A 230686-nucleotide genomic window follows, 5' to 3' on the forward strand; every position below is an offset into this window, starting at 1 on the left:
CGTGGGCGGCAACGCCGGCTCCGGCGGCCAGGGTGTCAATGGCCTCCAAGGGTTCGCCGGCAACAACAACGGCGCCGGTCAAGACGGTGGCAACGGTGGCGCGGGCGGTAAGGGTGGTGCCGGTGGCACCGCAGGCACCGGTGGCGCAGCGGGCACCGGCGGCAAGGCCGGCACGGGCACAGCGGGTGCCGGCGCACTCGGTGGCAATGGCGGCAACGGCGGCAACGCCGGTATCGCCGGCACCGGTGGTCGCGGCGCCGACGGCGTCCTCGGCTTCGCCGACGGCGGCGCGGGCGGCAAGGGCGGCAACGCCGGCGGGATCGGTCTCGGCGGCACCGCGGGTGCCGGCGGCACCAACGGCCTCAACGGCACCGGCGCCAACGGCGGCCTCGGCGGCGACGGCGGCAACGGCTTCGCCGGCCAGACCGGCGCCAACGGCAACGGCGGCAACGCCAATGGCGTCAACGGCACTGCTGGCGGCAACGGTGGCGCCGGTGGCGCCGGCGGTCTCGGCAATGGCACTGGCTTCACCGGCGGCAAGGGCGGCCTGGGCGGTAACGGCGGCGTCGGCGGCAACGGCGGCAATGGCCTGGACGGCACCAACGGTGCGTTCACCGGTGGGGCCGGCGGTGTCGGCACAGCCGGTGGTAACGCAGGCAGCGGTGGTGCCGGCGGTAACGGTGGCGCCGGTGGCGCGGCCGGCGCGGCCAATGGTGGTGCCGGTGCGGGCACCGCGGGCAACGGCGGCAACTCCGGCAACGGCGGCAATGCCGGAACCGCCGGTAAGGGCGGCACCGGCGCAGCAGGTGCCGGCGGTACCGCCTTCGTCAACAACGGCAGCGGCTACGCCGGTGGTAACGGCGGTCTCGGCGGCAACGGCGGCAACGGCGGCAACGCCGGCACCGCTGGTGCTGCAGGTGCTCAGAACGGCGGCACCGCGGGCAGCGCCGGCACCCAAGGCAACGGTGGCAACGGCAGCAGCGCCGGCGCCGGTGGCGCGGGCGGCAACGGTGGCGCGGGCGTCAGCGGAAACAACGGCGTCAGTGACTCGAACTCCTACGGCAATGGCGTCGGCGCCGGTCAGACCGGCGGCAACGGCGGCAACGGCGGCACCGGTGGCAACGGTGGAACTGCGGGTACCGGCGGTACCGGCAAGAGCAACGGCACCAACGGCACCGGCGGGGTCGGCGGCAACGGCGGTAACTCCGGTACTGCGGGCAACGGCGGTAACGGCGCGGCCGGCACGTCCAACAACCCCACCGGCGGTGCCGGTGCGGCCGGCGGTAACGCAGGCACCCTGGGCACTGGCGGTACCGGCGGCAGCGGGGCCGGCAACGGCACCAACGGCACCGGCGCCAACGGCGGCAACGGCGGTAGCGGCGGTATCGGTGCGGCTGGCACAGCGGGTAACAACGGCGTCAACTCCGGCAGCCCCAACGGCGCCGTCGGTAGCACCGGTGGCACCGGTGGCGCGGGCGGTAACGGTGGTCTCGGCAGCGGCGGCGCCTTCAAGGGCGGTAACGGCGGCGCCGGCGGCGCTGGCGGCCTGGGCGGTAACGGCGGTAGCGGCATAGACGGCGGCAACGGCGCGGGCACCACGGGTGTCGGCGGTTCCGGCACGGGCGGCGGCAACGCGGGCGCCGGTGGCGCCGGCGGCACCGGCGGCAACGGCGGCAACGCGGGTGCCGCGACCGGCAGCGGCGGCGCAGGCACCAATGGCAACAGCGGCGCCGGCGGCAAGGGCGGCAACGCCGGAACCGCAGGCAACGGCGGCAATGGCGCGGCAGGCGCCAACGGCACCTCCGGTGTGAACAACGGCTCCGGCTACAACGGCGGCAACGGCGGCGCCGGCGGAAACGGCGCCAACGGCGGCGCAGGCGGCAGCGGCGGCAACATCGGCACCGGCGGCAGCGGCGGCAGCAAGGGCGCAACCGGCGCCGGCGGCAACGCCAGCAACGGCGGCATCGGCGGCAACGCCGGCTCCGGCGGCACCGGCATCACCGGCAACAACGGCGTCAGCGACCAGAACAACTACGGCACCGGCATCGGCGGCGGCCAGGCCGGCGGCAACGGCGGTAACGGCGGCACCGGTGGTGTCGGCGGCAACGGCGGTGTCGGCGGGTCCGGCTCCAGCACCGGCACCAACGGAATTGGCGGCGTCGGCGGCAACGGCGGCAACGCGGGTACACCGGGCAACGGTGGTAACGGCGCGGCCGGTACCAGCAACAACATCGCCGGCGGCGCCGGCGGCAACGGCGGCAACACTGGCACGGCCGGCAAGGGTGCCGCGGGCGGCACCAACGGCGGCGGCGGCAGCGCGGCCAAGGGCACTGACGGCACCGCAGTCGGCGGCATCGTGGGCAACGGCGGTAACGGCGGCCAAGGCTTCAACCCGCAGGCTCCCGGCGCAGTGGGCGGCGCGGGTGGCGCCGGTGGTGACGGTGGTAACCGCGGTAACGGCGGCACAGGTGGCAACGGCGGCAATGGCGTGGCCGGTGTCGACGGCACCGACGCCACCACTCCCGGCGGCAAGGGTGGCAACGCCCAGGCCGGTGGATCCGGCGGTGACGGCGGACGCGGTGGTAAGGCCGGTGTCAACGCGGGCAACGGCGGCGCGGGTGGCAATGGCGGTACCGGTGGCTCCTCTGGTGACGGCGGTGACGGTGGCGACGGCGCCAACGGTGTGGCCGACCAGAACCTCTACGGCAACGGCATCGGCGGCGGCCAGAACGGTGGCCTCGGCGGTAACGGCGCACAAGGTGGCGCCGGCGGTAACGGCGGAGTCGGCGGCGCGTCCAGCACCGGCAGCAAGGGCACATCCGGTCTCGGTGGTGCCGCGGGCGACGGCGGTGACGCCGGTAACGGCGGGGCGGGCGGTAACGGCGCGGCCGGTACCAGCACGAACACCACCGGCGGCAAGGGTGGTCAGGGCGGCAACGCGGGCACCATCGGTGCGGGTGGTACCGGCGGTAGCAACGGCAACGGCATCGGCTTCGGCAAGTACGGCACGGATGGTTCGCTGCCCGACGCACCGAGCGGCAACGGCGGCGACGGCGGTGCCGGTTACACGTCCGGGGTTGCGGGCGCCAAAGGCGGCGACGGCGGCGCCGGTGGCGCGGGCGGTAACTACGGCAGCGGCGGCGACGGCGGTGCCGGCGGCGACGGCGTGGGTAACGCGGCAGGTGGCGACGGCGTCGGCAACGGCGGCAGCGGCTTCAACGGCGGAAACGGCGGCGCTGGCGGTAAGGGCGGCGTAGGTGGCAACGCTGGCGTGAACCTCGGCGACGGCGGTAACGGCGGCGCCGGCGGTAAGGGCGGCGACGGCGGCAACGGCGGTAATGGTCGCGACGGCGGCAACGGCATGGCCAACGTCGACCTCTACGGCAACGGCATCGGCAGCGGCCAGAACGGCGGCAACGGCGGCAGTGGCGGCAACGGCGGCAACGGCGGCGCCGGTGGCGCCGGCGGTAGCGCCGGGATCTACGGCGTCGGCGGCAACGTCGGAAACGGCGGCGACGCCGGCAACGGCGGTTCATCCGGCGCGACCGGCAGCGGCGGCAACGGCGCGGCAGGCACCTCCACCAACACCGCAGGCGGCAACGGCGGCAACGGCGGCAACGGCGGCGCCGGCGGCACCGGCGGTATCGGTGGCCTCGACGGCGGTGGCGACGTCAGTGGCGCCAACGGCGCCAACGGCACCGGCCTCACCGGAAAGTCCGGCAACGGCGGTAACGGTGGCACCGGCTACAGCTGGGACCCGAACGCCGTCGACGCCAACGGAAACGGCTTCGCGGGTGGCGCCGGCGGTAAGGGCGGCACCGGTGGCACCAACGGCAACGGTGGTAACGGTGGCGCCGGCGGTAACGGCTCCAACGGCGCGACCGGCACCAACAGCGGCAACACCGGCGCTTCCGGCACCAGCGGCGGCAACGGCGGCAACGGCGGCGTCGGCGGCTCGGGTGGCGTCGGCGGCACGGTCATCGGCGACGGCGGCAAGGGCGGACTCGGCGGTAACGCCGGCAACGGCGGCAACGGCGGCGGCGGCACCAACGGCCAGAACGGCGTTCCGAACGTCGACGCATACGGCAACGGCATCGGCGGCGGTCAGGACGGCGGCCAGGGCGGCAAGGCCGGCACCGGCGGCAACGGTGGTGCCGGTGGCTCAGGCGGCAACGCAACCAACGGCAACATCGGCTCCGGAGCAGCCGGCGGTAACGCCGGCAACGGCGGCAACGGCGGCGGCCAGGGCAATGGCGGTAACGGCGCCGGCGGCACCCTGCAGAACCCGGACGGCGGCAAGGGCGGCAAGGGCGGCACCGCCGGCACCGGCGCCAACGGCGGTACCGGCGGCAGCGGTGGCGTCGACGGCAAGGGCGGCAACCAGGCGGCGAACGGCAACAACGGCACCAACGGCACCACTCCGAGTGGTCCCGGCGGCAACGGCGGCGCGGGCGGCGACGGCTACAACGCCACTACTCCTGGCGCGAACGGCGGCAAGGGTGGCGCCGGCGGTGATGGCGGCCTGACCGGCGACGGCGGCAAGGGCGGCAAGGGCGGCAACGGTGCTGTCGGCAAGGCCGGCGACAACGGGGTCAACCCAGGCGACAACGGTGGCAGCGGCCAGGCCGGCGGCAACGGTGGCGACGGCGGCGCTGGCGGCAAGAGCGGCTCGGCCAGCGGCAAGGGCGGCGTAGGCGGCGATGCCGGTAGCGGCGCGACCGGTGGCACCGGCGGCAACGGCGTTCCCAACCCAGGCGGCACGGGCGGCAGCGGCGGCACCGGCGGTGCCGGCGGCAACGCCGGCGCCGGTGGCGCGGGCGGCGACGGCTTCCTCGGTGGTGGCGACGGCGGTAAGGGCGGTCAGTCCGGTGTCGGCGGCCAGGGCGGCGCCGGCGCATCCGGTGCGACGCCTGGAAAGAACGGCGCCAACGGCGCCGACTCCAAGGCCATGACCGGTAACGGCGGCAACGGCGGCAACGCCTTCGGCGTCCCAGGTGCCGGCCAGACCGGCTACGCCGGCGGTAACGGCGGCAACGCTGGCCAGTACGGCAACGGCGGCAACGGCGGCAACGGCTGGACCGGCGGCAAGGGTGTCACCGGCGCCAACGGCACAACCGGCGGGAACGGCTCGGTCGGTAATACCGGCGGGCAGGGCGGCGCTGCCGGTAACGGCGGCAACGGCGGCACCGTCGCGGGCAACAGCGGCAACGGCGGCAAGGGCGGCAACGGCGGCCAGGGCGGCACCGGCGGCGACGGCGGCACCGGCGACTTCAGCGTCAACGGCGGCAAGGGCGGCAACGCCGGTAACGGCGGCACCGGTGGTCAGGGCGCTGCGGGCGGCAACGCCGGCACCGTCACGAACGGCACCGTCGGCAACCAAGGGAACGGTGGAACGGGCGGCGACGGCGGCCTCAGCGGTGTCGGCGGCGTCGGCGCCAAAGGCACTGCGGCCAACCCGAACGGTGGCACCGGCGGCAACGGCGCAAACCCGGGTGCCGGCGGCAGCGGCGGCGCAGTCGGTACCGGCAAGGCGGGCACCGGAACCGCGGGCGGAACCGGCAAGACTCCCACTGACATCGTCGGCAACGGCGGCGCCGGCGGCGAAGGCTGGGCGTCTAACGACCCGACCAAGTCCGGCGGCAACGGCGGCACCGGTGGTAACGCCGGCGAGTGGGGTGTCGGCGGCGTCGGCGGCAAGGGCGGCGGCGGCTCGACCGGCTCACTCGGCGGCAACGGCGCGGCCGGCGGCGGCATTGCCAACGGCGGGATCGGCGGCAACGGCAGTAGCGGCAGCTCGGCCGGTAACGGCGGCACCGGCGGCTTTGGCGGTACCAAGGGTGGTGACGCCGGCAACGGCGGCAACGCGGGCGACGGCGGCAACGGCGGCAACGGCGGCAACGGCGGCGACGCCACCGGCGGCTGGAACGGCGGCAACGGCGGCAACGGCGGGACCGGCGGCAGCGGCGGCTCCGGCGGCGCCGGCGGCAAAGCACTCGTCGCGGGCTACAAGGACGGCAACGGCGGCAACGGCGGCAACGGCGGCAACGGCGGTTCCGCAGGCAACGGCGGCAAGGGCGGCGACGCCAACAACCCGGGCTTCAACAGCGGCGCCGGCGGTAACGGCGGCGACGGCGGTACCACCGGTGGCGTCGGCGCCAAGGGCCTCGGCGGCGCCAAGGGCAACAGTGGGATCGGCATTGCCGGTAACAACGGAGCCGACGGCAAGGCCGGCTCGATCGCTGCAGGCACGGCCGGTAACGGTGGCGACGGCGGTAAGGGCTACACCTCCCCACTCAGTGGCCAGAACGGCGGCAACGGCGGCAACGGCGGCGCCGGCAGCTCGACCGGTAACGGCGGCAACGGTGGGGCCGGCGGCAACGGCACAGTCGGTAAGGCCGGCGTCAACGGCGTCGCACCCGGTAGCTCCGGCACTGCGGGCCAGGCGGGTGGCTCCGGCGGTAACGGTGGCACCGGTGGCGCCAGCGGCAACCTCGCCGGTAACGCCGGTAGCGGCGGTGCGGCCGGTAACGGCGCAGCCGGCGGCAAGGGCGGCAGCGGCGTACAGGGCAAGGCTGGTCTGCAGGGCGTCAATAGCGGTGCCGGCCAGGACGGTGGCAACGGCGGCAACGGTGGCAACGGCGGCAAGGGCGGCAACGGCGGCGCTGCGGGTGCGCTGAACAACGGCACCGGATCTAACGGCACCGTCGGTGCAGCCGGCAACGGCGCCAACGGCGGCAACGCCGGAACCCCCGGTAACGGCGGCACCGGCGCGGCCGGCACCGTCGGCAGCCCGAACGGCGGCAACGGCGGCAACGGCGGCACCGCCGGCGTTGCGGGCACCGGCGGCGCCGCAGGCACCGGCTCCGGAGCGCCCACCGCTGGCACCAGTGGCAAAGCGGTGGTCGGCCCGGCCGGCAACGGTGGCCAGGGTGGCCAGGGTTACAACCCGCTGACCAAGGGATCCAGCGGCGGTAACGGTGGCAACGGCGGTAACGGCGGCTCGATCGGTAACGGTGGCGCCGGCGGTAACGGCGGTAACGGCGTGGACAACATCGCCGGTGCCAACGGGATCAACCCGGGTGACTCCGGTGTCGACGGTCGTAACGGCGGCAACGGCGGTAACGGTGGAGTCGGCGGTAAGGGCGGCTCGATCTCCGGCAACGGCGGCGCCGGCGGTAACGGCGGCACCGGGGCCAACGGCAGCGACGGCGGCAAGGGCATCACCGGCGGCAACGGCGTCGCGGACGCCAACCAGTACGGCACCGGCATCGGCAGCGCGCAAAACGGCGGCAACGGCGGCGCCGGCGGCAACGGCGGCAACGGCGGTAACGGTGGCGTCGGTGGCAAGGCCCAAGGCGTGGGCTCTGACGGCACTACCGGTGCCGGCGCCAACGGCGGCAACGGCGGCAAGGCCGGAACCCCGGGCGACGGTGGTAAGGGTGCCGACGGCACAGTCACCAACCCGAACGGCGGCAACGGCGGCAACGGCGGCAACGAGACCGCAGGCAAGGGCGGCACCGGCGGCACCAACGGCGGCACAGCCGGCACCAACGGAGGTACTGCAGGCGTCACTGTCGGTAACGGCGGCGCGGGCGGCAACGGCTTCAACAACGCCGCTGGCATCCCCGGCACCGCTGGTGGCAATGGCGGTGCCGGCGGTAACGGCGGCAGCAACGGCAACGGCGGCGCCGGCGGCAACGGCGGCAACGGTGCAGCCGGCACGGCCGGCACGGCCGGGTCCGGTGCAGGCGCCAGCGGCAACGCAGGCACGGCCGGTGGTGCAGGCGGCACCGGTGGCGCCGGCGGTACCGGAGCGGGCCTCGGCAACGGTGGCAAGGGCGGTAACGGCGGCACCGGCGCCATCGGCGGCAACGGCGGCAACGCCGGGGCAGCAGGCGCCAACGGCACGGCCGGCCAGAACAACTTCGGTAACGGCAACGGCGGCGGTCAGGCCGGCGGCAACGGCGGCACCGGCGGCAACGGCGGCGCAGGCGGCAACGCCGGCGCAGGCGGCGCGGCCCTGGGTACCGGCACCGCCGGCACCAGCGGTACCGGCGGCAACGGCGGCAAGGGCGGCAACGCCGGCCAGGCCAGCAGCGGCGGCAACGGCGCGGCAGGCAACTCCGCCGCCAACGCCAATGGTGGCGCCGGCGGTAACGGCGGCACGGCCATCGTCGGCAAGGGCGGCACCGCAGGCACCGGTGGCGGCGTCGCCGGCGCCGATGGCACCGGCACAGCGGGAACCGGCAACGGCGGCACGGGTGGCGCAGGCTGGACCTCCACCACTCAAGGCGTCGCGGGCGGTAACGGTGGTGCTGGTGGTAACGGCGGCACGTTCGGCAACGGCGGCGCCGGCGGCGCTGGCGGCAACGGCGTAACCGGCACGGCAGGTGGCACCGGCGCCAACGGCAACGTTGGTACGGCCGGCGGTAACGGTGGTGCCGGCGGCCTGGGCGGCTCGACATCCGGCAACGGTGGCGCCGGCGGTAACGGCGGTATCGGTGGTACCGGCGGCGCCGGTGGCGCAGGCCAGGCGGGCGCAACCGACGGCGGCACGGGCGGCAACGGCGGCAACGGCGCGGTCGGCGGGGCCGGTGGCGCCGCAGGCGCCGGCGGCAGTGCGGTCGGCTCGGGTAACGGTGGCACTGGCGGCAACGGCGGCGCGGCCGGAACCGGTGGTGCGGCAGGCGCCGGCGGCGCAGGCGGTGCCGGTACCGTCACCCAGCCCAACGGCGGCAACGGCGGAAACGAAGGCAACGCCGGTAACGGTGGGATCGGCGGCGCGGCCGGCAACGGCGGCAACGGCGCGGGTGCTGCCGGAAACAGCGGCAAGGGCGGCAACGGCGGCGCCGGCGGCAACGGCGGCTCCGCAGCTGCAGGAACCGGCGGAGTCGGCGGCAACGGCGCAAACCCCGACGGTAACGGCGGTAAGGGCGGCAACGGCGGCAACGGCGGCAACGGCGCGGCCGGGGGTGCGGCAGGGACCGGTGGCACTGCCAGCGGCACTGGAACCAACCTCGGTAACGGCACCGCCGGTACCGCCGGTACGGGCGGTGCACTCGGCCAGGGCGGCAACGGTGGAACCCCGGTGGGCACCGGAACCGCCGGGGGCAAGGGTGACCCGGGAACCGCCGGCACCAACGGCTAACCCAGCGGCGGACCGGACCGGCAGGTTAGAACTGCAGCGCCTTGAAGCGCCAGTTCAACACCTGCCGGTCCGGCTCGTCTGCGGGGTCGCTGACCGCGTAGACGATCGAGCGCAACCCCAGCACTCCCCCATTGGCCACCGGCTCCGCCGATTCGACGTGCAGTTCGCTGTAGAGGGTGTCCCCCTCGCGCACCGGGCCGATGTGGTCGCAGGACTCCCAGCCCATCACCGTCGCCAGGTTCGGCAGCAGCCGGTTCGCCTGCGCGAACGCCAGACCGATCGTGTGTCCCCCATAGACCAGGCGCTGCCCGCCTACCCGCGCATCGTGGTGGGTGGCAGCGATGTTCAACGTCAGCCGGGCCAATTCGGGCCCGCTACTGACCACATCGGCAGTGCTGTGCAGCACCGATCCAACAATCCCAGCATCGAAGTGCGGACCAGGCACCCTGTTCCGGAAGGCGTCGCCATCCCACGCGGCAGTTGGTTCCACCGCCGGCGGCGCCGCGTCCGTACCGATGACGGACAGGTCGTCCGCCCCAGCATCCCGAGGGAGCCAGTCCGGGCTGGCCGGCAGCATCGCGCACCGGTAGAAATCCAGCACCAACTGATCGGCCTGATCGATGGTGGTCATGCGCAGGGCAGCCAGGCCGGTCGGCGGGCGGCCGGGCTTGGCGGCGTTCGGACGCAGCCCGACCACTTCGGTGCGGGTATAGAGGGTGTCACCGATTACCGGGAACCGATGAAAGGTGAGCCCGCGGTAGAACAGGTTCGCCTTGACCCGCTGGGTCGCCAAGGTCGACTGGCCGATCGCCACGTCGCACACCAAGCCCGGATGCGCCAGGGCGGCCGGCGCACCGGTCACCGCGGCGCTCAGATCAGCGTCCAACGCCAGTCGCAGCCGATCACCCACGATCGCCTGATGCGCGGCGGCGAGGCCCGCGGACAGAGTGGCCGAAGGCGCCCAGTCGAATACCTGGCCCACCGAAAGGTCGTCGAAGTACGGTCCGCCTTCGCGAATAGCCGCATACCCGTTAGTCACAAATCCTCATGCTGGCAGTGTGGGAAACCGAGGGTCAATCCGGAGGTCCGCAGTGAACAGTGAACTCGACGAAGACGAACAGATGCTGGTGGCCACCGTGCGGGCGTTCATCGACCGTGACGTCAAGCCGACCGTGCGCGAAGTCGAGCACGCCAACACCTACCCCGAGGCGTGGATCGAGCAGATGAAGCGGATCGGCATCTACGGCCTGGCTATCGATGAGCAATACGGCGGCTCGCCGGTCTCGATGCCGTGTTATGTGCAGGTCACTCAAGAACTGGCCCGGGGCTGGATGAGTCTGGCCGGCGCAATGGGCGGGCACACCGTCGTCGCAAAGTTGTTGAGCCTGTTCGGCACCGAGGAACAGAAGCGCAAGTACCTGCCCCCGATGGCGACCGGCGAGTTGCGGGCGACCATGGCGCTCACCGAACCCGGCGGCGGTTCCGATCTGCAGAATTTGACCACCACCGCACTGCCCGACGACTCAAACATGTTGCGAGTCAACGGCTCGAAGACCTGGATCAGCAACGCTCGCCGGTCCGGATTGATCGCGTTGTTGGTCAAGACCGACCCGAAGATCAAGCCCCGGCATAAGGGCATCTCGGTGCTGCTCGTCGAGCACGGGCCAGGTTTGACGGTGTCACGAGACCTGCCCAAGTTGGGGTACAAAGGCGTCGAGTCGTGTGAACTGTCCTTCGATGACTACCGGGTTCCGGCTTCGGCGGTGCTGGGCGGCATTATGGGAGAAGGCTTTTCGCAAATGATGAAGGGCCTCGAGACGGGCCGCATCCAGGTGGCGGCACGGGCGTTGGGAGTGGCCACCGCGGCATTGGAAGACGCACTCGCCTATGCCCAGCAGCGTGAGAGTTTCGGCAAGCCGATCTGGAAGCACCAGGCGGTCGGCAACTACTTGGCCGACATGGCAACAAAACTCACCGCTGCTCGCCAGCTGACCCGTTATGCCGCGCAGCGTTACGACAGCGGCGAGCGCTGCGATATGGAGGCCGGCATGGCCAAACTGTTCGCCTCCGAGGTCGCGATGGAGATCGCCTTGAACGCGGTGCGGATCCATGGGGGCTACGGCTACTCGACCGAGTACGACGTCGAACGCTATTTCCGCGACGCCCCCTTGATGATCGTCGGCGAGGGCACGAACGAGATCCAGCGCAACGTGATTGCCGCGCAATTGGTGTCGCGCGGCGGTATCTGAAGCGCTTGGGTGCGCTAATATTTGCTGACTTGAGCCCAGTAGCGGCTATTCAGGGGAAGGCAGCTGCCATGAGTTATCCGTCAGACCCCTACGGCGGTTCCCCAGGCTGGCAGGGCCAGCAACCAGGCCAGCAACCAGGATACGGCGGCTTCCCCGGTGGTTACGGCGGCCAGCCGCAGCCGGACAACTACCTGGTATGGGCGATTCTCAGCACCGTGATGTGCTGCCTTCCGGCCGGGATCGTCTCGATCGTCTACTCCACCAAGGTCTCTAGTCTGTGGGCGCAGGGCCGCTACGGCGAGGCGCAGGCCGCCTCGGCCAGCGCCAAGAAGTGGGCGATTATCAGCGCCATCGTCGGCGTTGTGGTGGCGGTGATCTCTGTGATCATCTACGTCGCGTTGATCGTCACTGCAGTCTCGATCGACAGCAACATCCACTCGACGTACACCACGTACTCCGGCTACTGATCGCCGATCGCGTCCACCAAACCCCACGCCAACGCCGTTCCGGCGTCGATGGTTCGGCCGGACAACACCAGATATGCGGTGCGCCAACGACCGATGCGCCGCGTGACGCTGACGGTGCCACCGGCGCCCGGTATCAGCCCCAGACTCAATTCGGGTAGGCCGAACACCGAATCCTGCTTTGCCTCAACCCATCCGCAGAACGCGGCCATCTCCAATCCGCTGCCAAGCACCTGTCCGTGCACCTCGGCGCGACAACCGCGCCCCAGCCGGGCAGTGAGTTGGTCGAGCACCAGGGCCGGACTGAACCGCGTCCGGGCCAGATGAGCACTGGCCGGGTCGGCGAAGGTGCCGAACTCGGCGAGATCTCCACCGCTGCAGAACGACGGGCCGTTGCCGCCCAACACGATTCCGGCCACCGACAAGTCCAGCTGTGCAACGGCGAGCGCCTCGAGCAACGCCGCACGCGTGTCCGTGGAGAATGCGTTGTGTCGTTGCGGCCGGTTGAAGCTGATCCGCAGCGTGTCCTCATCGCGTTGCGCCTGAACCGGATCGGCGAGCATAGGCAGCTGCGAGGGCCCGCGTTCGGAGAGCCAACGCGCAAACTCCGGTCCGGCCTGCAACGTCGAATAGGCCAGCGATTCGGTAATTACGCCAGGCAGTGCGGGGCCGGCAGGATTGACGCCGCGCAACACGTCGTCGCAAACTGCGCTGGCGTGCGGCCAGTGCTCACAACGCCGACTCAACTCGGCCAGGGTCGCCGGCACCGAGTCCACCGTGACCACCCGCCGATCGGCACATGCCTGCTCGGTCAGGGTGAAAGTCGCACACTCGAGCCAGGATTCATCCGATAACGGGCCATGCGCCACGATCACACCCGGGGGCACCGCCGCCGCCTCGGCCGGCGGGTTGGACAGGTCGATCACCCGGATCATGGATCAGCCCGAGTACTTCTCGATCAACCCGTTCTTGTAGAGCTTGCCGGTGTCGGTGCGCGGCAGCTGCGCTTCGAACGCGATCGACCGCGGACACTTGAAGTGCGACAACCGGTCTCGCAGCCAGCCGAGCAACTCCTCACCGAAGGCAGTGGTGCCGTCGGCCTGCTCGACGGTCTGCACGACCGCCATCACCCGCTGGCCCATTTCGTCGTCGGGAACGCCGAACACGGCGGCGTCCATCACCTTTGGATGCGTGACCAGGAGGTTCTCGGCTTCCTGCGGGTAGATGTTGACCCCGCCGGAGATGATCATGTGGTGCCGACGGTCGGTGAGGTACAGGTAGCCCTCGTCGTCGAGATAGCCGATGTCGCCGACGGTCATCCACCCGTTCCGATCCCGGGACGCAGCGGTTTTCGACGGATCATTGAGGTATTCGAATGAATAGCCGCCCTCGAAGTAGATCTCGCCGGCCTCATTCGGCGGTTGCTCGCTGCCGTCCTCGCCGAGGATGTGCACGACGCCCGTCATCGGTTTGCCCACCGAACCCGGATGCGCCAGCCAGTCTTCGGCGGTGATCAACGTCGAACCGATCGCCTCCGAGGATGCGTAGTACTCGTCGACGATAGGGCCCCACCAGTCGATCATCTGCTGCTTGATCTGCACCGGGCACGGCGCGGCAGCGTGCATCACCCGTTTCAGGCTGGACAGGTCGTACGAATCACGAACGGCTTCAGGAAGTTTCAGCATCCGGATGAACATCGCCGGGACGAACTGCCCGTGTGTGACCCCGTAGCGCGCGATGGCATTCAGTGCCTCCTCGGGATCGAACTTCTCCATCACCACCGTGGTGAGACCGGCGCCCTGCACCGTCATCGACCACACTGACGGTGCGGTGTGATAGAGCGGCGCCGGACTCAGATAGACCGTGTCGGCGTCCATCCAGAACCCGACCAGTGCCGACATCATGCCCGGCGCGTCTTCGGGTGGGACGTGCGGCAACTCGCGCTTGATGCCCTTTGGCCGGCCGGTGGTGCCCGACGAGTACTGCAGCAGGTCACCCTCGATTTCGTCGGCTATCGGGGTATCCGGTTGATCCGCAACGCATTCGGGGTAGCGCTGCCAGCCCGCCAGGTCGCCGTCCACCAACAACAACAGCTTCGGTAGCCCACCGGGAAGATGCTCGGCCAGCCCGGCACAGACGTCACGCAACGCGGCCGACCCGATTATGGCCTTGGCATTGCTGTTTTCGACGATGTAGGCGGCCTCGGCCGCGGTCAGATGGGTGTTGATCGGCACGTAGTAGAGCCCGCTGCGCCGAGCCGCCCACATGACCGCGTGAATGTGCTCGTTGTTCTCCATCAGGATGGCGACGGCATCGCCCTCGCGCAGCCCCGCCTGCCGGAACGCGTGCGCCAGCCGATTGGCCCGGGCCTCGAGTTCGTCGAAGGTGACGACCGTGCCCGACGGGTGCAGGATGACGGCGGGTCGGTCGGGGTGAGTCTGCGCATGCGAGCGAATCTGCATGGCTGAACTTTACGACGCGCATATTTGACGCACGTCAAGGCCTTGGTTCCGGCGCGGGTCAGCCCGCGGTCGGCACGAATGGTGCGCGCAGCGCGGGCAACAGGTGACGCCGGTTCACGATAAGGCCGACGACTGCTACGGCTGCATAAACACCGCACAGCACGAACCGGATCTCGGTCGAGGTGACCGGCAGTTGCACCAGGAACAGCGCCAACAGCGCCCATGCCGCGTTGCGGTGGAAGCGCAGCGCCAACACGAGCGCCACCCCCATCAGCGTCTGGGTGGCGGTCAGCAGCATCTCCTCGACCTGCCTGCCGTCGAGCACGAGCCCGGATCCGCCACCGCCGGCGAGGTGAGCGATCGGCAGCGATCCGACCAACAACGTCCATTGGTTGACCTTCGACGAGATCAGCGTCGCGATAGCCGCGGTGCCCTTCCCTCTGCTGGCGAAGATGATCGCGATGACGAACTCCGGGGCCTCCGACGCCAGCGGCGCCAGCCACTGCACCAACAGGAACCGGTCCACCCCGAGCTGGGAGCCCGCGCCGATCAGGCTTTCCGCGAACGGTTTTGCGGAGGCGAGTATGACGGCGGCGGCGAAGACGAACAGCGCAATCACGCCGGCACGACGGGCCCCGCGCGGTAGCGCGCCAAGCGCCGCGGCGGTGCCGACCAGGTGCGGCTCCTCGACGTCACCGCGGCTCAACTTATACAGGTAGAAGCCGAACCAGGCGAGCAGCGCGACGCCCAGGGTGATGTCGATCCGCCCGGTCGCCGGGATGATGAACGCGACGGCACCCGCGATCAGCAGGAACCCGAGCTCGACCCGGTTGCCCCGTTCCAACGTAAGAACGGCCGCTTTGCGCCCGTTCGCCTTGCGCGCCACCCAGAGGCCCAGGAGTACCACCAGCGGCCAGCCGAGGCCCATCAATAGCCGGTTGGACCCGGTCATATTCGCCGCGGCGTATTGCGTGTACTCGGCGTTGGACCCGGAGGTGTAGGCGTAGTAGAGGTCGACGGCGTATTCAGGCAGTACCACGATGAGCGCGAGCGCCGCGATGGCGAGGCCGCCGGACACGTCCACCTGCGCCGCCTCGGCCGCCCAGGCGAGCAGGAAACTCGCGGCGACGACAGCAGCGCCGTAAATGAGTAATGCGAGTACCGGAGCCGGGCGCAGGTCCGCGCAGCGCACGACGATTGCCGGCGCGATGAACAGCAATGTGGTGAACAGCGAGCGCAGCAGTGTGTCGGCGGGTGCGCGAGTCGGACGGCGATCGGCGAGCAGGGTCATTTCCTGCAACTCCTTCGGGATCAGCGACCCGGGTCCCGTCGGCGCACGGCGAGACTTCGGACCGACTTTTGTGTGTCGGCCGAAGGTCTCGCTCGCCGGACTTGGCGTCCGGTGGATGACCGGGCGGGGTTAACCGCCAGCATGTCGACCATCCGCAGTCACCGCCCGAAAGCGGCTACCTGGAACTACTCCCCTTCGCTGACCACGACTGTAGCCCGTGTTCACGCCGGTAGCAACTTAGTGTTGCTACGATTTTTAGAGTGTTATAGCCCTGTCTCAGCTGCTCAAGGGCTGATATCTTTTTTTTCGTAGATCCGAAGTATTTGATGTGGCAAACCTCAGCGGCCAGGCGCCAGACAGACCTGCCCAGCAGACGCAAAAGCTCCCGACACGCCGTGCGTGCGGGAGCTTTTGCGTCTTCTCGCGCTATTAGTCAGCGACGCGCAAGCGCTCCTTGAGAGCGTCGAACTCGTCCTTGACACCGGTCGGCAGCTTCTCACCGACGAACTCCAGCCACTCCTCGATCAGCGGCAGTTCCGCGCGCCACTCTTCGGTGTTGACGGCCAGTGCGTCGGTCACGTCGGCAGCCTCGGCGTCCAGGCCCTCCAGGTCCAGGTCCGCGGCGGTCGGAACCACGCCGATCGGGGTGTCCTGGCCACCGGCGTTGTGCTCGATGCGGTCGACGATCCACTTCAGCACCCGGCTGTTCTCGCCGAATCCCGGCCACAGGAAACGGCCGTCGTCGCCGCGGCGGAACCAGTTGACGAAGAACACCTTCGGCAGCTTGGACTCGTCGGCCTGCTTGCCCAGGTTGATCCAGTGGCCCAGGTAGTCGCCGACGTTGTAGCCCAGGAACGGCAGCATCGCCATCGGGTCGCGGCGCACCGCGCCGACCGTGCCCTCGGCCGCGGCGGTCTGCTCGCTGCCCAGGGTGGCTCCGATGAACACACCGTGCCGCCAGTCGCGCGCCTCGGTGACCAGCGGAACGGTCGTCTTGCGGCGACCGCCGAACAGGATGCCCGAGATCGGCACGCCCTGCGGGTCATCCCACTCGGGAGCCAGGATCGGGCACTGCGACATCGGCGTGCAGTAGCGGGAGTTGGGGTGAGCGGCCTTGCCCTCGGACTCGGGGGTCCACTCGTTGCCCTTCCAGTCGTTGAGGTGCTGGGGGTCGCCTTCCAGGCCCTCCCACCACACGTCGCCGTCGTCGGTCAGCGCCACGTTGGTGAAGACGGTGTTGCCGGCCTCGATGGTCCGCATCGCGTTGGGGTTGGAGTTCCAGTTGGTGCCCGGGGCCACCCCGAAGAAGCCGAACTCGGGATTGACGGCGTACAGGCGCCCGTCCTTGCCGAACCGCATCCAGGCGATGTCGTCGCCGAGGGTCTCGGCACGCCAGCCCGGAATGGTCGGCTGCAGCATCGCCAGGTTGGTCTTGCCGCAGGCCGACGGGAAGGCGGCCGCGAAGTAGTAGGCCTTGTTCTCCGGCGAGATCAGCTTAAGGATCAGCATGTGCTCGGCCAGCCAGCCCTCGTCGTGGGCCATCGCCGACGCGATACGCAGGGAGTAGCACTTCTTGCCCAACAGCGCGTTGCCGCCGTAACCCGAGCCGTAGCTCCAGATCTCGCGGGTCTCCGGGAAGTGGGTGATGTACTTGGTGTCGTTGCACGGCCACGGCACGTCAGCCTGGCCCTCGTCCAGCGGGGCGCCGACCGAGTGCAGCGCCTTCACGAAGAATCCGCCGGCGTCGATCTTCTCCAGCGCGGCCTTGCCCATCCGGGTCATGGTCCGCATGGAGACGACGACGTACTCGGAGTCGGTGATCTCCACGCCGAGCTTGGGGTCGTCGGCACCGAGGGGTCCCATGCAGAACGGCACCACGTACATGGTGCGACCGCGCATCGACCCGCGGTACAGGTCCTTCATCAGGTCCCGCATCTCGCTGGGGTCTTTCCAGTTGTTGGTCGGCCCGGCGTCGACCTCACGCTCGGAACAGATGAAGGTCCGTGATTCCACCCGGGCGACGTCGGAAGGGTCGGACAGCGCCAGGTAGGAGTTCTTGTGCTTGTCCGGGTTCAGCCGCTGGAAGGTCCCGGCCGCGACCAACTGGTCGGACAGGCGCTGGAACTCTTCGTCGGAGCCGTCGGTGAACACCACCCGGTCGGGCTGAGTTAGCTCGGCAACCTCTTCCACCCAGGACAGCAGCCCCTGATGGTTGGTGGGTGCGGTGTCCAGGCCGGGGATGGTCGCTGAGGTCATCGAACTCTCCTGAATTTTGCTGTTCGGTAATCGTCTGTTGGTCGGCTGGTTCGTGTGGTGGCTTGCACGTCTCAGACACTTAACGCTTTCTTATACAGATTAACGTGCATCACTTGTCGCGGAAGTCCCAGGCGGGTATAAGACTGCTCACAAGACCGATTCAGAAAGGTCTGCTTCCTTTACTTTCGGCACTTCCCGCCAGACAATCCGGTTTTCCGGCGCCTACACGACGGGTCACGAAGAAGGTTTGCGCCCGTCGTCCGACCGTGCCGAGGGCTTGGCCCGCACAATCCCCCGGTCGGTTCTGTATATACCCGGTTCCCCGAGTTCCGCTCGAACCGCATCCAGCGCGGCCTGGATGGCCGGCATCTGCCGGTCTCGCATTGACGCGGCGCGAGCGGCAGCGAGAGCGTGTTCGCGTAGTTCGGCGTCAATCACGTTGACCTGGTCGGTCACCCGGACGTTCTCGGCCTCATCGCGCGCCGTCGCCTCGGTACTCAGCAGCGATTCGGCGACCAGCACCCTGCTGGCCACGATCTGCTCAACCACGGATCGCAGCCAAGACGTCACGTCACCCACCCACCGATCCAGCACGGCACGGTCGCCGATCAAGCCGCGGCTGTTGACCACCCACGCGGTCATCGCCAATGCGAGCAGCACGCACGCCACGATCCCGGCTCCGACGATCGGCGGCGCCAAGCCCGCGTCCAACCGCGCGATCAGACCGGCCACCAGCCGGCTCAATGTCAACGCAACGCCCAGCCCGAAGACAGCGCCGAACACCATCGTCAGCCGATTCTCCAGTCGCCGGGATTTCAGTTGCGGAGATGGGACACCGATCGCCGGCAGCGCTTCGCGGGGCGGCAGGGCCAACTCCACCCCAGTAGCCCGCGCGACTTCGGTGAGGTGATCGTCCACGCCCTCGGCGACCTCGGCGACCACCGCACCGAGCCGACCTCGCACGTGTTCTTCGAATCCAGCGATGCGTCGGCGCGACAATCCGGCGAGCTCCTCCTGCAGTTCGGTGTGTACCGACGAACAGCGGTTACGCGCGAAGTAGGTCAGCTGAACCCGGGCCTGCTGCACCTGACCGCGCAGCGTGATGGTGCGTTCGGACCGCAATTGCCGTCGCTGCCGCAGCGCAGTGCTGCGCTGCTCGCGCAGCGCCTCGACCCGTGCCCCGCGCCCGCTTCCCGTCGCATCCCGATCGACCCGTTGCGCCGCCTTCCGCAGCCGCGATTCCCACGCCCGCAGCCTGTTGCGGCGCACGATATCGGAGTCGGCGAGCAGTCTCTGGATCGTTGTCAACAATTCCTCGACCTGCGGGTCGCCGACATCCGGTGCGGCAGCCGCGCCGATCCAAGGCACCTGACCGTAGGTCCGCGAGTGCTCGGCCAGTCGGCGCCGATTCGCGGTCAGCACCTCACGCCAGGGCAGGTGCACGTCGATTTTGGTCACCACGCCCACCACCAGGTCGGTGTTTTCGGCGGCAGCGTCCAGCAGCTGGCAATCCGATTCGGTCAGTTCCGCCGCCGCCGACACAACGAACACCACCGCGATCGGAGCTTCACCCGCCGCCAATTCCGACGCCTCGACGAACCGATGTTCCGGAACCCGCTGTCGCAACACCGCGGCCACGCTGCTGACGCCGGCCAGCCACGGACCGGCGACCAACACGGCATCGCGGCGGTCGATGACCGGCGGACTCACATTCGGCCCGATGGCCGCGACCAGGGCGTCCACCCGGGCCGCCGGGTCGTCGCGGGGTGTCTCGTCGCGCGGTGTCATACCGGCTCCCGATACCCACGGACGGGCGCGCCCGATCGCGACCACAGCCGCAGCGACCCTCTGACGATGTCGGCTCCGCACGCACGGTGCAGGTCGCTCACGGGTGTGCGACAAAGGCGCTGCCAATGCACCGCACGCGACAAGGGTGCAGCCGGCCCGGGTTCCAGGCCGCAGGCCTGCATTGTGTCCAGTGCGGCGAACATCCGGGCGACCACGGTGTCGTCACGAGCGAGGAACTCCCCCGTCGCCGAATCGGAGACAGTTAATGCCTCGAGTTCGGCGACGGCTTCGCCTACCCGGCGGTAGCGGACCCCGGCACCAGCGGCGACCAGGCCTTGAATCACCGCGTCGACGCCACTGACCTTGCGCAACAGCGCCCACACCTGCGCCGCACCGGCCCCCCGCCGCAGCGCCTCGACCGCCAGCGCCACCCCGAACAGGTCGAGGGTTGCGAGCAACCGCCGCCGCGCCGGCACCGATACCGGGAGCTGCGCCGTCAAAAACCCGTCGAATGACTGGTCCAGGTAATAGGTGGTGCCGGGATGGTCGCCCAACGCCTGAAGGGCGGCCCAACTTTCCGCGTCCAGACCGTCGAGCCCTGCGACGGCAAGCAACCCGCTCATCGGCAGTACTGGTGCGCCGAGCAGCGCGGCGAACTCAGCACAGCGGTCGCTCGCGGCGATCGGGCCGGCGCCGCGCAATCCGGTCAGGTCTGCCTTGTTCAGCACTGTCATCGCGCCCGCTGCCGCTCGATCCTCGGGCTTGACGACCTCCGCTATGACATATATCTCTACGTCCGCTTTTGTCTCCGGGTCCGCCCGCTCCGCTGCGGAGATACCCGACCGGCGTCCGGCGATGTTCAAGGCGCGCGTGACCGTGCTGCGGCCCACCCCCCGACGTCCCCGGACCAGCACCCGCAGCGGCGCCGCCGTTCGATCCGCTATCGCCCTAACCCGCTGGTCAGCGGCCCCCTGGGCGAATCGCGTCAGTTCGTCAGCGAAAATCTGATTGCCCTCATTTTTCCGATCGAGGCCTACTAATCCGTACACCGAAACAGTCCCTCCACCGAATGGTGACATCTGGGTGGCCGGCACGCGAGCCACTCGCTACCAGCAAAAGGCAACTGTTGGGTATCAATCTGGACCACAGGCGGCTACACCCGGGGTTCATGGGCCACGATGGACGGATGCATGCGCAGCCCGGGGTGGGGTTAAGTCCCGACACGCCGGTTGAGGCCCGGGAGGTTGAGGCCGCAGAGGGGGAAACGGACAGCGCCTGGGGCTACCTTCCGCCTACCAGTTTCCGGTCGCGACGCGCATCCTTGTCGAACGCTCAACGCGACACATGGGAGCGGCTGTGGCCGCAGCTCGGCCGACAAGCGATACCCGAGGACACCAGCGCTGGTACCGGACCGCTGGACACCAGAGCCTGGTTCGGCCGGAGCGCACCTCTAGTACTGGAGATCGGCTGCGGCAGCGGTACGTCGACGCTGGCGATGGCGCAGGCCGAACCCGAAATCGACGTGATCGCGGTGGAGGTCTACCGCCGCGGCCTGGCGCAGTTGCTGTGTGGCATCGACAGCGAGCAGGTGAGCAACGTCCGACTGATCCGCGGAAGCGGCATTGACGTACTCAAAGACCTGATCGCCCCGAATTCGCTGACCGGCGTTCGGATCTTCTTCCCCGACCCGTGGCCGAAGGCGCGGCACCACAAACGACGGCTGATACAGGCGGGCACGGTTTCCCTGATCGCTGACCGGCTACTCCCTGGTGGTGTCCTGCATGCCGCGACCGATCATCCCGGCTATGCCGAGCACATTGCCGAGGTCGGCGATGCGGAGTCTCGACTCGTCCGTGCTGATCCCGGTTCCGAATCACTGCCGATCTCAGTCATTCGCCCCAATACCAAGTACGAGACGAAGGCCCAAGAAGCGGGCAGCGCCGTCAGTGAGTTCGTATGGAAGCGGGGTTGACGTGGCGTTGACCCGAAAGCAGATGAGCGCATGAGCCTTACTGAAGAAGTGACGAACCAAGCGTCACTCGCCACCCTCGCCAAACCGGTACGACGTGTCCTGCTGGTTTGGGATGCGCCGAACCTCGACATGGGACTGGGTTCGATCCTGGGACGCCGGCCGACGGCCCTGGAGCGGCCCCGTTTCGACGCCCTCGGGCGCTGGCTGCTGGCGCGAACCGCCGAAGTCTCGGCCAGGATCTCGAGCGAGGACGGGGCCGACGACGTCCGAATCGAACCCGAGGCCACCGTCTTCACCAACATCGCGCCCGGTAGCGCCGAAGTCGTGCGGCCCTGGGTGGATGCGCTGCGGAACGTCGGTTTCGCTGTCTTCGCCAAACCGAAGATCGACGAGGACAGTGACGTCGACCGCGACATGCTCGAGCACATCGATCGGCGCTACCGCGACGGCCTGGCCGCCCTGATGGTGGCCTCCGCCGACGGTCAGGCTTTCCGTCTACCGCTAGAAGAAGTAGCCCGTGGCGGAACCCCTGTTCAAGTGCTTGGATTTCGTGAACATGCCAGTTGGGCGCTAGCGTCGGTTACCTTGGAGTTCGTCGACCTGGAGGACATTGCAGGTGTTTTCCGGGAGCCACTGCCACGAATCGGCCTCGATTCGCTACCCGAGCAGGGGGCTTGGCTGCAGCCATTCCGGCCGCTGTCCTCGCTGTTGACCTCGCGTGTGTGACAGGGTTCGCGTGTGTACCAGCGATAATTACCGGACAACTGAAGAGTTTGTGAAGCGCTACCAACGCGGTGCAGCGCAGTGCATGGATCTCTAGAGATCCAGTAAGGAGCTTACGTGTTCGCCTGGTGGGGTCGAACTGTGTACCGATTGCGGTACATCGTGATCGGGGTCACGGTGGCTCTTTGCTTGGGCAGCGGCATCTTCGGGCTGAGCCTGGGCAAGCACGTCACGCAGAGTGGTTTTTACGACGACGGCAGTCAATCGGTCAAGGCATCGATCCTCGGCGACCAGGTCTACGGCCGCGACCGAACTGGCCACGTCGTCGCGATATTCCACGCGCCGAACGGCAAGACCGTCACGGATCCGGCGTGGTCGAAGAAGATCACCGACGAGCTCAACCAATTCGTCGCCGACCACCCCAAGCAGGTCGTCGGCTGGGCCGGATACCTGCGCGCCCCCGACAGCACCAGTTCGGTCATCAAAGGCATGGCGACCGATGACAAGCACTACACCTTTGTCTCCATCCCACTCAAGGGCGATAACGACGACGCCATCCTGACCAATTACAAGGACGTCGAACCCGCGATGCAGAAGCTGGACGGCGGTACCGTCCAGCTCGCCGGCCTGCAACCGATCGCCAGCGCACTGACCGGCACCATCGCCACCGACCAGCGTCGCATGGAGGTGCTGGCGCTGCCGCTGGTCGCGGTGGTTCTGTTCCTGGTGTTCGGCGGTGCGGTCGCCGCCTGCCTACCGGTGATGGTCGGCGGTCTGAGCATCGCCGGCTCGCTGGGCATTCTGCGGTTGATTTCGATGTTCGGGCCGGTGCACTTCTTCGCCCAGCCAGTCGTCTCGCTGATCGGTCTCGGTATCGCGGTGGACTACGGGCTGTTCGTGGTGAGCCGATTCCGCGAGGAGATCGCCGAGGGCTACGACACCGAGGCGGCCGTGCGCCGTACCGTAATGACGGCCGGTCGGACAGTCGTGTTCTCAGCGGTGCTGATCGCCGCTTCGGGCGCCAGCCTGCTGTTGCTGCCGCAAGGTTTCGTCAAGTCGCTGACCTATGCCCTGATCACCGCTGTCACGCTGGCCGCGATCCTGTCCATCACGTTGCTGCCGGCCTGCCTGGGCGTGCTGGGCAAGAACGTGGACGCGCTCGGTGTTCGGACCGCGTTCCGGGTGCCGTTCCTGCGGAACTGGAAGGTGTCGCGGGCCTACCTGAATTGGCTGGCCGAGCGCCTACAGAAGACCAAGACACGCGAAGAGGTCGAAGCCGGCTTCTGGGGCAAGCTGACCAACTTCGTGATGAAGCGTCCGCTGGCCTTCGCCATCCCGATCGTCATCGGCATGATCCTGCTGATCATCCCACTTGGCAACATGTCGCTCGGCGGCATGAGCGAGAAGTATCTGCCGCCGAACAATGCGGCACGTCAGTCTCAGGAACACTTCGACAAGCTGTTCCCTGGCTACCGGACCAACCCGTTGACGCTGGTGATCGAGTCGACCAACCACCAACCCGTCACCGACCAGCAGGTTGCCGACGTCCGCGCCAAGGCGATGGCGATAACCGGGTTCATCGAGCAGGACAATGACCCGGCGAACATGTGGCAGGAACGCCCACAGGCACCGGGCGGATCGAAGGACCCGTCGGTACGGGTGCTGCAGAACGGCCTGAGCAACGCGACTGACTCGGCGAAGAAACTCGAAGAGTTGCGCGCAATCACACCGCCCAAGGGCCTTGAGATTCTCGTCGGCGGTACGCCCGCGCTGGAACAGGACTCGATTCACAGTTTGGTGGACAAGGCACCGCTGATGGTGCTCGTGCTGATCAGCACCACCATGATCCTGATGTTCCTGGCCTTCGGCTCGGTGGTGCTGCCGATCAAGGCGGCGGTGATGAGCGTGCTGACGATCGGCGCCACGATGGGCATCCTGACCTGGATATTCATCGATGGACATGGCGCTGGGCTGCTGAATTTCACGCCCACCTCGTTGATGGTGGTGATCATCGCCCTGGTGGTCGCGGTCGGCTACGGTCTGGCCACCGACTATGAGGTATTCCTGGTCTCCCGCATGGTCGAAGCGCGCGAAAACGGCATGTCCACGCAGGAATCGATCCGGATCGGTACCGCAACCACCGGCCGCCTGATCACCGCGGCCGCGCTGGTCCTCGCCGTCGTCGCCGGTTCGTTCGTGTTCTCAGATCTGGTGATGATGAAGTACCTGGCCTTCGGCCTGATGGCGGCGCTACTGCTGGACGCGACCGTGGTCCGGATGTTCCTGGTGCCGTCGGTGATGAAGCTGCTTGGTGACGACTGCTGGTGGGCGCCGCGCTGGATGCGACGCCTGCAGAACCGGATCGGCCTGGGCGAGATTCAGTTGCCCGACGAGCGGAGGCGGCCGGCCACCAAGGTGCGACCGCCCGTCACGGCGGGCCTGGTTGCCGCGACTCCGCGTCCCCCGCACGACCCGACGCACCCGGCCGCCCTGACCCGCGCGACCCGCCCGGAACTCGGGCCCGCCCCGATCAGCCCCTCCCTCAGCAAGCCGCAGATCCCGGTGCGGCCGGTTCAGCCTGCGGGCCCGCCACAGAACCAGCCGCAGGAGGCGCCAACGGCACGCCTGTCGGCTCCACAGGGCGGGCCTGCTCGCACTAACGGGCCCGTGACCGGTGGACCGTCCGCAGCGACGACGCGTCCGCCGCGGCCGGTACCGAAGCCCAAGGGAGCCAACCCGCCGGCGCCACCACCTGCGCCGTCGGCCGATCAGACCAACAAGATGCAGATTCCGGGCAACCGCTCGGACGCAGCAGGTGACCCGGCCGACAAGACCGCTGCCATCCCGGCCCAACGGCCCGAAGGCAACGACTCGGAGACGGCCACCGAGAAGCTCAATGCGCGCAGCATTCAGGGCGAGAGCACGGTCGACACCGGACGTCGGCGCCGGAGCGGTGGCGGCGGACTGAGCGCTCAGGACCTGCTGCGTCGCGAGGGCCGCCGGATCTAGTCCGGGTTCAACCGTCCGGCACCCCGCGAGCGCGCTGTCTGCACAGCGACCCCGCCGTCCCGGCCGTGCACTAGCGGTCTTTCGCGGCCTCGTCGTCGTCGTCGGGCCCGTCCGGCTTGTCCGGTCTCGCGGCGACGAAGGCCCCCGCGTCCTCGCTCTGCTCTCTGGCCTCGACCTCCGGATCGTCGGCCAGCAGCACCTGTAGCGCGTTGTTCAGGAACGCCACCGTCGGGATGGACAGCAAGGCGCCGACGATCCCGCCCAGCACTCCGCCAGCGGCGATAGCCAGCACCACGGCCAGCGGGTGGATCGAGACTGCGCGGCCCATCACCAGCGGCTGCAGTACATGCGCCTCGATTTGATTCACCACGATGAGCAAACCGAGGGTGAGCGCTGCGTAGACAATGCCTTTGGCCAACAGCGCCACCACCACCGCCAACAGCCCCGACACCAGGGCACCGATCAATGGAATGAAGGCACCGAGAAAGACGATGGAGGCCAGTGGCAGCGCGAGTGGTACGCCCATGACCGCCAGTCCGGCGCCGACGCCGGCCGCATCGGTCAGGGCGACCAGGAAGGTGGCCCGGATGTATCCGGTCAACGCTCCATACCCCGCGAGGCCGGCCTCATGGACCCGGTCACGGACGTGGCCTGGAACCAATTTCTGGACGTACTGCCAGATGTTGCGGCCGCCGTACAGGAAGAAAATCAGCGTGAACAGCACCAACACCGCCGAGGTGAGCAGTTCGGTGATGGTGGCCGCGGTGGACAGTGCACCGCTGGTCAACTTGGCCTGATTGTTGCGCAGCGCCTCAATGGCGGAGTTACCCGCGTTGTCGATCTGCTCGCGGCGTAAGTGAATCGGCCCTTCGATCAACCATCGGCGGCTCGAGTCGATGCTGTGCTCGACCTGGGTGACCAGATCGGGCAGGCCGACGATGAACTGGCTGATGACGAACGCCAGGATGCCGCCCAGGATCGCAAAGCCCCCCAGCAGAACCAGTGTCACCGCCGCTCCACGTGGTAGACCCCGCCTGTCCAGCCAGTCCACCAGGGGGACCAGCAAAGCGCTGAGCATCAACGCCAGCAGCACTGGCACGACAATGATCTCCAGCTTTGCGACCACCCACAGCAGCGCGGTGGCGGCGGCCACGATGACCAGCAATCGCCACGACCACGCGGCGGTCTTGCGAACCAGGGGGCTTACCGAATCGTCGTCGAGAGTTGCCGACATTCGGCAAGCGTAACCGGGCCAAGGTCGTTGAAGGCGGCTGCAGCCCGCAAACACGGTCGGCACGATCCGGTTACGACCCTGGAACGACCCCGACACGTCGGCGACGTGCGTCAATGCATGCGCTGTCGGCACAGCTACCCTAATGCGATGTCGCCCGACGCCGCCGCCCGCAAGCTCGTGGGGGCGCGGCTGGGTCCCGGAAGAGAGGGCCGCAGAGAGGGGCGTGCAAAAGCCGCCCCGCGCGGCAAGTACTGGTGGCTGCGCTGGGTGGGTCTGGCCATCGTGCTGATCGTGCTGTGCGTCGAGGTCGCGCTGGTGCGCGATCAGCTGGCCAAGGCGTGGACGAGCCTGTACCAGGCCAAGTGGTGGTGGCTTGTCGCAGCGATGGCGGCCGCGGCAGCGTCGATGCACAGCTTCGCCCAGATTCAGCGCACGCTGTTGTCGTCTGCCGGCGTACACGTCAAGCAACTGCGGTCCGAAGCGGCCTTCTACGCCGCGAACTCGCTGAGTACCACCCTTCCGGGCGGCCCAGTGATCTCGGCGACGTTCCTGCTGCGTCAGCAGCGCATCTGGGGCGCGTCCACAGTGGTGGCCTCCTGGCAGCTGGTGATGTCGGGCGCGCTGCAAGCGGTGGGTCTGGCGGTGCTGGGGCTGGGCGGAGCGTTCTTACTGGGCGCCAAGAACAACCCGTTCTCGCTGCTGTTCACATTGGGCGGCTTCGTCGCGCTGCTGCTACTGGCGCAGGCGGTTGCGTCCCGGCCGGAGTTGATCGAAGGGATCGGCGGCAGGGTTCTGGCCTGGGTCAACTCAATCCGCGGCAAACCTGCGGAAACCGGGTTGGACAAGTGGCGCGAGATACTCATGCAGCTCGAGTCGGTAAGTCTGAGCCGGCGCGATCTCGGGGTGGCGTTCAGCTGGTCGCTGCTCAACTGGGTCGCCGATGTCGCGTGCCTGGCATTTGCCGCTTACGCCGCCGGTGACCACGCATCGATCGCCGGCTTGACGGTCGCTTACGCGGCGGCCCGCGCGGTCGGGACGATTCCGCTGATGCCGGGCGGCCTGCTGGTCGTGGAGGCGGTGTTGGTGCCGGGCCTGGTTTCCAGCGGCATGGCCCTGCCGAATGCGATCTCGGCCATGCTGATCTACCGGCTGATCAGCTGGCTCTTCATCGCCGCGATCGGCTGGGTGGTGTTCTTCTTCATGTTCCGCGCCGAAAAGGCTGCCGACAGCGATTCCGACGACCCGCCCACCGATCCCGAGATCCCGGTGCCGGACCTGCTCGCGTTCGCCGACCCCGCCGACCCGGTCCTGCAGGGCCCGCTGCCACCGGCTGAGGGCAATCCGACGTAGGTCGGTCTTAGCCGGTCTTGGGCACCGGCTGAGGCGCCGGCTGTGGTCCCGGCTGAGGTGCCGGCACGGACCCCGGCTGCCCCAGCAACGGCCCGTTCGCCGCCGGCGGGCTCGCGGGTGCACCAGCGGCAGGGAGACCGCCAGTCGGCAAGCTTGGCAAGCCGCCCGCACCCTGAGCAGCCTGCACCAAGCTCAGCGCCTGCGGCAGCGAGATCGGCAGCTTGCACTGCGTCCCCAGCTTGTTCAGCGGGGTGGCCAGACCTTGCATATCGCTGGCCACCTTGGGGTTGGCCTCGAAATAGGTCTTGATCGACCCAAGCGACTGCGGGCCGGCCTGCTGCTGCAGCGCGCTGGTCATCACCTGGTTGGTCTCCGGGTGCGAGTCCAGGTAGTCCCCGGTCGACTTGGCGACCGAACCAACCGTCCTGGCCACCTCGCTCGCCGCGCACGGATCGGTCGACCCCGTCGCCGCGGGTGCGGCGAGAAAGGCGCTTGCGGCACACGGCACGGCAGCCGCAATCACCGCTGCGAAAAGCCCGCGGCGCACATTCGTAGTGCTTGGCTGCATGGGTTTACTCCTTACGATCCGCCGCGGCACCCCCTGAGCGCGACACTGAATCATTTTGCCATCGCCGACAGCGGAGCCGCCAACCCGCAGAGACCGGGGTACTTCATCACGACTTCACAACGATCCCGTAGATTCCCCGCAAAACCGGTGTTATCGCAGCTCAGCAACCGATAAGCAGATCTGACGACCGGGCGCTCCGGTAGGCTCGCGGGCACGCGCTGCGTAAGAAATACGGGGAGTTAGAAATCCAGCAGTTCATGATGCGGCTAAGCCGTAACCTGCGCAGATTCCGCTGGTTCGTCTTCACGAGCTGGTTGCTCGCATTGGTACCGGCGGTATATCTGGCCATCACGCAGTCGGGGAACCTCACCGGCGGCGGGTTCGAGGTCGCCGGTTCGCAGTCCCTGGCCGTCCACGACGAGCTCGTCGCTCAGTACCCCGACCTGGGCGCCTCGCCGTTGGCGCTGGTGGCGGCGCCTCGCGCGGACGCCACCTATCAGGACATCAATGACGCCGTCGCGGAACTCAAACGGATCGCCACCGAGTTGCCCGGCGTCAGCGAAGCACCCAACCCCACCCAACGGCCGCCCCAGCCTGACCGCCCGTACGTGGTGTCGCTGCAACTGGACGCCCGTAACCCCAGCACCGGTGACGTCGCCAAAAAGCTGCGTCAACGAATAGGCGTCCAGGACGACCGGTCCGGACAGACCGCCAACGGCCACGTGCGGCTCTACGTCATCGGGCAGGGCGCGCTGTCGGCGGCCGCGGCGGCCAACACCAAGCACGACATCGCCAAAGCCGAAGAGTGGAACCTGCCGATCATCCTGATCGTGCTGCTCGCGGTGTTCGGGTCGCTGGCCGCGGCGGCGATCCCGCTGGCCCTCGGTGTCTGCACCGTGGTGGTCACCATGGGACTGGTCTATGCGCTGTCCATGCATACGCCCATGTCGGTATTCGTGACCTCGACGGTGTCCATGTTCGGCATCGCGCTGGCCGTCGACTATTCGCTGTTCATCCTGATGCGGTTCCGCGAGGAGTTGCGAACCGGCCGCCAACCACAGGAGGCTGTAGACGCCGCGATGGCCACCTCCGGGCTCGCGGTGGTGCTGTCCGGCATGACCGTCATCGCCTCGCTCACCGGTATCTACCTGATAAATACCCCGGCACTGAGATCGATGGCCACCGGTGCGATTCTCGCGGTCGCGGTCGCGATGTTGACATCGGCGACCTTGACGCCGGCACTGCTGGCTAGCTTCTCCCGGGCGGCCGCCAAGCGATCGGCACTGTTGCACTGGTCACGCCGCCCGGAGAGCACGGTGTCCCGGTTCTGGACCCGGTGGGTCACCTGGGTGATGCGCCGGCCCTGGATTTCAGCGCTGGCGGCCTCGGCAGTGCTGCTACTGATGGCGGCGCCGGCGCTGTCGATGGTGATGGGCAACAGCCTGCTGCGCCAGTTCGATTCCTCGCACGAGATCCGCGCCGGCGTGGCCGCGGCGTCCCAGGCGCTCGGCCCGGGCGCCATGGGCCCGGTTCAGATACTTGTCACGTTCCCCGACTGGCCGCAGGGCCAAGACGCCGTTTCGGCCCACGCGCAAACCCTCTCGGCACTGCGCCAACAGCTCATGGGAGCGCCCGACGTCGCCTCGGTGGCGCCGCCGAAGTTCGCCGACGACAACAAGAGCGCCCTGCTCAGCGCGGTACTGACGGTCGACCCCGAGGACCTTCGCGCACGGCACACCATCGACTGGATGCGCAGCCAGTTGCCCAGGACGGCCGGCGACGCACAAGTGGCTGTCGGCGGATCGACCGCGCTGATCAAAGACTTCGACGACCGTGTGTCGCAAACCCAGCCACTGGTGCTGGGCTTCGTCGCCCTGATCGCATTCGCGATGCTGTTGCTCTCGGTGCATTCCGTCCTGCTGGCGCTCAAAGGCGTCCTGATGACATTGCTGTCAGTGGCGGCCGCTTACGGCAGCCTGGTGATGGTCTTCCAGTGGGGTTGGGGCGAGAAACTCGGCTTTCCGCACCTGGACTCGATTGACAGCACCGTCCCCCCGCTGGTCCTGGCGATGACTTTCGGGTTGTCCATGGATTACGAGATCTTCCTGCTCACCCGCATCCGGGAGCGCTTCCTGCAGACCGGGCACACCCGCGATGCGGTCGCCTACGGTGTGAGCACCAGCGCGCGCACGATCACCAGCGCCGCGCTGATCATGATCGCGGTGTTCTGCGGATTCGCGTTCGCGGGGATGCCGCTGGTCGCCGAGATCGGGGTGGCGTGCGCCGTCGCGATCGCGGTCGACGCGACCATCGTGCGCCTGGTGCTGGTCCCGGCGCTGATGGCGATGTTCTCCAAATGGAACTGGTGGCTGCCCGGTTGGATGGCCCGGATGCTGCCGTCCGTCGACTTCGACCGGCCGCTGCCCGACGTCGATCTCGGTGGCGTCGTGGTCATCCCCGAGGACATCGTCGCGGCGATCGCCCCCAGCGCGGATCTGCGCATGGTGATCAAATCGGCGGCCAAACTCAAACACCTTGCTCCGGATGCCATCTGCGTCGCAGACCCGCTTGCCTTCACCGGCTGCGGCCGCAAGGAGCCCGACCAGAATCCGCCTCCGGGAGCCGACAACGCTGAAGCGGTGACCGTCGCGTTCGGTCCTGCCGGTGCCAGCGGAGCGGTCGCCTCAATCGGCGTGGGTCAAGCCCTCTCGGCCAAGAAATCAAAGAAGGTCAGCGAGGCGTACCGCAACAGCATCGCCCGCGCCATGTCATGGACGGACCGCCCCGTTCATCCAGTGACGCTGTGGCGCGGCCGCCTTTCGGTCGCCCTCGACGCTCTAGAAAGCGGGGGCGCGAGTGGCGGCAGACAGCGGGGCAAGTACCAGCGCCGCAGCCCCGTGGAGACCACCAACGTCCAATTGCCCACCGGCGATCGCCTGCTGGTTCCGACCGGGGCCGAAACGCTGCGCCTCAAGGGCTTTCTGATCATGAGCCGTAACAGTCGCCGCGACTTTGCCGATTTTGCAGACATGGTTGACGTCATGGACGCGGAGACGGCGGCGGTGGTGCTTGCCGGAATGGACAGGTATTACTGTGGTCAATCTCACGGCTTGTCGTCAAAACCGCAGTGGATGGCCTCCCAATTGGTGCAACAACTGGCCGATCCCGACCCGTCCGACCTCGATGAGGATTGGCCCGAACCCGGTGCACAGGCAAACTGGGAGGAGGTCAGGCAGCGCTGCCTGTCCGTGGCCGTTGCAATGTTGGAGGAGGCGAGGTGACGTTGGCAGCCGACCAGCGAAAAGCCGCGCCCGCTCCGCAATCGGGCCGGACCGAGCAACAGCCCTCCGCAGTTCGGAAACCCGACCCTGACCAGCCCGTCGAATTCTGGTCCACCGCCGCCATCAACGCCGCGCTTCAGGGCGGCGACATCGCCACCTGGAAGCGCATCGCCGGCGCCCTGAAACGCGATCCTTTCGGCCGCACGGCCCGCCAGGTCGAAGAGATCCTGACCGGCAGCCGACCTGTTGGCATCGCCAAGGCGCTGTGGGAAGTGCTGGAACGTGCCCGCAACCACCTCGAGGCCAACGAGCGCGCCGAGGTCGCCCGGCACATCAAGTTGCTGATGGAGCGCTCTGGCCTGGCGCAACAGGAATTCGCCTCGCGCATCGGGGTGGCCGCGGAGGATCTGACCACTTACCTCGATGGCACGGTCAGCCCGTCAGCCTCCCTGATGATTCGGATGCGCCGGTTGTCTGACCGGTTCGTCCGGGTGAAGAACGAGCGCTCGGCCGGCACCAACTAGAGCGCGAACCAGGTCTGACGGCGGCGCGCTAGCGGGCTGCGATCGGCACGACGTCGGAGGCCAGCCAGTCGCCGCCGCGTTTGGTCAGCGTCACCCGCACCGCCGGCGCCGCCTGGCTGGGGGCCTGGCCGGGTGCATTCTGGGTGACCCGGATGATCACCGCGACACTGGCCGCCGACGGCCCGATGGCCTCGATACCGGCCGCCAGCGTCTGGGCTTGAGCGGTGACTTTGCGCTGCGCCAGGTCGGCGCTGCTCTTGGTGAACTCCTCTTTGAACTTGTTGGCCCGCTCCGGGACCATCAACGCGGCGGCCCGGTCGATGGAGGCCGCCGGAGCAGTCGGCGAGAACGACGCGACCGCTTCGGCCACCCCCGAAGCAACATGCACCACGGTGACCGAATCCCGTTTGAATTCGCTGTCCACGTTCGTCCAGTGCGTGTAGCCGGTCAATACCGCTGCGCACAACGCTGCCGTGGACAAGAAGACAACGGCCAGCCTCAGTCCGGGTGCGTCGTCGTCGGTACCGACCGAGACCTTGTCTCGGTGCAGCAACCAGAAATTGATGGTGATGCCCTGCACGATCAGCAACGCCAGTGCGGTACCGGTCGCCACCCACCACCGCGGCCAGCCGAGCACCGCACCGATCGCCGCCAGCCCGATGATCGCCCCGAGCGGCGCCAGGATGTCGAACGTCGCCAGCCGCCATGCGTTTCTCATCGGATCGACTCCAGCATCGAGATCATCAGCTTGTTGTCCACGTTCGAGATGTCCAGGCGCAGGCTCCAGTGCACCGTTGCCGGCTTCGCGCCGGCGTTCTCGCTGACCGATGTCGCGACCACCATCACCGAATCGGTACGGGTAGCGAACGCCGGTAGCTTGGTCGTCACCACGGGCCGCGGGGATCCGGGTTGGCTGTCCAGGTCGCGGTGCACGGTATCGATCGCCACCGCCTCGATCCGGCCTAGCGTCTGGGTCTGCAGCTTCTCCACCACCTGCCGGTAGGGCTGAACCACCGCATCGAAGTCGGTACTGAGCTGTCCGACCGTTCCGTCGTGTAGTCGCTGCAGGCTCGCGTCGAGGTTGCCGCTGTTCATGTTGATCAGCACGTCCGTCCAGTCGGCGGCCGCCTGCATCACCCGCGCCAAATAGACGCGCTCGCCCGAATCGTCGCGATGCCCGGTCCAGATGAGCACGCCGAGCACCACCGCCACGACCGAAACCACGCCCAGCACGCTCGATGCGATGCCGAAGCTGGACACCAACGGGCCCCCGGACTCGTCGGTTTCGTCGTCGGTGCCCTCGTCGACGACCTTGTCCGGCAGGGCCGGTTTCTTGGCTTCCTTCGGCGCCTTCGGCTTCTCAGCACTCGCGGCGCTCTTCTTGCTCGCGACATCCAACTTGGCGTCCTTGACGGCCGGCTTCTCGCTTTCGTCCTGGTCAGGCATGGCCCGATCGTTGCACCCGAAAAGAGATGGAAGGATGGCGGGGTGACAGTAGAGGCCATCCGCTCGGGGATCGACCTGAGCTACGTCGACGCAGCCGCCCGCCCGCAAGACGACCTCTTCGGGCACGTGAACGGCCGTTGGCTGACCGAATACGACATTCCCGCCGACCGCGCGACCGACGGCGCCTTCCGCACCCTGTTCGACCGCGCCGAGGAACAGGTCCGTGACCTGATAGCGGAAGCTAGCGCAAGTCAGGCCCAACCCGGCACCGACGAACAGCGCATCGGCGACCTCTATGCCAGCTTCCTCGACGAGGACGCCGTCGAACGCCGGGGTCTGCAACCGCTGCACAACGAGTTGGCCCTCATCGACGGCGCCGCCGACCGCAGCGCGCTGGCATCGTTGATCGGTGCCCTGCAACGCACCGGTGTGGGCGGTGGGGTCGGACTCTACGTCGACACCGACTCCAAAAACTCCTCCCGCTACCTGGTGCACGTCAGCCAATCCGGGATCGGGTTGCCCGACGAGTCCTACTTCCGCGACGAGCAGCACGCCGCCGTACTGGCCGCCTACCCCGGCCACATCGCCACAATGTTCAGCCTGGTCCTCGGCGGCACCAGCGCAGACCATGCCGACACCGCCGCCCGCATCGTGGCGTTGGAGACCAAGCTCGCCGCCGCGCACTGGGACGTGGTCAAGCGCCGTGACGCCGACCTCACCTACAACCTGCGCACCTTCGCCGAACTGCAGAACGAGGGCAGCGGCTTCGACTGGACCCGCTGGGTCAACGGTCTGGGTGCCACCCCGGAATCCGTCGCCGAACTGGTCGTGCGCCAACCCGATTACCTCACCGCCTTCGCGGAGTTGTGGGACGGCGGAGACTTCGAAGACTGGAAGAGTTGGACCCGTTGGCGGTTGATCCGGGCCCGGGCCCCGTGGCTGACCAAGGAACTCATCGACGCCGACTTCGATTTCTACGGCCGCCAGTTGACCGGCACCGAGCAGATCCGGGATCGCTGGAAGCGGGCGGTCTCGGTAGTGGAGACCCTGATGGGTGACTCCGTCGGAAAGCTCTACGTAGAAAAGCATTTCCCGCCGGGAGCCAAGGCCCGCATCGATGCGCTGGTTGACAATCTTCAGGAGGCGTACCGGATCAGCATCAGCGACCTGGGCTGGATGACTCCGCAGACCCGCGAACGCGCCCTGACCAAACTGGCCAAGTTCACCGCGAAGGTCGGCTATCCGGTCAACTGGCGCGACTACTCCACACTGGTGATCGACCGTGACGACCTGTACGGCAACTTTCAGCGCGGGTACGCCGTCAACCATGACCGCGAACTTGCCAAGCTCGGCGGACCGGTCGACCGGGACGAATGGTTCATGACGCCCCAGACCGTCAACGCCTATTACAACCCGGGAATGAACGAAATCGTCTTTCCCGCAGCCATTTTGCAGCCTCCGTTTTTCGACGCCGAGGCCGACGACGCCGCCAACTACGGCGGCATCGGCGCGGTGATCGGACACGAGATCGGGCACGGCTTCGACGACCAGGGCGCCAAGTACGACGGCGACGGCAACCTGGTGGACTGGTGGACCGACGACGATCGCGCCGAGTTCGGCGCCCGCACCAAAGCGCTGATCGAGCAGTATGAGGCGTACACGCCGCGCGGATTGACTGAAGGGCACCACGTGAACGGCGCGTTCACCGTCGGCGAGAACATCGGCGACCTCGGCGGCCTGTCGATCGCGCTACTGGCCTACCAACTTTCGCTGAACGGCCAGCCTGCGCCGGTCATCGACGGATTGTCCGGTGTACAGCGGGTGTTCTTCGGCTGGGCCCAGGTGTGGCGAACGAAATCCCGTGACGCCGAATCGATTCGGCGGTTGGCCGTGGACCCGCACTCCCCGCCGGAGTTCCGCTGCAACGGTGTCATCCGCAACGTGGACGCCTTCTACGAGGCCTTCGAGGTAGCCGAAGACGACGAGCTGTTCCTGGAACCCCAACGTCGCGTGCGCATCTGGAACTAGCAAGGGGTCGCCCCACCCCCGCGAGCAGACGCTAAAGCCCCCAAAACTACTGCAAAACAGGGGCTTTCACGTCTGCTCGCGCCACCTCGATACGCGCCGGCACGTGCTTGTGCCAGGGCGTGCCGGCATACGCGTCACGCCAGCCTGTCGAAGTGAGCGAGTTGGGCGCAACACCCGGTACCACGGTGCGGCCGTCCTCGTCGATGTAGTCCAGCCCAAATCCGTTGGGCAGCGCGGCATGTCCGGGCAGCATCGTCTCGGTGATCTCAACCGTCGCCTCGGCAGTGCCGGCCGCGGTGGTGACTCGCGCCCGCCCGCCGTCGACCAGACCCAGGCTGAGCGCGTCTTCGACACTGACCCGCAGTGCCCCGTCGGCATCGCGCTTACGCCAGGACGGGTCGCGGAAGATGTCGTTGGCGGTGAAGGCGCGCCGCTCCCCCACCGATAGCACCATCGGCAATTCGGACGTCGTCAGTTGGGGCGGAGTTTGCGCGAGTGCCGCGAGATCATCCAGCATCTCGGGGATTTCGAGCGCGATCTTGCGATCGGAGTGGTTGATCAGCGCGAAGTCATCTTCATAGTTGTGCACGGTGAAGGTGACCGCCGACGGGCCCGCCAAGATGGCGTCGAACAGCGCATTACCGTCGGCGTGGCCCGCTCGACGAACCGCATCCGGGTAGGTCATCGCCGTCTTCTGCGCCAGACCCCACACCGCCGCGGCACCCGCCATGCCGTCGCCCAGAGTGGGCCCGAGTGTCTCGTACAAAACGTAGGGCAGCAGCTTTGACAGCATCGGATTGCCCATTACCGCACCGAAGAACATCTCAGTGAACGCCTGGCGGCCCTGTTGCGCAGCCTCGCGCAACGGCCGTAGTTCCACTTCGTCGATCACCTGCAGCGCCCGTACCAGACGCGCCCAGATCTCCGGCTCCGGCAGGGTGCCGGGCAACGGCTCGAGCAGCGGCCGACGCAGCTGAAAACCGTTGTGCGGGAACTCGAAATTGAAGAAGGTGGCTTCCGGCTTCTCGAACTGGGAGGCCGCCGGCAGCACGTAGTGGGCAAGCCGCGCCGTTTCGGTCATCGCTACGTCGACGACCACCATCAGTTCCAGCGACTGAAATGCCTTGCGGCACGCCGTCGAATCGGCCAGCGAGTGCGCGGGGTTACCGCTTTCGACGACCATCGCCCGGAATCGGTCCGGGTGATCGGTCAGAATCTCTTCGGGCACCGCGTTGGCCGGTATCAGCCCCGCGATGATTGGCTGGCCGGTGACCGGCGTCTTGCCCGACACCGTGGAAAACAACGGCGCGAACGACGAATGAAGGTGCTGCCCGCCCTTTTTCGCGAAGTTGCCGGTCAGGATCCACAGCAGCTTGTTCAGGTAGGAACACAGCGTGCTGTTCGGTCCCTGCTGGACACCGAGGTCCTCGAACACCGCAACGCTGGCGGCCTTCCCGATGCGGCGCGCCGCCGTCCGCAACAATTCCTCGTCCACGCCGCAGCGTTGCGCGTACTCGGCGACCGGCACTTCTCGCAGCGCATTGCGAACCACCTCCGTACCGTGCACATGCTGCGCCAAAAACGCTTCATTGCAGAGGTTTTCCTGCACCAGAATGCCGGCCAGCGCGGCCAGGCACCAAGCGTCGGTACCGGGCCGCACTCGCAGGTGGAAGTCGGCCATCTTCGCGGTGTCGGTGACGACGGGATCGATCACGATCATCGACCGCAACGGGTCTTTCGCGATCTCGTTGAGCACTACCCGGGCTCGGGGAATGCCCTGCGACATCCACGGATTCTTGCCGACGAACACCGATACTTCGGCGTGCTCGAACTCCCCCCGGGTGTGTCCGCCGTAGAGCTGCGCGTCCACCCACGCCTCGCCGGTCTTCTCCTGCGCCAACGCATTTGAGCGATACTTTGCGCCCAGCGCCTTCAGGAACGCGCCGCTGTAGGCGCCGCCGAGATGGTTGCCTTGCCCGCCGCCCCCGTAGTAGAAGATCTTGTCCCCGCCGTAGACGTCGCGGATGCGCTTGAAGCCTTCCGCGATCTCGACAACTGCAGTGTCCCAGTCGATCTCTTCGAAAGTGCCGTCCGGGCGGCGGCGCATCGGCGAGGTTAACCGGGACCGGTTGTTCTGGTAATGGTCGAGTCGCAATGCCTTGTTGCAGGTGTACCCTTGCGATGCCGGGTGCTCTTTGTCGCCGCGGATGCGGGCCAGTTTGCGGTCTTCGACCTGAATCACGATGCCGCAGTTGCTTTCGCAGAGGATGCAGGCGGTGTGCTGCCAGTCAGTCGTCATCATGGACCCCTTTCGGGAGTGCAGCGAGTAGCAGGTTGCGCAGCTGTTTGTGCATGACCGCAAGAGGAGTCAGATCCCGCCCCACCCGCGCCATCAGCAGCGCGCCTTCCAACGCCGAGGTCGCGAACACCGCCATCTCGCGCGCGGACTCCGCGGGTATGCCGTCGGCGATAAAGCGTTGCACCATCAACTCGGTCCAGCGATCAAACGCCGCCGCGGCGCGTTCGACCACCGGCGCCATCCGCTCGCGGGCTCCGCCGTCCTCCTTTTCGAAGCCGGCTTCCACCGACACAGCCGCGATCGGGCAGCCCGCGCGAAAATCGGTGGCGACCAGTTGCTCGCGATACTTCGCAATCAAGGTGTCCAACAACTCGAGGCTGTTGCCGGCCTCGGCGATGATGCCGGCGACGTATCCGCCGGCGAAATCGACCGCTTCGCACAGCAACTCGGTGCGTCCGCCCGGGAAGTGGTGGTATGCCGACCCGCGCGGGGCCCCACTGTGCTCCAGCACGTCGGCGATTGCGGTGGCACGTGCGCCGCGCTCCCTGATCAACAGGGCGGCGGACACCACCATCCGCTCACGAGGACTTCGCATTGCGCCTCCGTCGGCACTCGCGCTATGTATGACGATCTACATAATCGCACGAGAAGGGTACATTGCGCACCCCCGGATTGCGCGGCCGGCCCTACTGCTGCCAGTCGTTCGACCCGTCGTTCCTGGTGTAGGAGCCGACCGAGTTCTTCACGACGATCGGATCACCCGGACCGAAGTTGGCGAAGAACCACTTGGCATTGGCAGGGCTCAGGTTGATGCAGCCGTGGCTGACGTCGCGTTTGCCCTGGTCATCGACAGACCATGGGGCGCTGTGCACGTAGTTGCCGCTGTTGTCGAATCGAACAGCGTCCGCGACCGTGATCTTGTAGCCGTTCGCGGAGTTGACCGGAACTCCGTACGTCGAGGAATCCATCACGACCGACGCCGCCTTCTCCAGCACGTAGTAGGTGCCGTTCGCGGTCTGGTGGCCGCCGCTGGCCATACCCATCGACATCGGGAAGGTCTGCTGCACGACGCCGTCGCGGGTGACCGTGAGCTGGTGGGTGGCGTCGTCGGCGGTGGCCAGCAGCGCGTCACCGGTGCGGAAGCTCGACACGGTGCCTCCCGCGTCGATGGTCACGTCGGTGTGGGCCGGCCAGAAACTCAGCGGACGCCAGCGCAGCTGGGTCGGGGTCTGCCAGTAGAACTTGCCCGAGACCGGCGGGGTCGAGGAGATGTGCACGGCGCCCTGCGCCGCACCTGCGTCATCGATGCGCCCGGGGAAGTTGATGATGATCGGCTGCGCGACGCCCACGGTTGCACCGTTAGCCGGATTGAAGCTCGGCGGCGCGAAAGGAGCGACACCGACGAACGGGGTCGGGTCCTGTCCGGCGCCTGGATCCGCCTCCACCGGTTGAGCCGCCGGGATGGGCGGCGGGAAGAGGCCCGGATCGCCGGGAGCGGGATCCGGATCAGCGAGCGCGGTGCCGGCGTTGAGCGCCATCGCCAAACCGACGACAGAAGAGATTCCAGCTACCTTAAATGCGCGGTAGCGACGACTTTTGCCAGCCATTATCTCAGCCTTCCTCCCGGCCACGGTGTGCTTACCTATTGCAGATGCCGACTCAGAGCTGCCAGTCGGAGGCGCCGTCGGGCTTGTTATAGACCCCGACAGAGTTCTTCACCACGATCGGGTCGCCACTGCCGAAGTTGTCGAAGAACCACTTCGCGTTGGCGGGTGCCAAGTTGATGCAGCCGTGGCTGACGTCGCGCCTACCCTGATCGCCCACCGACCACGGCGCGCTGTGCACGAAGTTTCCGCTGTTGTCGATCCGGACGGCGTCATTCACCGTCACCTTGTAGCCATTGGCCGAGTTGACGGGCACGCCGTAGGTCGAGGAGTCCATCACCACGGTGGCCATCTTCTCGAGCACGTAGTACGTGCCGTTCGCGGTCTGGTGGCCGCCTGATGCCATCCCCATCGACATCGGGAAGGTCTGCACCACGGTCCCGTTGCGGGTGACCGTCATCTGGTGCGTGGCGTCGTCGGCGGTGGCAATCAAGGAGTCACCGGTGCGGAAGCTGGACTTGGTACCGGCAGCATCGATGTTCACGGCCGTGTTAGCCGGCCAGAAGCTCAGCGGCCGCCAGCGCAGCTGCGACGGCGTCATCCAGTAGAACTTGCCTGCCACCGGCGGGATCGACGAGATGTGGGTGGCGCGCTCGGCCATTGCCTGATCGGCGATCGGCACGGCGAAGTTGATAATGATCGGCTTCGCTACGCCCACCATCGAGCCGTTGATCGGGTTGAAGGTCGGCGGACGGTATGGCGCTTCGCCGGTGAAAGGGGTCGGGTCCTGTCCCTGCGCGGGTCCGGACGCCGGCACCGCCGACGGGTCACCGGGCGGCAACCCGAATGGATCGGTTACCGGCGGCAGCGCCTGTGGGTCGAGTCCGGGCTGATCCCCGGGCGGTGCGACGACGACAGGTCCGACAACAGGTCCGGGGACGGGGCCGGGGTCGCCCGGCGCGTCGTCCGGGTCGGCCAGAGCTGTTCCGGCGCCCAACACCAACACGGCGGCCAACCCCGCAGCGTTGAGCGTGGCAGCCCTCATCCAGCGCGACATATCGATTCCCTCCGGTAACATTCTTCGCCCCAAGGCGTGGCCCCAGTGTGGCACAGGCACAGCGTTGATTAGCCATTCGCCGAGTTCGTTTATACCGTTACGAACCGCAGTTCAGGCCGTTGACCTGCAGCATTAGTCGTTGTGTGAAATTGGTGCCGCGGCCGCCTCAGCGGGCCCAGCGCAGGGGTCGGGGCCGGGGGCTTCCACGATCGGCCGCACGGCCGTCATCGCCACCAATGCGACTGCCATCAACCCCGCCGATGCGGTCAGCATCATCGCCACGCTGCGCTCGTACAGCAGCCCACCCGCCAACGATCCGGCCATGATGCCGACCTGAAACGCGGTCACGTACATGCCGGAGGCCCCGTCGGGATCGTCGGCGCCGGCTCGCATCGCGGCCGACTGCAGCATCGGCGACACCGCAGTAGCCATGGCGCCCCACAGCACGATCGCGCCGGTACCGACCACCAGGGTCGTCATCGCGGAGCCATGCCATCCGAACGCCAGCGCGCTGAGCAGTACGAAAGCCGCCGTCAGCCCCGCAATGCAGAAGATGATGGCACCCTTGGGACGACGGTCCAGTGGCCTGGCCACCAGGGTCACGGCGAGCACCCCGGCGATGCCGTATGCGGCCAGTAGCCAGGCCAGGTCCGGTCCGCGCACACCGACGACCTGGCGGATGATGACCACGATGTAGGTGTAGGAGACGAAATGTCCGGTGACGCCGACCATGGTGATCAGGCTGACCAGGATGAGCGCCCGATTGCGGTGGTGCCGCGCTTGGCGACCCACGTACTGGAGTTGGTCGGCGCTCAGCGTCATCTCGGGTAGTACCAGTCGGGCCGCGACGGTGATGACGGCGGCCGCGACCGTGACGCAGACCGCAGCCAGTCGCCAGCCCCACATCAAGCTCAGCGCCGCGGTAAGCGGGCTGCCGATCACCAGCGCCAGGCTGGTTCCCATGTAGATGGACATGGTGGCGCGTCCGGCATGGCTGGGCGGCACCAGTCGGGTGGCGATCGGGGCGATCACCGACCAGAGCAGACCGTGGGTAACGGCACACAGCACCCGACCACCAGCCAGTACCGCGAAGTTGGGCGCCAGCGCCGAGATGAGCTGCGAGACCGTCAAACACACCAGGCTGAGCACCAGCGCCCTGCGGCGCGGCCAGTGCGCGGTCCAACGCACCAATGGCACCGTTGTCAGTGCCGCTACCAGCGCGTACCAGGTCAGCAACGTTCCGACCAGGACCACGCTGACGTGCAGGTTGCGCGCGATCGCCGACAACGCTCCTACGGGAAGGATCTCGGCGGTGACATAGATGAAGGCGGCCGCGGCCAGCACTGTCAGTTGAACCGCGATCCGTGGCGTCCACGTTCGCGGATTATTTGCGAGGGTTCCGGGTTCGACAGTCATGTTGTGGGATGCGAGATCGATCGGGTGCTGCAGTAACTCACGGGCACGATTTACGCTGCCATTACCGTACGCAACCCACCCCGGGCTTTACCTAACTTTGCAGTTCAACACGCCCGTTCGGTCAGGAGCGAACGAGGCGCGCGATGGCAGCGGAAGCCTCGGCGAGTTTCTCGTCCGCCTCCGAGCCGCCCTCGGCCACGGCACGGGTGACGCAGTGACCCAGATGCTCGTCCAGGAGGTTGAGTGCCACCGACCGCATGGCGCTGTTTACCGCACTGATCTGGGTGAGGACGTCGATGCAGTACTTGTCCTCTTCGATCATGCGGGCGATGCCCCGCACCTGCCCCTCGATGCGCCGCAGCCGTTTGGCGTAGTTGTCCTTCTGCTGCGCGTACCCGTGTGGTGCTGTCATGTCACTCCCAAACCCGAAAGAACCCCGAACGGACTGCGAACCCGAGCGGGTCGGCCGGGGCGTTTCGTATCCTAAGACACTTTATACCCCAGCGGGGTATTGGTGTCAGCCGTTAATTGATTTTGGGCGGATCGCGCGGCACCGCATAATTGCAGGATGGCCCTAGCCACTAACCAAGCCCCTGACCAGATCGACATCAAACCCCGCAGCCGCGACGTCACCGACGGCCTGGAGAAGGCCGCCGCCCGTGGGATGCTGCGGGCGGTAGGCATGGGCGACGAGGACTTCGCCAAGGCTCAGATCGGCGTCGCTTCCTCCTGGAACGAGATCACCCCCTGCAACCTCTCGCTGGACCGGCTGGCCAAGGCCGTCAAGGACGGTGTGTTCGCCGCCGGTGGCTATCCCCTGGAGTTCGGCACGATCTCGGTCTCGGACGGCATCTCGATGGGTCACGAGGGAATGCACTTCTCCCTGGTGTCTCGCGAGGTGATCGCGGACAGCGTCGAAACCGTGATGCAGGCAGAGCGCCTGGACGGTTCCGTGCTCTTGGCGGGCTGCGACAAGTCCCTACCCGGGATGCTCATGGCCGCCGCGCGCCTGGACCTGGCCTCGGTCTTCCTCTATGCCGGTTCGATCCTGCCGGGCCTGGCCAAGATGTCCGACGGCAGCGAGCGTGAGGTCACCATCATCGACGCGTTCGAGGCGGTCGGCGCGTGCTCGCGCGGCCTGATGAGCCGCGCGGACGTCGACGCCATCGAACGGGCCATCTGTCCGGGCGAAGGCGCCTGCGGTGGCATGTACACCGCCAACACCATGGCCAGCGCCGCCGAGGCCCTGGGCATGTCGTTGCCGGGCAGCGCCGCACCCCCGGCGACCGACCGTCGCCGCGACGGATACGCCCGCCGCAGCGGACAGGCCGTCATCGGACTGCTGCAGAAGGGCATCACCGCCCGGGACATCCTGACCAGGGAGGCGTTCGAGAACGCGATCGCGGTGGTGATGGCCTTCGGCGGCTCCACCAATGCGGTGCTGCATCTGCTGGCCATCGCGCACGAGGCCGAGGTCGAGTTATCGCTGGCCGACTTCAGCCGGATCGGTTCGAAGGTGCCGCACCTGGCCGACGTCAAGCCGTTCGGCCGGCACGTGATGTCGCACGTCGACCACATCGGCGGGGTCCCGGTCGTGATGAAGGCCCTGCTGGACGCGGGCCTGCTGCACGGCGATTGCCTGACCGTCACCGGAAAGACGCTCGCCGAGAACCTGGCCGACATCGCACCGCCGGACCCGGACGGCAAGGTGCTACGCGCGATGGACAACCCGATCCACCCGACCGGCGGCATCGCGATCCTGCACGGATCGCTGGCTCCGGAGGGCGCGGTGGTCAAGTCGGCCGGTTTCGAGTCCGACGTGTTCGAAGGCACCGCAAGGGTTTTCGATGGCGAGCGAGCCGCTCTCGATGCGCTCGAAGACGGCACCATCACCCACGGCGACGCGGTGATAATCCGCTATGAGGGCCCCAAGGGCGGTCCGGGGATGCGTGAGATGCTCGCCATCACCGGTGCCATCAAGGGTGCCGGGCTGGGCAAGGATGTGCTGCTCCTGACCGACGGCCGGTTCTCCGGAGGGACCACTGGCCTGTGCGTCGGCCACATCGCGCCCGAGGCCGTCGACGCCGGACCCATCGCGTTCCTGCGCGACGGCGACCGCATCCGCTTGGACGTGGCCAACCACACCCTCGACGTGCTGGTGGACCCCGACGAATTCGCGGCGCGGCAGGAGGGCTTCACTCCCCCGCCGCCGCGGTACAAGACCGGGGTCCTGGCCAAGTACGTCAAGCTCGTCGGATCGGCCGCGAACGGCGCCGTCTGCGGTTAGCGAACCAGCGCGAGCGCGAACCCGTCCCAGCCCTTCGAGCCGACGGTCTGTAGCGCTGCGGTGTCCAGGCGCGGGTGAGCGCCCATGATCTGCAGCGTCTCCTTGACCGCGGCCACCCTGACGTCCTCAGACTCGGTGACTATGTTTCCGCCGCGAATGACGTTGTCCAGCACTATGACGGTGCCGGGATGGCTGAGCTTGATCGCCCACTCCAGGTAGGCGGCATAGTTTTCCTTGTCGGCGTCGATGAACACCAGATCGAACGGTCCTCCGGTCACCGTCGGCAACGTGTCCAGCGCGGCCCCGACCAGCACCTCCACCCGGTCGGCCAGGCCGGCCCGCTCCAAGTTGGCCCGAGCCACCTCTGCGTGCCGGGGCTCGAATTCGAGGGTCACGACCCGCCCCTGCGGGCCGGCGCCGCGCGCCAGCCAGATGGTGCTGAACCCGCCCAGCGTGCCGAGTTCGAGAATGCGGTGCGCCTGCATGGCCGAGGCAAGCAGGCACAGAAACTTGCCCTGCTGCGCCGACACCGCAATGTGTGGCAGCCCGGCCGCGTCACTGGCCTCGACTGCTGCCGCCAAGGCGGGGTCGTCGCCGATCAGAGTGCTGTCCAGGAAAGCGTCGACGGCTTGTGCGGTTGCTTCTTTCGCCATGCCCAACGCTAACCCAAGCCGCTGACCCGTTGCATGCTGTTTACCCGTACCCCTATGGGGTATATACTAAGTTCGAGTGACCCAGCGGGGCGCAACAAACCCCGGTCCCGACAACGACGAAGGTGATACCAAATGGCAACTCATGAGGCCGGAACCCTGCTCTCCTGCGGCCACGAAGGCTGTGGCTGTCGCGTTCGCGTGGAAGTCCCCTGCCACTGCTCCGGCGCCACCGAGGAGTACCGCTGCACCTGCGGCGAGGCACTCGTCCCCGTCCAGTAGTGCCCCCAGAATGACGGCGATGGCCCGCCGCGCCCGGCTTCGCCGCGCTCGCGACCATCGCGAAGCCAGGCCGGTTGTACGTTCGGGCGGCTCCCCTCAGCCTCCGAACGTACGACCGGCCAGTTCGACTTCCGCCACCAGATGCAGCGCCGCCGCCGAAGCGCCGACCGCAACGGTGTGTTGACCCGGTGCGATCTGCCAGTTCCCGGCCCGGCCGTCGTACCGTGCCAACAATCGCGGCTCCGCTTCGATACGCACCCGGCGAGACTGACCGGGTTCGACCTCTACCCTCTCGAATCCCAGTAGCCGCAAGCGATTTTCACCCGGCGCGCCGATCAGATACAGCTGCGGGACGTCCGTTCCGGTGCGCGTGCCCGTGTTGACGACGGTGCAGTCAGCGGTCACCGTGTCACCGCCCGTCACCTCCAGATCGCGGTACTCGAAGCTGGTGTAGGACAACCCATATCCGAACGCGAACAACGGTTGTCGGTCAGTTTTCGCGAACCAGCGATAGCCGACTTCGGCACCCTCCGAGTAGTGAATGGTGCTCGGCGTCCCCAGCCCATCAACCTCCGGCAACCGCGGGCGCGGCGTCTGATCGAGATCGACGGGGAACGTGATCGGCAGGCGCCCCGACGGACTCGTCTGGCCGGCAATAATTTCCGCGATGACCCGGCCACCGTCCTGACCCGGGTACCAGGCTTGGAGTATCGCATTCACCGAGTCGCGCCACGGCATGGTCACCGGGTTGCCGGTCTCGAGCACCACGACCGTGTTGGGGTTGGCCGCGGCGACCGCGGCGATCAGCCCATCCTGCCCCCAGGGCAATGACAGGTCGACGCTGTCGAAGCCCTCGCCCTCGGGTCGCACCGCGAACACGATCGCGACGTCGGCCCGCTTTGCCACCGGCACCGCGTCGGCCGGGTTGATGCCGGGATCGAAGTCGATCTGGGCGTGCGGGAATTGCTTTCGCAGTTCGTCGAGCGGGCTCGACGGCAATAGATACAGCCGGCGCATTCCCGCTTCCAGGCCCGCGCCACCGATCGGGACGACGCCCGCATAGCCACCCGCGGGTAAGACGATGCTCGACCCGTACCCGGCGGGCACACCCAACTGCGCGTAGCCACCGATAACGGCAATCCGTGCAACGGACGCCACCGGCAACGCGCCGCGGTTCTGCAGCAGCACAATTCCCTGCCGCGCGATATCCGCGGCAATGTCGTTGTGCGCGTGCATATCTGGCGCGGCCACGGTCTCCCACCGGTCTATCCCGACTTCGAACATCGACCGCAGGATCCGCCGGACCATATCCGACAACCGCTCTTTGGGCAGCCGACCCTCGGCATAGGCCGTCCGCAGCGGGTCGCTGAACGCCTCTGCCTGCCACAGCACGGCGTCGATCTGGGCGCCGCACTCCTGGTCCAGGCCACGAAGCGCGCACTCCCACTTCGGCGTCCCGCCCCAGTCCGACATCACCCAACCGCGGTATCCCCAGGCACCTTTGAGCACGTCGTTGAGAAGCACGTCGTTGGCCGCCGCGTAGTCACCGTTGATCTTGTTGTAGGCCGCCATCACCGCACCCGGCCGGCCCCGCTCGATGGCGATCTCGAAGGCCAACAGGTCCGATTCGCGATGGGCGTCGGGATCGATCACCGCGTCCAGCCAGTGCCGGTTGGTCTCGTTGCAGTTCAGCGAGAAGTGCTTGACCGTCGAGATGACACCGTGCTGCTGGATTCCGATGACCTGCTCGGCGGCCATGGCGGCGGTCAGCAACGGGTCCTCGGAGAAGTATTCGAAATTGCGGCCATTGCGCGGGTCACGGGCCAGATTCATCGCACCGGCCAGTTGCACATTCAATCCTCGGGCACGCGCCTCGGCGCCGATCACCGAGCCGGCGGCCCCGGCCAAGGCGGGATTGAAACTGGCAGCCAGCGCCAGTCCGGCAGGCAGCGCGGTCGCGGTGTCCCCGGGCCGGAAGCCAGGATTGGTCACCCCGAGGCCGGCGTCGCTCATCCGCAGTGCCGGAACACCCAGCCGGTCGATCCCCGGCACGTATCCCGCGCTCATCGGCACCCCGGCTGGAATCCGCTCGTCGCGCAGCGGCCAGAATTCCCCGGCACCGATCACACCCACCACCAGGGAGAAGCGCTCGTCGTCGGTCAGCGCAGACTCGACATCACGCGCTCGTTGATCGGGATCGTTCACCGCACACCCTCTTTCGCGTACACCACCCGCAGCACATGACCGACTTCGGGTCCCATCACCAACTCCGTCAGCGTGCACATCGTGGCCACGAAGTCCGGTCCATGGGGCGGGGGTGTCTGACTCAAGTGGTGCGCCACCTCATGCAGTATGACCAGTTCACGCATCGCCCAGTCCGCGGTGTCCCGGTCGGGGACAGCGATAGTGCCTGCGCCAGAACGGTTTTCGTAGTGTGCCGCGGTGGCGGCACGTCGCGCCCGCACGAGCAGCGCCGAAGAGTCCGGCCACTGCCGGCGCACCGCGGGCAGGGCCAGCACGTCGTCGACGTAGCGCTGCACCGACGCCACCGATGCGAACTTGGCCTCCGGCGGCAGCGTCAGCTGGGTTCCGAAGAATTCGAGGCTGGGCGACCCGTGCTCGATCGCTCGATCGAACATGACTCGGACGAATTGCTCAGCCGCGTAAACCTTGCCGCGCTGAGAGTCTCGGGTCACCGGCCCAATGCGGTTCGCGCTCCGGGCAATTCGGGACTGTTCCCCAGGTGCGCCCGCCGGCCGGCCCGATCACCCGCATTTCGCGCCGCCGACGAGTACCCGGCCGTTGCCCTGTTGGCCCGCCAGGTGCCCCGCGCCTTCGACGCAACACGATAATGGTCGCGCAACTCGACTTCCTTGTTCCGCAGTGCGATCGCGGTTCCCGGAGCACGGGTGCGGTCCTTGGCCACTTCCTGCTGGGCCTGTTCACGCGCCTCGGCCAACCGCTGACCGACGCGCGCCCCGAAAGCCAACTGGAAGTTGAGCCTGGCGGTGATGGTCGGCGTCGGCCGGTGGGCGCCGGTAGCGAGGTAGGCGTCGGAGGCCCGAACCATCTGGACCACCAGACTGGCGTAGAGCGCATGCGTCGCGTCGATGTCTTCGGCGAACCCGTAGGCGTACACGAATGTCGAATTCGTCGCGATGTCACAGCGCACATCATTAGCGGAGCCGATCAGAACGAAGAGTTGCACGTAGGTACGTAGTCCTCGAGTGCCGGCCTCGCCGATGGTGACGGTTTTCTGGGTGGGCGCCTGGGCAGCCGAGCGGTTCGCGGAATGCGAGCGCGCCACCGCCAGGTCGATGGATGCGGCCGTCGCCAACCGCTGCGCGGCGCTCATGAAGGCGTCCGCCTCGTGCGAGTTGTCGGTACCTTCGGCCTGACGCAGCAGTGCCGCGATACGGGACAGCATCTTGTCGTCGGTCATGCCGCCAAAATAACGCAGCGCGGCGACACGGACAGTCCTACATTCACAACCGCAAGTTGATCCACGACACCACGTCGTCGAGCACCTTGTTCTGCTCGGGCTCGTTGAAGACTTCGTGGTACAGACCGTCGTATTCCTTCAGTTCCACATCGGGGGAACCCACACACTCGACCAGACGACGGCTGCCCTTGATGGGAATCAACGTGTCTCCGGTGCCGTGCACTACGAGCAGCGGAGTCGTCAGCGCGGGCGCCCGTTGCGGCATCGTCTCGCCGACCTGCAGCAATGCCCGCCCCAGCCCGGCCGGAACCTTGCCGTGGTACACCAGCGGGTCCTCGTTGTAGGCCTTGACCACCTCCGGATCCCGCGAGATGGCGTTGAAGTCGAGCGACTCCACCGGCAGCCCCGGCGCGATGACGCCCAGCACTTTGGCGGCCAGCGCCACGAACCCGGGCACCATTTCCTGCGCGGCGATCGCGGGCGCCGACAACACCATCAGGTCGTAGTTGTCGGGGCGCTCTACGCCGTAGGCGAACACGATCGCGCCGCCCATGCTGTGCCCGAGCACGATGCGCTTGAGACCCGGGTTTTCCCGGGTGGCGATCGAAACCAGCGTGTCGAAGTCCCCGGTGAACTCCGTGACGTTCTTGACCGTCACCCGCTTGCCGCCCGACCGGCCATGGCCACGGTGGTCGAGGGCGTACGTGATCAATCCGGCGGCGCCCAACCGCTGCGTGACGTGGTCGTACCGGCGGGCGTGCTCACCGAAACCATGAGCGAGGATGACCACCGCACGCGGCGCGACGTCGGGTGTCCACACGTCGTAGACGATGGGCACGCCACCGATGCCGTCGAAGGTCCGTTCAGTACGGGTGGTAGTCATTACGGGCAGCTTACGGGCTCGGTACCCACTCCTCACGGCGAGTTTGTCGGGGAGTTTGCGTAACCTCGAACGGGTGAGTGTCCTCGCTGAAAACACCGCAGATCCGATCGGCGAGAGTACCGACCAGTCGGTCGGTGATTTCTCCGCCCACGCCGAGCCCTACCGGCGTGAACTGCTTGCGCACTGCTACCGGATGATGGGTTCGCTGCACGACGCGGAAGACCTGGTGCAGGAGACGCTGCTGCGGGCCTGGAAGTCCTATGACCGCTTCGAAGGCAAGTCCTCGGTACGCACCTGGCTGCATCGCATCGCCACCAACACCTGCCTCACCGCGCTGGAAGGCCGGCAGCGGCGGCCACTGCCGACTGGACTCGGCGCCCCCAGCTCGGATCCCACCGCGGAGCTGGTCGAGCGCGGCGAAGTGCCTTGGCTGGAGCCGCTACCGGAAGGGCCCGACGACCCTACTGACCCATCTGTGATCGTCGGTTCGCGCGAGTCGGTGCGGCTGGCGTTCGTGGCCGCGCTGCAGCATCTGTCGCCCCGGCAACGGGCAGTGCTGCTGCTGCGCGACGTGCTGCAGTGGAAGGCGGCCGAGGTGGCCGAGGCGATCGGCACCACCACCGTCGCCGTCAACAGCCTGCTACAGCGGGCCCGAACCCAACTGGACGCCGTCTCGCCCAGTGCTGACGACCAGCTCTGCGCACCCGATTCGGCGGAGGCGCAGGATCTGCTGACGCGCTACATCGCGGCGTTCGAGACCTACGACATCGACCGGTTGGTGGAGCTGTTCACCGCGGAAGCAATCTGGGAGATGCCCCCGACCACCGGCTGGTATCAGGGTGCGCTGAACATCATCACCCTCATCCATACGCACTGCCCGGCCGAACTACCCGGCGATATGCGCATGATCCCGATAGTCGCCAACGGACAACCCGGTGCCGCCATGTACATGCGCGCCGGCGACAGGCACGTGCCATTCCAGCTACACGTACTGGACGTTCGCGATGGCGCGGTGTCGCATGTGGTCGCCTTCCTGGACGACGCATTGTTCGCCAAATTCGGTTTGCCGGAATCACTATGACGCCGACTGTCACGCCCGTGGCCGGTCGGCCGTCACTACTGTTGGGCGCCTTCGACATTGGCAGCGTCGAGTACAGCGCGCAGGAATTCTTCGTCTCCGGCACAGCCTCGTCATACGTTCCCGAGTCGGAGCTCGGGCCAGATGGGCAGTGGCACGTAACTCCCTCGGCGGCAGCCGATTACACCACGCGAGCCGTGGTGCTCACGCCAACCGATCCGGCCCGGTTCAACGGCACGGTGCTCGTCGAGTGGCTCAATGTCAGCGGCGGCATCGACGCCCCGGCCGTATGGATGATGGCGCATCGCGAAATACTGCGCGCCGGTTATGCATACGTGGCCGTCTCGGCCCAGAAGGTCGGGGTGGACGGCGGCGTCAACATGCTCGGCTTCGACATGTCGCTCAAGAGTCAGAATCCCGCCCGGTACGGCGACCTGAGCCACCCTGGTGACGCGTTCGCCTACGACATCTACTCCCAAATCGGCAGCCTGGTAAGGGATTCCGACGGCATGCTGGGTGATCTGACCGCAGAGCATGTGGTCGCCGTCGGGGAGTCCCAGTCAGCCATGTTCCTCACCACGTATGTTAACGCTGTCGATCGCCTGGCCCGGGTCTACGACGGCTTCCTGGTGCATTCCCGATTTGGTCCGGCCGCCCCACTGGGCGACGGCTCCGTCTTCGATGAATTGCAGTCGACCGCGACGCAAGCGGTCAAATTCCGGACGGACCTGCGAGTCCCGCTACTCACGGTCATCACCGAGACCGACCTTTTCGGCACCGCCCGACTGGGTTACCTGCACGCCCGGCAACCAGACAGCGAGTCGTTCCGGGCGTGGGAGATACCCGGGGCCGCACACGCCGACAACTACACAATTCAGGTGGCGCCGATCGATTCGGGTTCTGCGCCGCTCGACGACCTCGTCGCTGCGTACGCACCCACCGACAACCTGATGGGGCAGCAACTCGACCACTACATCAACTTCGGCCCGCAACACCACTATGTCCTCCAAGCTGCGGTCGCGGCGCTGAATTCTTGGGTACGTACGGGCATTGCGCCCCCGCCCGGCCCACTCATCGACGTGACCGAATCCGATCCGGCCGGCCCGGTTCTCGACGCCCACGGCCTGGCCCGGGGCGGTGTTCGGACGCCATGGTTAGACGTACCGATCGCCCGACTGTCCGGCGACGGCGAAGCCGGGGAAAACCTGATGGTGATGCTGTTCGGCTCCGGCGAGCCATTCGACGACGCAACCTTGTCGCGCCTCTATCCGGCCGGAGTCCAGGACTACATCGATGGCTTCACCGCCGCACTCGACAAGTCCATCCAATCCGGGTTCATCCTGCCGGCGGACCGTGACGAGATTCTCCAACTCGCCGCGGCCACCTATCCCAACGGATAGGTGGCCACACCGTGGATATCCGGCGCGCGGCCAACCGTGGTGTCACCACCACCCCGTGGCTGCAATCCCGCCATTCGTTTTCGTTCGGTGACCACTACGACCCGGACAACACCCATCACGGGTTGCTGTTGGTGAACAACGACGATGTGGTGGCACCCGGTACGGGTTTCGACACCCACCCACACCGCGACATGGAGATCGTCACGTGGGTGCTGGAAGGTGAACTGACGCATCGGGATTCGACGGGCAACCACGGCGTGATCTATCCCGGCCTGGCACAACGCATGTCGGCGGGCAGCGGCATCCTGCATTCCGAGCGCAACGAGTCTGCCGTCACACCAGTGCATTTCGTGCAGATGTGGGTCATTCCCGATGAGACGGGCATCACTCCGGGCTATCAACAAAACGAGATCGACAGTCAGCTACTCGATGAGGGCCTTGTCACTGTCGCATCCGGAATTCCGGGGCACGACGCCGCCATCGCACTGCACAATAGGTCCGCCGCGCTGCACTGCACGCGGCTGCGCAGCGGGGAGACCGTCAGCCTGCCATCGGCCCCCTACCTGCACATATACGTCGCACGCGGACGGCTGGCGGGTGAGAATGGCGTGGAACTCGGCGCAGGCGACGCGATCCGCTGCACCCAGAGCGATGGCGCGCGACTGACAGCCATTACCGCGGCCGAGGTTCTGGTGTGGGAGATGCATGCGAGGCTGGGCGGCTGATCGACATTAGAGTGAGCTCGGCAGACAGGAGCCCAAAATGTCTTCGAAGCAGTCGAACAAGCACGCCAAGCACGCCGCCCCCAATCCCAATCGGGGCTCAAAGTCGCTCCGCACGGTGCGGTTCTGGTTGGCGCCCATCGTCATCACCCTGGCGTTGATGTCTGCACTTTCAGCGCTATACCTGGGCGGCATCCTGAATCCGACCACCAACCTGCGGCATTTCCCGATCGCGGTGGTCAATCAGGACGCCGGGCCCACGGGTAAGCAGATCGTCGATGGGCTGCAAAGCGGCTTGGACAACGAGAAGTTCGACCTCCGTGTGGTTTCCCAGGCGGACGCCAAGCAACTGCTGGACAGGGCACAGGTGTACGGCCAGTTGGTCATTCCGCCGGGATTCTCGTCGCAGTTGCGCGATCTCGCGGAGAGTTCGGTCTCAGCCAACCGCGCCGAGCGACCGACGGTCACGATCTTTACCAATCCCCGGGCCGGGACGCTAGGGTCCAGCATCGCAGGCCAGGCCCTGACGCAGGCCATGACTGTCGCCAACGGCAAAGTGGGCGAACGACTTTCGGCCGAAGTAATGAGCCAGACCGGAGGCGCCCCGATCGCCGGCGCGTCGGCGTTGGCCCTGGCCAGTCCGCTCGACATCAAATCGACCGTCTACAACCCCCTGCCCAACGGCACCGGGAACGGTTTGTCTGCCTTCTATTACGCGCTCTTGCTGTTGCTGGCCGGCTTCACCGGCAGCATCGTGGTCAGCACCCTGGTGGATTCAATGCTGGGCTACGTCCCGGCGGAATTCGGACCGGTCTACCGCTTCGCCGAACAGGTCAACATCTCGCGATTCCGCACCCTGCTGCTCAAGTGGGGAATCATGGTGGTCCTGGCGTTGGCGACGTCCGGCATCTACATGGCAATCGCCCACAAGCTCGGCATGCCGATCACGCTGGGCTGGCAATTGTGGCTCTATGGCGTCTTCGCGATCAGCGCGGTCGGCATCACATCGAGTTCGCTGATCGCGGTGCTGGGATCGATGGGCCTACTGGCCAGCATGCTGATTTTCGTGATCCTCGGGTTGCCGTCCGCGGGAGCCACCGTGCCGTTGGAAGCGGTACCACCGCTGTTCCGCTGGCTGGCCGAGTTCGAGCCGATGCACCAGGTTTTCCTGGGCGTGCGGGCGCTGCTCTACCTGAACGGGCAAGGCGCCGCCGGCTTGTCCCAGGCACTGATGATGACGTCGATCGGCCTGGTGATCGGGTTGCTGTTGGGCGGCATCACCACGCACATGTACGACCGCAAGGGTTACCACCGCATCCAGGGGGCCGTCTCGCTGGCCATCGCCGCCGAGCACCAGGCGCAGCACCAGAAGAGTAAGCGCAAGAGTGAGGCCGAGTCGGAAGCGAGTTCGCAGGAGGAAGCCGACTCGGCCACCGAAACAGCGCCGGCGGATGAGCCGACACCCGCGGTGGCGTCGGCTGCCAAGTCCGAAAGCGCAAGCGAGCAAACGTAATTCCAGCGCGGCCGGACCGTCATGCAGCTGTTACGAAAGTTGACAGTGTGACGGATGTGACTGATCCTGAGATAGTTGCTGCCCGAATTCCGGTCGAAGGGGCTACCCGTGCTGACGCCATCTGCCGTGTTGCGCAGACTGACGACGGGCTGCGCTGCGCTGGCGGTGTGCGCCGTCGCGTCGACCACCATCGGGCAACCGGTGGCCCACGCCGCCGACGCGCGCGAGATGCTCGAGCAGGCCATCGCCGGCACTAAGGGCTCCTACCTCGTCTATAACTTCGGCGGCGGCCACCCGATGCCGCTGCTGGATGGCTCCGGCCACTGGTACGAGATGAACAACGGCGGCCATCTGATGATCATCAAGGCTGCCTCGGGCCGGCTGCAACCGCATTTGCTGGTCGACAGTCACTCTGGCGATCAGGCCAGATGTGAGAACAACGCCGGCGCCCGTACCAGCGAAGGTCTGTGGCAAGCCTCCGAGACGTACGCGCCGCTGCAGGCCTGGCAGCGGATGGGACAGCCGACCATTGCGATCAACGCCAATTTCTTCGACGTGCGTGGCCAGAAGGGCGGATCCTGGCGGGAGACCAACTGCAGTTCACCGCTGGGCGCATTCGTCGACAACACTCATGGGCAGGGCCACGCCAACCAAGCGGTCACCGGCACCCTCGCCTACCCCGGCAAACAGGGGCTGTCCGGCGGAGACGAATCTTGGACACCACTGACGACCATGATCCTTCCGGCCGGGGGCGCCCCCTATGTATTGCGGCCGCCCAAGGGTACGGACAAGTACGACATGGCCACGCCGGTGATCTCGGACCTGCTGAACAAGAACGCGAAGTTCGTCGCGGTGGCCGGCATCGGCCTGTTGTCGCCGGACAATGCCGGGCAGCTGCACGATGGCGGCCCGAGCGCGGCACGGACGGCACTCGCCTACTCGAAGCAGAAGGACGAGATGTACATCTTCGAGGGCGGCAGCTACACCCCCGACAACATTCAGGACCTGTTCCGTGGTCTCGGCAGCGAGTCCGCTGTATTGCTCGACGGTGGTGGCTCCTCAGCGATCGTGGTGCGGCGCGACACCGGCGGCATGTGGGCCGGCGCCGGAGCGCCGAAGGGATCGTGTGACACCCGGCAGGTGCTGTGCGACTCGCACGAGCGGGCGCTACCCAGCTGGCTCGCCTTCAACTGATTCCGTTGACGGCACGGCGGCCCCGAACCGGAAGATCAACAGGCTCACGCCAACGACTGTGGCGGCCAGTCCCAGCACGGGCGCCACGGCGACCCGGGTGATGGTCGCACCGACGATCGCCCCCAAACACATGACGACGACGACGCTGACGCGCAGCGTAGCGCGCTCGCCACGGCCCCCGGCCAGCCTGCTGTCGACACCGAGACCGACGATGGTGGACGTCAGCACGGTGGTGGTGAGCTCCGAGATACCGAACTGCCGAGCGGTGGAATGCTGCAGACCGAAGGCAACGGCCATACCGCCGATCAGAAACAGCTTGCTGCTGTCGTGATAGTGACAGACACCGGCTCCGGCCAGGATCGACAGGGTCACCAACATTGCCACCTCGGCGCCCAGCGCAACGGTAATCCAGTGTCGCGTCCGGTCGCCGAGGTGCCGCATCAGTCGACCACCGAGGATGGTGCCGGCGACGAAGAATGGGAAGGCGACGACCACGGCGGTCAGATCGACGGTGGATCTCGGTGCGAACCAGAATCCGAAAAAGATCACGTTGCCGGTCATATTGGCCACGAACACGTGGCCGAGCACCAGCACGCTGATCGCGTCTGCCAACCCGGTCGCGAAGGTCAGCAGCAACAAGCCCGCGACGGTCGACCGGCCGGAAACCGGGGACTTGATAGCCACCGCGGAACCCGGCTAAAGCTGGGCCGTCACATCCAGTGAGGTGATCGTGTTCATTCTGGATACCAACCAGCGGTCGCCCTCACGCTTCATCGTCATCAAGTACGACAGGTATTGCATCGAGGGGATGTTCTTCTTCAGCGGCGTGGTGGTCGTCGTGTTCGTGTAAACGATCACCGTCGCGTTCGTGGCGGTCAGCGTTTCCACCGCTACGCCGACGACCTCGGTGGAGGTGGTCACCTTGAACTGCTTGTTCGGCGCGACGACGCTCTCTTCGACGAACTTGCGGTATTGCGCCCCGAAGTCGCCGGTGAGGTGCTGACCTGCACGGTTGGCCAGGTTGTCCATGTTCTCCGGCGTGTAGCTCCACAGGGTGGTGATGGCGTTGGCCGCCGCCCGTGCCACATTCTGTTTGATATCGATGGTGGCGCGCTCAACCAGGTACGGCTGGACCGCAGCGCCCGCGAAGGCGGCAGAGCAGACGAACAGGACTGCGGCGAGTGCGACGAGAACCGCGGCCACCCGACCTGTCTTTTTCTTCTTCACCTTTTTGACGGGCGGTTCGACCGCGGCCTCGTCGGCCTCTGACTCCGCCTCGGTCCCGTCTTCAGCCTCGTCTTCAGCCTCTTCTTCGGCCTCGGTTTCAACCGAGTCCTCGGAAGACTCCGCTGCAACGGTGGCGTCCTGGGCTTCTTCTTGCGCTGTGTCGTCCCGGTCCTCGACGGTCAGATCACCTGCTGCAGGTTGCTGATCTTCCACTGATTCCCTTCCTGCGTAGCGGTCGCCGACCAACGATTGGTGTTATCGAAGACCTGTTTTCCGTCCGGCGATTTGGAGGTGACGTCGGTGGCAACCAGAACCGTGACGCTGCCGTCGTCGTTCCACCGTTCCACGCCCGCGTCAAGTACCGTCCCGGTCGCTTTCTCCGCGCGGGCGACCTGAAGCAGGATCTCGTTCGCCTTCTCGTTGTACTGCTTGGCAAAGTCCCCGGTTGCCTGAGCCAGGATCCGGTCGATGTAATCGTTGGCGTGGAACGGGTCGACGGACGTGAAGCCCGTCATGAACCACTTGACGTAGTTGACCACCTGCGTCTGCCGCTCGGCCTTCAAGTCACGGGCATGGTGGTCGCTCAGCATGAACCCGGACATTCCGACCGCCGCCGCCATCGAGACTGACGCGACCGCGGAGACCAGCGGCAGAACCCACCGCCTCGGCGGGATGGGCTGCGCGACGAACAGGGAATCCTCGCCCGGGACAAACTTGCGACGGGGACTCATTTGCCCTCCCCTGGCGGTTTCGGCTTGGCCAGCACGGTGAGGTCGTCGACGAGCCAACGATCGCCGCTCTTGACGAACTTCACCCGGACGCTGGCGGTGATATACCGGATATCGGCCCCGTCGCCACGGCGTCCCTGCAGGAACAACAGCATCGTCGCGGTGTTTCGGGATGCCGCCAGCACCGAGTTGGTCGAGCCCCAGTACTCATTGATGACGGGGTGACCCTTCTGCACCAGGTCCTGCTGGGCGGCCAGATCCTTGCGGTACCTGTCCGTGGTCAGCGCCAGCGACCGGGCGAAATCGTCCTTCAGGCTCTTCGGGTTGTAGGTGAGCATCTGGGCGACGATCTTCGGACCCTGCTCGGCAATTTCGGCCCGGGTTTGATCAGCGGCTTCGGCGTTGGCGTACACCACGCCGTAGCCCACACCAGCGCCGCCCAGGCACAGAACGGTCGCACTGATCAGCGCGACGGCCGTCCACTGCCGCACCTTCTCGGCCCGTTCATGGGGCACCACCCGCAGTACCTCGGTGCCCACCAGCAGGTCGGCGAAGGTGCGGCGCTTGGCATCCCACAGCGGCCACAGCCAGCCCACCAGCAGCGCTCCGGTGTCGAGCAGATGAGCCAGGTCCCGGAGCAACAGCCACCACGGGCCAGTGGCCTTGCCGTTGTGCCTGACGACCGCGATGCCGAACAGCGCGCGCCCCAAACTCCAACCGGTGATGGCCGGCAACAGCAACCGATTGACCAGCACCAGCAGGATCACCAAGCCCAGAACGGACATGCAGACCCACCACCACACGCCGCGCGGCAGCGTGAGCGAGGTCAAAGAAACGGTCGTCGCCACCGCAAGGCCAGGCAACACGTCGACGGCGAAGGCGGCGGCCCGCACATGCCAGGGCGCCCAAACTTTCTCGGGTAAGTCCTGGGCGTTCTTCGTGGCCTTGATCTTTTCGACCACCACCGTCACTTCGTCACCTGGTCGAGTTTCGAGATCTTGTAGGTGCCGTCCGTCGGCGCCATGCGAACCCGCAGGCGATAGCCCGTTTCCGAGTTCTGCTGCTGGTCGTTGGAAAGATTGATGCGCAGCGCGATCAGCACGTCGACGGAGCCGTCGGGGTTGTTGCGTTCGATCGCCGCCCGCATGTCGGACACCTTCAGGTGCACGTTGGCTGCCTGATACGCCTGCACCAGCATGCTGCTGTAGAGAAGTGCCTGGGTGCGGTACTGGTCGGTGCCGCAGTCGACGATCTTCTGCTCACTTGCCGCCATGCTGGCGGTGTCGGGCGCCTGGGTCGCCGCGACACACTCTTTGGCGATGTTCAGCGCCGTGGCATTACTACGCTGCAGCGACTGGACATCCTGGTTGGTGTGCAGTGCCCAGTAGCCGCCGAACCCGATGGCACCGGCGAAGATGACCAGGATCGCGGCGATGCCGGCCAGCCAGGCGCCTGCTAGCCGCGACGGCGGCCGCGCCTCTTCGGGCTCCGGCTCTTCGGACTCCGCCGCCTCTTCCGCTTCCTCGGACTCCTGCGCCGTCAACTCAGCATCGGCCGTCGACTCTTTCGAATCGTCGTCCTTCACCTCGGAATCAGTCGGGATGGTTCCGGCCTCGGATTCTTTGGAATCTCCGGCCTTCACCTGGGTTCCCAGCGAATTGTCCTCGTTGATGGGGTTCAGCCGGCTGGTGCCAGCATCTCCTTCCATCCGTCGTCTCCTGTTTTGGTCGAGTTTGAGACGGAGTACTTGACACCGTCGGGCCCTACCAGCTCACCGCTCTGTGGACTGTAGACCGCGGAAGGGGGCCCGCCCGGAGTGTAGAGGCATGGGTTGGGCTGTTGTCCATTGCACTGCACGGCACCTGTTCCCGGCCGCGAAAGTGGGTCACTGAGCGGCGGTGGTGTCTGGCCGCCAGGAGGCAGCCGGTCGGCCGGCAACGGGTTCAATCCGTTGTTGACCGAGGGTGCCGGAGTCACCAGACCGGGCTTCACCGGCTGGTCGCATCGAGCCGCCGGAGCGGGGCAGGTCAGCAGCTGGTTCGGGTCGCCGTACCAGGGGTTGGTACCGGCCGGCTCGTACGGCTTGGTGCTGCGGCATTCCCGCGGCGTGGCGGCCCGCTTGCCAGGCACGTCCACACAGGGGATGTTGCGCGAACCACGCACGCTGTTGGACGGCGTGTCCATCGGGATCTTGCAGTAAGTCCCGACTGGCAGCGGCTGGGTGCTGGTGTCGGCGAAGGAGCGCCACTGCTCGGCCGGGATGAAGCCGGTCAGACAGGGCGGCGGCTGGTTGATCGCCAACGCCAGGTCCAGTGCCGCCTGGTTCGGGAACGGCGCAGCCACCGTCTGTGCAATCGAGGCGCCCTGCGGGAGGAACACCAGTACCTGTTCCAAGCCCTTGTTATAACGCTTGAGCAGGTCGAACACGACTTCGAGGTTTGCCAGCACCTGCGGCAGCGATTCCCGCGTGTCGGCGAACAGGTCGTTCACCTGATCGGCCGTCGGCGCAGCCTGAGACAGCACGCTCCGCAGATGGCTGTCCTCCTGCGCGGTCTGCGCCGCCAGCGTGTTCAGGTTGTGCGCCCAGCGTTTGATCGCACCGCCCGAATCGGCCTGACTCTGCAGGATCGGTCCGGAGTTCTGGATGATGTCGTTGACGTCGTTGATCTGGGTGTGGAAATCACCCACCAATGCCTGCGTCGCATCCGTCAGTCGCTGCAGCGCCGGGCCGAGGCCACCGACGGCCAGAGCCGTCTCGTCGAGCAGCTTGGGAATCTTCTCTTTGGGCAACACGGACAGCCCGCGATTGACGGCGTCCAGCGCAGGGCCGATCTCACTGGGCACGGTGCCCTTGGTGATGGTCTGACCGTCACTGAAGAACTTCCCCGGATTGCCCGTCGAAACCAAGTCCAGATACTGCTCACCCACCGCAGAAACGGAGTGCACGTTGGCCGTCGCATCGATCGGCACCTTGTACCGACTGTCGATGCTCATGATCGCCCGGGCCCCGTTCGGCGTCGGCACGACATCTTCGACCTTGCCGATCGTGATGCCCCGATAGGTCACGTTCCCTGTCGGGTACAGACCGCCGGAGGCAGGCAAGTCGGCTTTCAGCTCGTACCGCCCGATCCCCACCAGGGTAGGAATCTGCAGGTAGTAGACGCCCAGCACGGAAATCGCGACCACCGTCAGCGTCAGAAATATCCACAGCTGACGCTTGATAAAGGGAGTTAGCATTGCCCTCGCTCCGCCCTTTCCACCAGCGGTCCACCCGGCGCGTCGCTGGGGTTCGATGTGTAGCGAACGTCCGGGATCATCGACTCGGGATCGCGCCCGAACGACTGCTCTATCGCACGCAGCAAGCCGGAGAAACCGGTACCGGTGAGCACCGCGTTGTCCATCGAACTCAGCGTCACGTCAATCGTCGCGTTGACGTTCTGGTAGTCACCGCGGAAGACCTGCGGCACCGAGTCGATGTCGAACGGCTGAGTCAGGATCAACTTCAGCGCGCCGATCAGGTACGGCGACCCACGGCCGAGTTCCCGCAGCGGGCATTCCAGCGCCTTCAGATCGGTGTGCAGGCTCGAGCGTGCCTCCGACAGGTACTGGTCAGCCGCCCCACTGAGCCGGCCCACCGAGTCGACGGCGTTGATCAGCAGATTCTTCGTGTCGGCGAAGTGCTTGATCAGCGGCGGGAAGTCGGTCAGTACGCGCTCGAGAACGTCGTTGCGGCTGCCCACATAGCTGATCAGGCGGTTCGTCGAGTCGATTGCGTGGGTGATGTCGTCGCGCTGCTCGTTGAGCTGCCTGGTGAACGTGTCCAACTTGCCCAGGAAGTCCCGAATCTGTTCGCCGCGGCCCTTGAAGATCGCGTAGACCTCGTTCTGCAGAACTTCCAGATTGGGTATCCCACCGCCGCGCAAGATCAGCGAGACGACGGCCAAGGTCTGCTCGATGTTGGGGTACACCGATGAATTCTTCAGCGGAATCAGGTCGCCGTTGTGCAGCGTGTCTTTCGACGGGTTCTCCGGCGACACGATCTCGACGTGCTGCGACCCGAGCAAGCTGGTCTGGCCGATCTTCAGCAGCGCGTTCTTCGGCAGCTTGGTTCCAGCCTTGATGCCCAGTGTCAGCGTGGCTACCCAGTTCTTCAGCTCGATCTTGCGGATCGAGCCGACCTCCACGTCGGCAACCATCACCTTGCTGTTGCCGTTGATCGCCAAGGTGTCGGGGACCTGCGCGTAGACGGTGAAGGCCCCCTCCCCGCTGCCCGGTGCACCCGGGATCGCGACCTGGGAGATGCCTTTCCACCCACAAGAGCTCAGCGTAAGGACGGCCACCAAAAGCACCAGCCCATGCCGGGCCCTGCGGCGAACGTTGCGCAGCACGACTATCACTGACCCCCTCCTACCTCAGCCGGCATCGGCGCGCCAACGGCTGCCGCCGGGCCCGGTGCGGGCACCGGAGCGACCGGACCGGGAATGACCCCGGGCGCCGGCCCCGGCGGCTGCACCGGCACGGGCGCATTGAGCGCCACCGGCGGCACCACCGGGTACTCGTCGTACGCGTTAGGAGGCCCGGGCGGCGTCTGCAGGGTGGACTGGACCGGCACGATGTCGGGGCCGCCCATCAACTCTGACAACGACTCGGGAGTCATCAGACCCGCGGTGATCGGTCCGACCTGAACCCCTTGCATACCTGGGGCGACAACCCAGCCCGGCTGGGTGTTCTTGTGCGAGGTCGGGGTGTCCGGCACCCAGACACCTGGAACCGTTGTGTCCTTGTATCCGTTCGGCGGCTGCAACCGCGGCTCGGAGTAAGCGACCTGCTTGGGCAGCACTTCGGTGGTGTTGAAGCCGTTGAAGCCAAACGGGAAGTAGTTGAACTTGATCGCATCGAGCACCGGCGCCATGTACTGGGCGCAGAGCTCCGCCGACTCCTGGTACCCCAACCGGCTGCCGGCCTGAACCGAGCTGCAGATGAACTGCATCGGGTTGGCAAAGCTGGTGATCTCCGGAACAGCGACCACCGAACCGTGGGCGGGGTGATAGATCTGATTCACGTTGGCCGCCGCTGTCGGCAGCACGTGCAGGGCAGTCTCCAGGCCGTTCAGGGGCTCCGGTTGCAGCAACCTGTTCGTCACGGATTCCAGGTTGTTGAGGTCGTACGCCAGCACCTCGTGGTTCTTGTCCAGCCATGGCCGGATAGTGCCGAGCAGGCCGTCGAACTGCTGAATCGCATTCGCCAGCGCAGTGTCCGAACTGGCCAGGCGACCGGTGACATCGGCCAGATTCTGGTTCAGCGCGACAAACTGCTTGTCGTCCTGGTGCAGCGCGTTCACGAACAACGCCAGACTCTTGACCACCGCGAAGAAGTCGCCGCGGCCTTCGTTCAGCGCGGTCAGTGCCTTCGAGAGGTTGTCCAGGGTGCTGTTGAGCTGCTTGCCCTTGCCCTCGAGGCCGTTGGCGAACGAGTTCAGCACCTCACCGAAGGGCCCAGTGGGCTGCTCCGGAGTCGGACCGAACTTGTCGATGAGGTTGGCGGTGGTGTCGCGAATCTCGTCCCACTCGACCGGCACCTGGGTCCGCTCGATCGGGATGACCGCGTTGTTGGCCAGCACCGGGCCACCCTTGTAGGGGGGGTCCAACTGCAGCGCGCGGGAGGCAACCAAGGTCGGGTTCAGGACAGTCACCGAGGCGTTTGCCGGGACCTTGTAGTGGTTGTCGTAGTGGAACGTCACCTTCATCTTGTCGCCGGCCGGCTCGATGTCGTCGATGGTGCCGACCTTCAGGCCCATGATCTGGACCTTGTCACCGGCGTACAACGCGTTCGCCTCTGACAGATACGTGACGATGGTGTTGTTCGTCAGCTTCTGGTACAGGTTCCAGCCAACGTAGGCGGCGACCAAGCCGAGCACCACGACAACCGACGCGACGATCACCGTCGTCCGGGACATCGCAGGCAACTTGATGTTGCGGATGTCAAAGATGGTGGTCAATTCCCACTACCTCCCGCTGCGCCGCTACCACCGGCTCCACCTGGATTGATGAACGGCGCCGGCAGCTGGTTTCCGGGTCCCGGCGGTGCCGGTGGACCCGGGGGCAGGCCCGGTGCAAATGTTGACGGAGGCGGTACCGGACCGGCCGGTCCTACCGGCTCGGTGCGAGCACCCGGTGGGGCGTTCGGCGGCAACGGCACCGGAGTGCCAGGAGCGTCAGGTGCCGGTTCGCCCGGACGCCCTGCGATCGGAATGCCGGGAACCGGAGGAATCCCGTTCGGGTTCGGCGGGGACACCTGGACGTCCAACGGAGCTGGGAAGCTCGGTCCGCCGAACGGCCCGATGTTCAGGCCTGCACAAGGCAGCGGGTTCGCCGGAGTCGGAATTCCGTCGGCCGCAGGGGTGTACGAGCACGGAGATCCGGGCGGGACGGCCGGGCCGGGGTGTTCCGGAGTGCCTTCCAGCAACACCGGTCCCGGCGGCGGCGCACCGTTGGGGAACCGGGTGCCGTTCGGGTCGGGGAACTTCGAAGCCGGCAGACCTGCGCTCCGCCAGAAGTCCTCCGGAGACAGCCCACGCTTCTTGAACGCGGCGTCGATGAACGGCTGGATGAGCTGGCCCGGGACCAAGTTGTGGATGACCACCTTGAAGAACGGCCCGGATCCGATCGACTCGTTCAATGACGGCAGGAACCCGCCGACCATGAGGAGTCCGTCCGCCAGGTCATCCTTGCGCTTGTTGAGCACATCACTGAGGGTGCGCAACTGTTCCAGCACGTGGTTGATGTTCGGGTTGTCGTTGAGCAGACCCGACACCTGTGTCGAGAACGCAGCAACATTGGCAAGCAGCGCGTCGATCGCGCGGCCGCGGTCGTTGAAGGCGGCCAGCAGCGTCTTCGCGTTGACCAGCAGCCGGTCTACCTGCTGGCTGCGGTCGCCGAGCACGCTGGCTACCTGGTTGGCCTGAGCAAGCAGGTGCTTGATCTCCTCGTCACGCTTGCCGAGGGTGTCGGAGAACCGTGATACACCGTCGAGGGCAGGGCTCAGCTGGGGATACGTCTGGTCGATGGTCTCGGACAGGACGTGCAGCGACTTCTTGACCGTGTCGATGTCCCAGCCGCGCGCGGCGTTGGTGATATCGAGGAACGCGTCATAGATCTGGTACGGGGTCGTGCTCTGCCCGATCGGCAGTGTGGCCCCTGGCTTCAGTGCCTTATTGCCGCGGGCTTCGATCTCGAGGACCTTCTTGCCCAGCAGAGTGTCGGTGCGGATCGCCAACCGGCTCTCCGTGCCGATGCTCTCGGTGCCCATCGAGAACTTCATCACGATGTGGTCGCCCTCGATGTCGAGCCCTTCGACCTTGCCGACATCCATGCCGGCGATGCGCACCTTATCGCCGATGTTGATGCCGCCGGTGTCGGTGAACTGCCCGAAGTAGAAGGGCCGCGCCATCAGTACTGGGACGTTGGTGAAACTCTGGCCCACCAAGACGACAAGAATTGTCACCATGATGCCCATGAGGCCGATCTTGAGCCGGTTTGGCGGTTCAAGCGTTCTCACTGTGGCGAACACCTCCCTGTCGGTTGGTGGAAGAGCCGGACAGTGCGGACGGGTCCGCCGGCCTGAAGGCCGTTGATCCGGAGGCTGATGTCACACGAATAGAAGTTCACGAAGTCGCCGTAGGAGCCGATGCCGCGTCCGATCAGGTTCAGCGCGGTAGGCACCTTGTGCAGGAAGTCGTCGAGCTGCTCACGCTGGTCGACGAGCGGTTGCTGGACCGCGTCGAGATAGTTGATGGCTTTGTGCAGCGAAGCCCGATCCTCGGCCAACAGGTCGGCCACCGTTCCCGCCGCGTTACTGAGGTTCGCGGTCCCGCCGGCCAGCGAGTCACCATGGTCCTTCAACCCCGTGATCAGCACCTCGAGGTTGTTGACAGTCTGGTCGAAGTCTTTACGGTGCCGCACCGTTGTGTCCAGAACCGTATTGAGGTTCTTGATCACTTCGCCGATCGCCTGGTCCCGCTCGGCAAGCTGCGAGGTGAGCTGCGCGGTCTGGTTGAGAATGTCGTTGATCGTGCCGCCCTGCCCCTGGAAGACGGTGACCAGCGCCGACGCGATTGTGTTCACCTTGTCCGGGTTCAGTGCCCGGAACACCGGCTTGAACCCACCGATCAGCGCATCGAGGTCGAGGGCCGGCGACGTCCTGGACATCGGGATGAACCCGCCCGGCTGCATCGTCTTGTCGGCGCCGTCACCATCGCCTCGACGTAGCTCGAGGTAGCGGTTACCGATCAGGTCCAGATACCGGATCTGCGCGGTCGTCGACTGGTAGAGGGGAATGTCGCGATCGACGTCGAAGCTGACCCGTACTCGTTTGCCGCCGTCGATCAGTTCCAGCGATTTGACCTTGCCGATCTCCACCCCGGAGGCGCGGACGAACTGGCCGGATCGCAGCCCGCTGACGTTCTGGAACTCGGCGGAGTACGTATAGGTCCGGTCGAAACGGAGCTGACCGAACACGACGATGATCATGATGCTGAATATCACCAGCACGATGGCGAATGAGCTGAGCTTGAGGACCGTTCCGCGAATTTTCATGGGTTGATCGTGTTATCCCCTACTTGACGGCCCCAGACGTACTCATTCACGAAGGGCGAACCGACTTCCAAGTGGTTATAAGGCGCAATGCTGTTTCCGCTGTCCATCACCAGTTCAGGTGCAGGCCAGAGTTGGCGGGTGATCTGTTGCCAGCAACCGGGCGCACCGCCCGGTCCACCACGCGCGTTCACGCGCGGCAGGTTCTCGGGGTAGGTGTACGGGTTCGGGGCCCCACCGACCACGCCCGCGGCCAGCCCGCCGACCTGAGAGGCCAGCAGCGGTACCAGCGAGACGGGGTTCAGCATCAAGCCAAGAGCCGAAAGGATCTCGGAGTGGGTGTTCAGCGAGTAGCCATTCCCCCCGAGGAACGTACGTACGGTCGGCTCGATGTCGTGGTAGTTGCGCAGCGTGCAGAACAACTCCGGGCTGTAGGTGTCCAGCACCTGGGCGCTCGGCACCAGGTCCTTTGCGCCACGCGCCAGGTACGGACCGCCACGCTCGAAGATGTCCGCGCCGGAGTTGCCGAATCCGGCCGCGGCCAGCAACGCCTGGTCCAGATCCTTCTGCTGGGCGTTGATCGTGCGGGCAGTAGGCACCGCGTTGTTGAGGAAGTCCAGCAGATCCGGCGACGCGTCGGCGTACACGTCGCCCAGCGCCGCCAGTTGTTGGATGTCGCGCCGTGCCTGCGGCATCTGCGGGTTGATGTCGTCGAGCACCGCGTTGCCGTTGACGATCGATTGGCCGAACTTGTCACCCAACCCGGTCAGCGCTTGCGCTGCCGCGCTCAAGGTCAGATTCAACTTGACCGGGTCGACCTTCTCCGAAATCGAGGTGAGGGTCTGGAACACTGTGTTGATTTCCGTCGTCACGGCTGAGGCGAAAATGGTGTCCTTCGCCGTAAGGTGGCCGCGCGAGACGACGTTGCCCTGGGCGTCCTTGGGCGTCGTCAGCGACACATACTTGCCGCCGAAGACCGTGGTGGCCTTGATCTGGGCGTTCACATTCTGTGGAACCACCCCGTCGGGCCCGATGTATTGCGGGTAAATCTCCAAGGTGAACTTCGCGGCCGGCTTGCCGTCCCGGGTGACCTCTTGGATTTCGCCGACGCGGCCGATCTGAACCCCGTTGTAGGTGACTTTCGCGCCCGGATCCATCACCAACCCGGCTCGCTCGGAGTACATCGTCATCATGTCTTTGGACGTGAAGTTTCCGCGGAACTGCCAGTAGACCAGCCCGAATATCACCAGCAGGATGGCGAAAAAGCTCAACCCGATGATCTTGTACGGGGGTCTGGGGACCTTGTTGACCTTGCCCGGCGACGTCATGGCGCTACACCGTCAATGCGAAGTTGGGATTGACGCCGTAGAGCGCCAACGCTGCGGACAGGACAACGAGCTGAACCGATACGAGCGAGAAGCGCATAGATCGTCCGACCGCCTCACCTACGCCGACGGGCCCGCCGCCTGCGTTGAAACCGTAGTAGCAGTGGGTAACCATCACGATCGCCGCGATGATGATCGCCTCGAGAAATGACCAGAACACGTCGTCCGGACGAAGGAAGGTGCGGAAGTAGTGCTCGTAGGTACCCGTCGACTGCCCGTACAGGGTCGTGGTGACCAACTGCGGGGCCAGGAACGACATGATCATCGCCAGCGCGTACAGCGGGATGATCACCACCAGACCGGCGACGATCCGGGTGGAGGTCAGGTAGGAGATCGACTTGATGCCCATTACCTCGAGGGCGTCGATCTCCTCACTTATTCGCATAGCACCGAGTTCCGCGGTGGCGCCGGCACCGACCGTGGCGGCCAGCGCGATGCCGGTGACGACCGGTCCCGCGATTCGGACGTTGATCAGCGCAGAGAAGAACCCGGTGAAGGCTTCGACGCCGATGTTGCCCAACGACGCGAAACCCTGGATAGCGACCAGCGAGCTACCGGACAGGGTCACAAAGCCGACGATCGCGGCGGTGCCGCCGATGACCGCCATCGCGCCGGTGCCCATGCCGATCTGAGCGATCAGCCGCAGCGTCTCCTTGCGGTAGTTGCCAAGAGCGTGCGGAATCTGTCCGAGGCTGGTCAGTACGAACGAGGCCAACTGGCCCGTCTCGTCCACTCCTCGGCCGACACTGCCGCCGTAGCGCTTTACGTTGGCAACCGCGCGCGGAAAGCGGGAGCGAACGACCGTTGATGTCGACATGTCAGTGCCCTGTCCCGAATTTGACGCCGATGGTGGTCAAGATGACGTTGACCGCGTACAGCGCAACCACGCACAGCACCACCGTCTCGTTCACCGCCGTGCCCAGGCCCTTAGATCCGCCGCGCACCGTCAACCCGCGGTAGCAGCCGACCAGCCCGGCGATCAGGCCGAACGTTGCGGCCTTGACCATCGCGATGATCACCTCGGGCATACCGGTGATGGTGGTGAGGGTGGCGAGGTAGGCGCCGCCGGAGACGTTCTGCAGGTAGACACCGAAGAGGTAACCGCCGACCAATCCAACGGTGATGACCAGCGCGTTGAGCAATGTTGCAATGACGGTCGCGGCGATCACCCGGGGTACCACCAGTCGGTGGATCGGGTCGATGCCGAGGACCTCCATGGCGTCGATCTCTTCGCGGATCGTGCGGGCGCCCAGGTCGGCGCAGATGGCCGTGGAGCCGGCGCCGGCGACGACGAGCACGGTGGTCAGTGGACCGAGCTGGGTAACGGCGCCGAGCGCAGCACCCGCACCGGAGAGGTCGGCCGCGCCGAACTGCGCCAGCAAAACGTTGAGCGTGAAGATCAGCAGCACGGTCAGCGGGATCGAGACCATGATGGTCGGCAGCATCGCGACCCTCATGATGAACCAGCACTGCAGGATCAGCTCGCGCCACTGGAACGGCCGGCGGAACAAAGCGGTGCCCGTCAGCACGCACATCCGGAAGAACCCGCCGATCAGCGTCAGCGGTGAATCAAGCGTGTCGCGGATATAACCCAGCAAATGCGGGCGCGAGTTTGTTGTCACGATCGCCCCCTCACGGTCGGGCCACTTCTGTCGTAGCGCCGCGGCGGATGATGTCGCACGCCTCCTCCTTGCCCCGACCTACGTGTGTGACCAAAAGCTCCCTACCCACCGGCAGTAACGGAGACCACAGGAATGTACCCGATGGTTGGTCACGTGTGTATACCAACTGGGCAATTGACATATCGTCAGCACCCGGCAAACATCGTGAAGTCCGTCCGCTTACCGCTCATAGCGCAGATTCCTTTGTCGCAGAACGATTTACAGAGTCGTGTTGGACTCCGTAGCGTAAACGCAGTTCAGTTTTGAGCACCTTCCCGGCGGGGTTGCGGGGCAGGGTATCCACTATCTCGAGCGCCTTGGGGTGCTTGTAGCGCGCAAGCCGTTCGGTCAGGTACTCGATTAGCTCTTCGTATTCAAGGTGCCCATTCGTTACAGCGGCGACCGCGATCGGCACCTCGCCCCATTTCTCGTCGGCGCGACCGATGACCGCGACCTCGACGATTCGCGGATGACTAGCCAGCACGTTCTCGACTTCAGCGCAGTAGATGTTCTCGCCGCCGGAGATGATCATGTCCTTTTTGCGGTCGACCACCCAGACGTAACCGTCGGCGTCCATCCGGACGAGATCTCCCGAGTGAAACCATCCACCTGCGAATACTTCCGCGGTAGCTTTCGGGTTGTTCCAGTATCCACTCATCAATGTTGGTGCGCGGTAAACGATTTCGCCCACGTCTCCCACGGGCACGTCATTCATGTCGTCGTCGACGACCCGGGCGGCGACCGTCGGAATCACCCGGCCGACCGAGCCCCGCTTACGGATTGCGTCATCGCCGAGCAGCATGCAGGTGACCGGCGACATCTCGGTCTGGCCGAAAGCGGCCAGGATCTGAGTTCCGGGGAAGACCTCAGACATCTGGCGCAGCAACACATCCGGCGCCGGCGCGGCACCCCACGTCATCACCCGCAATCGCAGGTCGCGTTTTCGGGCCTGCTGCTCCGCGCACACTGCCTGCCACTGTGCGGGGACCAGAAATATGCCGGTGACCCGCTCGGCTTCCAACACATCGAGCAGCCGCCCGGGGTCGAACGCACCGATCGGATAGATCACCGTCGGGAGGCCGAGCATCAGCCCGGTGAGCAAGCCGCCGACCCCGGCGATATGGAACAGCGGGACGCCGATGAAGCCGACGTCGTTGTTGAGGTCGACCCCACTGGTGTAGAGCGCGGTCGATGCCTGACCGGACAAGTTGGCGTGCGTCAGCACGGCCCCTTTGGGGCGGCCGGTGGTGCCCGAGGTGTACATGATCAAGGCCGGGGAGTCGTTCGGGATGTCGACCGGTTCGGGCGAATCACCCACTTCATTCATCAAATCTTCATAGACAAGGACATCCTCGTCAGCCGCATCACCGGCGACCACAACCGTGTCCAGCAGCGGCGCGATGCCGCGGGCACCGCCGGCAACCGCAGCCAAGACCGATTCGGTGATCATCACCCGCGCGCCGCTGTCTTGGACCAGGAACGCGATTTCGGCGGGGGTCAGCCGGAAATTCAGCGGGACGGCAATAGCCCCGAGCATGTTGGCGGCCAGGACGGACTCGACGAACTCGGTGCGATTGAGCATCAGCACCATCACTCGATCGCCGGCCACAACCCCCCGGCGACTCAGCGCACCGGCCAGGGCGGCGACGCGATTCCGCAGCTCAGCCCACGTCGTGGTCTTTCCGAGAAACCTCAGCGCAGTCGCCGTCGGCTGCATCAGGAAGTGCCGCTCCAGCTGATTGACCCAGTTCTGCCGACGAGCAAGGTAGGGCTGCTCGTGTGCTTGGGTGCCGGCCATTTCCGAACTATCGGTCCGGCGGCCGGCCAGCTGAGCGGTCAACTAAATCCCTTCTGGTCCCTTTGCTGTCTTTAGTTCACATGCGCACCGCTTGCGCCACGCTGATATTTGATAAAACATGTGTTGTCTGGGTCACACTAACGGCCGAGTAAGCCAGTCACAAGGCCCGTGACAAGACCTTTGCCGAAACCGGATAGGCCACCCGATAAGTATTGAAAGGGCTGGCAGGCCACGTGAACGCACCCCTATCGGCCCCGTCCTCGAGGCCTCGAAGGCGACGACCGCTGCGGCGGGCGCAGTTGTCCGACGAAGTGGCCGGACACCTGCGGACCGCAATCATGTCGGGGACGCTGCGCCCGGGAACATTCATCCGGCTCGACGAGACCGCTGCCGAACTCGGGGTCAGCATCACGCCGGTGCGCGAGGCGCTACTGAAGTTGCGTGGCGAGGGCATGGTGCAGCTGGAACCCCACCGGGGTCACGTGGTGCTGCCGTTCACCCGCCAGGACATCGAGGACATCTTCTGGCTGCAATCCACCATCGCCCGGGAACTGGCGGTGACCGCCGCCGGTCGAATCACCGAGATCGAGATCGCCGAATTGGATCGCATCAACGACCAGCTCGCCGCGGCAGTAAATACCGGTGACGCCGAGGCCGTCACGGTGTGGGAATTCTCTTTCCACCGCGTGTTCAACCAGGCGAGCGGACGGATCAAGCTGGCGTGGTTCCTATTGAATGCCGCCCGCTACATGCCGGCCCGGCTCTATGCCGCCGACCCGCAGTGGGGAGAGGCCGCGGTCGACAACCACCGCGAGTTGATCGCCGCCCTGCGCCGGCGCGACACCGCAGCCGTGGTCGAGAAGACGGTTTGGCAGTTCAACGACGCGGCCCGTCGGCTGATCGAGACGCTGGACCGGAACGGGATCTTTTCTAACTGATCTGCTCGGAGCGCGCCTTCACGTTCGCGGCCAGCTGCTCCAGCACGTTGTTGAGCATCATCTTCACCATCGGCGCGGGCACCGGAAAGCTGGGCTCGACATCAATATCGACGGTCAGCAAGCTGCTCTCGCCGGTCGCCACCACACTGAACAGCTGCTCTTGCTTGGCGAACAGATCGCCCTGCTGCATCACGGTCTGAATCTGGTTCTCGCCTGGGTAGTAAACGGCGTGAATATAGATGCCTTCAAATCCGTTAACCGATGTGTCGAGCCGCACCTGGCTGGCCCGGCCGTCGTCGTAGCGAGCCAATACCCAAGCGCCCTTGATGCCTTCATTCCATTCCGGGTAGCGCTCGATGTCGGAGACGATGCCCATGATCACCGGGGCAGCAGCCTCGACTTCGAGGGTTTTGCTCAAAACTGGCATTGGCGAAGCATACGTGCGGCGGGTCGCGCCGGATCTACGCAGGATCCACGCAGGCCGTGGCCAGCAGCGACCGGATCGCCTCGGGAATCGGCACCGGCCTGCGCTTTTCCCGGTCGACGTACACGTGCACCCAGTGCCCCAGTGCCGCGATCGGCTGTGGCCCATCTCCATCCGCCTTGAACACCCCCAGCCGATAGGTGACACTGCTCCGGCCCAGCCGCGCAACGGCCAGGCCAACCACCAGGCTCTCCGGGAAGGCCAGTTCCGCGAAGTAGCGACAGCCCGACTCGGCGACGATGCCCAATTCAGGAATGGTCAGCGGGTCAACACCGGCCCGGGTGGCGATCCAGGCGTTGATGGCGGTGTCGAACAACTGGTAGTAGACGGCGTTGTTGAGGTGGCCGAACATGTCGTTGTCGGCCCACCGGGTGAGCACCGGCCACTGCACCGGGAAGTCGGCGCTGGTGAGGTTGTCCCGGCCAGCGGGAACGGTCGGCGGTACTGAGCTCATGGTTGTATTCCAACATGATTGACATTCGTGGAGCGGTGCTCGAGCGGATCGGCTCGCCACGTCCTTTCGCCGAATCCAGACCGATCAGCATCGTCGACCTGGACCTGCAAGCGCCGGGCAGCGACGAGGTGTTGGTTCGTATCGAGGCTGCCGGCGTCTGCCACTCCGACCTGTCGGTGGTGGATGGCAACCGGGTGCGCCCGGTGCCGATGCTGCTCGGCCACGAGGCGGCAGGAATCGTGGAAGCGGTTGGTGATCAGGTCGATGATTTGGCCGTCGGCGAGCGCGTGGTGCTAGTGTTCCTGCCTCGCTGCGGCCAGTGCCGGGCCTGTGCGACGCAGGGCCTCACGCCCTGCGAGCCGGGCAGTGCGGCCAACAACGCCGGGACGCTGCTCGGCGGCGGGATCCGACTCGATCGCGGTGGTCAGCAGGTGTATCACCATCTCGGGGTTTCGGGCTTCGCGACGTACGCGGTCGTGAACCGGGCCAGTGCGGTTCCGGTCCCGCCCGACGTGCCCGCCGAAGTTGCGGCGCTGCTCGGATGCGCGGTGCTGACCGGCGGCGGAGCGGTCCTCAATGTGGGCAATCCTCAGCCGGGCCAATCGGTCGCCGTCGTCGGACTCGGGGGCGTGGGGATGGCCGCCGTGCTCACCGCACTGACCTACGACGGTGTCCGCGTCATCGGGATCGATCAGCTGCCGGAAAAGCTCTCAGCGGCGCAACGTTTGGGCGCGCACGAGACCTACACCCCGGAACAGGCGGCGGAGGCCGGGGTCAAAGCCGACGTCGTCGTCGAGGCCGTCGGCCATCCCGCCGCGCTGGAGACAGCAATAGGGCTGACGGGGCCCGGCGGACGCACCGTCACCGTGGGCCTGCCCAGGCCAGATGCTCGAATCAGCGTTTCGCCATTGGGTTTTGTCGCCGAGGGTCGAGCGCTGATCGGCAGCTACCTCGGCTCAGCGGTGCCCAGCCGCGACATTCCCCGGTTCGTGTCGTTATGGCAGTCCGGCCGATTGCCGGTGGAGGCGCTGGTGTCCTCGACGATCCGGCTCGACGACATCAACCAGGCGATGGACCACCTGGCCGACGGCACCGCCGTACGTCAACTGATCAGGTTCTGAGCGATCGCAAGCTCGGCCGTGGGGACCGCGAGCGCGGCGGAGCCGGGCGAAGCGGGTCGCGACCAAAAGCCCTGAACGCACGCGTCAAGGCGGCGCCCTGCAGCTCGAAAAGCATCTGGGCAGAGGATGATTCGGGCAGCAACGAATCGAATCCGTGGCAGACGCCGGGAAATACGTGTAGCTCGGTGGCGACTCCGGCGCGCAGCAGCCGTAGCGCATAGTCCACGGCCTCGTCGCGAAACGGATCGATCTCCGCGCAGGTGATCAATGCCGCCGGCAGCCCGGCCAGTTGGGCCCGCCGCGCCGGCACGGCGGCCGCGGTCGGAGCCTGCCCCGCCAGGTAATGGCGCCACATCAGCTCCGCCCCCTCGCCGTCAAAGGCCGGGGTGGCCCGGAACTCCGCCATCGACGCGGTGGGCCGATCGTCGAGAACCGGCTGATGCAGCAACTGAAATACCACCGCAGGCAACGACCCGTCCGCCGCCCCCTGCGCCAGGCCGGCGGCCAGGGCCGCACCGGCACTACTGCCCGCGACCGCCACACGTCCGGCATCGAAACCCTGCCTCGCAGCCTCGGCGACAACCCATTTCAGCACGGTGACCGCGTCGTCGAGTGCGGCCGGAAACGGATGCTCGGGTGCCAGGCGGTAGTCGACCGAGACCACCGAACACGCCACGCGACGGGCCAGTTCCAGACACTGCCGGTGATCGGTGTCGAGATTGCCGAGCGCGAACCCGCCGGCGTGGCAGTAGACGACCGCCGGTGCTCCTTCTCCCCCGCCCCGGTAGATGCGCACCGGCACGGTTCCAGCGACCGAGTGTTCGATGGTCATCCCGACCGGGTCCAAACGGACATCAGCGCGCCGTTGGTTCATGGACTCACGTATCAACGGGATCGCTTCGGCTGAAAATGGCGTCCGGGTGACGGCAACCGCCCGCAGCGCCGGATCAAGACGGTCGATGGCCTGCAATTCCGTCATGGCGCTTCGAACCTGAAGTCGGCGGGCTTGAACCGGCGCGTCATTCCCCAGAAGGTACGCGCGCTGCGGGGCCATTGCGTCACCACCCGGCCGTTGGCCGCGCGGAAGTAGTTGCTGCACTGAGTAGTCCAGACGGTGCCGACCATCCAGTTGTCAATCTTGGCCAGGAAATCAGCCATCGCGCTGGGGTGCACGGCAACGTAGGACTTACCGCGGCGGCGCATGTACTTCAGCGCCCGCACGATGTAGCGGGCTTGCACCTCGAGCATGAAGATCACGCTGTTGGAGCCGACGTTCGTGTTCGGTCCGTACAGCATGAAGAAATTCGGGAAGCCGGGGACCGCCATGCCGAGATAGGCGTGCGCCCCGTCCTGCCATATCTCGCGCAGCTTCGTCCCTCCCTCTCCGGAAACATCCAGTTGGCCCAGGTAATCCGCTGCCGCGTATCCGGTCGCGCAGGCCACCACGTCGACGTCATGCTCGGTGCCGTCCTCGGTGATCAGCGATCCCGCCCTGAGATAACGCGCCGGGCTGTTCACCACCTCGACGTTGGGCTGGGTCAGCGCGGGCAGAAAGTCCGAGGAGAAGACCAGTCGCTTGCAACCCATCGGATGATCCGGGGTGAGCTTGCGGCGCAATTCTTCGTCGCTGACGGCACTTTCGAGCAGCCGGTTGGCGATCGCGGTGAATTCCCGGGTCTTTTCGCTACCGTGTTGAATGACCGAGATGTTGGCTTCGCTGCGCAGCCACAGCCTGGTTCGGTACAGCTTCTTGGCGAACGGAATGCGACTGAAGATCCATCGCTCCCGCTCCGTGTAGGGCCGGTCCGGTTTGGGCAGGATCCAGGTGGCCGACCGCTGCACCGAATACACCTTGGCCGCGACCTTGGTCAGTTCGGGGATCAGTTGCGACGCGGTAGATCCGGTGCCCAGCACGGCGACGCGCTTACCTTCGAGCGGCACCGAATGATCCCATCGCGACGTATGCATGACGGTTCCGGCAAATGGCTCCTGCTCGACCAGGTCCGGCAGCAGTGGCCGGGAGAACAGGCCGACGGCCGATACCACGACGTTGAAATGGTGCTGCGCACCGGCCTTCGTGGTCAGACACCATTCTTTAGTTGCCGTATCCCAACTGGCCGAATGGATTTCGGTGCTCAGCCGCAGGTGCGGTCGCAGCCCGAACTCGTCGGCGCAGCGCTGGAAGTAGGCCAAGATCTCCGGTTGCCCCGACCAGAGCCGCGACCAGTGCGGGTTGAGGTCGAACGAGAACGAGTACAGGTGCGACTTCACGTCGCAGGCAAGTCCCGGATAGGTGTTGACCTTCCACGTCCCACCGACGTCGTCTTCCCGGTCAAAGATGGTGAAGTTCCGAAAACCCGCTCTAGCGAGAAAGATTCCGAGCGCCAACCCACCCGGGCCGGCGCCGATGATCCCGATGGACAGGTCGGCACTCATCCGATCTGCAGGCATTGACCACCGTCGACGACGAGTTCGGACCCGGTGATGAACGATGCCTCTTCAGACACCAGAAAGGCCACCGCATCGGCGATTTCGGCGGGACGGCCGAGGCGGCCGAACATCGCCGTCGCGGCGAGCCGCCGCTGGGTGTTCTCGTCGAGCATCCCGGTGGCGATCGGGCCGGGAAACACCGCGTTGACGCGAATGCCGGCGGGGCCGAGTTCCGCGGCAGCGGTCTGGGTCAGACCGCGCAACGCCCACTTCGCCGATCCATAGGCGCAATGCTGCGGAAACGGCCGGACCGCCCCGGTACTGCAGATGTTCACGATCGAGGCGCCTGCCACCCTTTCTAACGGCGCCAGTGCGGCCTGCATACCTAAGAAGGCACCCAAACAATTTACTCGCCATGAGTTTTCAAAATCGTCGGCTGTCTCGTCACCCAAGGCGGCGCGGTGCAGCATGCCCGCGTTGTTGACCAGCGTGGTCAGCCCGCCGAATCGTTCGACCGCGGCGTCGACGGCGGCCTCCCATTGCGCGGGATCGGTGACGTCCAGTCGGATTCCCAGCACCGCGTCGTCACCGTGCTCAATGCCCTTAAGGTCACCCGCGACCACCGAATAGCCCTTGGCGCGAAGCCTTTTGACAATCGCCGAGCCCTGCCCGCCGGCGGCCCCGGTGACCAAGGCGACCCGCGTCATGACGACACCTCGCTGATGAACCGGCAGCGCCTTCGCCAGATCAGCCACCGACCGTCGCGACGGACCAGTTCGTCGTCGTAATGCGCAGGCCCCAGTTGCTGGGTCTGGGCATTCACGAACAGCACCTGGGACCGCGCGGTAGCGATGCCACCATTGATTTCGATGCGCGCCGCGCCACAAAGATGCAACCCGCCGGGCGCCTCGCGGAACATCGCCCCTATTCCGTCCGGACCAACGAATGTCCGCCCATAGACTTCGAACTCGGCATCTTCGGTGAACAACTGCAGACACGCGTCGACGTCATCGACGTCCAAGGCGAGCGCGTAGCTGTCGAGCAACTCGCGGATCGCGGTCACCGACTCGCTCATTGCGCCTTCGCCTCACGCAAGTGTTCGGTTGCGCCGCGGCGCAGCGCCTGCGACTCCGAGGCCAGAGTGATCATCTCAAATCCCAACTGCGCCAATATATTACCTGTCTCGCCAGCGCTGGCGTGAATCCCGGTGATCAGCCCGGCCTCGGACGCCACCCGCTGAACGCGGCCAATCGCGTCCACCACCTCAGGGTTCTTGGCAGCCCCGACGACGCCGACCCCCATCGAGATCGCCAGATCGGCCGGCCCGACATAGATGCCGGCCAATCCGCTGACGGCGCAGATCTCCTCGACCTGGGACACCGCGGCGGCCGTCTCGATCATCGCGAACACGCTCACCCGTGATTCCAGCGCCGCGGGGTCGACACCGAGACTGGCCCGCAACGGCCCGAAGCTGCGGACCCCGTTCGGCGCGAACCGGGTGGCGGCCACGGCGGCGGCAGCCTGGTCGGCCGACTCGATCATCGCGATAATGACGGCATCGGCGCCCGCGTCCAACACCCGCCCGATAGGCGCCGGGTCGGCGTTGGGGAACCGAACCGCGGTTGCGATGGCTACCTGCTCCAGGCGACGCAGGATCCCCGCGACGTCCGCGTCATCCAAATACCCGTGTTGACAATCGAATCCGACGTAGTCATACCCTGCGTTGGCAAACTCTTCCGGCCCGATCAGGGTCTGCCCGGTGACCCAGCCGCCCCAGATCGGCTTTTGCGCACCATCCCGGAAAACGCTCATGTGGCGATCGCGATCTTCACCCGCTCCGGGACCTGCCGGACCGCGAGGTCGAACGCATCCTGCACCTCGTCGAGGCCGAAAGTGTGCGTCAGATAGGCCCTGAGCAGGTCCGGATGTTCGGCGGCGAACTTGCCGGCCAACTCGAGGACACGCCGCCGGTCCAACGTCACACCGGATTTCAGAGTCAGATTCTTACGCAGCATGCTCCGCATACTGATCGGGTAAGCCTCGTCGTCGGCGACACCGAAGTAGAAGACCGTGCCGCCGGGCGCGGCGGCATCGATCGCGTGCGCAAGGGTGGCCACCTGGTGGCCGACCGCTTCGATGACCACATCGGCACGGTCGTCGGGCGACAGTTGGCTGACCCACCGGTCGCTGGTGGCGCGCACCGCGTCGTCGACGCCGAATGTCCCCGAAAGGTTCTGCCGGTCAACGGGGTCGATCCCGGTGACCCGACGGGCGCCGAATGCCTTTGCGACGAAAGAGAAGAGCAGCCCGATCGAGCCCTGTCCGATGATCGCCACATGCCGCCCCGTCAAATCCGGAAGCTGCTCGCAGGCATACAACACACAAGCGAGTGGCTGCAGCCCAACCGCCTCAGCCGGGGTCAACGATGCGTCATACGGCGCCAGCCCATCTCCGTCGGACACCACGCGCTCCATCAGCCCGTCGAATCCCGAGGCCCAGCCGACCACGAGGTCCCCCGGGCGATGGTCGGGATGCCGACTGGCGACTACTTCGCCCGCCACTTCGTGGATCGGGAAGCCGTCCTTCGCCGCGGCGCTGCGGCCGTCGTCGCCGGGGAGCCGGCCCCGTGCGCCACGAAATGCCGGCAGATCACTGCCGCACACCCCGGCCGCCGAGAACTGCAGCAGCACTTGACGATCGGTGAGGTTGTCGGCGGTCCTATCCTCGATGGTGGTCCGCTCGAACAGGTAGGGGGCGATGATCCGATAGGACCACACGTCAGACCTCCACCGGGATGTTGTTCCATCCCCATTGGAAGCTGGACGGCAGCCGGGTGGCATCGTCGCCGCGAATCCCGAAGTCGGGCACCCGCTTGAGCCATTCCTGTAGCAGCACTTGAACTTCCAGCCTGGCCAGGTGAAAGCCGATGCAGAAGTGCTGGCCCCGGCCGAACACCAGCGACCGCTTGATGGGCCGGTTCCAGATGAACTCGTCGGGGTCGACGAACTCACGTTCGTCGCGGTTGGCCGAGGCCAGCAACGTGATGACGCGCTGGCCCGGCTCAATTGTCTTGCCGTGAATGGTGAATGGCTTGCGGGCAGTTCGGGCAAACCACTGCGCGGGTGCGCAGTAGCGGAGCATCTCTTCGCGAGCGATCGGCACGTTGGCGGCCGGATCGGCTCGCACCGCAGCCAACTGGTCGGGCCGCTGGCTGAGCTCCCACAGCCCGTGCGCAACGATCTTCGGCACGGTTTCGGTACCACCGATAAAGATGCACAACATCTGGGTGGCGACCTCGGTGTCGCTGAGCGCAGTACCGTCCGGCAGGTGGTAGCTGAGCAGGCCGTCCACGACGGGCAGCGCTCCCCCGTCCGAACCGGTGCGGCGGCGTTGGACCACCGGGACCAGGAACTGCAGATAGTTGGGCCGAGCCTCGGAGGTGTCGACGCCCTCTCCGGGTTGGGCGAGGCTGCCCGCGTTGACGGCGGCCAGTACCTGCGGCGCGAGATCTGTTGATATGCCCAGCAGGTCGCACACCATCGACGCCGCGACGACGCCGCCGTAATCCTGGGTCAGGTCGAAAGAACCTTGCGGCAGGAGCAGATCGAGGCGCTCATTCGCCAGTTCGCGGATCCTGTTTTCCAGTGCGGGAACCGACCTCGGCCGCAGCGGCTGGGAGTGCGCGCGCCGGATCTCGCCGTACAGATCGGCGTCAAACACCGCGTGGAATGGCAAGGGGTGCAACGGCGGATCGGCCACCGGCCCGTCGTTGTGCCGGGCCAGCACCGACGCCGCTGGCAGCGTCCCTTCTGACGCAACGAAGGTCCCGTCGTTGACTTCGAGCACCTGCCAGATGTCGTCGAAGCGAGAGAACGCGAAGGTATCCCACTGCGGCATGTAGTACACCGGATGTTCGTCGCGCAGGGTGCGGTAGTACGGCAGCGGGTTGGCCATCACCTTCGCGTCGAAGGGGTCGTAGCTGAAACTCACTTCGCCCCAAAATTCACTGAAGTGGCGTTCACTGCAGAGGGGAAGGCGGTAGGGCCTGCAGAATGGAGTCCTCCCAGCCGTCGCGCAGCGCCGGCGCCACGCTCATCCAGGTGACGATCTCAGCGGGCGGGCTGTCTTTCCAGGACGGGTAGTGGTTGGCGAAGCATTCCCAGCCACCCTCGAGCGCCCAGTAGTGGATGACCTCGTTGAACCGGAACGTAGTGGTGAAGGAGCCCAACCAGTATTTGCCGGTGCTTTCCGACCACGGAACGTAGAGCCGTTCCAATTCGCGGATGTAATCGTCCTGCCGACCCGGCTTGGTCTGCATGATCTCCTGAATCACCAGCGACGCACTGAAATTCGCCTCACGCAGCTGGGCCAGGTTCCGGTTGCTGGGGCCCGGGTACATGATGCGGCCCTCCCCTGATGCGCCGATATCGGCCAGAAAGGCCGTCCACTTCCCAGCCGCGGCCTCGTGACTGCCGCCCCGGCCCTGCGCGGCACCGATCTTGGCGTACTCGGCGAACGCGTCGATCTCCCAGATGATCGTGACCTGCGGCCAGTGGCCGTTGTAGGGGGTGCTCTCCCAGATCGCGAAAAGTCGGGCTCCGAGTTCTTCCATCATCGGCTGGTAGGTGTCGGCGAACTCCTCGGTGAAGCGGTCGCTGCGTCCAGATCCCAGTTCGATCGTCTCGTGCAGGTAGAGCAGGGTGTGCCGGTAGTACTTCTTCATTCCGGGTTCATTCCCAACTATCCCAGCCACGCCGAGTCGGTGAGCATGGTCTCGGTGGGATCGATTGAGAGGTAAGGGATTCCGGCCGCCCGCAACGCTTGCCGCTTGAACGCACGGGCCGCGGCGCTGAGCTGGTACTGGGTTCTGATCAGCCCGCGATTCACTCCGAGCGGCCAACCCTCGCCCCACAACGCGACTTCGGTCAACCGGTTGTCCACGGCTTTACGCACCCACTCACGGACGCAGTCATGCGCGGTGAACGCGTCGACGCTCACGGCCAGGCCCTGGCTCATCGGGCCCGATACGTCGAGCTCCGACTCCAGATCCAGCACCCGGACACCCAATATGCGTAGTGGCCGGGCGTCATAACCCCGGGGCAGCAGCACATTGACTTCCCAACCGGCCATTACCCGGTCGAACAGCCAACCGCCGGTGGTCCGCACCACGTCGTCGGTAGCGGCGGCGAGGACGTCTAGCCGGTGCCGCAATATCTGACCGTCCGGACGCGTCCGTCGCGCGGTGCCGCTTGCCGAATTCTCGCTGATATTGAAGGTTGGAGTGACCATCGATCCACCTGTCACGCTCGTCTTGGGCTGATGGACAGCGTGACACTTTCGCGCAGATTTGTAAAGTTCAACGCTGCGGTCAGCGTTGCCGCCGGGCCTCCAGCTCAGCCAGAACCTCGTTGGTATGCTGCCCGAGTTGCGGCGCCACAGCACGCGGTGACCAGGGCGTTCCGTGGAAATCCGCGGGCGTGGCGACCATCGGCACAATCGAATCACCGTCCGGAACGTCGACGATGCCACCCGCAGCATTGAACTGCTCGTCGGCCACCACGTCCTCGAGGGCGTTGATCGGCGACCAGAAGAAATCCGGTTCCGCCGCGAAAAGGTCAGCCCACTCATCAAGCGGCTTGGTAGCGAATATCTGATCCAGCGCCGCGATCAGCTCGACGGCGTTGCCGGCCCGGGCGCGGGCATCTGAGTATTGCGGGTCAGTGAGCCACTCGGGTCGGCCGACGACCCGACACAGCGCCGGCCAGTGCCGGTCGATTTCCAGGCCGACGATCCAGAATCTCCGTCCGTCACCCGCGGCGTAGTTGTTCATGCAGGGGTTGGCCATGGTGGCGCGTTGGCCGATCGCAATGGATTGGCCGGTGAGTAGGTAGGTGTTGAGGTCGAAGCTGACGGTGTAGGCGCCCTGGCGGTAGAGCGAGGTGCTGACCAACTGTCCTTCGCCGGTCCGCTCGCGGGCAAGCAGTGCCGCGCACACCGCTGCGGCCAACGTCATTCCCGCCGAGTGGTCGCCCATGCCGCCGCGCTGAAACGGCGGGGTGTCCCCGGGTCGGGTGAGCAGATGGGCGATGCCGCTGCGTGACCAGAATGCCGCGACGTCGTAGGCGGCACGATCGGCGTCGGGCCCGGTGTCTCCGTATCCGGTGATCAGGCCGTAGACCAAGCGCGGGTTTTGCGCGGACACCGAGTCGTAGTCGAGCCCTAACCGCCGCAACGCCCCCGGTCGCAGATTGGTGACGAAAACATCAGCGGCAGTGATCAATTCGAGCGCGGTGTCGCGGCCCGCGGAGGTGGCTAGATCGAGCACAACGCTGCGCTTGGAGCGGTTGTCCATCTCGAACGGCGGGTTCACCCCGAGGTCGCAGCCCAGCATCCGCCCGAATAATCGGCCGGGGTCACCGGTCGGGGGTTCGATCTTGATGACGTCGGCGCCCCAGTCGGCCAGGATGCCGCCCGTCGCCGGGCCCGCCACCCAGACCCCGATCTCGACGACCTTGATGCCTTCCACGGGTCCCGCCATAACTGGCACACTAACCATCGATGACGGAGACGACCGACCTAGCCCTAAAACGGCGGGTCGTCGGGCAACGGTTCCACTAGCGGCAGGTCCGGCTTCCAGTCCGCCGGCAGTTCCTCGGGCTCGCGTGGATCGTTGATCCAGGTCGAGAACGGACTGGTACTCGGAGTGCCCTTGAAGATGAACAGCATGTCGCGCATGTGGTTTCGCCACCGACGATCGGCGATCTCGCGCTTGCGTGCTTCTTCGAGCAAGCGTCGTTCTTCGTTGATCGGCCGCTGCTCGCGATTGTGCTTGCGAGCCCGCATGATTCGACCGTTTCGCTGCTGAGATCTGCTGCGTCGGTCAGGGATCGGCGGCGCACAGGCGGGTTTACCCAATTCTGGAAACAGATCAGCACCGGCCGGCGAGGTCGTATACGTATGACCGGTCGGCGAGGTCCAGACCACGGTGCCGTCTGCGAGTTGCCGATCACGCCAGCCGCCGAAGGTTTTCAGCAAATGGTGAAGGCGACAAAGGCATTTCAAGTTCTCGAACACGGTTTGACCGCCGGCTGCCGGGTCCTGGTGGTTGAACGGGATCGTGTGGTCCAGGTCGCAGCGCACCGCCGGCCGGCAGCAGCCGGGGAACCGGCACGTCAGATCCCGGGACCGCACCGCGCGCACCAAGGCGGCCGGCGGCTGGTAGTCCAGCGCCCGCACCGGCGTAGTGTCGGGATTGACCACATGCAGGGCCGCTATCGCGACCAACCGACGTACCTGGTCGGCGTCGATCACGCCGTAGCCCAACAGATACCCGGGCTGTTCGCTATTGCCGTGCACGGTGTGCTCGCCGGCCACCACGTTGATGACCACCCGCGCACCACCGCCGGGGTTCTTGGTGCAGTCGGACGCGGTGGGGCAACCGGGCTTCCCACAGCGACAGGCCATTCCGCGGTTCTGGACCAACGCGTCAAGCGCATCCGCGCGCCGCTGACGCATGGTGCGCGGGTCGTCGGCACACACTTGCTTGGCAAGCATGGAAAGCGTTTGATCAAATGCCGTCGCAGTGGTGGCATCGACCATGCCGTACACCTCAGCCATGCCGTTTTCCAGCGGACGAAAGCCGATATGGCGGTCGCCCTCGGCGTTGGCGCGGCGCTCCCGCACAGCATCAGCGTCGAGCTTTTTGACCGCAGCGTCGACTTCGTTGATGATCCGCTGGCGCGACCAGCCGCGCCAGTTGCCGATCCGCCCTGCCAGCGACGCATCGAGTTTGGCGATCAACTCCTGATCGACGATCGATCCGGTGCGGCTGATGATCAACCGCACCGTGCGCCAGTCGACGCGCCCGTCGGCAAGCAGCGCGGCGAGACGCGGCAGTCGGGTATCGAGCGCCTCGGCATCCGACACCAGGAAGCCCGCCGCTGCCGGCGACAGATTCATCGCCGCAGCAACCTCGGCCCTGGTCTGATCGAAGCCGTCGATCTCTGCGTAGTAGCCCCGTTCGTCCTGCGCGCGCTCAGCAGCGGCCGTGTAGTGCCGCAGCATCGCAGCCACCGCCGCCATCCGCCGCGCGACCAACATCGACTCTTCACGATGCATGGACTCGACCAAGGCCGTCAACGCGGCCGGGCCGAGATCGGACATCGCATCGAACATACATTCGATTGTAGTTCGAGGGTCTGACAATAATCCTGAGTCAGGGAAGCCAACAGAAGAGTCAACGTGACAAGGAGTGTCGAGCAGATGGTTGAAGACGCGAATGCTGTCGTACCGCGAATCACGGCGGCCCAAGCGCAAGAGCTGATCGCCGAGGGCAACACGTTGATAGTCGACGTCCGGGATGCGCCAGAGGTGCAGCAAAGCGGAAAAGTGGCCGGCGCCCTGCACATTCCGCGCGGCGTGATCGAATCACGCGCGGACCCCGCCGCGCCCTCGCATGACCCGCATTTCGAGAAGGACAAGACAATAATCGTGTACTGCGCAGCAGGCGGACGGGCCGCCCTCGCCGGTCAGACGCTCAAGGAGTTGGGCTACAGCAAGGTGTACAACCTGGGTGGATTCAAGGACTGGGCCGACAGCGGCGGCGCGGTCGAGAAGGCCTGATGCGGTTATGAGCCTGGTGACCGGCCGGGGCCCGCTCAGTAGCGACCCGGCCGGACGCTTCGTTCCCCCGATACCCGCTGACGTCGTCTACATCGAACCGCATCCGCGGCGGATCCGGGCTGTCCACAACGGGCGAATCGTCATAGACACCGAGAAAGCCCTGTTGGTGCACACACCGAACCGGCCACTCAGCTACGCGTTCCCAGAGGGCGCGGTCCATGATCTGCCAACTGAGCCGCAAGCGGAGGCTCCCGGGTATGTGCATGTGCCGTGGAACGCCGTCGACACCTGGTACGAGGAAGGACGCAAGCTCGTCCACTACCCACCGAACCCGTATCACCGCGTCGACTGCCGCCCCACCAAGCGACGCCTGACCGTATCCGTGAACGGCACCCAGCTCGTCGACACCGACGACACCATCATCGTCTTCGAAACTGCTCTGGCGCCAAGGCTTTACGTCGCACCGGAACATGTGCGCACCGATTTGCTTCAGCAGACCGACACCTCGACCTACTGCAACTATAAGGGCTACGCGACCTACTGGGCCGCCAACATCGGCACACCGATACCGGACATCGCCTGGAGTTACGAGGATCCGCTACCCGAAACATCACCCATCACAGGGTTTTTCAGCTTTGATGCGGCTCACGCCGAGGTGGTCGCCGAACTCCCATAGGAGGGACGCCCCAGCCGCAGCTCGTGCTGGGCGATCATATTGCGGAACACCTCCAGGCTCCCGCCGTAGATTCCCATCGGCAAGGCCAGCCGCGCAACGTATTCCATCTCACCGCCGTCGGGCGAACCCTCAGCGTCGGCCGGCAACACCGCCGCCGGACCCAGCAAATCCATCAAATCCCCGGAGATGTCGCGCATCGTCTGGCCGATCGCCACCCGCCCGAACATCCCCGGGGTGGACATCGCCGCCTCGATGCGTGCGAAACTGCGCCCCAGCCGGTACTTCACCGACTCGTCGTCGACGTCGGCAACCAGCGCGGCTACTTTGTCAATCGCCTCGGCCATCAGTACGCCGTGACTGGCCATCGTCGCGGCGTCCTGCAACCCCGGGTCATCTCGCTCCGTCAACCCATGCTCTGCGGCGAGAGCCGATCTCATCACCGTCCAACCGCCGTTGACCTCTCCGATCCGATAATGGTCATCGACGCGGACATTGCTGTAGAAAACGATATTGGTGCGGTCGCCGTCCAGCGTGCGGATGCCCTGAATCTCGATGCCCGGGGATTCCAGCGGTACCAGGAACATCGTCAGATTGCGGTGTTTGGGTCCCTGCGGGTCGGTATTGGTGAGCAGAAAGACGTACTTGGCATTCTGGGCGTTCGACGTGAACATCTTGGAGCCATTAATGATCCAGCCCTCGCCGTCCCGCACCGCCCGGGTCTTGCAGGTTGCCACATCCGAGCCGCCCTCGGGCTCGGTGTAACCCAGACACAGCCGGACCTCCCCGGAAAGCACCCCGGGCAACACGGTGTCCGCCAGTTCCGGCGTCGCAAATTCCTGTAGCAAGCGCGCGACGGCCGACGTTGTGCCCCAGTGATACCAGGGTGTGTGGGCTCGAGCGATCTCGAGATTGAATATCCGCCGGCGGACCGCGCTGAAGCCACCGTCAGCCTCAGATTTCCAATCCGCGGCCAGATACCCGGCTTCGCCCAAAGCCAAATGAACTTGCGCATCGAAGTTTTCGCCGAATTCCCGGTTTCGCCAAAGAACTTCATCGGTGACATGCTCGGTCACGAATGCCCGCGTCTCGTCGTAAAACGCTTGGTCGTCGTCGGACAGCGAAACTCGCGAGAAATCCATTCAAATCACGTCAATCACCAAGGACCGGAACCGGTCGATGGTTTCCAGCGCGTGCGCCAGACTATCGCCTGGCAAGTGCACCGATACCCAGGTAACACCAAGGGCAGCAAGCTTTTCCAAACCGCCATGGAAGGCGTCGGCGTTGAAATCGTCATCAGCCGGACTGCCTCCTTCGAAGTTCGAGAACGTGACGTCGACCGCCGACCAGTCCTTGCCGGCCGCCTCGCAGCGGCGGCGCATGTCGTCGATCCCCACGGCGAGCGCCTCCGGGGAATCGATCACCGCGGTGCCCGCCGTGCGTGCCAGCCCGGCCGGCGCGGGAAACGGGCACCAGCCGTCGCCGTAGTCAGCAACGCGCTGCCGTGCGGCTGTTGTGTTGCCACCGATCCATATCGGCGGATGCGGGTCCGAGATAGGCCGGGGATGCGCGGTGATGCCGCGGGCGCTGAAATGTTTTCCCTCAAACGAGATATCGTCGGACGTCCAGACGGCCCGGATGGCTTGTAGCGCTTCCTCGAAGAGTTCCGCGCGCTCGTCGTAATCGACGCCCAGGGCGAAGAATTCACGTTTCAGGTAGCCCACGCCGACGGCGAGTGTGAAGCGGCCGTTCGAGAGAAGGTCGAGCGTGGCTCCGGACTTGGCCACCACAAACGGATTTCGATAGGGCAGCACCACGATATTGGGAATCAGCCGCAGCGTCGTCGTCGTTGCCGCCGCAAAGCCAAGCGCCACGAAGGGATCCAGCGCGTCGTGGCCACCCGCCTCCAGCCAGCGCTGCGAAGGTGCCGGGTGGTCGGTGAAGCCGAATCCATGAATTCCGGCGGCTTCGGCTGCGGCAGCCACCGTCGCGATGCCTGTCCCGGAGATCAGCTCCGGGTTGTACGGATGGCTGTGCATCGGGTGAGTGATGGTGAAGCGCATGGGATTTAGAACCGGGCCGAAGCGGCGATCGACGTGTCAGTGGTACGCAGCGGCCGGATCAGCGCTTCCTGCGCAAACGAGCACAGCAGCTCACCATCCTCGGTGTGCACGACGCCACGTACGTACGACATGCCCGCACCCACCTGGGTGCTCTCATGGGTGTAGAGCAACCAACCGTCCCAGTTCACCGGCTCGTGGAAGGAGACGAAGATCGACATCGGCGCGGTGGACACAGTTAGATGCGCCTGACTGGTGCCGATACCCGAATGCGCCCGCATCGTCGTCGAAATGCCAAGGTGCCCAGTGAAATACGCAACCAGCGCCTTCGCCAGGTCATCCCGCTCCGGGATGGGGTCGTAATGCAGCCACGCGTACAACTCCGGCGGTCCGACCTCGTCGGGGCTGTTGACGTCGACCACATCGACGAGTCGCAGTTCTCGGCCGACCATCGGCATTTCGGACACGTTGGAGTCCGCCGGCGCCGCAACATCCGGCCGAGTCAGGTGGTGACGGATCACGTCGTCGGTAGGAACGTCCGTCAGCACCGTCACTGTCACGCAACGCTTGCCATTCTGTAGCGCGGAGACGATCGCGGTGGCGGTCGACCTGCCTTCATTCAGCACGTCGAGAACGAGTTCGATCGGCGGACCCACCATGACGGCCCGGGCGAACACGGCGTGCGCCGAACGCACGGATTTGCCCTGGAAGCGGTTCGCCACAGCCACAATCGCCTGGGCGACCACCTGGGTGCCTTCCACCACCTGCCGACCGTCCTGCCCAGCCAACCCGGTGTCGGCAGTGAACCGATCGGGTCCGTCCGCCGCTACCTCGAAAAGCTGCAGCAGATCCTCGACCGACCACTGGACCTGTTCAGATTCTGTCGTCAACGCGCTCACTCCTCGCTAAAGCAGCTCACGGCCCAGCGTGACACTTTGCGTAATGTTTGTAAAGTTCACCCAGCCAGCACCCCGCGTTGACAGCGGCACCTTTAGTGCATGACACTTTTGCTGTGATTTGTAAAGGCACGATGGCGACCGTGCCCTCGGAGCCACTGGCCCACGGCTTTTGCTTCGGTGAGGGTCCCCGGTGGTTCGAGGGATTGCTGTGGTTCTCCGACATGCTCGGCGAGGCCGTGCACACCTCCGACATGCGCGGCTCGCTGACCACGGTGCCGCTGCCGGGCCATACGCCATCGGGACTGGGTTTCCGGCCCGACGGCTCGTTGCTGATCGCTTCCGCCGACGACCGTGTGGTGCTGCGTTATGACGGCGAGACCGTCGTCCCGATTGCCGACCTCTCCGACCTTGCGCCGGCCAACCTCGGCGACATGGTCATCGACGACTCCGGCCGCGCCTATATCGGCTCGCAGGCGTTCTCCGGGGGCACCATCATCCGACTGGATCCCGACGACCGCGCCACTGTCGTCGCCGAGGACCTCGATTTTCCCAACGGCATGGTCATCACACCGGACCGAACCCTGATCGTCGCCGAGTCGATCGGCCGCCGACTCACCGCGTTCACCATCGACGATGACGGCGGTCTGTCCCGGCGCCGGGTGTTCGCCGACGGATTGGACGGACCACCCGACGGCATCGCCCTCGACGCCGCGGGCGGGGTGTGGGCTGCGATGACACTGGCGCACCAGTTCGAGCGGATCATCGAAGGCGGGGTGGTGACAGACCGTATCGAAATGGACGACCGGGTTGCGATCGCGTGCGCGCTGGGCGGCCCGGAGCGGCGCACACTGTTTCTGCTGTCGAGCACCGATGCTTATCCTCAGCGTCTGATCGGCACCCGGCTGTCCCGGCTCGATGCCGTGCGGGTGGACATTCCCGGTGCCGGCCTGCCCTGACCAAGACGGAGACCTATGTCCGACTCGTACTACGAACTGATCGACCACGCCGATGCGGTGGGGGAGAAGTTCCGAGCGACCGACCTGGCCCGCGGCACCTGGTCTGCCGCGATCCAGCACGGCGGACCGGTGTCGGCGCTGCTGGTGCGCGGGCTGGAACGCTGCGAACAGCGCGACGACACCCGGCTCAGCCGAGTCGTCATCGACCTGTTGGGCGCGGTGCCTGCCGACGGCGATCTCTGGGTCCGCTCCCGACTGGACCGTGGCGGCAAACAGATCGAGTTGGTGACCGCCGAGATGTTGGCCCTCGGACCGGACCGGCAGCCCAGGCCGGTCGCCCGGGCCAGCGGTTGGCGGCTGCAGCACCTCGACACTGCCGCCGTGGCTTACGCGGCAGCACCACTGCCCCAGCCGCGGTCGGAAGCGCGCGAACGCAACATGAAGGCACAAGGCTGGGACCGCAACTATGTGCACAGCCTGGAGTGGCTCTGGCTGACGGAACCGCTGGCACCGGGTGGCGGCGAATCCTGGATCAAGCCCGTCGCCGACCTCGTTGCCGGCGAGGCGATGACGCCGCTCGAGCGATTGTTCGCGGTGGCCGACTGCGCCAATGGAATCGGCAGCAAGCTCGACATCTCCAAGTGGACCTTCCTGAATACCGATCTGGCCGTGCATGTGTTCCGGGTCCCGGTCGGCGACTGGATCGGCATTCGCGCGGAGACGAGTTACGGTCCCGACGGCATCGGCACGACGATTGGGACACTGTTCGACGAGCAGAGTGCGGTGGGCGCCATCCAGCAGTCGGTGCTGGTGCGGCCCCGGCCTCCAAAACCGCCGAGATCTCAAGGGGAGAACAAGCCATGAGCCAGGCGTCCGAAGTGCCGGAAACTCTCGATATCGACACCTCGACTCGCCAGCGGATCCTCGCCGCCACTGCAGAAGTTCTGGCCCGCAGCGGCAAGACCAAACTCAGCCTGTCCGAAGTCGCGACTCAGGCCGGCGTTTCGCGCCCGACCCTGTACCGCTGGTTCGCCTCCAAGGAGGAGCTCATGTCGGCGTTCTCCCGCTACGAGCGCGAGATCTTCGAGAAGGGTCTGGCCAAAGCGACGGCCGGACTCAAGGGCGGCGAAAGACTGGACGCCGCACTGCGATTCATCGTCGACTACCAATATTCGTACTCGGGTGTGCGAATGGTCGACATCGAGCCCGAGCACGTTCTGTCCCAAATGGGCGGCGTCATCCCGGAGATGCGAGCGGGTCTGCAGCGCCTCCTGCCCGGTCCCAATGCCGCGGTCAAGGCAGCGACGGTGATTCGGATCGCGATCTCGCACTACGTGGTGCGCAGCGACGATGCCGAGCAGTTTCTTGCGCAGTTGCGGCATGCCGTGGGTATTAAAGTCACGGAGTGACGATCGCAAGCGCGGCCACACGGCCGGGCGCAGCGGGTCGTCACCATCAGGACGGACTAAAGAGCACCGCGGCATTGAGATAGCCGGTCGGGTCCAACGCCGCTTTGACCATCCGCATCGCGGCGATATCGGCGGGCTCCCGCGACATTGCCAGATAGGGCCGCTTGCGGGTGCCGACGCCATGTTCGGAGCTGACGTTTCCTCCGCACCCGTCGATCAGGTCCATCATCGCCGCATACAGCGCTGGCTCTTGCTCGGCGGGAAAGCGCAGCACGTTCAGGTGCAGATTGCCCTCACCGATGTGGCCGAACAACACCGGCAGCGCGTCGGCGACATGCTTGTGTACCAACGCAACTGCGTCACGGGCGAATCCGCTGATCGCCGACAAAGGCAGGGACACATCGAATTTCAGCGGCGGCCCATACACCCCGAGCACGTCGGCAACCGATTCCCGGACGCGCCAAAGCCGTTGTTGCGCAGCTATATCCACGCCGACCGCAGGCTCGCCGCACAGCCGCACCCCATCCAGTAGGTCGGCCAGTCGTTCGGTCTGGTCGTGGTCGGCGGCCAGTTCCACCAACAGCAGCCAGTCACCCTCGACCGGGGCGCTCACCCCGAGGTGCTCACGTGTCAACACCGCGACCCGGCCGTCGATCAATTCCAGCGCGGCAATCCCGTCCACTTCGGCGAATATCCGCCCGGCTTCGACCAGTGCCTCGAGATCGTCGAAACCGCACACGGCGGTCACCCGGTGCGACGGGGCGGGGTGCAGACGCAGATCCAGCGCGGTGATCACACCCAGGGTGCCCTCCGCGCCGACGAACAGCGACGGCAAGTCATATCCGGTGTTGTCGCTGCGCACCCGGCTGTGCCGGCGCAGCACCGAACCGTCGGGGAGCGCCACGTCCAGACCGACGATCTGCTCGCCCATATTGCCGTAGCGCACCGTGCGCAACCCGCCGGCATTCGTCGAGGCCATCCCGCCGACGGTCGCGGTATCGCGCGCCGCGAGATCGACACCGAACACCAGGCCCGCAGCCGCCGCGGCGTGCTGCACCGCCGCCAGGCTTGCACCGGCACCGGCCACCACACGTCGTTCAACGACGTCGACATCGCTTATCGCGCAGAGCCTTTCGGTGGACAGCAACACATCGTCATGCTCGGGCACGGTGCCGGCCACCAACGAAGTACGACCGCCCTGCACGGTGACATGCGCCCCGGCGTCGCGACATATCCGCAGCACCTCGGCGACCTCGTACGCCGACCCGGGCCGCACCAGCGCGCTGGCCTGACCCCGATACCGGCCGGTGTGATCGATGCTGCGACCGGCCAGCACGTCAGCGTCGGTCACGACGTGGTTCGAGCCCACCAGGGCGGCAAGGCTCGCGAACATCATCCAGCGCTGAAGTCTTTGTGGTTCACGTCGGTCACCAGACCGCCATCCATGATGAACTCGCTACCCGTCGCGTAGGACGCGTCCTCGCTGGCCAGGAACACCACGAACGTTGCGACTTCGCGCGACTCGGCAGGTCGGCCGAGCGGGATCGTGACCATGTCCTCGGGCAGGTGCGCGGTCATCGGGGTCTTGATGAAACCTGGGTGCAGCGAGTTCACCCGGATGTTGAGCGGCGCAAGTTCCAGGGCCGCCGACTTGGTGATGCCACGCACCGCCCACTTGGAGGCGACGTACGGATGCACCATGGGCGCGCCGCGAATCCCCTCGATCGAGGACACGTTGATGATGGATCCGCCGCCGGCCTCGGTCATCGGGTCGACAACGGACCGCATGCCCAGGAACGTGCCGGTCAGGTTGACGTCGAGAACCTGCTGCCATTTGTCCATCCGAAATGCCCGCAACGGACCGGCCGCGACGATGCCCGCGTTGTTGACCAGTACGTTGAGCAGCCCGAATTCTTTGATCGCCGTCGCGACCGCGGCTTCCCACTGGTCGAGTTGGGTCACGTCGAGGTGCACGTAGCGTGCCGCGTCGCCGAGTTCGGCGGCCAGCGCATTCCCCTCGTCGTCACGGATGTCACCGATCACCACCTGGGCGCCTTCGGCCACCAGCAGCCGAGCATCTTCGGCGCCCATTCCGCGGGCACCGCCGCTGATCAGTGCGACCTTGCCCTCGACCCGTCCTGGTCGTTCCATTGCAGCGAGTTCCTTTCGGTTTAAGTGACCACGAGATCGTTCGGCTTGAACAGAGCCTTTCCAGTGACCAGCGGCAGGTCCAGCGTGCTCCGGATGCCGGGCGGCGCCGCGAGGACATCGGGGATGGAATTGACGATCCGCCCGGCCGCGCCCGCGATGGCAGCATGGTTGTGATCGCCCTTGCGACTGGTCGGCACGATGTCCACGGCGTAAGAGGGCTCTCCGGTTATCTCGACGCGGTAGGAGCCGGTGCCTGCCGCGGGCTGGGGCAAGTCGGGCCGCAGGTCGGGTCGTAGCCGGGTGATGTGCTCGATGACGATGGCGGGGTGGCCATTGACCATGCCGCGGATCTCGAATTGCAGCACGGCCACGGTGCCCTTGGCGACGTGGCCGACCGCGATGTCGAAGTCTTCCGGCGCCGGCTCACGCTGGTAGGACTCGACGATCTGGTCGACCTCGATGCCCAGGCCTGCCGCGAGCTGCCTGATCGCCGTTCCCCAGGCGATGCTGAGCACCCCCGGTTGCAGCAACATGGGAATCTCGTCCATCGGCCGGGCGAACCCCATATAGTTCATGACCTCTGCGCCGTCGTAGCTGGCGTAGTCGTGGATCTCCATGCAGCGCACCTGCTCGAAGCGCTGACAGGTGCTCGCTAGCGCGACCGGGATGAGATCGTTGATGAACCCGGGGTCGACACCGGTGATGAAGATGCTCGAATTGCCTTGCTGTGCAGCGGCTTCTACCCGACCGATGTACTTGTCCGGCATCACACCCCACGGATACTGCAGCAACCCCGGTGACGACCCCACCACGTTGATGCCGGCGGCCAAGATCCGCATCACGTCGGCCATCGCCTCCGGTATCCGGGTGTCGCCCATCGCGCAGTAGACGACGCACTCCGGTTGGGTGGCAAGCAGTTCGTCGAGGGTGTGCACGGCTTTGATGCCGGTCTCGACGGGAGAATCCAGGCCGAGACCGCACAGTTCGCCGGCGTCGCGGCCGACCTTTTCCGGGGTCGAGACGCACACGCCGGTCAGTTCGAACTGTGGGTCGGCGATGAGTTGGGCCAGCGCCAGCCCACCGACATTTCCGGTGCCCACATGGGCGACACGAATCGCCATCAGTGTCCTCCATCCCCAGGTGCAACGCTGCAACTTTTCTAGACAGTAGTCCATAATTTTATGAGGGATGCAGCGGCACTATGGTTGATTTGTGTCGCAGCGTGAGGACGTGAAATTCACCTCTGGTAACGACCGGATCAGCGCCTGGTTGTACCGGCCCGAGCAGCCAGACGGCCCTGTACCCCTGTTGGTCATGGCACACGGTCTGGGCGCGGTGCGCACGATGCGGTTGGACGCCTACGCCGAACGGTTCAGCGCGGCTGGCTTTGCGTGCCTGGTGTTCGACTACCGCCACTTCGGCGACAGCGAGGGCGAGCCGCGCCAACTGCTCGACATCGACACGCAACTCGCTGACTGGGCAGCAGCAGTCGCATATGGGCGGACCGTGGCCGGCACTGACCCGAATCGGATCGCCCTGTGGGGTACCTCTTTTGGCGGCGGCCATGTGATCGCTTCGGCGGCCCGGCTACCGGGTATCGCCGCTGCGGTGGCACAGTGCCCGTTCACCGACGGGTTCGCCTCGATCGGCGCGATCAACCCGGTGACCGCCTCGCGAGTCACGGCACGCGCCGTGCGTGACATCGTTGCGGGGCGACGAGGCAAACCTCCGGTGATGATCCCGACGGCGGGCAGGCCGAACGAGGTCGCGTTGATGACCGCGCCCGATGCGTACTCGGGATACCTGCGCCTGGTCCCGGATGGGGTTGAGCTGCGTAACGAGGTGGCCGCCCGTATCGGATTGAAGGTGCTGGTCTACCGGCCGGGGCGCAGCGCTGCCAAGATCTCCTGCCCGATCCTGTTCTGCGTGTGCGAGAGCGACACAGTGGCACCGGCCGCCGCGACCCTGCGACACGCGGCCAAAGCACCGCGGGGCGAAATCAAAACCTATCCGGAAGGCCATTTCGCGATCTACGTCGACGAGGCGTTCGAACGCGTGATCGCCGACCAGATCGCCTTCTTGCATAAGCATTTACACATCACGACTTAGCTCCATGGTCGCGACCCGCTGCACTCGGCTGCACCGCGTTTGCGATAACGACTTAGGCGCAAGTTAAGAAGCTTGCCGAAACGCCAGACTTCCCGCCTGCACCGCTCTACTCTCTGTTGAAACCTAATACCCGCGGTTTCGGGTAGTTCGAGGTGGACCGGGACGGGGGTCCGGTCGTCGGGAAGGACGGGGAAAATGTCGTATCTGGTTACTGCGCCTCAGACATTGGGGGCAGCAGCGACCGACCTGGACGGTATCGCCGCGGCGATTCAGGAAGCCAACGCCGCCGCGGCCGGCCGGACATCCGGCCTCGCGGCTGCGGCCGGCGACGAAGTGTCTGAGGCAATCGCCAGTCTTTTCAACACGTTCGGCGACGAATACCAGGCAATCACCCGACAGACGGCGGCGTTCCAGAGCGAGTTCACCCTCGCGCTGACCAACGCGGCGAATGCCTACGCGCTGGCCGAGGCCACCAATGGCGCTCTACTCAACGGCGCGGCGCAGTCCCTGCTGGGGCAGACTCCGACTGCGGCAGCAGCCCCCGCAGCCACCGTCGCGCTGATCATGGGTGGCACCAACAATCCACTGCCAACGATCGAGTACATCGACGACGTCTACGACAACTACATCCGTCCGCTCCTTGGCCCGATCCAACGGTTTGGCGTGTTCACCCCGGAGCAGTTCTGGCCGGCGACACCGAATCTCAAAGGCAATCTGACCTACACGCAGTCCGTCGGCGAAGGCGTGCGACTGCTGAACAACGCGATCAATCAACAACTCGCGCTCAACAACGACGTGGTGGCGTTCGGATATTCGCAGAGCTCCTCGATCATCAACAACGAGATCCTCAACCTGATGGCGACCGGTTCACCACATACCGACAGCCTGTCCTTCATTCTCGCCGCCGCGGGTAACAACCCCAATGGCGGAATCCTGTCCCGCTTCCCCGGCTTCTATCTGCCGATCCTGGACGTGCCGTTCAACGGCGCGCTGCCGGCGAACAACCCGTACCAGACCACCTTCTTCACAGCGCAATACGACGGAATTGCGCACGCCCCGCAGTACCCGCTCAACGTTCTGTCGGACGTCAACGCCCTGATGGGCTACTTCTTCGTGCACGGAAATTACCCGACGCTGGACGTGACCCAAGCGGTGCACTTGCCGACATCGCCTGGCTATGCGGGGAACACCCAGTACTACATGTTCCTGACCCAGGATCTGCCTCTCGTGCAACCGATTCGAAACATTCCCTACGCCGGGCCGGTGCTCGCCGACCTCATCCAGCCGCAACTGCGGGTGCTGGTCGACATGGGCTACTCCGACTACGGCTACGCGGACCTGCCCACGCCCGCTGGGCTGCTGGCCGTTCCCAACCCGCTCAATGTCGCGTACTACCTGGGCAAGGGATTCCTCCAGGCACCGCACGGCGCGGTGGTGGAGATCGGGGTGCAGGCCGGACTGTTGGCCCCCGAAAACCCGTACTTCCCGGACGCCTATCCCTGGGTTCCGTCACTCAACCCGGGACTGAACTTCTATTTCGGCCCGGGTATCAGCCAGCCTCCTGTCACGGCGCTGTCGACGCTCGCGGGTGGGCTCGGCGGATTGCTGCACATCATTCCGCCCGTCTTCAACTAACCAGTACGCAATATGTCCTACCTGCTCACTGCCCCAGAATCACTCGCGGCAGCGGCTTCCGACGTGGGCGGCATCGGCGCGGCCATCGCGGAGGCGAACGCCGCGGTGGCCACCCAGACCTCCGCGCTTGCCGCCGCGGCCGGCGACGAGGTGTCGGCGGCAATCGCGGGTCTGTTCAACGCCTACGGCGACGAATACCAAGCCGTCGTCAAGCAGGCCACCGTGTTCGAGAGTCAGTTCACCCGGGCGCTGTTCGACGCCGCCAACAACTACGCGCAGGCTGAAAGCGCAGCGGTGCAGTTGCTGTCGGGACGGCCGGCGGCACTGGCGCCTACTTCCGGTGGCGGCGCGACTGGACTACTAGCCCCGCCGTCGGCGCTGCTGGCCAACCCGATCACCGCGTTGATCATGAGCGGCACCGGCAGCTCGGTCCCGACCGCCAGATACATCAACCTGATCAACGCCAAATACATCCAGCCGTCGTTCGCAGGTGCGATCCCTCAGGGTCTGACGACGCCCGAGCAATTCTGGCCGCTGACGCCCCAACTCGGGAACCTGACGTTCGACCAGTCGGTGGCCAAAGGGGTGACGATCCTCGACGCCGCAATCAAAGCCGAACTGCTCGGCGGCAATCATGTGGTCACCTTCGGGTTCTCGCAGAGCGCCTCGATCGTCCACCAGGAGATCGTCAACCTGATGGCGGCCGGCGCACCCAACCCGAACGACCTGGCCTTTACGATGATCGGCTCGCCGAACAACCCGGTCGGCGGCATCCTCGCCCGCTTCCCAGGTTTCTACGTCCCCATTCTGGACGTCTCATTCACCGGCGCGACCCCGGCGAACACCCCGTACGAAACAGCCATCTACACGGCCCAATACGACGGCATTGCCCACGTTCCGCAATACCCGCTCAACATCCTGTCGGACCTCAACGCCTTCATGGGCTACATGTACGTGCACAACGTGTATCCGACGGTCACGCCGGCAGAACTTGCCAACGCGGTGGCGCTGCCGACGTCGCCGGGCTACACCGGCAACACCCAGTACTACATGCTGCTGACCCAGGATCTGCCGCTGGTGCAACCGATCCGGAACATCCCGTTCGTGGGTCCCCCCTTGGCCAACCTGGTCCAACCACAGCTGCGAGTGTTGGTGGACCTGGGTTACGGCGATTACGGGGTCGGCGCCAACTATGCCGACATCCCCACCCCGGCCGGGTTACTCCAAGTTCCCAACCCGTTCACCACGGGCTACTACCTGGCGAAGGGAATGCTGCAGGGACCGTACGCCGCCGGGGTGTCGATCGGCGAGGAACTCGGCCTCTGGGGGACGGAATACTATCCGGACAGCTACCCCTGGGTGCCGTCGGTGAACCCCGGCCTGAACTTCTTCATCGGTCAGCCGCAGGTAACGGAACTGTCGATTCTCAGCGGCGGCCTCGGCGATCTGCTGCGCAACATTCCGCCCGTCTTCAACTGACAGGTACTGACGCCCGTCACGGCCCCAGCGGAGCAGTGGTGCGGATTGTCTCGTCACGAATCAGTCCGCGCAGCAGCGCGGTGCTGAACTCGGCGGCGATCTCCTTGGCCGTGCGCCGTCCGCTCGGCCGCAGCCAGCGGTAGCTGCCCAGCGTCATCCCGATGTAGCCCAGCGCCAGCACGTGCGAGTCGCATTCGTAGAACTCCCCGTTGGCGATGCCACGGTCGATCAGGCCGTGCACGTGCTCGTAGACCTGAACTTCCTTCTCCCGCACCTCGGCGACCTGTTCGCTGGTGAACCATTCGGTGATGTAGGGCTGCTCCTGGAAGTAGACGGCGGCCCGTTCGGGGTTGCCGGCAATGCCCGTCAGCAATCGAATCGTGTACTGGTAGAGCGCCTCCCGGGCGGTCCAGGACGGGTCATCGTGCACGGCGGCCAGGGTGCCCTCGGCGGCCTGGCGATAGATGTCGAACAGGATCAGCGCTTTGCTCGCGTAGTAGTGGTACACCGTCGCCTTGTTGAGTCCGATCACGTCGGCGACATCGTCCATCCGGGTGCCGTGATAACCGCGGCCCGCGAACAGCTTCGTGGCGACCGCCAACAACTCCTCGCGGCGCGAAAGGCCACTTTCGGATGGCATGTGATGACCCCAATCAGAACTCTTACCAATCAACTGGTTGGACAGTTTAGGCAAGACCGCGCCTGTCGCCCCGACGCGGATAGGACTAGACTCCGGTGACAGACCTGAAGATGGGGTCGGTCGCGACGTTGAGAGGTGGAGTATGGACCCGAGTCCGGACTACGACGGCAGCGACGAAATCGAGTTCTTCTTCGGGTATCTCACCTGGGGCCTGCGCGGTGTCGAGTCCGGCAACGGCTACCCGCCGCCGGCCTACCCGCCCGTCTAAGCCGCCTTTTTACAGCGCTTTCAGTTCCTCGGCGACCGCGGTCACCGACTTTTTCGCATCCCCGAACAGCATGCTGGTGCCCTCGCCGTAGAACAGCGGGTTGTCGATGCCTGCGAATCCCGAGTTCATCGAACGCTTGAGCACGATGACCGACCTGGCCTTGTCCACGTTCAGGATCGGCATGCCGTAGATCGGGCTGGAGGCGTCGTTGCGGGCCGCCGGGTTGGTGACGTCATTGGCGCCGATGACGATCGCGACGTCGGTGCGGCCGAACTCGTCGTTGATGTCGTCCATGTCCTTCATGGCGTCATAGTCGACTTCGGCCTCGGCCAGCAGAACGTTCATGTGGCCCGGCATCCGGCCTGCGACCGGGTGGATTGCGTACTTGACCTCGACGCCCTTGGCTTCCAAGAGCGCGGCCATGTCCTTGACGGCGTGCTGCGCCTGGGCGACCGCCAGGCCGTAGCCCGGCACCACGATCACCTGGTTGGCGTAGGCCATCTGGATCGCCGCATCCGCAGCCGAGGTCGCCTTGACGGTCTTGTCGCCGCCGTCGCCGCCACTGGGCGCCACGCCGCCGCCACCGAAGCCGCCCGCGACGATCGCCGGGATCGACCGGTTCATCGCCTTGGCCATCAGGTTGGTCAGGATGGAACCGGACGCGCCGACGATCATGCCCGCCACGATCATGGCGGTGTTGTTCAGCGCCAGGCCCGCCGCCGCTGCCGACACACCGGTCATGGCGTTCAGCAGTGAGATGACGACCGGCATGTCGGCGCCACCGATGGGCAGCACCACCATCAGGCCCAGCACACCGGCAGCTCCGAGCAGCCCGATCATGTACCAGATCGAGACCCCACCTGAGCCGGGATGCGCGTCCAGGCCGATCACCACGGCAGCCGCAACGGCCGCAATCAGCAGCACCAGGTTGATCGGCTGCTGCAGCTTCCCAAAACCAATCGGCTTGCCGTCGATGATCTCCTGCAGCTTGCCGAACGCGATGATCGATCCCCAGAACGAGATCGAGCCGATGATCGCGGCGAACAGCGAGGCGACCACGATGTGCACGGTCGGCGACTCACCGTGTTGGAACGCCGAAAAGCCCTTGGTGTCGATGAACTCCGCGAGCGCGATCAACGCGACGGTCCCACCGCCGACGCCGTTAAAGAACGCGACCAACTGCGGCATCGCGGTCATCTTGGTCAGCCGGGCCGGCGGGACGCCGAGCACGATGCCGACAACCAGGCCGGCGATGATCAACAGCCACGACTCGGTGTGCCGGATCTTGATGAACGTGGCCGCTACGGCCAACGTCATGCCCACCGCGGCGATCAGGTTGCCGCGCACCGCGGTCTTGGGTCCGGTCAGCCCCATCAAGCCGTAGATGAACAGCGAGAACGAGATGATGTAGAGGCCGATCACCAGGTAGTTCATTTAGCAGCCTCTTCAGATTTGGCAGGAAGTGCCTTCTTCTTGCCCTTGAACATGCCCAGCATCCGGTCGGTGACGATGAAGCCACCGATGACGTTCAGGGTTCCGAACACCACCGCGACGAACAGCACGATCTGTACCGCCAGCGACGGGTGCTCGACCTCGCCGAACACCACCAGGGCGCCGAGCACGACGATGCCGTGGATGGCGTTGGTGCCCGACATGAGCGGCGTGTGCAGCGTGTTGGGCACCTTGGAAATCACCGCGAACCCGACGAACCCGGACAGCACCAGGATCGCGAGATTGGCCAATAGTTCGTCGTACATCCCTAAGCGTCCTTCCCGCGGGTCACACATGAGTCCGCGATGACTTCGTCCTCGAAGTCGGGTGCCAGCTTGCCGTCGGAAATCAGCAGGTCCAGCAGGGCCGTGATGTTCTTGCTGTAGAGCTCGCTGGCGTGCTCGGGCATAGTGGCCGGCAGGTTGAGCGGGGACGCGATCGTGACGTCGTGTTTGACGACGGTCTGGCCGGGCTCGGTGAGCTCGCAGTTGCCGCCGGTCTCGCCGGCCAGGTCTACGACCACGCTGCCGGGCTTCATCGCCTCCACCGCCGCGGCGGTCACCAGCCTGGGTGCCGGGCGACCCGGAACCAGCGCGGTGGTGATGACGACGTCGAAACCGCTGATCGCCTTTTCCAGCGCCTTCTGCTGCTGCGCGCGCTCCTCGTCGGTCAGCTCGCGGGCGTACCCACCCTCACCGGCCGCATCGATGCCGACATCCAGCCACTGGGCACCCACCGAGCGGACCTGGTCAGCCACCTCAGGGCGCACGTCGTAGCCGGTGGTCCGGCCGCCCAGCCGCTTGGCCGTCGCCAGCGCCTGCAGGCCGGCCACGCCGACGCCCAGCACCAGCACGGTGGCGGGCTTCACGGTGCCGGCCGCGGTCGTCAGCATCGGGAAGAACCGGGTGGACTCCGACGCAGCGAGCAGCACGGCCTTGTATCCCGACACATTGCCCTGCGACGACAACGCGTCCATGGCCTGCGCCCGCGAGATTCGCGGGATGGCCTCGAGCGCGAACGCCTGCACACCCGCCTGCTTCAGCGCGCCGATCGAGTTCTCGGCGTTGCGGGGCGCCAGGAAGCCGATCAACGTTTGACCGCTGTGCAGCTTGCCGACTTCCTCGGTGCTCGGCGGGGCCACCTTGACCACGATGTCGGCGGCCCAGGCATCCCCGATGGTGGCGCCGGCTTCGGTGTAAAGGTGATCCGGCAGTAGGGCCCGTTCGCCCGCGCCGGATTCGACCACCACCGCGACGCCACTGTTGACCAGTGCTGCGACCGCCTTGGGTACCAGCGCAACGCGCCGCTCGTCGGCTCCGGATTCGGCGACCACCCCGACTTTGACGAGTACAGTCTGCGCATCTGTCATGGCGCGTACATCTACTTTCCGTACTTTTCCGTACAGTTCCCGCTGACGCTCTGGCTTTGATTGCTCAGACACCGTACCTGGCAGTACCCGCGGTCCCGCAAACGTCGCTACCAGAGTGGGAATTCCTGGCCGTGCTCCTCGACCGGCCGCGGGCCGAAGATGCGTCGCTCCGATTCGGTAATCGGAACGTCATTGATGCTGGCCTCACGGCGCGCCATCAGCCCCTGCGGGGTGAATTCCCACAGCTCATTGCCGTAACTGCGGAACCACTGGCCCGCGCGGTCATGGCATTCGTATTGGAAGCGCACCGCGATGCGGTTTTCGTGAAAACTCCACAGGCTCTTACGCAGCGAGTAATCGAGCTCACGTTGCCACTTACGAGTGAGGAAGGCGACGATTTGCTCCCGACCGACGACGTGCTCGGCGCGGTTTCGCCAGTCCGAGTCGACGGTGTACGCCAGACTCACACGCTCGGGGTCACAGGTGTTCCAGGCGTCCTCGGCTGCTTGGACTTTCTCCTGTGCGGATTCCAGCGTGAACGGGGGAAACGGGGCGCGGGATTCGGTCATAACGGTTGTCATATCGTGGCGGACATGGACTTCGCAATGTCGGCTAAAGCCAGCGACTATCACAAACGACTGACCGACTTCATGACGGAGCACGTCTTCCCCGCGGAGGCCGATTACGACAAGTTCCGCCACGAGGCCGGCCAGGGCGACCACACCGTGCCGCCGGTCATCGAGGAACTCAAGGTCAAGGCCCGCGACCGCGGCCTGTGGAACCTGTTCCTGCCGGACGAGTCGGGGTTGACCAACCTCGAATATTCGCCGCTCGCCGAGCTCACCGGCTGGAGTCTCGAACTCGCCCCGGAAGCGCTGAACTGCGCCGCGCCGGACACCGGCAACATCGAGACCCTGCACCTGTTCGCCACCGAACAACAGCGCAGGGACTGGCTCGAGCCGTTGCTCAACGGCGAAATCCGCAGTGCCTTCTCGATGACCGAACCGGCAGTGGCCAGCAGCGACGCCCGCAACATCGAAACCTCGATCGTGCGCGACGGCTCCGACTACGTGATCAACGGCCGTAAATGGTGGACCTCAGGTGCGGCGGACCCGCGCTGCAAGATCCTCATCGTGATGGGCCGCACCAACCCGGACGCGGCCAGCCACCAGCAACAGTCCATGATCCTGGTCCCGATGGACACCCCGGGTGTGAACGTTGTCCGCTCGACCGGCGTGTTCGGCTGGCAGGACCAGCACGGCCACTGCGAGATCATCTACGACAACGTCCGGGTGCCGGCCACGAATCTGCTCGGCGAAGAGGGCGCCGGGTTCGCGATCGCGCAGGCCCGGCTGGGCCCCGGACGCATTCACCACTGCATGCGCGCCCTCGGTGGGGCCGAACGGGCGCTGGCGCTGCTGGTGCACCGGGCCAACAACCGGATCGCGTTCGGCCGCCCACTGGCCGACCAGGGTCTGGTCCAACAAGCAGTTGCCAAGTCCCGCAACGAGATCGACCAGGCCCGGTTGCTGTGCGAGAAGGCGGCCTGGACCATCGACCAGCAAGGCAACCGAGCCGCCCATCTGCTGGTCTCGCAGATCAAGGCGGTGGCGCCGCAGGTGGCCTGCGACGTCATCGACCGCGCCATTCAGGTTCACGGCGCAGCGGGCATCTGCGACGACTTCCCACTGGCCCGGCTGTACGGCTGGCACCGGGCGATGCGCCTTTTCGATGGTCCCGATGAAGTGCATATGCGCACCATCGCGCGAAGCGAACTGGGCCGCGAACAGTCCGCACTCGCTGCGGCGGTCACCAACCATGGCTGAGAACTCCGCGAACCTGTCGGGTGCGTGGAACTTTCGCGATGTCGCGACCGAGACCAAGGGGCTGCGGCCCGGACGGCTGTTCCGGTCCAGTGAGTTGAGCAGCCTCGACGACGACGGCCGCGCCGCGCTCCGTCGGCTCGGGATCACTGACGTCGCCGACCTGCGCTCGACCCGCGAGGTCAATAGGCGTGGCCCGGGCCAGGTCCCCGATAGCGTCGACGTTCACCTGTTGCCCTTTCCCGACCTCGCCGACGATCAGGCCGCCGACGACGACGACGCACCGCACGAGACGGCGTTCAAGCGACTATTGGTCGAAGGCGAAACCGATGAGTCCGACGAGGCCATCGAGGCCAAAGCCGTGCAGTACATGACCGAGGAATATCGCGACTTCCCCATCCGCAACGGCGCCCAGCGCGCGGTACACCGCGTGTTCACCCTGTTGGCCGCGGGGCGTCCGGTGCTCACGCACTGCTTCGCCGGCAAGGACCGCACGGGTTTCGTGGTCGCAACGGTATTGGAAGCGGCGGGACTTGACCGCGACGACATCGTGGCCGACTACCTGCGTAGCAATGACGCGGTTCCGCAGCTGCGCAACAGGATCACCGACATGATCCAGCAACGCTCCGACGTCGAGCTGACTCCCGAGGTCGAGACGTTCACCAAAGCCCGACTCTCCGACGGTGTTCTCGGCGTCCGCGCCGAATACCTGGCCGCAGCCTGGCAGACCATCGACGAGTCGTTCGGATCGCTGGACGCCTACCTACGAGACGCGGGGATCACGGAGGACAGCGTCGAGCAACTGCGCGGCGCCCTGCTCAGCCACTAACGGCGGGACAGCTTCGCGAAATGGCTTTACCCTCAACGGATACGAAACCGGCTTAGCCAACGGGGCAAGTCTTAGAGGGGCAGCATTGTCATACCTAGTTGCGCAACCGCCGGCGCTGGCCGCGGCTGCCACGCAGTTGTCGGGAATCGGTTCAACGATCGGCGATGCGGCCGCGGCGGCGGCCACTCCGACAACGACGATCATGTCCGCCGCTGCGGACGAGGTGTCGGCGGCGATCGCCGACTTCTTCGGCGGGCACGGGCAGCAATTCCAGTCGGCCAGCACACAACTCGCATCGTTGTACGACGGGTTCGTCTTCAGGCTGACCGCCGCGGTGGACTACTACGGGAACGCCGAATCGATCAATACTGCGACCCTGATCCAGGGCGCGACGACTGGACTCTTCGAACCGACGTCACCGCCCGTCGTGCCCGCAGTGTTCGCCCAGAACACGGCGATCGTCATGGGTGGCACCGGAATGCCGATACCGACGCCGACCTACCTGGCCGCCATTCAGAATCTTTTCCTGCCACCCGGCGTGGTGGTCTCATCGCTGTTCACACCCGAGCAGCTTTACCCGATCACCGGTGTCAAGTCACTGGAATTGGCGCCCTCGGTGCAGCAAGGTCTGCAAATCCTGGACACCGCCGTCTGGGGTCAAATCAATGCCGGAAATCACGTCACGGTTTTCGGCTATTCCCAGAGCGCCATTATCTCTTCGCTTTTGATGGAGCATTACATTTCACTAGGTCCGAATGCTCCGGACCCGAGCCAGCTCGGTTTCATCCTGACCGGCAATGAGATGAACCCCAACGGCGGCATCCTGGCCCGCATACCGGGGCTGAACATCTCTACCATCGGCCTGCCGTTCTACGGCGCCACTCCGGACGGCCCATACCAGACGACGACATACACCCTCGAATACGACGGTTTCGCCGACTTTCCGCGGTACCCGCTCAATGTGCTTGCCGACCTCAACGCCATTTTCGGCATTGTCACCGTGCACACCACATATGCGTACCTGACGCCGGACCAGGTCGCGTCGGCCGTCCAGCTGCCGACACAGGGGCCCACGTCGAGTACCTACTACATGATCAGAACACCGGAGTTGCCGCTACTGGCTCCCCTGCGGGCCATCCCGGTCATCGGACACCCCATTGCGGCGCTGATCGAGCCGGACCTGCGGGCTTTCATCAACCTCGGCTACGGCGACCCGAACTACGGCTATTCGACCAGCCCCGCGAACGTGCCCACCCCGTTCGGGCTGTTCCCGGAGGTGGGCTCGGACATCGTCGCCGGCGCGCTGGTCGCCGGAACCCAGAAGGGCATCAACGATTTCTTGGCGGTCACACCCACCGCGCTGACCACTGCACCGAAGATCCAACCGCCGGCGTTCCCACCGCTGACCCAACAGCACACACCCGCGGCGCCGCCCGGGATACCCGCAACGCCGGTCAACATCGCCAACACGCTGGGCTCGGTCGTCTCGACCGGCTATTCAGTGCTGCTTCCGACGGCAGATCTCGCCACGGCCTTTGTCACCACCATGCCTGCCTACGATCTGGACCTTTTCCTCAGCCAGCTTGTGCAGGGCCACATTAGGGGGGCAATCGAACTTCCGCTCGCCGCCACCGCCGGCCTGGGAGCCCTAGCCGGGATGATCGAATTGATTGCGCTGGTGGAAGCTGCGGCAGAAATCTCGCAGGACTTGCAGAGCTTGAGTTTCTGACAAAGCGGCTTCTACCACTTCGGCCGTTGCAACGTCAACCCGCCACGCGTATTTCAGTACGCACTCCTTTATTGGACAAAACTTCAATAGGCTCTCGAAGGTTGTCCGATTCGGCGAACTTCAGCCGAATTGCGAAAACGGCAGACAAGATGCTTGCCATTGTCATACGCTGACGATCCGTTCGGGTTGGAAGAATGCTGAATCACGGGGGTCAGGCCAATGTCGACTTTGTTTGCCCAGCCACAGTTCTTTACCGCGGCGGCCGCGGACATCCAAAGCATCGGCACATCGGTGGCCGACGCAACCGCCGCCGCGGCAGCGCCCACATCCGGCGTGCTGGCTGCGGCCGCGGACGAAGTCTCGGCGGCAATCGCGAATCTTTTTGGCGCGCATGGCCAAGCGTTCCAGGCCGTGTCCAGCCAGATCGAGGCATTTCAGTCCCAATTCCAACTGAACCTGTCCGCGGCAGCGAACGCGTACGTGCAGACCGAGGTCGCGGCTACGGCGGCCCTGCAGGGAGCGCTGGCCGCGCCGACCGCCGCCGCGACGGCAGCCTCTGTTCCCTTCAACGCCCTTGACGTGGTCGTCTACATCGGCCCGACCGGTGTGCCGATACCGCCGCCGGAGTATGCCACCGCCGCGAATAACCTCTACATCCGAACGGTGACCGCGCTTACCGATATTCTCTACACGCCCGAAGAGTTGTATCCGATTACCGGCGTCCGGAGTCTGACGCTGAACCAGTCGGTGGTCGAGGGTATTCAGATACTTAACAATTACGTTCAGGGCCAATTAGGCATCGGCAATTCCGTTACCGTTTTCGGTTACTCACAAAGCGCGATCATCGCCTCGCTCTACATGCAGCAACTCGCGGCCATGGGCAACCCAATTCCGGTGGGCGACCTCAACTTCGTGCTGGTCGGCAACGAGATGAACCCCAACGGCGGGCTACTCTCGCGTTTCCCGAACTTGACGCTGCCCACCCTGGGCCTGACGTTCTACGGCGCCACCCCTTCCAACACGCCATACGAAGTGGCCATTTACACCCAGGAATACGACGGTTTCGCCGACTTCCCACGGTATCCGCTCAACTTCGTCTCCGACCTCAATGCCGTCCTCGGTATCGCCACCGTGCACACCAAGTATTTGAATTTGACGCCCACCCAGATCAATAACGCCATCACGTTGCAGACGTCACCCGGTTACACCGGCAACACCAGTTACTACATGATCGAAACCGAAGAGTTGCCGCTGCTGGCACCGGTGCGCGCGCTTCCTTTCATTGGAAAGCCACTGGCAGCCCTGATCGAGCCCAGCTTGGAAGTTATCGTCAATTTGGGTTACGGCGATCCCTACCACGGTTACTCGACGAGCTACGCGGACGTGCAAACCACCTTCGGCTTGTTCCCCGAGGTCGCCCCCACCACCCTCGTCGAGGCGTTCAGCGGAGCAGGCACTCAAGGTCTGCACGACTTCAACACCGAGTTGACCGCACTGTCTGCACACCCGACGAGGGACTTGCCGGTCTTCGCAACGCCGACGGCCGCGGACGTGGTCACCAAGTTGTCCGCGCTGCCGGGACCGGAGAAGATCGTGAACGCGGTCGCGACCATCGCATCGACCGACTACGCCACCCTGCTTCCGCTGACGGACACCCTGGTCGCGTTCGGCACCACGCTGCCCCTGTACGACGCCCAGTTGTTCGTATCCCAACTCGCGCAGGGCAACCTGATCAATGCCATCGGGTATCCCATCGCGGCCGACGTGGGTCTGGCCACCGTCGCGGGCATCGTCCAGTTCCTGGTCTTCTCGAAGGCCATCGAGCAGAACATCCAGGTGATTCAGTCGCTCATTCCCTGACCGGTTTGTGCCGTTGGCGTTAAACGCCGGACAGCACAACAAGATCCGTCTACGCTTGCGCAAGTTGTCGTAGAGGGTCTTGGGAAGGAATCGTGCCGATGTCATTTTTGCTGGCTGAGTCACAGGCGTTGGCGGCAGCCGTCGCGGACATCGAGGGAATCGGTTCTTCGATCGGTGCAGCCAGTGCCGCTGCGGCCGGGCCGACGTCGACGGTGTTGGCGGCGGCAGGTGACGAAGTCTCGGCGGCCATCGCGAATCTGTTCGGCGGCTACGGCCTGGAATACCAGTCGGTGCTCAACCAGGCGGCGGCATTTCAAGGCAAATTCCAGCAGTCGCTTGCCGCTGCCGGAAATGCCTACGGCCTGGCCGAGGCCGCCGGCGTTGCGGCCTTGCAGAACACCCTCGGAGCGCCCGCCGCACAGGCCGCACCCGCCGCGGTGACACTGCCGCCGTTCACGGCGAACCAAGTCCAGTTGATCTTCGGCGGGACCGGGGTTCCGATACCGACGCAAAAGCTGATCGATGGTGCGGAGAGTCTCTACATCCGCGCCGGGACGCTGTTGAACCCGTTGGGAATCAACACACCTGAGCAGTTGTATCCGCTGACCGGTGTCCGGAGCCTGTACTTCACCCAGTCGGTCGACGAGGGCGTGCAGATCATGCACCAATCGATCATGAGCCAGATCGCCGCCGGTAAAACGGTGACGGTTTTCGGCGTCTCGCAGAGCGCGGTGATGGCGTCGCTGGAAATGCAAAACCTGGCGGCCATGGGAGCCAATGCGCCGCTGGCGAGCCAGCTCAATTTCGTGCTGACCGGCAACGAGATGAATCCCAATGGTGGCCTGCTTTCCCGCTTCCCCGGCCTGTCCATGCCCAGCCTCGGGCTGGACTTCTATGGTTCGACTCCGTCGAACACGATCTACCCGACCGCCAACTACACGCTGGAATACGACGGCTTCGCGGACTTCCCGAAGTACCCGATCAACCTGCTGGCCGACCTCAATGCGGTTGCGGGCATCGTCTTCGTGCACCCCACCTATTTCAGCCTGACGCTCGACCATGTGAACAGCGCAATCCAGTTGCCGACGTCGCCGGGCTACAACGGCGTCACGAGCTACTACGTGATTCCCACCGAGCATCTGCCACTGCTGCAACCGCTGCGTGCGATACCCGTGATCGGCAACCCCCTGGCCAACCTGATCGAGCCGGACTTGAAGGTCCTGGTCAATCTGGGCTACGGCGACCCGTATCACGGCTACTCCACGAGCTACGCGGACCAGCCGACTCCGTTCGGCCTGTTCCCGGAGGTCGCTCCGGGCACCGTCCTCAACGCCCTGTCCGCGGGGACCCAGCAAGGAATCCAGAACTTCTCCGCCGATATGTCGCAGCTGATGGCACAGCCGCCAGGACTGCCGACGCTCACTGCCCCGAGCCCGCCGACGGGTGGAACACTCACGCTCCCGTCGCCGGAGAAGGTCGTGAACGTGGCCGCCTCGATCATCTCGACCGACTACGCCGTGCTGCTCCCCGCTGCGGACATCGCCACCGGCCTGGTCACCTCGGTGCCCTTGTACAACGCGCAGCTCTTCGTCCAGCAACTCGCGCAGGGCAACCTACTCAACGCGATCGGATACCCGATTGCGGCCGACGTCGGATTGGGCACGGTCGCGGGTTCGGTTTATGCCCTCACGGTCATTGAGGCACTCGCCAACAACCTCAAAGACATCCAGAGCCTCGTAGCCTGACCGCCGGTTAATCACCGGCGCGAAACCTAAGACAGCCGGCTCCGTCCCGATATTGTTGTCCGCGTCAATTCGCGCGGTTGCCGGGGCTCGAGTAAAGGGTGATGTGGGTGTCGTACGTAGTTGCTGAGCCGCAGACACTGGCGGTAGCCGCCGCCGACATCGAGGGACTGGGCTCCGCGCTGAGTACCGCGAATTCCGCTGCGGCAAGCCAGATATCCGGATTGGCAGCGGCGGCCGGCGACGAGGTTTCGGCCGCCATCGCGGACCTCTTCGGCGCCTACGGCCTGGACTACCAGGCGGCCGCCAGCCAGTTGCAGGCTTTCCACACCCAGTTCCAGCAGTCGCTGACCCAGGCAGCTAATGCCTACGCCGCAGCCGAGACGACCATCGCCGCCACGCTGGGTGCACCCGCGCCGTCGGCACCGCAGGCGACGCTCGCCACAATTCCGCCGTTTGCCGCAAACGACGTGACACTGGTGCTCGGCGGCACCGGGAATCCCATCCCGACGTTGTCCAATGTCGCTCGGGTCAACGCAAACTTCATCCGTACCGCCAACGCATTGCAGCGATTGGTGACGCCCGAGCAGTTGTACCCGGTCACCGGTGTCCGGAGCATGACGTTCGATGCGTCGGTTCAGCAGGGCATCACGATCATGGACAACGCGATCTACCAGCAGATCAACGCCGGAAAGTCGGTGACGATCTACGGCGTTTCGCAAAGTGCCGTAATCGCTGCCTTGGAAATGCGCAACCTGGCGGCGGGCACCTCGATCTTCGGCGCGACCCCACCGACGGCCGCGCAACTCAACTTCATCCTGACCGCCAACGAGATGGCCCCCAACGGGGGCATGCTCGCTCGATTCCCGGGCGTTACCCTGCCGGGCATCGGCCTGACCTTCTACGGCGCGATGCCCTCAGACACCATCTACCCCGTCGCCAACTACACGCTTCAGTACGACGGCTTCGCGGATTTCCCCCGGTACCCGCTCAATATCGTGTCGAACCTGAACGCGATGGCGGGGATCCTCTACGTGCACGGCACCTATGCGCAACTCACGCCCGCTCAGGTCGACGGGGCCATCCAGTTGCCGACGTCCCCGGGCTACACCGGCAACACCACGTACTTCATGATTCCCACCGAGAATCTGCCACTGCTGCAACCACTCCGGGCGCTGCCGGTGATCGGCGAACCGCTGGCGGAACTGATCCAGCCGAGCCTGAAGGTGATCGTCAACCTGGGCTACGGCGACCCGAACTACGGCTACTCGACGGGTTACGCGGACGTCCCGACCCCGTTCGGCTTGTTCCCGAATGTCCCCCCGCAGGCTATCGCCGATGCCCTGATCGCCAGTGGCCACGAGGGCGTGCACAACTTCCACGCCGAGATTCAGGAGATGGCCGCGCGCCCGGTTACCGTGCCGGTCGTACCGACCGCGGCCGACGTGGCGACAACGCTGACCCGGCTGCCATCACCCGAGCGGATCGTCAATACAGCCGCATCGATCATCTCGACCGACTACGCCGTCCTGTTGCCCACCGCAGACATGGCGCTGAGCTTGAGCACCAGTCTGCCGCTCTACGCTTCGCAATTGTTCGTCGAGCAACTGGCGCAGGGCAACCTGATCAATGCGATCGGATATCCAATCGCCGGCACTGCCGGTCTGGTCACCATCGGTGCCGGCTTGGAACTGCTCACCGTCGTGTCGGCGGTCAGCAGCAACGTTCGCGATATTCAGGCTCTGATCCCGTGACACGCCCTGGCCCTCAATGCGGCCACAAAGGTTGTACACACATAAAATTCGAAATGCCTATGCGTTTGGTCGGACCGTTCTAGTCTGACAAGGCCACGCTTTGCGACGACTCAGCCCCGCCGCGTCTTCGCACTCCTAGCAAGAAGAGGCATTTTGCCGAAATGCCCGGGCCCTGAAGGGAATACGCGATGTCGTACCTATCGACGCAACCGCAACTGATGACCGCAGCGGCCGAGAATCTGGCAGGCATCCAGTCGGCGGTCTCCGAGGCCAGCGCGGCCGCCGCCGGACCCACCACCGGTTTGGCGGCTGCCGCTGCCGATGAGGTATCGACGGCGATATCGAATTTGTTCGGCGCGTTCGGCCAGGACTACCAGGCGCTCATCAAGGAGGCCGAGGCCTACCACAGCGCGTTCGCTCAAGCCGTGAGCGCCGGTGCGAATGCCTACGGACAGGCCGAGGCGACGGCCGCATCGCTTTTGGGCGTGGGTGCCGCCGCCGGTCCCGCTGGACCGTCGGCGCAGACCGCGTTGCAGGGAGTGCAGTTCGGCATCATTATCGGCGGCAGTGGCACCCCGATACCTTCGGCGACCTACGTGAACCAGGTACTGCAGTATGTCAACCGGGCTTTCAATGTGCTGCCGGCCAATGCGCAGGCCCTGTTCACCCCCGAAGGGCTGCAGCCGATCTACACCGGGGTCAAGAGTCTGCCGCTGAACATCTCGGTGGACCAGGGTGTCCAGATCCTGGACAGTGCAATCAGGAACACCCTCACTGCCGGAAACAGCGTCTCCGTGCTGGGCTATTCACAGAGCGCGATCATCGCCTCGCTGGAAATGCGAAACCTGATGGCCAACCCGGCTTTGGCGCCGGCGCCGAACGAACTCGGCTTCACACTGCTCGGCAATCCCATGAATCCCAATGGCGGCCTATTCGCGCGCTTCGCCGGATTGACGCTGCCGAGCCTGGGCCTCGACTTCTATGGTGCGACGCCGCCGAACACGCCCTATCCCACCAATATCTACACGCTGCAGTACGACGGATTCGCAGACTTCCCGCGCTACCCGCTCAACATTATTTCCGACCTCAATGCCTTCTTGGGAATCCAGACGATTCACGGCATGTATCCGCGGCTTGACCCGGCAAATCTTCCCCCGGGTTACAACACAGTCACCTTGGCAGGGTCGGAATCCCTGACCGGCCAGGGCGAGACCAATTACTACATGATCACCCACCCGAACCTGCCGATCATGGCCCCGATAAAGGCCCTGCCGATCATCGGCGGCCCGCTCAACAGCCTGCTCGAGCCGAGCGTGCGGATTCTGGTCAATCTGGGCTACGGCGACCCGAACTACGGCTACTCGACGTCGCCGGCGAACGTGCCGACACCGTTCGGGGTGTTCCCGGACGTCAACTACTTCCAGGTCGGCGGCATGCTGGGTAGCGCAGCCGTACAGGGTGGCAACGCCTTCATGCATGACATGAGCGCGATGATGACCCCGTCGGCCGAGAGCCTCCCGGCAGCGTTCGCGGCGGCCGTCCACAACGGCTCAACGGCTGCGACCAACGTCCTGGCCGCGGCGCCGACGTCGGCCAACGACGTCATCAACGCGCTGAAGACCGCGAACTCAACCGTCGTCAACGGGATCACCAGCGCGACGTCGAACGCGTACGCGGTGTTGCTGCCGACGGCGGACATCGCAAACGCGGTTGTCACCTCGATGCCGTCCTACGACGTCAACCTGTTCCTGGACGGCGTGGAGCAAGTGCTCGACGGCAATGTCACCGGCGGGCTCACCTACGCGTTCGGCGCTCCGCTGGCCGCGAACACAGCAATCCTGACGCTTGCCGGTGGGTTCCAGGTCATAGTCCTGCTCAACACGGTCGAGGCGATTCTCGGCATCGGATGATCGCCGCGATGTGTCTGGCTGAGACACGTTTTTACGCTTTCGTAAAAGCCCGTACAAGCTATTGAGCAAGCGTCTAATCTGACTGAAGTATTGCAAAGCAGTAACCCGGGGGGCCTCTTCGTAAAGGATGGGCCGGATGTCTTACTTGACCGTATCGCCGGATCTAATGGCAACTGCGGCAGCAAGTTTGGAGGAGATTCGTTCGGCGATCGGAGCGGCCAGCGCCGCTGCGACGCTCCCGACCACCGGCTTGGCGGCGGCCGCCGCCGACGAAGTGTCCCAAGCGGTCGCGGCCCTCTTCGGCACGTACGGAACGGAGTATCAGACGGTCGTCGGCCCGGTCGGCTCGCTGCAACAACAGTTCGCCCAGAAGGTGGCCGCCGGAGCGCTCGCGTATGCGCAGACTGAAACAGCGATCCAATCGCTGTTGAGCGGTGGCGGCGGAATCGGTGCCGCAGCGGCGGTCAACAACCTGATCCTGGGCGCCAGCGGATATCCCATACCGTCGCAGGAGTACATAGACGGAATCCCGGCATTGTTCGGTTTCCCGGCGGGCCTGAACATCGGCATCAATACGCCCGAGGGCTTATATCCGCTCACCGGCGTCAAGTCTTTGACTTTCGACGTGTCGGCGGCGCAGGGCGTCACGATCCTGAACGACGCAATTAATTCGGCGATTGCCTCCCCCGGCTATATCTCCGCCAACGTGTTCGGCTATTCCCAGAGTGCGGTCATCGCGTCGATGGAAATGGCAGCGCTCAACCCCCTTAATCTGCCGTATCCGCTCGGCACGTCCATCCAGGGACTGAACTTCACCCTCGTCGGAAATCCCGCCAATCCCAACGGTGGATTACTGTCCCGATTCCCCGGTCTGAGCCTTCCGAGTCTGGGACTGGACCTGTTCGGCACCGCGACCCCGGGCAATTCCTTCCCCACCAAGATCTACACAATCGAGTACGACGGCTTCGGCGACTTCCCGCAATACCCGCTCAATGTGTTTGCCGACGTCAATGCGTTCCTGGGCATCATCGAATTGCACGGCCACTATCCGTTCCTCACCCCCCAGCAGTTGACGCCGATCAGCATGGGCGGCACCGCCGTCGAATTGACGAATACGGTGGGCCCCACTCAGTCCCAGTACTTCATCATTCCGACCGAGCATCTCCCGTTGCTGTCGCCGCTGCGTGCCATACCGGTGATCGGAAGTCCGCTGGCAGCCCTGATCGAGCCCGACATGCGAGTCCTCGTCAACTTGGGCTACGGCAGCACCACCCAGGGCTGGTCACCCGATCCGCCCAATGTCGCCACCGGATTCGGCGTGATCCCGCCGGTTCCGCCAGGCGAGATCCTCGCCGCGTTCGGCACCGGCGCCCAAGAGGGCGTCATCGATTTCAACACCAGCCTTCGCACCGAGGTAGCGCCGCACTTCGCCAACCTGCCGACCACGGTTCCCGCTCAGCTGACATCGACGCTGGGAGCGGTGGCCACTACCGGGTCTGGGGTGCTGCCCACCCTGACGACGGCGGTGTCCTCACCGGAAGGCTTGATCGGCGCACTGCAGTCGGCGAATAGCTATGTGATCAATGGCATTACGACGTCTACGTCGGCGGCTTACGCCGCGGCGCTGCCCACGGTCGACATTGTGAATGCCGCGTTGACGTCGCTGCCGTCCTACAACGTCAACCTCTTCCTGGACGGCGTCGAGCAGATGATCGACGGAGACGTCGCCGGCGGCCTGGTTTACGCCCTGGGCGCTCCGATTTCCGCCAATGTCGGAATGTATACGCTCTTCGCCGGGTTCGAGGTTCGAGTCCTGCAGCACGCTGCATCCCAGATCGCCGCCGCCTGGACGGCGACACCACCCCCGACCCAATCAACCGGCCTACTAGGGCTCTAACACCACCTTGCCGAGCACGCCGCCGTCATCTAGGTACTGCAACGCCGCCGGCGCCTCGGACAACGGATAACGCTGCGGCGGAGGCGGTTTCAGGCCCAGCGCGACCAGCTGGTTGAGGCCTGACGAGAACAGCACCGCGGACCCGGGCACCTTGTTGAGGTACTCCCCCCAGGCGACGCCCAGCACACCGATGTTGCGCAGCAGCAGTCGATTCACGGTGAGCGTGGGCACGCTGCCCGCCGCGAAGCCGATCACCAGCAACTTGCCGTCGATGGCCAGCGCGCGAATCGCATCGTCGAAGGTCTTGCCGCCGATGGGATCGACGACGATATCCACCCCTTGGCCGTTGGTGTATTCATGCACCTGCTCGACCCAGCCGGCGGCTAGGCGCAGCACATGATCGGCGCCGAGCGCGGTGACGTAGTCCATCGCGGTTTCGCGGTGCACTACCGCGATCACCTTGCTGGCGCCCATCGCCTTGGCGATCTGAATGGCGGCAGTTCCCACTCCGCCCGCCGCACCGAGCACCAGCACCGTCTGCCCCGGGCGCAGCACGGCGCGCCGGGCCAACGCGAAATACATCGTGTTGTAGTTGACCAGCAGTGACACCGCTTCGGCGTCATCGAGTTCGGCCGGGCTACGGATCACATGGGAGGCCGGCACGGCCACCTGCTCGGCATAGCAACCGAGCACGCCGTACGCCGAAACTCGTTCGCCCACTCGGAAACCCGAGTCGGCGGGTGCCGAACGCACCACGCCGGCGGTTTCCATGCCCGGCACGAATGGCGGTGGCAACTTCAGTTGGTACTTGCCCTTGGTCAGGAGCAGATCCGGAAAACACACCCCTGCGGCACGTACCTCGATGACGATTTTGCCACCGCCATCGGGTACGTCCGCGATATCGGTATAGACAATGCCGGACGGTCCCGAAAGCTCTTGTACTACTGCGGCTTTCATTTACGACAAGAAGCTTTCGCTGCAGCGCTTAAAGCTTGAATCCAGCTTTTTTGGCGGCTGACAGGTCGGTGATCTCGCCCCACTGGTCCGCAATATCCTGCACCGACGGCGGTGCGTCGAAGTTGGCGCCCTCGTTGCCGAACAACGCAACGTGTTGCACCTTGCCGCCGCCGACCACGAAAACCGATCCGTTGTCGGGATTCTCCTCGGTGCACAGGTAGGCCACCACCGGCGCGACGAACTCCGGCGTCAGCTTGTCCAGCACCTCCTTGGGCATGATGTCCTCGGTCATCCGGGTGGCCGCGATCGGCGCCACGGCGTTGGAGTGGATGTTGTACTTGGACCCCTCCAGCGCCAGCGTGTTGATCAGGCCCACCAGGCCGAGCTTGGCAGCGCCGTAGTTGGTCTGACCGAAGTTGCCGAACAGCCCACTGGTGGAGGTGGCAACGACCACGCGGCCGAAGCTCTGCTCGCGGAAGTGCGGCCACGCGGCGCGGATGACGTTGTACCCGCCGTACAAGTGCACCTTCAGCACGGCGTCCCAGTTCTCCGACGTCATCTTGTGGAAGGTGCCGTCCCGAAGAATGCCGGCGTTGCTCACCACACCGTGCACGGCACCGAACTCGTCGAGCGCCGTCTTGATGATGTTGGCCGCGCCATCGGCCTCGGCCACGCTGTCGTAGTTCGCGACCGCGCGGCCTCCTCCGTCCCGAATCTCGGCGACGACCTTGTCGGCCATCGCCGATCCGCCGCCCGTGCCGTCGCGAGCGCCACCGAGGTCGTTGACAACGACGCTGGCACCCTCCCGGGCGAGAGTGAGGGCGTATTCACGACCCAATCCCCCACCTGCTCCGGTAACGACGACGACGCGATCCTGCACTCCGGGCATCAGCTTCCTCTCTGCAACGCAATAAACGGTTGGGATAGATGGGCTAGAAAAGCTTGCGGGCCAGCTTGAAGGCCCGCTCGGTGTACGGCGGGTAGATCATGGCGGAGAAGTCGGGGCGAGTCGGCTTGGTCAGCACCGACTTGCGGTGGCTGAACTCGTCGAATCCCCATTTTCCGTGGTAAGCGCCCATTCCTGAGGCGCCGACGCCACCGAACGGCAACTTGGCGGTCGACACCTGGAAGGCCAGGTGGTTAATCAGCATGCCGCCTGCCGTGACTTCCTTGATGACCCGTTCACGAGTCTGCTTCGTCTTGGTGAACAGGTACGCCGACAGCGGCTTGGGCCGCGCATTGACGAACTCGATGGCTTCATCCAGCGACTTGACGGTGAGCACCGGCAGGATCGGCCCGAAGATCTCGTTCTGCATCAACGGCCCCTCCGGATCCGGGTCGACGACCACGGTCGGCTGAATGCGCAAGGTGGAAGCGTCGCACTTGCCACCGACCGCGACCTGCGCCGTCCCGTCGCCTTCCGCATCGGAGATGTATCCGCTCAACCGGTCGAACTGACGCTGGTTGACGATCCGCATCCCATCCTGGTTCTCCTGCGACCGGAACTTGGTGATGGAGGCGCCGATCTTCTCGACGAGTTCGTCGCGGATCTCCGCGTCGGCCAGCACGTAGTCCGGTGCCACGCAGGTCTGACCGGCGTTGAGGATCTTGATCCAGGCGATCCGCTTGGCGGCGACGTCGATGTCCGCGTCCGCGGCGACGATCACCGGGCTCTTGCCGCCGAGTTCGAGTGTCACCGGGGTCAGATGCTTGGCCGCACCCTCGTACACCTTGCGACCGATCTCGGTGCCGCCGGTGAACAAGACGCGGTCCATGCCCTGCTTGATCAGTTCCTGCGTAGTGGCGCCGTCGCCCTCGACCACCGCGATGGCGTCCTTGTCCAGGTACTTGGGTACCAGCTCGGCCATGAGTCGTGAGGACGCCGGAGCAATTTCCGACGGCTTGAGCACGACGGCATTGCCGGCGGCGATTGCGCCGACCGCCGGGCCCAAGGTCAGGTAGAACGGGTAATTCCACGCGCCGATGATCAGCACGGTGCCGTAGGGCTCGTACTCCACCCAGCCCCGGCCGGGGAGCTGCGGCGCCTCCAGCAGCAGGTACTTGCGGCGCATCCACTTACGCAGCTTCTTGGCGGCGTACTTGGCTTCGCCCGCGGTGGTGGCGATGTCGGCGATGAACGCCTCGACCTCGTTGCGATCCAGGTCCTCGGCCAGCGCTTTGCCGATCGCGGCCTCGTTCTCCTCGACCAGCTTCACCAGTTGCTGCAACTGGTTCTTGCGCCACTCGTAGCTGCGGGTGCGTCCGCTAGCGAAGGTCTTGCGCAGTCGGGCGACGGTGTCAGCGGCAACCGCTGCTGGAGCTGTCTGTCCGTTTGCCGGCCCGCCGGCAGATGTTGTAGTGGCCTTGGGTGGGGATTCGGTGGTCATCGTTGTCCTTCCTTCCCCAGGCGCCCGCAGCTTTTTGCGCGCGGACGATCGTGGGTGATACCGCGATCCTAGTCAACCGTCCCAAACCGCAATAGGACGGCAACAGGAAAGATCAGGACAACGTGCTTCGCCGATACCAACTTCTCAGGACTTGATACCGGTGACGAAGCCGTTTGCGAACGGGCGGTCCTCCGATTGCGGCGGTCGACCCAGGCGCGTGGCCTCCTCGCGAGCGCTCACCTGTTCGGTGTTCCAGCCGTGCGTGGTGAACCATTCGACGGCATCGGGACGGCCCTCGTCGTCAAACCACAGGTCGAACGGGTTGAACGAGGTGTCCTCGCCGCGCGCTTCGCGCTTGGCCTGCAGCTCAGCCCACTTTTCCTCGGCTTCGCGCCGGCGCTCTTTGTCCACCCCGAAGTTCTCGATTGCCACCCGGCTGCCCGATCCGCTCAGCGCGTCGATGTGAGCGAACATGGATTCTTGCGCCGCACCCGGCAGGAACGGCAACAACCCCTCGGCGAGCCACGCCGTCGGGCGGGTGGCGTCGAACCCGGCGTCGCGCAGCGCCTGCGGCCAGTCATGCCGCAGGTCGACGGCCACCGCCCGACGATCAGCGCGTGGTGCGGCGCCGTGGCCGGCCAGCGTCTCGGCCTTATAGTCCAGCACTTTGGGCAGGTCGATCTCATACACGGTGGTGCCGGCGGGCCAGGCCAGCCGATAGGCGCGCGCATCAAGGCCGGCGGCCAGCAGCACGACCTGCCGGACACCGGACGCGGTCGCGTCGGCGAAGTACGCGTCGAAGAAATGGGTGCGCACGGCCTGGTAGTTGATCATCTGCTGGGCATCAATAGCCACGCCGGCGATGTCCGCATCGGTCTTGTCGCCCGGATCCGGACCGGCCCACCACGCAGCCACCTGCTCCCGGACGCCCGCCAGATCCGGCGTCGAGACCAGTGGCTCGGCAAACTCATCGGAGATCAGCGGGTCGGCACTGGCGGTCTCGGCGGCTCGCGCCAGCGCGACCATCACCGCGGTGGCTCCGACGCTGGTTGCGATGTCCCAGGAGTCGTCCGCGGTGCGTGCCATTACAGTCGCTCCGCCGTCACAAACTCGGAGAATGCTTCCTTGTCGTCGGCCATCGGCACTTCGGCGACCCAGCGGTCCAACCGGACCATCTCGTCCGCGGAGCTCTGGGCTGAGGCTTGCCAGCCGTGCTCGTTGAGCCAGTCGGCGACGGGCGCACGGTGCTCGTCGCGGTACATCAGCTCGCCGACGTCGATGCTCTCTTCCAGACCGATCTGCTCGGAGATCTGCTTGAACCGCTCCCGCATCTGCTGTCGACGCTCGTCGGCGTGGTTGGCCGCGGTTTCGGCGGCGATCCGGCTTCCAGCCGGGCTGAGCTCGCTGACCTGGGTGAAAAGCTTGTCCTGCGCCTCGGCCGGCAGGTACATCAACAGCCCCTCGGCCAGCCAAGCGGTCCGCGCCGTCGTGTCGAAGCCTGCGGCGCGCAGCGCGGCCGGCCAGTCCTGCCTCAGGTCGATGGCCACCGCACGCCGGTCGGCCGCCGGGGTCACCCCATTGTCCGCCAGGGTGGTCGACTTGTACTCGAGCACCTGGGGCTGGTCGATCTCGTACACGGTGGTGCCGACCGGCCAGTCCAGTCGGTAGGCGCGCGAATCCAGGCCAGAAGCCAAGATGACGATCTGCCGGATCCCGTCCGCGGTGGCGCTCCGGAAGAAGGTGTCAAAGAAGTTCGTCCGCACAGCCTGATAGCCGCGCATGTGCTGGATCATCGCGGCGGCTTCGGCGTCCAGCGATTGCACTTTTTCCGCGACCGCCGGATCGAGCATGGCCTCCCACAAGACACCGGCATTGGCGTTGGTCACCAGCAATTTGGCGTACGGGTCACGGATCAGCGGATCAGGCTGCTCAGTTTCGACGGCGCGGGCGGCGGCCACCATCACGGCCGTGGTGCCCACGCTGCTCCTGATGTCCCAGGTGTCGTCGTGGCTGCGCAATCCGCTCATATCTGTACTCCTGCTCTGTGGCCCCAGATCAGCGTGGAACTGATCGCCTCTGCCACCATGTCGTCGGGTACCGGGCGGCCCAGTCGGGCCATCTCCTGGTGATTGGCCACGCTGTGCACGTGCCAGCCGTGCTCGTCCAGCCACTGCGCGGGATCGGAGCGGTCGGGTTCGTGATAGGTGAGGGCCTCGACATTCACATCCAGCCCCAGCCGGTCGCGCATCCGGTTCCAGCGCTGCTTGTTGCCGTTGATGGTCATGGTGAACGCCTCGACGGCGATGCGACTGCCGGGTGCGCTGAGCGCCGTGCACATCTCGAAGAGCCGGTCTTGGGCGTCGCTGGGCAGGTAGGCAAGCAAGCCCTCGGCCAGCCACGCGGTCGGTTGGCCGGGCTCGAAACCCGCGGCGATCAGCGCTGCCGGCCAGTCGTCGCGCAGATCTACCGCGACGGCGTGCCGGTTCACCGAGGGAAGGGCGCCACGCGATTGGAGGGTCTCCGCCTTGTACTCCAGCACCTTGGGCTGGTCGATCTCGTAGACCGCAGTTCCCGACGGCCAGGACAGGCGGTAGGCGCGGGAATCCAGCCCGGCGGCGAGGATCACGACCTGCCGGATGCCGGCGCCGGTAGCCGAAGCGAAGAACTCGTCGAAATAGTGGGTGCGCACGGCCTGGTAGTCGCAACCGATCCGGTGCAGCCGCTGCCCATGCTGGTCACCGTCGAGCCAGGCCATCTCCGCGTCGGCCAACCGGGCCCACGCGGCACCGGCCGACGAGACCAGAAGGGCGGCGAATTCGTCCCGGATCAGCGGGTTCGACCCGGCGGTTTCCACCGCCCGGGACGCTGCGACCGCCAGCGCGGTGGCACCGACACTTTCAGTGATGAGCCAGCTGTCGCCGGCAGTGCGCAAGGAAGGCGAGTCGAGATCAGTCATGACCCGCCCATATTACCTAAAAGTTAGGCAGGCTATGCGATTTGTGAACCAGGTCACTGCCCGTTAGACGCCGGACTTCCACAAGCTGCCGGCGATCAGTCGGCGCAGCGTTTCGATGATGTTCTGGACGTCTTGATAGCTGCCCACAAAGCCGGCGTAGAACCCCACACCGCACAGCATCAGCAGCAATGCCTCAGCCAACGCCGGGACGTCGGTGTTGACGGAGAGTTCGCCGCTCGAGACGGCATCACCGACCGCCTCGATCAGGAACTCCCGACTGGTCCGTATCGCGTCGTTCTCAGTGCGCCGCAATTCTGGATGTCGCTGGGACTCCAGTACGGCGGTGGCCAGGAACGCCGCCGTACTCGGATTCTGCGTGTCCACCTCCATCGCGACGGTGATGAAAGCCTCGATCCGGTTCATCAACGTCGCTTCACCGCGCGCCCGGTCGATGCCCGCATCGACGACGAGTTCGTTAGTCCGGTCCGCGACCTCGGTGTACAACACCCGTTTGCTCGCGAAGTAGTGATTTATCGCCGGTCGAGTGAGATCGGCCCGGACTGCGATCGCCTGGAAAGTCGCCCCGTCGTAGCCGCGCTCGCTGAATACCTGACGCGCTGCACGCACAATGCGCTTGCGCGTCTCGTCAGCTTTCGCCGCCGGAGGACGCCCCGGACCGCGACTTGCCAGTTGTCGCATTAGTAGAGTGTGCCATCCCTTGATCCACCGGCGAAGCATTCGGCGGATTGCTACGGAACTTTCCTGCTTGATAGTCCTCGAGCGCCTCGATGATCTCGGCTCGAGAGTTCATCACGAACGGTCCGTAGTGCACAACCGGCTCTCTGATCGGTAATCCGCCCAGAATCAATACCTCTAGAACGGCACCTCGGGCGGCGATCGACAGCCTGTCGCCCGGGCCGAAAATTGTTAGCTGGCCTTGCTTGGTTGGGTGCCCGGCCGCACCCACGGTTCCCTGCCCGGACAACACGTACACCAGCGCGTTGAAGTCGCGGCGCCACGGAATATTAAGCTGCGCACCATTTTCGATCGTGGCGTGAGCCATCGTGATCGGCGTGTGGGTGACTCCGGGTCCGCGGTGTCCGTCGATCTCGCCGGCGATGACGCGAAGCAGCGCGCCGCCGTCGTCGGACGAGAGCAGCACCGCGTCGCCGCCTTCGATGGCCTGGTAGCGCGGCGTACTGAATTTGTCCCGCCTGGGCAGGTTCACCCACAGCTGGATTCCGTGGAAGAGTCCGCCGCTATTTACCATCTCGACAGGCGGAGTCTCGATATGTAATATCCCCGAACCCGCAGTCATCCACTGCGTCGCGCCATCGCCGATCAGGCCGCCACCGCCGTACGAGTCCTGGTGAGCGAATTTTCCATCGATCATGTAGGTGACGGTTTCGAAGCCGCGGTGCGGATGCCAGTCGGTACCGCGGGGTTCGCCCGGTTCGTAGTTCACCTCGCCCATCTGGTCCATGTGTATGAATGGGTCCAGTTCGGCGGTGCTGACCCCGGCGAAAGCCCTGACCACCGGGAAGCCCAAGCCTTCATAGCCGCGCGGACCAGTGGTGATCGATCGGACCGGACGCTCGGTGTCGGCTGGTCCAGCCGCTGCCACTCGCGGCAGGGTGAGCGTGTCTGCAGTTATAGCGGGCATCTTTACCTCCTGAAGTTAGAGTTATCCGTATAACCGGACCGGAGTCCGTTTATTCCAGCTGCTAACCTCCGGACATGCCGGACGAGGCCCACGAAGCCCCAGCGCAACCCGCGGGCGGACGGCTCGGCGCCTCGATCAGGAACGCGGGCTACCTACGCAAGTGGCTTCTCCTCGGCATCACGATCGGGGTGATCTCGGGCCTGGGAGCGGTCATCTTCTACCTGGCCCTGAAGTACACGGGCGAATTCCTGCTCGGCTACCTGGCGGATTACCACGTGCCTACGCCGCTGGGCGAGGGCGGTAGTCGGGGATCCACCGGTTTCTCCCGTGCGTGGGCGATTCCGTTGGTGACGACGGGAGGAGCGCTGTTATCGGCGCTGATCGTGGCCAAACTGGCCCCGGAAGCAACCGGTCACGGCACTGACGAGGCCATCGAGGCGGTGCACACCGATCCTCGCGCCATCCGCGGCCGCGCGGTGCTGGTGAAGATGGTGGCCAGCGCCCTGACCATCGGTTCGGGTGGCTCCGGGGGCCGCGAGGGGCCGACGGCCCATATCTCCGCAGGCTTCAGTTCGCTACTGACCCGCCGGCTGAATTTGTCCGACGAAGATGGCCGCATCGCAGTGGCGCTGGGAATCGGGGCAGGCATCGGTGCAATTTTCGCCGCGCCTCTGGGCGGGGCGGTGCTGGCCGCCTCGATCACCTACCGCGACGACTTCGACTATCGCAGCCTGTTGCCCGGTTTCATCACCTCCGGGACGGCATACGCGGTGCTCGGCTCGTTTCTGGGCTTCGACCCGCTTTTCGGCTATATCGACGCCGAATACCGCTTCGAACGGGCCGGACCGCTGTTGTGGTTCCTGGTGATCGGTGTGATCGCCGCCGCGGTGGGCTACGTCTACGCTCGGGTCTTCCATGCCTCGGTGGATTTGGTCCACCGACTCCCCGGCGGACCGATCATCAAGCCCGCGGTAGGCGGCCTGCTGGTTGGCCTGTTGGGACTAGTGATCCCCCAGATTCTGAGCAGCGGTTACGGCTGGGCGCAACTGGCCGCCGACCGGAAGACGCTGCTGGCGATCCCGTTGTGGATCATCGTGATCCTGCCGATCGTCAAGATCATTGCCACATCGCTGTCCATCGGAACGGGCGGATCGGGCGGGCTGTTCGGTCCCGGGATCGTGATTGGCGCCTTTGTCGGCGCGGCGATCTGGCGACTCGGAGAACTAGCGGGCCTGCCCGGGGTGCCTGAGCAGCCAGGCGTCTTCGTCGTAGTCGGCATGATGACCTGTTTCGGCAGCGTCGCGCGTGCCCCGCTGGCCATCATGATCATGGTCGCGGAGATGACGGGATCGTTCTCCGTCGTGCCGGGTGCAATCTTGGCCGTTGGCATCGCATCGCTGCTGATGTCGCGCACCGACGTCACTATCTACGAGGCGCAACGCTTAGACCGGGCGAGTGCCGAGGCCGAACGCGCGAGCCATCATGACGGGGTCGAACCGCAGGATTCCTGAAACCCGCTGAGGGGCCCGTTTACCCTCTAACCGAACTTGCGGCTTCTTTCTCGCTTCTCGCGCCCTCGTGCGCCAACTTGCCACCCGAGCTCTCGAGGTGCGCTCGGACGAACCACTGGAACTTCTCCAGTTGCCCGGCCTGTCCGATCAGCAGATCTTGGGTGACCTGGTCGAGTTCGTCGGTCTCGGCGATCGCCCTGCGGATATCTTCGATCACGCCGTTGTAGACCAGGTCGAGCGCGGCCAGGTGCGCCTGTACGCTGTCGCGGCCTATCGAATAGTCGTCCCAATCCCGGTCGCGAATGATCGCATTGGGCGTGCCCTCCGGCGATGCGCCCAGAGCCGCAATGCGCTCGGCGACGTCGTCAGCGAAAGTCCGTACCGCGTCCACCTGCGGATCGATCATCTCGTGGACACCAATGAAGTTGGGGCCCACCACGTTCCAGTGGACGTGCTTCAGCGTCAGGTGTAGGTCGTTGTAGGTGCTCAGTTGCCTCTGCAGCAGCTCAGCGAGCCGCGCTCCCTGCTTGTCGGTCAAGCCGGGAATGGTGAACTGCGTCATCGATCGTCATCTCCGTTCGTGTTCGGTTCTCCTAGACGAGTTACCGGATGACACGGCGCTAAACCCGGCGCCAACGCAGGCGGCCCCTACAGCGAACGGATTTCCTGAACCGGCAGCCGGGGACCGCGGCGTGGCTCATAGGCCAGCCCGCTGACTTCGAGCAGGCGAACCACCCGATGCCGGTGCGGGCGCATCGGCTCGAGCAACTCGAGCATGCCTGCGTCGTCGACCGGATGACCGAGCAGCGTCCAGCCGATCATTTTCGACACGTGGTAATCACCCACCGAGAGCGCATCGGCGTCACCGAACGCACGCTGCGCGGTCTCGGCTGCGGTCCACACCCCGACCCCAGGCAGCGACATCAACGCCGCCTTGGCCTGCTCCGTCGGCACCGACCCCAGTCGCTCCAGCGACGATGCGCGCCGTGCACAGCCCACCACCGTCTGGGCCCGTCCCGGGTCGACATTGGCGCGATGAAACTCCCAGGACGGGATGTGGCGCCAGGCGTCCGCCGACGGCTGCACCCGCATTCCGTCCGGCGCGGGGCCGGGGGCGGGCGTCCCGTACTTGGTCACCAAGACTCGCCACGAGCGGAAGGCATCGGCGCCGGGCACCCGCTGTTCGATCACCGCCGGAATCAGGGCTTCCAGCACCTGTCCGGTGCGACCCAGCCGCAAATAGGGGACTTTGCGGTACGCAGCCTCGACCGTCGGGTGGTGCGGAACGAAGTCCGTGTCGTCGTCGTCGGCTCCCAGCATTGCCGGCAGCAGTTCGAGGAATTCCTGGGCGCCACTTCCCCACGCCTCGCCGTGGGCGGAGTCGGGTCCGACCCGGCTGATCCGTGCCGTAACGGGTCCGGTGGGGAGCAGGCTGGTCCGCCAGATGGCCCCGTCGCCGGGGAACCGAAAACAAGGGTCGCCTCGACCCCTTCGCAATGGCGCCAAGGTATGCCCGAACGCAACGGTCCCGGGGAATTTCACCGTTCGCGCCGCCGTCACCCCGACAACTCTGCCCTCATCCCCGGCCCGGCCACTAGTCGCCTTGATTGACCGCGAACTATCCGCCGGGACAGGATGGCAATGTGACCACGCCGTTCGACTACCCCCAAGCCGAACTGGCATTCATGTTTCTGCAGAGCATGTGCGAAGGCGGCGATCTCGACGAGGGATTCGCACTGCTCAGCGACGACTTCACCTACTGGAGCATCGTCACCCGTACGGCGATGGACAAAGCGGCGATGCGCCGCGCCAACGAGCGGCGCCAAGAAGTTTTCGAAGTCAACATAGATCTTTATCGCTGCGTCCACCAAGGCGAAACGGTAGTGATCGAAGGGCAGACGGAAGGCGTCGCCTCCGACGGCAGCAAGTACGAGAGCCCGTTCGTCTGCATCATCGAGACTCAGGACGGGATGATCGTTTCGCTGCGCGAATACAGCGATACTCAGTCGTTCGCGAAGATGTTTCCCTAGCCGACGGTGATTTCCGCCTTGCTGGAATAGAACGCGACATGCCCGGCGATGGCGGCGACGGCGGGATACGGCTGCTCGTAGGTCCAGATCGCGTCCTGGACGGTGTCGCCGGCAGAGGTTTTCACGCTGTAGTAGCTGGCGTCACCCTTGAACGGGCAATAAGTGCTGGTGTCGGTTCGAGTCAGCCGCTCCTGCACCACGTCAGCGATCGGAATGTATTGCACTAGAGGCAAACTGGCCTCCTGCAGGCCCAGCGCCGCGCTGGTGTCGGCGATCAGTTCGCCGTTGATGCGGACCTGGACCCGCGCCTTCGTCGGCTCGATGGTGATCGGATGTCCGGCGTTGGGTTCTTTGATTTCCGGGTGGCTCATGACAATTTCAACGCGGGCTGGGCGCCGGCATTCCCGTCAGAAGGCATATCGGTGGTACTGCGCCATGTTCCGCACTCCGGGAATCACCGCCATCGCCCGCCCCATCCACCGGACCGCCGCCGATAATTGATCGAAGGTGTCGCTGTCGAACACCGATTGCCACGCCAGCAAGCGCACACCCGGCACTGCGTCGAGGATGTCGGCGGGCTGGTCGATCGCCCAGCGCAAGGTAGAACCGGAGCGGCGCACGACAGCGTTGATCACCTGGGAACGGATCCCGAGCGTATTAAAGGCGTCGAACTGCAGCTCACCGGCGGGAAATCGGTCGACGACGCGACGCAGTAGGGCCAATCCATCGTCCCTGGTCAGGTACATCGTCAGGCCTTCACCGAGAAACAGCGCGGGACGGTCGGTCGGCACCTGGGTCAGCCATTCGGGATCGGTCACCGAGGCGGACAACATCCGATAGTTATCGCGACCCGGGTATACCTGCCCGCGCAGCCTGATGACGCCCGGGTAGTCGATGTCGTACCACTGCACGCCGGGTCCGGGATCTAGTCGATAAACCCGAGCATCCAGCCCACAACCCACGTGCACAACCGAGGCTTCGGGGTTGACGGCCAGAAACTGTCGGGTCCAATTGTCGAAATGTGCGGTGCGCACCGCGACCGAAGGGGCTCTGCGCGGGCCAATGGTCGTTGCGTTCCAGTCGTAGTCGATACGCGCGACGGCGGCTTTCGCGTACTGGTCGCCCAGGATTGAATTGGGCGCGTCGGCGTCGAGGGCTTTGGCGTACAACGTCGCGAGCATCGTCTGCGGTGGGCCGCTCAGGACCCCCTGATCGAGGCGAACACGTTCCATTGCCGCGAGCTTATTCGCGTCAGCTCGCGGTGCTATTTTTCCTGGTCTTGCCCATCGCCGCCCAGAACCGGGCCGCCTCCCGGATCGATTCCTCCACCGGGCGCGGCTGCCAACCCAACTCCCGAACTGCCTTGCTGTGGTCGACGTCGGCCTCGGCACGCATCATCCGGACGGAGTCGAGACTGAGCTCCGCGTCTTTGCCGGTAAGTCGGGCCCGCAGGCTGCCCAGCGCACCCATGGCATAGAGCAGCGGCACCGGGACCGCCCGTTGCGGTGGGCGCACCCCGGCCTCATCGGCCGCGATCCGCACCGCCTCGTTCAGCGCCAGCATCCGTTCGGAGATGAGGTATTTTTCGCCGTCGCGGCCTCGTTCGGCAGCCAGGATCATGGCCCGCGCGGCATCGTCGACACCAACGACTTCCAGTTGGATGCCGTTCATCAGGAAAGGCAGTTTGCCGAACACGGTGCCGGCGATGAAGGCACCATGCGGAGTGCGGCCCCAATCGCCCGCGCCGTATGTCGTCGAGACGCACATCGCGACGGCGGGCAGGCCGTAGTCGGCGACGTAGCGCATCACCAAGTCCTCGGCCTGAACCCTGGACTGGACGTACGGAGTGACCTTGCGATGCGCCGGGATTCGGTCTTCCTCGGTCGCCACCTGCCCGTGTCGGCGATCCACCGATGCGTAGGTACTGGTGAAGACAAACCTATGCAGATCAACATCTTTCGCGACGTCGAGTACATTGCGCAGACCCTCGACATTGGTGCGGAACAACGGCGCGGGATCGCGCAGCCAGGCGCGGGTGTCGACGACGCAGTAATACACGTCGTCGCAACCTTGCATCGCCGTGCGCACGGTGTCGGTGTCGAAGACGTCCCCGTGAAAACGGGTGACCTGCAGGTCGTCGATCGAGCGGGTATTCGCCGAAGCGCGCACCATCACCCGCACTTCGTGGCCGTCCTGCACGAGTAGACGAGTTACATGCGATCCCAAAAACCCATTGGCGCCAATTACCAACTTGGGTTTCGCGGTCACTGCATGCCGCCGTACTGCTCCAGGAATCGGGCCGGCTCCTCGTCAAGGGTGCCGTGCTCTTGGGCCTTGCGGCACCACTTCAATGCGGCCTGCACGAAACGCAGCGGGTTGTAGATGTCCTCTTGTTGGCGCCACAGGCCGTCGCCGGCGTAAGTGATGATCGAGATGTTGGTCGCCGTGATCACGCTGCCGTCACCGGGGTCGCGCATCGGGTTGTCCAGTTCCATGATGACGCGACTGGTGGACTCGTCGATGACCGACCACAACGACGGGAACTCCACCATGTAGCTGCCCGGGAACGTGGACATCGTTCGCTGAATCCAGGTGCGAACCTCATCGCGACCGTTCATGGTGCCCGCCGCGTGCTCGATGTAGAGAACATCGGACGTGTAGTGCTGCACCCAGGCGTCCCAGTCGTGAGTTTCGGCGGCCCGGGCCACCGTCTGCTCGAATGTTTCGAAGGCCGCGGCCAGTTCGCTACGGGAGAATTGCGGGCTGCTCACGCAAAAACTAGAACACGTTCTACTGCGATTTGTCGAGGGCCGTTGCCTGGGTGGCGCACCCTTTTCGGGAACATCAGGATAATCAGAGTTGTTGCGATCCGATAGGTTGAGCGAAACGAGGACAAAGACATGACCACCACCGAAAAGGCGATTCTCGCCGGCGGCTGCTTCTGGGGCGTGCAGGACCTCATCCGCAAACAACCCGGCGTGATCTCGAGCCGGGTCGGCTACAGCGGCGGCGACGTCCCCAACGCGACGTACCGTAGGCACGGCACACACGCCGAGGCGGTCGAGATCACCTTTGATCCAACGAAGACCGACTTTCGCGCGCTGCTGGAGTTCTTTTTCCAGATCCACGATCCGTCCACGAAGAACCGGCAGGGCAACGACCGCGGCACCAGCTATCGGTCGGCCATCTTCTATGTCGACGACGAGCAGAAGCGGGTGGCGCTGGACACCATCGCCGACGTCGACGCGTCCGGGCTTTGGCCGGGCAAGGTAGTCACCGAGGTCAGCCCGGCAGGCCCGTTCTGGGAGGCCGAGCGCGAACACCAGGACTACCTACAGCACTACCCGAACGGCTACACCTGCCACTTTGTGCGGCCGGGCTGGAAACTGCCGCGCCGGGCTGATCCGACCGCTAGCGCGGGCGCACCACTACCCGGCCGCCGTCCTTGGGCGTGAAGGCCACGCCGCGGCAGTGCCACGGCTCATCTTCGGCCGTCGTTGTCTCAATAGTGAACTGGCGCAACACTGTTCGCAGCACCACTTCCAGTTCCATATTGGCGAACGCGGCGCCGACACAGCGCCGGGTACCGCCGCCGAACGGAATCCAACCGAATGCGGACGGCTTGCCGCCGACGAACCGCTGCGGGTCGAAACGCTCGGGGTGCTCGTAGACGTCCGGATCGTCGTGGATTCCGCCGATATTGACGATGATCGAGTATCCGCGCGGAACGACCCACTCACCGAGTTGATAAAACTCCGGAAAGACATGCCGAGGCGCGAAATCGATGACGGTCCTGGATCGCTGCACTTCCAGAATCGTCGCGTGCAGCAGGTCGTTGCCGCCCCTGTCGACCTCTTCCACCAGCGCCGCTAACACCTTGGGGTGTCGGGTCAACCGCTCGAATGCCCAGGCCAGCGTGGACGCGGTAGTCTCGTGCCCGGCAGCCAGCAGCGTCAGCAGCTCGTCACCAATGTCCTTGCGCGACATGGCCGAACCGTCGTCGTAGGTGCTGCGCAGCATCAGCGCGAGCACATCGTTGCGTTCGGCGAAATTCGGGTCGGAACGCTCTTGGTCGATCAGCCTGTCGACGACTGCGTCGTATTGGCGCCGCCACTCGGCAAGCCGGCCCCAGGGGCTGTAGCGGCCGTAGTTCCGTTTAGGTTGCGGCACTGCCGCCATCCGCGAGCCCAGCGTGACCCACGGCGGAATGATCCGGCGCAGTTCGTCGAGTTCGGCGCCGTCGGCGCCGAAAATCGCACGCAGGATGATGTTGAGCGTGATGTGGTTCATCGACGGCAACGTTGCGAATGACTGGCCCCGAGGCCAGTTCGCCGTCTCACGCAGCGTCTCTTCCTCGACGATGGTTTCGTAATTCTTGATGCTCTTGCCGTGGAACGGTGGCGCCAGCAGGCGTCGCCGCCGGCGGTGGTTCTCGCCCTCGAGCCCGAAGACCGAACCGGAGCCGAACAAGCGGCTCAGGTTGGGCTGGATATTGCCCAGTTCATCCGGGCTGGTGGTGAAGACCTGTTTGGCCAGCTGCGGATCGCTGACGACCACGATGCGGCCGTACATCGGGATGTTCAGCATGAAGACATCGCCGTGACGGCGGGCCAGTCGCTGCATCATCTTTCGGCGCGATAACGCAAAACCCAGCACTTGCAACGGTTTCGGCACTCGGCTCGCGGGCGGCAACTTGGCCGTGAGCGTTGCGGCCGCTGCCGGCGCGATTGCTTGGCTCATGTGGATGCGACTCCCTCCATACGCCCCCGCGTACCCCCAGACGGGTTGGTACTGCGGTGTACCAAAGGCTTTCCCAGTACGGTACTCTGTGGTACCAGAGCTGACAAGCGGTTTGACTCGAAAGGGGCTCGCTTTGACGGCGGTCGCGGATGACGCGGTTCTGGCCGAGCCGGATCCGTTCCGGCTTCGACTGTTGAGCGGCCTGGACGCCTCGATCCGTGAGCGCGGGTATCGCGTCACCACCGTCGCGGACATCGTCCGCCACGCACGCACCTCCAAGCGCACCTTCTATGACCAGTTCGCCAGCAAGGAGCAGTGCTTCCTCGAGTTGCTGCGGCTAGAGGTCGAGATGATGGCAGCCGACATCCGTGGCGCGGTCGACCCCGAGACGGACTGGCACCTGCAGATTCGCCAGGCGGTGGAAGGTTACGTCGGCAGCATCGAGTCCCGGCCCGCAATTGCCCTGAGTTGGATCCGCGAGTTGCCCTACCTGGGCGACGTCGCGCGACCCGTCCAGCGCCAGGGGTTGGAGTTGTTGACCAATCTGCTGATCGACCTGAGCAGCAGTCCGGGCTTTCGCCGCGCCAATCTGCCGCCGCTGACAGCTCCGTTGGCGGTGATCCTGGTGGGGGGCCTGCGAGAGCTGGTCGCCCTCGCCGTCGAGGACGGTAGGCCGCCGCGAGACATCGTCGAACCGGCGGTAGATGCCTCCATCGCCTTGCTGGGACCCCGCTACTAGAGGTGCATTAGGTTCAGTTGCCATGCGCCTATCAACCAGGAACCAGCTCAAGGGAACCATCACCGAGGTGAACCTCGGCAGCGTGATGGCCATCGTCAAGGTCAAACTCGACGGCGGGGATCAGATCGTCACGTCCTCGGTCACTAAGGACGCCGCGGTCAACCTGGGGCTGGTGGTCGGTCAGCCCGCGACGGTGTTCATCAAGTCCACCGAAGTCACGATCGGCGTCGAGTAACCATGGCGGGCACCATGCGTGCTGAGCGCTTCTACGCCGACACCAAAAGGGTTGTGCTGGAAGATGTTCCGATCCCGGAGCCGGGACCCGGCGAAGTCCTGGTCAAGGTCGCCTTTTGCGGCATCTGCCACTCGGACCTGAGCCTGATCAACGGCACGTTCCCGGCCCAGGCACCCGTGGTCATCCAGGGCCATGAAGCATCCGGCACCATCGCCAAGCTCGGTCCCGACGTGACCGGTTGGGCCGAGGGCGACCGGGTGGTGGTCGCCGCCGGGCGGCCCTGCCAGCGCTGCGCGAATTGCCGGCGCGGCGACGTGGTGAATTGCCTGCGGATCCAGCTGATGGCGTTCGCGTACGACGGCGCTTGGGCCGAATACACACTGGCGCAGGCGGCCGGTCTGACCCGGGTGCCCGACAATGTTCCGCTGGAACAGGCCGCGATACTGGCCGATGCCGTCTCGACGCCCTACGGTGCGGTGGTTCGCACCGGCAAAGTGGCGATCGGCGAATCCGTGGGCGTGTGGGGTGTCGGCGGGGTCGGGACCCACATAGTCCAACTTGCCCGTTTGGTGGGCGCGGTGCCGGTGATCGCCCTGGACATCAACCCGATTGTGCTGGAGCGCGCGCTGGAAATCGGCGCGGACTACGCGTTCGATACTCGCGACGAGCATCTGCAGGACAAGATCGCGGAGGTCACCGGCGGCCGCAAACTGGATGTGGCATTTGACGCCGTCGGCCTGAAGGTCACGTTCGAGCAGGCGCTGGACTCGTTGACCTCTGGCGGCCGACTGGTCGGAGTGGGCATGAGCGCGGAGTCTCCAAGCGTTGGCCCGACCGCGATGTTCGGCTTGAGCCGCAAGCAGGCGCTCGGTCACCTCGGCTATCAGAATGTCGACATCGAAACCCTGGCGAAGCTGGTTTCCCTTGGTCGGCTTGATCTTTCGCGATCGATCAGCGAAGTCGTCGCGCTCGAGGACATCGTGTCGGGGATCGAGAAACTGGAGCGCCAGGAGGGCAACCCGATCCGGATCCTGGTGCAGCCTTAAAGCAGCAGGAACGCGCGCAGCCGGTCCAGCACCAAATCAGGTCGTTGCCCGACGATCCAGTGCCCCACACCGGGAACCAACTCGACTTCGAAATCGCTGATGTGGTCGGCATATCCGTCGGACAGGTCCGGCGTGATGACCGGATCTTCGGTGCCGGCCAGCCAACGAACAGGTACTTCGACGCGCACTCCGGTCCTTCGCGAGTCGAACTCACCGCCCATCCAGCGCCGCATCTCCTTGGTCTGAAACGAGCGGTACCAACGCGATCCGGCTTCGGCATGTCCGGGCTCACGCATGCAGTCGATGTAGAGCTGCATGTCTTCGTCGGACAGGGTGAATCCGCCTCCGACCCATGACAATAGAAACCGCGCGAATCGCATCTTGGGGTCGCCGATCAGTCGTGGACCGATCACCGGCAGTGAAATCGGGATCTGGTACCAGAGCCGCCACAGTCCTTTGACCGCCGAAAGATCCGTCTTCACAAAGGGCGCAACGGTATTCATCCCGAAGAAGCCGGTCACCTTCTCGGGATGGCGCAGCATCAGAATGAAAGCCACCGGGCCGCCCCAATCGTGCGCGGCAAGCTTCAGCTTGTCGACGCCGAGTTTGTCCAACACCACTGCGAGGTCATCGGCCATCTCCGACTTGGTGTAGAGCGAGCGCGGCGCCGAACTCCAGCCTGAACCCCTCAGGTCGGGGCACAACACCCGGTAGCCGTCGGCGGCCAGTGGGCCGATCAGCTCGTTCCACTCCCACCAGTTCTGCGGGAAGCCGTGCACCAGCATGATGACCGGCCCATCGGCCGGGCCCGCTTCTGCGACGTGGATGGTGACACCTTCGCCGACATCGACGAACCTGTGCTCGACGCCTTCCAGGGCGGGCATTGTGGTCATGAGTTGAGAAGGTAGTCCTACGTCAGGAAACGCTCCACATAGGGCGCAAAGCGCGCCCGCAGGTCGTCCTCCTCGAGCCCGAACATCTCGTAGGACGTGTGGACACTGCCCAGGCGGCCGCGCTGGTGGCTACCCAGGTAGCCGTCGACCGCGGCGCGCACCTCGTCGGTGAATGGTTCGTCGGCAAGGGCATACAACCGCTCGGCGACACCGAGTTCGTCGGCCATGAAGTCGTCGAAACGCACATCGACGGACCGCTCCGGGCCAATGACGTCCCGATCACGGACTAACGCGTTGAGCATCTGCTCGAGGCGATCGATCCAGTAACCGGCAATCTGGTGCACCGGGACCGGCGAGCGGTGCATGCGCGCCGAATAGGTGATCATCGCGAGCATCGACAGCGCGACCGGCACCGGATCGCGATGGGTGAAAACGACAATGCTGTCGGGGAAGACCCGATCCAGGACCGGCACCTGCTCGAGATGTTGGGGCGACTTGAGCAGCCACCGCTGTCCCCCGCGCAGGAACTGCATCGCCTTGAGTTGGCTGGCGAGGTACCGATAGTGCGGCGCCTGGTCGTGCGCCTGGTAGTAGTCACGCCACTGGGGTACGTGGGCGAGAGTCTCGAAGAGCATGGTCGAGAAATCGTTGGCCAGCAGTTGGATCTCTTCGTGCACGTGATCGGTGGTCATCTCGTGCATCAGCGCGAAATGCGGCATCACCAGGTTGATCACGCTGACCGCCACGTCCATCCGCGTCCGGCGCGGGTCCGGATCAACGCCGATTTCGCTCGGCAACGGGAAGGGCTCGTTGCTCTCCCAATACGGCATGGTGCGAAACGTCGGCGGCGCGGCCAAGAGATTGTGCAAGTGGGTGGTGCCGGTGCGGGGCAGTCCTGCGATCACGACCGGCGACCGCAACTCGATGTCGTTGATCTCGGGATGACGGCTCAGCAGATCAGCCAACAGCAGTCGGTTCTTGAGCAACTGCAGCAGCTGCCCGTAGAAGTTGACGACACCGCCTCCGTGCACTCCGTCGATGTCACGCAAGGCGGTCAGGTAGACCCCGAGTCGTTCCCGGTAGTCGTCGGGGCCGAAATCATGCAATCCGGTGTCGGCAGCGGCCTGGGCGTGCAGGGCTTCCGAATCCAACGGGCAATTCGGGGCCATGGCCGCCATCATGTCGAGGATGGGTTGGGCCTCCGCGCTGAACTGAGGCATGGACAGGTCTTCGAGATGAACAGCGTTGGTCACGGCGACTTATGTTACTCTGAGTTTCGTAATGGTTGTAGATTTTGGTCGCCCCCGAGATCCGCGGATCGACGCCGCCGTGCTCGACGCCACCGTCGAACTGCTCGGCGAGACCGGCTACCCCGGGCTGCTGGTCTCCGCCATCGCCAAACGGGCCGGCACCAGCAAGCCCGCGATCTACCGCCGCTGGCCCAGCAAGGCGCACCTGGTGCACGAGGCGGTGTTCCCGATCGGTGCCGCAACGGAAATCCCCGACGCAGGAACGCTGCACGAGGATCTGCGCGAAATGGTGCGCCGCACCAAGGAGGTCCTGAGCACAGCGGCGGCGCGGGCCGCGCTGCCCGGTCTGGTCGGCGAAATGGCAGCGGACCCGACGCTGTATTCGGCGCTGCTGCAGCGGTTCGACGGTCTGATCGGCGGCGGTCTCGTCGCACTGCTGGAAAAGGCGATGGTCCGCGGTGAGATCCGATCCGACGTGAGCACGCCGGAGTCGGCCACCGAATTGGCTTTCGAGCTGGCAAATGCCATCGCCGGAATCACCTTGCTGGGTCTGCTCACCCGCCCCGCCCAGCTCGACGACGCATGGATCGATCGCACAACGATGTTGCTGCTGAAAGGAATTGCCGCATGACGCACGAGTCGGCGACCGCCTGGAACGAGTTGCTCAGCACGCTCGGCGGACTCGATCGCTCCTTCCTCGAGGGCGACCGCACAGTCACCGACGATCGGCACGTCGCCGACGGCTATCGGATGCTGGCCACCACCCTGGGGGTGGCATTCGACACTTATCTTTTCGCCGAACCCGGTCGCCCGCAGTTTGTCGCGGTCAACACACCGTTCCGGCGTGATCGCCGTTGGGGCGGCGACAACACCGACGCGTACTACTACATTTGCCCGGTCGATCCGAAGCGCCGGTACCGCATCAGCGGCAACAAGGGCGACAGCGTGTACTTCTCGGTCACCGCCTACAACGAGCCCGGCCCGGGTGCGTGGTCGGACCGCGTCGTGGCAATCGTCCGCGACACGGATCTCGACATCGACGCCGACGGCAACTTCTCTTTCGAATTCCCCGCCACACCCGATGCGGCCGTGCTGATGACCCGCGACTATCAATCCCACCCGCTCAGCGGCCGGCCAATTGTCTGGAGCATCGAGGCACTCGAGGACCCCGAGCCGATCCGACACGGCGACGCCGAGACCGCGGCCAGGCTGCGCGCCGCCACGGCCTGGATAAGAATGCTGTTCGCGATCGTGCCGTTGCCAGTCGGGTTGCGCGCCGACGACGAACACGGGTTGGGACACGAAACCGCGCACGCCGCAAATGAATTCGCCGACCCCTACCAGGTGCCCGACGCCAACTTCGGCTGGTCGGCCCGCGACGCCTGCTACTCCTACGGCAGTTTCGTGCTCGACGACGACGAGGCACTGGTCATCACCCATCGCCCACCGTCGTGCAGGTTCTGGAACCTGGTGGTCTGGAATCAGTTCATGGCCACCTACGGTGACGCGGAAGACCCCGGCGCTCGATCCTCGCTCAACAACCACAGCGTGGTACCCAACAGCGACGGCTCCGTCACGGTGGTGCTCTCCCGCGAGATCACCACGCACCCGAATTCGCTGACGACGCTGGGTTATCCGCGTGGCAACCTGGCGTTCCGGTGGTTCCTCGCCGACGGCGTGCCCGCACGCGCGCAGGTCGAGCTGGTCAAGGTCTCGGGCGCGCCGACCAACGTGAGCTAGTCCAGCCGTCGCGACTCCGCCGGTTCAACGCCCCCTAAAATGACTCGAGACTGCGCCCAGGGTGACCCGATGTCGTAAGACACACCCTGGGCGCAGTCTCGGCGCCACCAATTCAGGCTAGATGCGGAATCAAGCCGCCACCAGCTCCAGTTCTGCGGTTTCGGCGGCCTTCTCCTTGCGGAACCAGGAGTCGGGGAACGCAAGGCGGATGATCTTGCGGACGACGGTCCCGAACTGGTGCGGCAGCGAGCCCTTGTTGTAGGGGATGCCGTACCGCTCGCAGATCTCCTGCACCTCGGGGGCGATCATCGGGTACCGCCGGGCCGGCATGTCCGGGAACAGGTGGTGCTCGATCTGGTGTGACAGGTTGCCGGACAACACGTGGAAGATCTTGCCGCCGGTCAGGTTCGCCGAACCCAGCACCTGGCGGAAGTACCACTGGCCGCGGGTCTCGCCCGTGGTCTCCTCGATGGTGAATTCCTGAGTGCCGTCCGGGAAGTGACCGCAGAAGATGATCATGTACGACCACACATTGCGCATCAGGTTGGCCGTCAAATTGCCGGTGAACACGAACGGCGCGAACGGCCCGGCCAGCAACGGGAAAGCAACGTAGTCCTTCAGAGTCTGGCGGCGCGTCTTCTTCCAGATGGCCTTGAGGGTGTCCTTCTTGTCGGCGAGGGTGATCTCACCGGAGCGGATGCGCTCGGTTTCCAGTTCGTGCAGCGCGACGCCGTACTGGAACAGCACCATCAGCAGGAAGGCGTAGAGCGGGTTGCCCAGGTAGTAGGGCGTCCAGCGCTGGTCCTCGCTCATCCGCAGAATGCCGTAGCCGATGTCGCGGTCCATCCCCACGATGTTGGTGTGAGTGTGGTGCATGTAGTTGTGCGAGTGCCGCCACTGGTCGGCCGGGCAGGCGGTGTCCCACTCGAAGTCACGTCCGGAGATCGTCGGGTCACGCATCCAGTCGTACTGGCCGTGCATGATGTTGTGGCCGATCTCCATGTTGTCCATGATTTTCGCGATGCCCAGCATCCCGGTTCCCAGCAGCCAGGCCGGCGGCAGGAACAGCAGCGCGCGGCCGCCGACTTCCAGGCCCCGCTGGATCTTGATCATGCGGCGGATGTACTCGGCGTCTTCTTCGCCGAGGTCTGCCATCTCGCGTTCCTTGATGGCGTCGAGCTCGCGGCCGAACGCGTCGGACTGCTCTTTGGTGAGGGTGATCTTGGTCTTTGACATGGCTTTCCTCCTAGGATCTAAGGGGCTGTTTTGAGGGGCTCAGAGTGCGATATCGACGTCGCCGACGGGGACCGTGACGCAGAGCTGCACCTTCTCGTCTGGTGCGGTGGAGACGGCGCCGGTGACCAGGTTGCGCACGGTGCCGGAGCTCTTGAATCTTGTGCAGGTGTGGCAGATGCCCATCCGGCAACCGTTCTCGGGCTTCAGGCCGGCCGCTTCGGCCTGTTCGAGCAGCGAGCGGCCGTCGTCGACGACGTCAATCTTGCTGTCGGCGAAGGTCACCCGACCGCCAGTCGGATTGGCCGACGGCTCGAACACCGGCGGCACGAAGCTTTCGGTGAACACGTTTTCACAGTGCTGCTTGACGGCATCGACCAAAGCGGTTGGTCCGCAGACGAACACCGCATCAGGTGCCTGCATCGCGGCCGCCAGGTGTTCGGCTCCGAAACGGCCGACAAGATCGCCGGCACCCGATCGGGTGTAGCCGTGCAGCACCCGTACGCCGGGCACCGACTTGAGTTCGATGCGGTAGGAAGCCTCGGTAGCGGTCGGTGCGTAGTGGACCAGCGCGATTTCGGCGCCCTCGTTGCGCAAGTGACCCTCGGCCACCAGGGTGCGCAACATCGCCATCACCGGTGTGATGCCGCTACCGCCGGCGACGAACAGGATCCGGCGCGGCCGCTGCTGGGGCAGGACGAAGTCACCGCCGACGCCGTCCAGCCCGACCACCATGCCGCGACGTGCTCGTTCGTACAGGTAGGTCGAGACCAGTCCGCCGTCGTGGACACCGACAGTCAGCTCGAGCTCGGTGCTGCCTTCGACGTTCGCCGGCGAGTAGCACCTGGCGTGCTTACGGCCGTCAATCTCGACGGTCACATTGATGAACTGTCCGGCCTTGATGGGGTAGCGCTCAGTGAACGCCTCGTTCGGAGCGAGCGTCAGCGTGACGCTGCGCGGCGTGGTGCGCCGGACGTCGGTCACCCTGGCGCGAGCCTCACCGGACGTCCAGGTAGGCGTCACAAGCTCGGTGTACCGGTCGACGCCGTGGGGGCCGGTGAGCAGATCGACGAGGTCAGAACTCAGGACCCGCTTTGCGAACGTCCGAGTGAAAGTTTGAGTGAACATATGTACACCGTGACATCAGTCAGTGCAGGTGGTCAAGGGTTTTCACCCACTCTGTGTTACGGTTCACACAGTGAACAGTCGTACTCCTAGCTCACACTCGCGGCGTTCTGGCGGCGACCGGAGCCGCGACAGCGCTCGGGAACGGAACCGCGACACGCCCTCGCGTGAAGAGCGCAAAGAGGCCACCCGGCGGTCCATCATCGCCGCGGCGCTGAAGGCTCTCAACGACCGCAGTTTCAGCGGCCTGAGCTTGCGTGAGGTGACCCGCGAGGCGGGAATCGTGCCCGCGGCGTTCTACCGTCACTTCGAGTCGATGGAAGCGCTGGGGTTGGTGCTGATCGACGAATCTTTCCGCAGCCTGCGCGATACGTTGCGCGGTGCGCGGGCCGGCAAACTGGACCCGAGTCGCGTCATCGAGTCGTCCGTGGAGATTTTGGTTGGCAGCGTCGCCGACCAGCGCGAACACTGGCGCTTCATCTCACGCGAACGCTCGACCGGCCTCTCGGTGCTGCGCTACGCGATCCGCACCGAGATCCGGCTGATTTCCTCGGAATTAGCCACCGACCTGGCGCGATTCCCGCGACTCAATGAGTGGAGCACCGAAGATCTCAACGTGCTGGCGAGTCTTTTCGTCAACGCGATGATCGTCACCGCAGAAGCCATCGAAGACGCCCAGAGTGCTGAGGCGCTCGACGAGATCAACCGAATCGCCGTCAAGCAGTTGCGGATGATCACCATCGGGGTCGCGGGATGGAAATCCGGCGACTGAGCCCGCCGCCTAGTCGCTGACCACCTCGAACAGCGATTCGCCGTCCTCAGGTGCGCCGTTGATCTGACCGCGGTGAACCGGCCCACCGGCGTCATCGTCCACCACGGCGGGACTCTCGGGGATCTCCGGTTCCTCGGCCGCCAGCCGGGCGTCAAGGGATTCCCCTTGTTTCGCTTCGCTGGCGGTGAGACCGAACTTATTGGCCTCGCTCCAGTCCTCGGGCGGGTCGACGACGGTGTCGCCGTCGTCATTGCGCAATTCGTCGGAGTCGGTGGACTCGCTCGGGCTCAGGGTGTCGCCGGGTCCGTCTTCCATAGTCGGTTGGTTGCCCAGTGCCGCGCAGCCCAAACCCAGTCCCAGCCGCGCTACCGTGGATCCCGCCACATCGGCCACAGCGGTGGCCCACCATCGGGTAACTGCATTTCTCCCATGACGGTGAACCCGAAACGTTCGTAGTAGGGCACATTTTCGGGTTTGGACGACTCGAGGTAAGCGGGACAGTACTCAGCGTCGCAGCGCTCGAGCCGTGACCTCATCAGCACCTGACCGAACCCTTGACCCCGGACACCCGGGTCACTCCCGATGGCGGCCAGATACCAATGCGGTTCTTCGGGGTGTGTCCGCTTCATCATCTCCTGCGCGCTGACGGCCCGTGGCGATCGAAATCCGAACACCCGCAAGAACATCGGAAACTGTGCCAGCTGCGACCAGCGCGACTCCCGCCACTTGTTCGGCGGATCCCACAACGCGGCCGCACCGATGTCCGACGCCTGGCACGCCACCTCGACGCCGCCGGCCGCCAGATGGTGATGACGGGTCATCGTGGCAAACGCTCGATGCAAGTGCGCTCGGCGCTTGTCGTCGTCGGGCAGTAGCCACATCGCGACCGGGTCGTCGTAGAACGCGCGGCCCAGAGTCAGCCCCAGCTCGCGGATGTCACTTTTCGCCGCCGGGCGCGCCTGTGGTGTCATCGCGGGTCCCTCCACATCGGCCACATGGTTGGGCCGCCATTGGGCAGCACTATCTCACCGGTGACAGTGAATCCGAAACGTTCGTAATAGGGGACGTTTTCGGCCTTGGTGGACTCCAAGTAGGCAGGGGCGTATTCAGCGTCGACGCGGTCGAGGCGCGATCGCATCAGGACCTGGCCGTAGCCCTGGCCCCGCACATTCGGGTCGCTCCCGATGACGGCCAGATACCAATGCGGTTCTTCGGGGTGTGCACGCTTCATCGCTTCCTGCACGGCACGTCCGCGCGCGGTTCGGGCACCGAATACCCGAATGAAGGTGGGCGTCTGCAGGAGCTGTGCCCACGGCGACTCCTGCCATTGATTCGGCGGGTCCCAGAGTGCGGCCGCACCGATCTCCGAGGCCTCGCACGCCACCTCTACACCGCCGCCAGCCAGATGGTGATGGCGGGTCATGGTCGCGAACAGTCGGCGTAGTTGCGTTTGCCGCGCACTGTCGTCAGGTAGCAGCCACATCATGATCGGATCGTCGTAGAAAGCGCGGGCCAGCGTGAGTGATAGTCCGCGGAGATCGGCTTTCTGCGCCGGGCGCACCTGTGGGGTCACCAATTCACGGTATGCGCGCGGCACAGCCGGCGCCATACCCGGCCAGCATGGCCCAGGCGTTCGCCTCGCTGGCGCTGCTGAATCCACGAGCGCCACGACCGTCTCGTCGAGGCTATCCAGCCGATCCGCCAGCTATGGAGCGGCGAGCGCCCACGGTCACCATAGATTTCTACCGAGCCAGCGTTCTGCCCAAGCTGCACTGACGTCGGCTGAAAAGCATTGGTGTTGAATCGTTCTGATGCCTACCACTGCTAAATATCCTCTGCTGCGGTGACTTCCAATTTCCCACTACGACCGTTCGCATTCGCTGCTCGACGGAACTAGAGTTGGCTGCGGTGTTTGCCGCAAGCATGCACCATGGGGAGTTGCAATGAACGAGGACGTCGGGCTACTCCATCAACGGATTGCAGGGCTGGCACGCGAACTGCACAACCGCCCCGGCGACGACAGCCAGGCCGTCGTCGATCAATTGGTCATCGAGGCCGTGGAAATGGTCCCTGGCGCACAGTATTCGGGCTTGACGGTCACCAACCGGCGGCGCGAGATTTCGACACCGGCCTGCACCCACCGGTATCCGGCATTGCTCGACGAGATTCAGCAGCGAACCCTGCAAGGTCCGTGCCTGATTGCCGCATGGGAGCACCACACCGTGCGCATCAACGATCTTTCTTCCGACGACCGTTGGCCGATCTATCGGCGCGCCGCACTCGCCGAAACACCGATTCACTCGATTCTGGCGTTCGAGCTGTTCACCAGCAGCCAGACGCTGGGCGCGCTGAACGTCTATGCCGATGCCCGAACGCCTTCGACGACCATTCGGTTGAGATCGGTCTCGTGTTCGCGACACACGCCGCGCTGGTGTGGGACCGCGTCCGCCGGGAAGAGAGCTTCCAGAGCGCCCTGGCCAGCCGGGACCTGATCGGCCAGGCCAAAGGCATGCTCATGCAGCAATACGATGTCGACGCCGTGCGGGCGTTCGAGCTGCTAAAACGGCTTTCTCAGGAATCCAACTCAGCACTCGTCGACATCGCCCGCCGCGTCGTTGCACTCCGCGGCAAAACCCTCGACCCCTAGGGCAGCTGGTCGGCCATGGCTCGATTGCCTTCGCGAACACTCGGATAACGGGGACGCCACCGGATGACCGTGCGGAAATGGCGGTTACTCACACGCAGCGAACGCGTCAGCGAAGTAGCGCGATCGCCGAACAACAGCACCGCCCGACCCGGCCCAGTCAGCCACGGCGACACGCCGACCGCGGCGGTGAGTGCCGCGGCGTCGTCGCGTTTGGTGAGAGGTTCGTCGTCGACGATGTTGTAGGTGCCTGCCGGACACGTCAAAGCTTCGACGACGGCCACAGCGGCGTCGGCGAGATGAATAGACGACTGGTATGCGTCATCACGCCCGGCAACAAAATCGAAATGTCGCCGCGCCAGGCCCATGAGCTGCTCGCTGTGGGCGGCCCCGGGGCCGTAGAACAGCCCGAACCGCAGGATGACCGGCTCACCGCCGGCGGCACCGAAACGGCGCGCACTGGCTTCCGCCGCATGGTTTCCGGCGGCGATCGGATAGTGATCGACGGGGGCATCCTCGGCGATCCACCGGCCACCGCCGTCTCGATAGATCATTGCCACCGATTCCTGCAGCACCCGCGGTACTTGCGCCGCCATTGCGGCGTCGGCCAACGCCGCTGACCCATCAGTGCGGACTCGGTGACATTCCTGCCACGCCGACCGGAACATGAATCTGGCCGTGGGAGGAAGCGCCGAAGCCAGATTGACGACGACGTCGTGACCGGCGAACGCGGTCGCCAACGCATCGCGGTCGAACAGCGAGACACCGACCGGCTTGGCGCCCTGACTCAACAGCACCTGCGCCTTGGCGTCACCGCGCGCAAGGGCGGTGACGCGATGCCCGGCAGCAACCAGCGCGGGTACGGCATAACCGCCGATAGCCCCGGTCGCACCGGTGACGAAAACCTTCATCTGGACCTGCCTATGACTACTACGTAACGTAGTATTTCCAGCGTCCAGAGGCAAGGCACATACGATGGTGTGGCTCCATCATCGATGCCGGTGCACCGCTGCGCCGGGGAACGGCGGCCAGAAGTGTGGGACTTCGAAACAGACCCGGAATACCAGGCGAAGCTGGACTGGGTCGAGAAATTCATGGTCGACGAACTCGAACCGCTCGATCTGGTCGCGCTCGACCCGTATGACAAGAACAACGCCGAGATGATGTCGATCCTGCGACCGCTGCAGCAACAGGTGAAGGACCAGGGCCTGTGGGCCGCGCACCTGCGTCCCGATCTGGGCGGGCAGGGTTTCGGTCAGGTCAAGCTCGCGCTGCTGAACGAGATTCTCGGCCGATCACGCTGGGCGCCTTCGGTATTCGGCTGCCAGGCGCCGGACTCCGGCAACGCCGAGATTTTGGCGCTGTTCGGCACCGAGGAGCAGAAGGCCCGCTATTTGCAGCCGCTACTCGACGGCGAGATCACCTCCTGCTATTCAATGACCGAACCGCAGGGTGGTTCGGACCCCGGGATGTTCGTCACCACAGCGACCCGCGACGGGGACGACTGGATCATCAACGGCGAGAAGTGGTTCTCCAGCAACGCCAAACACGCGTCGTTCTTCATCGTTATGGCCGTCACCAATCCCGAGGGCCGCACCTACGACAAGATGTCACTGTTTATCGTCCCCGCCGAGACGCCGGGTATCGAGATCATCCGCAACGTCGGTGTCGGAGTTGAATCGTCCAAACGCGCCAGCCACGGCTATGTCCGATACAACCAAGTCCGGGTGCCCGCCGATCACGTGCTCGGCGGTGAGGGGCACGCGTTCATGATTGCCCAGACCCGGCTAGGGGGCGGGCGCATCCACCATGCCATGCGGACGATTGCGTTGTCGCGCAAGGCTTTCGACATGATGTGCGAGCGCGCGGTGTCCCGCAAAACCAGGCACGGGCACCTGTCGGACTTCCAGATGACGCAAGAGAAGATCGCCGACAGCTGGATCCAGATCGAGCAATTCCGACTGCTGGTACTGCGCACCGCCTGGCTGATCGACAAGCATCACGACTATCAGAAGGTGCGCCGGGATATCGCCGCGGTGAAAGTCGCGATGCCCCAGGTGTTGCACGATGTTGCGCAGCGCGCCCTGCACCTGCACGGGGCGCTCGGCGTCTCCGACGAAATGCCGTTCGTCAAAATGCTGGTAGCCGCCGAGTCACTGGGCATTGCCGATGGCGCGACCGAGTTGCACAAGATGACCGTGGCGCGGCGCACGCTGCGCGAATACCAGCCGGTGACAACGCCTTTCCCGTCCCAGCACATACCGACCCGGAAAGCCGAAGCCGAGGCGCGGCTGGCCGCGCGACTGGAACACTCGATCGCCGAGTTCTAGCCCGGCCGAACTGACGGATTACGTGATGTAGCGGACGATGCTCTCGGCGACGCAGGCCGGCTTGGCCGACCCGTCGATCTCGACGGTCGTCGACACAATCGCTTGCACCGCACCGTTTCCGACGTCGTCAACGCTGACCAGCGAACTCGTCGCGCGTACCCGCGAGCCGACCGGCACCGGAGCGGGGAAGCGAACCTTGTTGAGTCCATAGTTGATTGCCAGCTTGATGCCCTTGACGGTGTACATGTCGTGCTGCAACCGGGGTAGCAGCGACAGAGTCATGAACCCGTGCGCGATCGTCGTGCCGAATGGACCACTGGCGGCCCGCTCCGGGTCGACGTGAATCCACTGGTGATCCCCCGTCGCATCGGCAAACAGATTGACCTCTTCTTGACTGATCGTCACCCAATCGCTCTGCCCGATGGTCTCGCCCGCGGTTGCAGCGAGGTCGGCGACTGACTCGAACGTGCGCATGGTTCTGTCCTCCTGGTCGGGTATGTATAGAACCTATGCGGCTCCTTCTGACAGCCGACACCCACGTCCCGAAACGGGCCCGCGACCTGCCCGCGCAGCTGTGGGACGAGGTGGCGGCGGCTGACGTCGTCATCCACGCCGGCGACTGGGTGACATCCGGACTGCTCGATGCACTCGAGGCCAAGGCCAAACGGTTGGTCGCGTGCTGGGGCAACAACGACGGCGACGACCTTCGATCACGGCTGCCCGAGCGCGCGGATGTGCGGCTGGCCGGGCTGCGCTTCACCGTGGTGCACGAGACGGGTGCCACGGCCGGCCGCGACGCCCGGATGTCGCGGCTCTACCCCGACACCGACGTGCTGGTCTTCGGCCACAGCCACATCCCTTGGGATACGACCACCGCAACCGGGCTGCGCCTGTTGAATCCGGGCTCACCGACAGATCGCCGACGGCAACCGTTCTGCACGTACATGACTGTCACGATCGGGTCGGCGGACGCCCCGATGGACGTGACCCTGCACCGACTCGGTGCGCCTCAGGCTTGATGGCCGATGATCGCTTGCCCCGAGGAAGTCGCTTCGCGCTCCGGAGTGGCCACCCGCGCTCCGAAATACAGCAGTTCCCAGAGCGCTCTTTCGGTCACGGAGTCCACGACACCGTCGTGGCTGTGCTTGATCGTCACGTCGCCCATGAACCGCAAGTAGGCACCAACGGGGCCGAAGTCGAGCGTGGAGACCTCACGCTGCTGGCAGAACGCTATTTCAAAGTCGTCGGCACCGGCCGCCACCTGGTACTGCAGGCGCTGGGCCACCGGGATGCCGGTCGCGGAGTGGGTGGCGACGTCTGTTCCGATGAAGCCGATCGCATCATTTCCGACCGCCGAGGCGACGATCCTGCCGCCCCGGGCCACCATGACTGCCGGTAGGGGCACTTTGTGATAGTCGAGGTGGCTGACGAACATCAAGGAAACGACGGTGTAGTCGCCGATCCGGGCCCGGCCCCAGTACCAGTGATCGAGCACCTTGCGCGGAGCGACGTTGCCCCAGTTGTGGTCGTGGTAGCCGGTGCCGGTGAGTTGCCTGGTTTGCCCATCGGCAGCGATCGTCGCCTCGACCGCGCCTCTGGGAACCATTGGCAGCCAGGCGATGTAGTGCTGCTCGTCTTCGCCGAAGAAGACATGGCCGCTGGCCGGGCGCCACGGCGGCACATCCGGCCGAAGTGTGAAATCGGCTGTGGTGTCGTCAATTTCGACGTGGATCCGATACCCGTCCGCAGTACGACGGACGAAGTTCGCCCCGATCCGGACGTCGCAGTCCTCGACGGACGCGCTGAAGGAGTCGGGATCGGCGAGCAGGGTGCGGTCGCTGCGTTCGCCACTGGCAGACGTGATCGTCATCAGAACGAAGGGCGTCAGTGCCGACTTCGGTGACACGAAGGGCGGCTTGGTGTGCATCTCCACTGTCACCGTCGACCCGTCGTCGAGATGTGCGTCGAAATACCACCATTCGAAGGTGCCTCGAGTCTCGGGAACGGCGCTGGTGCGCCAACCGTCCTCCCACGCCTGGATCTCACCCGGCGACAAGCCCAGGCGTTCGTAGTGGCGTGGCCGGGTACCGATCATTGCGTGCGTCCTCGGGAAAATCTCTGAAATAGTCATGAACCCGACGTTAGGAATGCCCCCAGGCGCAATTGCGACATCGCGCATAGCATTTGCGACATGCTTGTCGGGGTAATGGCCCTGCCTACGTGCTGGGCATCTGGACTGGTGACCATCATCGACGTACTCCGCGGCGCGAACATCGCGCGCCAGCAGGTCGACAACGACATCGCTGAGATCGAGGTGGCCACAGTCGGGATCAACCGGGCCCCGGTGACCACCGCGGGCGGCCTGCTGGTGCCGGTCGACCTGGCAGTTGGCGACGACGCGATGAGCCGGCTCGACCTACTGGTGGTACCCGCGCTGACGATGAACACCCCGTCCGGGGTCATCGAAGCGCTGCTGCGTGATGAGGTGCAGGCCGCGCGCGGGGTGGTCCGCGACTGGGTGCGAGCCGATCGACCGGTCGCTGCAGCCTGCACTGGGACTTTCGTGCTCGCTGATGCCGGGGTGCTCGATTCGCGCCAGGCAACGACCAGTTGGTGGCTCGCCGACGAGTTCTCCCGCCGCTTTCCGAGGGTCCGGCTGGACATGTCCCGCATGGTGATCACCGATGGGACCGTCACCACAGCAGGTGCGGCATTCGCGCACATCGACCTGGCGATGCACATCGTGAAAGGAATCAGCCCGCAATTAGCCGACGCGACCGCGGCACTCCTGCTGTTTGACCAGCGGCCCGCGCAGAGTGTCGACGCAGCGCGGACCTACTTGGCCAACTCGGATCGCCTCGTCGTGGACTTCGAAGCGTGGATCCGCAAGAACCTCGACAACGACGTCACGATCGCCCGCGCGGCCCTTGACCTGGGCACGACGCGCCGCACCCTCGAGCGCAGGGTGCGCGACCAAGCCGGTGTCACGCCACACGCCTTTCTGCAGCGCATTCGCATCGAGCAGGCCCGGCACCTACGCCAGACCACCCCGCTGAAAATGGAACAGATCGCCAGCATGGTCGGCTACGGCTCGGCGTCGGCACTGCGGAATGCGATGCGCAGCAGCGCGGAGCCACATAGATAGCTCGACTACAGAGGTATTATGTGTAGCAGTGAGTACTCACGCCGATCTCGCCGCTGACATACCGAGGATCCTGGGCAGGTTCCGCCGGCAATTGCGGCGGGCCGCCGGAACCGGATACGCACCGGGCCAGCTCTCCGAATCGCAGGCCGAGCTGCTGCGGCTGGTTTCCCGGCGACCGGGCGTGTCGGTCAGCGTCGCCGCGGCTGACCTCGGGTTGGTGTCCAATACCGCATCCACTCTGGTGTCCAAGCTTGCCTGCGCGGGCCTGCTGGAGCGGTCGCCAGATTCCAGCGATCGACGGGTCAGCCGGTTGCAGCTCACGGAGTCCGCCCAACACGTCATGGACGACACGGCCGCCGCCCGACGCGCGGTGCTCGTCGACCTGATCGAGGAACTTGATGAACAACAGATCGGGGAACTGGCAATGGGATTGCAGGTCCTCGCGAAGATGACCACGAAGCTGCAGGAGCGCAACATATGAACGAGGCAATTGATTGCCGGAACCTGACGTATCGCTACGGCCAGCACACCGCCGTGGACGATGTGACCTTTTCGGTGCGGCCCGGCGAGACGATGGGCCTGCTCGGCCCCAACGGTGCCGGTAAGACGACGGTCGTACGCCTGCTGACCACGCTGGCGCCGGTCCAGCACGGTGAACTGCACATCTTCGGACTCGACGCCCGAAGCCAGACGATCGACATCCGCAGCAACATTGGCTATGTGCCGCAACAACTTTCGATCGAGACAGCACTGACCGGCCGGCAAAACGTCGCGTGGTTCGCCAGGCTGTACGGTGTACCCCGCGCGGAACGCGCCGAACGTGTCGAGCAGGCCCTGATGGCGATGGACCTGCTCGATGTGGCCGGCAAGATGGCGGGCAGCTATTCCGGGGGCATGGTCCGCCGACTCGAGGTAGCGCAGGCACTGGTCAATCGGCCGTCACTGCTGGTGCTGGACGAACCAACGGTTGGGCTGGATCCGATCGCACGGGACGGTGTCTGGACGCAGGTCCGGCAGATGCAACAGCAGTTCGGCATGACGGTGCTGTTGACCACGCACTACATGGAAGAGGCCGACGCGCTTTGCGATCGGGTCGCGCTCATGCACCACGGAGCGCTGCAAGCAGTGGGCACGCCCGAGGAACTGAAGGCGACAGTGGCTCCGGATGCCACGCTCGAAGACGTATTCCGGCACTATGCCGCATCCGGCCTGGACAACGCTCCCGCCGATGTGCGCCAAATCCGTTCCAGCAGAAGGGCGCAACGCCGTGTCGGTTGATCAATCCAGCACACCCGCCGAGATGAACCTGGTCCGTGCCCCACGCGGTTTCGACCGGGTTGGGGCGACGTTGAGCCGCGTCGGGGCGTTCGCCATCGTGGAATTGCAGAAGCTGCAACACGATCGGACCGAACTCGTCGCCCGAATGGTGCAACCCGCCCTGTGGTTGCTGATCTTCGGCACCACGTTCAGCCACCTGCGTGTCATCGACACGGGACCGGTGTCCTACCTGGCCTTCCTGGCGCCGGGCATCATCGCCCAGTCAGCGCTCTTCATCTCGATTTTCTATGGCATACAGATCATTTGGGACCGGGACTCCGGCATTCTGGCCAAGCTGATGGTGACTCCGGCACCCGCGTCGGCGCTCATCACCGGCAAGTCGTTTGCCGCCGGAGTGCGATCGGTGGCCCAAGTCATCGGCGTGTTGGCGCTGGCATATCTGATGCGCATCGGCCTGACGATGAATCCGCTGCGGATTCTGGCTGCGATGGCCGCAGTCATGCTCGGCGCCGCGTTCTTTGCCTGCCTGTCAATGACATTGGCCGGGCTGGTCCGCAATCGCGATCGGCTGATGGGCATCGGCCAGGCAATCACGATGCCGTTGTTCTTCGCTTCCAACGCCCTATACCCGGTCGATGTGATGCCCGGGTGGCTGCACGTGCTCAGCAAGGTGAACCCGCTGAGTTACGAGGTCGACGTGTTGCGGACGTTGTTGATCGGCAGCCCCTTCCACATCGTGGATGTCATCGTGCTGCTCGTTGCTCCGGTGATCGGAATCATCACGGCATCAACGTTTTTGCGTCGACTCGTCGCTTAGCGCCCTTAGCGCAGTCACTCGCTGAGCGGAAGGTGGCGAGATCGGTCTGGCGGCGGATTGTTAGCCGATCGTGATCGCCCAGCCGGTATCCGGCCCGAAGCCCAATCGTTAGCCAACCGCGACCTGTCGCTGCGGCCACGACACAGGAGTCACATCCGTCACTTGTGTTTCACTCGCGGAGAACAGATTCAACCGCAGAAGCGGCGGATGGCGAGTTGGGATGAGGTTGGGATGGGTCAGGCGATGAAATTCGTTGAGCAGCTGCGCGGCGCAGTGACGACCATGCCTCGCAGGCTGGGGGTCGCTGTTGCGGGAGCAGCCTTGCTGGTCGGACTCATCAGCGCCGTCGGCGGCTCGGCAACCGCGGGCGCGTACTCCCGGCCGGGCCTTCCGGTGGAATATCTGCAGATCCCGTCGCCTTCGATGGGACGCAACATCAAAGTCCAGTACCAGGGCGGCGGACCCCACGCGGTCTACCTACTCGACGGTCTGCGCGCGCAAGAAGACTTCAGCGGCTGGGACATCAACACCCCCGTCTTCGACGAGTTCTACCAGTCCGGACTCTCGGTGGTCATGCCCGTCGGAGGTCAGTCCAGCTTCTACAGCGACTGGTACCAGCCATCCCAGGGCAACGGTCAGGGCTACACCTACAAGTGGGAAACATTTCTGACCAGAGAGATGCCCGCCTGGCTGCAGGCGAACAAGGGCGTGTCGCCGGCCGGAAATGCGGCGGTGGGACTTTCGATGTCCGGTGGCTCGGCGCTGGTCCTGGCCGCCTACTACCCCCAGATGTTCCCCTACGCCGCGTCGCTCTCGGGTTTCCTCAACCCGTCCGAGGGCTGGTGGCCGACGTTGATCGGTCTGGCGATGAATGACTCCGGTGGCTACAACGCCAACAGCATGTGGGGCCCGTCCAGCGACCCGGCCTGGAAGCGCAACGACCCGATGCTGCAGATTCCACGCCTGGTCGCCAACAACACCCGGATCTGGGTCTACTGCGGCAACGGCACACCTAGCGACCTCGGCGGCGACAACATGCCGGCGAAGTTCCTCGAGGGCCTGACCTTGCGCACCAACCAGCAGTTCCAGCAGACCTACGCCGCGAACGGAGGACGCAACGGCGTCTTCCAGTTCCCAAGCAACGGAACCCACTCATGGAACTACTGGAACCAGCAGTTGATGGCGATGAAGCCCGACATGCTGCAGGTGATCAACGCGGTCAACGCGGCCGCACCGCCACCGGCCGCACCGCCGGCCGGCACCTGATCCGGGGGCTCGTCCCGCTAAGGACCACATCGGCAGCAGCGCTAACGGCCAGCGCTGCTGCCGATGTTCCTTTGCGCACCGCCACCGCACTACCGCGCCGCCGCGACACTGAAACCACCGACACGACACGCCGAAAACAGCCGCAGCAGTTTATATCTCGACAAGACTCAGTCCATCAAACCGCGGCGGTCGGCGTGCAGATATGTGTAGCAAGTGGTCACCGCGCACACGAACGCGGCGACCCCGAGCATCTGAGTACCGCTGACTACCAAGCTGATTGCGCCACCGACCGCCGCGCCTGCCATAAAACTGGCGAGCAACAGGAAATAGCCGAGCCAATCGTCGATCTTTCCGCCGGCGATGTGGCGCTCGATGCCTTGGCCCATTTTGACCAGCGTGCCGGTCACATAACTCAGCGGTATCGAAACTTCGCCGTCTTTGACGAAAGAAGTGTTGAGCGCGCCAATCCCGAATACCACGAACATGATTGGCACGAAATCAAGCAGCGACTCTTCCCACCCGCCCAAGACAATATCCAGCCCCGTGGCGAACACCAGACTGAATGTGGTCAGCACGGTCGGTCCGTGCGGATGCTCGACCCAATAACGTCGCCTGCACACCGAGGCGACGATTACGCCGATCACAAAACACAACAGCAGGGTGCCCGCGCTCAGCGACAAAGTCACGTCGTCACGAAATACACCGAGCACCGCGCGCTGCGCATTGCCGGTCATGAAGGTCACGAAGTATCCTGCCGAGTGCGAAAAGGCAGTGGCCCCAAGCACCCCGGCTAGGCCGGCGAGCAACCATGACAGCCGGGCCTCGCTGTCGTAAGTCTCCTTCTGCACACAAGCATGGTTGCAGAGTGTTACGGCCGACCCGCCACGGCGCTTGGTCCCATGGTCGCTACCCGCTGCGCCCGGCTTCGCCGCGCTTGCGATCGCGACAGTGGTCAGGCACTTGTGAGGCGGGCGATCGAACGCAGCGGAATCGGCAGCCACGTCGGCCGGTGCCGCGACTCGTATCCAGTCTCGTACACCGCCTTGTCGAGTTCGTAGGCAGCCAATACCAGCGCCGAATCCCGCGGATCCGCTCCCGATGCCGCCGCATAACCGTCGCAGAATGCGGTGCGGTTGCGCTCGACCCATTCCCGGGCGCGTGCGGTCAACTGCTTGTCGCCACCCTGATCCAGCAGCGGCCCGTAAGCGGCGTACTCGAACGAGCGCAGGACGCCGGCCACGTCACGCAACGCCGAATCCGGTGCTCGCCGCTCAGCCAGCGGCTGGCCCGGCTCGCCTTCGAAATCGATCAGCACCCAGCTCTCCGGCGTGCGCAGCACCTGGCCCAGGTGCAGGTCACCATGCACCCGCTGCACAGTGATCGGCTCATCTACGAGTTTGGCGAAACGTTCCTCGATCGTCGCTTTGTACTGCTCGAGCTCCGGCACCGCCGCAACCGCCGACGAGAGTCGCGCCAGGACGTGGTCGACCGGAAAGGTCTCCTCTGCGGTGCCGAGGTTCTCGGCGAGGGCGGCGTGCACCGAGGCGACCGCTTCACCGAGCCGATAGGACTCACCGGCGAAGTCGCCACCCACTTCGTGCGCGTAAAGGTCTCCCTCGGCAAACAAGTCGCGGACGCTGGTGGTGGCCATCTTCCAGCCTTCCGCGGCGTTGGCCGCGAATGCGGTGACCATGCCCAGCGGCCACGCGGCCTCTGGTGAGTCGTCCGCCGACGAGATTTCGTACGAGCCGAGCAGCCTGGCCACGTGCGGGTTGCCTGCCCGCCCGAGAATCCGATTCAGTTCGATGTCTGGATTGATCCCCGGGCTGACCCGCCGAAACACCTTGAAAATTGCTGCCGGCGCGCGGTCGAAGATCACGCTGGTGTTGCTCTGTTCGGCATCGGAGACACGCGGGTACGCGTCCAGCGGCAGCCGGACGTCGGGCTCCTTGGCGAACCCGACTTCGATGTCATCGGAAGCTCGGACCTCGGACGAGTCGATCAGAGACAGCAGGAACCTGGGCGCCGCGACGTCGAACAGCGCATCGAACCCGGTGTGATCACCGGCGGCGCCGATCGTGGCCGCCGTGCTGTACTCGACGACCGGCTCGGTATCCCATCCGACGAGCACCTGGTAGCGCTCGGTGAATCCGTCAGAGTAGGCAACGTCGACCAGTACCAAATCCAAACCGTCGCGTAACGGCACCACAACTGCGACCTCGGCGGTGGACAGTTCGCGGTTGCGGCCCGCGTACCAGCGTTGGTGCGGTAGCCACTCCGACCATGGCAGCTTCGCTGCCAGCTCTACGTCACCGGTGCGAGTCATGATCCTCCTCGGATGCGGACAGCTGGAACCAGTAGAACCCGTGGCTCGGGAGCGTCAGCAGGTATGGCAAGTGCCCGATCCGCGGAAATTCCACCTGTCCGGTGAGCTCGATGGGTATGTAGTTGTTCCATTGCTGCAGGTTCAGTTCGATCGGCTGCGGAAACCGCGACAGGTTGTTCACGCACAGGACGACGTCGTCCTCACCGTCGTCGCGCGGCACCTCGCGCACGAAGGCCAGCACCGACGGGTTGGACCCACCAAGTTCGTGGAACGACCCGACGGCGAAGGCATCGTGTCGCCGCCGCACCTGAAGCATCGTGCGGGTCCAGTTCAGCAGCGAGGTCGACGTGTCGCGTTGCGCCTCGACGTTGACCGCCTGGTAGCCGTACACCGAGTCCTGGCTCGTCGGCAGGAAGAGCCGGCCCGGATTGGCGGTGGAGAAGCCGGCGTTGCGGTCTGGTGTCCACTGCATCGGTGTCCGCACGCCGTCACGATCACCCAGCCAGATCACGTCGCCCATACCGATTTCGTCGCCGTAGTACAGCACCGGCGATCCCGGCAGCGACAACAGCAGCGCGTTGAACAACCTCATCTGGTTGAAGTCGTTCTCGAGCAGCGGCGCCAGTCGACGCCGGATGCCCACGTTCGCCTTCATCCGCGGGTCCTTGGCGTACTCCGCGTACATGTAGTCGCGTTCCTCGTCGCTGACCATCTCCAGGGTCAGCTCGTCGTGGTTGCGCAGGAAGATGCCCCACTGGGCCATGTCCGGGATGTCCGGGGTCTGGGCCAGAATCTCCGAAATCGGGAAGCGGGATTCCCGGCGCACCGCCATGAAGATGCGCGGCATCAGCGGGAAGTGGAAGGCCATGTGGCATTCATCGCCGCCCGTACTGGGGTCGCCGAAGTACTCCACCACGTCAGCCGGCCACTGATTTGCCTCAGCCAACAACACTCGGCCGGGAAACTCGTCGTCGACCACCTTGCGGCATCGTTTGAGGAAGGAGTGTGTCTCGGGCAGGTTCTCGCAGTTGGTGCCCTCCCGGGCAAACAGGTACGGCACCGCGTCCAGCCGAAACCCGTCAATACCGAGGCCGAGCCAGAAACGTAGGACGTCGATCATCGCTTCCTGGACCGCGGGGCTGTCATAGTTCAGGTCCGGTTGATGCGAAAAGAACCGGTGCCAGTAGAACTGGCGCCGCACCGGATCGAACGTCCAGTTCGATTCTTCGGTGTCGACGAAGATGATCCGCGCGTCGGTGTACTTCTCGCTGGTGTCGCTCCACATGTAGAAGTCGCCGTACGGCCCGTCGGGGTCGCGCCGGGACTCCTGGAACCATGGATGCGAGTCCGAAGTGTGATTCATCACCAAGTCGGTGATCACCCGGATACCCCGCTGGTGGGCGGCGTCGATCAGCGCAACGAAGTCCTCGACGGTCCCGAACTCAGGCAACACCTTGTAGAAGTCGCGGATGTCGTAGCCGCCGTCACGCAGCGGCGAGTCATAGAACGGCGGCAACCACAGGCAGTCGACACCGAGCCACTGCAAGTAGTCCAGCCGCTCGATCAGTCCGCGTAGGTCACCGGATCCGTCGGCGTTGGAATCGAAGAACGCCCTGACCAGCACCTCGTAAAACACCGCGTGTTTGAACCAGGTCGGGTCGGCAGGCAGGGCAGTGGCGTTGTCGAAGTCCTTCGCGGTCGGATGCTCGACCACACCCCCCTCGACGTGACTGCCCTCTACGGGATGGTGCGTGGGATCCGTCCTTGAGGCCTCTCTCGCATCATTCATCAATTCCACGATGCCACGTGTACCCGACGTGCCTGCTTAAGAATCACACAAACCACCGCGCCAGCCGCGCGATCTCGAATCACGCCTGGTATCAACCGGATTGGCCCGCCGGAAGATAACTGCCCGCCCCTACGCCGGAGGCCCCTCCGCCAGCGTGACGTTTTCGGTCCGAGCAACGCCGGACTTCGAGGTGAAGCTGATCGACACGGAGTCACCCGGGTGGTGCCCATTGAGGGCATCCGACATCGCGGTGGCTGAGTTGATCCCGACACCGTCGAGCGAGGTGATGATGTCACCGGTGGCTATCCCGACCGAAGCGGCGGGAGCGTTACCCACCACGCGCTGAACCTTTGCGCCGTTACCGCCGTTGTCCACCACACCCAGTCCGAGGAAAGCCGTCGGCCCGATGTGCACGGTGGGTGAACCACCGCCGGAGCGGATCTGGTTGGCGACGTTGAGCGCGGTACCGATCGGGATGGCGAATCCTTGTCCACCCTGAGACATCTGGAAATTCTCCGAAGCCGCGGTGTTCATGCCGACCACCTGCCCGGCGCCGTTCACGACCGGGCCGCCCGAGTCTCCGGGCGCGATCGCGCCGTTGAATTGGATCAACCCGTTGAGGGTCTCCGCGGCGCCGGTCAGAGAGTCTGACGCCGAGACGGTCTGGTTGACGGCGATAACATTTCCGGCCACTGCCCGGGGCGTGCCGCCCTGTCCACCGGTGTTGCCCATCGCGACCACCGGCTCGCCGACGCCGACGCCGCCGCCGATCGCTGCGGTGGGCAGCCCACCGGCGCCGCGCAACTGCAGTACCGCGACGTCCTGGGTGCGGTCGTAGCCGATCACGTCGACGCCATAGGTGCGCCCGTCGCCGACGCTGAACGCGGTGATGTCGGTGGCACCGGAAATCACGTGGTTATTCGTCAGCACAACCCCGTTCGGGTCGATGACGATGCCCGTGCCGGCTCCGACTGCGTTGTTGTAGCCAAGTTTGGTGTTGATGTTCACCACTTGCGGCCCTACTTGCCCGACGAGTGCCGACGGGTCGAGCGGCAAGGCGGGAAAGTCCTTCAAGTTCGTTGCAGGCGCCGCGTGCGCGGGCGCCGCAGGAGTTGCCAGACCCAGTCCCAAAACGGCCAAGACAGCGGCCGACCAAACCAACCCCAGCGAACGGTGGCGCGATTTGCTCATCCCGTAAACCTCCTGCTTCGGGTAAACCGTGAAATTGTCCCAGCCGTAAGAAGCGGGTGGAGCGGCATGGTCTCCACACCGTAATCCAGATACCCATTTAATACGGTGGTCAGGCCCCAAATAGGCCAAATATTCGATCGATTTCTGGGCCAAAACGCACTCGGGCTAACGCAGCCTAATCAGACCTGCCCCGATCGGGCCAAATCGAATGCGTCAGATGGTGACTGACATCACCGGAGGCGCCCGGCGAAACCCGTGGGCTCGTAGGCTGAAGTGCTGTGGAGTTCGAGCCCAGGGTCAGATTTGCCCAGTCGCCGGTCGCGCGACTGGCTACCGCCGACGCCGAGGGCATCCCCCACCTGGTGCCAGTGGTGTTCGCGGTCGAGCAAGACGTGATCTATACCGCGGTGGACGCCAAGCCCAAGTCCACCCAGCGACTGCGCCGGCTAGCCAACATCGAGGCCAACTCCGCGGTGAGTCTGCTCGTCGATTACTACGCCGACGATTGGACGCAGTTGTGGTGGGTTCGTGTCGACGGCACCGCCGAGATCCACCGCGATGGCGACACACTGCGCACCGGCTACCGACTGTTACGAGCCAAATACCCTCAGTATCAATCTATTTCGCTAAACGGCCCGGTGATCGCGATCACGGTGCGCCGCTGGTCGAGCTGGCACGGCTGACGCCCGCCTGCAGCCCGACCCTTGAATTGGGACGCCGTTGAGGGAAAAGTTGCTAGTGCATCGTGTGAGCTGGATCACGTCGCATACGGGAGAGACGGACAGCTCCGGGAGAACTGGAGGAATGTCATGTCCGACAGAGTGGGTACTTCCCAGGGCGCGGGAGCGGCTCCAACGGCGAGTGGTCCGGACGGAATTCGCAACGTAGTCCTGGTTGGGCCGTCCGGGGGCGGTAAGACCACCCTCATCGAAGCGCTGCTGGTAGCCGCTGGGGTATTGAATCGCCCCGGCTCGGTCACCGACGGCAGCACCGTGTGCGACTTCGACGACGCCGAGATCCGCCAGCAACGCTCGGTGGGTGTCGCCGTGGCGTCGCTGCTGCATGACGCCGTCAAGATCAACCTGATCGACACTCCCGGGTATGCCGACTTCGTCGGCGAGCTCCGCGCCGGGTTGCGCGCCGCGGATTGCGCGCTGTTCGTGATTGCCGCCAACGAGGGCGTAGACGAACCGACCAAGTCCCTGTGGCAGGAATGCGACCAGGTCGACATGCCCCGCGCTGTGGTCATCACCAAGCTCGACCACGCGCGCGCGAACTATGCCGAAGCGCTGGAAGCTGCCCAGGATGCGTTCGGCGACAAGGTTTTACCGCTTTACCTGCCAACCGCGCAAACAAACTGCACTGGCCTGATCGGACTCCTGTCGCAAACTCAGTACACCTATTCCGACGGCAAGCGGACCGAATCATCTCCCGACGCGTCCGAGGCCGACCAGATCGAAGAATCACGCGGCATCCTGATCGAGGGAATCATCGAAGAGTCTGAGGACGAATCGTTGATGGAGCGTTACCTCGGCGGCGAGGCGATCGACGAATCGGTTCTCGTTGCGGACCTGGAGAAGGCCGTCGCCCGAGGTTCGTTCTTCCCGGTGATCCCGGTGTGCAGCAGCACCGGCGTCGGCACGCAGGAACTGCTCGAGGTCGCCACCCGAGGCTTCCCGTCGCCGATGGAACACCCCCTTCCGGAGGTCTTCACCCCGCAGGGCGCCACCCACGACGAATTGGCCTGCGACGTCGACGCCCCGCTGCTCGCCGAGGTGGTCAAGACGACGTCGGACCCGTACGTCGGACGGGTCAGCCTGGTCCGAGTGTTCTCCGGGACGATCAAGCCGGACGCGACGGTCCATGTCTCGGGACATTTCTCATCCTTTTTCGGCGGTAGCAACGGACACGGCACCAGCCATCCCGACCACGACGAGGACGAGCGCATCGGAGTCCTGTCGTTTCCGCTCGGTAAGCAGCAGCGGCCCGCCCCCACCGTGGTGGCCGGAGACATCTGCGCGATCGGCAAGCTGAGCCGCGCCGAGACCGGTGACACCCTGTCCGACAAGGCCGAGCCCTTGGTGCTGAAGCCGTGGACAATGCCGGAACCGCTGCTACCGGTTGCCATTGCGGCGCACGCCAAGACCGACGAGGACAAGCTGTCGGTCGGGCTCGGCCGGTTGTCCGCCGAGGACCCGACGCTGCGGATCGAACAGAACCCGGAGACGCATCAGGTCGTGCTCTGGTGCATGGGCGAGGCACACGTCGGTGTCGTGCTGGATGCGCTGGCCAACCGCTACGGCGTCACCGTCGACACCGTCGAGCTGCGCATCCCGCTGCGAGAAACTCTGCGCGGCAAGGCAAAAGGCCACGGCCGGCACGTCAAGCAGTCCGGCGGGCACGGCCAATTCGCGGTGTGCGACATCGAGGTGGAGCCGCTGCCGGAAGGCGCTGGATTCGAATTCGTGGACAAGGTGGTCGGCGGCGCTGTACCACGAAATTTCATCCCCAGCGTGGAGAAGGGTGTCCGAGCTCAGATGGAGAAGGGGGTGCACGCCGGCTACCCGGTCGTCGACCTGCGCGTCACGTTGCTCGACGGTAAGGCGCACAGCGTTGACTCCTCGGACTTCGCGTTCCAGATGGCCGGTTCGGTGGCGCTACGGGAGGCCGCCGCAGCCACGAAAGTGATCCTGCTCGAGCCGATCGACGAGATCTCGGTGCTGGTGCCCGACGACTTCGTGGGCGCCGTGATGGGCGATCTGTCCAGCCGTCGCGGCCGGGTGCTCGGCACCGACACCGCGGGTCACGAACGCACCGTCGTCAAAGCCGAAGTGCCACAGACCGAACTGACCCGCTACGCGATCGACCTCCGCTCGCTGGCACACGGCGCCGCATCGTTCACCCGCTCGTTCGCCCGGTATGAAGCGATGCCCGAATCGGCCGCGGCCCGGGTGAAGACGACCGTGTAGCTTGCCGACACATGTCGACGGTTAACGGCCTTCCGGCCCACATCCTGCTCAACCACCTGGTCGTCGTGCTGGGTCCGCTGGCAGCCATCCTCGCGATCGTGTGTGCGGTATCGGCAGCGGCACGGCGGCGATTCATCTGGCTTACCCTGGCGCTGGCCGTGATCACCCTGATCGTGTCGCCGTTGACCACATCCTCGGGTGGTTGGCTGGCCGGGAAGGTCGGCGATTCACCGGCGATCGGAACGCACGCCGAACTGGGCGAGACCCTGATCTACTTCGTCGCCGCGCTGGTCGTCACGGTCACTGCGCTGGCCGTCGTGCACCTTCGCCGCGCGCGGGATTTGTCGGTGCACAATGTCGCGCACGCGATCGTCGCGGTGTTGGTGGTCGCTGCCGCCGCCGCGACGCTTGTCCAGACCTATCGGGTCGGCGATTCGGGTGCTCGGGCCGCGTGGGGAAGCGTCAGCACGTCCCCATAGCCGTCACCGTATCCGTCATGCCGGCTGGCCGAACCGCTGCGACACCGCGCGGCGGTCCAGGGATCCCTTTGCGGTGTGCGGCAACTCGCCGGCCACCTGGAAGCTGGCCGGAATCTCGTAGGGCGCCAACCGGCCCCGGCAGAATTCGGTGAGCTCCTCGGCGCTGGGCGCGGAATCCCGCGCAACGATGACCGCCGCGACCGCTTCGCCGTACATCGGATGTGGAACCCCGAACACCGCCACCTCCAACACGTTTGGATGGGTCGCCAGAATTCCTTCGACACGTTCCGGGGAGATCTTCTCCCCGCCCCGGTTGATCAGTTCCTTGATCCGGCCGCGGATGCTCAGGTCGCCGGCTTCCGACAGCGACCCCAGATCCCCGGTGCGCAGCCATCCGTCGGTGAAGTTGGCGGCGGTGATCGTCGGGTCACCGAGGTAGCCCCGCACGACGGTCCGGCCCCGCAACCACACCTCGCCGACCCCGCCTTGGGCGACGGGCTGCCCGTCGGGACCGGCGATACGGATCTCGGGTCCGGTTGAGCGCCCGACCAGACCCGTGGCAACAGCGGGGTTCACCTCCTGGTCGATACCGGTGCTGGCCACCTGGTGGGTGCACTCGGTCATGCCGAACGCGCACAGCACCGGCGCCGAGAACTCAGCCTGCAATGCCTGGGCCACCTCCGGGGTCAGCGGTGCGCTGCAACTCCGGATGAAACGCAAGGCGGCTCTTGTGTTTTCGGCGGGCGCACTGGAAACCCGCTCCAGCAGGATCTGGTGGATCGTCGGCACCGCGGTGTACCAGGTCGCCCCCACCGCGTTGATGTCGTCCCAGAATGTGTGCGCCGAGAACTTCCCGCGCGCAGGCAACAGCACCGTGCCGCCCGAGGTTAACGTGGAAAGCAACGCCGCGATCAAGCCGTGACCGTGATAGAGCGGCATCACCGCGACTGTCGAGTCGTCGGGACCAAGCTGATATCCGGCGATGACGGCACGCACCGAAGTAGCGATGTTGTCGTTGGTCCACGGGACCATCTTGGGCAGCCCGGTGGTTCCGCCGGTGAACATGATCATGGCGTCGTCGTCCTGCAGTCCGACGGGCGACGAACTGACCGGGTTGGCCTCCGTGGCGGCGTCGAGGCGCACCTCGAATTCGGGGGCGCCGCCGCCTTCACGGACTTTCACCGCGAATTGCCACCACCGCACGGACGGCTCGGCACTGTCATCGGGGCCCGCACCGTCGATGAGCACCACCCGGGCTCCCACCGCCTCGCTGCGTGCGCGCTGGTCGCCGACCGGCAGTGCCGGGTCCAATGGGACGGCGATCAGGTCCGCACGCGAAGCGGCCAACAATCCGACGACGAACTCGGCGTTGCTGCCGGTGCGCAGCGCCACCCGGTCTCCGGGCAGCAGGCCGGCGTGAGTCAACTGTGCGGCCAGGTCGTCAACGAGTCGCAGCAACTCGCGGTAGGTGATCGGGGTGCGGTCGGCGGTGACGACGATGGCGGGTGCGTCCGGCACCCGGGTCGCGGCCGCCTCGATCAGATCGGCGATGCGTTGCCTGGTGATCTGTTCCGATGTCATGTCGCGCTCCTTCTCCGATGTTGCCTACTGCGAACCCTGCCGGTGATGAACACATGCTGTCCAATACCGATGCGCTAACGGTTGATAGCCGATAGCTATCGATAGACGTCGTGAATCATCGGATAGCGACAGGGTCTTGGACATAGTCGACGAAGCCGACAACAGTGATGGCCATGACCACTCAATCGGTAACTCCCCCGCAGGCGCCGGCGCCGGTTCGGCTGACCGACGGATTCCACCTGGTAGTGGACGCGCTGAAGGCCAACGACATCAACACCGTCTATGGACTTATCGGGATTCCGATCACCGACCTGGCGCGAGCTGCGCAGGCCTCCGGTATCCGCTACATCGGCTTCCGTCACGAGGGCTCGGCCGGCAACGCCGCTGCCGCAGCGGGGTTTCTGACCCAGCGACCGGGCGTGTGTCTGACGACTTCAGGGCCCGGTTTCCTCAACGGCCTGCCGGCGTTGGCGAACGCCACCACGAATTGCTTCCCGATGATTCAAATCTCCGGGTCGAGCAATCGCGCGGCGGTGGACCTGCAACGCGGTGAATACCAGGACATCGATCAACTGAGCACTGCCCGCCCGTTCGTCAAGGCGGCATATCGAATCGCCCGCGTTGAGGACATCGGGCGAGGTATCGCCCGGGCCATTCGGACCGCGATCTCCGGGCGCCCAGGCGGCGTCTACCTCGACATACCCGGCGAGGTGCTGGGCCAGGCCATGGAGGTATCGGCCGCTGCCGCGTCAATCTGGCGGATTGTGGACCCTGCGCCCCGCCAACTACCGGCGCTCGAGGCGATCGAACGGGCACTGGACATCCTCAGCCGGGCGCAGCGGCCGTTGATCGTACTCGGCAAAGGGGCGGCATACGCTCAGGCGGACAACGTGATTCGGGAGTTCGTCGAGCGAACCGGTATCCCCTACCTGCCGATGTCGATGGCCAAGGGGCTGTTGCCCGACTCGCATCCACAGTCGGTCGCAGCGGCCCGCTCACTGGCGATCGGTCGCGCCGATGCGGTGCTGCTGATCGGGGCCAGACTGAATTGGCTACTGGGACATGGTGAATCGCCACAGTGGGCGCCCGACGCCGAGTTCATCCAGATCGACATCGCCACATCCGAGTTCGACAGCAACCAGCCGATCGCGGCGCCGCTGACCGGCGACATCGGTTCGGTGGTCTCGGCGCTCTTGGAGGGCTTGGACACCCATCCCGTCGCCGCACACCCGGAGTGGACTGACGAACTCGCAGCGCGCAGAGCCCGCAACGACGCCAAGATGAGCGCCCGGCTGGCCGAGAATCCCCACCCGATGAAGTTCTACAACGCACTCGGCGCCATTCGGTCTGTGTTGCAACGCAACCCGGACGTCTACATCGTCAACGAGGGAGCGAACGCACTGGACCTGACCCGCAATGTCATCGACATGGAGTTGCCTCGGCACCGACTCGACACCGGGACATGGGGCGTGATGGGTATCGGGATGGGCTACGCCATTGCCGCTGCCGTCGAGACCGGGCGGCCGGTGGTGGCCATCGAGGGTGACAGCGCATTCGGCTTCAGCGGCATGGAGATCGAGACGATCTGCCGCTACCGGTTGCCGGTCACCGTTGTCATCCTGAACAACGGGGGGGTCTACCGCGGCGACGAGGCGACCAAGGGCGGTGCGACCGACGGTACCGATCCCGCACCGACCGTGCTCGCCGCCGGCGCGCGCCACGAGTTGCTGGCAGAAGCATTCGGCGGCAAGGGTTATCACGTCACCACACCTGTTGAGCTCGAGGCGGCGCTGACCGAGGCACTGGCATCGGGTGCACCTGCCCTGATCGACTGCCAGCTTGACCCCGGCGCCGGGGTGGAGAGCGGGCACTTGGCCAGCCTCAACCCCACCAGCGCGGCCAAGTCTTAGTGACACCGTCGCAGGACTGGCTACTGGCATCCGATCCGGCGCTGCGCTGGCAGGTCGAGCGCGATCTATTGGGCGCGTCACCGCAGGTGTGGGAGAAGACGCGAGCGCGGATCGCAGACACGGGCTTCGGCGCACACCTGCTTGCTTTACAAGATGCCGACGGGCAGTGGGCCGGCGGCGCGTTCTTCCCTGCGGACTTCGCTGATGCTGCGGCGTCCGAACGCGGCCAACCGTGGACGGCGACCACTTGGACGTTGAACACATTGCGAGAGTGGGGTCTTGACCCGGCTATCTTGCAGGAGCGCCGGACGGCTGAACTCCTCGGTGAGCACAGCCGCTGGGAGTACGACGGCTCGCCCTACTGGTCGGGGGAGGTGGATTGCTGCATCAATGCCTGGACGGTAGCCAACGGGGTATGGCTGGGCGCCGATGTCACCGGCATCATCGACTGGTTCCTCGAGCATCAGTTGCCCGACGGCGGATGGAACTGCGAATGGGTCAACGGGTCGCGTAGGTCGTCGTTCCACTCGACATTGAATTCCCTCAAGGGACTGCTCGCCTATGAGGCAACCGTCGAGAGCACAGCGGACATTCGCGCGGCGCGCCGCCGCGGCGAGGAGTACCTGCTCGAGCGCCGGCTCACTCGTCGGCTGTCGACGAATGAGGCCGTGGCGCAATGGGTGAACGACTTCGCCTACCCGATTCGCTGGTCCTACAGCGCACTCAACGCTTGCGAGTACTTCCGCCTGGCCGCGCTGAATGATGGCGTTCTCCCCGATCCACGGATGGCGCCGGCAATCGACATCGTTCGGGCTGCCCGGCAGCCCGACGGCACCTGGCTGCAGACTGGTCGGCAACCGGGACGAGTGTGGTTCGAAGTCGACGTCGACGCTGGAGAATCGTCCAAGTGGCTCACCCTGTACGGGACACGACTCCTCACCTGGTGGGACGCTCAAAGCCCGTGCGTGAGACCTCGCAGTTGAGCGTCGAAGAACTCGTCGAGTGCAAGCTCCCGCGCGGCCGCGACGAGTGCTCGAGCGACGGGTGATCCCGGCCCAGAAGCGTTGGTAGCCAAAACAATCGGGACGCGCAACGGCGGATCCACCATTTCGACCGCGCGGATCTCACCCCGGGTGGGCGTCATCCAAAGCCAGGTGTGCGGCACGATCGTCGCCCAGCTTCCGTTGGCCACCTGCGCGAACAATGAAGCGACGGAGTCTGTTTCAACCTGCGGGCTGACGGTGATGTCATGGCCGCCGAAGGCCGCATCGATGGCTTGGCGATCCCGCATCTCCGGGGTGAGCAACGCCAGCGGCAGTTGCGCGGCATCCGGCCACCGCAGCGTGGACGCATTCGGCGGCAGCATGTCCGATCGCGACAGCAGTACGTAGCGCTCCTCGTAGAGCGGCACCAGTTCTACATCCTGGCTGTCCTTGCCGTCGGCAGCGGCCGGGTGGGCGATGACGGCATCGAGTTCGAACTCGTGCAACCGCCGGTACAACTCGGTCGTGGCCAATCGGGAGCTGAGTTGCACCTTTGCCAACGGGTGCGCCGAGCAGAACGCGGACAGCACCAACGACGCCGTCGTCGAGGCGGTGGGCACCGTGCCCAGTCGGAGCGTGCCGGTGACACCCGACTGCACCGCGCGTACTTCAGCCGTGAAGGCGTCGTGCTCGGCGAGAATTCGCTTGGCCCACACCACCAACCGCTCACCCTCGGGGGTCAGCCCCTCGAAACTATGCCCGCGGTTAATCAGGGTCACGTTGAGTTCGCGTTCGAGCTTGGCGATGGACGCCGAAAGCGCGGGCTGCGACACATAACACTTCTCGGCGGCGCGGGCGAAGTGGCGCTCCTGAGCGACCGCGACGAAGTATTCCAACTGCCGGAAGAGCACCCCGCACCTCCTGGCGCCGGAATTGTTTGCTAAGGCCCGCATTGCGCGGATAACCACTAGGATTATTCCGTTGGGGTCATGTTGGTTTCTATGCACCATCTTGAAGGGTGAAAGCCATGCGTCGAGCGGTTCGTTATCTAGTGGTTTCGTTCGCGATCTCGGCGATGGCAGCGGCCGGGTCGGGCAGTCCCGCTACCGGCGCCGTTCCGGTGCCGCACCCGATCCCGGGAGTCGCGTCGATATTCCCGTCCAACGGCGACGTGGTGGGCGTCGGAGCCCCGGTCACCGTGACGTACACCGCGCCGGTGACCGATCACCGCGCCGCCGAGCGGACCATCCATATCGGCTCACCGAACAACATGACCGGCCACTTCCAGTGGCTCGACGGCAACGTGGTGCAGTGGACCCCGGACCGTTACTGGCCTGGCCACACTCACGTCTCGGTCGGAGTCCAGGAAATGACGGAGGGCTTCGAGACCGGCGACGCACTGCTCGGAGTTGCGAGCATTTCCGCGCACACCTTCACGGTCAGCCGCAACGGTGAGGTGCTCAAGACCATGCCGGCATCGATGGGCAAGCCGAGCCGACCCACGCCGATCGGCAACTTCACCGCCATGTCGAAGGAACGCACCGTCGTGATGGACTCGCGGACAATCGGTATCCCGCTCAATTCCTCGGACGGCTACCTGATCACCGCCTCCTACGCGGTGCGCGTCACCGGCAGCGGGGTGTACGTGCACTCGGCGCCATGGTCGGTGAACCAACAGGGCTATTCCAACGTCAGTCATGGCTGCATCAACCTGAGCCCGGACAACGCGGCCTGGTACTTCAACATGGTCACCATCGGCGACCCGATCGACGTCGTGGCCTGACGTTTTGTTGACCGGCCGCACCAGATTGTGGTGACGGTCACACTTGTGAGCTGGAAGATGGTTCGCCGGACGCGGGTTGGCTTTTGATATGGACGGCTCGCAAGCGGAACGCCTCGCCCAACACATTCAGCAGCTGTTCGCTGAGGATGAGCAGTTCCGGCGGGCCAGGCCGGATGACGCCGTCCGCCAGGCGGCACGAAATCCCGAGCTCCGGTTGCCGCAGGTCATCGAGACCCTAGCGGAGGGCTACGCCGACCGGCCCGCGATGGGCTGGCGGGCACGGGAGCTGAAGACAGATCCGGCCACCGGGCGCACCGTCGCGGAACTACAGCCGCGGTTCGACACCATCAGCTACCGCGACCTGTGGGCTGATGTAAAGGCGATCGCCGCCGCATGGCGACGCGATCCGGTCAATCCGGCCGAACCCGGCGATTTTGTTGCCACCGTGGGTTTTGCCAGCGTCGAGTACCTGACAGTCGACCTGGTCTGTGGGTACCTGGGGCTCGTGGCAGTGCCGCTGCAGCACAACACCACCGCGTCGCGGTTGCAACCCATTCTGGCCGAGGTCGAACCGCAGATACTGGCGGCCAGCGCCGATTACCTCGATCTGGCCGTTCAGGTCGCATCGCAGAGCACGTCGCTGCGTCGCCTTGTCGTGTTCGACTACCGATCCGAAATCGATGACCAGCGGGAGAGTTTGGAAGCCGCACGCGCGACGTTCGCTGCCGCCGGGTCAGCGGTCACCGTCGAGATACTCACCGACGTGATCGCGCACGGCCGAACCCTTGCGCCCGAGCCGATGTACACCGGCGACACCGACCAACGCTTGGCGATGATCATGTACACCTCGGGCAGCACCGGATTGCCCAAGGGCGCAATGTATTCCGAGCGGATGATCACCAAGATATGGACCAATTCGGTGATGCCGGAACATGAGGACGTTCCGGTGCTCAACGTGAACTTCATGCCGTTGAACCACTTGGGCGGCCGGATACCGTTATCCACGGCATTTCAGGCCGGTGGCACCAGTTACTTTGTGCCCGAGAGCGATCTGTCCACCCTGTTCGAGGACTGGAATCTGGTGCGCCCCACCGAGATGGGCATGGTTCCGCGGGTTGCCGAGATGCTCTACCAGCGCTACCAAAGCTCGGTCGACCGGCGCGTCTTCCAGGGCGCTGAGGTTGATGCCGCCGAAGCAGACGCGCGAACCGAACTGCGCGAGCAGGTGCTCGGCGGGCGCATCATCACCAGTTTCAGCAGCACCGCGCCGCTCGCCGCGGAGATGAAGAGCTTCGTCGAATCATGCCTGGACGTGCACGTGCTGGACGGCTACGGCCTGACCGAGGTCGGGATGGTGACCAAAGACGGGTTGGTGAACAAGCCGCCGGTGATCGACTACAAGCTCATCGACGTCCCCGAACTGGGTTACTTCCTCACCGACAAGCCCCATCCGCGCGGTGAGCTACTCGTGAAATCAGCAACGGCGTTCTCCGGCTACTACAAGCGCCCCGACGTCAGCGCCAATGCGTTCGACCCCGACGGTTACTACCGAACCGGCGACGTGATGGCCGAGATCGAACCCGATCGGCTCGTCTACGTCGACCGGCGCAACAATGTACTGAAGCTGGCGCAGGGTGAGTTCGTCGCCGTCGCAAGGCTGGAGGCAACCTTCTCCAGTGCCCCGCTGGTCCGCCAGATCTTCGTCTACGGCAACAGCGAACGCCCGTATCTGCTGGCCGTCGTGGTCCCGACATCCGAGGCGCTGACGAAATACAAAGACGACGAGATCGGCCTCAAGGCCGCACTCGGCGAATCCCTGCGTCAGACAGCCAAAGTCGCCGAACTGCAATCCTACGAAGCGCCCGCGGAATTTCTGATCGAACACGAGCCGTTCACGGCCGACAACGGACTGCTTTCGGGCGTCGGCAAGTTGCTGCGGCCAAAACTCAAGGAGCACTACGGCGAACGACTCGAGCAGTTGTACGTCGAGTTGGCGGATACCCGAGTCGCGGAGTTGCGGTCGCTTCGACAAGGAGCAGCAGAACGGCCCATCATCGACACCGCTACCCGGGCCGCCGAGGCATTGCTGGGCCTGGTCGGCACGCCGGGACCGGACGAACACTTCATGGATCTGGGCGGTGACTCCCTTTCCGCGTTGACGTTCTCCACCCTGCTTCGAGACATCTTCGACATCGAGGTTCCCGTTGCGCTGATCATCGGACCGACCAGCAACCTGCAGCAGATCGCCGATTATATTGCGACAGAACGTGAAACCGGTTCCAAACGACCGTCGTTCGCCACCGTGCACGGTCGCGGTGCCACGAAGATCCGCGCCAGTGAACTGACGCTGGGCCGGTTCATCGACGCGGCCACCCTGACTGCGGCTCATTCTCTTCCCGTCGTCACCGGCACGCCGCGTACGGTGCTGTTGACCGGAGCCAACGGCTATCTCGGCCGCTTCCTCACCCTGGAATGGTTGGAAAGACTGGCCGAACGCACCTCGGACGGACCGACAAAGCTGATCACCATTGTGCGCGGCACGGATGTCGGCGCGGCCGCGAATCGCCTGGAGGACGCCTTCCGCAGTGGCGATGCCCAATTGCTCGACCGGTTCCGAGAACTGGCCGCCGACTACCTCGAAGTCATTCCCGGCGACATCGGCGAGCCGAATCTTGGCCTGGATCAGGCTACTTGGGAGCGCCTTGCCCAGACTGTGGATCTCGTCGTGCATCCGGCTGCTCTGGTCAACCACGTCCTGCCCTACGACCAGTTGTTCGGCCCGAATGTGGTGGGTACCGCCGAGTTGATCCGGTTGGCGATCACCGATCGTGTCAAACCGATCACCTACCTGTCGACCGTGGCGGTCGCCATGACCGTCGACGACTTTGCCGAGGACGGTGACATCCGGACCGTCAGCCCCGTCCGCGCCGTTGACGGCAGTTATGCCAACGGGTATGCGAACAGCAAATGGGCGGGCGAGGTGCTGCTGCGCGAAGCACATGACTTGTGCGGCCTGCCGGTTGCGGTGTTCCGATCCGACATGATCCTGGCGCACAGCCGCTTTGCGGGACAGTTGAACGTGCCGGACGCCTTCACCCGGCTGATATTCAGCCTGTTGGTCACCGGGATCGCGCCGGCCAGTTTCTATCAGACCGACTCGGCCGGTAACCGACCGCGCGCGCACTACGACGGTCTGCCCGCCGACTTCGTCGCTGAAGCGGTCACCACATTGGGTTTGCAGACCGCGACCGCTCATCCGGAAACCCCCGCTGCCAACCGCTTTCATTCGTTTGACGTGATGAATCCGCACGACGACGGCATCTCGCAGGATGTGTTCGTGGACTGGCTGATCGACGATGGCCACGACATTCGGCGCATCGACGACTACGACGAGTGGTTCAGTCGCTTCGAGACGGCACTGCGGGCGTTGCCGGACAAGCAGCGTCAGCATTCGGTATTGCCGCTGCTGGATTCCTACCGCGTCCAGCAGCAACCGCTCAATGGGGCGCCGGCGCCGACCGGTGTGTTCCGCGCCGCGGTTCACGACGCCAAAATCGGTGCAGACGCGGATATTCCACACCTTTCGGCGGCTCTCATCGACAAGTACGTGGCCGACTTGCAGCTGCTCGGTCTGGTCTGAAGGAGCCTGAGATGACGACTATTAAGGCACGAGCGGTGCGTTTCGACCGCTACGGCGGCCGCGACGAGTTGTACGTAGCCGAGATCCCGATGCCGACGCCGGGACCCGGCGAGGTCGTGGTGGAGGTCCGCGCGGCGGGCATCAATCCGGGCGAGGCCGCGATCCGATCCGGGGCCATGCATGACATGTTTCCGGCCACGTTTCCCTCCGGCGAGGGCAGCGACCTGGCCGGAGTGGTGACCGCGGTGGGCCCGGGCGTGGACGAGTTCTCGGTCGGCGAGGAAGTTCTCGGATTCAGCTTCACCCGATCAAGCCACGCCACCCACACTGTTGTGCCGGTGAATCAACTGATCCGCAAACCGCCCGAATTGAGTTGGGAGATCGCAGGAGCGCTCTACGTTGTCGGCGCCACCGCATATGCCGCCGCCCGCTCGGTCGCGCCGCAGCCGGGTGAGACGGTTGCGGTCTCGGCGGCCGCCGGCGGTGTCGGCAGCATCGTGGTGCAACTGCTGACCGCACGCAACGTCCGAGTGCTCGGCATCGCGGGCCCGGGGAATTCGAATTGGCTTGAGGCGCACGGCGTCACCCCGATCAGCTACGGCCCCGGCCTCGCCGGGCGGTTGCTGGCGGCGGCACCGGATGGAATTGACGCGTTCATCGACTTGTTCGGCCCGGAGTACGTCCAGCTCGCCGTCGATCTGGGTGTGTCACCGCAGCGGATCAATACCATCATCGCGTTCCAGAAGGCGGTCGAAGTCGGAGCCAAGACGGAGGGCAGCACGGATGCGTCGACGCCCGAAGTGCTCACCGAGATCGCCGAATTGATTGTCGATGGCGCCGTCGAGCTGGATATCGCCGCGCGCTTTCCACTCGACCGGGTCGCCGACGCCTACGAGCTGCTCGAGCGCCGGCACACGCACGGCAAAATCGTTCTGCTGCCGAGCAATTCGGCTTGACGGTCAGGTCAACCCGGTTTGCACTACTTTCACGACGACCAATACCACCGCTAACACCAGGTAGCCACGCAGGGTAAAAAGCCCAGCCTGGCGGATCGGTGACATGGCCGGACGGTCCAGGGACGCGAGGCTGGGAGTGCGCCAGTTGGCGAGCTGATGCCGGCGGGCAGTCCGTTGTTCGGCGCGAGTCAGCTGCACCGCGTCCGCGAAGTCTCTGCGGCGATTGCGATCCCGTCGGCTGGCCACGACCACCGCCAATCCGCCCGCCGCACCTGTGACGGCGCCGGCGATCAGACCAACCTCCAAGGTGGCCGTCGACAACTGCGGAAAGAAGGTGGCGGCCGTCAGCGCCAGCGAGAGTAGCACCAGACACCACACGATCGTCCACGCAACGATGTTCTGCCGCAACGTATTCACCCACGGGCCCAGCAGTGCGCGGTCGTTACAGAGCAGCACGAGGAACACGGTCGCCGAGGGCAGCAGCACACCGGCGAGCGCCTGCACCCCCTGGGTGACCAGACCGAGAACATGATCCGGGCTGAACGCGATCGCTGCCGACACCACGAGCAGGGCGCCGTATCCGCCGTAAAACCACGGCGCCTCGCGGATCCTCCAGTGCAGCGAATGCCGTTTCCCCAGTGCGTCACCGACCGCATACGTGGTGGCCAACCCGATGGCGTTGGCGCCGATCAGCGACGCATCGAGCAGGATGATCGCGAAAAGCACTCCAACGCCATGGCCGCAGTGGTTGGCCAGACCTCGTGCTACCGCGCCCGCATCGGTAAAACTGCCGGCGGTGCCGGCCAGCCCGAACGCGGTCACCGCCATCAGCGCAGTTCCCCCGACCATCACCACCACGATTCCCAGCACCAAATCCGCACGCGCATAGGGGATCCAGCGCGCCGTGATGCGCTTGTCCACCACATTGGACTGTTGAAAGAACAGCTGCCAGGGCGCCACGGTGGTGCCAACGATGGCAACAACCAGCAACAACACGGTGGAGTTCAGCCCACCGGGGAACTGTGGCACCAACCCGCCGACCGTCTCATTCCAGGTGGGATGCACCAGCAATGTCATCGGGATGATCACCACGTTCACCGCGATCAGCAGGAACATCAGCCCCTCCCAACGCCGGAACGACCCACCGGCGACCACCGCGAACAGCAGCAAAGCGGCAGCCGGGATCGCAATGATCTTCGGGCAGCCGAGGAAGCCGAGCGCCAGCGCCACCCCGATGAATTCGGTGACGATCGTCAAGGCATTGAGTATCAATAGATCACCGACGCTGAACGCACCCCAGAACTTGCCGAACCGCTCAAAGATCAATCGAGCGTGGCCAACTCGGGTGACCGCACCCAGGCGCAGCACCATTTCCTGGTTGACATACAGCACCGGAATCAGGAGTGCGAGCGTCCACAGCAGGGCCATGCCGTAGTTCTGTCCCGCCTGGGCGTATGTCGCGACACCGCCGGCGTCGTTGTCGCCCACCATCACAATCAGTCCCGGACCACTGATGACCATCAGCGTCCGCAGTCGGCGCCAACGACCACTGACGTGTGCGTCGTGCCCGATTCGGCCGAATGCGCCGACGATGTCGCCAGTGTGCGCGGAATCCAACACCGTTGGTTCGGGTACCGCAGGCAACACCGGGATCTGGGTGGAGATGGAGGTCATCGGACTCTCCCTACTTCAGTCAAAGTGGTTGACAAACAACCGATTCGGACAGGGAATGCGCGCGGGGAATCCAACAGCGTGCACCGTTCGGTGCCCGCCGCTGGATCCGCCCCGCGCTGTGCGAGTGAAGTGCTAGTCCTGGTCCGCCAGCACCGCAATCGGCATGCGCGCCACGTAGGCGTTTGCGCGTTCTTGCGCGGTCATGGACACCGCCGCGTTCCACCTGTCGGCCAAACGCCGGCCCGCACGGCGCACCAACGCCGGACCGCGCCGTTGGGTCGCCCGAGGAGCAAAAGCGGAGTGCATCGTCATCGTGGTCATTGGTCTACTCCTGACGAAAGCCCGTCCGGCCATGCGTCATTCGCAGCGTTTGCAGCACGCTTTGCGCGCGTTCAGGCAGCAGCAGAAATGCCGGGACCGGATCGGGTCAAGATGGATTTCAGATAGGGACTATCGCCGGGATCTGCGTTCATCTCGCCCTCACCTCCTCGCGGCCGGGACACACGGGGGTGTCGTCGCTACTAGCTCAGCGAAACACCTGGACGAAAGAGGAATGCCAGACGGAGACGACCGCCGAGCGCACCCCTCTCGTCGGAGCTTTGGCACTGCACGGCGTATCCGATCGACGACCGGAAGCCACTTGGGCTCAACCCTTAAGCCGGGAAGAGCTGTCCTGACCCGGGGCGTCTTTCGACGTTCGGGGTCAGTGGCCTGTATCCGTGCAGACGCCTCACCTACCGAGGTGCTTGCAGCTTCCCATGGTGGCACTGAGATCGGCGCACGTCAAACCCATTCAGCCTCGTGGCGATCGCAAGCGCGGCGCGTGGCGATCGCAAGCGCGGCGCAGCCGGGCGCGGCGGGTCGCCACTATCAGGCGCAGCCGGGCGCAGCGGGTCGCCACCATGCAGCACAGTCCCAGTTAGCGGGCCTACTCTCGTTGGTATGGCCATCACTTTGCGGGACCCCAGGGTCGCCTCGACACTTGACCGGATGTACGCCGCTTCGAAGGAACAGATGTCGAAGTTGCGCGACAGACATGGTGAGTTCAACCGCCCGATGACGGTTCAGGAACGCACCGAGGCGATGAGCGAGTTCTACATTCCGGTGACTCCCGAAGCGGGCCAACTGTTGTACTCGCTGGTGCGGGCGACCCGGCCGGCAACGATCGTCGAATTCGGTATGTCCTTCGGCATTTCGGCGCTCCACCTGGCTGCAGGGGTCCGCGACAACGGCACCGGCCGTGTGGTGACAACGGAACTCAGCGACACCAAGATCGCGGCCGCCAAGCAAACCTTCACCGAGACCGGCTTGTCTGACGTGATCACGATCCTGGAGGGCGATGCGCTTTCCACCCTGACAACGCTTGACGGGCCTATCGATTTCGTACTGCTTGACGGGTGGAAAGACCTGTACCTACAGGTGGTCAAACTGCTCGAACCAGCACTGTCGCCGGGCGCGCTGGTGATCGCCGACAACACCGAGTCCGCCGACCTGCGAAACTATCTCGACTACGTGCGCGACACCGAGAACGGCTTTGTGAGCTTCAATTTCCCGGCCAGGGAGAGCGACAGCATGGAACTCAGCTGCTGGGCAGCGGGGTCGGGAGAAGCTTCTTAACGGATAGAATCCTCCAGCCACGGCAGCAGCCACTGAACCCCTTCCGGGGTGAGGTGCACACCGTCGCTGCGTACCTTGATGCCGTTGACCTTGGCACTGTAAACGCCGTCCGGGCAAAGCTTCTTGTTCAGATCAACGATTCCCACATTCGGGTATGCGCTAATTGCATTGCGCAGCATGGTGTTCCATTCGTTTACCCGCTCGGGCTGGTCCTCTGGATAGAGGTGGCCGTCCGCCTTCTCGCCGCCGCGACTGTAGGGCGCGGTAGCGACCATCACCCGAACCCCGGTCGAGCCCACGATATCCAGCGCACGATGTAGCTCGAAGTTGAGATAAGAATCGAATGTCGGGTCACCGATGTGGGTCCACTTGCCTTCGTTGACGCGGTCGACCGTCTCCCACCGACCGATGACGAGCAACGCGACGTCCGGTCGGTCCTGATGGATCTGGTTCGACCAGCGACTCGGCCAGCTCACGCATTCCGATCGCTGTTCCAGCGTTTGACCGATGTAGCGGTACGGCGTGCCGCGCACCAGGCTGCACCCGATGACGGTGTGGTCGATGAACTTGAACCCGGGTGTGGCGGGAAGGAAGTGCATCATCGTCCAGCCGATCGAATCCCCGAACACGGAAACGGTGAACGGCTGATTCGGATCTCGCGGCCCTGGCGGAGTTTGACCCGGCGGCGACGGGGACACCGCAGCGACGGCCGAAACCCCCGGCGGCAGTCCGACCTCATGCAGTCCGGCTCCGACCGGGACCACCAGGATCGTCGCGGCAGCAGCGCTGGCCACGGTGGCCGCCGCCAACGGCAATAGCGGTATGCGCTGCGGTCGCCAGCGCCGGACGGGTTGTTCGATCGCCCAATAGGAGATACCCGCCACTGCCAAGGTGACCGCGCAGCGGGCACCGAACAGCCCCGGTCCAGACCAACCGGTTCGCTCGCCGTTGAGAACCAGAAAGATCGGCCAATGCCAGAGGTAGACGCCGTAGGAGATCATCCCCAGCCACACCAGCGGACGGAAAGCCAGTACCCGGGCCACCGCGCCGCGTTGCTCCAGCGCAACGGGTGCAACCACCAGGACGGCGGCGATGGCCACGGCGATCAACAGACCATGGCGGAATTCACCCGCGCTACCGGTCGCATAGTGGGTGATCGCCGCCAGCGCCGCCAGTCCGACGATCGGCAGGAACCGCGCGATCCGCCGCCCCCACCGACTCCGGATCAGGCACCAGCCCCGATTCAGCGACGACCAATCCCGAACCAGCAGAGCCGATGCAGCGGCCCCGACCAACAGGGCCTGTGCCCGGGTGTCGGTGCCGAAGTAGATCCGGTCCCGGGTGGCGTCGGAGGTGAAGACGATGGCGGCCGCGGCAGATGCGAACGCACCAAGGGTCGCAATCAGGAAGGCGGACAACCGAACGTGGCCGACGGTGATCTTGCCGAAGTAGCGTTTGGCCCGCTTAGCCAACACCAGGGTCACTGCGATCAGCAGCAGCGGCCAGACGAAGTAGTACTGCTCCTCCACTCCGAGCGACCAGGTGTGTTGCAGTGGCGAGGGCGCACCCTGAGTGAAGTAATCCGTTTTCTGGGCGACGAACCGCCAGTTCGCCACCCAGGCGAAGGCCGCAATCGCGTCACCGCGTAGCCCGTCAAGCGTTTGGTAGGGCAAAAATTCGCGGGCAGCCCCCACCGAGAGCACCATCAGCACCAACGCCGGCAGCAGGCGACGCACCCGGCGAACCCAGAACCCGGTCAGATCGATCCGCCCGGAACGTCCGAGTTCGTCGAGCAACAGCGATGTGATCAGGAATCCGCTCAGCACGAAGAAGATGTCGACGCCGATGAAACCGCCGCTGACACCGGGAATGCCGCCGTGACCGATAAGGACCAACGCGACCGCTATCGCGCGAAGTCCGTCCAACGCGGGAATTCCGCTGGGTCGCTCCTCGCGGTCCCACACTGCCAGCCGACCGACTCGACGCACCGGGGCCACCCAGCGACGTTTCCGACCAGTAGTTGGTCCAGAATCTGCCGGTGCGGGTTTCTTCCCGCCCGGCTCGGTGCTCGCCTTCAGCGCGCCCTGACCGCCTTGCCGTCCGGCGCCGTATTTGATGCCGATACGTCGCGTCCCCTCCGCTTGATCGAAGAAAGCTTAGGGGCGGCGCGTTCGGATATCGCCGAGACACGCGAAGGCAGGCGTCAGTTTCTCGCAGAAAACGAGTAGTCGGCTACTCGTGACCTCACGATCAAGTTCGGCGACGCTTTTCACGTCGAAGGGGCACAACATGGTCGAGACGATCGAAGTCGCAAAACTTCCACTGGCGCCGAACAATCCGCTGCCGTACCTGCAGCAGGTGAAGGCAGTCCGGGCGTATCACACCGGCTTCGAAACCCTGAGGGACGCAGGTGGCTCGGTGACTCGATGCAGTCTGGCTCCTACCTGGATGATGCCGCCGATCGTCGTCGTGACGTCGCCGAAGGGTGCCCGTGACGTCATCGGCCGCCCGGACGCGTTCTTGGACAAGACCCTTCCCATGCACGAGGAACTGCGTCGGGTGATGGGCAGCAACCTCTTTGACCTAGCCCATGAAGCCTGGTTACCGCGCCGACGAGCGCTGCAGCCGATATTCACCAAACGGCACGTTGCTGCCTTCGCCGGCCACATGGCCGACGCTGCCGAACGCGTTCCACGCTCCTGGCGAGACGGCGCCGAGGTCGATCTCGACACCGAATGCCGGACGCTGACACTGCGGGTGCTGGGGCGCGCCGTGCTGGGTTTGGACCTCGATGAGCGGGCCGACGAATTGGCGACGCCGTTGGTCACCATGGTGAATTATGTGATGGACCGGGTGCTGCGACCGGTCCGCGCCCCACGATGGCTGCCAACCCCCGGACGACACCGGGCCCGCGCGGCCAGCAGCGGTTTGCATCAGCTCGCCAGTGAGATTGTGCAGGCATGCCGCACAAATCCGACGAGGGACGCACCGCTCGTCCACGCGCTGATCGCGGCGACCGATCCGGCTACCGGACAGCCGTTATCGGACGCGCAAATCTGCGATGAGCTGCTCATCTTTCTGCTCGCGGGGCAGGACACGACGGCAACAGCCCTGACCTACGCATTGTGGTCGCTAGGCCATCATCGCGATCTGCAGGATCGAGTCGTGGCCGAAGTCGCCGCGTTGGGCGACCGTGCCCTGACACCCGAAGACATTTCGCGGCTCGGATACACAGTCCAGGTCTTGCACGAGGCGCTGCGCCTGTGCCCGCCCGCAGCCGCGCTGGCCCGGATGGCGATGCAAGACATCGATGTCGACGGCAGGCGGGTCGAAGCCGGATCCATGGTGATGGTCGGCATCTATGCGCTGCATCATGATTCGGCGCTGTGGGACCGTCCGCTGGTGTTCGATCCCGACAGATTCAGCCGCGAGAACTCGAAAGATCGCGATCGCTGGCAGTACCTGCCGTTCGGCGGTGGACCGCGGTCCTGCGTCGGCGATCACTTCGCCATGCTGGAAGCGACTCTCGGTTTGGCTACCATCATCAGAAACGCCGAAATCCAATCGCTCGACGACGAATTTCCTGTCGCGGTGCCGTTCACGACGATCGCTGCCGCGCCCATCCGGGCCCGGGTCCGCTCACGCGTCTGAACGACTTACTCTGCTACGCAACCTATTTCCGATGAGCAACGCCGGACCGAGCTTCTTGAATCTGCCCCCGTATTGTGGATTGCACACAGATCCCCACCCACGGCAACACAGGCAGAAGGCATCGATAATGGGCTGGTTCACCCGGCGCCGCAAGACCAGTCCAGACAGCGAAGCTGCCGAACTCGAGCCGCTCTCTGACAGGCGGAGCGACTGGGCACCGGCCGATCCCCGCGCTGATGCCGGGCCGCCGTGGATTGGACGTGCGCTTTCGCTGCCGGCGACGCCCACCCCTGCTGCAGCTCCCGAGCTTGCCCGACGTGCAGTCGAAGCAGCCCTGAAGGTGTCCGGCGTCAATCTCGACTACTCCCCCGCCTCGTTGCACCATGTCGACGCGATCCTGGACGGATTCCGCAAACCCGGGTCCGACATCATGGCGGAGACGATCTTTGTATTCGGCTGCTACCTCGGTGAAGTCATGGTCCGCAACGCCGGCTACGTATGGGTTGACACTCCTGCGGACCTAGCCCGACATCTTGGTGCCCTGACGGTCCATCACCCGGACACCGACTCGCACGCCAACCCGATCAGCAAGGCCTTCAAGCGGGTCGACTACGGCGAGCCGGACAATTTGACCTACTTCTACCGGGTGTTTACAGATAAAGCCGGGCCCTTTGACCAGAAGGGCGAGCCGAACTAGGGATTCGCCTCGGAGACGGCCAATCCCAACTCATCAAGCACCTCATCGGTGTGCGCACCCAATTCGGGTGCGGGGCCCGCGACGCGGCCCGGCGTTCGAGAGAACCAGGTCGGCACGCCAGGGAAGCGCACTGGGCCATGCGCGGTATCGACCGTCTCGAAGAATCCGACAGCGTCGAGTTGTGGATCGTTCAGCAGCTCCGCGGGACTCGACAACGCTGAGGCGGGTATCTCCAACTCGCGCAGCAGATCCAGCCACTCCTTCGTGGTGCGCTCGGCGAACGTTTCGGCCAGCAAGCCGTACACAGTGTCGATTTGGCGCGCCCGGCCCTCAAGCGTGGCGTAGCACTCGCTGGTCCAGGCCGGTTGCACCGCGTTGATGAACGCGGCCCAATGCTTGTCGTTGTAGATCAGCGCGGCGATGTGGCCGTCGCTGGTCCGGTACGGTCGCCGATTGGGCGCCACCGCGCGCGGATAGACGGCGGGGCTCAGCGGCGGGTCGAACATCGCGCCGTTGACGTGCTCGACCAGCATGAACGACGCCATCGCCTCGAACATGCCGACTTCTACTTCCTGCCCTTCACCGGTGCGTTCGCGGTGAAACAGCGCCATGGTCGTCGCATACAGCGCGGTGAGGCCGGCGACCTTGTCGGCCAATATTGTTCCGACGAAATTGGCCTCGCCGGTCAGGGCCTGCTGAACCGACGGCAAGCCGGTGGCCGCCTGGATCGTGTCGTCGTAAGCCGGCAGGTCCCGGTTCGGTCCGCGCCGCCCGTATCCGTAGCAGTTGGTGTACACAATGTTCGGGTTGATGGCGGCGACGTCGGGGTAACTGAGGCCCAACCGGGCGATCGCCTTGGCGCGCATGGAGTGGATGAAGACGTCGGCGCTCTCGATGAGCGCCCGCAGGGCGGTCTGTCCCGAATCGGATTTCAGGTCGAGGATGATGCCGCGCTTGCCTCGGTTGACGTTGACGAACACACCGCTCATCCCGGGCACCGGCCCCACCGAGACGTACCGGGTGTCGTCACCTTGCGGGGGTTCGATCTTGATCACGTCGGCACCCATATCGGCCATGATCTGGGTGCAATAGGGTCCCATCACCATCGCGGTCAGATCGACGACGCGCACGCCGGCCAATGGGCCGTGCTTCGGGTGTGTGTCAGACATGCCGCGCCGCCTCCCGATTCGCTCTCGCCGCCGACTCAAAGCTGTACCCGATGTGATCGGCGTGCCCCGTCGGGACGACGGGAAACACCAATGGCGCACTGAGATCCCGTACAGCGTATAGCTGCTCGGCAACATTCTCGATTGTCCATGACAAGCGCTGCACCCCTGGGCTTTCGGCGACAACCGCCTTGGCCACCCGGCCCGCGATGGCGACCAATATCTCACCGTTGACCGGGCAGGAGTCATGGGCCAGCAGTCCGACCACGGGTGCGACCAAGTCGGGTCCCATCGGTGGGTAGGCCGAAATGTCCAGACCTTCAGCCATTCTCGTCACCGCGGACGGGACGATGACGTTGCACAGCACTCCTTCGACCCCTCCTTCCAGGGCGACGACATTGGACAGTCCGATCAGGCCGGCTTTGGCGGCGGCATAGCCGGCCACACCGCGATTGCCGTACAAGCCACCGATCGAGGACGTCAAGACAATACGGCCGTAACCGGCCTCACACATCACCGGAAATGCCGGTCGGACCACGTGGAAGGCGCCGCGCAGGTGTACGTCGATGACGGCATCGAAGTCTTCGTAGCTCATTTCCTTCAGGGAACCGCGCCGCACGATGCCGGCATTATGGATGAGGATGTCGACTCGGCCGAAGTGCTGCAACGCGGTGCCCACGATCGCCTGGCCACCCTCGGCGGTCGTCACGGACTCGACGCAGGCGATCGCGTCGCCGCCGGCGGCCTTGATCTCAGCCACAACCTCCTGCGCCGGAACGGCATTCACATCGTCGCCGGTTAATGTGCCGCCGGTGTCGTTCACCACCACCTTGGCACCGCGTGCGGCAAGCATCAGCGCGTACTCGCGGCCCAGTCCTCGGCCGGCACCGGTGACAACGGCTACCCGATTGTCGTATCTGAGTTCATTCATTCCGGCACTTCAGGATTCCAGAACCAAGCCATCCAGATCGCCCTTGTCGCGCCATTCGGACAGCAGGGCGCCGAAGGCATAGAAGCCCGGCCCGTAGGGTTCACCGAGGTGCGACCGGATGCCTTCCCCTTCCGCCGCCCCTGCGCCGCCGCCCTCGTTGTTGTAATAGCCCGGCGTGCACTGTGCATCAAACGCGCTGTTGTCGATCGCGGTCTCCCGGATCACGGCACACCACTGGTCCTGTGCTTCCTGGCTTGGCTCAACGGTTTTCGCGCCACGGCGCAGCGCCTCGGAAATGACGTAGGCGATGTGCTCGCCTTGCAGTTCGTAGTTGGCGGCGATGTTCGCGGAGATGCCGACCTGAGTGAAGCCGGTGAAGAACTGGTTCGGAAACCCGCGACTCGTCATGCCGTGCAACGTCTTGTATCCGTCACGCCAATGGTCGAACAGGGATAGCCCGTCGCGGCCCTCGATCGCATCCATCGAATACCGACGACTGATCTCGGTGGTGATCTCGAACCCGCTGGCGTAGATGATGCAGTCGACCTCGTACTCGATCCCGTTGGCCACCAGCCCCTTTGCGGTGGCGCGCTCGACACCCTTGCTGGACGAGACGTCCACCAGAGTCACATTCGGACGATTAAAGGTGGGTAGGTAGTCATCGTTCGTGCAGGGTCTCTTGCACAGGAAGTTGTAGTACGGCTTGAGCGACTCGGCGGTATCGGGATCGTCGACGATGTCTTCGATGCGCCGCCGTAGCCGCTCCATGACTTTGTAATCTTCCTCCTCACGGATGCCCATGAACTGCTCCGGGGTCATCGCCGCGGGATCATCCAGCGCCAGCACCCGCGCGGCGGTATTGCGGCCGAGTTCGGTCCAGAAATCGCAGACGTAGTCGGGTTGCCCCAGCGCCATACCTTCGAAGGTCCAGGCGTGGAAATTGCGTTGGCGTTCCTTCTGCCAGCCTGGCTGGAGCGACTTCACCCAGTCCGGATCGGTCGGGGTGTTGTTGCGCACCCCGACCGACGACGGCGTGCGCTGAAAAACATACAAATGCTTGGCATGTCGGCCAAGGAACGGCACTATCTGGATGGCGGTTGCCCCAGTGCCGACCACAGCGACGCGCTTGTCGCTCAGCTTGTCCAGTCCGCCGCTGGCGTCCCCGCCGGTGTATCCATAGTCCCAGCGCGACGAATGAAAGCTGTGCCCCTGGAAATCTTTGATTCCCGGGATACCGGGCAGCTTCGGCCGGTGGAACGGACCGGACGCGATGACCACGAAGCGCGCGCGGATGTCGTCGTCGCGGTCGGTACTGACCCGCCAGCGCTTGATCTCTTGGTCCCAGTGCAACTCACGAACCTGGGTGGAGAACAACGCGGAATCGTAGAGGCCGTAATGCTTTCCAATCCGCCGACAGTGCTCGTAGATCTCGGTGCCGTCGGCGAACTTCTTGCTCGGGATGAAGTTCAGCTCCTCTAGTAATGGCACGTAGCAATATGATTCGTTGTCACACTGCAGGCCGGGATAGCGGTTCCAGTACCAGACGCCACCGAAGTCGCCGCCCAGTTCAATGATCCGGACGTCGTCCACGCCGGCCTTTTTCAGGTACGCGGCGCACAGCAGGCCGCCGAAACCGCCGCCGAGCACCGCGACGTCGATATCCGCCGAGATCGGATCGCGGACCAGATCAGGTGAGTGCGGGTCGATTTCGTAGAAGCCGGCGAAGTCGTCGGACAGCTCGATGTACTGCTTGGAACCATCAGGACGCAAGCGCTTTTCACGCTCCTGGCGGTATTTCTCGCGAAGCGCTTCCAGGTCGATGTCGTCCGGTGTCGGTGTCGGCGGGCAGTCGGAAACTCCGGTCATGCCAGCGCGGTCTCCGGCAGTGCAGCGGGGTGCAGCGGTGCGGCCATTTCCTGCACGGCGGGCAGCACCTCCTTCGCGAACAGTCGCGTACTCGCCGTCGCCTCGTCATACGGCATGGTGCCGAACTGCGGCACGATCGTCAGTTCGGAGAACGAGCAGGCTTCCTGGGCCGCCTTGATCCGATTGAAGATCTCCTCAGGCGTTCCGATCAACAGATTCGAGGCGTGGTAGCCGGCCGTCTTCGGTGCCCCCTTGGCATCATGGGTCACCGACGATGCCAACACCGCGGTCGCGGTGGCCTCTCGTGATGCGTAGGCTTCATATCCTTTGACGCCCTTGAAGTTCGAAGCATCGGCGAATCCGTAGTGCACGGTCACGTCGCGGTTGGCCGTGTAGATCCACTCTTCGGACTTTCCGGGGTCCCCGGGGGTGCAATACATGAACATGACGTTCTTCGGCTGACAAGGCGGCAGACCTTCCTCCTGCCGGAAGATGTTGACCTTCTGGACTTCTCGTCCCGCGTCCTCAATGGGCTTGTTGCCCACGAACAGCGGCACCATGCCGCGGCGCGAGAGTATCTCCAGCGACTCCGCGGTCGAGGACGAACTGTAGATGCGGGAGAACAGGTCCGCGCTTTGCGGTTCGGGCCGCAGCGACATCTCCGGCACTTTGAAAATCTCGCCGTCATAGGAGAATCGGTTTCCCGAGAAGGCCAGTTCGAGGATGTCCAGGGTTTCGTTGAAGCGCTGGCGGCTCTCCTCACGCGGAACCCCGACGGCATCGAACTCACTCTTGGAGACACCGCGGCCGATCCCGATGGTGTTGTAGCGACCGTTGGAGATGATGTCGAGGTAGGCGATCTGGTGCGCCAACCGGATGGGGTGCCACCACGGGGCGACCGCAACGAACGTACCCAGGCTGACGCGTTCGGTGCGGCCGGCGAAATAGGTCAGCGCCTGAATCGGGTTGGGGGTCATGCCATACGGGGTCCCGCAGTGCTCGGGCATCCAGATGCCGTCAAAGCCGAGCGGTTCGGCAAGATCGGCGATCGCGAGCGTGCCCTGCACACACTCCCAGTCAGGAGTCGCCGGCGGCTGGCTGAAATCCTCGGCGAGCACCCGATCCCAGTCGTGGGAATTGTGCGCTCCAAAACCAAGATTGACCTTCATCTTTTGATCTCCGTCTCTGTTGCGAGATTGCGGGGAGCTCCGGTCCCCATGTACTTGGCGAGGTTGCGGTGCAAGTTAGCGGTGCTTCGTTCCATGTAGGGGTTGGGTTTAGGGCCTAGGAAGCCCAGCGATTTCATGCCCTGCTGCACTGCGGCCATGTTGGAGAAGTCCTGCGGCAGCACACTGCGCCAGTTGGGGTCGTCAGGCGGCGCGTAGACCCATTCGGTCTGCGGCTCTTCGCCTTTCGGATACAGCTCGTAACACGACGCCTCGAAGATGCACTCGTCGGGGTTGTAGCCGTGCGGTCGTGCGCTGTAGCACAGCGCAGTGGTCAGGCCCTGCCCGATCTGGAAGTTCGGGAATATCTGCCACGCGGTGCCGCTGTCGGCCAGGTGCTCGGGATCGATGGTCGGCCAAACGACACCCCGATCTGCGTCGTCTCGCCGTGCCGAAGTGAGCCAGTGGCTGAGCACCTTGTCCGCGGGTGCGTCGCCGGGCAGTTCGTCGACCAGTCGCAACGCCGCGTTCACCAGTGTCTGGGTGGTGGTGGCGTTGGTTTCTTCCAGTGTGTAGAGCTGCATTTCGGCGGTCGATACCCGAGGGTCGGCCCCGGTACCGAGTCGGATCTTGGACTTGGTCTCCGAGAGGTCCTTCGGTGCGTCATAGCCGATATTGCTGTGGCGCCCGTGTGCGGTAGCCCAGCCGCGAAAATTGCCGAACTTGTTGAACTGCGGATGCGTGGTGGCCACATGGTATGTCTCGTTGAAAGCCTCGATCGCGACCTTCCAGTTGCACTGAAAATGCAACCACATTCGCCATTTGCAGCGCATGTCGGCCAGATTGAACGGATCGAGCATGGTGGCGGCGGGTTCGAGGTAATCGCGTAACGGCTCAGCCGCCGGATCCATGTTGATCCAGAGCCAGCCACCCCACGTGTCGACATTGACCTTGGCCAAGTGGGTGTTCTCCGGCGTCAACGCACCCTGCCAGTCGGCCTGTTCGGGGATGTGGATGCAGTTGCCGTCCTGGTCGTAGGTCCAGCCGTGAAACCCACAGACAAACGATTTCTTATGACCGCAAGCACTTTTGGCGCCGACGGGAGTGTCCACCAGCCGGCGGCCCCGGTGCACACAGACGTTGTGGTGGGCTTTGAAGGTGTCGGCTCCGGTGCGCACCACCACAATCGAGTCGTCGAGGATGTCGTAGGTCAGGTAGCTGCCCACCTTGGGTAGATCCTCGACACGCCCCACCTGTTGCCAAACTTTGCGCCACAGCTTGTCCCGCTCGGCGCGCGCGTAATCCTCGGAGATGTAGGCGTCGACTCCAATCGTGACCGGAGCGGTCAACTCGTCGCTTGCACCGTTCGTCTCAGCCATTCCGATCTTCCCTCCCATGGTGTCTAGTCCCAGCGCTTGATCGCCGCGCGGAAAGACTGGTCTTTGAGGAACAATGACGTGTTGTCGGCACTCAGATGTCCCCATTTCAGATTCAGCCCGCCGTCGACCAGCAGCGTCTGGCCGGTGACGTAGGTCGACAGGTCAGACAGCAGGAAGAGAACAGCGCCTGCCACTTCGCCCGGGCGGCCGCGGCGCCCCATGGCGATGGCCCGGCGATCCCGCTCGGGGTCATCGTCGGTGTAGGTCCGTGAGGCCGGCGTCTCGGTGACGCCCGGCGCTACCGCGTTGACGCGGATCGCCGGGCTACCCGCGTCATCTGATGCCAGTTCGGCCGCCATGGTCCGGGTGACCGCGACAATCGCGGCCTTGGCGGTGCCGTAGGCGATATGGAACGGCGCGGCGTTCATCCCACTGATCGACGAGATCGACACGATCGACCCGGGCAGTCGGCGACTCTTCAGTTCCGCGGCCACGGCCTGGCTCATGAAGAACATCGTCTCCAGATTGCGGGCGAACAACTCACGCCAGTCGCTGCGCGTCACCCGGGTGGACGGCATCCACGTCGACGGATCCGCGCCGCCGGCCACGTTGACCAGACCATAGATCTCACCGTCGGCTTGCCGGGCCGCCTCGAGCGTCGTCGCGACGCCGTCGTCAGTGGAGACGTCGGCGGCTAACGGCACCACCGGCAGTCCCTGGGCCACCAGTGGGCCAATGTGCTCGTCAAGGTTGCTCTGGCCGCGGCTTACCGCGATCACGGTCGCGCCGGCCTCGGCGACAACCCGCGTCACCGTGGTGCCGATCCCACCACCCGCGGCACCGGCGACCACGACGACCCGCCCGGCCAGGCCTAGCTGGTCGCCGCTCACGATATTGTCCGGACAAGATAATGACGTGCATCCATTAGAGAGCATGATTCTCTTCCTTTAGCCTGCACGTCAAGGCGGCGAGCAATTTCGGCGCGCTCTATTGTCTGGACCAGCGATCGGTTGCTATCGTCCGACCGGTGAAGGCCGCTCGCTACAGCGCCGCCCAGTCGCCGAGTCTTGCCGAGGGCTGGACCCTCACCCGACTCACCGAGCCAAGCCGTCTATTTGGCGCCAACGGCATCCGCACCGGCCCGGACGGGCGCATCTACATCGCCCAGGTGACCGGTAGCCAGATCAGTGCGCTCGACGTCGTGACCGGTCAACTGGACACCGTCAGCGCCAAGGGCGGCGACATCATCGCGCCCGACGACGTCGCCTTCGGCCCGGACGGCAACCTCTACGCGACCGAGGTGATGGACGGACGGGTGAGCGTGCGCGACGCCACCGGCCGCAGTCGGGTACTACGCGACGACCTCCCGTCCGCCAACGGCATCACGGTTCACCAGGGCAGGCTGTTCATCGGCGAATGCCGAGCCGGCGGACGCCTGCTCGAACTCGACCTCAACGGCGGACCCCCACGGATATTGCTGGAGAACGTTCCGATGCCCAACGCCATGGAGGTGGGGCCGGATGGGTTGCTCTACTTCCCGGTGATGGGCGCCAACGAGATTTGGCGGATAAATCCCGAAGGCGGTGAAGCCGAACGCGTCGCAGGCGACCTCGGTGTCCCTGACTCGGTCAAGTTCGACGCCGACGGCTTCATCGTCTCCACGCAGGTACATAGCGGCCAAGTGCTGCGTATCAATCCTCGCAACGGGGAGCGCACCGTGTTGGCTGATCTGAATCCGGGGTTGGACAACTGCACCTTCGTGGGCGACCGCCTGTTCGTCTCGAACTTCACCGGCGAGATCACCGAAATCCTTGTCAACGGAGAAACCCGGACGGTACTTGCGGGCGGGTTGAACTGGCCGCTGGACCTTACGGTGGGCACCGACGGCAATCTCTACGTCGCGGACGGAACCTATTTTTACGCCCTGCTCGGGGACGGCACGCTACGCACCGTCGGCATGCTGTTCAGCCCCGGATACCCAGGGTTCCTGCGCGGACTGACATCAACCGGCCCGGGCGAGTTCGTGGTCACCACCTCGAACGGCGAGGTGGCCCGCTACCTGCCCGGGAGCAACGAAAGCGAAATACTGGCCCAGGGATTCGACCAACTCTATGGCGTGGCGGTCACGTCGAACGGCACCGCGCTGGTGGCTGAACTCGGCGCCGGCCGGGTGTTGTCCATCCAACAAGGCTCGGTCGAGGTGCTGGCGACAGACCTGCGCGAACCCGTCGGTGTCGCCATCGCTCCCGACGGGACGTGCCTGGTATCCGAGTCCGGCGCGGGCCGCGTCATAAAGGTGGGCGGCGAGACCCTGATCGATGGTCTGCAGCGGCCACAAGGACTTCTGGTGCTCGGCGGGCAGGTGTACGTAGTGGACGCCGCCGCCAAGGAAGTCATTTCTGTCGATCTGACTACCGGCGCCCGGCAGACCATCGCTGCGGACTTGCCGGTCGGCGCCCCACCGGGTGTGGTGCCCAAGCCACTGCGTGGGATGCCGCCGTTCTCGGGCCCGCAGGGCCCCTTCGCCGGCATCGCCGCCGGAGCCGACGGCACGCTCTACGTCTCCGCGGACGCCGACGGCAGTCTGTTGGCACTGCGCCGGGAATCGTGAAGGGCGCCAACGTGTCCGACTCCAAAGTGGTCGACCATCGATACCTTCAGGTCGCGCGCACCTTGCGTAAGGAGATCGTGGACGGGGTCTACCCGATCGGGTCCCAGCTCCCCACCGAACACGAACTGTGCGAGCGATTTGCGGTCAGCCGCTACACGATTCGGGAGGCGCTGCGACGCCTCCGGGACGACAATCTCGTCTCGTCACGTCCACGAACCGGAACGCTGGTGGTGCCGCGACCCTCGTCGGAGTCCTACGTCCAACACGTCATGTCGATCAACGATCTGCTGGCTTTCGCGACCGGCACCCGTTTCGCCATCGAGGACGTCGCCATGGTCACCATCGACGAAGAACTGTCGACGCGCACCGGCCTGGCCGCCGGCGAGCAGTGGCTGACCGTACGCGGATTCCGGCAAGCCGACGGCCCCGATGCGGCCGGGTCTGCGTTGTGCCGCACTGAGTACTACATCAACCGTGCGTTCGCGGCGGTCGGCAGGCTGCTGCAACGCCACGAGGGCCCGATCTTCCCACTTATCGAGGACCTGTTCGGGCTCAGTGTGGTTGAAGTACAACAGGAAATCGTCGCGGTGCTACTCACACCGGAGCTTGCGGGTGGTCTCAATGTCGAGCCGGGCACCCCTGCCCTGCAGGTGCAACGCATCTATAAGACCTCTGACGATCAGGTCGCCCAAGTCACCATCAACATCCACCCCGCGTCCCGATTCCGCCATTCGATGACGATGCGACGAGTCCGTAGTTAGCGCCGCGACGTCGACGTGATATCGAGGGGTGTGGACAGAAAACTAGTCGGCGGGTTGTGGCTGCGCTGGGACGCTGAACGGGCCGCCGCCGCATATGAACAGGGGTGGTTCAGCGACAGCACGCTGGCGGACTCGCTGCGCGAAGCAGCCCGGGAGACCCCCGATCGAGTGTTGTTGATCGACGGTGATCGGCGAATCACCTGTGCGGACCTGTGCCGTGAGGCTGTCGCGGTGGCAGATGCCCTGCATACACGCATTCCACCGAGCAGGGTGGTGTCGTTCATGCTGCCCAATTGGTACGAAGCGGCGGTGATCTACCTCGCTACCACGCTGGCAGGCATGGTGGCCAACCCGATTCTGCCGTCGATGCGCGACCGTGAACTGCGCTTCATCCTCGAAGACGCCGACAGTCGGATGGTCTTCATTCCTGCGACATTCGGGGGCCACGACTACCCGTCGATGCTACGGCGGGTCGTCGCTCAACTGGAGTCTCCACCGGATGTTGTTGTGGTGCGAGGGGATTGCGCTACCGACCAGATCCCGCTCGAGTCACTGACCGCACCTACCGCTTCCCCGGCCAAGCCGCTACCCACACCGAATCCAGACGCGGTCCGGATGATCCTCTACACCTCAGGGACCACCGGACGCCCGAAAGGGGTTATGCACAGCCATAACTCGATCCACGCTCTGATTCGGCAGATTGGGCGACATTGGTCGGTGCGGCAAGGCGATACCTTTCTCGTCGCCTCACCGATAGCGCATATCGGTGGTTCCATCTATGCGTTCGAATGCCCACTCCTGCTCGGCAGCACCGCCGTCTTGATGGATCGCTGGAAGGCCGACGACGCGGTGCGGATCATGCAAACCGCGCACTGCACGCACATGGCGGGTGCGACGCCGTTCCTCGAGCAACTCCTGGCGGCGGCACAGCGCACGGACACCCGGTTGCCCGACCTGAAACTCTTCGTCTGCGGCGGTGCATCCGTGTCACCTTCGTTGATACGCAGGGCGTCAAAGTATTTCGAAAATGCCACCGTAACAAGGGTTTACGGCTCAACCGAAGTACCGGTGACGACGATCGGATCGCCCGACCACCCCGACCACGCGGCTGACACGGATGGTCACCGCGGGGTAGCTGAGGTGAAGTTGGTCGGTGGTGAGATCCGGGTACGCGGGCCGCAGATGCTGGTCGGCTATCTGCACCCCGAGGACGAGGACGAATCATTCGACGCCGACGGGTACTTTCGCACCGGTGACCTGGCGCGCTGGGTGGACGACGAGTACCTCGTGGTCACCGGACGCGCCAAAGACATCATCATCCGCAATGGCGAGAACATTTCGCCTAAGGAGGTCGAAGACGTTTTGGCAGACCATCCGGGGATAGCCGAGGTCGCCGTCGTCGGTCTGCCCGATGACCGCACCGGGGAGCGAGCCTGCGCAGTGCTCGTGCCCGCTGTCACTCCCGGCCCGGACCTTGCCAGCCTGTCCGCGTTTCTGACCGAGTCAGGCGTTGCGCGCTTCAAAGTGCCTGAGCAGGTGGCCATCTGGAAAGAGCTGCCGAAGAACGATGCGGGAAAAGTGCTCAAGCACCAGATCAAGGCCGCGCTCATGAAAGTGGAGCTGTGACATGCAAGTAGCAATCGTGACGGGCGCGACCGGCGGCATCGGCTTCCGTTGCGCGACAAAGCTCGCCGAAATGGGCATCGCGGTACTGGCGACCGGGCGACACGAAGGCAAGCTCGCCTTGTTGGCGGACCAACACGACCTGATCGCCACCTACGCCGTCGACCTCATCGATGACGACGCACCCCGTCAGATCGCCGATGCGGCGTTTTCCCACTGGGACGGAATCGATTTCCTGATCAACGCCGCCGGCGTGGGTAGTCCCAAACCCTTGCATGAGACCGACGACGAGTCCCTCGATCATTTCCTGCGATTGATGTTGCGCGCACCGTTCCGACTGGTGCGCGAGGTCCTCCCGCACATGCAACCCGGATCGGCGATCATCAACATCACCTCGACCTTCGCCGTCGTAGGCGGGATGCGTGGCGGCGCGTACTCGGCAGCCAAAGGTGGGCTCACCGCAATGACCACCCACATCGCCTGCCAGTACGGGGCTCAGGGAATCCGCTGCAATGCAGTGGCCCCCGGCGTGATTCAGACACCCATGACAGAAAATCGACTGCAGGACAAACGATTCCGGCGGATCAATACCGAGATGACTCCCCACCAGCGGTTGGGCACCGTTGACGACGTCGCCAGCACGGTCGCGTTCCTGTGCTCTCCCGGCGGCGCCTTCATCAACGGGCAGACCATCGTCGTCGACGGCGGCTGGAGCTCTACCAAATACCTCTCCGAATTTGCGCTCAACTCCGAGTGGAAACTCTAAAGCCGGCCGCAGCCCAAATCGTTTACTCCGTTTAACAGTTGCTATTTTCCGCTCGCAATATGCCTTTTAGCGAATGCATTACACGATTGGACGTCCAGCACTCTTACATCAACGCACGAAGAGATATCCGATCCGCCCCCTGTCAACCGGTTTGACATTTCTCCGCAGTTTGGACGTCGCGCTCGGCCGCCGCCTAGCAGGCCGGATCTACGTGTGCAATGATCACCGTGCACGTGAAAGGTTGTATCACCATGTATTAACGGGAGTGTCAGCAATGGGATTCAGACATTTTCGCTCGCCCAGATCCCCGCGGAATCTTTCGATCGCCCCACTCGGGGTGATTGGCCTGGCATTCGTCATAAGCGCGACAGCCCCGATTGCACACGCCGAGGGGATCGACCAAGAATTCCTGGATGCGGTGGAAAAGCACGAGATCAACTTCGATTCACCGCAGTCCGAGATCACTGCCGGCCACGAGGTCTGCGACCAGCTCAACCAGGGCAGCACAAAGGGCGACGCCGCGACCGACATCGCCAACAGGTACAACCTCGACGGCTACCACGCAGGCTTTTTCGTGGGACTCAGTGTCGCTGCGTACTGCCCCTGGCATCACACGACGCCCTAGCGTCAGCGAGGCTAACCAGGCTCGAAGTGACGGCGGATGCCGTCGAGCATTTTGGCGTGCGCCTTGACCGCTTCGCGCACGGTGACCGCGACCAGCGGTCGGGGCGCGGAGAACCTGATCCGCTCGGTGACGCGGGTGCCGGCTTCGATCGGCGCGAAACTCACGGTTCCGCGCAGGCGCACGCCCGGCGGCTGGTCGGCCTCGGTCTGCACATCGCCCTGCCACGGAACATGTAACCGCGCCTCGTAGGTGATCTGCATCGTGAACGGCCCCAACGGAATTCGATCCACTACCCGATAGCTCTGCCGATAGCCGTCAGGGGTCTCGTCACGGGATAGCACCTCCACCGACACGATCAGCGGATGCACGAGCCGGATGTTGTCCAAGTCGACGTAGAAGTCGCGGACCTGCTCCGGTGACGCGGGCACATCTTCGGTCAGCGTCCGCTCAGCGTGCGCGACCCACCAGCTCATGCGAAGTCGCTGAACTGTGCGAAGAGTTCCGCCGTGCGCCACCAGGTCAACGCGGCGAATACCAACAACGTGACGACTGTCGCGTTCGCCTGCACCAGATTCCGCCGCTCCTTGGGTGCGTACGCGTACGCGGCCGCGACCACGGCGCCGGTCACCAGCCCTCCGACGTGTCCCTGCCAGCTGACCAATTGCGAGCTGACCGCCGGCGCGATGACGGTGTAGGCCAGGTTGATCACGATGGTGATGACAACCCAACGAACATCGAAAGAGAGCCGTTTGCCGACCACGAACATCGCGGCGAACAGGCCGAACAGCGCGCCGGAGGCACCCGCCGTCGCAGTGTTGAGCGGCGACACCAGGTAGACCAGCACCGATCCGCCCAGTCCGCACAGTGCATATAACGCACCGAATCTCAAACGGCCCAACAACATTTCGAGTGGTGGACCCACGACGAAAAGCCCCCACATGTTCAGTAGCAAATGGGTCGGACCGTAGTGGATGAACGCTGAGGTCACCATCCGGTAGTACTGGCCATCGGCAACGGCCGGCGGCCACAGCGCGAGTTCCTTGTCCAATCCGGGGATCGCCATTTCCAGCACGAGAGCCAGCACGTTGATCGCGATCAGCCCATAGCTGACAAATGGCGTGCCCGACCTTTGCACGCGACCACCGAATTCCGTTCGCGGCTGCCGAATGGTCTTTGCACCGGCATCGACGCACTGCACGCATTGATGACCGACGGCGGCGCTGCGCATGCAGTCCCCACAGATGGGTTGCTCGCACCGGGTGCATCGGACATACGTCGGGCGATCGGTATGCCGGTAGCAAGTCGGCGCATCGGCCGGCAACGAAGAAGTGCTCACCGCACCCATTGTTGCCTGTCCTGTCAGTGTGGCGCGGTCGGGCGCCCGGCTACGCCGCGCTTGCGATCGCCGCGACGAGTATTCCCTCGTTCACCGAGTTGACCTACTGTGAATCGGGTGGAGTCAAACGGAACCCCTGAATTGGTGCCGGTCGAAAATCTGCATTCAGGCGACCCGATTACCGATGGTGGTCAGCGGTACATAGTCCTCGAGTCCAAGGCCGTCGGGGACGGCTGCGTGGTCCTTGAACTGGAATCCCGCATTAACCACCAGCTGCAGGTCATCGAGAAGTCCTTCCCCGCCGGTTACCACGTCGGCCGGGCGCATCACCGCATTCTCTAGTCAAATTAGCGCGCCGCCAATCCCGGCCGAATATTGCGCCGAGTAGCCGTTGGACGGCTACCGCATATGCACGCAATTCGTTGATATCGCCGGCGCTATCCCGCCTTTCAACTCCGCGGTGGCCGCTGATCGTTGGGATCGTCGGGATCCGGCTCACCGAACCAGCGTGACGGTATGTGCTCGGGGTATGCGTCGTGCCAGGCCCACCACTCGTACGGCTTGCTCTGGGGGTAGCCCTGCGGCGAATCCTCCCAATCCTCTTGTCGCCCCAACGCCGTCAGATCGAGGATGCTCCACGTGTTTCCCAGCACCTCGTCGCCGCGGTTGTTGATGAAGTAGGTGCGATAGACGCTGGACCCGTCGCGAATGAACGCGTTGGTGCCGTGCCATTCGTGCACCCCGAAGTCAGTGTCGAAACCATCGGTGATCGTGTACCAGGGCATCCGCCAGCCCATCCGTTCCTTGAGCCGTTGGATGTCGGCCTGCGGTGCCCGCGAGGCGAAGACCATCGTGGTGTCGCGCGCGTTCACGTGGGCCAGGTGGCCGATGTGGTCGGCGATCATCGAGCAACCCGGACAGCCGTGATCGGGCCAGCCATGCACATCGGATTCGAAGAACGCCCGGTAGAGAACCAGTTGGCGTCGCCCGTCGAAAAGGTCCAGCAGGCTCATACGGCCGTCGGGACCTTCGAATGAGTAGTCCTTCTCCACTTCCGACCAGGGCATGCGCCGACGCTGGGCGGCCAGCGCGTCGCGGGCGCGGGTGAGTTCCTTCTCTTTAGTCAGCAATTGCTGATGCGCGGCTGCCCACTCCTGCGCCGACACGATCGGGGGTGTGCTCATGGCAATCTTTCCTTTCTGTTCTGGCCGACTACCCGTTCAGGACAACGGCGATAGCCCCGCGGCTGCGAGTAGGTACGCGCTGTGGTCGTCGGAGCCGCTCGCGATAGCCAACACCGACCGCCCCACCTGCTCGGGGGTGAGCACCGGTCCGGTGGATTCCACGAAGGCGTCGACGTCGACGCCTTGCCGCTCTGCATATGCAGCCACTGCCTTGGCACCCAGGTCGGTCGCCGGGGTGAGGCGCGGCAGCACCGAGACAAACCTGATTCCGAGCGCCGCCCGCTTCGATTCCTCAGCCGCATAGCTAGCCAGGAATCGGACGGTGGCCTTGGCGCCGGCATAGCCGCCGCTCAGCGGCGACCCGTTGAGCGCTGCGCCACTGGAGATCGCGATCACCGAACTGCCCGGCGCGAGTGGGCGGCGCAGCGCGTACTGGATCCAGTGGAACGCCTGGGCGACGTCGACATTCCAGTTCTCGGCGAAGGTCTCCCAGGTCTGTTCCGGCAGCGGGATCATCCGCGGCGCCAATCCTGCGGCCAGCACTATCGTGCGCGGCCGGTACTCATCGACCAGACGATGCGCCGTCGCCGCGTCGGCGCTGTCTGCCGGCACCGGGGTAAAAGCCTCGCCCAATTCTTCCCGCACCAGTTCGAGATGGGCGTGGGTGCGTGCGACACCGACGACATGCACGCCTGCGGCGGCGAGCTCCGCTGCGATGGCGCGGCCGAATCCACGGCTGGCGCCGGTCACTATGGCGGTCGTCCCCACCAGATCGGCGGGTGTTGCTGGCTGGGTCACGATAGTGCTCACTTTCTGAAGATGCGGCCGTTTCTAATACAGATACGGCGGCTCCCGGGACTAATCACTTCGCAGGTCCGCGATGGTTTTTAGTCGGCGCAGGTATCTATAGAAAGTGGGCGTCATGACCGAGGAGTGCAGAGGAGTTCGCCGGTGCCGGAGCAGCAAGAGTTCATCGAGCAGGCGGCTCCGTTTCGCGCCGAGCTGATTGCGCACTGCTATCGGATGCTGGGTTCGGTGCACGACGCCGAGGATCTGGTGCAGGAGACCTACCTGCGGGGGTGGCGCGGATACCAGGCGTTCGAGGAACGGGCAGCGCTGCGTACCTGGCTGTACCGAATAGCGACCACGGCATGCCTGCGGGCGCTGGAAAATCGAGCTCGCCGAGTGCTGCCGGCTGGCGTCGGCCCACCAGCCACCGATGACCCGGACGGCAGCGCCGCTTCGCATGACTGGCTAGGGCCGATCCCAGATACCTACATGTTCGACCCGCCCGAGGACGCTGTGGTCGTAAGTCAAAGCGTCCGGCTTGCGGTGATGACGGCCCTGCAGGAGCTACCCGCGCGCCAGCGGGCCGTCCTGATCCTGCGTGACGTCGTGCAGTTCAGCGCGGCCGAAGTCGCCGAGCTACTCGAAACCACCCCGGCTGCCATCAACAGCTCGCTGCAGCGCGCTCGCGCGCGGGTGGCCGAGATCGCACCAGACCAAGACGACCTGGCCGAGCCCGACGACGAAGAGCGCCGCGCTTTGCTGGACCGCTACTGCGCGGCATTCGAGAACGCCGACATGGCCGCGCTCACCGAATTGCTCCAAGACGACATCAGGCTGGAAATGCCGCCGATGCCGCTGTGGTTCGCCGGCCGCGATGCCGTCGTGCGCTTCCTCGAGGCGCGCGCGCTGGCAAAGCCGGGCGACGTGGTGATGGTCCCGACGGCCGCCAACGGGCAAGCAGCGGTCGCCGAGTACCGACGCAACGCAGATAGCATTATGGAAGCCCATTCCATCCAGGTCCTCACATGCCGTTCCCGGGGCGGAGTTGCCGGGATCGCTGCGATGACGGTTTTTATGGATCCGACGCTGTTCGCCGTGTTCGGTTTGCCACTCTCGCGTTGACGGCGCGGCAGTCCGACCACAATCCGCGGGCCGTGTGGACAGGGCTGGATGTCACCGGAAGGATTGGCACATCGTGATCGCAAGCGCGGCGCAGCCGGGCGCAGCGGATCACGATGATGCGAGAAGGCAACCGGGCCACGACTACGCGACAAGCTGCACGCAATCGAAGGGCGATGGATGAAGATCCCGGGTGTGGCCGACCTCGTCGGCACTCTCACCGATGGGGCATTTCAGGCGGTTCAGGCCGGGGTCAACGGCGCCGCCGGTGCAGTGGGAGCCGTGCAGACACTGGCCAGTCCGGTTACGGACCTGGTCGGGCCGGTCATGCAGACCGTGGCGCACACCACCGGCCGGGCGATCGGTCGGGGCGGTTCGCCTAACGGCCCGCCCGACCGGGTCACTCCACCGGTGCGTTGGCAGAGCGGACGGCGGGTGCACCTGGATCTCGATCCGCTGCTGCCGTTCCCGCGCTGGCACGAGTACGCGGCGGTCATCGAGGAGCCCGTCCGACGCATTCCCGGGGTGGCCAAGGCCCACGTCGAGGGCGCGCTGGGCCGGCTGGTCATCGAGATCGCCGACGACGCTGATCCCGACGCCGTGCTGGATGAGGTGCGGGAAACCGCCGCGGCCGTCGCCGCCGACCTCGCCGCCACTGGGCGGATCTCGGCGCCGCAGGCCGCGCCGTTCGCCGATCCGGGCAACCCCCTGGCCATCCTGGTGCCGCTCACCGCCGCGGCAATGGACGTCGCAGCTGTCGCTGCGGCCGTCACCGGCTGGGTAACCCGGCTGCCGGCCGCGCCGTCGACCACCCGGGCCGTGGCCGCTCTCATCAATCACCAACCGCGAGTGGTGGCGGTCGTGGAGTCCCGGCTGGGTCGGGTCGGTACCGACATCGCGCTGAGCGCCACGACCGCGGCGGCGAACGGGCTGACCCAAGCCGTCGGAACCCCGCTGCTGGATCTCGTGCAACGGACCTTGCAGATCTCCGAGGCAGCGGCGCACCGTCGCGTGTGGCAAGAACGGGAACCTCATTTGGCTTCCCCCAACCGACCACAGGCTCCGGTGGTCCCCGTGCTGTCGTCGGCGGGTACCGAAACACAGGCGCCACGGCACAATTGGGCGGCCGCGGCAGCCGGCGAGGCCTCGCACGTGGTGGTCGGCGGATCCATCGACGCCGCGATCGACACCGAAAAGGGATCCGCGAAGGGTTTCATGAAGGGGCCGGTGGAGAGCTACGTCGACTCCGCGGCAAACGGTTCGTTGATCGCTGCGGCGAGTGCGTTGCTCGCCGGCGGTGGAACCGAAGATGCGGCCGGTGCGATCCTGGCCGGGGTGCCACGTGCGGCGCACATGGGCCGGCAATCGTTCGCCGCGACCCTCGGGCGTGGCCTGGCCGGGGCGGGCTTGCTGGTCCTCGACCCGGGCGCGCTGCGCCGCCTGGACCGGGTCAAGGTTGTGGTCATCGACGGTGCCGCCCTGCGAGGTGACCACCGCGCTGTATTGAAATCGTGGGGACACGAACCCGGTTGGGACGATGACCGGGTTTATGAGGTCGCCGACGCGCTGCTGCACGGCGAAGAGGCACCCGATCCCGACCCCGACGAACTGCCTGCCACCGGCGCGCGGCTGAACTGGATCCGGTCGCAAGGCTCGTCGGCAACGCCGGCCCAGGGACTCGAACACGCAGACCTGGTGGTCGACGGCGAATCCGTTGGCAGTGTCGACGTCGGCTGGGAGGTCGACCCCTACGCCATCCCGCTGCTGCAGACCGCGCACCGGACCGGATCACGCGTGGTGCTACGCCACGTCGCGGGCACCGAAGATCTGTCCGCCAGCGTTGGCTCAACGCACCCGCCCGGCACGCCACTGCTGTCGCTGGTACGCGACCTGCGCACTGACCGGGGCCCGGTGCTGCTGATCACCGCGCTGCACCGGGACTTCGCCTCGACCGACACCTTGGCCGCACTGGCCATCGCCGACATCGGGGTGGCGCTCGACGATCCCCGCGCCGCTACGCCGTGGACGGCCGACATCATCACCGGCACCGATCTGGCCGCCGCAGTACGCATCCTGTCCGCAATCCCGGTGGCCCGCGGAGCCAGTGAATCGTCGGTACATCTGGCTCAGGGCGGCACCACCCTGGCGGGCTTGCTGCTGGTCACCGGTGAGGAAAGCAGACAGACCAGTCCGGCTACCTTCCGCCGGTGGCTCAATCCGGTCAATGCGGCTGCCGCGAGCGCGCTGATATCCGGCACGTTTTCAGCGGTCAGGGTGCTCAGGCTGCCCGACCCCACACCGCAACCGCTGACCGCCTGGCATGCGCTCGACCCGGAAATCGTCTATTCGCGGCTGGCCGGCGGCGCACGTCCCCTGGCCGTCGACGCCACCACGCCGGACTGGCGGCGCCGCCTCGACGACCTGTCCTACGAACCGCTGGTGGCGCCGCTGCGCGTCCCGGCGCAAACCCTGGGTCGGCTGGTCTCGGCAACGCGCGTCGAACTGCGCGATCCGCTGACCCCGATCCTGGCCGTCGGCGCCGCCGCATCGGCGATCGTCGGCAGCAATGTTGATGCGCTGCTGGTCGCGGGCGTGATGGCGGTCAATGCGCTCACCGGTGGGGTGCAACGGCTTCGGGCCGAAGCGGCAGCCGCGGAGTTGTTCGCCGAGCAGGACCAGTTGGTGCGCCGGGTGGTGGTGCCCGCGGTGGCCAGGACACGACGCAGGCTGGAAGCCGCGCAACATGCCACCCGCACGGCGACCGTGTCGGCCAAGAAACTGCGACCGGGCGATGTCATCGATCTCGCCGCGCCGGAGGTCGTTCCGGCGGATGCCCGACTGCTGGTGGCCGAGGGCCTCGAAGTAGACGAGTCCTTCCTCACCGGCGAGTCGTTGCCGGTCGACAAGCAGGTGGATCCGGTCGCCGTCAACGACCCCGATCGCGCCAGCATGCTGTTCGAGGGCAGCACGATTGTCGCCGGACGGGCCCGCGCGATCGTGGTGGCTACCGGAGTGGGCACCGCCGCACAGCGCGCCATCTCGGCGGTTGCGGGTGTCGAGACGTCGGCCGGCGTGCAGGCCCGGCTACGGGAGCTGACCAGCAAGGTCCTCCCCCTCACCCTCGCCGGCGGCGCGTCGGTTACCGTCTTGGCCCTGCTGCGTCGCGCGACGCTGCGGCAAGCGGTTGCTGACGGCGTCGCGATCGCGGTCGCCGCGGTTCCGGAAGGTCTGCCGCTGGTCGCCACCCTCTCCCAGTTGGCCGCCGCCCAGCGCCTGACGTCGCATGGGGTGCTGGTGCGCTCGCCGCGGACCATCGAAGCGCTCGGCCGGGTGGACACGATTTGCTTCGACAAGACCGGCACTCTCACCGAGAACCAGCTCCGCCTGGTGTGCGCCGTGCCGAGCGACGCGGGCCTGCAGGATCCATTGCCCGAGTCCACCGACCCGCGCTTCATCACGGTGCTGCGGGCGGCTGCCCGCGCGTCCACCCAACCGCAGAACGGTGAGGGCCACGCGCACGCCACCGACGAAGCCGTTCTCACGGCAGCGGATTCTCTTGATAAACAAGGTGATTCGCAGTGGACGATCCTGGCCGAGGTCCCGTTCGAGTCCAGCCGTGGTTACGCCGCATCGATCGGCGTCGGCACGGAGGCCGATGCGGCACCGATGCTGATGCTGAAGGGCGCTCCCGAGGTGATCCTGCCGCGCTGCCGGTTCGCCGATCCAGAAGCCGATCATCAGCATGCCGAGGCGTTGGTGCACGACCTGGCCGAACAAGGTTTGCGCGTGCTTGCCGTGGCCCAGCGGTCTTGGGAGAACGGCACCAGCGACGACGAGGACACCGATTCAGATGCCGTCGACGCCGCCGCCCAGGACCTGGAACTACTGGGCTATGTCGGCCTCGCGGACACTGCCCGGGGTTCGTCGCGGCCGTTGATCGAGGCGTTGGTGGAGGCCGGTCGCAACGTCGTGCTGATCACCGGTGACCACCCCGTCACCGCACGTGCGATCGCCCGGCAGTTGGGCCTTCCGGAAGATGCTCGGGTGGTGACCGGAGCCGAACTCGCCGCACTTGACGAGGAAGGTCATGCCAGGCTCGCCGCCGACGTGCAGGTCTTCGCCCGGGTAAGCCCGGAACAGAAGGTTCAGATTGTGGCGGCGCTGCAGCGCTGCGGCCGGGTGGTTGCCATGGTCGGCGACGGCGCCAACGACGCTGCCGCAATCCGGATGGCCGATGTAGGTATCGGCGTCAGCGGCCGTGGCTCCTCAGCCGCCCGGGGCGCCGCGGACATCGTGCTGACCGACGACGACCTGGGCGTGCTCCTCGACGCGCTGGTCGAAGGCCGCAGCATGTGGGCCGGGGTGCGGGATGCGGTCACGATTCTGGTCGGCGGCAACGTCGGCGAGGTGCTGTTCACGATCATCGGCACGGCGTTCGGGCAGGGGCGCGCCCCGGTGGGGACCCGCCAACTGCTGCTGGTGAACCTGCTCACCGACATGTTCCCCGCGCTCGCGGTGGCCGTCACCTCGCAGTACGACGACCCCGAGGACGACGAAGAGCTCACCGAGGAAGAGATCGAAGTAGCACGCCGGACGCGTCTGCTAGCCGTCCTGGCCCAGCCCACACCGTCACTCGACGAGCCGCTGATGCGTCAGATCGTCAATCGCGGCGTCATCACGGCGGCCGGCGCGACCGCCGCGTGGGCGATCGGGCGGTGGACGCCTGGATCCGAACGACGCACCGCGACAATGGGTTTGACCGCGTTGGTCACCACGCAGCTGGCTCAGACGCTGATTACCCGTAGCCACAGCCCGCTCGTCGTGGCGACGGCGTTGGGCAGTGCTGGCGTGTTGGTCGGCATCATCCAAACACCGGTTCTCAGCCAGTTTTTCGGTTGCACGCCGTTGGGGCCCGTCGCATGGACGGGCGTGATCGGAGCCACCGCAGGAACGACCGTGGTATCGGTGTTGGCGCCTCAGTGGTTGGCGAAGACGGTGGACGTCGTGCGGCCCGAGCTGCCTTCCAGCTCCTAGCCGGAAAGTTCGCGACGTACCACCTTGCCCGCCGGATTGCGTGGGATGCTGGGGACGATGCGGATGTCCCGAGGCTGCTCGAACCGAGAAACCTTGCCCCTCAAGTAGTCTCGCAGTGCGGGCACGTCGGCGCCGCTGTCCTGCCGCAGCACGACGAAGGCTGCAAGCCGACTGCCGAACTGCTCGTCGGGCACACCGACGACGGCATTCTCGGCAATCTCGGGATGCCTGGCCAGTGCGTTCTCCAAGGCGCGCGGATAGACGTTCTCCCCGCCGGAGACGATCATGTCGTCCTCGCGGCCAACGATGTAGAGCCGGCCCGCCTCGTCGAGATAGCCCATGTCTCCGGTGCTGGTCATACCGTTGATGACGGCCTTGCCGCCGCCGCCGGTGTAGCCCTCCGAGCCGAGGCCGCCCCCCACGAAGATGCGACCGGTGACGCGGGGCCCGACGGACCGGCCGGTCCTGCTGAAAATGCGCACCGGGCATCCGGCGACGGGCTTGCCCACCGTTTCGGGGTACCGCCGCAGTTCTGCCGGCGTGGCCAGGGATCCGATGCCCACCTCGGTTGAGCCGTAGAGGTTGTACAGAACATCGCCATAGGAGTCCATGAAGCGCCGGGCCAGACTCGGATCGAGCCGGTCGCCGCTGGATATCACTACCCGTAAGGAAGGCAACGGATTTCGTGCTTGGACCCGCTGCGGCAGATCCAACATGCGAGCCAGCATGATCGGCACCGCGCTCATCGCCTCGGCCCGATGCAGGGACGCCTGCGCGAGCGCGGCCTCGGCATCAAAGCGGCGCCAGGTCAGCACAGTACCGCCCAAGCCCAGTGCCATCATCAGGATGCCGAAACCCAGGCCGTGAAACATCGGTGCCGCCAACGCAATTCGCGATCCGACCCGCAGACCGGTACGGGCCAGGACCGTCGTGGTGACGCCCAAGCCCGCGCTGACCCGGGGCGTGCGCGGCACACCCTTGGGGAGCCCCGTAGTGCCGGAGGTCAGCAGCACCATCCGGCCCGACGCTGCGACATCCGGCCGCGAGCCACCATGAGAGGCCGGCAGCGCCTGCGGATCGAGGAGCCGGATGCTTTGGCCGGTGTCACCGATCTGATCGTTGAATTCTTTGTCGCAGAACATCGTTCGCACCTGGTGGGCACGCAGCGCGGACGCCAGTCCATCGGCGCGGAATTCGGTGTTCACCAAGACCACGTCGGCACCCACCAACGCCGTGGCGAGTACCGCGGCAACGAAGTTGCGCCCGTTGCGGCACATGACACCGACGGGCTGGCCGGCCTCAACATCGGCGTCGAGCAGTTCATGGGCAAGCGATTCGGTCATTGCCTGCAAGTCGCGGTAGCGCAGTGCGCCGTCGTCGTCAATGATCGCGGTCCGCTCCGGCCAGCGCGCTGCCGCAACCGCGAGCACGGTGTAGAGATTCGTGCCGCCCCGGCAGACCTCGCGCAGGAGGCGCAACACCGCGAACGGATCGGGCGGGCCGAGCAGTCCGGACGTCAGCACGGCTCGAGCGGTGGTGCCCAGCACGCTTTCCGTCACGAGAGAACGCCCTTGGCGCCGGCACGGTCGGCGAAGAAGTGGCGGTGCCACAGCCGAGCCGCTAAATCGGCTGGACCGGCCAGCAGCACCGAAGCCAACTCGGCAGGCCACACCCACGGCGGCTCATTGGTGCGCGGCCGTTCGATGATCACTTTCGCAATCGCGTCGGCGGCTTCATCGGGCGTCAAGCCCGGTAGCCTGGCCAGTAGCGGGGTTGGCTCGATCATCCGGGTTCGAACCAGCGCGAAGTAAATCGTCGATACGGCTATCCCGTCGCCGTGCAGTTCCGGAGCCACACTGCGCAGCCAGCGATCGAAAGCACCCTTGGATGCCTGATAAGCGCCCCATTGCGGGCCCGGGGTCACCCGGACCCCCGCACTCGACACGTTGACCAGCTGCCCCCGGCCGCTTTCCCGCATCGCCGGGAGCAACCCCAACAACAGCCAGATCGGCCCCAGGTAGTTGATGTCGATGGTGCGCTGGAAATCATGCGGCCGGTCGTACTGCTCGTGCAGAGACCGGCGTAACGACTTACCGGCGTTGCTCACCACGATGTCCAACGGGCCGTGACTCTCGTTGATCTGTTTCGTCAGATCACTGACCGCAGTCTCGTCGCTGAGATCCGTCGGGTACGCGATCGCCCGGCCACCGCCGGTATTGATCGCGGCGGCGACGTCCTCGAGGCGATCGGCCGAGCGGGCGACGATCAGCACGGTTGCACCGGCGGCCGCCAGCTTCCGCGCGGCCGCCTCGCCAATCCCGTAGGACGCCCCCGTCACCAGCACGGTCTTGCCGGAAACGGCGTTGCGCAGCTTGTCGGGATCGGGTTCCAGGGCCGGGTTCGCCAACCTGCTGGCAGCCGAATCAATCGCCTGCAAGACCAGATTCATCGGCTGCATCCCTCGATCGCGATCGACCCATCCCCACCCATTGTGACCCATGGTCACATCGCCGTTAAGGGTGGCGTCGAACAGAAATCCGGACGGTCCGAAATACGAAGGCCGGTGTCGCTAAGTTCCCTGCCTGTTTTGAAGCCCGTTTTGATGCCCGCTTTGACCGGGTCGTCGGCCGTACCGCCGGTAGAAGCGGTCTACCCGTCCGGCCGCATCGAGGGTCCGCTGTGTGCCCGTCCAGAACGGGTGCGAATCCGCGGACACCTCGACCACCAGCAGCGGATAGACCTGCGGGCCTGCCGGGGTCTCCCATTCGATCGTGCGGTTGCTGGTGAGGGTGGAACGGGTGAGAAACCGCGCGCCCGTGTTGGCGTCTTGAAACACCACCGGGTGATAGTCGGGATGAATGCCGGGCTTCATCCGAGTTGCCCGTCGCCTTGCGCGTCGCCTGCGTGAGCCGAGAATTCACCGGCCGCATCCGGCAGCTCGTGACAGGGATCCTGATGCCAATCGCCGAACGGGTCGTGGTAGCCGTCCCAGTTCGTCGGATCGGCCATCTCCGCGTCGGTGAGCAGGGCCGCGGTCAACGCCCTGGTGATGTTGGCGGGGTCGGCGCCACAGACCAGCACCGTCAGCGCGGTATGGCGGTCCCCATGGTGGTATTCCCACATCAGTTCGGCGAACAGGCGCCGTTCTGGATCGACGTATGCCACCTCCGAAGTGTTCATGGCCGCCAGCCATTTGCCGGCTGAAGCGACCCGCAAACCGCCACCGGCCGATTCGAGCCACATCACCTGATCCGGCCGATTGGCCAACCACAGTCGGCCGCGGGTGCGAACCACCCCTTCGAGCAGCAGATCGACCGCCGCATGCAGGCGTTCCGGACGGAAAGGGCGGCGGGCATTGAACTCGACGATCGAGACCTCGCCATCGATGGACAGTGGCGGCAGGCCGGCCAGCAGGGGCGCGTGTGGATGGTCGCTGCGACCTCGGCGTGACTGCTCCTCCAGGTTCGCCAGCGCCAACTCGACGCGATCGGGTCCCACGGTGATGCGGGCCCGCGGCGCCAGTCGACGCAACACTGCCAGCGTGGTCGGTTCCGGCCTGGTCAGCACCAGCAGGTCGGCGAACTCGGCCTGGCCGACCGTGGCTTGGGCCACCGTGCGGCCGTCGGGTAACACGTCGTCACCGAGCGACTGCTCCAGCCACTTGGTGGAATCCACACAGGTCACCACTCCGGCGATGCGCACGTCGAGTGCCGCGGGTCCATCCGGGTAGCCCGGCCCCACCCGCACCCGAACGTGGTTGATCGCCCAGGCGACGGGCTCGGGCTCCAGCCAGGGCGCCAGGGACACGACGACCCGCTCCACATTCGAGCGGCGATGCAGCTTGCGCAACAACACCAGCAGGTCATTGCGGATGGTGCAGGACAAACAGCCATGCCCCAGCTCGAGCGCCTCCTCGGTGCTGCTCAGTTCGCCGCGATCGAGTGTCACGATGGTCCGGCGCACCACGTGGCCGTCGAACCGAGGCTCTACGAGGACGGTTCCGGGCTGGCGCAACAGGGTGCCGGTCACCTCGTCGGTAGCGCCCTGACCCGAGACAAGCAGCACGGGAGTCCGCATCATCACTCCTTATTGGAAATCATTGTCATTAAGCTCAAGATCAAGCTACAGTGCCGAGTGAGAGTTGTCGAAAACGAGGGAGGCCGTCATGTCCGCGCGGTGCCAAGTCACCGGTCGCACTGTGGGTTTCGGTAATGCCGTGTCGCATTCACATCGGCGCACCCGCCGCCGGTGGTCCCCCAACCTGCAGAAGAAGACCTACTACCTGCCGTCCGAGGATCGCCGCGTCACGCTCCGCATCAGCACCAAAGGCATCAAAGTCGTCGACCGCGACGGCATCGAGGCCGTCGTTGCCCGATTGCGTCTCGCAGGAGAGCGCATCTGATGGCGCGCAACGATATTCGCCCGATCGTACGTTTGCGCTCTACCGCGGGAACGGGCTACACCTACATCACCCGCAAGAACCGGCGCAACGATCCCGACCGCCTCACACTGAGGAAATACGATCCGGTGGTCCGCCGGCACGTTGAATTCCGGGAACAACGCTAATCGCTGACAAAGCCCTTGTTACGCATCAACACATCGGCGAGGAACCCATCGTGCGGGATGTGGGGTGCACCGTAGTACGTCGGGTGATGGCCGCTGTACACATTGCCCACCGAGGGTTCGGCCAGCAGCATATCGATCAGCTCCTCATCGCCGGTAATAGCGTTGATTACCAGCGAATTTCGCAGCGGTTGTAGTCCGCTCGCGGGTGACCACGGGGCTACCCACACGCACGGAAAGGGTAGTTCGACGTTGAGTTTGACGACATCAGGCTCGGTCATGAGATGTACGGCCGGTCGCAGTGCGGCACCGCCGTCTCCCAGTGGCACTACCACCTGATCGGCGCCAAGCACCGGGGTGGTCCCCACCGCCTTCTGCGCCAGATATTTCGCCAATGCCTGTGCATTGTCGATGGATTGGACAGGCAGAATCGCCCGCTCGTCGTCGGCAGGCAGCGGCTCGATGAGCGCCAACCGATCCGCAATGGCCTGCGCCAACGGCGCGGGGTCACCCTCGTAAAGCACCGCGGTGGTGTTGACGCACGCTGTCCCGCCAAGATTGACAACCGAGTCGACGATGAGATCGAGGTAGTCACGCCAGTCTCGGTCCCCGGTGATCAGGATCTTCGTGCGGCCGGGCCCGTTCACCACGACGGACGGATCATTTGCGTACTTGTCCGCCACATCCTGTCCCCCGTACACCATGGCGATGTCAGCCGACCGAATAAGTTCGTCAGCCCCACCATGGTCGCATGGCAGAAACACCGCATCTTCCGACCGAAATCCAGCCTGGCGCAACGCATTGACCAATCGATGTGCAGTAAGCGGTTCGCGGCGGGACGGGCGGACCGCCACCCGGTAACCCAAAGCCAATGCCTGCGGCCACATTCCATGCACACCCGGGCCGTTACCGGCTGCGTGCACAGCGAATAGATCCCCGCGCCGAGCCCACACCGCTCCGCCGTTACGACCGCGCCCCGCGCGCCAGTCGAGCGTGGCGCCCACCGACCTGGCCGCTTGTACCGCATCGAACGCCGTTGCCACGGCGTCGGCCACAGTGCGGGCGCCGTCGCGCGCCACCGTGATCGGAAGTCCCGAAATATGGCTGACCAAGCCAACATAGGAGTCGAAGTCCAGCCCCGCGATCGAACCGCTGATAAAGATCTCCGCGGCCTCGGCCAGCGCCGCCTCACGCTGTTGAGGCGGCAGCGGCCGGGCCTTGCGTTGCGCGCTCATGGTCCGCCAGACGTACAACGGTGGCACCATGCTCAGCTCGGCCACGGGCGTACCTGCGACACTCGTGATGATATTGCGGTTGCGCGTCCGGTACTCACCGGTCACGCCGAGCGCATCAATCTTCACCAGTTCTTCGGTGGTCATTCGTAATTCGCTCGTCATATCAGTACACGCCTTCGATGACGGCCTCACCTTCGAAGGTGCGGACCGGCCGCACTGCGCTGACCGAGTCGCTGAATCGTGCTGCGGGTCCGGCTATTCGAATAGCGCAATCACGTTCCAGATTGTTCGGGATGAACATGCCCTTACTGATGTGGTTCATCACCACCTGCCCCAACTGCCCGTACGGCACCCGTTCGCCGGTTTCGGTGTCTATCACCCGGAAGCTGGCGTACGGGGTGCGCGGGTCGAAAACGAATTCTGTGCCGTCTTCGGATTGTCGGGTGACGCACTGGGAGAGAATCATTGTGCTGCCGAAGGCCATCGAGATGTTTGTGGCCGGAAAGATCTCGCGAAACACGTCCAATGTGTCGGCGTCCACGTGCGCACCGCTGAGCAACAGATAGCGGATCTTCTCGTTGATCAACTGCACGACATGGTCATTGCGGGCCAACGCGTCGAGCAGTGGCGGCGTGGTGTGCAGGTTCGCGACCGTTTGGGTGCGAAGAACAAAGGCAGCCTGTTCGACGATGTGCTCGACGTAGGCACTCACTTCACCGGTGGCACCGCGAGCGGCCAGCTTTTTGACCCAACGCGGATCGATGTCGATCGCATGAAACACCGCACCTAACCGTTGCGCGACCAATCGGGAAAAGTAGCCCACCCCGTGCGGCCCGCTGGGCATCAGGCACAGGAATCCCCGGCCGCCGACGAAGCCACCCGCAGCGAAATCCTCGGTTTGCCAATCGATAACCTGCTGTACCCAATCAGGCAGTTGCACAGTTCGTTTGGGCGCGCCGGTGGTACCGCCCGACTCGAAGATCAACGGCAGCGGCGCCGGCGATCCGTAGCCGCGAGGTATCAGGGCCTCGACCGGCACACTGCGCAGTTGGTTGATCAGGTTGGGGAAAAGACGCAGGTCATCGAACGTGGTGACATCCGTCAGTGGGTTGAAGTCCAAGGTTTCGGCTGTGCGTAGCCAAAATGAACTCCCGGTATCCGCGCCGAAGTGCCAGGCGATCGCGGCGCGCAAGTAGGCTTCGGGGTCTGCGACGGGTGCCGACCTCGGCACGCCCAACAGCGAAAAGTCAATCCCGGAAACAAGATCCACAACAGCATCGGCCACGCCACCGATCCTGTCGCATCTCCGATCAGATGGCTACCCGCTGTCAGCGATTGTGAATGCGACGCGGGTCGACACCCGCCCGCACCCACCCGTCGGCCGCCCAGGAGGCGTAGACGACCCGCAACGGCAACCGGTTGATCAGCGGATTCAACGCCCGCATCGCGGCGGCGAACCGCTGAAACCGCTTTTCCTTCTTGGCGTTCCAATTCAGGTCACATACTTCGCGCATCTGCGGCGGGCACGTTCCCGCGACCACGAGGCGGGTATAAGCGTTCAGCGGCGCAGACAGGATCTTCCAGACTCGGTCGGGGATCAGGCGCGGTCCCGGGATTCCTTTGCGGATATACCCGGTGCCGTATAGGACCGTCTTATGCGGGATGAACCGCTCCAGCATGCCGTCCCAGTAGGCGACGAACTCGTCGTACGTTTGCGGCTGGCCGCGGTCGCTGACGCCGTAGAGGCTGTACCAGACCTTGCTCTCGGTGAAGATCTGCTCCTTCTCCGCGTGCGAAAGTCGCCGGATGAAAGTGTCGGCGTTGTAGATGACCTGATCGACGAACGTGGCGTGCGCCCAGTAGAACAACTCCGGATTCAGCGCGTGGTACCTCGAGCCGTCGCTGATGGTGCCTTTGATCGGCTTGTGGAAGTCCCGCACGGTGCGACCCCACTTGTGCGGGTCCTCGGAGTAGACGGTCTTCATCAGTGGCGGCGCAGTCCGCTTGGCCCTGCCCAGGGTGTCGCTGAAAACCACCGAGTGATCGAGCACGCCCTGCGCAAGCTGCTCAATGCAATTTTCGGTGCCGGCGACACGCTGGAAGCCGAACAGTTGGGTGCGGTGGTCGCCGTAGAACTTCCAGATCAGCGAGTCCGGCCCCAACACCGGCGAGTCGTCAGTGGCCTCGTCGGCCAAAACGGGTGTCGCCTCGCGAACACCGGAGTCGAAAGCAAGTTCAGCCGTCATCACCAACTCCTCGCGGCGGCCAGCGCCGCGTTCTGAATCAGAGAAACAAAGTCGTACTTTTGTTTCACAATAGCATGTCCCGCCTTGACCACAACCCAAGTCGGGAAACAATGGCAACCATGCCATCGAAGACGGGCCGTGAACCCCGCGCCGAGCCCGCCGACCTCGATCGCGCGATCCTGGACACGGCGCGCGCCGTCTTCGAGACCTACGGAGTGCGTCGCGCGAACATCGAGGACGTCGCCGCCCGGGCGGGCGTGAGCCGTAGCACCATCTATCGACGCTTTCCGACCAAGGACGATCTCTTCGAAGCGGTGGTGCGGCGCGAAGGCGAACTGTTCTTCACCATGCTGGATCAGGCCACCACCGGTCGCAATCCGCAGGAAGCCGTGATCGAAGCGTTCGCGCTGGGCGTAAGGCTCGTTCAGGACTCGCCCCTGTACTCCCGCATCGCCGAAAGCGAGCCCGAACTGTTCGGCATGTTCTCCCGATCCGACGTCTTTCCGATCGGCCAGTTCGCCGACGGAATCGCCCACACCCTGCGACGTTGTGGTGCCGATATCCCGGAATCGGACCTGGCCAACATCGCCGACATTCTGCTGCGCGTCGCGGTCGGCACCATTGTGTTCCCCACCGACCGCCTCGACACAGCAGATTCCGCGGCCGTTCGTGCCTATGCTGCCCGCTACCTCGTCCCGATAATCAGTCGTCACGATCATTAACATGTAACAGTGCCGTCGGCTCCCCGAACCCGCTACGCCACCTGCGGCGATGTCGACATCGCCTACCAGGTGTTCGGTGATGGCCCGATCGATCTGCTGGTGTTGCCCGGCCCTTCCATTCCGATCGACACGGTCGACTCCGAGCCGTCGATGTACCGCTTTCAGCGGCGACTGGCGTCCTTCGCCCGGGTGATCCGGTACGACCAGCGTGGGATCGGACTGTCATCGCGGGTGGAGTCGCAGGACGAGATCGGTCCGCGGTTCTGGGTCAGGGACGCGATCGCCGTCATGAATGCGGTCGGGTGCGAGCGCGCGACCATCCTGGCGCCCGGTTTCACCACGATGACTGCGTTGGTGCTCGCGGCCGACTACCCCGAGCGAGTCAGCAGCCTGGTGCTGATCAACGGCGGCGCCCGGACGCTGCGCGCGCCCGACTACCCGATCGGGTACGAGATCGGCGAAACCGATCCGTTTACCACCATCGCGATCGAACCCGATGCCGTCGAGCGGGGCTTCGACATCCTGAGCATCATCGCTCCGAGCGTCGGGGGCGATAACGCCTTCCGCAACTGGTGGGACATGGCCGGCAATCGTGCCGCCTCGCCCAGCATGGCGCGGGCGATCATCACCGCCGTCAGGCACTCAGATGTGCGCGACACCCTGCCCCGGATCATGGCGCCGACGCTGATCCTGCACCGCGACAATCGAGGCTTCAGCCCGATCGAGCACGGCCAGTACCTCGCCGAGCACATCGCCGGATCGAAGCTGGTCGAACTACCCGGCGAAGACACCCTGTACTGGGTGGGCGACAGCGGGCAGATGCTCGACGAGATCGAAGAATTCGTCACCGGTGTCCGGGGTGGCGGCGACGCCGAACGGGTGCTCACGACGATCGTGTTCACCGACATCGTCGGCTCGACAGAGCGGGCGGCCGTGCTCGGCGACAACCGGTGGCGGGATCTGCTGGACAACCACGACACCATCGTCCGGCACGAAATCCAGCGCTTCGGCGGTCGCGAAGTCAACACCGCCGGCGACGGATTCGTGGCGACGTTCACCAGTCCCAGCGCCTCGCTTGCCTGCAGTGACGCGCTGGTCGAAGCGGTCCGGGTGCTGGGTATCGAGATCCGCGTCGGCATCCACGCGGGCGAGGTCGAGGTGCGTGGTTCGGACGCCGCCGGCATGGCCGTACACATCGCGGCGCGCGTCGCAGCGCAGGCATGCCCTAACGAGGTGCTGGTGTCGTCCACGGTTCGCGACATCGTCACCGGCTCCCGGCACCGGTTCAGCGATCACGGCGAACGTGAACTCAAGGGCGTCCCGGGCCGGTGGCAGCTGTGCGCGCTGGTCCGCGAACACGCGACCGTCAGCTCATGACACTTGTGGAGGACGCCAACCTCAACTCGGCGACGCAGCGCGTCCGACTCGACGTGTCCGGCATGTCGTGCGCGGCGTGCGCCAGCCGCGTCGAAACCAAACTCAACAAGGTCCCCGGCGTTCGGGCATCGGTGAACTTCGCGACCCGGATCGCGACCATCGACACCGTCGAAACGGCCGTAGATGAACTCTGCGAGGTAGTCCAGCAGGCCGGATACCAGGCCGTTCCGCACAGCGAATCCGGCGCCGACGGCAAGCGGGTTCGCGATCCGGACTTCGAACACGCCCGCAGCCTGCTGCGACGGCTCCTGGTCGCCGCGGTGTTGTTCGTGCCACTGGCCGACTTGTCCAGCATGTTGGCGATCGTCCCGAGCACCAGGTTCCCCGGTTGGGGGTACCTGCTGGCCGCGTTGGCGGCGCCGATCGTGACGTGGGCCGCCTGGCCGTTCCACTCCGTCGCGCTGCGAAATGCAAGGCACCGCACAGCTTCTATGGAGACTCTGATCTCGGTCGGCGTGGTCGCCGCCACCACGTGGTCGCTGGCGACTGTGTTCGTACCGAAGCCGCCCCGGGAGACCCACGGTGTGTGGCAGGCGATCCTCAACGGCGACGCCATCTATCTCGAGGTCGCCGCGGGGGTCACGGTCTTCGTGCTGGCGGGCCGCTACTTCGAGGCCCGCGCCAAGTCCAAGGCCGGCGGCGCACTACGCGCGCTGGCTGAACTCGGCGCCAAAAATGTGACTGTCCTGCTGCCCGACGACACCGAACTGGTGATACCCGCCGGTGAGCTCAAGAAGCGGCAGCGCTTCGTGACGCGTCCCGGTGAGACCATCGCCGCCGACGGTGTCGTGATCGACGGATCCGCGGCGATCGACACCAGCGCGATGACGGGTGAAGCCAAACCGGTACGCGCCAATCCAGATGCCTCGGTGGTGGGCGGCACCGTCGTACTCGACGGCCGCCTGATCATCGAGGCGACCGCCGTCGGCGCCGATACCCAATTCGCCGCGATGGTCCGACTTGTCGAAGAAGCGCAGGCACAGAAAGCGCGCGCACAGCGTCTGGCCGACCGGATTTCAGCGGTGTTCGTGCCGATCGTGTTCGCCATCGCGTTGCTCGCCGGCGCGGGCTGGCTGCTCGGCGGCGCCAGTGCGGAGCGTTCCTTTTCGGTGACCCTCGGGGTGTTGGTGATCGCCTGCCCCTGCGCTCTGGGCCTGGCGACCCCGACGGCCATGATGGTCGCTTCCGGTCGCGGTGCGCAGCTGGGGATCTTCATCAAGGGGTACCGCGCGCTGGAGACGGTGCACGGCATCGACACGGTGGTCTTCGACAAGACCGGCACCTTGACCGACGGGCAGCTCACCGTGGGTACGGTGACGGCCATCGAAGGGTGGGACGGCGACGAGATTCTGGCGCTCGCATCGGCCGTCGAAGCCGCCTCCGAGCATGCGGTCGCGACCGCGATCGTCGCCGCGTCACCAGATCCGGCCCCGGTCAAGGACTTCGTTGCGGTGGCCGGTTGCGGCGTGTCGGGTGTGGTCGAGGACCGCAGCGTCGAAGTCGGTAAACCCTCCTGGATCACCCGGTCCACAGATTTCGACGAGGTCATTGCGCGGGCCCGGACAGACGGCGAGTCCCGCGGCGAGACCGTGGTCTTCGTATCGGTCGACGGGGTGCCCTGCGCCGCGGTGGCGATCTCCGACACCGTCAAGGACTCGGCGGCGGACGCCATCGCCGCGCTGCACAGCCGAGGGTTGCAGACGATTCTGCTCACCGGCGACAACAAGGCGGCCGCCGAGCGGGTCGCCGCCCGGGTGGGTATCGACACCGTGGTCGCCGACGTGATGCCCGAAGGCAAGGTCGACGTGATCCAACGGCTGCGCAAGGACGGCAAGACGGTCGCGATGGTGGGCGACGGCATCAATGACGGACCGGCCTTGGCGTGTGCCGATCTAGGGTTGGCCATCGGGCGCGGTACCGACGTCGCGATCGGTGCTGCCGACATCATTCTGGTGCGCGACGATCTGGACATCGTCCCGCAATCGCTGGACCTGGCGCGGGCAACCATGCGGACGATCCGGATGAACATGTTCTGGGCGTTCGGCTACAACATCGCCGCGATTCCGGTAGCCGCTGCCGGTCTGCTCAACCCGCTGATCGCCGGTGCCGCGATGGCGTTCTCGTCGTTCTTCGTCGTGTCAAACAGCCTGCGGCTGCGTAATTTTGGCGCCAAGTAGGATCTGGTCATGGCCGAACAAACTTTCGCCGTCACCGGACTGCACTGCCCAGGGTGCGTCGGAACCATCACCACCGCACTGACCGCGCTCAAGCCGGTGAGCGCCGTCAGCATCGATCTGGACACCGAAGGTGCTTCCACCGTGCGGGTTTCGACGAAAGTCGAGCTCACCAAGGAGCAGGTCGAGGCGGCGCTGAAGGGCGAGGGAAACTTCACAGTCGTCGGTTAGGTGGCCGGCCGTCCCTCGAGCACCTTCGGCCGCCTCGAGAGTGAATCCCACGACGCGACACACCGATAACGCGGCGCCAGCTACACACTCGGGACAGCTTTAGCGCCTCATCCGGGACAGCTCGCGCAACATCGCGTTGTAGGCCTCGAGGTCGTCATCCGCGTAGTCACTGTCGGCGTGCCGGTCGCTGCGGGACGCGACCTTGCGGTCTTGTCGCGCCCATTGCGTAACCAGCGCGACGATGACCATGATCACCGGCAATTCCGTTAGGCTCCAAGCGATTCCGCCGCCGAGGTGTTGATCATCGAGAATGCTGGCCAGCCACGGCACGTTGACCGACCGGTAGAACGTGTTGCCCACCGCCGAAGGCATGGTCATCAGCGCGATGCCGAAGAAAGCATGGAAGGGCATCACCGCGAACAGCAATCCGATCCGTCCCGGATAGGGAAGTCTGCGCGGCCCCGGATCGATGCCGATGATCGCCCAGTAGAAGAGGTATCCGACCAGCAGGAAATGTACTGCCATCAACTCGTGACCCCAGTGGTACCGGACCAGCGTGTCGAACACCGGCGTGAAGTACACGACGAATGGCGAGCCGACAAAGAGCAGGAAGGCGATGATCGGGTGGGAGACGAAGGTCGTCACCCGGGAGTGCAGCAGCCAGGTCACCCATTCGCGAGGTCCCGGGGCCTGCCCCTCGCCGGCGCGCGGGAGCACTCGCAGCGCCAGCGTGACCGGGCCGCCGAGAACCAGTAACACCGGGACAAACATGTTGAGGATCATGTGCTCGGTCATATGGATGCTGAACACCGCTGAACCGTAGGCACGCACGCCCGAACTGCTGGTGAACACCAAAGTGAAACAGCCGAACAGCCAGGCGACCAGTCGGCCGACGGGCCAGACATTGCCCTCGCGTCGAAGCCGGACGTAGCCCACCACGTACGCGATCGCCAGGACCACCCCGGCCGTGCCAAGGAAACTGTCGAAGCGCCATACGCTCAGCACGGTGACCACGGTCGGGGGTCGCGACAGCTCATAGCCGAGGAAGACATCCCAGCCGGTGAAGTGGTGCGCAAGGAACCGCGGGGCAGTCTGGACGGCCATCGCGGCAATCGCGGCAAGAACGCCTACGACGGCCAGGGCTGAGGCTGAATCTGAGGCCACGCCGCCGGCACCGGATGATGCCGGCCGGTAGAACGTCCAGCAGTCGGCCAGCCACGCCAGCGTCAGCAGTACCCCGGCGACCAGGCCAAGGCGGGCGAAGTCCGAGTCGATCGCCAACCCCGGAATCAGCAGGTACAGCAGGATCGCGCCGTAACCCACCGCCACGGCGCCACCGGCGACCTGCAGCAACTGCACCGTGCGAGTCGGTGTGGTTGCGGTCAGCGCCGTCACCACCTTCAGGCCGACGAAGGACGCCAGTGCGACCGCGAACACGATGGCCGTGCTGGTCGCATAGTCGTGATCAGGCCCCTGCCCAGGATTACCGGTCACCGCGGTCGCGACGACCGCCACCACGGTGGGGACCAACAGCACGACGTGTGCGAGCCAACGAGTGCTGAAGCGCAGCGTCACCGCGACGGGCACGGCCAAGACCGTCACCACGATCCACGCGCGGGCCATCTCGGAGACGTCGATCGCGTCGAAGAGCGAGCCGCTGCTGAGCAGGGCGCCCGGGCGCACTCCGGTGTCGTGGGACGCCTGAACCACCACCATCGCCGCGGCGACCACCGGCCAGGCGATCGAAACACGCTCTGCCACTAGATGAATGCGGAAAGCGTTGGCATCCAGCAGACCGTCCTGCTCAGGACGTGACGTCACGACCACCAGGATCAACGCGCCGAGGCACAGCGCGGCCAGCAACGACGCGAGGAAGAAGCCGAGCGGTTCGGCGGTACTGACGAACGACCCGGGAAAGGGGTTACCCGCAGCGACGTAATGACGCGGCCCCGCGATCAGTCCGTACACCGCCACAGCGACCGCCGCCACCAGCAGTCCGGCCGCGAGCACTGCCGTCCGCGCGGAGGACGAACGGCCGACCGGGGCTGGCGCCGTCGCGACTGCGTCCGGCCCGTCAGTGTTCACCCCTGCAGCTTACGACCGTGCGTCGTAGCAGCCTGTCGGCTGCAACGCATAGGGTCCCAGACTGTGGACTGTCGAGGGCTCCAATGATCGCTGACTTGCCGCTTCGTTGGCTCGTCACCGGCCTGTTCTTGCTGAGTGGAGTCGGCTTCACTTTCGTCATCGACCGCAAATCGTTGACCTCGGTCGTCGGCTACGGACTGCACGTCGTGATGGTGATTGCGATGGCGGTGATGGCCTGGCCGGACGGTCTGCGGTTGCCTTCGACGCCGGCCGGGATCTTCTTCCTGGCCGCAGCGTTGTGGTTTGTGATGACCGCCGTCGTGACGGCCCGGGTGGTCGCTCAGCGCGTGGTGCGCATCTATGAGGCGGCAATGATGTTCGCGATGGCCTGGATGTACGCCGTCGCGCATCAGCACCCCGCAACCGACCAGGCATCCGGTGAGCATCACCACCATCACCACATGCCACCGGGCATGCCGATGCCGGACATGGACATGGGCGCTGCCACGACAGACGCGGGTGACAACCTGCCGGGTTGGGTACACGCGGGAAACTGGATCTGGACGGCAATCTTCGTCGTCGCCGCACTCGTCTGGGGCTATCGATTCGCGTCGCAGCGCGGCGCAGGCCGACGTCGACGATCCCGCTCCTGGCGCCGGATGGCCGTCAGTGCGGTGCAAATGCTGATGGCGGCAGGAATGGCGATCATGTTCGCCACACTGCTGTTCGATCCGACCGCGGCCGAGCAGGCTATAGCAATCCCAACAGTTGCAGATCGGTGACGTACTTGACGATGATCGGCGCCGACACCTGTGGGATGTCCGGGTTGTCTTTGTCCCGACCGATTTTCGCTGCTTGAACCGCGGATCGGAAGCGGCGGGTCGGCCCGGCGGCGCCCTGGACCGGCGGAAGCGGTTGCAATTGCCTGGAATTGCGCGTCAGCAACACCTGCAGCACCGAGTGCCTGCGCTGCCGTTCCGGCAGGGCCCGCAAACCCGCCTCGAATTGCGTTAGCCACTCACTGAAATCGAGAATCCGCCGGATCGGGATTCCAGCCTCGATCAGCCAGTCGACGTACTCATCGAGTCCGATTCCGTCGTCATGCGGGTTCATCACGTGATAGGTCTGAAATCCCGCCAGCGACGGCTCCAAGATCCGGGCACCAAGTTTCGCGATCGCCTCCGCCACGAATGTGACTGGCAGCCCATCGAAGTGCGCGCGCTGACGATTGCCATGCTCATCCAATTGGTAGAACGACCCGGGCGCGACGCCGGTGGCCACGATGCTCAACAGCATCCGGGTCACCCAGTCGGATGTGTTGAGCTGTCCGGCATATGTGTTGTCGGCCAATATCATTCCGCAGCGGAACACTGCCACCGGCAACCCACACATGTCGTTGGCCGCACGCAGCAGTACCTCACCGGCCCATTTGCTGGTGCCATAGCCGTCCGCCCAGGTGCCGTCGACGAATCGGGTGGGGCTGATCGCCCGGATGTCCGCGTCCTCGGTGAACACCGACGGCTCGATGGGTGCGCCGACGTCGGCGGTCGACACGTACACAATGGGCTTGAGTCTGGTCGTCAGCGCAACGCGAATCAGCTCGGCGGTGCCTGCGACGTTGGGCCCGAACAGTTCGCGGTAGGGCAATGGATTGACCACCGCTGCGGGATCGACTATCAGATCGACGGTCTGCGCCAAGCGCCGCCAGGTCAACTGGTCCAGGCCCAGATCGGTTTCGCTCTTGTCGCCGGCGACGACCTGTAACCGGTCGGCGGCCAGTTCGTGGAAGTGCCGCAACAGCACCGGGTCTCCGCTGTCGAAGGTTCTATCCAGTCGCCGACGCGCGTCCTCGTCGGACTCGGCCCGCACCAAGCAGATCAGCGTGCCGCCGACCGACTCCAATTGCTCCAGCAACTCCAGGACCAGATACCGTCCGACAAATCCGGTCGCCCCGGTCAGCAGGATCGTCCGTACCTCGGCCCTCGGTCCGGGGAGCAGCGGAACCGCAGCCAAGGTCGCTTCGTCAATGAATTTGGCCAACGTGAGGTCACTCGCCTGCACCTCGGTGGCGCTGCCGCCGTGCACATGTTCGAAACGAGGATCACTGGCGGAATGGGGATCTCGTTCGAGAAGCTGACTCAGACCTCTCGTCGACGGCGCGTGTAATAGCGCGCGCACCGGCAGGTCGGTGTTCAAAGCAGCGTTGATCGACGCGATCGCCCGCATGGCCGCCAGGGAATCTCCCCCGAGTTCGAAGAACGTCTCGTCGACGCCTACCCGCGCCAGTCCGAGTACCTCGGCGAAGATGCCGGCCACGGTTTCCTCGACCGGACCGGCGGGGGCGCGGTAACCGCTTACGTCGCCGAATTGTGGTGCTGGCAAGGCAATTACATCGAGCTTGCCGTTGACCGTTCGGGGCAGCGCCTCGATGACCACCACTGCGGCCGGCACCATGTAGGCGGGCAGTAGCCGGGCCAATTCCGCCCGCAACCCGGTCCTGTCCACTGCGCCGGTGGCGGACTCGGTGACATACCCGATCAGACGTCGGTCACCGGGGCGGTCCTCCCGAGCGATCACTGCCGCTTGTCGCACGCCGGCCAACCGAGCCAGCGCGGCCTGGACCTCGCTCAACTCAATGCGGTGCCCCCGGATCTTGACCTGCTCATCCATCCGGCCCAGGAAGCGCAACTGTCCGTCAGAACCCCAGCAAGCCAGGTCCCCGGTCCGGTACATGCGTAACCCTGCCCCGCCGAACGGGCACGCCACAAACGCTGACGCTGTCAGTCCCGCGCGATGCCAATAGCCAATTCCCACTTGCGGACCGGCGACGTACAGTTCACCGACCACCCCGGGCGGTACCGGACGCAACCAGCTGTCGAGCACGAACAGCGCCGCCCCCGGCACCGGGCCACCGATCGGTGGCGCCCCCGAACCCGATCGCAACGGATCACTCAGTGCCGCAACGATAGTGGCTTCGGTGGGGCCGTATGCGTTCAGCATGAGGTGTCCGGGTGCCCATTCATCGGTCACCGTGGCCGGACATGCCTCACCGGCCACCACCAACGCGGTCTGTTCCAAGCCGTGCGACGAAAGCATCCCCAGCGCGGATGGGGTCTGGGTCAGCACGGTCACCTTTTCGTTGGTTAGCAACGCGTGCAATTGATTCGGCGATGCCACTGTCGACTCGGGCACGATCAGCAGCCGCCCACCACCGAGTAGTGCGCCCCAGATCTCCCACGCCGAACAGTCGAAACCATAGGAATGGCACTGCGACCACATCTGCCCGGCCGAAAGACGCTCAGGCAGTGCGGAAAACAAAGTGATGAGGTTATCGTGCGTGATCGCCACCCCTTTCGGGGCGCCGGTGGTTCCCGAGGTGTACAGGATGTAGGCGATGTTGTCCGACGCCGGCGCGGCCAAGGCGGAAGCGGGATACGCGGACAGGTCGTCCTCGGCCACATCAACAACGGGCACGCCAAAAGAATCGACTCGCGAGCGCAATCCTGCCGTGGTGAGGACCGCGGCCGGCAAAGCCTCGCCCAGCATGAACCCCAGGCGCGACTCGGGATTCACCGGATCGATCGGCATATAGGCCGCCCCGGTCTTGAGCACTGCGAGCATCGCGACGATTGCGTGCCCGCTGCGGGTAAACAGCAGCGCCACTATCTGATTTGGACCCGCCCCGAGTTCCACCAGCCGGTGAGCGAGGCGATTCGAGGCCGCGTCCAACTCCCGATAGGTCAACGACTGGCATCCACAACGAACCGCCACGACCTCGGGGATCCTTGCCGCGTGGGCGGCCATAATCTCCGGAATGGACACCGAAGCCGAAACCGGCGCAGTCAAGACCGCTCGGTTGCCCCACTCGTCCAGTCGCGCATGATCATCGGCATCCAGCACGTCGAGCAGGGACATCGGCAATCCTGGATCAGCAACTGCCGTCGCCAGCACTCGCAATAGGCGCGCTACCAGAACCTCGACCGATGCCGCATCGAAGACGTCGGTGCGGAACTCCACTATTCCGCCGATCCCCGCGGGTTCGCCGTCGTTGGTCCAGCGCTCCGCCAGCGAAAACACTAAATCCATTCGTGCCGTGCGTGTTTCGATAGGAATCGGCCTGGCGTGCAGGTCACCTAGAGTCAGCTGCGTAGCAGTATCGCTCTGCCAGGCCAACATCACCTGGATCAGCGGGTGATGGCTGGGCGATCGAGTGGGATTGAGCCGGTCGACAAGCACCTCAAAAGGTACGTCCTGATTTTCGTAGGCAGCCAGGCTGCGTGCCCGCACCTGCGCCAGCAGGTCGGCAAAGGTGGGGTCACCGGCCGCGTCGACCCGTAGCACCAAGGTATTGACGAAGAATCCCACCAGCTCATCCAGGGCGGGATCAGCGCGTCCGGCAATCGGGAATCCGACTGCGACATCGGCACTCCCACTCAGTTTGGCGATTAGGAGGGCAAGCCCGGCCTGTACCACCATGAAGCTGGTGGCGTTGCTCTCTCGGGCGAAACGACGCACCTGCCGCTGCAACGAGGCGGGCCAATTCACCACCACTTTGGCGCCGCGCTGATCGGCAAGTGGCGGGTAGCTCCGATCCGTTGGTAGCTGCAACCGCTCCGGCATTCCGGCGAGTGCCTTCTCCCAATACGCCAGTTGCGCCGCGAGCGGACTGCCGCTGTCGTCGAGTTCGCCCAGGTTTGCTCGCTGCCACAGCGCGTAGTCGACATACTGCACCGGCAATGGCGGCCAATTCGGCGCTCGTCCCGCGCGTCGACTGCGGTAAGCCGTGCTCAGATCCGCGGTGAGGGGCGCCACCGACCAGCCGTCGGCAGCGATATGGTGCGCCACTGCCACCAGCACGTTTTCGTCCTCGCTGGCGCGAAAAAGCCATGTCCGCAGCGGCATTTCGGTGACCAGGTCAAAACCGTAGCGCGCCGCGTCCTCGATCGACCGTTCCAGCCGGTCGGCCGGCCAACCGGTTGCATCGACGATTTGCAGGCCGGGTTCGATGCGGTCGGCCGGAATCACCAACTGCCGCGGCATTCCCGCTTCGGCCGAGAACAGCGTGCGCAGGCTTTCGTGCCGAATCACCACGTCGGTGATCGCGGCGGAGAGCGCCCCGGCGTCAAGATGCCCGCTCAGGCGCAGAGCGACCGCCATGTTGTAGACCGGAGAGGGTCCGTTCAGCTGGTCCAGGAACCACAATCGGGTCTGGGCGAACGACAACGGAATGACTTCGGGCCGGTTGCCGGCCACCAGGGGCCGAAACGGCTGGCTCGCAACTGTCGCCTCGGGTGGCGGTCGGTATTCGGCGAGGTTCGCGGCGGTGTCAGCACTGATCAGATCCAGCAGCGACAGCTGCGATCCCAAATAGCTGCGGGTGTCCGGGAGGATTCTGATGAGATCAAGCGAACCGATGCCCTCATCCAAAAGCGATGATTCAGAATGTATTACGCGGCCGAGATGCCGGCTCCAGATCTCCGCGAGACCGTCCGCGCGCTCATCGGCATCGATACGCACTACATCGGTGAACCGCGAGATCGCCCGCAGGCTGTCGCTGTCGACTTTCCCGTTGGGCTTCCTCGGGATATTCGGAACGGCCACAACGAAAAACGACGGCACCCCAAGTCCGGCGAGGGTTTGTCTGATTCGTGCCGCGACCGCGGCGTCGTCGACCCTATTCCGGGTCCACTGGGTTTCGAACCACACCCCCAGGCTTGTCGCGGAACCCATTTCGCGCAGTTCGACGGCGACATCGGCAATCGCCCGATCTTCGGCAATCCGTCTGATCACCTCCGCGGTATCTATCCGTTTGCCGGAGAGCTTGACGATGGCGTCCTTGCGTCCGTCCAACACCGGGAAACCCTCGGCATCCAGCGTCACCCGGTCCGCGGTGGCGAACGCCCGACGTCGCACACCGTCGCGGGTGGTTACGGTACCGAAAGCACCGCCGTCAGTGCCGAGGTAACCGCACGACACCAGTTCTCCGACAATCACGACTTCACCGAAGGCGACGAACACGGTGTCCGGCAGCATCGGCCGACCGAGTCTGAGTCGGGCAGCGGCCGGAGCGGACATGCCGTTGTGGAAAATAGGCAAATAGGTTGCCACGACCGTGGTTTCCGTCGGGCCGTAGCTAGACACCACCGAAATCTGCGGTGCAACAGCATAATCGACCCACTTGTCGACGGCGCTCGATCGAACAGGCTCACCGCCGATGACGATCTGTCGCACACCGGAGCCACGAATCGCATCGATGGCTGCCGCGTCCTCGCACCACAGATGCCAGACGGCGGTGGGCAGGTCGATGATCGTCGCATCGCGGGCAGTGAGATCGCTTGCCAGCGAGACCAGGTCACCTGACTTCATCGCGCTGGACCGGACCAGATCAGCGCCGCAGTATGCGCCGGCGAAGACCTCTTCGATGCTGATGTCTGACGTCAACGGCGCGCACTGCAAGATCCGATCGCTGCGCCCCCATCCATAAGCGCGCTCGACCGCGGCACAGAACATCGCGAGCGAACGGTGTGAAACTCGGACCAGCTTGGGCCGGCCAGTAGATCCCGAGGTCGGCATGATGTACGCCGTCGTCTCACCGAGCAGGATGTCTCGCGACACCTGCTCGATGCGCCGGTCGACGGGTCCCCTCAGCCCGTCGACCGGCGCAAGTGTGGTGGCAGCCACGTCGACCACCCGTGGCGAGTCGCCGTGTTCAGCGATTGCTTCGGTCCGTTGTGTGATTTGGTCTTCGGTGTCGCAGACGCTGTAAGCGCAGCCGGCCAGGTGGCAGGCGATCAGCAGATCGATGGTTTTGTCGGTGTCGTCGTCGGTGAACACCAGGACATCACCGGGCGCCGCACCGTTCTGGACCAGCCAGGCGACCCAGGAATAGGCGCCGGGATGTCGTTCAAGTACGCCTCCTGGATCGCCTAAAAACCAAGCGGCAGAGGATGCTTGAACGGGGAGTCCGCTTTCTTCAGCAACATGGCACACGCCGTCCGTGCCGACCGCCAACCAGTCTCCGGTCGTCATCGCGATCGGCTGGTCCCACAGCGTTGTCATCGACTCCAGTGCGGCGGCGATCCGCTCCGCAACCTTGGGATAAGCCTGCTTTTCTGGGCCATCCGCCCTGTCCCAGATCGACAGGTTCAGCGTGCGGCTGTCTTCGTCCAGAACTGAGGCCACTGTCCTGCCCTCGACCGGACCGATGTGTGTCGCAACGGGTGTATCCGACAAGAAGGGTCGAAGCGCCGGTGCGCACGATTCACGGATGAAGTTGAGCGTCAGGGCCTCGACGTGTGCTGTCCGGTTGATCGCCATATACATACGTCGGTAATGCTCTTCGCGAAACCACCGGCGTCGCAGTGCCTTTACGTAGCCCCGGTCCAGGGCACGCACGATATCTTCTACCGACGCAAAAGCACAAAATCGGATCTGCTGCGCGACCGAATTGACCAGACATGTCGCGACGTGCAGGTCGGGCGCTCCGAACCGGTTGTCCACTGCATGGATCAGCAGGCTCTCAGTGCTCTGCCGGAGCCCGGCGTCCACCGCGACCGCGGCCGCAGCCACCAACACGTTGAGGGGGACTTGTTTCGCCTCCGACAACGCTGCGATGGCATCAAACGTACTGCCGGAGAGCAGCACTGACTCACACAGGACACCTTTGGCGGCGGAGCCGGGAGGGGCGCTCCGGCTCCGGCCGAACCCGCCGTCCCCAGCCTGCTCGGCGAGCTCACGGTGCACAAGCCGGGACAACCGCCGCTGCGATTCCTCGACTTTGTCCGCCTCGCGCCGATGCGCTTCGGCGATTCTTCTCAAACTAGCTTCTGCGCTGAGTGTTTCGGCTGCCACGCCGTTGTCGAGATATCGCGCCAAATCAGCCTCGATGATTCCGGTCGCGCCGCCGTCGATCAGGATGTGGTGTGTGAAGGCGTCGAGTCCCACCACCCGTCCGGTCCCGTCCGTCCAGACGGTGTAGCGAACGAGGGGTTGTCCCAGAATGCCGGACGTCCACCCATGCTTCAGCTCATCGTCCCCACGGCCGGCGTGCTGTTCGTCATGCGACCGGACACGTACGACATCACGAAAGTGCAGCCGTAACAATAGATCCGGGTAGTCGGCTGTGTCCGAAGGCTGGTCGAGCACGCAGAGATGCACAGGATTCGCCAGCATGGTCGATTCCAGTGCCGTCAGAAATCGGGGTAGCTCAACTCGACGGAATCGGTAGCTCTTACCGATCAGGTACAGCGCGGGATCGCTGTCCTGCAGCACGCCGTTGTACAGATTCTGTTGAGACCTGCTCAACGGAAGTCGTTGCACACAAACTACTTCAGACGCAGTCACTCGAAATCTCCAGCTCCCGCGCCCAGCCGGCGATGGAGAGATTCTCCGCCAGCCGGGACGGCAGTTCGGATTCCCGATCCACGCCGAGTTGCTTCATCAGGAGCACGAATCGAACCGAATCAAGGCCGAGGTCTCTGAGGTCGGTGGCGTCGCCGTCGAAAAGGTCCGCTTCGTCGATGTACAACACTTCACAGACGGCGGCGAGAATTTTGTCCCGCAACATCTCAGCCACGCGCGGTCGCGGCCAACGACGTCCGCATCACCTTGCCCGACTGGGTGCGAGGGATGTCCGCGACGAGCACGATCGTCGCTGGGCGCGCCATCGACTCCGACTCGTGGCGGTAGCGCGCCGCGATCGACTGCTTGAGTTTGCGCGCCGCCGCCTCATCGAGTTCCACCGACGGAACGACAGCCAGACCTACCAGCGCCCCGAACTCGGCATCGGGAATTTCGTAGCACGCGGCCTCTCGGACACCAGAGACGCTCTCCGCGATTCGGTCCACCTCGTCGGGCGCGACATTCACTCCGCCGGTGATGATCATCTCCGACGATCGTCCCCTGATGTAGAAGAAGCCGTCGTCGTTACGCTCCAGCAGGTCGCCGGTGTTCACCCAGCCGTCGATCAGTACCTCCTTGGTGCGTTGCGGATTGTTCCAGTACCCCAACATGTTCGCCGGCGACTTGATCCAAAGCGTGCCGAACGACTCGGCGGGGACTGCGCCCGGCACCGTGGGGTTACTGCCATCTGCTGCCGCCAGAAAGACCTCGACGCCCGGGTATGGGCGCCCCACCGCGCCCGCCTCGATTCTTGGGATCGATCCTTCGCCGGTGGGAAGACACAAAGCGGTGCAACCTGTTTCGCTCAAGCCGTAGACCTGAGCAGTGCGAACACCTGTGGCTTCGATGAAGCCGACATCAGCCGCGATGGCCCGGGATCCGCCGTAGCCCAGCAGGCGCAGCGACGGAATCGTTGCGTTTCCGGCCTTCAGTTCGGATACGAGTTTGGCGAGCAGAGTCGGCACCAGGCACGTCGTGGCGACCGCATTCCGGTTCAGGATCTCAAGTAGCGACGTGGTGTTCTCACCACCGGTGATGCACAGTCCGCCGCGCATCAAATTTGTTAGTATCCACCATAATCCGCCGATGTGCGTCGCCGGCAATGGGGAATACGTGGTTTCGCCGTCGACCCAGGTGACCCAGTCCAACTCCTCTTGTCGCAGGATGTCCTGGATTGCATAGAAGGTGCGATTGCCCAGCAGCACCGCCTTCGGCTCGCCCGTGGTACCACTGGTGAAGATCATCGCCAAAGGATCATCCGGGCCTTGATCGAACTGTTGGGCAGCATGATTCGCGTCGTCCGCACCAGCCAGAGCACCCTCCGTCAGGTCGACACTGAACACCGGCACCGCCGCGGGCCCCGAGGAGAGTCGGAACTTGCTCCGGGGAGCAATCACGATTGCACTTGGCTCGGTTATCTCGCAGAAGCGTTCAATGGTGGCGGGCGGAAGATTGCCGTCCGCCAGCACGGCAATCGCGCCGAGCCTGGCGCACGCGAGCACCGACAGATAGGTTTCGGGACCGTTGTCAGATACGACGAGGACCCGCGCGCCGGGCGAAACCGACTGCGCGCGAAGCCTTGCGGCCAGGCGGTCCAGCTCGGTGACCAGTTCCCGATAGCGCAACGCACTGGTGCCGTCGCAGCGACGCAGGGCGATTGCCTCCGGTCGCTGCCGCGCCTGCTCGAGAACTCGGTCCAGCACGGTGGGCGGTAACTGCGACATGGCTTGAAAGTTTCTTTCTGACAGGGGTTTAGGGAATGTTCAAGGCAGCTAGCTCAACCTCACCGGAGGCGGCTCCGCCGTATTCGTCCCAGAACTCGATCGCGCAGGGCACCGAAAGATACCGCAGGGTGCGGTCGATGACCTTGAAGTTCTTGCACAGCAAGCGCGCGGAGAACTTCTGTGCGTGGATCGGCCGCCTGAACCGGGTAGCGGTGTTCTTGATCAGCATGCTGGGGAGTTGGTAATCGAAGTAGTCGGAGATCGACCAGCCTCGCAACACCGGGATCTCTTCGTTGAGGATGGCCGGTGCGAATGCGCTGTAGGCCAACTGGTTGAAGCACAGGATGAGTTCGGCCGCGTTGAAATGTCCGGTGCTGCGAATGTAGGCCGACTCGTCGATTCGGAAATTCCCATACGCCAGAACCGAATCGGCGGTGGCTCGGTACTGTGCATCAAGCAGGTAGCGGCACCCCTTGTAGGCATACGGTTCCAACACTCTGACGAGCAGTTCCTCTTCGATCGGCACCGTCTGCGCGAAATCGGTGACGTCCGCCGTTGTCTGTGCCGAAATAGGGAAATCGGTGGTACTCATACCGCGTACCCCGGTGTCTCGAGGCCATCCAGCATGGTCAGCCGGTGAGTTGTCAGGGTGCCTGCCGCCGTGCCGTGTTTGGCTCGGTGCATGAGAACCCGGTTGTCCCACAGCACGATGTCACCCACTTCGTAGTGCTGTGTGTGAATGCACGGTGCGGTGAATTCCGGGTCGAGCTGACCGGTCGCAGCCATGAGTTCCTGCAGCACCGTGGGATCGAGCACATTCCCGTCCTGGTCTTCGATCTTGGTGGTGCCGGATGCGCAGATGTAGAGGATCTCCTGACCCGTCATCGGATGCCGGATCACCGTCGGCCATTTGATCGGCGGCGTGGTGCGACTGATCTCTTTCCAGACGTCGCCGATGGGCCGGTACACGTCGCTCGGCCGGATCTTGATGTGGCGGCGCGGATCGTGGGTACTGAATGTGCCCCGAGCGGGAAACTGCTTCGCCGCGGGCAGCAACTCCCAGACCTTGTTGAGATCGATGAAGTACGTCCCTCGGTCGTGTCCGGGAACAGCGAGGGGAACGACCATTGAGAAGGCGAAGGGTTCCGGCATGAACATGTAGTCGATGTGCCAGAAGGCGCCGGTCTTCGGGACTCCTTGACCTTGTTCGGTTGAGGACACGAAGATCTCGGGGTACTGCTCGTGGTGATACATGGGTTCGTAGTAGGGCACGATCTGCCCGACAATTCTGCCCAGCTCGAGAAATTGTTTCGGAGTCGGATGGACGTCTTTCAGCACCACCAGCTTATGTGTGTAAACGATGTCGCGAATTTCTTCGGTGGATATGTTGTCGAGATTTTCGGGATCAATCCCGGTGACCTGCGCCCCGAGGCCCTCACCCTTCACATTGAGCGTCATCGACCCTTTTCTCCCTCGTTTAGCTGGCTATCTATCAGTCGGACAGCGGGGCGAAAAGTTCCCCGACTGGGCCCCGAACATCAGTTGGTTGTCCATTCGCTGGGCAACAGCGGGACTGTGCGGCGTTCCGCACCGGATGCGACCTGGACCAGTCCGGCGGGCTGCATCTCGTTGGCCGGCGCGGTACCGGAGAATCCGATGCGCCCGGCGCCTTGAGCACTTTCGGCAACCGAGTCGCAGTCGTCGTCGACCTCGTCGGGGCTGTCGTCAATCGTCGCGGCCGCGTCGATGAACTCGTCTCGATGACCGCGCACCCCCGCTGTGCTCCTGCTTCGTCGTCGGCGACGAGCCTGTTCAAGGGCATCAAGCCGGGCCGCGGCGGCGGCGTCGGCGGAGTCGGTGGCGTAGTCGGCCGCCTTCGCGCCCGCTTTGGGACCCCAGCTGACACCCGGCGGGGCCAGACCGGGCACCGCGTAACTGACGCCGGCCGACGGTGGTGCGCCGGCGGCCCCGGTCGCGGCGGGTGCGTGCGGCGCGGCGCTGCCGGCTGATGTTCCTGCCGTGGGAGCGGGAGCCGGGACCGGCGTCGCCGGGACAGGCAGGTTCGTTGCTGTTTGCCGTCCGGTTCCAGGCTCGTCCGTATCGGGCAGCAATCCGTCCGTGGTTGGCCCGTCGAGCAAGTGGGCGAGCAGTCCCAGCGCACTCAGAGCACTCAGGGCGGGGGCGAAAAATGGAAGCAGCAGCAAGCCGTAGGAGGCGTAGTACGGATACCAAAGGAAGTCGTACAGCTGTAAAGCGACAAGTGCGAGGATCAGAACGGCGCCGGGGCTCAATCCGAACTGCTGGAAAAACCGCAGAAAATAGCTGTAGGGATCGGCAATGAAATTCAGGAGATCGTTGACGAATTGGGTAAGCCAGCTCGGGATGAACTGGGTGGCACCTTGCGCCTCTGCGCTGGGCGCGAGAATGGGTGGCGCCGGCTGCATGGCCGGAACTGCTGCCATCGCCGCCACCGTGATGGCCTGGTACGCAGTCATGACGTCGGCGGCCTGAACCCACATGCGGGCATAGTCAGCTTCGTTGACTGCGATGGGGATGGTGTTCAACCCGAAGAAGTTGGTGGCTGCCAACACGCCATGGATCGCGTGGTTTGCGGCGAGTTCGGCCACGGTGGGCATAGTCGCCAGGGCGGCGCTGTAGGCGGTCGCGGCCGTTTCGTGCTGCACGCCGGCGGCCGCACTATCGATCGATGCCTGCTCCAGCCACGCCAGGTACGGACCGTGCGCAGCAACGTAGCTGGCGGCACTGGTCCCGTTCCAGCTGCTGGCCAGCACTTCGCCCAGCAGCTGACCCAATTCGGCCGCGGCGTACTGGTATTGAGCGCTCAGTTCCTGCCACTGCGCGGCAGCAGCGAGCAGTGACCCCGGGCCTGGCCCGGCGCTCAACAGGGCCGAATGCGTTTCCGGAGGCAGTGCCATCCATATCGGGCCCGTCAGGCCGCCACCTCCTCAGTCATGTTGATGCGGTTGTCCGGACGCAAACGGGTGCGGCCTGTCGTGGTGTAGTCGTCGCGAACGCGGCGAAAGTTCCCACCGGTTGTGCGCGAGCAAAGATTGAATCGGCCGGGAACAATCCGGCAGCGATGCGCGACTATAGGAGCATGGACTGCGAGGTGGCGCGCGAAGCGCTGTCGGCCCGTCTCGACGGTGAGCGAGAGCCGGTGCCATCAGTCCGTGTCGACGAGCACCTCGGTGAGTGCGCCGAATGCCGAGCCTGGTTCGACCAGGTGGCCGAGCAGGCTCGCCTGCTACGTCGGCTTGCCCAGTCGCGGCCCGCGATCACCCCACTGGCTCCACTGCGAATCGACCCGGTGCCACCGCGGCGACGGACGCGCCTGACGTGGCAGCGCTTAACCTGGCAGCGCTGCGCCCTGCTCGGGGTGGGCGTCGCTCAGATACTCCTGGCGGTCGCACAAGCGCTGGGTCTGAGCGTAGGGCTGTCCCACAATCACGCAGGCAGTTCGGGCAACCACCTGCTCAACGAGTCGACGTCGTGGTCGATCGCAGTCGGTGTGGCGATGATCGGCGCCGCCGTGTGGCCGCGTGCCGCCGCCGGCCTGGCGGGTGTGTTGATTTCCTTCGTCGGCGTGCTGGCCGTGTACGTGCTGGTGGATGCGTTGTCCGACACCGTCACGGTCATGCGCATGTTGACGCATGTTCCGGTGGTGCTCGGCGCCGTGCTGGCGATCCTGGTGTCGAAAAGCGGTGACAGGCCGGCGCCGAAACCGTCCAGTGTCGCTGCGGAGCCCGA

The 230686-nt window shown here is 65.1% G+C and carries 197 protein-coding genes, 2 pseudogenes and 1 riboswitch (2 of these 200 cut by a window edge); of the genes and pseudogenes, 81 read left to right on the forward strand and 118 right to left on the reverse strand.

What is annotated here, in order from left to right; translation table 11 throughout:
• On the forward strand, positions 1-9148 hold the end of the coding sequence (locus tag ACZY1I_RS12175) for a PE family protein (protein ID WP_463755140.1). The gene continues 11900 nt to the left of window position 1, outside the view; 9148 of the gene's 21048 nt are visible here — the last part of the coding sequence; the start codon falls outside the window, past its left edge; the stop codon is at positions 9146-9148.
• A 25-nt stretch (positions 9149-9173) separates the two neighbouring features.
• Here the strand turns inward: ACZY1I_RS12175 and ACZY1I_RS12180 are convergent, their stop codons facing one another.
• On the reverse strand, positions 9174-10187 hold the full coding sequence (locus tag ACZY1I_RS12180) for a MaoC family dehydratase (RefSeq protein ID WP_463754652.1): 1014 nt from the start codon (positions 10185-10187) through the stop codon (positions 9174-9176).
• Between the two features lie 82 nt (positions 10188-10269).
• Between ACZY1I_RS12180 and ACZY1I_RS12185 the strand changes: the two genes are divergently transcribed.
• Both ACZY1I_RS12185 and ACZY1I_RS12190 read left to right on the forward strand, forming a co-directional pair.
• Positions 10270-11397, forward strand: coding sequence for an acyl-CoA dehydrogenase family protein (locus ACZY1I_RS12185; protein ID WP_463755102.1), 1128 nt, complete (start codon positions 10270-10272; stop codon positions 11395-11397).
• Between the two features lie 68 nt (positions 11398-11465).
• Positions 11466-11864, forward strand: a complete 399-nt coding sequence (locus tag ACZY1I_RS12190; RefSeq protein ID WP_463754653.1) for a CD225/dispanin family protein — start codon at positions 11466-11468, stop codon at positions 11862-11864.
• Here ACZY1I_RS12190 and ACZY1I_RS12195 read toward each other — a convergent pair.
• The 6 genes from ACZY1I_RS12195 to ACZY1I_RS12220 all read right to left on the reverse strand — a co-directional run bounded on the left by ACZY1I_RS12195 (position 11858) and on the right by ACZY1I_RS12220 (position 20737).
• Positions 11858-12796: an enoyl-CoA hydratase/isomerase family protein gene (locus tag ACZY1I_RS12195; RefSeq protein WP_463754654.1), complete on the reverse strand. Its 939-nt coding sequence runs from the start codon at positions 12794-12796 to the stop codon at positions 11858-11860. The two genes, ACZY1I_RS12190 and ACZY1I_RS12195, sit on opposite strands and share 7 nt — an antisense overlap.
• A gap of 3 nt (positions 12797-12799) precedes the next feature.
• The gene (gene fadD4 / locus ACZY1I_RS12200; protein WP_463754655.1) at positions 12800-14323 is read right to left on the reverse strand and encodes a fatty-acid--CoA ligase FadD4; all 1524 of its coding nucleotides are present in this window, start codon (positions 14321-14323) and stop codon (positions 12800-12802) included.
• A gap of 58 nt (positions 14324-14381) precedes the next feature.
• Positions 14382-15614, reverse strand: a complete 1233-nt coding sequence (locus ACZY1I_RS12205; RefSeq protein WP_463754656.1) for a sodium:proton exchanger — start codon at positions 15612-15614, stop codon at positions 14382-14384.
• A gap of 429 nt (positions 15615-16043) precedes the next feature.
• A complete protein-coding gene (locus tag ACZY1I_RS12210; RefSeq protein WP_463754657.1) occupies positions 16044-17870 on the reverse strand; it encodes a phosphoenolpyruvate carboxykinase (GTP) in 1827 nt (608 codons plus the stop codon).
• Between the two features lie 234 nt (positions 17871-18104).
• On the reverse strand, positions 18105-19658 hold the full coding sequence (locus tag ACZY1I_RS12215) for a hypothetical protein (RefSeq protein WP_463754658.1): 1554 nt from the start codon (positions 19656-19658) through the stop codon (positions 18105-18107).
• Positions 19655-20737 (reverse strand): hypothetical protein, encoded by a 1083-nt coding sequence (locus ACZY1I_RS12220; RefSeq protein ID WP_463755103.1) that lies wholly within the window; start codon positions 20735-20737, stop codon positions 19655-19657. The genes ACZY1I_RS12215 and ACZY1I_RS12220 overlap by 4 nt, the downstream gene beginning before the upstream one ends.
• An 89-nt stretch (positions 20738-20826) precedes the next feature.
• Here ACZY1I_RS12220 and trmB point away from each other — a divergent pair, with 89 nt between their 5' ends.
• The 3 genes from trmB (at position 20827) to mmpL3 (ending at position 25362) form a co-directional block, all read left to right on the forward strand.
• On the forward strand, positions 20827-21630 hold the full coding sequence (gene trmB / locus ACZY1I_RS12225; RefSeq protein WP_463754659.1) for a tRNA (guanosine(46)-N7)-methyltransferase TrmB: 804 nt from the start codon (positions 20827-20829) through the stop codon (positions 21628-21630).
• Positions 21631-21660: 30 nt separating this feature from the next.
• Positions 21661-22356 (forward strand): NYN domain-containing protein, encoded by a 696-nt coding sequence (locus tag ACZY1I_RS12230; protein ID WP_463754660.1) that lies wholly within the window; start codon positions 21661-21663, stop codon positions 22354-22356.
• A 114-nt stretch (positions 22357-22470) separates the two neighbouring features.
• A complete protein-coding gene (gene mmpL3 / locus ACZY1I_RS12235; RefSeq protein ID WP_463754661.1) occupies positions 22471-25362 on the forward strand; it encodes a trehalose monomycolate exporter MmpL3 in 2892 nt (963 codons plus the stop codon).
• 70 nt (positions 25363-25432) lie between these two features.
• Here the strand turns inward: mmpL3 and ACZY1I_RS12240 are convergent, their stop codons facing one another.
• The gene (locus tag ACZY1I_RS12240; RefSeq protein ID WP_463754662.1) at positions 25433-26596 is read right to left on the reverse strand and encodes an AI-2E family transporter; all 1164 of its coding nucleotides are present in this window, start codon (positions 26594-26596) and stop codon (positions 25433-25435) included.
• 147 nt (positions 26597-26743) lie between these two features.
• Here ACZY1I_RS12240 and ACZY1I_RS12245 point away from each other — a divergent pair, with 147 nt between their 5' ends.
• Complete coding sequence (locus ACZY1I_RS12245) at positions 26744-27946, forward strand: lysylphosphatidylglycerol synthase transmembrane domain-containing protein (RefSeq protein ID WP_463754663.1); 1203 nt, start codon at positions 26744-26746, stop codon at positions 27944-27946.
• 7 nt (positions 27947-27953) lie between these two features.
• Here ACZY1I_RS12245 and ACZY1I_RS12250 read toward each other — a convergent pair whose 3' ends face one another.
• Positions 27954-28514 (reverse strand): hemophore, encoded by a 561-nt coding sequence (locus ACZY1I_RS12250; RefSeq protein ID WP_463754664.1) that lies wholly within the window; start codon positions 28512-28514, stop codon positions 27954-27956.
• 257 nt (positions 28515-28771) lie between these two features.
• Between ACZY1I_RS12250 and ACZY1I_RS12255 the strand changes: the two genes are divergently transcribed.
• Both ACZY1I_RS12255 and ACZY1I_RS12260 read left to right on the forward strand, forming a co-directional pair.
• Positions 28772-31795 carry an MMPL family transporter gene (locus tag ACZY1I_RS12255; RefSeq protein WP_463754665.1) on the forward strand — a complete coding sequence of 1008 codons (3024 nt, stop codon included), beginning with the start codon at positions 28772-28774 and terminating at the stop codon, positions 31793-31795.
• Positions 31792-32319: an XRE family transcriptional regulator gene (locus tag ACZY1I_RS12260; RefSeq protein ID WP_463754666.1), complete on the forward strand. Its 528-nt coding sequence runs from the start codon at positions 31792-31794 to the stop codon at positions 32317-32319. The genes ACZY1I_RS12255 and ACZY1I_RS12260 overlap by 4 nt, the downstream gene beginning before the upstream one ends.
• 28 nt (positions 32320-32347) lie before the next feature.
• Here the strand turns inward: ACZY1I_RS12260 and ACZY1I_RS12265 are convergent, their stop codons facing one another.
• Complete coding sequence (locus tag ACZY1I_RS12265) at positions 32348-33037, reverse strand: hypothetical protein (protein ID WP_463754667.1); 690 nt, start codon at positions 33035-33037, stop codon at positions 32348-32350.
• Positions 33034-33765, reverse strand: a complete 732-nt coding sequence (locus ACZY1I_RS12270) for a hypothetical protein (RefSeq protein WP_463754668.1) — start codon at positions 33763-33765, stop codon at positions 33034-33036. The genes ACZY1I_RS12265 and ACZY1I_RS12270 overlap by 4 nt, the downstream gene beginning before the upstream one ends.
• A 42-nt stretch (positions 33766-33807) precedes the next feature.
• Between ACZY1I_RS12270 and ACZY1I_RS12275 the strand changes: the two genes are divergently transcribed.
• The gene (locus tag ACZY1I_RS12275; RefSeq protein ID WP_463754669.1) at positions 33808-35793 is read left to right on the forward strand and encodes a M13 family metallopeptidase; all 1986 of its coding nucleotides are present in this window, start codon (positions 33808-33810) and stop codon (positions 35791-35793) included.
• A 46-nt stretch (positions 35794-35839) separates the two neighbouring features.
• Here ACZY1I_RS12275 and ACZY1I_RS12280 read toward each other — a convergent pair whose 3' ends face one another.
• The 6 genes from ACZY1I_RS12280 to ricR all read right to left on the reverse strand — a co-directional run bounded on the left by ACZY1I_RS12280 (position 35840) and on the right by ricR (position 42581).
• The gene (locus ACZY1I_RS12280; protein ID WP_463754670.1) at positions 35840-38095 is read right to left on the reverse strand and encodes a molybdopterin-dependent oxidoreductase; all 2256 of its coding nucleotides are present in this window, start codon (positions 38093-38095) and stop codon (positions 35840-35842) included.
• Positions 38082-38687, reverse strand: coding sequence for a TetR/AcrR family transcriptional regulator (locus ACZY1I_RS12285; protein WP_463754671.1), 606 nt, complete (start codon positions 38685-38687; stop codon positions 38082-38084). Before ACZY1I_RS12285 ends, ACZY1I_RS12280 begins: the two co-directional genes overlap by 14 nt.
• 91 nt (positions 38688-38778) lie before the next feature.
• Complete coding sequence (locus ACZY1I_RS12290) at positions 38779-39699, reverse strand: L,D-transpeptidase (protein WP_463754672.1); 921 nt, start codon at positions 39697-39699, stop codon at positions 38779-38781.
• Between the two features lie 52 nt (positions 39700-39751).
• Positions 39752-40753, reverse strand: a complete 1002-nt coding sequence (locus ACZY1I_RS12295; RefSeq protein ID WP_463754673.1) for a L,D-transpeptidase — start codon at positions 40751-40753, stop codon at positions 39752-39754.
• A 132-nt stretch (positions 40754-40885) separates the two neighbouring features.
• A complete protein-coding gene (locus ACZY1I_RS12300) occupies positions 40886-42169 on the reverse strand; it encodes an MFS transporter (RefSeq protein WP_463754674.1) in 1284 nt (427 codons plus the stop codon).
• A 121-nt stretch (positions 42170-42290) separates the two neighbouring features.
• Entirely contained in the window at positions 42291-42581 is a 291-nt protein-coding gene (gene ricR / locus ACZY1I_RS12305) for a copper-sensing transcriptional repressor RicR (RefSeq protein WP_463754675.1), read from the reverse strand.
• Between the two features lie 156 nt (positions 42582-42737).
• Between ricR and ilvD the strand changes: the two genes are divergently transcribed.
• A complete protein-coding gene (gene ilvD, locus ACZY1I_RS12310; protein ID WP_463754676.1) occupies positions 42738-44456 on the forward strand; it encodes a dihydroxy-acid dehydratase in 1719 nt (572 codons plus the stop codon).
• On the opposite strand, the gene ACZY1I_RS12315 is transcribed toward ilvD, so the two are convergent.
• Positions 44453-45109: an O-methyltransferase gene (locus ACZY1I_RS12315; protein WP_463754677.1), complete on the reverse strand. Its 657-nt coding sequence runs from the start codon at positions 45107-45109 to the stop codon at positions 44453-44455. The two genes, ilvD and ACZY1I_RS12315, sit on opposite strands and share 4 nt — an antisense overlap.
• A 132-nt stretch (positions 45110-45241) precedes the next feature.
• On the opposite strand from ACZY1I_RS12315, the gene mymT reads away from it, so the two are divergent.
• A complete protein-coding gene (mymT, locus tag ACZY1I_RS12320) occupies positions 45242-45388 on the forward strand; it encodes a copper-binding metallothionein MymT (RefSeq protein WP_463754679.1) in 147 nt (48 codons plus the stop codon).
• 96 nt (positions 45389-45484) lie between these two features.
• Here mymT and ACZY1I_RS12325 read toward each other — a convergent pair whose 3' ends face one another.
• Genes ACZY1I_RS12325 through ACZY1I_RS12340 form a run of 4 tightly spaced genes read right to left on the reverse strand, consistent with a single transcriptional unit; the run spans position 45485 to position 49713 of the window.
• The gene (locus ACZY1I_RS12325; RefSeq protein ID WP_463754680.1) at positions 45485-47593 is read right to left on the reverse strand and encodes a glycoside hydrolase family 3 protein; all 2109 of its coding nucleotides are present in this window, start codon (positions 47591-47593) and stop codon (positions 45485-45487) included.
• Positions 47590-48084: a TIGR04338 family metallohydrolase gene (locus ACZY1I_RS12330; RefSeq protein WP_463754681.1), complete on the reverse strand. Its 495-nt coding sequence runs from the start codon at positions 48082-48084 to the stop codon at positions 47590-47592. The genes ACZY1I_RS12325 and ACZY1I_RS12330 overlap by 4 nt, the downstream gene beginning before the upstream one ends.
• Positions 48081-48830, reverse strand: a complete 750-nt coding sequence (locus ACZY1I_RS12335; RefSeq protein ID WP_463754682.1) for a DUF2786 domain-containing protein — start codon at positions 48828-48830, stop codon at positions 48081-48083. The genes ACZY1I_RS12330 and ACZY1I_RS12335 overlap by 4 nt, the downstream gene beginning before the upstream one ends.
• Before the next feature lie 43 nt (positions 48831-48873).
• Positions 48874-49713 carry an alpha/beta hydrolase gene (locus ACZY1I_RS12340; protein ID WP_463754683.1) on the reverse strand — a complete coding sequence of 280 codons (840 nt, stop codon included), beginning with the start codon at positions 49711-49713 and terminating at the stop codon, positions 48874-48876.
• Here ACZY1I_RS12340 and ACZY1I_RS12345 point away from each other — a divergent pair.
• The 5 genes from ACZY1I_RS12345 (at position 49661) to ACZY1I_RS12365 (ending at position 55620) form a co-directional block, all read left to right on the forward strand.
• Entirely contained in the window at positions 49661-50794 is a 1134-nt protein-coding gene (locus ACZY1I_RS12345; protein WP_463754684.1) for a sigma-70 family RNA polymerase sigma factor, read from the forward strand. The two genes, ACZY1I_RS12340 and ACZY1I_RS12345, sit on opposite strands and share 53 nt — an antisense overlap.
• Complete coding sequence (locus tag ACZY1I_RS12350; RefSeq protein WP_463754685.1) at positions 50791-52191, forward strand: alpha/beta hydrolase domain-containing protein; 1401 nt, start codon at positions 50791-50793, stop codon at positions 52189-52191. Before ACZY1I_RS12345 ends, ACZY1I_RS12350 begins: the two co-directional genes overlap by 4 nt.
• Positions 52188-52916 (forward strand): pirin family protein, encoded by a 729-nt coding sequence (locus tag ACZY1I_RS12355; protein WP_463755104.1) that lies wholly within the window; start codon positions 52188-52190, stop codon positions 52914-52916. Before ACZY1I_RS12350 ends, ACZY1I_RS12355 begins: the two co-directional genes overlap by 4 nt.
• 37 nt (positions 52917-52953) lie before the next feature.
• Positions 52954-54426, forward strand: a complete 1473-nt coding sequence (locus ACZY1I_RS12360) for a YhgE/Pip domain-containing protein (protein ID WP_463754686.1) — start codon at positions 52954-52956, stop codon at positions 54424-54426.
• 78 nt (positions 54427-54504) lie between these two features.
• The gene (locus ACZY1I_RS12365) at positions 54505-55620 is read left to right on the forward strand and encodes a phosphodiester glycosidase family protein (RefSeq protein WP_463755105.1); all 1116 of its coding nucleotides are present in this window, start codon (positions 54505-54507) and stop codon (positions 55618-55620) included.
• Here ACZY1I_RS12365 and ACZY1I_RS12370 read toward each other — a convergent pair.
• The 14 genes from ACZY1I_RS12370 to fadD5 all read right to left on the reverse strand — a co-directional run bounded on the left by ACZY1I_RS12370 (position 55594) and on the right by fadD5 (position 71052).
• Positions 55594-56304, reverse strand: a complete 711-nt coding sequence (locus ACZY1I_RS12370) for a YoaK family protein (protein WP_463754687.1) — start codon at positions 56302-56304, stop codon at positions 55594-55596. The two genes, ACZY1I_RS12365 and ACZY1I_RS12370, sit on opposite strands and share 27 nt — an antisense overlap.
• A 12-nt stretch (positions 56305-56316) precedes the next feature.
• A complete protein-coding gene (locus ACZY1I_RS12375) occupies positions 56317-57060 on the reverse strand; it encodes a mammalian cell entry protein (RefSeq protein ID WP_463755106.1) in 744 nt (247 codons plus the stop codon).
• Positions 57027-57578, reverse strand: coding sequence for a mammalian cell entry protein (locus tag ACZY1I_RS12380; protein WP_463754688.1), 552 nt, complete (start codon positions 57576-57578; stop codon positions 57027-57029). Before ACZY1I_RS12380 ends, ACZY1I_RS12375 begins: the two co-directional genes overlap by 34 nt.
• Positions 57575-58546, reverse strand: coding sequence for an RDD family protein (locus ACZY1I_RS12385; RefSeq protein WP_463754689.1), 972 nt, complete (start codon positions 58544-58546; stop codon positions 57575-57577). Before ACZY1I_RS12385 ends, ACZY1I_RS12380 begins: the two co-directional genes overlap by 4 nt.
• A complete protein-coding gene (locus ACZY1I_RS12390) occupies positions 58543-59283 on the reverse strand; it encodes an Mce protein (RefSeq protein ID WP_463754690.1) in 741 nt (246 codons plus the stop codon). Before ACZY1I_RS12390 ends, ACZY1I_RS12385 begins: the two co-directional genes overlap by 4 nt.
• A complete protein-coding gene (locus ACZY1I_RS12395) occupies positions 59253-60812 on the reverse strand; it encodes a virulence factor Mce family protein (protein ID WP_463754691.1) in 1560 nt (519 codons plus the stop codon). The genes ACZY1I_RS12390 and ACZY1I_RS12395 overlap by 31 nt, the downstream gene beginning before the upstream one ends.
• Complete coding sequence (locus tag ACZY1I_RS12400) at positions 60806-61960, reverse strand: virulence factor Mce family protein (RefSeq protein WP_463755107.1); 1155 nt, start codon at positions 61958-61960, stop codon at positions 60806-60808. The genes ACZY1I_RS12395 and ACZY1I_RS12400 overlap by 7 nt, the downstream gene beginning before the upstream one ends.
• A gap of 8 nt (positions 61961-61968) precedes the next feature.
• On the reverse strand, positions 61969-63573 hold the full coding sequence (locus ACZY1I_RS12405) for a virulence factor Mce family protein (protein WP_463754692.1): 1605 nt from the start codon (positions 63571-63573) through the stop codon (positions 61969-61971).
• A complete protein-coding gene (locus ACZY1I_RS12410; protein ID WP_463754693.1) occupies positions 63570-65132 on the reverse strand; it encodes a virulence factor Mce family protein in 1563 nt (520 codons plus the stop codon). Before ACZY1I_RS12410 ends, ACZY1I_RS12405 begins: the two co-directional genes overlap by 4 nt.
• The gene (locus ACZY1I_RS12415; protein ID WP_463754694.1) at positions 65129-66169 is read right to left on the reverse strand and encodes a virulence factor Mce family protein; all 1041 of its coding nucleotides are present in this window, start codon (positions 66167-66169) and stop codon (positions 65129-65131) included. Before ACZY1I_RS12415 ends, ACZY1I_RS12410 begins: the two co-directional genes overlap by 4 nt.
• Positions 66166-67494: an MCE family protein gene (locus ACZY1I_RS12420; RefSeq protein ID WP_463754695.1), complete on the reverse strand. Its 1329-nt coding sequence runs from the start codon at positions 67492-67494 to the stop codon at positions 66166-66168. Before ACZY1I_RS12420 ends, ACZY1I_RS12415 begins: the two co-directional genes overlap by 4 nt.
• Positions 67495-67498: 4 nt before the next feature.
• Positions 67499-68368 carry an MlaE family ABC transporter permease gene (locus tag ACZY1I_RS12425; protein WP_463754696.1) on the reverse strand — a complete coding sequence of 290 codons (870 nt, stop codon included), beginning with the start codon at positions 68366-68368 and terminating at the stop codon, positions 67499-67501.
• Position 68369: 1 nt separating this feature from the next.
• Complete coding sequence (locus ACZY1I_RS12430) at positions 68370-69086, reverse strand: MlaE family ABC transporter permease (RefSeq protein ID WP_463755108.1); 717 nt, start codon at positions 69084-69086, stop codon at positions 68370-68372.
• A 313-nt stretch (positions 69087-69399) separates the two neighbouring features.
• On the reverse strand, positions 69400-71052 hold the full coding sequence (gene fadD5 / locus ACZY1I_RS12435) for a fatty-acid--CoA ligase FadD5 (RefSeq protein WP_463754697.1): 1653 nt from the start codon (positions 71050-71052) through the stop codon (positions 69400-69402).
• Between the two features lie 191 nt (positions 71053-71243).
• Here fadD5 and ACZY1I_RS12440 point away from each other — a divergent pair, with 191 nt between their 5' ends.
• On the forward strand, positions 71244-71948 hold the full coding sequence (locus ACZY1I_RS12440; protein WP_463754699.1) for a GntR family transcriptional regulator: 705 nt from the start codon (positions 71244-71246) through the stop codon (positions 71946-71948).
• Here ACZY1I_RS12440 and ACZY1I_RS12445 read toward each other — a convergent pair.
• Together ACZY1I_RS12445 and ACZY1I_RS12450 are read right to left on the reverse strand one after the other, a co-directional pair.
• The gene (locus ACZY1I_RS12445; RefSeq protein ID WP_463754700.1) at positions 71941-72375 is read right to left on the reverse strand and encodes an SRPBCC family protein; all 435 of its coding nucleotides are present in this window, start codon (positions 72373-72375) and stop codon (positions 71941-71943) included. The genes ACZY1I_RS12440 and ACZY1I_RS12445 overlap by 8 nt on opposite strands.
• A 34-nt stretch (positions 72376-72409) precedes the next feature.
• The gene (locus ACZY1I_RS12450; protein WP_463754701.1) at positions 72410-72886 is read right to left on the reverse strand and encodes an acyl-CoA thioesterase; all 477 of its coding nucleotides are present in this window, start codon (positions 72884-72886) and stop codon (positions 72410-72412) included.
• 14 nt (positions 72887-72900) lie between these two features.
• Between ACZY1I_RS12450 and ACZY1I_RS12455 the strand changes: the two genes are divergently transcribed.
• Positions 72901-74007 (forward strand): alcohol dehydrogenase catalytic domain-containing protein, encoded by a 1107-nt coding sequence (locus tag ACZY1I_RS12455; RefSeq protein ID WP_463754702.1) that lies wholly within the window; start codon positions 72901-72903, stop codon positions 74005-74007.
• Here the strand turns inward: ACZY1I_RS12455 and ACZY1I_RS12460 are convergent.
• The 11 genes from ACZY1I_RS12460 to ACZY1I_RS12510 all read right to left on the reverse strand — a co-directional run bounded on the left by ACZY1I_RS12460 (position 73997) and on the right by ACZY1I_RS12510 (position 84612).
• The gene (locus tag ACZY1I_RS12460) at positions 73997-74986 is read right to left on the reverse strand and encodes an alpha/beta hydrolase (RefSeq protein ID WP_463754703.1); all 990 of its coding nucleotides are present in this window, start codon (positions 74984-74986) and stop codon (positions 73997-73999) included. The genes ACZY1I_RS12455 and ACZY1I_RS12460 overlap by 11 nt on opposite strands.
• Positions 74983-76458: a flavin-containing monooxygenase gene (locus ACZY1I_RS12465; protein WP_463754704.1), complete on the reverse strand. Its 1476-nt coding sequence runs from the start codon at positions 76456-76458 to the stop codon at positions 74983-74985. The genes ACZY1I_RS12460 and ACZY1I_RS12465 overlap by 4 nt, the downstream gene beginning before the upstream one ends.
• Positions 76440-77144 carry an SDR family NAD(P)-dependent oxidoreductase gene (locus tag ACZY1I_RS12470; RefSeq protein WP_463754705.1) on the reverse strand — a complete coding sequence of 235 codons (705 nt, stop codon included), beginning with the start codon at positions 77142-77144 and terminating at the stop codon, positions 76440-76442. The genes ACZY1I_RS12465 and ACZY1I_RS12470 overlap by 19 nt, the downstream gene beginning before the upstream one ends.
• Positions 77141-77512 carry a nuclear transport factor 2 family protein gene (locus ACZY1I_RS12475; RefSeq protein WP_463754706.1) on the reverse strand — a complete coding sequence of 124 codons (372 nt, stop codon included), beginning with the start codon at positions 77510-77512 and terminating at the stop codon, positions 77141-77143. Before ACZY1I_RS12475 ends, ACZY1I_RS12470 begins: the two co-directional genes overlap by 4 nt.
• A complete protein-coding gene (locus ACZY1I_RS12480; protein ID WP_463754707.1) occupies positions 77509-78249 on the reverse strand; it encodes an HpcH/HpaI aldolase family protein in 741 nt (246 codons plus the stop codon). Before ACZY1I_RS12480 ends, ACZY1I_RS12475 begins: the two co-directional genes overlap by 4 nt.
• Positions 78246-79214 carry a zinc-binding dehydrogenase gene (locus tag ACZY1I_RS12485; RefSeq protein WP_463754708.1) on the reverse strand — a complete coding sequence of 323 codons (969 nt, stop codon included), beginning with the start codon at positions 79212-79214 and terminating at the stop codon, positions 78246-78248. The genes ACZY1I_RS12480 and ACZY1I_RS12485 overlap by 4 nt, the downstream gene beginning before the upstream one ends.
• Before the next feature lies 1 nt (position 79215).
• The gene (locus tag ACZY1I_RS12490; RefSeq protein ID WP_463754709.1) at positions 79216-80427 is read right to left on the reverse strand and encodes a cytochrome P450; all 1212 of its coding nucleotides are present in this window, start codon (positions 80425-80427) and stop codon (positions 79216-79218) included.
• A 28-nt stretch (positions 80428-80455) separates the two neighbouring features.
• Positions 80456-81160 (reverse strand): NIPSNAP family protein, encoded by a 705-nt coding sequence (locus tag ACZY1I_RS12495; protein ID WP_463754711.1) that lies wholly within the window; start codon positions 81158-81160, stop codon positions 80456-80458.
• 17 nt (positions 81161-81177) lie between these two features.
• Positions 81178-81726, reverse strand: a complete 549-nt coding sequence (locus ACZY1I_RS12500; protein ID WP_463754712.1) for a hypothetical protein — start codon at positions 81724-81726, stop codon at positions 81178-81180.
• Positions 81727-81805: 79 nt separating this feature from the next.
• Positions 81806-82975, reverse strand: coding sequence for a CaiB/BaiF CoA transferase family protein (locus tag ACZY1I_RS12505; RefSeq protein ID WP_463754713.1), 1170 nt, complete (start codon positions 82973-82975; stop codon positions 81806-81808).
• 44 nt (positions 82976-83019) lie between these two features.
• Entirely contained in the window at positions 83020-84612 is a 1593-nt protein-coding gene (locus ACZY1I_RS12510; protein ID WP_463754714.1) for an HNH endonuclease signature motif containing protein, read from the reverse strand.
• Between the two features lie 87 nt (positions 84613-84699).
• On the opposite strand from ACZY1I_RS12510, the gene ACZY1I_RS12515 reads away from it, so the two are divergent.
• Positions 84700-85059, forward strand: a complete 360-nt coding sequence (locus ACZY1I_RS12515) for a rhodanese-like domain-containing protein (RefSeq protein ID WP_463754716.1) — start codon at positions 84700-84702, stop codon at positions 85057-85059.
• A 7-nt stretch (positions 85060-85066) separates the two neighbouring features.
• Complete coding sequence (locus ACZY1I_RS12520) at positions 85067-85735, forward strand: DUF427 domain-containing protein (protein ID WP_463754717.1); 669 nt, start codon at positions 85067-85069, stop codon at positions 85733-85735.
• Here ACZY1I_RS12520 and ACZY1I_RS12525 read toward each other — a convergent pair.
• Genes ACZY1I_RS12525 through ACZY1I_RS12535 form a run of 3 tightly spaced genes read right to left on the reverse strand, consistent with a single transcriptional unit; the run spans position 85705 to position 88691 of the window.
• Entirely contained in the window at positions 85705-86874 is a 1170-nt protein-coding gene (locus ACZY1I_RS12525) for an acyl-CoA dehydrogenase family protein (protein ID WP_463754718.1), read from the reverse strand. The two genes, ACZY1I_RS12520 and ACZY1I_RS12525, sit on opposite strands and share 31 nt — an antisense overlap.
• On the reverse strand, positions 86875-87795 hold the full coding sequence (locus ACZY1I_RS12530; protein ID WP_463754719.1) for an LLM class F420-dependent oxidoreductase: 921 nt from the start codon (positions 87793-87795) through the stop codon (positions 86875-86877).
• A 5-nt stretch (positions 87796-87800) separates the two neighbouring features.
• Positions 87801-88691, reverse strand: coding sequence for an acyl-CoA thioesterase (locus tag ACZY1I_RS12535; protein ID WP_463754720.1), 891 nt, complete (start codon positions 88689-88691; stop codon positions 87801-87803).
• A 140-nt stretch (positions 88692-88831) separates the two neighbouring features.
• Here ACZY1I_RS12535 and ACZY1I_RS12540 point away from each other — a divergent pair, with 140 nt between their 5' ends.
• From ACZY1I_RS12540 to ACZY1I_RS12550, 3 genes are read left to right on the forward strand one after another with little or no spacing between them, the layout of a single operon-like run.
• The gene (locus ACZY1I_RS12540; RefSeq protein ID WP_463754721.1) at positions 88832-89647 is read left to right on the forward strand and encodes an SMP-30/gluconolactonase/LRE family protein; all 816 of its coding nucleotides are present in this window, start codon (positions 88832-88834) and stop codon (positions 89645-89647) included.
• Positions 89648-89662: 15 nt separating this feature from the next.
• The gene (locus tag ACZY1I_RS12545) at positions 89663-90511 is read left to right on the forward strand and encodes a thioesterase family protein (RefSeq protein WP_463754722.1); all 849 of its coding nucleotides are present in this window, start codon (positions 89663-89665) and stop codon (positions 90509-90511) included.
• Complete coding sequence (locus tag ACZY1I_RS12550) at positions 90508-91056, forward strand: TetR/AcrR family transcriptional regulator (RefSeq protein WP_463754723.1); 549 nt, start codon at positions 90508-90510, stop codon at positions 91054-91056. Before ACZY1I_RS12545 ends, ACZY1I_RS12550 begins: the two co-directional genes overlap by 4 nt.
• Before the next feature lie 46 nt (positions 91057-91102).
• Here ACZY1I_RS12550 and ACZY1I_RS12555 read toward each other — a convergent pair whose 3' ends face one another.
• The 3 genes from ACZY1I_RS12555 to ACZY1I_RS12565 are packed head-to-tail and all read right to left on the reverse strand — an operon-like array spanning position 91103 to position 94328.
• Positions 91103-92449: an FAD-binding oxidoreductase gene (locus ACZY1I_RS12555; RefSeq protein ID WP_463755109.1), complete on the reverse strand. Its 1347-nt coding sequence runs from the start codon at positions 92447-92449 to the stop codon at positions 91103-91105.
• Positions 92449-93207, reverse strand: a complete 759-nt coding sequence (locus tag ACZY1I_RS12560; protein WP_463754724.1) for a glucose 1-dehydrogenase — start codon at positions 93205-93207, stop codon at positions 92449-92451. Before ACZY1I_RS12560 ends, ACZY1I_RS12555 begins: the two co-directional genes overlap by 1 nt.
• Positions 93208-93227: 20 nt before the next feature.
• A complete protein-coding gene (locus ACZY1I_RS12565) occupies positions 93228-94328 on the reverse strand; it encodes an NAD(P)H-dependent amine dehydrogenase family protein (protein WP_463754725.1) in 1101 nt (366 codons plus the stop codon).
• A gap of 91 nt (positions 94329-94419) precedes the next feature.
• Here ACZY1I_RS12565 and ACZY1I_RS12570 point away from each other — a divergent pair, with 91 nt between their 5' ends.
• The 3 genes from ACZY1I_RS12570 to ACZY1I_RS12580 all read left to right on the forward strand — a co-directional run bounded on the left by ACZY1I_RS12570 (position 94420) and on the right by ACZY1I_RS12580 (position 98430).
• Positions 94420-95316, forward strand: coding sequence for an alpha/beta hydrolase (locus ACZY1I_RS12570; RefSeq protein WP_463754726.1), 897 nt, complete (start codon positions 94420-94422; stop codon positions 95314-95316).
• A gap of 195 nt (positions 95317-95511) precedes the next feature.
• Positions 95512-96951 carry a PE family protein gene (locus ACZY1I_RS12575; protein ID WP_463754727.1) on the forward strand — a complete coding sequence of 480 codons (1440 nt, stop codon included), beginning with the start codon at positions 95512-95514 and terminating at the stop codon, positions 96949-96951.
• 12 nt (positions 96952-96963) lie between these two features.
• Positions 96964-98430 (forward strand): PE family protein, encoded by a 1467-nt coding sequence (locus ACZY1I_RS12580; protein WP_463754728.1) that lies wholly within the window; start codon positions 96964-96966, stop codon positions 98428-98430.
• A gap of 16 nt (positions 98431-98446) precedes the next feature.
• Here the strand turns inward: ACZY1I_RS12580 and ACZY1I_RS12585 are convergent, their stop codons facing one another.
• The gene (locus ACZY1I_RS12585; RefSeq protein ID WP_463754729.1) at positions 98447-99070 is read right to left on the reverse strand and encodes a TetR/AcrR family transcriptional regulator; all 624 of its coding nucleotides are present in this window, start codon (positions 99068-99070) and stop codon (positions 98447-98449) included.
• Between the two features lie 142 nt (positions 99071-99212).
• Between ACZY1I_RS12585 and ACZY1I_RS12590 the strand changes: the two genes are divergently transcribed.
• The gene (locus tag ACZY1I_RS12590) at positions 99213-99338 is read left to right on the forward strand and encodes a hypothetical protein (RefSeq protein ID WP_155763839.1); all 126 of its coding nucleotides are present in this window, start codon (positions 99213-99215) and stop codon (positions 99336-99338) included.
• Between the two features lie 9 nt (positions 99339-99347).
• Here ACZY1I_RS12590 and ACZY1I_RS12595 read toward each other — a convergent pair whose 3' ends face one another.
• The 4 genes from ACZY1I_RS12595 to ACZY1I_RS12610 all read right to left on the reverse strand — a co-directional run bounded on the left by ACZY1I_RS12595 (position 99348) and on the right by ACZY1I_RS12610 (position 102767).
• Entirely contained in the window at positions 99348-100772 is a 1425-nt protein-coding gene (locus tag ACZY1I_RS12595; protein WP_463754730.1) for an NAD(P)(+) transhydrogenase (Re/Si-specific) subunit beta, read from the reverse strand.
• Complete coding sequence (locus tag ACZY1I_RS12600) at positions 100769-101095, reverse strand: NAD(P) transhydrogenase subunit alpha part 2 (RefSeq protein ID WP_463754731.1); 327 nt, start codon at positions 101093-101095, stop codon at positions 100769-100771. The genes ACZY1I_RS12595 and ACZY1I_RS12600 overlap by 4 nt, the downstream gene beginning before the upstream one ends.
• 2 nt (positions 101096-101097) lie before the next feature.
• The gene (locus ACZY1I_RS12605) at positions 101098-102198 is read right to left on the reverse strand and encodes a Re/Si-specific NAD(P)(+) transhydrogenase subunit alpha (protein WP_463754732.1); all 1101 of its coding nucleotides are present in this window, start codon (positions 102196-102198) and stop codon (positions 101098-101100) included.
• Positions 102199-102305: 107 nt separating this feature from the next.
• Positions 102306-102767, reverse strand: coding sequence for a nuclear transport factor 2 family protein (locus tag ACZY1I_RS12610; RefSeq protein ID WP_463754733.1), 462 nt, complete (start codon positions 102765-102767; stop codon positions 102306-102308).
• Between the two features lie 36 nt (positions 102768-102803).
• Between ACZY1I_RS12610 and ACZY1I_RS12615 the strand changes: the two genes are divergently transcribed.
• From ACZY1I_RS12615 to ACZY1I_RS12650, 8 genes are all read left to right on the forward strand, one after another.
• The gene (locus ACZY1I_RS12615; RefSeq protein ID WP_463755110.1) at positions 102804-104024 is read left to right on the forward strand and encodes an acyl-CoA dehydrogenase family protein; all 1221 of its coding nucleotides are present in this window, start codon (positions 102804-102806) and stop codon (positions 104022-104024) included.
• Complete coding sequence (locus ACZY1I_RS12620) at positions 104017-104850, forward strand: tyrosine-protein phosphatase (RefSeq protein ID WP_463754734.1); 834 nt, start codon at positions 104017-104019, stop codon at positions 104848-104850. The genes ACZY1I_RS12615 and ACZY1I_RS12620 overlap by 8 nt, the downstream gene beginning before the upstream one ends.
• Before the next feature lie 85 nt (positions 104851-104935).
• Complete coding sequence (locus tag ACZY1I_RS12625) at positions 104936-106579, forward strand: PE family protein (protein ID WP_463754735.1); 1644 nt, start codon at positions 104936-104938, stop codon at positions 106577-106579.
• 219 nt (positions 106580-106798) lie between these two features.
• Positions 106799-108439, forward strand: coding sequence for a PE family protein (locus ACZY1I_RS12630; protein WP_463754736.1), 1641 nt, complete (start codon positions 106799-106801; stop codon positions 108437-108439).
• A gap of 98 nt (positions 108440-108537) precedes the next feature.
• Positions 108538-110184, forward strand: coding sequence for a PE family protein (locus ACZY1I_RS12635; RefSeq protein WP_463754737.1), 1647 nt, complete (start codon positions 108538-108540; stop codon positions 110182-110184).
• A gap of 107 nt (positions 110185-110291) precedes the next feature.
• The gene (locus ACZY1I_RS12640) at positions 110292-111935 is read left to right on the forward strand and encodes a PE family protein (protein ID WP_463754738.1); all 1644 of its coding nucleotides are present in this window, start codon (positions 110292-110294) and stop codon (positions 111933-111935) included.
• A 188-nt stretch (positions 111936-112123) separates the two neighbouring features.
• A complete protein-coding gene (locus tag ACZY1I_RS12645; RefSeq protein ID WP_463754739.1) occupies positions 112124-113845 on the forward strand; it encodes a PE family protein in 1722 nt (573 codons plus the stop codon).
• A gap of 136 nt (positions 113846-113981) precedes the next feature.
• Positions 113982-115742, forward strand: coding sequence for a PE family protein (locus ACZY1I_RS12650; RefSeq protein WP_463754740.1), 1761 nt, complete (start codon positions 113982-113984; stop codon positions 115740-115742).
• Here the strand turns inward: ACZY1I_RS12650 and ACZY1I_RS12655 are convergent.
• From ACZY1I_RS12655 to ACZY1I_RS12690, 8 genes are all read right to left on the reverse strand, one after another.
• Positions 115731-116699 carry an NADPH:quinone oxidoreductase family protein gene (locus tag ACZY1I_RS12655; RefSeq protein ID WP_463754741.1) on the reverse strand — a complete coding sequence of 323 codons (969 nt, stop codon included), beginning with the start codon at positions 116697-116699 and terminating at the stop codon, positions 115731-115733. The two genes, ACZY1I_RS12650 and ACZY1I_RS12655, sit on opposite strands and share 12 nt — an antisense overlap.
• Before the next feature lie 28 nt (positions 116700-116727).
• Complete coding sequence (locus tag ACZY1I_RS12660; protein WP_463754742.1) at positions 116728-117588, reverse strand: SDR family NAD(P)-dependent oxidoreductase; 861 nt, start codon at positions 117586-117588, stop codon at positions 116728-116730.
• A 43-nt stretch (positions 117589-117631) separates the two neighbouring features.
• Entirely contained in the window at positions 117632-119086 is a 1455-nt protein-coding gene (locus ACZY1I_RS12665; RefSeq protein ID WP_463754743.1) for an aldehyde dehydrogenase family protein, read from the reverse strand.
• A gap of 144 nt (positions 119087-119230) precedes the next feature.
• Positions 119231-120172: an SAM-dependent methyltransferase gene (locus ACZY1I_RS12670; RefSeq protein ID WP_463754744.1), complete on the reverse strand. Its 942-nt coding sequence runs from the start codon at positions 120170-120172 to the stop codon at positions 119231-119233.
• Complete coding sequence (locus ACZY1I_RS12675) at positions 120172-121113, reverse strand: class I SAM-dependent methyltransferase (protein ID WP_463754745.1); 942 nt, start codon at positions 121111-121113, stop codon at positions 120172-120174. Before ACZY1I_RS12675 ends, ACZY1I_RS12670 begins: the two co-directional genes overlap by 1 nt.
• Complete coding sequence (locus ACZY1I_RS12680) at positions 121110-122042, reverse strand: class I SAM-dependent methyltransferase (protein ID WP_463754746.1); 933 nt, start codon at positions 122040-122042, stop codon at positions 121110-121112. The genes ACZY1I_RS12675 and ACZY1I_RS12680 overlap by 4 nt, the downstream gene beginning before the upstream one ends.
• Positions 122043-122105: 63 nt before the next feature.
• Positions 122106-122741 carry a TetR/AcrR family transcriptional regulator gene (locus ACZY1I_RS12685; protein ID WP_463754747.1) on the reverse strand — a complete coding sequence of 212 codons (636 nt, stop codon included), beginning with the start codon at positions 122739-122741 and terminating at the stop codon, positions 122106-122108.
• Entirely contained in the window at positions 122689-123705 is a 1017-nt protein-coding gene (locus ACZY1I_RS12690) for a pirin family protein (protein ID WP_463754748.1), read from the reverse strand. Before ACZY1I_RS12690 ends, ACZY1I_RS12685 begins: the two co-directional genes overlap by 53 nt.
• Positions 123706-123779: 74 nt before the next feature.
• On the opposite strand from ACZY1I_RS12690, the gene ACZY1I_RS12695 reads away from it, so the two are divergent.
• Positions 123780-125216, forward strand: coding sequence for a chloride channel protein (locus ACZY1I_RS12695; RefSeq protein ID WP_463754749.1), 1437 nt, complete (start codon positions 123780-123782; stop codon positions 125214-125216).
• A 19-nt stretch (positions 125217-125235) separates the two neighbouring features.
• Here the strand turns inward: ACZY1I_RS12695 and ACZY1I_RS12700 are convergent, their stop codons facing one another.
• Positions 125236-125778 carry a Dps family protein gene (locus ACZY1I_RS12700; RefSeq protein WP_463754750.1) on the reverse strand — a complete coding sequence of 181 codons (543 nt, stop codon included), beginning with the start codon at positions 125776-125778 and terminating at the stop codon, positions 125236-125238.
• An 86-nt stretch (positions 125779-125864) separates the two neighbouring features.
• A complete protein-coding gene (locus ACZY1I_RS12705) occupies positions 125865-126776 on the reverse strand; it encodes a DNA-3-methyladenine glycosylase family protein (protein WP_463754751.1) in 912 nt (303 codons plus the stop codon).
• A gap of 125 nt (positions 126777-126901) precedes the next feature.
• Between ACZY1I_RS12705 and ACZY1I_RS12710 the strand changes: the two genes are divergently transcribed.
• The gene (locus ACZY1I_RS12710) at positions 126902-127246 is read left to right on the forward strand and encodes a nuclear transport factor 2 family protein (RefSeq protein WP_463755111.1); all 345 of its coding nucleotides are present in this window, start codon (positions 126902-126904) and stop codon (positions 127244-127246) included.
• Here the strand turns inward: ACZY1I_RS12710 and ACZY1I_RS12715 are convergent.
• The 4 genes from ACZY1I_RS12715 to ACZY1I_RS12730 are packed head-to-tail and all read right to left on the reverse strand — an operon-like array spanning position 127243 to position 130017.
• Positions 127243-127617: a DUF427 domain-containing protein gene (locus tag ACZY1I_RS12715; RefSeq protein WP_463754752.1), complete on the reverse strand. Its 375-nt coding sequence runs from the start codon at positions 127615-127617 to the stop codon at positions 127243-127245. The two genes, ACZY1I_RS12710 and ACZY1I_RS12715, sit on opposite strands and share 4 nt — an antisense overlap.
• Before the next feature lie 36 nt (positions 127618-127653).
• A complete protein-coding gene (locus ACZY1I_RS12720; protein ID WP_463754753.1) occupies positions 127654-128478 on the reverse strand; it encodes a class I SAM-dependent methyltransferase in 825 nt (274 codons plus the stop codon).
• A gap of 19 nt (positions 128479-128497) precedes the next feature.
• Positions 128498-129514 carry an NAD-dependent epimerase/dehydratase family protein gene (locus ACZY1I_RS12725; protein WP_463754754.1) on the reverse strand — a complete coding sequence of 339 codons (1017 nt, stop codon included), beginning with the start codon at positions 129512-129514 and terminating at the stop codon, positions 128498-128500.
• The gene (locus ACZY1I_RS12730; RefSeq protein ID WP_463754755.1) at positions 129511-130017 is read right to left on the reverse strand and encodes a nuclear transport factor 2 family protein; all 507 of its coding nucleotides are present in this window, start codon (positions 130015-130017) and stop codon (positions 129511-129513) included. Before ACZY1I_RS12730 ends, ACZY1I_RS12725 begins: the two co-directional genes overlap by 4 nt.
• Before the next feature lie 129 nt (positions 130018-130146).
• Here ACZY1I_RS12730 and msrA point away from each other — a divergent pair, with 129 nt between their 5' ends.
• Positions 130147-130701 carry a peptide-methionine (S)-S-oxide reductase MsrA gene (msrA, locus tag ACZY1I_RS12735; RefSeq protein ID WP_463754756.1) on the forward strand — a complete coding sequence of 185 codons (555 nt, stop codon included), beginning with the start codon at positions 130147-130149 and terminating at the stop codon, positions 130699-130701.
• Here the strand turns inward: msrA and ACZY1I_RS12740 are convergent.
• On the reverse strand, positions 130658-131986 hold the full coding sequence (locus ACZY1I_RS12740; protein WP_463754758.1) for a cytochrome P450: 1329 nt from the start codon (positions 131984-131986) through the stop codon (positions 130658-130660). The two genes, msrA and ACZY1I_RS12740, sit on opposite strands and share 44 nt — an antisense overlap.
• Before the next feature lie 133 nt (positions 131987-132119).
• Between ACZY1I_RS12740 and ACZY1I_RS12745 the strand changes: the two genes are divergently transcribed.
• The 3 genes from ACZY1I_RS12745 to ACZY1I_RS12755 are packed head-to-tail and all read left to right on the forward strand — an operon-like array spanning position 132120 to position 134006.
• Positions 132120-132725 (forward strand): TetR/AcrR family transcriptional regulator, encoded by a 606-nt coding sequence (locus ACZY1I_RS12745; RefSeq protein ID WP_463754759.1) that lies wholly within the window; start codon positions 132120-132122, stop codon positions 132723-132725.
• A gap of 22 nt (positions 132726-132747) precedes the next feature.
• Positions 132748-132960: a TOBE domain-containing protein gene (locus ACZY1I_RS12750; protein WP_463754760.1), complete on the forward strand. Its 213-nt coding sequence runs from the start codon at positions 132748-132750 to the stop codon at positions 132958-132960.
• A 2-nt stretch (positions 132961-132962) separates the two neighbouring features.
• On the forward strand, positions 132963-134006 hold the full coding sequence (locus ACZY1I_RS12755; protein ID WP_463754761.1) for a zinc-binding dehydrogenase: 1044 nt from the start codon (positions 132963-132965) through the stop codon (positions 134004-134006).
• Here ACZY1I_RS12755 and ACZY1I_RS12760 read toward each other — a convergent pair.
• Together ACZY1I_RS12760 and ACZY1I_RS12765 are read right to left on the reverse strand one after the other, a co-directional pair.
• Positions 134003-134899, reverse strand: a complete 897-nt coding sequence (locus ACZY1I_RS12760; RefSeq protein WP_463754762.1) for an alpha/beta fold hydrolase — start codon at positions 134897-134899, stop codon at positions 134003-134005. The genes ACZY1I_RS12755 and ACZY1I_RS12760 overlap by 4 nt on opposite strands.
• Positions 134900-134916: 17 nt before the next feature.
• A complete protein-coding gene (locus tag ACZY1I_RS12765; RefSeq protein ID WP_463755112.1) occupies positions 134917-136119 on the reverse strand; it encodes a sulfotransferase family protein in 1203 nt (400 codons plus the stop codon).
• Between the two features lie 61 nt (positions 136120-136180).
• Between ACZY1I_RS12765 and ACZY1I_RS12770 the strand changes: the two genes are divergently transcribed.
• Positions 136181-136780, forward strand: coding sequence for a TetR/AcrR family transcriptional regulator (locus ACZY1I_RS12770; RefSeq protein ID WP_463754763.1), 600 nt, complete (start codon positions 136181-136183; stop codon positions 136778-136780).
• Positions 136777-137889, forward strand: coding sequence for a DUF1214 domain-containing protein (locus ACZY1I_RS12775; protein WP_463754764.1), 1113 nt, complete (start codon positions 136777-136779; stop codon positions 137887-137889). Before ACZY1I_RS12770 ends, ACZY1I_RS12775 begins: the two co-directional genes overlap by 4 nt.
• 129 nt (positions 137890-138018) lie before the next feature.
• On the opposite strand, the gene ACZY1I_RS12780 is transcribed toward ACZY1I_RS12775, so the two are convergent.
• Together ACZY1I_RS12780 and ACZY1I_RS12785 are read right to left on the reverse strand one after the other, a co-directional pair.
• Entirely contained in the window at positions 138019-139125 is a 1107-nt protein-coding gene (locus tag ACZY1I_RS12780; protein WP_463754766.1) for a fatty acid desaturase family protein, read from the reverse strand.
• A 39-nt stretch (positions 139126-139164) separates the two neighbouring features.
• The gene (locus ACZY1I_RS12785) at positions 139165-140250 is read right to left on the reverse strand and encodes a flavin reductase family protein (protein ID WP_463754767.1); all 1086 of its coding nucleotides are present in this window, start codon (positions 140248-140250) and stop codon (positions 139165-139167) included.
• Between the two features lie 70 nt (positions 140251-140320).
• Between ACZY1I_RS12785 and ACZY1I_RS12790 the strand changes: the two genes are divergently transcribed.
• Positions 140321-141019 (forward strand): TetR family transcriptional regulator, encoded by a 699-nt coding sequence (locus ACZY1I_RS12790; RefSeq protein ID WP_463754768.1) that lies wholly within the window; start codon positions 140321-140323, stop codon positions 141017-141019.
• Between the two features lie 9 nt (positions 141020-141028).
• Here the strand turns inward: ACZY1I_RS12790 and ACZY1I_RS12795 are convergent, their stop codons facing one another.
• Genes ACZY1I_RS12795 through ACZY1I_RS12805 form a run of 3 tightly spaced genes read right to left on the reverse strand, consistent with a single transcriptional unit; the run spans position 141029 to position 142592 of the window.
• Positions 141029-141334 carry a hypothetical protein gene (locus tag ACZY1I_RS12795; protein WP_463755113.1) on the reverse strand — a complete coding sequence of 102 codons (306 nt, stop codon included), beginning with the start codon at positions 141332-141334 and terminating at the stop codon, positions 141029-141031.
• Positions 141335-141384: 50 nt separating this feature from the next.
• A complete protein-coding gene (locus ACZY1I_RS12800) occupies positions 141385-141990 on the reverse strand; it encodes a GNAT family N-acetyltransferase (protein WP_463754769.1) in 606 nt (201 codons plus the stop codon).
• Complete coding sequence (locus ACZY1I_RS12805) at positions 141987-142592, reverse strand: GNAT family N-acetyltransferase (protein WP_463754770.1); 606 nt, start codon at positions 142590-142592, stop codon at positions 141987-141989. The genes ACZY1I_RS12800 and ACZY1I_RS12805 overlap by 4 nt, the downstream gene beginning before the upstream one ends.
• Before the next feature lie 35 nt (positions 142593-142627).
• Here ACZY1I_RS12805 and ACZY1I_RS12810 point away from each other — a divergent pair.
• Together ACZY1I_RS12810 and ACZY1I_RS12815 are read left to right on the forward strand one after the other, a co-directional pair.
• Positions 142628-142742: pseudogene (locus ACZY1I_RS12810) on the forward strand (F420-dependent hydroxymycolic acid dehydrogenase); the annotation flags it as partial.
• Between the two features lie 220 nt (positions 142743-142962).
• Positions 142963-143666 (forward strand): annotated as a pseudogene (locus ACZY1I_RS12815) (GAF and ANTAR domain-containing protein).
• On the opposite strand, the gene ACZY1I_RS12820 reads toward ACZY1I_RS12815, so the two are convergent.
• Positions 143663-144574 (reverse strand): NAD-dependent epimerase/dehydratase family protein, encoded by a 912-nt coding sequence (locus tag ACZY1I_RS12820; protein WP_463754771.1) that lies wholly within the window; start codon positions 144572-144574, stop codon positions 143663-143665. The pseudogene ACZY1I_RS12815 and the gene ACZY1I_RS12820 overlap by 4 nt on opposite strands.
• Positions 144575-144658: 84 nt before the next feature.
• Between ACZY1I_RS12820 and ACZY1I_RS12825 the strand changes: the two genes are divergently transcribed.
• Positions 144659-145993, forward strand: coding sequence for an acyl-CoA dehydrogenase family protein (locus ACZY1I_RS12825; RefSeq protein ID WP_463755114.1), 1335 nt, complete (start codon positions 144659-144661; stop codon positions 145991-145993).
• 18 nt (positions 145994-146011) lie between these two features.
• Here ACZY1I_RS12825 and ACZY1I_RS12830 read toward each other — a convergent pair whose 3' ends face one another.
• Positions 146012-146467 (reverse strand): MaoC family dehydratase, encoded by a 456-nt coding sequence (locus ACZY1I_RS12830; protein WP_463754772.1) that lies wholly within the window; start codon positions 146465-146467, stop codon positions 146012-146014.
• 35 nt (positions 146468-146502) lie between these two features.
• On the opposite strand from ACZY1I_RS12830, the gene ACZY1I_RS12835 reads away from it, so the two are divergent.
• Complete coding sequence (locus ACZY1I_RS12835) at positions 146503-147012, forward strand: metallophosphoesterase family protein (RefSeq protein WP_463754773.1); 510 nt, start codon at positions 146503-146505, stop codon at positions 147010-147012.
• Here ACZY1I_RS12835 and ACZY1I_RS12840 read toward each other — a convergent pair.
• The gene (locus tag ACZY1I_RS12840; RefSeq protein ID WP_463754774.1) at positions 147003-148124 is read right to left on the reverse strand and encodes a lipocalin-like domain-containing protein; all 1122 of its coding nucleotides are present in this window, start codon (positions 148122-148124) and stop codon (positions 147003-147005) included. The genes ACZY1I_RS12835 and ACZY1I_RS12840 overlap by 10 nt on opposite strands.
• A 60-nt stretch (positions 148125-148184) precedes the next feature.
• Here ACZY1I_RS12840 and ACZY1I_RS12845 point away from each other — a divergent pair, with 60 nt between their 5' ends.
• From ACZY1I_RS12845 to ag85C, 5 genes are all read left to right on the forward strand, one after another.
• Positions 148185-149138, forward strand: a complete 954-nt coding sequence (locus ACZY1I_RS12845) for a GlxA family transcriptional regulator (protein ID WP_463754775.1) — start codon at positions 148185-148187, stop codon at positions 149136-149138.
• Between the two features lie 28 nt (positions 149139-149166).
• On the forward strand, positions 149167-149619 hold the full coding sequence (locus tag ACZY1I_RS12850) for a MarR family winged helix-turn-helix transcriptional regulator (RefSeq protein WP_463754776.1): 453 nt from the start codon (positions 149167-149169) through the stop codon (positions 149617-149619).
• On the forward strand, positions 149616-150416 hold the full coding sequence (locus ACZY1I_RS12855; RefSeq protein WP_463754777.1) for an ATP-binding cassette domain-containing protein: 801 nt from the start codon (positions 149616-149618) through the stop codon (positions 150414-150416). Before ACZY1I_RS12850 ends, ACZY1I_RS12855 begins: the two co-directional genes overlap by 4 nt.
• 22 nt (positions 150417-150438) lie before the next feature.
• Entirely contained in the window at positions 150439-151233 is a 795-nt protein-coding gene (locus ACZY1I_RS12860; protein WP_463755115.1) for an ABC transporter permease, read from the forward strand.
• Positions 151234-151476: 243 nt separating this feature from the next.
• Positions 151477-152499, forward strand: coding sequence for a diacylglycerol acyltransferase/mycolyltransferase Ag85C (gene ag85C, locus ACZY1I_RS12865; protein ID WP_463755116.1), 1023 nt, complete (start codon positions 151477-151479; stop codon positions 152497-152499).
• 167 nt (positions 152500-152666) lie between these two features.
• On the opposite strand, the gene ACZY1I_RS12870 is transcribed toward ag85C, so the two are convergent.
• The 4 genes from ACZY1I_RS12870 to ACZY1I_RS12885 all read right to left on the reverse strand — a co-directional run bounded on the left by ACZY1I_RS12870 (position 152667) and on the right by ACZY1I_RS12885 (position 157805).
• Complete coding sequence (locus ACZY1I_RS12870; RefSeq protein WP_463754778.1) at positions 152667-153347, reverse strand: YoaK family protein; 681 nt, start codon at positions 153345-153347, stop codon at positions 152667-152669.
• 104 nt (positions 153348-153451) lie between these two features.
• Positions 153452-154825, reverse strand: a complete 1374-nt coding sequence (locus ACZY1I_RS12875) for a maltokinase N-terminal cap-like domain-containing protein (protein ID WP_463754779.1) — start codon at positions 154823-154825, stop codon at positions 153452-153454.
• Positions 154809-156614, reverse strand: a complete 1806-nt coding sequence (gene treS, locus ACZY1I_RS12880) for a maltose alpha-D-glucosyltransferase (protein WP_463754780.1) — start codon at positions 156612-156614, stop codon at positions 154809-154811. Before treS ends, ACZY1I_RS12875 begins: the two co-directional genes overlap by 17 nt.
• A gap of 129 nt (positions 156615-156743) precedes the next feature.
• On the reverse strand, positions 156744-157805 hold the full coding sequence (locus ACZY1I_RS12885; protein WP_463754781.1) for a S1C family serine protease: 1062 nt from the start codon (positions 157803-157805) through the stop codon (positions 156744-156746).
• A gap of 278 nt (positions 157806-158083) precedes the next feature.
• Between ACZY1I_RS12885 and ACZY1I_RS12890 the strand changes: the two genes are divergently transcribed.
• From ACZY1I_RS12890 to ACZY1I_RS12900, 3 genes are all read left to right on the forward strand, one after another.
• Positions 158084-158488 (forward strand): TIGR03668 family PPOX class F420-dependent oxidoreductase, encoded by a 405-nt coding sequence (locus ACZY1I_RS12890; protein WP_463754782.1) that lies wholly within the window; start codon positions 158084-158086, stop codon positions 158486-158488.
• Between the two features lie 126 nt (positions 158489-158614).
• Positions 158615-160774, forward strand: coding sequence for an elongation factor G-like protein EF-G2 (locus ACZY1I_RS12895; RefSeq protein ID WP_463754783.1), 2160 nt, complete (start codon positions 158615-158617; stop codon positions 160772-160774).
• A gap of 11 nt (positions 160775-160785) precedes the next feature.
• Positions 160786-161253, forward strand: coding sequence for a DUF2231 domain-containing protein (locus tag ACZY1I_RS12900; protein ID WP_463754784.1), 468 nt, complete (start codon positions 160786-160788; stop codon positions 161251-161253).
• Positions 161254-161268: 15 nt separating this feature from the next.
• On the opposite strand, the gene ACZY1I_RS12905 is transcribed toward ACZY1I_RS12900, so the two are convergent.
• On the reverse strand, positions 161269-162834 hold the full coding sequence (locus tag ACZY1I_RS12905) for a FadD7 family fatty acid--CoA ligase (protein WP_463754785.1): 1566 nt from the start codon (positions 162832-162834) through the stop codon (positions 161269-161271).
• 173 nt (positions 162835-163007) lie between these two features.
• Between ACZY1I_RS12905 and oxc the strand changes: the two genes are divergently transcribed.
• On the forward strand, positions 163008-164744 hold the full coding sequence (oxc, locus tag ACZY1I_RS12910; protein WP_463754786.1) for an oxalyl-CoA decarboxylase: 1737 nt from the start codon (positions 163008-163010) through the stop codon (positions 164742-164744).
• Positions 164744-165727: a squalene cyclase gene (locus tag ACZY1I_RS12915; RefSeq protein ID WP_463754787.1), complete on the forward strand. Its 984-nt coding sequence runs from the start codon at positions 164744-164746 to the stop codon at positions 165725-165727. The genes oxc and ACZY1I_RS12915 overlap by 1 nt, the downstream gene beginning before the upstream one ends.
• On the opposite strand, the gene ACZY1I_RS12920 is transcribed toward ACZY1I_RS12915, so the two are convergent.
• Positions 165697-166638, reverse strand: a complete 942-nt coding sequence (locus ACZY1I_RS12920; protein WP_463754788.1) for a LysR family transcriptional regulator — start codon at positions 166636-166638, stop codon at positions 165697-165699. The two genes, ACZY1I_RS12915 and ACZY1I_RS12920, sit on opposite strands and share 31 nt — an antisense overlap.
• Before the next feature lie 116 nt (positions 166639-166754).
• Between ACZY1I_RS12920 and ACZY1I_RS12925 the strand changes: the two genes are divergently transcribed.
• The 3 genes from ACZY1I_RS12925 to ACZY1I_RS12935 all read left to right on the forward strand — a co-directional run bounded on the left by ACZY1I_RS12925 (position 166755) and on the right by ACZY1I_RS12935 (position 172106).
• The gene (locus ACZY1I_RS12925; protein WP_463754789.1) at positions 166755-167510 is read left to right on the forward strand and encodes a L,D-transpeptidase; all 756 of its coding nucleotides are present in this window, start codon (positions 166755-166757) and stop codon (positions 167508-167510) included.
• Positions 167511-167598: 88 nt separating this feature from the next.
• Positions 167599-171150, forward strand: a complete 3552-nt coding sequence (car, locus tag ACZY1I_RS12930) for a carboxylic acid reductase (protein WP_463754790.1) — start codon at positions 167599-167601, stop codon at positions 171148-171150.
• Positions 171151-171161: 11 nt separating this feature from the next.
• The gene (locus tag ACZY1I_RS12935; RefSeq protein ID WP_463754791.1) at positions 171162-172106 is read left to right on the forward strand and encodes an NADP-dependent oxidoreductase; all 945 of its coding nucleotides are present in this window, start codon (positions 171162-171164) and stop codon (positions 172104-172106) included.
• 3 nt (positions 172107-172109) lie between these two features.
• Here the strand turns inward: ACZY1I_RS12935 and ACZY1I_RS12940 are convergent, their stop codons facing one another.
• Both ACZY1I_RS12940 and ACZY1I_RS12945 read right to left on the reverse strand, forming a co-directional pair.
• Positions 172110-173780: an NRAMP family divalent metal transporter gene (locus tag ACZY1I_RS12940; protein WP_463754793.1), complete on the reverse strand. Its 1671-nt coding sequence runs from the start codon at positions 173778-173780 to the stop codon at positions 172110-172112.
• A 132-nt stretch (positions 173781-173912) separates the two neighbouring features.
• Positions 173913-174101, reverse strand: coding sequence for a hypothetical protein (locus ACZY1I_RS12945; RefSeq protein ID WP_463754794.1), 189 nt, complete (start codon positions 174099-174101; stop codon positions 173913-173915).
• A 255-nt stretch (positions 174102-174356) separates the two neighbouring features.
• Positions 174357-174529, reverse strand: a riboswitch (M-box (ykoK) riboswitch).
• A 193-nt stretch (positions 174530-174722) separates the two neighbouring features.
• Here ACZY1I_RS12945 and ACZY1I_RS12950 point away from each other — a divergent pair.
• The gene (locus ACZY1I_RS12950) at positions 174723-175397 is read left to right on the forward strand and encodes an O-methyltransferase (RefSeq protein WP_463754795.1); all 675 of its coding nucleotides are present in this window, start codon (positions 174723-174725) and stop codon (positions 175395-175397) included.
• Here ACZY1I_RS12950 and ACZY1I_RS12955 read toward each other — a convergent pair.
• Positions 175394-177385, reverse strand: coding sequence for an acyltransferase family protein (locus tag ACZY1I_RS12955; RefSeq protein WP_463754796.1), 1992 nt, complete (start codon positions 177383-177385; stop codon positions 175394-175396). The genes ACZY1I_RS12950 and ACZY1I_RS12955 overlap by 4 nt on opposite strands.
• 301 nt (positions 177386-177686) lie before the next feature.
• On the opposite strand from ACZY1I_RS12955, the gene ACZY1I_RS12960 reads away from it, so the two are divergent.
• Both ACZY1I_RS12960 and ACZY1I_RS12965 read left to right on the forward strand, forming a co-directional pair.
• Positions 177687-179048: a cytochrome P450 gene (locus tag ACZY1I_RS12960; RefSeq protein WP_463754797.1), complete on the forward strand. Its 1362-nt coding sequence runs from the start codon at positions 177687-177689 to the stop codon at positions 179046-179048.
• Between the two features lie 127 nt (positions 179049-179175).
• Positions 179176-179745 (forward strand): hypothetical protein, encoded by a 570-nt coding sequence (locus ACZY1I_RS12965; protein WP_463754798.1) that lies wholly within the window; start codon positions 179176-179178, stop codon positions 179743-179745.
• Here the strand turns inward: ACZY1I_RS12965 and ACZY1I_RS12970 are convergent.
• Genes ACZY1I_RS12970 through ACZY1I_RS12995 form a run of 6 tightly spaced genes read right to left on the reverse strand, consistent with a single transcriptional unit; the run spans position 179742 to position 187143 of the window.
• On the reverse strand, positions 179742-180914 hold the full coding sequence (locus tag ACZY1I_RS12970; RefSeq protein WP_463754799.1) for a CaiB/BaiF CoA transferase family protein: 1173 nt from the start codon (positions 180912-180914) through the stop codon (positions 179742-179744). The two genes, ACZY1I_RS12965 and ACZY1I_RS12970, sit on opposite strands and share 4 nt — an antisense overlap.
• The gene (locus tag ACZY1I_RS12975; RefSeq protein ID WP_463754800.1) at positions 180907-181842 is read right to left on the reverse strand and encodes an SDR family NAD(P)-dependent oxidoreductase; all 936 of its coding nucleotides are present in this window, start codon (positions 181840-181842) and stop codon (positions 180907-180909) included. Before ACZY1I_RS12975 ends, ACZY1I_RS12970 begins: the two co-directional genes overlap by 8 nt.
• A gap of 9 nt (positions 181843-181851) precedes the next feature.
• On the reverse strand, positions 181852-183708 hold the full coding sequence (locus tag ACZY1I_RS12980) for a flavin-containing monooxygenase (protein ID WP_463754801.1): 1857 nt from the start codon (positions 183706-183708) through the stop codon (positions 181852-181854).
• On the reverse strand, positions 183705-184877 hold the full coding sequence (locus ACZY1I_RS12985) for an LLM class flavin-dependent oxidoreductase (RefSeq protein ID WP_463754802.1): 1173 nt from the start codon (positions 184875-184877) through the stop codon (positions 183705-183707). Before ACZY1I_RS12985 ends, ACZY1I_RS12980 begins: the two co-directional genes overlap by 4 nt.
• Positions 184874-186253, reverse strand: coding sequence for an aromatic ring-hydroxylating oxygenase subunit alpha (locus tag ACZY1I_RS12990; RefSeq protein ID WP_463754803.1), 1380 nt, complete (start codon positions 186251-186253; stop codon positions 184874-184876). The genes ACZY1I_RS12985 and ACZY1I_RS12990 overlap by 4 nt, the downstream gene beginning before the upstream one ends.
• Positions 186254-186276: 23 nt before the next feature.
• On the reverse strand, positions 186277-187143 hold the full coding sequence (locus tag ACZY1I_RS12995; protein WP_463754804.1) for an SDR family NAD(P)-dependent oxidoreductase: 867 nt from the start codon (positions 187141-187143) through the stop codon (positions 186277-186279).
• Positions 187144-187280: 137 nt separating this feature from the next.
• Here ACZY1I_RS12995 and ACZY1I_RS13000 point away from each other — a divergent pair, with 137 nt between their 5' ends.
• The 5 genes from ACZY1I_RS13000 (at position 187281) to ACZY1I_RS13020 (ending at position 192639) form a co-directional block, all read left to right on the forward strand.
• The gene (locus ACZY1I_RS13000) at positions 187281-188864 is read left to right on the forward strand and encodes a Vgb family protein (RefSeq protein WP_463754805.1); all 1584 of its coding nucleotides are present in this window, start codon (positions 187281-187283) and stop codon (positions 188862-188864) included.
• Positions 188865-188875: 11 nt separating this feature from the next.
• On the forward strand, positions 188876-189625 hold the full coding sequence (locus ACZY1I_RS13005; protein WP_463754806.1) for a GntR family transcriptional regulator: 750 nt from the start codon (positions 188876-188878) through the stop codon (positions 189623-189625).
• A 60-nt stretch (positions 189626-189685) separates the two neighbouring features.
• Positions 189686-191251 carry an AMP-binding protein gene (locus ACZY1I_RS13010; protein ID WP_463755117.1) on the forward strand — a complete coding sequence of 522 codons (1566 nt, stop codon included), beginning with the start codon at positions 189686-189688 and terminating at the stop codon, positions 191249-191251.
• A 1-nt stretch (position 191252) separates the two neighbouring features.
• On the forward strand, positions 191253-192014 hold the full coding sequence (locus ACZY1I_RS13015) for an SDR family NAD(P)-dependent oxidoreductase (protein WP_463754807.1): 762 nt from the start codon (positions 191253-191255) through the stop codon (positions 192012-192014).
• Between the two features lie 274 nt (positions 192015-192288).
• Entirely contained in the window at positions 192289-192639 is a 351-nt protein-coding gene (locus ACZY1I_RS13020; RefSeq protein ID WP_463754808.1) for a DUF732 domain-containing protein, read from the forward strand.
• An 11-nt stretch (positions 192640-192650) separates the two neighbouring features.
• Here ACZY1I_RS13020 and ACZY1I_RS13025 read toward each other — a convergent pair whose 3' ends face one another.
• Both ACZY1I_RS13025 and ACZY1I_RS13030 read right to left on the reverse strand, forming a co-directional pair.
• Positions 192651-193112, reverse strand: a complete 462-nt coding sequence (locus ACZY1I_RS13025) for an SRPBCC family protein (RefSeq protein ID WP_463754809.1) — start codon at positions 193110-193112, stop codon at positions 192651-192653.
• The gene (locus ACZY1I_RS13030; protein ID WP_463754810.1) at positions 193109-193984 is read right to left on the reverse strand and encodes a rhomboid family intramembrane serine protease; all 876 of its coding nucleotides are present in this window, start codon (positions 193982-193984) and stop codon (positions 193109-193111) included. Before ACZY1I_RS13030 ends, ACZY1I_RS13025 begins: the two co-directional genes overlap by 4 nt.
• 108 nt (positions 193985-194092) lie before the next feature.
• On the opposite strand from ACZY1I_RS13030, the gene ACZY1I_RS13035 reads away from it, so the two are divergent.
• The gene (locus ACZY1I_RS13035) at positions 194093-194317 is read left to right on the forward strand and encodes a hypothetical protein (protein ID WP_463754811.1); all 225 of its coding nucleotides are present in this window, start codon (positions 194093-194095) and stop codon (positions 194315-194317) included.
• Positions 194318-194424: 107 nt separating this feature from the next.
• Here the strand turns inward: ACZY1I_RS13035 and ACZY1I_RS13040 are convergent, their stop codons facing one another.
• On the reverse strand, positions 194425-195159 hold the full coding sequence (locus tag ACZY1I_RS13040) for a DUF899 domain-containing protein (protein WP_463754812.1): 735 nt from the start codon (positions 195157-195159) through the stop codon (positions 194425-194427).
• 36 nt (positions 195160-195195) lie between these two features.
• Positions 195196-195960 (reverse strand): SDR family NAD(P)-dependent oxidoreductase, encoded by a 765-nt coding sequence (locus tag ACZY1I_RS13045; RefSeq protein ID WP_463755119.1) that lies wholly within the window; start codon positions 195958-195960, stop codon positions 195196-195198.
• Positions 195961-196110: 150 nt separating this feature from the next.
• Here ACZY1I_RS13045 and ACZY1I_RS13050 point away from each other — a divergent pair, with 150 nt between their 5' ends.
• Positions 196111-197070 carry a sigma-70 family RNA polymerase sigma factor gene (locus tag ACZY1I_RS13050; RefSeq protein ID WP_463754813.1) on the forward strand — a complete coding sequence of 320 codons (960 nt, stop codon included), beginning with the start codon at positions 196111-196113 and terminating at the stop codon, positions 197068-197070.
• A gap of 177 nt (positions 197071-197247) precedes the next feature.
• On the forward strand, positions 197248-202101 hold the full coding sequence (locus ACZY1I_RS13055; RefSeq protein WP_463754814.1) for a cation-translocating P-type ATPase: 4854 nt from the start codon (positions 197248-197250) through the stop codon (positions 202099-202101).
• Here ACZY1I_RS13055 and ACZY1I_RS13060 read toward each other — a convergent pair.
• The 4 genes from ACZY1I_RS13060 to mrf form a co-directional block, all read right to left on the reverse strand.
• Positions 202098-203660 carry an AMP-binding protein gene (locus ACZY1I_RS13060; protein WP_463754815.1) on the reverse strand — a complete coding sequence of 521 codons (1563 nt, stop codon included), beginning with the start codon at positions 203658-203660 and terminating at the stop codon, positions 202098-202100. The two genes, ACZY1I_RS13055 and ACZY1I_RS13060, sit on opposite strands and share 4 nt — an antisense overlap.
• The gene (locus ACZY1I_RS13065; RefSeq protein ID WP_463754816.1) at positions 203657-204550 is read right to left on the reverse strand and encodes an SDR family NAD(P)-dependent oxidoreductase; all 894 of its coding nucleotides are present in this window, start codon (positions 204548-204550) and stop codon (positions 203657-203659) included. The genes ACZY1I_RS13060 and ACZY1I_RS13065 overlap by 4 nt, the downstream gene beginning before the upstream one ends.
• A gap of 120 nt (positions 204551-204670) precedes the next feature.
• Positions 204671-204973 carry a type B 50S ribosomal protein L31 gene (locus ACZY1I_RS13070; protein ID WP_463754817.1) on the reverse strand — a complete coding sequence of 101 codons (303 nt, stop codon included), beginning with the start codon at positions 204971-204973 and terminating at the stop codon, positions 204671-204673.
• Entirely contained in the window at positions 204970-206178 is a 1209-nt protein-coding gene (gene mrf, locus ACZY1I_RS13075) for a ribosome hibernation factor-recruiting GTPase MRF (protein WP_463754818.1), read from the reverse strand. Before mrf ends, ACZY1I_RS13070 begins: the two co-directional genes overlap by 4 nt.
• A gap of 88 nt (positions 206179-206266) precedes the next feature.
• Between mrf and rpmB the strand changes: the two genes are divergently transcribed.
• Both rpmB and rpmG read left to right on the forward strand, forming a co-directional pair.
• A complete protein-coding gene (gene rpmB, locus ACZY1I_RS13080; RefSeq protein ID WP_463754819.1) occupies positions 206267-206503 on the forward strand; it encodes a 50S ribosomal protein L28 in 237 nt (78 codons plus the stop codon).
• Positions 206503-206667 (forward strand): 50S ribosomal protein L33, encoded by a 165-nt coding sequence (rpmG, locus tag ACZY1I_RS13085; protein WP_463754820.1) that lies wholly within the window; start codon positions 206503-206505, stop codon positions 206665-206667. The genes rpmB and rpmG overlap by 1 nt, the downstream gene beginning before the upstream one ends.
• On the opposite strand, the gene ACZY1I_RS13090 is transcribed toward rpmG, so the two are convergent.
• From ACZY1I_RS13090 to ACZY1I_RS13100, 3 genes are read right to left on the reverse strand one after another with little or no spacing between them, the layout of a single operon-like run.
• The gene (locus ACZY1I_RS13090) at positions 206664-208028 is read right to left on the reverse strand and encodes an aldehyde dehydrogenase family protein (RefSeq protein ID WP_463755120.1); all 1365 of its coding nucleotides are present in this window, start codon (positions 208026-208028) and stop codon (positions 206664-206666) included. The genes rpmG and ACZY1I_RS13090 overlap by 4 nt on opposite strands.
• A 34-nt stretch (positions 208029-208062) precedes the next feature.
• Positions 208063-209184, reverse strand: coding sequence for a phenazine antibiotic biosynthesis protein (locus ACZY1I_RS13095; RefSeq protein ID WP_463754821.1), 1122 nt, complete (start codon positions 209182-209184; stop codon positions 208063-208065).
• 43 nt (positions 209185-209227) lie between these two features.
• Positions 209228-210145 carry an oxygenase MpaB family protein gene (locus ACZY1I_RS13100; protein WP_463754822.1) on the reverse strand — a complete coding sequence of 306 codons (918 nt, stop codon included), beginning with the start codon at positions 210143-210145 and terminating at the stop codon, positions 209228-209230.
• A gap of 119 nt (positions 210146-210264) precedes the next feature.
• Here ACZY1I_RS13100 and ACZY1I_RS13105 point away from each other — a divergent pair, with 119 nt between their 5' ends.
• Genes ACZY1I_RS13105 through ACZY1I_RS13120 form a run of 4 tightly spaced genes read left to right on the forward strand, consistent with a single transcriptional unit; the run spans position 210265 to position 214709 of the window.
• A complete protein-coding gene (locus ACZY1I_RS13105; RefSeq protein WP_463754823.1) occupies positions 210265-210867 on the forward strand; it encodes a TetR/AcrR family transcriptional regulator in 603 nt (200 codons plus the stop codon).
• Positions 210868-210876: 9 nt separating this feature from the next.
• Positions 210877-212244 carry an adenylate/guanylate cyclase domain-containing protein gene (locus ACZY1I_RS13110; RefSeq protein WP_463754824.1) on the forward strand — a complete coding sequence of 456 codons (1368 nt, stop codon included), beginning with the start codon at positions 210877-210879 and terminating at the stop codon, positions 212242-212244.
• A complete protein-coding gene (locus ACZY1I_RS13115) occupies positions 212241-214481 on the forward strand; it encodes a heavy metal translocating P-type ATPase (protein ID WP_463754825.1) in 2241 nt (746 codons plus the stop codon). The genes ACZY1I_RS13110 and ACZY1I_RS13115 overlap by 4 nt, the downstream gene beginning before the upstream one ends.
• A 9-nt stretch (positions 214482-214490) precedes the next feature.
• Positions 214491-214709 carry a heavy-metal-associated domain-containing protein gene (locus ACZY1I_RS13120; protein WP_463754826.1) on the forward strand — a complete coding sequence of 73 codons (219 nt, stop codon included), beginning with the start codon at positions 214491-214493 and terminating at the stop codon, positions 214707-214709.
• A gap of 99 nt (positions 214710-214808) precedes the next feature.
• Here ACZY1I_RS13120 and ACZY1I_RS13125 read toward each other — a convergent pair whose 3' ends face one another.
• Positions 214809-216794 (reverse strand): cytochrome c oxidase assembly protein, encoded by a 1986-nt coding sequence (locus ACZY1I_RS13125; RefSeq protein WP_463754827.1) that lies wholly within the window; start codon positions 216792-216794, stop codon positions 214809-214811.
• A gap of 83 nt (positions 216795-216877) precedes the next feature.
• On the opposite strand from ACZY1I_RS13125, the gene ACZY1I_RS13130 reads away from it, so the two are divergent.
• Positions 216878-217576: a DUF5134 domain-containing protein gene (locus ACZY1I_RS13130; RefSeq protein WP_463754828.1), complete on the forward strand. Its 699-nt coding sequence runs from the start codon at positions 216878-216880 to the stop codon at positions 217574-217576.
• Here ACZY1I_RS13130 and ACZY1I_RS13135 read toward each other — a convergent pair.
• From ACZY1I_RS13135 to ACZY1I_RS13160, 6 genes are all read right to left on the reverse strand, one after another.
• Positions 217545-225113 carry an amino acid adenylation domain-containing protein gene (locus tag ACZY1I_RS13135; RefSeq protein ID WP_463754829.1) on the reverse strand — a complete coding sequence of 2523 codons (7569 nt, stop codon included), beginning with the start codon at positions 225111-225113 and terminating at the stop codon, positions 217545-217547. The two genes, ACZY1I_RS13130 and ACZY1I_RS13135, sit on opposite strands and share 32 nt — an antisense overlap.
• Positions 225114-225123: 10 nt before the next feature.
• On the reverse strand, positions 225124-225357 hold the full coding sequence (locus tag ACZY1I_RS13140; RefSeq protein WP_463755121.1) for an acyl carrier protein: 234 nt from the start codon (positions 225355-225357) through the stop codon (positions 225124-225126).
• Between the two features lie 4 nt (positions 225358-225361).
• Complete coding sequence (gene fadD10 / locus ACZY1I_RS13145) at positions 225362-226918, reverse strand: fatty acid--CoA ligase FadD10 (RefSeq protein WP_463754830.1); 1557 nt, start codon at positions 226916-226918, stop codon at positions 225362-225364.
• A gap of 28 nt (positions 226919-226946) precedes the next feature.
• Positions 226947-227510: an FcoT family thioesterase gene (locus ACZY1I_RS13150; RefSeq protein WP_463754831.1), complete on the reverse strand. Its 564-nt coding sequence runs from the start codon at positions 227508-227510 to the stop codon at positions 226947-226949.
• The gene (gene scoE, locus ACZY1I_RS13155; RefSeq protein WP_463754832.1) at positions 227507-228376 is read right to left on the reverse strand and encodes a (3R)-3-[(carboxymethyl)amino]fatty acid oxygenase/decarboxylase; all 870 of its coding nucleotides are present in this window, start codon (positions 228374-228376) and stop codon (positions 227507-227509) included. Before scoE ends, ACZY1I_RS13150 begins: the two co-directional genes overlap by 4 nt.
• 80 nt (positions 228377-228456) lie before the next feature.
• Entirely contained in the window at positions 228457-229854 is a 1398-nt protein-coding gene (locus ACZY1I_RS13160; RefSeq protein WP_463754833.1) for a PPE domain-containing protein, read from the reverse strand.
• Positions 229855-230036: 182 nt separating this feature from the next.
• On the opposite strand from ACZY1I_RS13160, the gene ACZY1I_RS13165 reads away from it, so the two are divergent.
• Positions 230037-230686 carry the 5' portion of a zf-HC2 domain-containing protein gene (locus ACZY1I_RS13165; RefSeq protein WP_463754834.1) on the forward strand. The gene runs 76 nt beyond the window's last position, so only the first 650 of its 726 coding nucleotides appear in the window; its start codon is at positions 230037-230039; its stop codon lies off the right edge, out of view.

This window comes from Mycobacterium sp. IDUB_37, from assembly GCF_055419245.1.

What these genes read in the sequence shown, in the direction of transcription:
- ACZY1I_RS12185 (WP_463755102.1), top strand. Translation starts at nt 10,270, where the DNA reads ATGCTGGTGGCCACCGTGCGGGCGTTCATCGACCGTGACGTCAAGCCG.
- ACZY1I_RS12190 (WP_463754653.1), top strand. Translation starts at nt 11,466, where the DNA reads ATGAGTTATCCGTCAGACCCCTACGGCGGTTCCCCAGGCTGGCAGGGC.
- ACZY1I_RS12195 (WP_463754654.1), bottom strand. Translation starts at nt 12,796, where the DNA reads ATGATCCGGGTGATCGACCTGTCCAACCCGCCGGCCGAGGCGGCGGCG.
- fadD4 (WP_463754655.1), bottom strand. Translation starts at nt 14,323, where the DNA reads ATGCAGATTCGCTCGCATGCGCAGACTCACCCCGACCGACCCGCCGTC.
- ACZY1I_RS12205 (WP_463754656.1), bottom strand. Translation starts at nt 15,614, where the DNA reads ATGACCCTGCTCGCCGATCGCCGTCCGACTCGCGCACCCGCCGACACA.
- ACZY1I_RS12210 (WP_463754657.1), bottom strand. Translation starts at nt 17,870, where the DNA reads ATGACCTCAGCGACCATCCCCGGCCTGGACACCGCACCCACCAACCAT.
- ACZY1I_RS12215 (WP_463754658.1), bottom strand. Translation starts at nt 19,658, where the DNA reads ATGACACCGCGCGACGAGACACCCCGCGACGACCCGGCGGCCCGGGTG.
- ACZY1I_RS12220 (WP_463755103.1), bottom strand. Translation starts at nt 20,737, where the DNA reads ATGTCACCATTCGGTGGAGGGACTGTTTCGGTGTACGGATTAGTAGGC.
- trmB (WP_463754659.1), top strand. Translation starts at nt 20,827, where the DNA reads ATGGGCCACGATGGACGGATGCATGCGCAGCCCGGGGTGGGGTTAAGT.
- ACZY1I_RS12230 (WP_463754660.1), top strand. Translation starts at nt 21,661, where the DNA reads ATGAGCCTTACTGAAGAAGTGACGAACCAAGCGTCACTCGCCACCCTC.
- ACZY1I_RS12240 (WP_463754662.1), bottom strand. Translation starts at nt 26,596, where the DNA reads ATGTCGGCAACTCTCGACGACGATTCGGTAAGCCCCCTGGTTCGCAAG.
- ACZY1I_RS12245 (WP_463754663.1), top strand. Translation starts at nt 26,744, where the DNA reads ATGTCGCCCGACGCCGCCGCCCGCAAGCTCGTGGGGGCGCGGCTGGGT.
- ACZY1I_RS12250 (WP_463754664.1), bottom strand. Translation starts at nt 28,514, where the DNA reads ATGCAGCCAAGCACTACGAATGTGCGCCGCGGGCTTTTCGCAGCGGTG.
- ACZY1I_RS12255 (WP_463754665.1), top strand. Translation starts at nt 28,772, where the DNA reads ATGATGCGGCTAAGCCGTAACCTGCGCAGATTCCGCTGGTTCGTCTTC.
- ACZY1I_RS12265 (WP_463754667.1), bottom strand. Translation starts at nt 33,037, where the DNA reads ATGAGAAACGCATGGCGGCTGGCGACGTTCGACATCCTGGCGCCGCTC.
- ACZY1I_RS12270 (WP_463754668.1), bottom strand. Translation starts at nt 33,765, where the DNA reads ATGCCTGACCAGGACGAAAGCGAGAAGCCGGCCGTCAAGGACGCCAAG.
- ACZY1I_RS12280 (WP_463754670.1), bottom strand. Translation starts at nt 38,095, where the DNA reads ATGATGACGACTGACTGGCAGCACACCGCCTGCATCCTCTGCGAAAGC.
- ACZY1I_RS12285 (WP_463754671.1), bottom strand. Translation starts at nt 38,687, where the DNA reads ATGCGAAGTCCTCGTGAGCGGATGGTGGTGTCCGCCGCCCTGTTGATC.
- ACZY1I_RS12290 (WP_463754672.1), bottom strand. Translation starts at nt 39,699, where the DNA reads ATGGCTGGCAAAAGTCGTCGCTACCGCGCATTTAAGGTAGCTGGAATC.
- ACZY1I_RS12295 (WP_463754673.1), bottom strand. Translation starts at nt 40,753, where the DNA reads ATGTCGCGCTGGATGAGGGCTGCCACGCTCAACGCTGCGGGGTTGGCC.
- ACZY1I_RS12300 (WP_463754674.1), bottom strand. Translation starts at nt 42,169, where the DNA reads ATGACTGTCGAACCCGGAACCCTCGCAAATAATCCGCGAACGTGGACG.
- ricR (WP_463754675.1), bottom strand. Translation starts at nt 42,581, where the DNA reads ATGACAGCACCACACGGGTACGCGCAGCAGAAGGACAACTACGCCAAA.
- ilvD (WP_463754676.1), top strand. Translation starts at nt 42,738, where the DNA reads ATGGCCCTAGCCACTAACCAAGCCCCTGACCAGATCGACATCAAACCC.
- ACZY1I_RS12315 (WP_463754677.1), bottom strand. Translation starts at nt 45,109, where the DNA reads ATGGCGAAAGAAGCAACCGCACAAGCCGTCGACGCTTTCCTGGACAGC.
- mymT (WP_463754679.1), top strand. Translation starts at nt 45,242, where the DNA reads ATGGCAACTCATGAGGCCGGAACCCTGCTCTCCTGCGGCCACGAAGGC.
- ACZY1I_RS12335 (WP_463754682.1), bottom strand. Translation starts at nt 48,830, where the DNA reads ATGACCGACGACAAGATGCTGTCCCGTATCGCGGCACTGCTGCGTCAG.
- ACZY1I_RS12345 (WP_463754684.1), top strand. Translation starts at nt 49,661, where the DNA reads ATGGGCACGCCACCGATGCCGTCGAAGGTCCGTTCAGTACGGGTGGTA.
- ACZY1I_RS12340 (WP_463754683.1), bottom strand. Translation starts at nt 49,713, where the DNA reads ATGACTACCACCCGTACTGAACGGACCTTCGACGGCATCGGTGGCGTG.
- ACZY1I_RS12350 (WP_463754685.1), top strand. Translation starts at nt 50,791, where the DNA reads ATGACGCCGACTGTCACGCCCGTGGCCGGTCGGCCGTCACTACTGTTG.
- ACZY1I_RS12360 (WP_463754686.1), top strand. Translation starts at nt 52,954, where the DNA reads ATGTCTTCGAAGCAGTCGAACAAGCACGCCAAGCACGCCGCCCCCAAT.
- ACZY1I_RS12380 (WP_463754688.1), bottom strand. Translation starts at nt 57,578, where the DNA reads ATGAGTCCCCGTCGCAAGTTTGTCCCGGGCGAGGATTCCCTGTTCGTC.
- ACZY1I_RS12390 (WP_463754690.1), bottom strand. Translation starts at nt 59,283, where the DNA reads ATGGAAGGAGATGCTGGCACCAGCCGGCTGAACCCCATCAACGAGGAC.
- ACZY1I_RS12395 (WP_463754691.1), bottom strand. Translation starts at nt 60,812, where the DNA reads ATGCTAACTCCCTTTATCAAGCGTCAGCTGTGGATATTTCTGACGCTG.
- ACZY1I_RS12415 (WP_463754694.1), bottom strand. Translation starts at nt 66,169, where the DNA reads ATGAAAATTCGCGGAACGGTCCTCAAGCTCAGCTCATTCGCCATCGTG.
- ACZY1I_RS12420 (WP_463754695.1), bottom strand. Translation starts at nt 67,494, where the DNA reads ATGACGTCGCCGGGCAAGGTCAACAAGGTCCCCAGACCCCCGTACAAG.
- ACZY1I_RS12425 (WP_463754696.1), bottom strand. Translation starts at nt 68,368, where the DNA reads ATGTCGACATCAACGGTCGTTCGCTCCCGCTTTCCGCGCGCGGTTGCC.
- ACZY1I_RS12430 (WP_463755108.1), bottom strand. Translation starts at nt 69,086, where the DNA reads ATGTGCGTGCTGACGGGCACCGCTTTGTTCCGCCGGCCGTTCCAGTGG.
- ACZY1I_RS12445 (WP_463754700.1), bottom strand. Translation starts at nt 72,375, where the DNA reads ATGCCAGTTTTGAGCAAAACCCTCGAAGTCGAGGCTGCTGCCCCGGTG.
- ACZY1I_RS12450 (WP_463754701.1), bottom strand. Translation starts at nt 72,886, where the DNA reads ATGAGCTCAGTACCGCCGACCGTTCCCGCTGGCCGGGACAACCTCACC.
- ACZY1I_RS12455 (WP_463754702.1), top strand. Translation starts at nt 72,901, where the DNA reads ATGATTGACATTCGTGGAGCGGTGCTCGAGCGGATCGGCTCGCCACGT.
- ACZY1I_RS12460 (WP_463754703.1), bottom strand. Translation starts at nt 74,986, where the DNA reads ATGACGGAATTGCAGGCCATCGACCGTCTTGATCCGGCGCTGCGGGCG.
- ACZY1I_RS12465 (WP_463754704.1), bottom strand. Translation starts at nt 76,458, where the DNA reads ATGCCTGCAGATCGGATGAGTGCCGACCTGTCCATCGGGATCATCGGC.
- ACZY1I_RS12470 (WP_463754705.1), bottom strand. Translation starts at nt 77,144, where the DNA reads ATGACGCGGGTCGCCTTGGTCACCGGGGCCGCCGGCGGGCAGGGCTCG.
- ACZY1I_RS12475 (WP_463754706.1), bottom strand. Translation starts at nt 77,512, where the DNA reads ATGAGCGAGTCGGTGACCGCGATCCGCGAGTTGCTCGACAGCTACGCG.
- ACZY1I_RS12480 (WP_463754707.1), bottom strand. Translation starts at nt 78,249, where the DNA reads ATGAGCGTTTTCCGGGATGGTGCGCAAAAGCCGATCTGGGGCGGCTGG.
- ACZY1I_RS12495 (WP_463754711.1), bottom strand. Translation starts at nt 81,160, where the DNA reads ATGAAGAAGTACTACCGGCACACCCTGCTCTACCTGCACGAGACGATC.
- ACZY1I_RS12500 (WP_463754712.1), bottom strand. Translation starts at nt 81,726, where the DNA reads ATGGTCACTCCAACCTTCAATATCAGCGAGAATTCGGCAAGCGGCACC.
- ACZY1I_RS12505 (WP_463754713.1), bottom strand. Translation starts at nt 82,975, where the DNA reads ATGGCGGGACCCGTGGAAGGCATCAAGGTCGTCGAGATCGGGGTCTGG.
- ACZY1I_RS12510 (WP_463754714.1), bottom strand. Translation starts at nt 84,612, where the DNA reads ATGTTCGATGCGATGTCCGATCTCGGCCCGGCCGCGTTGACGGCCTTG.
- ACZY1I_RS12515 (WP_463754716.1), top strand. Translation starts at nt 84,700, where the DNA reads ATGGTTGAAGACGCGAATGCTGTCGTACCGCGAATCACGGCGGCCCAA.
- ACZY1I_RS12520 (WP_463754717.1), top strand. Translation starts at nt 85,067, where the DNA reads ATGAGCCTGGTGACCGGCCGGGGCCCGCTCAGTAGCGACCCGGCCGGA.
- ACZY1I_RS12525 (WP_463754718.1), bottom strand. Translation starts at nt 86,874, where the DNA reads ATGGATTTCTCGCGAGTTTCGCTGTCCGACGACGACCAAGCGTTTTAC.
- ACZY1I_RS12530 (WP_463754719.1), bottom strand. Translation starts at nt 87,795, where the DNA reads ATGCGCTTCACCATCACTCACCCGATGCACAGCCATCCGTACAACCCG.
- ACZY1I_RS12545 (WP_463754722.1), top strand. Translation starts at nt 89,663, where the DNA reads ATGTCCGACTCGTACTACGAACTGATCGACCACGCCGATGCGGTGGGG.
- ACZY1I_RS12550 (WP_463754723.1), top strand. Translation starts at nt 90,508, where the DNA reads ATGAGCCAGGCGTCCGAAGTGCCGGAAACTCTCGATATCGACACCTCG.
- ACZY1I_RS12555 (WP_463755109.1), bottom strand. Translation starts at nt 92,449, where the DNA reads ATGTTCGCGAGCCTTGCCGCCCTGGTGGGCTCGAACCACGTCGTGACC.
- ACZY1I_RS12560 (WP_463754724.1), bottom strand. Translation starts at nt 93,207, where the DNA reads ATGGAACGACCAGGACGGGTCGAGGGCAAGGTCGCACTGATCAGCGGC.
- ACZY1I_RS12565 (WP_463754725.1), bottom strand. Translation starts at nt 94,328, where the DNA reads ATGGCGATTCGTGTCGCCCATGTGGGCACCGGAAATGTCGGTGGGCTG.
- ACZY1I_RS12575 (WP_463754727.1), top strand. Translation starts at nt 95,512, where the DNA reads ATGTCGTATCTGGTTACTGCGCCTCAGACATTGGGGGCAGCAGCGACC.
- ACZY1I_RS12580 (WP_463754728.1), top strand. Translation starts at nt 96,964, where the DNA reads ATGTCCTACCTGCTCACTGCCCCAGAATCACTCGCGGCAGCGGCTTCC.
- ACZY1I_RS12585 (WP_463754729.1), bottom strand. Translation starts at nt 99,070, where the DNA reads ATGCCATCCGAAAGTGGCCTTTCGCGCCGCGAGGAGTTGTTGGCGGTC.
- ACZY1I_RS12590 (WP_155763839.1), top strand. Translation starts at nt 99,213, where the DNA reads ATGGACCCGAGTCCGGACTACGACGGCAGCGACGAAATCGAGTTCTTC.
- ACZY1I_RS12595 (WP_463754730.1), bottom strand. Translation starts at nt 100,772, where the DNA reads ATGAACTACCTGGTGATCGGCCTCTACATCATCTCGTTCTCGCTGTTC.
- ACZY1I_RS12600 (WP_463754731.1), bottom strand. Translation starts at nt 101,095, where the DNA reads ATGTACGACGAACTATTGGCCAATCTCGCGATCCTGGTGCTGTCCGGG.
- ACZY1I_RS12605 (WP_463754732.1), bottom strand. Translation starts at nt 102,198, where the DNA reads ATGACAGATGCGCAGACTGTACTCGTCAAAGTCGGGGTGGTCGCCGAA.
- ACZY1I_RS12610 (WP_463754733.1), bottom strand. Translation starts at nt 102,767, where the DNA reads ATGACCGAATCCCGCGCCCCGTTTCCCCCGTTCACGCTGGAATCCGCA.
- ACZY1I_RS12615 (WP_463755110.1), top strand. Translation starts at nt 102,804, where the DNA reads ATGTCGGCTAAAGCCAGCGACTATCACAAACGACTGACCGACTTCATG.
- ACZY1I_RS12620 (WP_463754734.1), top strand. Translation starts at nt 104,017, where the DNA reads ATGGCTGAGAACTCCGCGAACCTGTCGGGTGCGTGGAACTTTCGCGAT.
- ACZY1I_RS12630 (WP_463754736.1), top strand. Translation starts at nt 106,799, where the DNA reads ATGTCGACTTTGTTTGCCCAGCCACAGTTCTTTACCGCGGCGGCCGCG.
- ACZY1I_RS12635 (WP_463754737.1), top strand. Translation starts at nt 108,538, where the DNA reads ATGTCATTTTTGCTGGCTGAGTCACAGGCGTTGGCGGCAGCCGTCGCG.
- ACZY1I_RS12645 (WP_463754739.1), top strand. Translation starts at nt 112,124, where the DNA reads ATGTCGTACCTATCGACGCAACCGCAACTGATGACCGCAGCGGCCGAG.
- ACZY1I_RS12650 (WP_463754740.1), top strand. Translation starts at nt 113,982, where the DNA reads ATGTCTTACTTGACCGTATCGCCGGATCTAATGGCAACTGCGGCAGCA.
- ACZY1I_RS12655 (WP_463754741.1), bottom strand. Translation starts at nt 116,699, where the DNA reads ATGAAAGCCGCAGTAGTACAAGAGCTTTCGGGACCGTCCGGCATTGTC.
- ACZY1I_RS12660 (WP_463754742.1), bottom strand. Translation starts at nt 117,588, where the DNA reads ATGCCCGGAGTGCAGGATCGCGTCGTCGTCGTTACCGGAGCAGGTGGG.
- ACZY1I_RS12665 (WP_463754743.1), bottom strand. Translation starts at nt 119,086, where the DNA reads ATGACCACCGAATCCCCACCCAAGGCCACTACAACATCTGCCGGCGGG.
- ACZY1I_RS12670 (WP_463754744.1), bottom strand. Translation starts at nt 120,172, where the DNA reads ATGGCACGCACCGCGGACGACTCCTGGGACATCGCAACCAGCGTCGGA.
- ACZY1I_RS12675 (WP_463754745.1), bottom strand. Translation starts at nt 121,113, where the DNA reads ATGAGCGGATTGCGCAGCCACGACGACACCTGGGACATCAGGAGCAGC.
- ACZY1I_RS12680 (WP_463754746.1), bottom strand. Translation starts at nt 122,042, where the DNA reads ATGACTGATCTCGACTCGCCTTCCTTGCGCACTGCCGGCGACAGCTGG.
- ACZY1I_RS12685 (WP_463754747.1), bottom strand. Translation starts at nt 122,741, where the DNA reads ATGCGACAACTGGCAAGTCGCGGTCCGGGGCGTCCTCCGGCGGCGAAA.
- ACZY1I_RS12690 (WP_463754748.1), bottom strand. Translation starts at nt 123,705, where the DNA reads ATGCCCGCTATAACTGCAGACACGCTCACCCTGCCGCGAGTGGCAGCG.
- ACZY1I_RS12695 (WP_463754749.1), top strand. Translation starts at nt 123,780, where the DNA reads ATGCCGGACGAGGCCCACGAAGCCCCAGCGCAACCCGCGGGCGGACGG.
- ACZY1I_RS12700 (WP_463754750.1), bottom strand. Translation starts at nt 125,778, where the DNA reads ATGACGCAGTTCACCATTCCCGGCTTGACCGACAAGCAGGGAGCGCGG.
- ACZY1I_RS12710 (WP_463755111.1), top strand. Translation starts at nt 126,902, where the DNA reads ATGTTTCTGCAGAGCATGTGCGAAGGCGGCGATCTCGACGAGGGATTC.
- ACZY1I_RS12715 (WP_463754752.1), bottom strand. Translation starts at nt 127,617, where the DNA reads ATGAGCCACCCGGAAATCAAAGAACCCAACGCCGGACATCCGATCACC.
- ACZY1I_RS12720 (WP_463754753.1), bottom strand. Translation starts at nt 128,478, where the DNA reads ATGGAACGTGTTCGCCTCGATCAGGGGGTCCTGAGCGGCCCACCGCAG.
- msrA (WP_463754756.1), top strand. Translation starts at nt 130,147, where the DNA reads ATGACCACCACCGAAAAGGCGATTCTCGCCGGCGGCTGCTTCTGGGGC.
- ACZY1I_RS12740 (WP_463754758.1), bottom strand. Translation starts at nt 131,986, where the DNA reads ATGAGCCAAGCAATCGCGCCGGCAGCGGCCGCAACGCTCACGGCCAAG.
- ACZY1I_RS12750 (WP_463754760.1), top strand. Translation starts at nt 132,748, where the DNA reads ATGCGCCTATCAACCAGGAACCAGCTCAAGGGAACCATCACCGAGGTG.
- ACZY1I_RS12755 (WP_463754761.1), top strand. Translation starts at nt 132,963, where the DNA reads ATGGCGGGCACCATGCGTGCTGAGCGCTTCTACGCCGACACCAAAAGG.
- ACZY1I_RS12760 (WP_463754762.1), bottom strand. Translation starts at nt 134,899, where the DNA reads ATGACCACAATGCCCGCCCTGGAAGGCGTCGAGCACAGGTTCGTCGAT.
- ACZY1I_RS12765 (WP_463755112.1), bottom strand. Translation starts at nt 136,119, where the DNA reads ATGCCTCAGTTCAGCGCGGAGGCCCAACCCATCCTCGACATGATGGCG.
- ACZY1I_RS12770 (WP_463754763.1), top strand. Translation starts at nt 136,181, where the DNA reads ATGGTTGTAGATTTTGGTCGCCCCCGAGATCCGCGGATCGACGCCGCC.
- ACZY1I_RS12775 (WP_463754764.1), top strand. Translation starts at nt 136,777, where the DNA reads ATGACGCACGAGTCGGCGACCGCCTGGAACGAGTTGCTCAGCACGCTC.
- ACZY1I_RS12780 (WP_463754766.1), bottom strand. Translation starts at nt 139,125, where the DNA reads ATGTCAAAGACCAAGATCACCCTCACCAAAGAGCAGTCCGACGCGTTC.
- ACZY1I_RS12785 (WP_463754767.1), bottom strand. Translation starts at nt 140,250, where the DNA reads ATGTTCACTCAAACTTTCACTCGGACGTTCGCAAAGCGGGTCCTGAGT.
- ACZY1I_RS12795 (WP_463755113.1), bottom strand. Translation starts at nt 141,334, where the DNA reads ATGGAAGACGGACCCGGCGACACCCTGAGCCCGAGCGAGTCCACCGAC.
- ACZY1I_RS12800 (WP_463754769.1), bottom strand. Translation starts at nt 141,990, where the DNA reads ATGACACCACAGGCGCGCCCGGCGGCGAAAAGTGACATCCGCGAGCTG.
- ACZY1I_RS12820 (WP_463754771.1), bottom strand. Translation starts at nt 144,574, where the DNA reads ATGAAGGTTTTCGTCACCGGTGCGACCGGGGCTATCGGCGGTTATGCC.
- ACZY1I_RS12825 (WP_463755114.1), top strand. Translation starts at nt 144,659, where the DNA reads ATGCCGGTGCACCGCTGCGCCGGGGAACGGCGGCCAGAAGTGTGGGAC.
- ACZY1I_RS12830 (WP_463754772.1), bottom strand. Translation starts at nt 146,467, where the DNA reads ATGCGCACGTTCGAGTCAGTCGCCGACCTCGCTGCAACCGCGGGCGAG.
- ACZY1I_RS12835 (WP_463754773.1), top strand. Translation starts at nt 146,503, where the DNA reads ATGCGGCTCCTTCTGACAGCCGACACCCACGTCCCGAAACGGGCCCGC.
- ACZY1I_RS12840 (WP_463754774.1), bottom strand. Translation starts at nt 148,124, where the DNA reads ATGACTATTTCAGAGATTTTCCCGAGGACGCACGCAATGATCGGTACC.
- ACZY1I_RS12845 (WP_463754775.1), top strand. Translation starts at nt 148,185, where the DNA reads ATGCTTGTCGGGGTAATGGCCCTGCCTACGTGCTGGGCATCTGGACTG.
- ACZY1I_RS12855 (WP_463754777.1), top strand. Translation starts at nt 149,616, where the DNA reads ATGAACGAGGCAATTGATTGCCGGAACCTGACGTATCGCTACGGCCAG.
- ACZY1I_RS12860 (WP_463755115.1), top strand. Translation starts at nt 150,439, where the DNA reads ATGAACCTGGTCCGTGCCCCACGCGGTTTCGACCGGGTTGGGGCGACG.
- ag85C (WP_463755116.1), top strand. Translation starts at nt 151,477, where the DNA reads ATGAAATTCGTTGAGCAGCTGCGCGGCGCAGTGACGACCATGCCTCGC.
- ACZY1I_RS12875 (WP_463754779.1), bottom strand. Translation starts at nt 154,825, where the DNA reads ATGACTCGCACCGGTGACGTAGAGCTGGCAGCGAAGCTGCCATGGTCG.
- treS (WP_463754780.1), bottom strand. Translation starts at nt 156,614, where the DNA reads ATGAATGATGCGAGAGAGGCCTCAAGGACGGATCCCACGCACCATCCC.
- ACZY1I_RS12885 (WP_463754781.1), bottom strand. Translation starts at nt 157,805, where the DNA reads ATGAGCAAATCGCGCCACCGTTCGCTGGGGTTGGTTTGGTCGGCCGCT.
- ACZY1I_RS12895 (WP_463754783.1), top strand. Translation starts at nt 158,615, where the DNA reads ATGTCCGACAGAGTGGGTACTTCCCAGGGCGCGGGAGCGGCTCCAACG.
- ACZY1I_RS12900 (WP_463754784.1), top strand. Translation starts at nt 160,786, where the DNA reads ATGTCGACGGTTAACGGCCTTCCGGCCCACATCCTGCTCAACCACCTG.
- ACZY1I_RS12905 (WP_463754785.1), bottom strand. Translation starts at nt 162,834, where the DNA reads ATGACATCGGAACAGATCACCAGGCAACGCATCGCCGATCTGATCGAG.
- oxc (WP_463754786.1), top strand. Translation starts at nt 163,008, where the DNA reads ATGACCACTCAATCGGTAACTCCCCCGCAGGCGCCGGCGCCGGTTCGG.
- ACZY1I_RS12925 (WP_463754789.1), top strand. Translation starts at nt 166,755, where the DNA reads ATGCGTCGAGCGGTTCGTTATCTAGTGGTTTCGTTCGCGATCTCGGCG.
- car (WP_463754790.1), top strand. Translation starts at nt 167,599, where the DNA reads ATGGACGGCTCGCAAGCGGAACGCCTCGCCCAACACATTCAGCAGCTG.
- ACZY1I_RS12935 (WP_463754791.1), top strand. Translation starts at nt 171,162, where the DNA reads ATGACGACTATTAAGGCACGAGCGGTGCGTTTCGACCGCTACGGCGGC.
- ACZY1I_RS12940 (WP_463754793.1), bottom strand. Translation starts at nt 173,780, where the DNA reads ATGACCTCCATCTCCACCCAGATCCCGGTGTTGCCTGCGGTACCCGAA.
- ACZY1I_RS12945 (WP_463754794.1), bottom strand. Translation starts at nt 174,101, where the DNA reads ATGACCACGATGACGATGCACTCCGCTTTTGCTCCTCGGGCGACCCAA.
- ACZY1I_RS12950 (WP_463754795.1), top strand. Translation starts at nt 174,723, where the DNA reads ATGGCCATCACTTTGCGGGACCCCAGGGTCGCCTCGACACTTGACCGG.
- ACZY1I_RS12960 (WP_463754797.1), top strand. Translation starts at nt 177,687, where the DNA reads ATGGTCGAGACGATCGAAGTCGCAAAACTTCCACTGGCGCCGAACAAT.
- ACZY1I_RS12965 (WP_463754798.1), top strand. Translation starts at nt 179,176, where the DNA reads ATGGGCTGGTTCACCCGGCGCCGCAAGACCAGTCCAGACAGCGAAGCT.
- ACZY1I_RS12970 (WP_463754799.1), bottom strand. Translation starts at nt 180,914, where the DNA reads ATGTCTGACACACACCCGAAGCACGGCCCATTGGCCGGCGTGCGCGTC.
- ACZY1I_RS12975 (WP_463754800.1), bottom strand. Translation starts at nt 181,842, where the DNA reads ATGAATGAACTCAGATACGACAATCGGGTAGCCGTTGTCACCGGTGCC.
- ACZY1I_RS12980 (WP_463754801.1), bottom strand. Translation starts at nt 183,708, where the DNA reads ATGACCGGAGTTTCCGACTGCCCGCCGACACCGACACCGGACGACATC.
- ACZY1I_RS12985 (WP_463754802.1), bottom strand. Translation starts at nt 184,877, where the DNA reads ATGAAGGTCAATCTTGGTTTTGGAGCGCACAATTCCCACGACTGGGAT.
- ACZY1I_RS12990 (WP_463754803.1), bottom strand. Translation starts at nt 186,253, where the DNA reads ATGGCTGAGACGAACGGTGCAAGCGACGAGTTGACCGCTCCGGTCACG.
- ACZY1I_RS13015 (WP_463754807.1), top strand. Translation starts at nt 191,253, where the DNA reads ATGCAAGTAGCAATCGTGACGGGCGCGACCGGCGGCATCGGCTTCCGT.
- ACZY1I_RS13020 (WP_463754808.1), top strand. Translation starts at nt 192,289, where the DNA reads ATGGGATTCAGACATTTTCGCTCGCCCAGATCCCCGCGGAATCTTTCG.
- ACZY1I_RS13025 (WP_463754809.1), bottom strand. Translation starts at nt 193,112, where the DNA reads ATGAGCTGGTGGGTCGCGCACGCTGAGCGGACGCTGACCGAAGATGTG.
- ACZY1I_RS13030 (WP_463754810.1), bottom strand. Translation starts at nt 193,984, where the DNA reads ATGGGTGCGGTGAGCACTTCTTCGTTGCCGGCCGATGCGCCGACTTGC.
- ACZY1I_RS13040 (WP_463754812.1), bottom strand. Translation starts at nt 195,159, where the DNA reads ATGAGCACACCCCCGATCGTGTCGGCGCAGGAGTGGGCAGCCGCGCAT.
- ACZY1I_RS13055 (WP_463754814.1), top strand. Translation starts at nt 197,248, where the DNA reads ATGAAGATCCCGGGTGTGGCCGACCTCGTCGGCACTCTCACCGATGGG.
- ACZY1I_RS13065 (WP_463754816.1), bottom strand. Translation starts at nt 204,550, where the DNA reads ATGAATCTGGTCTTGCAGGCGATTGATTCGGCTGCCAGCAGGTTGGCG.
- ACZY1I_RS13070 (WP_463754817.1), bottom strand. Translation starts at nt 204,973, where the DNA reads ATGAAGCCCGGCATTCATCCCGACTATCACCCGGTGGTGTTTCAAGAC.
- mrf (WP_463754818.1), bottom strand. Translation starts at nt 206,178, where the DNA reads ATGCGGACTCCCGTGCTGCTTGTCTCGGGTCAGGGCGCTACCGACGAG.
- rpmB (WP_463754819.1), top strand. Translation starts at nt 206,267, where the DNA reads ATGTCCGCGCGGTGCCAAGTCACCGGTCGCACTGTGGGTTTCGGTAAT.
- rpmG (WP_463754820.1), top strand. Translation starts at nt 206,503, where the DNA reads ATGGCGCGCAACGATATTCGCCCGATCGTACGTTTGCGCTCTACCGCG.
- ACZY1I_RS13100 (WP_463754822.1), bottom strand. Translation starts at nt 210,145, where the DNA reads ATGACGGCTGAACTTGCTTTCGACTCCGGTGTTCGCGAGGCGACACCC.
- ACZY1I_RS13105 (WP_463754823.1), top strand. Translation starts at nt 210,265, where the DNA reads ATGCCATCGAAGACGGGCCGTGAACCCCGCGCCGAGCCCGCCGACCTC.
- ACZY1I_RS13115 (WP_463754825.1), top strand. Translation starts at nt 212,241, where the DNA reads ATGACACTTGTGGAGGACGCCAACCTCAACTCGGCGACGCAGCGCGTC.
- ACZY1I_RS13120 (WP_463754826.1), top strand. Translation starts at nt 214,491, where the DNA reads ATGGCCGAACAAACTTTCGCCGTCACCGGACTGCACTGCCCAGGGTGC.
- ACZY1I_RS13130 (WP_463754828.1), top strand. Translation starts at nt 216,878, where the DNA reads ATGATCGCTGACTTGCCGCTTCGTTGGCTCGTCACCGGCCTGTTCTTG.
- fadD10 (WP_463754830.1), bottom strand. Translation starts at nt 226,918, where the DNA reads ATGTCGCAGTTACCGCCCACCGTGCTGGACCGAGTTCTCGAGCAGGCG.
- ACZY1I_RS13150 (WP_463754831.1), bottom strand. Translation starts at nt 227,510, where the DNA reads ATGAGTACCACCGATTTCCCTATTTCGGCACAGACAACGGCGGACGTC.
- scoE (WP_463754832.1), bottom strand. Translation starts at nt 228,376, where the DNA reads ATGACGCTCAATGTGAAGGGTGAGGGCCTCGGGGCGCAGGTCACCGGG.
- ACZY1I_RS13160 (WP_463754833.1), bottom strand. Translation starts at nt 229,854, where the DNA reads ATGGCACTGCCTCCGGAAACGCATTCGGCCCTGTTGAGCGCCGGGCCA.